This window comes from Sporolactobacillus sp. BBK16-2 (assembly GCF_059878335.1).
This window is the reverse complement of the sequence record NZ_CM187611.1, coordinates 2,821,317-3,052,002: the sequence shown is the minus strand read 5'-3', so window position 1 is coordinate 3,052,002 and position 230,686 is coordinate 2,821,317. Positions and strand designations below refer to the sequence as shown.

227 protein-coding genes, 10 pseudogenes and 4 riboswitches (1 of these 241 running past the window's edge) are annotated in these 230,686 nt (G+C 43.3%); of the genes and pseudogenes, 173 read left to right on the top strand and 64 right to left on the bottom strand.

Translation table 11 applies throughout. The features are described from left to right. A protein-coding gene (locus tag AC6F33_RS15150; protein WP_480948813.1) for a redox-sensing transcriptional repressor Rex crosses the window boundary here: on the top strand, nucleotides 1-619 show its 3' portion. The gene continues 26 nt to the left of window position 1, outside the view; only the last 619 of its 645 coding nucleotides appear in the window; its start codon lies beyond the left edge, outside the window; its stop codon occupies nucleotides 617-619. A 113-nt stretch (nucleotides 620-732) separates the two neighbouring features. Next, nucleotides 733-1,488: a type I methionyl aminopeptidase gene (map, locus tag AC6F33_RS15145; RefSeq protein ID WP_255748411.1), complete on the top strand. Its 756-nt coding sequence runs from the start codon at nucleotides 733-735 to the stop codon at nucleotides 1,486-1,488. 117 nt (nucleotides 1,489-1,605) lie between these two features. Here map and AC6F33_RS15140 read toward each other — a convergent pair whose 3' ends face one another. Then, nucleotides 1,606-2,268 (bottom strand): CPBP family intramembrane glutamic endopeptidase, encoded by a 663-nt coding sequence (locus tag AC6F33_RS15140; RefSeq protein ID WP_255748410.1) that lies wholly within the window; start codon nucleotides 2,266-2,268, stop codon nucleotides 1,606-1,608. A 276-nt stretch (nucleotides 2,269-2,544) separates the two neighbouring features. Here AC6F33_RS15140 and groES point away from each other — a divergent pair, with 276 nt between their 5' ends. Beyond that, nucleotides 2,545-2,829: a co-chaperone GroES gene (gene groES, locus AC6F33_RS15135; RefSeq protein WP_255748409.1), complete on the top strand. Its 285-nt coding sequence runs from the start codon at nucleotides 2,545-2,547 to the stop codon at nucleotides 2,827-2,829. Nucleotides 2,830-2,892: 63 nt separating this feature from the next. Continuing rightward, complete coding sequence (gene groL / locus AC6F33_RS15130; protein ID WP_255748408.1) at nucleotides 2,893-4,518, top strand: chaperonin GroEL; 1,626 nt, start codon at nucleotides 2,893-2,895, stop codon at nucleotides 4,516-4,518. 400 nt (nucleotides 4,519-4,918) lie between these two features. On the opposite strand, the gene AC6F33_RS15125 is transcribed toward groL, so the two are convergent. Further along, nucleotides 4,919-5,098, bottom strand: a complete 180-nt coding sequence (locus AC6F33_RS15125) for a hypothetical protein (protein WP_255748407.1) — start codon at nucleotides 5,096-5,098, stop codon at nucleotides 4,919-4,921. Between the two features lie 212 nt (nucleotides 5,099-5,310). Beyond that, nucleotides 5,311-5,625: a hypothetical protein gene (locus tag AC6F33_RS15120; protein ID WP_255748406.1), complete on the bottom strand. Its 315-nt coding sequence runs from the start codon at nucleotides 5,623-5,625 to the stop codon at nucleotides 5,311-5,313. Between the two features lie 348 nt (nucleotides 5,626-5,973). Here AC6F33_RS15120 and AC6F33_RS15115 point away from each other — a divergent pair, with 348 nt between their 5' ends. Beyond that, nucleotides 5,974-7,215: an IS110 family RNA-guided transposase gene (locus AC6F33_RS15115; RefSeq protein ID WP_255748405.1), complete on the top strand. Its 1,242-nt coding sequence runs from the start codon at nucleotides 5,974-5,976 to the stop codon at nucleotides 7,213-7,215. Between the two features lie 380 nt (nucleotides 7,216-7,595). Beyond that, a complete protein-coding gene (gene tnpA, locus AC6F33_RS15110; protein ID WP_255748404.1) occupies nucleotides 7,596-8,027 on the top strand; it encodes an IS200/IS605 family transposase in 432 nt (143 codons plus the stop codon). Nucleotides 8,028-8,594: 567 nt separating this feature from the next. Here the strand turns inward: tnpA and AC6F33_RS15105 are convergent. Then, entirely contained in the window at nucleotides 8,595-9,230 is a 636-nt protein-coding gene (locus AC6F33_RS15105; protein ID WP_255748403.1) for a LysE family translocator, read from the bottom strand. Nucleotides 9,231-9,668: 438 nt separating this feature from the next. Here AC6F33_RS15105 and AC6F33_RS15100 point away from each other — a divergent pair, with 438 nt between their 5' ends. The 5 genes from AC6F33_RS15100 to AC6F33_RS15080 all read left to right on the top strand — a co-directional run bounded on the left by AC6F33_RS15100 (nucleotide 9,669) and on the right by AC6F33_RS15080 (nucleotide 12,723). Continuing rightward, nucleotides 9,669-9,866 carry a hypothetical protein gene (locus AC6F33_RS15100; protein ID WP_500777390.1) on the top strand — a complete coding sequence of 66 codons (198 nt, stop codon included), beginning with the start codon at nucleotides 9,669-9,671 and terminating at the stop codon, nucleotides 9,864-9,866. A gap of 25 nt (nucleotides 9,867-9,891) precedes the next feature. Further along, the gene (locus AC6F33_RS15095) at nucleotides 9,892-10,032 is read left to right on the top strand and encodes a LysM peptidoglycan-binding domain-containing protein (protein WP_500777389.1); all 141 of its coding nucleotides are present in this window, start codon (nucleotides 9,892-9,894) and stop codon (nucleotides 10,030-10,032) included. Nucleotides 10,033-10,045: 13 nt separating this feature from the next. Beyond that, nucleotides 10,046-10,435 (top strand): hypothetical protein, encoded by a 390-nt coding sequence (locus AC6F33_RS15090; protein WP_480952926.1) that lies wholly within the window; start codon nucleotides 10,046-10,048, stop codon nucleotides 10,433-10,435. A gap of 183 nt (nucleotides 10,436-10,618) precedes the next feature. Continuing rightward, the gene (locus tag AC6F33_RS15085; protein ID WP_500777388.1) at nucleotides 10,619-11,146 is read left to right on the top strand and encodes a hypothetical protein; all 528 of its coding nucleotides are present in this window, start codon (nucleotides 10,619-10,621) and stop codon (nucleotides 11,144-11,146) included. Between the two features lie 215 nt (nucleotides 11,147-11,361). Next, nucleotides 11,362-12,723 carry an IS4 family transposase gene (locus tag AC6F33_RS15080; RefSeq protein ID WP_480948231.1) on the top strand — a complete coding sequence of 454 codons (1,362 nt, stop codon included), beginning with the start codon at nucleotides 11,362-11,364 and terminating at the stop codon, nucleotides 12,721-12,723. Here AC6F33_RS15080 and AC6F33_RS15075 read toward each other — a convergent pair. Further along, the gene (locus AC6F33_RS15075) at nucleotides 12,701-13,234 is read right to left on the bottom strand and encodes a flavodoxin family protein (RefSeq protein ID WP_500777387.1); all 534 of its coding nucleotides are present in this window, start codon (nucleotides 13,232-13,234) and stop codon (nucleotides 12,701-12,703) included. The two genes, AC6F33_RS15080 and AC6F33_RS15075, sit on opposite strands and share 23 nt — an antisense overlap. A gap of 208 nt (nucleotides 13,235-13,442) precedes the next feature. On the opposite strand from AC6F33_RS15075, the gene AC6F33_RS15070 reads away from it, so the two are divergent. Further along, nucleotides 13,443-13,619, top strand: coding sequence for a hypothetical protein (locus tag AC6F33_RS15070; RefSeq protein ID WP_255748398.1), 177 nt, complete (start codon nucleotides 13,443-13,445; stop codon nucleotides 13,617-13,619). Then, nucleotides 13,616-13,975 (top strand): YolD-like family protein, encoded by a 360-nt coding sequence (locus tag AC6F33_RS15065; RefSeq protein WP_500777386.1) that lies wholly within the window; start codon nucleotides 13,616-13,618, stop codon nucleotides 13,973-13,975. Before AC6F33_RS15070 ends, AC6F33_RS15065 begins: the two co-directional genes overlap by 4 nt. A gap of 121 nt (nucleotides 13,976-14,096) precedes the next feature. On the opposite strand, the gene AC6F33_RS15060 is transcribed toward AC6F33_RS15065, so the two are convergent. Then, entirely contained in the window at nucleotides 14,097-14,327 is a 231-nt protein-coding gene (locus AC6F33_RS15060; protein WP_500777385.1) for a hypothetical protein, read from the bottom strand. Nucleotides 14,328-14,728: 401 nt separating this feature from the next. On the opposite strand from AC6F33_RS15060, the gene AC6F33_RS15055 reads away from it, so the two are divergent. Beyond that, nucleotides 14,729-16,156, top strand: a complete 1,428-nt coding sequence (locus AC6F33_RS15055; protein WP_500777384.1) for an IS5 family transposase — start codon at nucleotides 14,729-14,731, stop codon at nucleotides 16,154-16,156. A gap of 504 nt (nucleotides 16,157-16,660) precedes the next feature. Then, entirely contained in the window at nucleotides 16,661-17,017 is a 357-nt protein-coding gene (locus AC6F33_RS15050; protein ID WP_500777383.1) for a hypothetical protein, read from the top strand. 87 nt (nucleotides 17,018-17,104) lie between these two features. Here AC6F33_RS15050 and AC6F33_RS15045 read toward each other — a convergent pair whose 3' ends face one another. Together AC6F33_RS15045 and AC6F33_RS15040 are read right to left on the bottom strand one after the other, a co-directional pair. Next, on the bottom strand, nucleotides 17,105-17,275 hold the full coding sequence (locus AC6F33_RS15045; RefSeq protein ID WP_480948806.1) for a hypothetical protein: 171 nt from the start codon (nucleotides 17,273-17,275) through the stop codon (nucleotides 17,105-17,107). A 95-nt stretch (nucleotides 17,276-17,370) separates the two neighbouring features. Beyond that, complete coding sequence (locus AC6F33_RS15040; RefSeq protein WP_480948805.1) at nucleotides 17,371-17,664, bottom strand: putative quinol monooxygenase; 294 nt, start codon at nucleotides 17,662-17,664, stop codon at nucleotides 17,371-17,373. 130 nt (nucleotides 17,665-17,794) lie between these two features. Here AC6F33_RS15040 and AC6F33_RS15035 point away from each other — a divergent pair, with 130 nt between their 5' ends. Next, nucleotides 17,795-18,490, top strand: coding sequence for a DUF3298 and DUF4163 domain-containing protein (locus AC6F33_RS15035; RefSeq protein WP_480948804.1), 696 nt, complete (start codon nucleotides 17,795-17,797; stop codon nucleotides 18,488-18,490). A 392-nt stretch (nucleotides 18,491-18,882) separates the two neighbouring features. Here the strand turns inward: AC6F33_RS15035 and AC6F33_RS15030 are convergent, their stop codons facing one another. Further along, entirely contained in the window at nucleotides 18,883-20,280 is a 1,398-nt protein-coding gene (locus tag AC6F33_RS15030; protein ID WP_500777382.1) for a GH25 family lysozyme, read from the bottom strand. Between the two features lie 290 nt (nucleotides 20,281-20,570). Between AC6F33_RS15030 and AC6F33_RS15025 the strand changes: the two genes are divergently transcribed. Further along, nucleotides 20,571-21,725 (top strand): cation:proton antiporter, encoded by a 1,155-nt coding sequence (locus AC6F33_RS15025; RefSeq protein ID WP_500777381.1) that lies wholly within the window; start codon nucleotides 20,571-20,573, stop codon nucleotides 21,723-21,725. Between the two features lie 47 nt (nucleotides 21,726-21,772). Here the strand turns inward: AC6F33_RS15025 and AC6F33_RS15020 are convergent, their stop codons facing one another. Further along, nucleotides 21,773-22,549: a carbon-nitrogen family hydrolase gene (locus AC6F33_RS15020; protein ID WP_500778171.1), complete on the bottom strand. Its 777-nt coding sequence runs from the start codon at nucleotides 22,547-22,549 to the stop codon at nucleotides 21,773-21,775. A 163-nt stretch (nucleotides 22,550-22,712) separates the two neighbouring features. Here AC6F33_RS15020 and AC6F33_RS15015 point away from each other — a divergent pair, with 163 nt between their 5' ends. The 13 genes from AC6F33_RS15015 (at nucleotide 22,713) to AC6F33_RS14955 (ending at nucleotide 37,681) form a co-directional block, all read left to right on the top strand. Continuing rightward, a complete protein-coding gene (locus AC6F33_RS15015; RefSeq protein WP_500777380.1) occupies nucleotides 22,713-23,993 on the top strand; it encodes an ArsB/NhaD family transporter in 1,281 nt (426 codons plus the stop codon). Between the two features lie 185 nt (nucleotides 23,994-24,178). Beyond that, on the top strand, nucleotides 24,179-25,720 hold the full coding sequence (gene guaA, locus AC6F33_RS15010) for a glutamine-hydrolyzing GMP synthase (RefSeq protein ID WP_500777379.1): 1,542 nt from the start codon (nucleotides 24,179-24,181) through the stop codon (nucleotides 25,718-25,720). A 410-nt stretch (nucleotides 25,721-26,130) separates the two neighbouring features. Then, nucleotides 26,131-26,445 (top strand): YdcP family protein, encoded by a 315-nt coding sequence (locus AC6F33_RS15005; RefSeq protein ID WP_093674660.1) that lies wholly within the window; start codon nucleotides 26,131-26,133, stop codon nucleotides 26,443-26,445. A gap of 12 nt (nucleotides 26,446-26,457) precedes the next feature. Beyond that, nucleotides 26,458-26,826 (top strand): YdcP family protein, encoded by a 369-nt coding sequence (locus AC6F33_RS15000; RefSeq protein ID WP_093674659.1) that lies wholly within the window; start codon nucleotides 26,458-26,460, stop codon nucleotides 26,824-26,826. Between the two features lie 30 nt (nucleotides 26,827-26,856). Further along, nucleotides 26,857-28,257: an FtsK/SpoIIIE domain-containing protein gene (locus AC6F33_RS14995; protein WP_155217820.1), complete on the top strand. Its 1,401-nt coding sequence runs from the start codon at nucleotides 26,857-26,859 to the stop codon at nucleotides 28,255-28,257. A 190-nt stretch (nucleotides 28,258-28,447) separates the two neighbouring features. Beyond that, the gene (gene mobT, locus AC6F33_RS14990) at nucleotides 28,448-29,650 is read left to right on the top strand and encodes a MobT family relaxase (RefSeq protein ID WP_010023706.1); all 1,203 of its coding nucleotides are present in this window, start codon (nucleotides 28,448-28,450) and stop codon (nucleotides 29,648-29,650) included. 64 nt (nucleotides 29,651-29,714) lie between these two features. Continuing rightward, nucleotides 29,715-29,936 carry a hypothetical protein gene (locus tag AC6F33_RS14985; protein WP_010023708.1) on the top strand — a complete coding sequence of 74 codons (222 nt, stop codon included), beginning with the start codon at nucleotides 29,715-29,717 and terminating at the stop codon, nucleotides 29,934-29,936. A 186-nt stretch (nucleotides 29,937-30,122) separates the two neighbouring features. Beyond that, a complete protein-coding gene (locus AC6F33_RS14980; RefSeq protein WP_010023710.1) occupies nucleotides 30,123-30,623 on the top strand; it encodes an antirestriction protein ArdA in 501 nt (166 codons plus the stop codon). Between the two features lie 36 nt (nucleotides 30,624-30,659). Continuing rightward, the gene (locus AC6F33_RS14975) at nucleotides 30,660-31,067 is read left to right on the top strand and encodes a conjugal transfer protein (protein ID WP_010023712.1); all 408 of its coding nucleotides are present in this window, start codon (nucleotides 30,660-30,662) and stop codon (nucleotides 31,065-31,067) included. Then, nucleotides 31,036-33,486 (top strand): conjugal transfer ATPase TcpF, encoded by a 2,451-nt coding sequence (gene tcpF / locus AC6F33_RS14970; RefSeq protein ID WP_500777378.1) that lies wholly within the window; start codon nucleotides 31,036-31,038, stop codon nucleotides 33,484-33,486. The genes AC6F33_RS14975 and tcpF overlap by 32 nt, the downstream gene beginning before the upstream one ends. Beyond that, nucleotides 33,487-35,763 carry a CD3337/EF1877 family mobilome membrane protein gene (locus AC6F33_RS14965; RefSeq protein ID WP_500777377.1) on the top strand — a complete coding sequence of 759 codons (2,277 nt, stop codon included), beginning with the start codon at nucleotides 33,487-33,489 and terminating at the stop codon, nucleotides 35,761-35,763. Further along, nucleotides 35,760-36,767, top strand: a complete 1,008-nt coding sequence (locus AC6F33_RS14960; RefSeq protein WP_155217827.1) for a bifunctional lytic transglycosylase/C40 family peptidase — start codon at nucleotides 35,760-35,762, stop codon at nucleotides 36,765-36,767. Before AC6F33_RS14965 ends, AC6F33_RS14960 begins: the two co-directional genes overlap by 4 nt. A gap of 17 nt (nucleotides 36,768-36,784) precedes the next feature. Beyond that, nucleotides 36,785-37,681, top strand: coding sequence for a conjugal transfer protein (locus AC6F33_RS14955; protein WP_047035262.1), 897 nt, complete (start codon nucleotides 36,785-36,787; stop codon nucleotides 37,679-37,681). 223 nt (nucleotides 37,682-37,904) lie between these two features. Here the strand turns inward: AC6F33_RS14955 and AC6F33_RS14950 are convergent, their stop codons facing one another. Next, nucleotides 37,905-38,174 (bottom strand): hypothetical protein, encoded by a 270-nt coding sequence (locus AC6F33_RS14950; protein ID WP_500777376.1) that lies wholly within the window; start codon nucleotides 38,172-38,174, stop codon nucleotides 37,905-37,907. Between the two features lie 167 nt (nucleotides 38,175-38,341). On the opposite strand from AC6F33_RS14950, the gene AC6F33_RS14945 reads away from it, so the two are divergent. Next, complete coding sequence (locus AC6F33_RS14945; protein ID WP_010027048.1) at nucleotides 38,342-38,908, top strand: YdhK family protein; 567 nt, start codon at nucleotides 38,342-38,344, stop codon at nucleotides 38,906-38,908. A gap of 174 nt (nucleotides 38,909-39,082) precedes the next feature. Here the strand turns inward: AC6F33_RS14945 and AC6F33_RS14940 are convergent, their stop codons facing one another. Continuing rightward, entirely contained in the window at nucleotides 39,083-39,322 is a 240-nt protein-coding gene (locus tag AC6F33_RS14940; RefSeq protein ID WP_500777375.1) for an SHOCT domain-containing protein, read from the bottom strand. Nucleotides 39,323-39,382: 60 nt separating this feature from the next. Next, nucleotides 39,383-41,053: a multicopper oxidase family protein gene (locus AC6F33_RS14935; protein ID WP_155217833.1), complete on the bottom strand. Its 1,671-nt coding sequence runs from the start codon at nucleotides 41,051-41,053 to the stop codon at nucleotides 39,383-39,385. A 545-nt stretch (nucleotides 41,054-41,598) separates the two neighbouring features. On the opposite strand from AC6F33_RS14935, the gene AC6F33_RS14930 reads away from it, so the two are divergent. From AC6F33_RS14930 to copZ, 3 genes are all read left to right on the top strand, one after another. Then, nucleotides 41,599-43,998 carry a heavy metal translocating P-type ATPase gene (locus AC6F33_RS14930; protein WP_500777374.1) on the top strand — a complete coding sequence of 800 codons (2,400 nt, stop codon included), beginning with the start codon at nucleotides 41,599-41,601 and terminating at the stop codon, nucleotides 43,996-43,998. A 67-nt stretch (nucleotides 43,999-44,065) separates the two neighbouring features. Next, on the top strand, nucleotides 44,066-44,281 hold the full coding sequence (locus AC6F33_RS14925) for a cation transporter (protein WP_100489391.1): 216 nt from the start codon (nucleotides 44,066-44,068) through the stop codon (nucleotides 44,279-44,281). A gap of 64 nt (nucleotides 44,282-44,345) precedes the next feature. After that, nucleotides 44,346-44,561, top strand: coding sequence for a copper chaperone CopZ (gene copZ / locus AC6F33_RS14920; protein ID WP_100489390.1), 216 nt, complete (start codon nucleotides 44,346-44,348; stop codon nucleotides 44,559-44,561). Nucleotides 44,562-44,892: 331 nt separating this feature from the next. Here copZ and AC6F33_RS14915 read toward each other — a convergent pair whose 3' ends face one another. Together AC6F33_RS14915 and AC6F33_RS14910 are read right to left on the bottom strand one after the other, a co-directional pair. Beyond that, nucleotides 44,893-45,090, bottom strand: a complete 198-nt coding sequence (locus tag AC6F33_RS14915) for a DUF1737 domain-containing protein (protein WP_010025824.1) — start codon at nucleotides 45,088-45,090, stop codon at nucleotides 44,893-44,895. 355 nt (nucleotides 45,091-45,445) lie between these two features. After that, nucleotides 45,446-46,330 (bottom strand): cation diffusion facilitator family transporter, encoded by an 885-nt coding sequence (locus tag AC6F33_RS14910; RefSeq protein WP_010025825.1) that lies wholly within the window; start codon nucleotides 46,328-46,330, stop codon nucleotides 45,446-45,448. Nucleotides 46,331-46,677: 347 nt separating this feature from the next. Here AC6F33_RS14910 and AC6F33_RS14905 point away from each other — a divergent pair, with 347 nt between their 5' ends. From AC6F33_RS14905 to AC6F33_RS14820, 18 genes and pseudogenes are all read left to right on the top strand, one after another. Beyond that, on the top strand, nucleotides 46,678-47,034 hold the full coding sequence (locus tag AC6F33_RS14905) for a zinc ribbon domain-containing protein (RefSeq protein WP_010025826.1): 357 nt from the start codon (nucleotides 46,678-46,680) through the stop codon (nucleotides 47,032-47,034). A 101-nt stretch (nucleotides 47,035-47,135) separates the two neighbouring features. Next, nucleotides 47,136-47,498 (top strand): ArsR/SmtB family transcription factor, encoded by a 363-nt coding sequence (locus AC6F33_RS14900; protein WP_029548228.1) that lies wholly within the window; start codon nucleotides 47,136-47,138, stop codon nucleotides 47,496-47,498. An 80-nt stretch (nucleotides 47,499-47,578) separates the two neighbouring features. Beyond that, nucleotides 47,579-49,708, top strand: coding sequence for a heavy metal translocating P-type ATPase (locus AC6F33_RS14895; RefSeq protein ID WP_370646049.1), 2,130 nt, complete (start codon nucleotides 47,579-47,581; stop codon nucleotides 49,706-49,708). Nucleotides 49,709-49,819: 111 nt separating this feature from the next. Beyond that, a pseudogene (locus AC6F33_RS14890) lies at nucleotides 49,820-50,224 on the top strand (transposase); the annotation flags it as partial. Between the two features lie 445 nt (nucleotides 50,225-50,669). Next, nucleotides 50,670-51,335, top strand: coding sequence for a PspA/IM30 family protein (locus AC6F33_RS14885; RefSeq protein WP_010025830.1), 666 nt, complete (start codon nucleotides 50,670-50,672; stop codon nucleotides 51,333-51,335). Between the two features lie 95 nt (nucleotides 51,336-51,430). Further along, entirely contained in the window at nucleotides 51,431-51,934 is a 504-nt protein-coding gene (locus AC6F33_RS14880) for a DUF4178 domain-containing protein (protein ID WP_010025831.1), read from the top strand. After that, a complete protein-coding gene (locus AC6F33_RS14875) occupies nucleotides 51,897-52,769 on the top strand; it encodes a DUF4247 domain-containing protein (protein ID WP_255748379.1) in 873 nt (290 codons plus the stop codon). Before AC6F33_RS14880 ends, AC6F33_RS14875 begins: the two co-directional genes overlap by 38 nt. 196 nt (nucleotides 52,770-52,965) lie before the next feature. Beyond that, nucleotides 52,966-53,625, top strand: a complete 660-nt coding sequence (locus AC6F33_RS14870) for a TIGR01906 family membrane protein (RefSeq protein ID WP_500777373.1) — start codon at nucleotides 52,966-52,968, stop codon at nucleotides 53,623-53,625. Nucleotides 53,626-53,773: 148 nt separating this feature from the next. Further along, on the top strand, nucleotides 53,774-54,481 hold the full coding sequence (locus AC6F33_RS14865; RefSeq protein ID WP_010025834.1) for a response regulator transcription factor: 708 nt from the start codon (nucleotides 53,774-53,776) through the stop codon (nucleotides 54,479-54,481). After that, on the top strand, nucleotides 54,478-55,887 hold the full coding sequence (locus AC6F33_RS14860) for a sensor histidine kinase (RefSeq protein ID WP_139692318.1): 1,410 nt from the start codon (nucleotides 54,478-54,480) through the stop codon (nucleotides 55,885-55,887). The genes AC6F33_RS14865 and AC6F33_RS14860 overlap by 4 nt, the downstream gene beginning before the upstream one ends. A 317-nt stretch (nucleotides 55,888-56,204) precedes the next feature. Continuing rightward, a complete protein-coding gene (locus AC6F33_RS14855; protein ID WP_010025838.1) occupies nucleotides 56,205-56,396 on the top strand; it encodes a hypothetical protein in 192 nt (63 codons plus the stop codon). Between the two features lie 29 nt (nucleotides 56,397-56,425). Continuing rightward, a complete protein-coding gene (locus tag AC6F33_RS14850; RefSeq protein WP_176557813.1) occupies nucleotides 56,426-56,590 on the top strand; it encodes a hypothetical protein in 165 nt (54 codons plus the stop codon). Nucleotides 56,591-56,612: 22 nt separating this feature from the next. Beyond that, a complete protein-coding gene (locus AC6F33_RS14845; protein WP_010025840.1) occupies nucleotides 56,613-56,894 on the top strand; it encodes a DUF2933 domain-containing protein in 282 nt (93 codons plus the stop codon). A 134-nt stretch (nucleotides 56,895-57,028) separates the two neighbouring features. Further along, nucleotides 57,029-57,202, top strand: coding sequence for a hypothetical protein (locus tag AC6F33_RS14840; protein ID WP_155217843.1), 174 nt, complete (start codon nucleotides 57,029-57,031; stop codon nucleotides 57,200-57,202). A gap of 196 nt (nucleotides 57,203-57,398) precedes the next feature. Further along, the gene (ftsH, locus tag AC6F33_RS14835; RefSeq protein WP_500777372.1) at nucleotides 57,399-59,234 is read left to right on the top strand and encodes an ATP-dependent zinc metalloprotease FtsH; all 1,836 of its coding nucleotides are present in this window, start codon (nucleotides 57,399-57,401) and stop codon (nucleotides 59,232-59,234) included. A 400-nt stretch (nucleotides 59,235-59,634) separates the two neighbouring features. Further along, nucleotides 59,635-61,746: a copper-translocating P-type ATPase gene (locus AC6F33_RS14830; RefSeq protein WP_500777371.1), complete on the top strand. Its 2,112-nt coding sequence runs from the start codon at nucleotides 59,635-59,637 to the stop codon at nucleotides 61,744-61,746. A 19-nt stretch (nucleotides 61,747-61,765) separates the two neighbouring features. Beyond that, entirely contained in the window at nucleotides 61,766-62,137 is a 372-nt protein-coding gene (locus AC6F33_RS14825) for a cupredoxin domain-containing protein (RefSeq protein WP_010026851.1), read from the top strand. Between the two features lie 61 nt (nucleotides 62,138-62,198). Continuing rightward, nucleotides 62,199-62,852: a methyltransferase family protein gene (locus AC6F33_RS14820; protein ID WP_010027497.1), complete on the top strand. Its 654-nt coding sequence runs from the start codon at nucleotides 62,199-62,201 to the stop codon at nucleotides 62,850-62,852. Nucleotides 62,853-63,133: 281 nt separating this feature from the next. On the opposite strand, the gene AC6F33_RS14815 is transcribed toward AC6F33_RS14820, so the two are convergent. Together AC6F33_RS14815 and AC6F33_RS14810 are read right to left on the bottom strand one after the other, a co-directional pair. Further along, entirely contained in the window at nucleotides 63,134-65,248 is a 2,115-nt protein-coding gene (locus AC6F33_RS14815) for a heavy metal translocating P-type ATPase (RefSeq protein WP_093672795.1), read from the bottom strand. Then, a complete protein-coding gene (locus tag AC6F33_RS14810; RefSeq protein WP_093672797.1) occupies nucleotides 65,241-65,615 on the bottom strand; it encodes an ArsR/SmtB family transcription factor in 375 nt (124 codons plus the stop codon). Before AC6F33_RS14810 ends, AC6F33_RS14815 begins: the two co-directional genes overlap by 8 nt. 326 nt (nucleotides 65,616-65,941) lie before the next feature. Between AC6F33_RS14810 and lgt the strand changes: the two genes are divergently transcribed. The 4 genes and pseudogenes from lgt to AC6F33_RS14790 form a co-directional block, all read left to right on the top strand. Next, nucleotides 65,942-66,727, top strand: coding sequence for a prolipoprotein diacylglyceryl transferase (gene lgt / locus AC6F33_RS14805; RefSeq protein WP_010023121.1), 786 nt, complete (start codon nucleotides 65,942-65,944; stop codon nucleotides 66,725-66,727). 37 nt (nucleotides 66,728-66,764) lie between these two features. Next, a complete protein-coding gene (locus tag AC6F33_RS14800) occupies nucleotides 66,765-67,196 on the top strand; it encodes a hypothetical protein (RefSeq protein WP_010023122.1) in 432 nt (143 codons plus the stop codon). A 135-nt stretch (nucleotides 67,197-67,331) separates the two neighbouring features. Next, complete coding sequence (locus AC6F33_RS14795; protein ID WP_500777370.1) at nucleotides 67,332-67,943, top strand: NAD(P)/FAD-dependent oxidoreductase; 612 nt, start codon at nucleotides 67,332-67,334, stop codon at nucleotides 67,941-67,943. A 150-nt stretch (nucleotides 67,944-68,093) separates the two neighbouring features. After that, nucleotides 68,094-68,336: pseudogene (locus AC6F33_RS14790) on the top strand (FAD-dependent oxidoreductase); the annotation flags it as partial. A gap of 110 nt (nucleotides 68,337-68,446) precedes the next feature. Here AC6F33_RS14790 and AC6F33_RS14785 read toward each other — a convergent pair. Further along, entirely contained in the window at nucleotides 68,447-68,743 is a 297-nt protein-coding gene (locus AC6F33_RS14785; RefSeq protein WP_500777369.1) for a hypothetical protein, read from the bottom strand. 360 nt (nucleotides 68,744-69,103) lie between these two features. Here AC6F33_RS14785 and AC6F33_RS14780 point away from each other — a divergent pair, with 360 nt between their 5' ends. Further along, nucleotides 69,104-70,264, top strand: a complete 1,161-nt coding sequence (locus AC6F33_RS14780; RefSeq protein WP_010024625.1) for a murein hydrolase activator EnvC family protein — start codon at nucleotides 69,104-69,106, stop codon at nucleotides 70,262-70,264. A gap of 25 nt (nucleotides 70,265-70,289) precedes the next feature. Here the strand turns inward: AC6F33_RS14780 and AC6F33_RS14775 are convergent, their stop codons facing one another. The 3 genes from AC6F33_RS14775 to AC6F33_RS14765 all read right to left on the bottom strand — a co-directional run bounded on the left by AC6F33_RS14775 (nucleotide 70,290) and on the right by AC6F33_RS14765 (nucleotide 72,177). Next, complete coding sequence (locus tag AC6F33_RS14775; protein WP_255748373.1) at nucleotides 70,290-70,568, bottom strand: fructosamine kinase family protein; 279 nt, start codon at nucleotides 70,566-70,568, stop codon at nucleotides 70,290-70,292. A 267-nt stretch (nucleotides 70,569-70,835) separates the two neighbouring features. Next, nucleotides 70,836-71,720 carry an Rpn/YhgA-type helix-turn-helix domain-containing protein gene (locus AC6F33_RS14770; protein WP_480948771.1) on the bottom strand — a complete coding sequence of 295 codons (885 nt, stop codon included), beginning with the start codon at nucleotides 71,718-71,720 and terminating at the stop codon, nucleotides 70,836-70,838. Nucleotides 71,721-71,808: 88 nt separating this feature from the next. Then, nucleotides 71,809-72,177, bottom strand: a complete 369-nt coding sequence (locus tag AC6F33_RS14765; protein WP_500777368.1) for a hypothetical protein — start codon at nucleotides 72,175-72,177, stop codon at nucleotides 71,809-71,811. Between the two features lie 564 nt (nucleotides 72,178-72,741). Here AC6F33_RS14765 and AC6F33_RS14760 point away from each other — a divergent pair. From AC6F33_RS14760 to AC6F33_RS14745, 4 genes and pseudogenes are all read left to right on the top strand, one after another. After that, the gene (locus tag AC6F33_RS14760) at nucleotides 72,742-73,206 is read left to right on the top strand and encodes a DUF8821 family protein (RefSeq protein ID WP_480948767.1); all 465 of its coding nucleotides are present in this window, start codon (nucleotides 72,742-72,744) and stop codon (nucleotides 73,204-73,206) included. 277 nt (nucleotides 73,207-73,483) lie between these two features. Then, a complete protein-coding gene (locus AC6F33_RS14755; RefSeq protein WP_480948766.1) occupies nucleotides 73,484-74,335 on the top strand; it encodes an aldo/keto reductase in 852 nt (283 codons plus the stop codon). A 77-nt stretch (nucleotides 74,336-74,412) separates the two neighbouring features. Next, nucleotides 74,413-74,829, top strand: a complete 417-nt coding sequence (locus AC6F33_RS14750; protein WP_480948765.1) for a MerR family transcriptional regulator — start codon at nucleotides 74,413-74,415, stop codon at nucleotides 74,827-74,829. A gap of 492 nt (nucleotides 74,830-75,321) precedes the next feature. After that, nucleotides 75,322-75,573, top strand: a pseudogene (locus tag AC6F33_RS14745) (IS4-like element ISTeha3 family transposase); the annotation flags it as partial. Here AC6F33_RS14745 and AC6F33_RS14740 read toward each other — a convergent pair. Continuing rightward, a pseudogene (locus tag AC6F33_RS14740) lies at nucleotides 75,539-76,603 on the bottom strand (IS4 family transposase); the annotation flags it as partial. The pseudogenes AC6F33_RS14745 and AC6F33_RS14740 overlap by 35 nt on opposite strands. A gap of 238 nt (nucleotides 76,604-76,841) precedes the next feature. On the opposite strand from AC6F33_RS14740, the gene AC6F33_RS14735 reads away from it, so the two are divergent. The 5 genes and pseudogenes from AC6F33_RS14735 (at nucleotide 76,842) to AC6F33_RS14715 (ending at nucleotide 80,879) form a co-directional block, all read left to right on the top strand. Then, complete coding sequence (locus tag AC6F33_RS14735) at nucleotides 76,842-77,141, top strand: restriction endonuclease (RefSeq protein WP_480948764.1); 300 nt, start codon at nucleotides 76,842-76,844, stop codon at nucleotides 77,139-77,141. Nucleotides 77,142-77,263: 122 nt separating this feature from the next. Continuing rightward, nucleotides 77,264-77,752, top strand: coding sequence for an AraC family transcriptional regulator (locus AC6F33_RS14730; protein WP_480948763.1), 489 nt, complete (start codon nucleotides 77,264-77,266; stop codon nucleotides 77,750-77,752). Between the two features lie 170 nt (nucleotides 77,753-77,922). After that, a pseudogene (locus tag AC6F33_RS14725) lies at nucleotides 77,923-78,165 on the top strand (hypothetical protein); the annotation flags it as partial. Nucleotides 78,166-78,311: 146 nt separating this feature from the next. Further along, on the top strand, nucleotides 78,312-79,085 hold the full coding sequence (locus AC6F33_RS14720; protein WP_480948762.1) for a PhzF family phenazine biosynthesis protein: 774 nt from the start codon (nucleotides 78,312-78,314) through the stop codon (nucleotides 79,083-79,085). 663 nt (nucleotides 79,086-79,748) lie between these two features. Next, nucleotides 79,749-80,879, top strand: a complete 1,131-nt coding sequence (locus tag AC6F33_RS14715; RefSeq protein ID WP_480948761.1) for an aminotransferase — start codon at nucleotides 79,749-79,751, stop codon at nucleotides 80,877-80,879. A 405-nt stretch (nucleotides 80,880-81,284) separates the two neighbouring features. Here AC6F33_RS14715 and AC6F33_RS14710 read toward each other — a convergent pair whose 3' ends face one another. The 7 genes from AC6F33_RS14710 to AC6F33_RS14680 all read right to left on the bottom strand — a co-directional run bounded on the left by AC6F33_RS14710 (nucleotide 81,285) and on the right by AC6F33_RS14680 (nucleotide 84,640). Then, nucleotides 81,285-81,953, bottom strand: a complete 669-nt coding sequence (locus AC6F33_RS14710) for an IS630 family transposase (RefSeq protein ID WP_500778170.1) — start codon at nucleotides 81,951-81,953, stop codon at nucleotides 81,285-81,287. Further along, entirely contained in the window at nucleotides 81,923-82,429 is a 507-nt protein-coding gene (locus AC6F33_RS14705) for a transposase (protein WP_500777367.1), read from the bottom strand. Before AC6F33_RS14705 ends, AC6F33_RS14710 begins: the two co-directional genes overlap by 31 nt. Nucleotides 82,430-82,506: 77 nt before the next feature. Continuing rightward, nucleotides 82,507-82,650, bottom strand: a complete 144-nt coding sequence (locus tag AC6F33_RS14700; protein WP_500777366.1) for a fructosamine kinase family protein — start codon at nucleotides 82,648-82,650, stop codon at nucleotides 82,507-82,509. Then, nucleotides 82,634-82,822 carry a fructosamine kinase family protein gene (locus AC6F33_RS14695; protein WP_480952915.1) on the bottom strand — a complete coding sequence of 63 codons (189 nt, stop codon included), beginning with the start codon at nucleotides 82,820-82,822 and terminating at the stop codon, nucleotides 82,634-82,636. The genes AC6F33_RS14700 and AC6F33_RS14695 overlap by 17 nt, the downstream gene beginning before the upstream one ends. 240 nt (nucleotides 82,823-83,062) lie before the next feature. After that, a complete protein-coding gene (locus tag AC6F33_RS14690; RefSeq protein ID WP_480948758.1) occupies nucleotides 83,063-83,341 on the bottom strand; it encodes an RpnC/YadD family protein in 279 nt (92 codons plus the stop codon). A 71-nt stretch (nucleotides 83,342-83,412) separates the two neighbouring features. Then, nucleotides 83,413-84,183, bottom strand: a complete 771-nt coding sequence (locus tag AC6F33_RS14685) for an RpnC/YadD family protein (RefSeq protein WP_480948757.1) — start codon at nucleotides 84,181-84,183, stop codon at nucleotides 83,413-83,415. A gap of 88 nt (nucleotides 84,184-84,271) precedes the next feature. Next, complete coding sequence (locus AC6F33_RS14680; RefSeq protein WP_245734204.1) at nucleotides 84,272-84,640, bottom strand: hypothetical protein; 369 nt, start codon at nucleotides 84,638-84,640, stop codon at nucleotides 84,272-84,274. A 602-nt stretch (nucleotides 84,641-85,242) separates the two neighbouring features. Here AC6F33_RS14680 and AC6F33_RS14675 point away from each other — a divergent pair. The 3 genes from AC6F33_RS14675 to AC6F33_RS14665 all read left to right on the top strand — a co-directional run bounded on the left by AC6F33_RS14675 (nucleotide 85,243) and on the right by AC6F33_RS14665 (nucleotide 90,132). Next, nucleotides 85,243-86,454, top strand: coding sequence for an acetate/propionate family kinase (locus AC6F33_RS14675; protein WP_093672831.1), 1,212 nt, complete (start codon nucleotides 85,243-85,245; stop codon nucleotides 86,452-86,454). Between the two features lie 230 nt (nucleotides 86,455-86,684). Further along, on the top strand, nucleotides 86,685-89,378 hold the full coding sequence (gene adhE, locus AC6F33_RS14670) for a bifunctional acetaldehyde-CoA/alcohol dehydrogenase (RefSeq protein ID WP_500777365.1): 2,694 nt from the start codon (nucleotides 86,685-86,687) through the stop codon (nucleotides 89,376-89,378). Between the two features lie 379 nt (nucleotides 89,379-89,757). Continuing rightward, nucleotides 89,758-90,132, top strand: a complete 375-nt coding sequence (locus tag AC6F33_RS14665; protein WP_500777364.1) for a nuclear transport factor 2 family protein — start codon at nucleotides 89,758-89,760, stop codon at nucleotides 90,130-90,132. A gap of 67 nt (nucleotides 90,133-90,199) precedes the next feature. On the opposite strand, the gene dhaM is transcribed toward AC6F33_RS14665, so the two are convergent. The 5 genes from dhaM to AC6F33_RS14640 form a co-directional block, all read right to left on the bottom strand. Further along, nucleotides 90,200-90,586: a dihydroxyacetone kinase phosphoryl donor subunit DhaM gene (dhaM, locus tag AC6F33_RS14660; protein WP_500777363.1), complete on the bottom strand. Its 387-nt coding sequence runs from the start codon at nucleotides 90,584-90,586 to the stop codon at nucleotides 90,200-90,202. 54 nt (nucleotides 90,587-90,640) lie between these two features. Further along, on the bottom strand, nucleotides 90,641-91,273 hold the full coding sequence (gene dhaL, locus AC6F33_RS14655) for a dihydroxyacetone kinase subunit DhaL (protein ID WP_480948747.1): 633 nt from the start codon (nucleotides 91,271-91,273) through the stop codon (nucleotides 90,641-90,643). A 17-nt stretch (nucleotides 91,274-91,290) separates the two neighbouring features. Then, nucleotides 91,291-92,292 carry a dihydroxyacetone kinase subunit DhaK gene (dhaK, locus tag AC6F33_RS14650; protein WP_500777362.1) on the bottom strand — a complete coding sequence of 334 codons (1,002 nt, stop codon included), beginning with the start codon at nucleotides 92,290-92,292 and terminating at the stop codon, nucleotides 91,291-91,293. A 35-nt stretch (nucleotides 92,293-92,327) separates the two neighbouring features. Then, a complete protein-coding gene (locus AC6F33_RS14645; RefSeq protein ID WP_500777361.1) occupies nucleotides 92,328-93,071 on the bottom strand; it encodes an MIP/aquaporin family protein in 744 nt (247 codons plus the stop codon). A 130-nt stretch (nucleotides 93,072-93,201) separates the two neighbouring features. Then, nucleotides 93,202-95,223 carry a sigma 54-interacting transcriptional regulator gene (locus tag AC6F33_RS14640; RefSeq protein ID WP_500777360.1) on the bottom strand — a complete coding sequence of 674 codons (2,022 nt, stop codon included), beginning with the start codon at nucleotides 95,221-95,223 and terminating at the stop codon, nucleotides 93,202-93,204. 302 nt (nucleotides 95,224-95,525) lie between these two features. On the opposite strand from AC6F33_RS14640, the gene AC6F33_RS14635 reads away from it, so the two are divergent. Then, a complete protein-coding gene (locus AC6F33_RS14635) occupies nucleotides 95,526-96,374 on the top strand; it encodes a DUF4405 domain-containing protein (protein ID WP_500777359.1) in 849 nt (282 codons plus the stop codon). Nucleotides 96,375-96,696: 322 nt separating this feature from the next. Here AC6F33_RS14635 and AC6F33_RS14630 read toward each other — a convergent pair whose 3' ends face one another. After that, a complete protein-coding gene (locus tag AC6F33_RS14630; RefSeq protein WP_480948742.1) occupies nucleotides 96,697-97,317 on the bottom strand; it encodes a hypothetical protein in 621 nt (206 codons plus the stop codon). A gap of 111 nt (nucleotides 97,318-97,428) precedes the next feature. Continuing rightward, on the bottom strand, nucleotides 97,429-98,094 hold the full coding sequence (locus AC6F33_RS14625; RefSeq protein ID WP_255749105.1) for a Crp/Fnr family transcriptional regulator: 666 nt from the start codon (nucleotides 98,092-98,094) through the stop codon (nucleotides 97,429-97,431). A gap of 311 nt (nucleotides 98,095-98,405) precedes the next feature. On the opposite strand from AC6F33_RS14625, the gene larA reads away from it, so the two are divergent. The 7 genes from larA (at nucleotide 98,406) to AC6F33_RS14590 (ending at nucleotide 106,553) form a co-directional block, all read left to right on the top strand. Continuing rightward, nucleotides 98,406-99,680 carry a nickel-dependent lactate racemase gene (gene larA, locus AC6F33_RS14620; RefSeq protein ID WP_500777358.1) on the top strand — a complete coding sequence of 425 codons (1,275 nt, stop codon included), beginning with the start codon at nucleotides 98,406-98,408 and terminating at the stop codon, nucleotides 99,678-99,680. A 33-nt stretch (nucleotides 99,681-99,713) separates the two neighbouring features. Beyond that, complete coding sequence (larB, locus tag AC6F33_RS14615) at nucleotides 99,714-100,448, top strand: nickel pincer cofactor biosynthesis protein LarB (protein WP_500777357.1); 735 nt, start codon at nucleotides 99,714-99,716, stop codon at nucleotides 100,446-100,448. Between the two features lie 29 nt (nucleotides 100,449-100,477). Then, on the top strand, nucleotides 100,478-101,704 hold the full coding sequence (gene larC, locus AC6F33_RS14610; RefSeq protein WP_500777356.1) for a nickel pincer cofactor biosynthesis protein LarC: 1,227 nt from the start codon (nucleotides 100,478-100,480) through the stop codon (nucleotides 101,702-101,704). Between the two features lie 30 nt (nucleotides 101,705-101,734). Then, nucleotides 101,735-102,448, top strand: a complete 714-nt coding sequence (larD, locus tag AC6F33_RS14605) for a D/L-lactic acid transporter LarD (protein WP_255749101.1) — start codon at nucleotides 101,735-101,737, stop codon at nucleotides 102,446-102,448. Nucleotides 102,449-102,497: 49 nt separating this feature from the next. Further along, entirely contained in the window at nucleotides 102,498-103,331 is an 834-nt protein-coding gene (gene larE / locus AC6F33_RS14600; RefSeq protein ID WP_500777355.1) for an ATP-dependent sacrificial sulfur transferase LarE, read from the top strand. Between the two features lie 683 nt (nucleotides 103,332-104,014). Beyond that, entirely contained in the window at nucleotides 104,015-105,046 is a 1,032-nt protein-coding gene (locus tag AC6F33_RS14595) for a HoxN/HupN/NixA family nickel/cobalt transporter (protein WP_500777354.1), read from the top strand. Between the two features lie 328 nt (nucleotides 105,047-105,374). Then, nucleotides 105,375-106,553: an MFS transporter gene (locus AC6F33_RS14590; RefSeq protein WP_500778169.1), complete on the top strand. Its 1,179-nt coding sequence runs from the start codon at nucleotides 105,375-105,377 to the stop codon at nucleotides 106,551-106,553. Between the two features lie 10 nt (nucleotides 106,554-106,563). On the opposite strand, the gene AC6F33_RS14585 is transcribed toward AC6F33_RS14590, so the two are convergent. Continuing rightward, nucleotides 106,564-107,772, bottom strand: coding sequence for an EAL and HDOD domain-containing protein (locus AC6F33_RS14585; protein WP_500777353.1), 1,209 nt, complete (start codon nucleotides 107,770-107,772; stop codon nucleotides 106,564-106,566). Nucleotides 107,773-107,881: 109 nt separating this feature from the next. Here AC6F33_RS14585 and AC6F33_RS14580 point away from each other — a divergent pair, with 109 nt between their 5' ends. The 4 genes from AC6F33_RS14580 to AC6F33_RS14565 all read left to right on the top strand — a co-directional run bounded on the left by AC6F33_RS14580 (nucleotide 107,882) and on the right by AC6F33_RS14565 (nucleotide 110,361). After that, complete coding sequence (locus AC6F33_RS14580) at nucleotides 107,882-108,790, top strand: phosphotransferase (RefSeq protein ID WP_500777352.1); 909 nt, start codon at nucleotides 107,882-107,884, stop codon at nucleotides 108,788-108,790. A gap of 64 nt (nucleotides 108,791-108,854) precedes the next feature. Beyond that, on the top strand, nucleotides 108,855-109,145 hold the full coding sequence (locus AC6F33_RS14575; protein WP_255749094.1) for a nuclease-related domain-containing protein: 291 nt from the start codon (nucleotides 108,855-108,857) through the stop codon (nucleotides 109,143-109,145). A gap of 116 nt (nucleotides 109,146-109,261) precedes the next feature. Beyond that, entirely contained in the window at nucleotides 109,262-109,570 is a 309-nt protein-coding gene (locus AC6F33_RS14570; RefSeq protein ID WP_255749093.1) for a zinc ribbon domain-containing protein, read from the top strand. Nucleotides 109,571-109,872: 302 nt separating this feature from the next. Beyond that, entirely contained in the window at nucleotides 109,873-110,361 is a 489-nt protein-coding gene (locus AC6F33_RS14565) for an NUDIX hydrolase (RefSeq protein ID WP_500777351.1), read from the top strand. Here AC6F33_RS14565 and AC6F33_RS14560 read toward each other — a convergent pair. Next, entirely contained in the window at nucleotides 110,344-110,790 is a 447-nt protein-coding gene (locus AC6F33_RS14560; RefSeq protein WP_255749091.1) for an NUDIX domain-containing protein, read from the bottom strand. The genes AC6F33_RS14565 and AC6F33_RS14560 overlap by 18 nt on opposite strands. Before the next feature lie 70 nt (nucleotides 110,791-110,860). Between AC6F33_RS14560 and AC6F33_RS14555 the strand changes: the two genes are divergently transcribed. Further along, entirely contained in the window at nucleotides 110,861-111,358 is a 498-nt protein-coding gene (locus AC6F33_RS14555; RefSeq protein ID WP_255749090.1) for a GNAT family N-acetyltransferase, read from the top strand. On the opposite strand, the gene AC6F33_RS14550 is transcribed toward AC6F33_RS14555, so the two are convergent. Continuing rightward, complete coding sequence (locus AC6F33_RS14550; RefSeq protein WP_500777350.1) at nucleotides 111,355-111,909, bottom strand: C40 family peptidase; 555 nt, start codon at nucleotides 111,907-111,909, stop codon at nucleotides 111,355-111,357. The genes AC6F33_RS14555 and AC6F33_RS14550 overlap by 4 nt on opposite strands. 181 nt (nucleotides 111,910-112,090) lie before the next feature. Continuing rightward, a complete protein-coding gene (gene tlp / locus AC6F33_RS14545; protein WP_255749088.1) occupies nucleotides 112,091-112,318 on the bottom strand; it encodes a small acid-soluble spore protein Tlp in 228 nt (75 codons plus the stop codon). Nucleotides 112,319-112,527: 209 nt separating this feature from the next. On the opposite strand from tlp, the gene AC6F33_RS14540 reads away from it, so the two are divergent. The 3 genes from AC6F33_RS14540 to AC6F33_RS14530 are packed head-to-tail and all read left to right on the top strand — an operon-like array spanning nucleotide 112,528 to nucleotide 114,850. Beyond that, complete coding sequence (locus AC6F33_RS14540) at nucleotides 112,528-113,427, top strand: ABC transporter ATP-binding protein (RefSeq protein ID WP_500777349.1); 900 nt, start codon at nucleotides 112,528-112,530, stop codon at nucleotides 113,425-113,427. Beyond that, nucleotides 113,424-114,230, top strand: coding sequence for a DUF2705 family protein (locus AC6F33_RS14535; protein ID WP_500777348.1), 807 nt, complete (start codon nucleotides 113,424-113,426; stop codon nucleotides 114,228-114,230). Before AC6F33_RS14540 ends, AC6F33_RS14535 begins: the two co-directional genes overlap by 4 nt. Further along, nucleotides 114,230-114,850, top strand: coding sequence for a TetR/AcrR family transcriptional regulator (locus tag AC6F33_RS14530; protein ID WP_500777347.1), 621 nt, complete (start codon nucleotides 114,230-114,232; stop codon nucleotides 114,848-114,850). The genes AC6F33_RS14535 and AC6F33_RS14530 overlap by 1 nt, the downstream gene beginning before the upstream one ends. Before the next feature lie 133 nt (nucleotides 114,851-114,983). Here the strand turns inward: AC6F33_RS14530 and AC6F33_RS14525 are convergent, their stop codons facing one another. Continuing rightward, nucleotides 114,984-115,151: a hypothetical protein gene (locus AC6F33_RS14525; protein ID WP_500777346.1), complete on the bottom strand. Its 168-nt coding sequence runs from the start codon at nucleotides 115,149-115,151 to the stop codon at nucleotides 114,984-114,986. A gap of 453 nt (nucleotides 115,152-115,604) precedes the next feature. Beyond that, on the bottom strand, nucleotides 115,605-116,603 hold the full coding sequence (locus tag AC6F33_RS14520; RefSeq protein WP_480948735.1) for a D-2-hydroxyacid dehydrogenase: 999 nt from the start codon (nucleotides 116,601-116,603) through the stop codon (nucleotides 115,605-115,607). Between the two features lie 196 nt (nucleotides 116,604-116,799). On the opposite strand from AC6F33_RS14520, the gene AC6F33_RS14515 reads away from it, so the two are divergent. From AC6F33_RS14515 to AC6F33_RS14495, 5 genes are all read left to right on the top strand, one after another. After that, complete coding sequence (locus tag AC6F33_RS14515) at nucleotides 116,800-117,978, top strand: acyltransferase (protein ID WP_480948734.1); 1,179 nt, start codon at nucleotides 116,800-116,802, stop codon at nucleotides 117,976-117,978. 23 nt (nucleotides 117,979-118,001) lie between these two features. Beyond that, entirely contained in the window at nucleotides 118,002-119,576 is a 1,575-nt protein-coding gene (locus AC6F33_RS14510; protein ID WP_500777345.1) for an AMP-binding protein, read from the top strand. Beyond that, nucleotides 119,569-120,519 (top strand): sulfonate ABC transporter substrate-binding protein, encoded by a 951-nt coding sequence (locus AC6F33_RS14505; RefSeq protein WP_255749080.1) that lies wholly within the window; start codon nucleotides 119,569-119,571, stop codon nucleotides 120,517-120,519. Before AC6F33_RS14510 ends, AC6F33_RS14505 begins: the two co-directional genes overlap by 8 nt. Before the next feature lie 13 nt (nucleotides 120,520-120,532). Further along, nucleotides 120,533-121,300 carry an aliphatic sulfonate ABC transporter permease SsuC gene (ssuC, locus tag AC6F33_RS14500; RefSeq protein ID WP_255749079.1) on the top strand — a complete coding sequence of 256 codons (768 nt, stop codon included), beginning with the start codon at nucleotides 120,533-120,535 and terminating at the stop codon, nucleotides 121,298-121,300. A 68-nt stretch (nucleotides 121,301-121,368) separates the two neighbouring features. Continuing rightward, complete coding sequence (locus tag AC6F33_RS14495; protein WP_255749123.1) at nucleotides 121,369-122,082, top strand: ATP-binding cassette domain-containing protein; 714 nt, start codon at nucleotides 121,369-121,371, stop codon at nucleotides 122,080-122,082. A 132-nt stretch (nucleotides 122,083-122,214) separates the two neighbouring features. Here the strand turns inward: AC6F33_RS14495 and adhE (AC6F33_RS14490) are convergent, their stop codons facing one another. After that, nucleotides 122,215-124,830: a bifunctional acetaldehyde-CoA/alcohol dehydrogenase gene (adhE, locus tag AC6F33_RS14490; protein WP_500777344.1), complete on the bottom strand. Its 2,616-nt coding sequence runs from the start codon at nucleotides 124,828-124,830 to the stop codon at nucleotides 122,215-122,217. Nucleotides 124,831-125,361: 531 nt separating this feature from the next. After that, the gene (locus AC6F33_RS14485) at nucleotides 125,362-126,429 is read right to left on the bottom strand and encodes a DUF5105 domain-containing protein (RefSeq protein ID WP_480948732.1); all 1,068 of its coding nucleotides are present in this window, start codon (nucleotides 126,427-126,429) and stop codon (nucleotides 125,362-125,364) included. Between the two features lie 205 nt (nucleotides 126,430-126,634). On the opposite strand from AC6F33_RS14485, the gene AC6F33_RS14480 reads away from it, so the two are divergent. The 19 genes from AC6F33_RS14480 to AC6F33_RS14390 all read left to right on the top strand — a co-directional run bounded on the left by AC6F33_RS14480 (nucleotide 126,635) and on the right by AC6F33_RS14390 (nucleotide 146,061). Further along, complete coding sequence (locus AC6F33_RS14480; RefSeq protein ID WP_500777343.1) at nucleotides 126,635-127,759, top strand: YvbJ-related protein; 1,125 nt, start codon at nucleotides 126,635-126,637, stop codon at nucleotides 127,757-127,759. A gap of 477 nt (nucleotides 127,760-128,236) precedes the next feature. Beyond that, entirely contained in the window at nucleotides 128,237-129,529 is a 1,293-nt protein-coding gene (locus tag AC6F33_RS14475) for an NCS2 family permease (RefSeq protein ID WP_255749122.1), read from the top strand. 617 nt (nucleotides 129,530-130,146) lie between these two features. After that, nucleotides 130,147-130,425, top strand: a complete 279-nt coding sequence (locus AC6F33_RS14470) for a hypothetical protein (RefSeq protein WP_255749074.1) — start codon at nucleotides 130,147-130,149, stop codon at nucleotides 130,423-130,425. Between the two features lie 125 nt (nucleotides 130,426-130,550). Further along, a complete protein-coding gene (locus tag AC6F33_RS14465; protein ID WP_370646126.1) occupies nucleotides 130,551-130,793 on the top strand; it encodes an NETI motif-containing protein in 243 nt (80 codons plus the stop codon). A 71-nt stretch (nucleotides 130,794-130,864) separates the two neighbouring features. Beyond that, nucleotides 130,865-130,966: riboswitch (purine riboswitch) on the top strand. A gap of 159 nt (nucleotides 130,967-131,125) precedes the next feature. Next, nucleotides 131,126-131,662, top strand: a complete 537-nt coding sequence (gene purE / locus AC6F33_RS14460) for a 5-(carboxyamino)imidazole ribonucleotide mutase (protein WP_370646125.1) — start codon at nucleotides 131,126-131,128, stop codon at nucleotides 131,660-131,662. Beyond that, nucleotides 131,659-132,810, top strand: coding sequence for a 5-(carboxyamino)imidazole ribonucleotide synthase (gene purK / locus AC6F33_RS14455; protein ID WP_255749073.1), 1,152 nt, complete (start codon nucleotides 131,659-131,661; stop codon nucleotides 132,808-132,810). Before purE ends, purK begins: the two co-directional genes overlap by 4 nt. Beyond that, the gene (gene purB, locus AC6F33_RS14450; protein WP_255749072.1) at nucleotides 132,807-134,105 is read left to right on the top strand and encodes an adenylosuccinate lyase; all 1,299 of its coding nucleotides are present in this window, start codon (nucleotides 132,807-132,809) and stop codon (nucleotides 134,103-134,105) included. The genes purK and purB overlap by 4 nt, the downstream gene beginning before the upstream one ends. Before the next feature lie 32 nt (nucleotides 134,106-134,137). After that, nucleotides 134,138-134,848 carry a phosphoribosylaminoimidazolesuccinocarboxamide synthase gene (purC, locus tag AC6F33_RS14445; protein ID WP_255749071.1) on the top strand — a complete coding sequence of 237 codons (711 nt, stop codon included), beginning with the start codon at nucleotides 134,138-134,140 and terminating at the stop codon, nucleotides 134,846-134,848. Further along, nucleotides 134,845-135,096: a phosphoribosylformylglycinamidine synthase subunit PurS gene (gene purS, locus AC6F33_RS14440; RefSeq protein ID WP_255749070.1), complete on the top strand. Its 252-nt coding sequence runs from the start codon at nucleotides 134,845-134,847 to the stop codon at nucleotides 135,094-135,096. Before purC ends, purS begins: the two co-directional genes overlap by 4 nt. Further along, complete coding sequence (gene purQ / locus AC6F33_RS14435) at nucleotides 135,093-135,785, top strand: phosphoribosylformylglycinamidine synthase subunit PurQ (protein ID WP_255749069.1); 693 nt, start codon at nucleotides 135,093-135,095, stop codon at nucleotides 135,783-135,785. The genes purS and purQ overlap by 4 nt, the downstream gene beginning before the upstream one ends. Then, the gene (gene purL / locus AC6F33_RS14430; protein WP_500777342.1) at nucleotides 135,766-137,988 is read left to right on the top strand and encodes a phosphoribosylformylglycinamidine synthase subunit PurL; all 2,223 of its coding nucleotides are present in this window, start codon (nucleotides 135,766-135,768) and stop codon (nucleotides 137,986-137,988) included. Before purQ ends, purL begins: the two co-directional genes overlap by 20 nt. Beyond that, on the top strand, nucleotides 137,964-139,388 hold the full coding sequence (gene purF / locus AC6F33_RS14425; RefSeq protein ID WP_255749067.1) for an amidophosphoribosyltransferase: 1,425 nt from the start codon (nucleotides 137,964-137,966) through the stop codon (nucleotides 139,386-139,388). Before purL ends, purF begins: the two co-directional genes overlap by 25 nt. Nucleotides 139,389-139,399: 11 nt before the next feature. Then, nucleotides 139,400-140,440 carry a phosphoribosylformylglycinamidine cyclo-ligase gene (gene purM / locus AC6F33_RS14420; RefSeq protein WP_500777341.1) on the top strand — a complete coding sequence of 347 codons (1,041 nt, stop codon included), beginning with the start codon at nucleotides 139,400-139,402 and terminating at the stop codon, nucleotides 140,438-140,440. Continuing rightward, a complete protein-coding gene (purN, locus tag AC6F33_RS14415; RefSeq protein ID WP_500777340.1) occupies nucleotides 140,430-140,999 on the top strand; it encodes a phosphoribosylglycinamide formyltransferase in 570 nt (189 codons plus the stop codon). Before purM ends, purN begins: the two co-directional genes overlap by 11 nt. Nucleotides 141,000-141,154: 155 nt before the next feature. Then, nucleotides 141,155-142,696, top strand: coding sequence for a bifunctional phosphoribosylaminoimidazolecarboxamide formyltransferase/IMP cyclohydrolase (gene purH, locus AC6F33_RS14410; RefSeq protein ID WP_500777339.1), 1,542 nt, complete (start codon nucleotides 141,155-141,157; stop codon nucleotides 142,694-142,696). A gap of 30 nt (nucleotides 142,697-142,726) precedes the next feature. Then, nucleotides 142,727-143,992 carry a phosphoribosylamine--glycine ligase gene (purD, locus tag AC6F33_RS14405; RefSeq protein WP_500777338.1) on the top strand — a complete coding sequence of 422 codons (1,266 nt, stop codon included), beginning with the start codon at nucleotides 142,727-142,729 and terminating at the stop codon, nucleotides 143,990-143,992. A gap of 432 nt (nucleotides 143,993-144,424) precedes the next feature. After that, on the top strand, nucleotides 144,425-145,084 hold the full coding sequence (locus AC6F33_RS14400; protein ID WP_255749782.1) for a helix-turn-helix domain-containing protein: 660 nt from the start codon (nucleotides 144,425-144,427) through the stop codon (nucleotides 145,082-145,084). Further along, nucleotides 145,068-145,571 (top strand): PIN domain-containing protein, encoded by a 504-nt coding sequence (locus AC6F33_RS14395; RefSeq protein WP_500777337.1) that lies wholly within the window; start codon nucleotides 145,068-145,070, stop codon nucleotides 145,569-145,571. Before AC6F33_RS14400 ends, AC6F33_RS14395 begins: the two co-directional genes overlap by 17 nt. 229 nt (nucleotides 145,572-145,800) lie before the next feature. Then, a complete protein-coding gene (locus AC6F33_RS14390; RefSeq protein WP_370646169.1) occupies nucleotides 145,801-146,061 on the top strand; it encodes a type II toxin-antitoxin system death-on-curing family toxin in 261 nt (86 codons plus the stop codon). Nucleotides 146,062-146,670: 609 nt separating this feature from the next. On the opposite strand, the gene AC6F33_RS14385 is transcribed toward AC6F33_RS14390, so the two are convergent. Then, nucleotides 146,671-147,102 carry a GNAT family N-acetyltransferase gene (locus AC6F33_RS14385; RefSeq protein WP_255749482.1) on the bottom strand — a complete coding sequence of 144 codons (432 nt, stop codon included), beginning with the start codon at nucleotides 147,100-147,102 and terminating at the stop codon, nucleotides 146,671-146,673. A gap of 12 nt (nucleotides 147,103-147,114) precedes the next feature. Then, nucleotides 147,115-147,579 (bottom strand): GNAT family N-acetyltransferase, encoded by a 465-nt coding sequence (locus AC6F33_RS14380; protein WP_255749480.1) that lies wholly within the window; start codon nucleotides 147,577-147,579, stop codon nucleotides 147,115-147,117. Nucleotides 147,580-147,781: 202 nt separating this feature from the next. On the opposite strand from AC6F33_RS14380, the gene AC6F33_RS14375 reads away from it, so the two are divergent. Next, a complete protein-coding gene (locus AC6F33_RS14375) occupies nucleotides 147,782-148,762 on the top strand; it encodes an L-lactate dehydrogenase (RefSeq protein ID WP_255749478.1) in 981 nt (326 codons plus the stop codon). A gap of 104 nt (nucleotides 148,763-148,866) precedes the next feature. On the opposite strand, the gene AC6F33_RS14370 is transcribed toward AC6F33_RS14375, so the two are convergent. Then, on the bottom strand, nucleotides 148,867-149,430 hold the full coding sequence (locus AC6F33_RS14370) for an HAD-IA family hydrolase (protein WP_255749476.1): 564 nt from the start codon (nucleotides 149,428-149,430) through the stop codon (nucleotides 148,867-148,869). 338 nt (nucleotides 149,431-149,768) lie between these two features. On the opposite strand from AC6F33_RS14370, the gene AC6F33_RS14365 reads away from it, so the two are divergent. The 15 genes and pseudogenes from AC6F33_RS14365 to AC6F33_RS14295 all read left to right on the top strand — a co-directional run. Next, nucleotides 149,769-150,056, top strand: a complete 288-nt coding sequence (locus tag AC6F33_RS14365; RefSeq protein ID WP_500777336.1) for a UPF0236 family transposase-like protein — start codon at nucleotides 149,769-149,771, stop codon at nucleotides 150,054-150,056. Nucleotides 150,057-150,238: 182 nt separating this feature from the next. Then, complete coding sequence (locus AC6F33_RS14360; RefSeq protein WP_255749474.1) at nucleotides 150,239-150,526, top strand: YerC/YecD family TrpR-related protein; 288 nt, start codon at nucleotides 150,239-150,241, stop codon at nucleotides 150,524-150,526. 146 nt (nucleotides 150,527-150,672) lie between these two features. Then, nucleotides 150,673-152,898, top strand: coding sequence for a DNA helicase PcrA (gene pcrA / locus AC6F33_RS14355; protein ID WP_255749473.1), 2,226 nt, complete (start codon nucleotides 150,673-150,675; stop codon nucleotides 152,896-152,898). A gap of 356 nt (nucleotides 152,899-153,254) precedes the next feature. Then, nucleotides 153,255-155,258, top strand: coding sequence for an NAD-dependent DNA ligase LigA (gene ligA, locus AC6F33_RS14350; protein ID WP_480948702.1), 2,004 nt, complete (start codon nucleotides 153,255-153,257; stop codon nucleotides 155,256-155,258). A gap of 12 nt (nucleotides 155,259-155,270) precedes the next feature. Continuing rightward, nucleotides 155,271-156,518 (top strand): CamS family sex pheromone protein, encoded by a 1,248-nt coding sequence (locus tag AC6F33_RS14345; RefSeq protein ID WP_255749471.1) that lies wholly within the window; start codon nucleotides 155,271-155,273, stop codon nucleotides 156,516-156,518. Nucleotides 156,519-156,677: 159 nt separating this feature from the next. After that, the gene (locus AC6F33_RS14340) at nucleotides 156,678-157,139 is read left to right on the top strand and encodes an Lrp/AsnC family transcriptional regulator (RefSeq protein WP_255749469.1); all 462 of its coding nucleotides are present in this window, start codon (nucleotides 156,678-156,680) and stop codon (nucleotides 157,137-157,139) included. A gap of 40 nt (nucleotides 157,140-157,179) precedes the next feature. Further along, on the top strand, nucleotides 157,180-157,770 hold the full coding sequence (locus tag AC6F33_RS14335) for a LysE family translocator (protein WP_500777335.1): 591 nt from the start codon (nucleotides 157,180-157,182) through the stop codon (nucleotides 157,768-157,770). A gap of 133 nt (nucleotides 157,771-157,903) precedes the next feature. After that, the gene (gene gatC, locus AC6F33_RS14330) at nucleotides 157,904-158,200 is read left to right on the top strand and encodes an Asp-tRNA(Asn)/Glu-tRNA(Gln) amidotransferase subunit GatC (RefSeq protein ID WP_500777334.1); all 297 of its coding nucleotides are present in this window, start codon (nucleotides 157,904-157,906) and stop codon (nucleotides 158,198-158,200) included. A 25-nt stretch (nucleotides 158,201-158,225) separates the two neighbouring features. After that, nucleotides 158,226-159,686, top strand: a complete 1,461-nt coding sequence (gene gatA / locus AC6F33_RS14325; protein ID WP_500777333.1) for an Asp-tRNA(Asn)/Glu-tRNA(Gln) amidotransferase subunit GatA — start codon at nucleotides 158,226-158,228, stop codon at nucleotides 159,684-159,686. Next, entirely contained in the window at nucleotides 159,683-161,119 is a 1,437-nt protein-coding gene (gene gatB, locus AC6F33_RS14320) for an Asp-tRNA(Asn)/Glu-tRNA(Gln) amidotransferase subunit GatB (RefSeq protein WP_500777332.1), read from the top strand. The genes gatA and gatB overlap by 4 nt, the downstream gene beginning before the upstream one ends. Before the next feature lie 589 nt (nucleotides 161,120-161,708). Continuing rightward, on the top strand, nucleotides 161,709-162,647 hold the full coding sequence (locus AC6F33_RS14315; RefSeq protein WP_500777331.1) for a diacylglycerol kinase: 939 nt from the start codon (nucleotides 161,709-161,711) through the stop codon (nucleotides 162,645-162,647). A 151-nt stretch (nucleotides 162,648-162,798) separates the two neighbouring features. Further along, complete coding sequence (gene rlmD, locus AC6F33_RS14310) at nucleotides 162,799-164,172, top strand: 23S rRNA (uracil(1939)-C(5))-methyltransferase RlmD (protein WP_500777330.1); 1,374 nt, start codon at nucleotides 162,799-162,801, stop codon at nucleotides 164,170-164,172. Nucleotides 164,173-164,390: 218 nt separating this feature from the next. Then, on the top strand, nucleotides 164,391-164,636 hold the full coding sequence (locus AC6F33_RS14305) for a hypothetical protein (RefSeq protein WP_010023864.1): 246 nt from the start codon (nucleotides 164,391-164,393) through the stop codon (nucleotides 164,634-164,636). Continuing rightward, nucleotides 164,636-165,013: a retropepsin-like aspartic protease gene (locus AC6F33_RS14300; RefSeq protein WP_010023866.1), complete on the top strand. Its 378-nt coding sequence runs from the start codon at nucleotides 164,636-164,638 to the stop codon at nucleotides 165,011-165,013. The genes AC6F33_RS14305 and AC6F33_RS14300 overlap by 1 nt, the downstream gene beginning before the upstream one ends. A gap of 172 nt (nucleotides 165,014-165,185) precedes the next feature. After that, a pseudogene (locus AC6F33_RS14295) lies at nucleotides 165,186-165,479 on the top strand (methyltransferase domain-containing protein); the annotation flags it as partial. Between the two features lie 21 nt (nucleotides 165,480-165,500). Here the strand turns inward: AC6F33_RS14295 and AC6F33_RS14290 are convergent. Together AC6F33_RS14290 and AC6F33_RS14285 are read right to left on the bottom strand one after the other, a co-directional pair. Continuing rightward, nucleotides 165,501-166,265, bottom strand: a pseudogene (locus AC6F33_RS14290) (recombinase family protein); the annotation flags it as partial. Further along, the gene (locus AC6F33_RS14285) at nucleotides 166,262-166,423 is read right to left on the bottom strand and encodes a hypothetical protein (protein ID WP_500777329.1); all 162 of its coding nucleotides are present in this window, start codon (nucleotides 166,421-166,423) and stop codon (nucleotides 166,262-166,264) included. The pseudogene AC6F33_RS14290 and the gene AC6F33_RS14285, both read right to left, overlap by 4 nt. Before the next feature lie 133 nt (nucleotides 166,424-166,556). Between AC6F33_RS14285 and AC6F33_RS14280 the strand changes: the two genes are divergently transcribed. From AC6F33_RS14280 to AC6F33_RS14270, 3 genes are all read left to right on the top strand, one after another. After that, complete coding sequence (locus tag AC6F33_RS14280; protein WP_500777328.1) at nucleotides 166,557-167,054, top strand: helix-turn-helix domain-containing protein; 498 nt, start codon at nucleotides 166,557-166,559, stop codon at nucleotides 167,052-167,054. 238 nt (nucleotides 167,055-167,292) lie between these two features. Then, nucleotides 167,293-168,099 (top strand): DUF3800 domain-containing protein, encoded by an 807-nt coding sequence (locus AC6F33_RS14275; protein WP_093674433.1) that lies wholly within the window; start codon nucleotides 167,293-167,295, stop codon nucleotides 168,097-168,099. Nucleotides 168,100-168,674: 575 nt separating this feature from the next. Continuing rightward, nucleotides 168,675-169,241: a DUF4256 domain-containing protein gene (locus AC6F33_RS14270; protein WP_500777327.1), complete on the top strand. Its 567-nt coding sequence runs from the start codon at nucleotides 168,675-168,677 to the stop codon at nucleotides 169,239-169,241. A 438-nt stretch (nucleotides 169,242-169,679) separates the two neighbouring features. Here AC6F33_RS14270 and AC6F33_RS14265 read toward each other — a convergent pair whose 3' ends face one another. From AC6F33_RS14265 to AC6F33_RS14255, 3 genes and pseudogenes are all read right to left on the bottom strand, one after another. Beyond that, entirely contained in the window at nucleotides 169,680-171,215 is a 1,536-nt protein-coding gene (locus tag AC6F33_RS14265; protein WP_093674435.1) for a multicopper oxidase family protein, read from the bottom strand. A 529-nt stretch (nucleotides 171,216-171,744) separates the two neighbouring features. After that, nucleotides 171,745-172,689 carry an SDR family oxidoreductase gene (locus AC6F33_RS14260; protein ID WP_093674437.1) on the bottom strand — a complete coding sequence of 315 codons (945 nt, stop codon included), beginning with the start codon at nucleotides 172,687-172,689 and terminating at the stop codon, nucleotides 171,745-171,747. Nucleotides 172,690-173,483: 794 nt separating this feature from the next. Continuing rightward, nucleotides 173,484-173,641: pseudogene (locus tag AC6F33_RS14255) on the bottom strand (IS256 family transposase); the annotation flags it as partial. Nucleotides 173,642-174,412: 771 nt separating this feature from the next. On the opposite strand from AC6F33_RS14255, the gene AC6F33_RS14250 reads away from it, so the two are divergent. The 19 genes and pseudogenes from AC6F33_RS14250 to AC6F33_RS14160 all read left to right on the top strand — a co-directional run bounded on the left by AC6F33_RS14250 (nucleotide 174,413) and on the right by AC6F33_RS14160 (nucleotide 191,425). Next, nucleotides 174,413-174,751 (top strand): SdpI family protein, encoded by a 339-nt coding sequence (locus tag AC6F33_RS14250; RefSeq protein ID WP_093674439.1) that lies wholly within the window; start codon nucleotides 174,413-174,415, stop codon nucleotides 174,749-174,751. A gap of 312 nt (nucleotides 174,752-175,063) precedes the next feature. Continuing rightward, on the top strand, nucleotides 175,064-175,606 hold the full coding sequence (locus tag AC6F33_RS14245; RefSeq protein WP_093674440.1) for a hypothetical protein: 543 nt from the start codon (nucleotides 175,064-175,066) through the stop codon (nucleotides 175,604-175,606). A gap of 104 nt (nucleotides 175,607-175,710) precedes the next feature. Beyond that, entirely contained in the window at nucleotides 175,711-176,649 is a 939-nt protein-coding gene (locus AC6F33_RS14240) for a tetratricopeptide repeat protein (protein WP_093674441.1), read from the top strand. 366 nt (nucleotides 176,650-177,015) lie between these two features. Then, the gene (locus tag AC6F33_RS14235) at nucleotides 177,016-177,681 is read left to right on the top strand and encodes a hypothetical protein (RefSeq protein WP_500777326.1); all 666 of its coding nucleotides are present in this window, start codon (nucleotides 177,016-177,018) and stop codon (nucleotides 177,679-177,681) included. Beyond that, complete coding sequence (locus tag AC6F33_RS14230) at nucleotides 177,638-178,063, top strand: nucleotidyl transferase AbiEii/AbiGii toxin family protein (protein ID WP_093674443.1); 426 nt, start codon at nucleotides 177,638-177,640, stop codon at nucleotides 178,061-178,063. Before AC6F33_RS14235 ends, AC6F33_RS14230 begins: the two co-directional genes overlap by 44 nt. Then, entirely contained in the window at nucleotides 178,054-178,575 is a 522-nt protein-coding gene (locus AC6F33_RS14225) for a nucleotidyl transferase AbiEii/AbiGii toxin family protein (RefSeq protein ID WP_500777325.1), read from the top strand. The genes AC6F33_RS14230 and AC6F33_RS14225 overlap by 10 nt, the downstream gene beginning before the upstream one ends. A gap of 267 nt (nucleotides 178,576-178,842) precedes the next feature. Next, nucleotides 178,843-180,177 (top strand): amino acid permease, encoded by a 1,335-nt coding sequence (locus tag AC6F33_RS14220; protein ID WP_500778168.1) that lies wholly within the window; start codon nucleotides 178,843-178,845, stop codon nucleotides 180,175-180,177. A gap of 341 nt (nucleotides 180,178-180,518) precedes the next feature. Continuing rightward, nucleotides 180,519-181,541, top strand: a complete 1,023-nt coding sequence (locus AC6F33_RS14215; protein WP_500777324.1) for a tRNA dihydrouridine synthase — start codon at nucleotides 180,519-180,521, stop codon at nucleotides 181,539-181,541. A gap of 13 nt (nucleotides 181,542-181,554) precedes the next feature. Further along, nucleotides 181,555-181,905 (top strand): DUF2200 domain-containing protein, encoded by a 351-nt coding sequence (locus tag AC6F33_RS14210; RefSeq protein WP_500777323.1) that lies wholly within the window; start codon nucleotides 181,555-181,557, stop codon nucleotides 181,903-181,905. A gap of 448 nt (nucleotides 181,906-182,353) precedes the next feature. Continuing rightward, nucleotides 182,354-183,244, top strand: coding sequence for a DUF1186 domain-containing protein (locus AC6F33_RS14205; RefSeq protein ID WP_500777322.1), 891 nt, complete (start codon nucleotides 182,354-182,356; stop codon nucleotides 183,242-183,244). 583 nt (nucleotides 183,245-183,827) lie between these two features. After that, complete coding sequence (locus AC6F33_RS14200; protein ID WP_500777321.1) at nucleotides 183,828-184,505, top strand: response regulator transcription factor; 678 nt, start codon at nucleotides 183,828-183,830, stop codon at nucleotides 184,503-184,505. Next, the gene (locus tag AC6F33_RS14195; protein ID WP_500777320.1) at nucleotides 184,505-185,425 is read left to right on the top strand and encodes a sensor histidine kinase; all 921 of its coding nucleotides are present in this window, start codon (nucleotides 184,505-184,507) and stop codon (nucleotides 185,423-185,425) included. Before AC6F33_RS14200 ends, AC6F33_RS14195 begins: the two co-directional genes overlap by 1 nt. Before the next feature lie 108 nt (nucleotides 185,426-185,533). Next, a complete protein-coding gene (locus tag AC6F33_RS14190) occupies nucleotides 185,534-186,211 on the top strand; it encodes an ABC transporter ATP-binding protein (protein WP_500777319.1) in 678 nt (225 codons plus the stop codon). Beyond that, nucleotides 186,208-188,700, top strand: a complete 2,493-nt coding sequence (locus AC6F33_RS14185; RefSeq protein WP_500777318.1) for an ABC transporter permease — start codon at nucleotides 186,208-186,210, stop codon at nucleotides 188,698-188,700. Before AC6F33_RS14190 ends, AC6F33_RS14185 begins: the two co-directional genes overlap by 4 nt. A 473-nt stretch (nucleotides 188,701-189,173) precedes the next feature. After that, nucleotides 189,174-189,893 (top strand): annotated as a pseudogene (locus AC6F33_RS14180) (DUF1186 domain-containing protein); the annotation flags it as partial. Between the two features lie 84 nt (nucleotides 189,894-189,977). Beyond that, nucleotides 189,978-190,070 (top strand): annotated as a pseudogene (locus AC6F33_RS14175) (SEC-C metal-binding domain-containing protein); the annotation flags it as partial. Nucleotides 190,071-190,119: 49 nt separating this feature from the next. Then, nucleotides 190,120-190,488 carry a calcium-binding protein gene (locus AC6F33_RS14170; protein ID WP_500777317.1) on the top strand — a complete coding sequence of 123 codons (369 nt, stop codon included), beginning with the start codon at nucleotides 190,120-190,122 and terminating at the stop codon, nucleotides 190,486-190,488. A gap of 327 nt (nucleotides 190,489-190,815) precedes the next feature. Then, nucleotides 190,816-191,187, top strand: a complete 372-nt coding sequence (locus AC6F33_RS14165) for a hypothetical protein (protein WP_500777316.1) — start codon at nucleotides 190,816-190,818, stop codon at nucleotides 191,185-191,187. Next, nucleotides 191,171-191,425: a DnaA N-terminal domain-containing protein gene (locus AC6F33_RS14160; RefSeq protein ID WP_500777315.1), complete on the top strand. Its 255-nt coding sequence runs from the start codon at nucleotides 191,171-191,173 to the stop codon at nucleotides 191,423-191,425. The genes AC6F33_RS14165 and AC6F33_RS14160 overlap by 17 nt, the downstream gene beginning before the upstream one ends. A gap of 127 nt (nucleotides 191,426-191,552) precedes the next feature. Here the strand turns inward: AC6F33_RS14160 and AC6F33_RS14155 are convergent, their stop codons facing one another. Both AC6F33_RS14155 and AC6F33_RS14150 read right to left on the bottom strand, forming a co-directional pair. Further along, nucleotides 191,553-192,437: an MATE family efflux transporter gene (locus AC6F33_RS14155; protein ID WP_500777314.1), complete on the bottom strand. Its 885-nt coding sequence runs from the start codon at nucleotides 192,435-192,437 to the stop codon at nucleotides 191,553-191,555. A gap of 41 nt (nucleotides 192,438-192,478) precedes the next feature. Then, a complete protein-coding gene (locus tag AC6F33_RS14150) occupies nucleotides 192,479-192,949 on the bottom strand; it encodes an MATE family efflux transporter (RefSeq protein WP_500777313.1) in 471 nt (156 codons plus the stop codon). A gap of 315 nt (nucleotides 192,950-193,264) precedes the next feature. On the opposite strand from AC6F33_RS14150, the gene AC6F33_RS14145 reads away from it, so the two are divergent. Continuing rightward, complete coding sequence (locus AC6F33_RS14145) at nucleotides 193,265-193,492, top strand: hypothetical protein (protein WP_500777312.1); 228 nt, start codon at nucleotides 193,265-193,267, stop codon at nucleotides 193,490-193,492. A gap of 21 nt (nucleotides 193,493-193,513) precedes the next feature. Here the strand turns inward: AC6F33_RS14145 and AC6F33_RS14140 are convergent, their stop codons facing one another. Beyond that, complete coding sequence (locus AC6F33_RS14140) at nucleotides 193,514-193,933, bottom strand: MerR family transcriptional regulator (RefSeq protein ID WP_500777311.1); 420 nt, start codon at nucleotides 193,931-193,933, stop codon at nucleotides 193,514-193,516. 209 nt (nucleotides 193,934-194,142) lie between these two features. Here AC6F33_RS14140 and AC6F33_RS14135 point away from each other — a divergent pair, with 209 nt between their 5' ends. From AC6F33_RS14135 to AC6F33_RS14090, 10 genes are all read left to right on the top strand, one after another. Then, nucleotides 194,143-195,126 (top strand): aldo/keto reductase, encoded by a 984-nt coding sequence (locus tag AC6F33_RS14135; protein ID WP_500777310.1) that lies wholly within the window; start codon nucleotides 194,143-194,145, stop codon nucleotides 195,124-195,126. 36 nt (nucleotides 195,127-195,162) lie between these two features. After that, the gene (locus tag AC6F33_RS14130; protein WP_500777309.1) at nucleotides 195,163-195,906 is read left to right on the top strand and encodes an SDR family oxidoreductase; all 744 of its coding nucleotides are present in this window, start codon (nucleotides 195,163-195,165) and stop codon (nucleotides 195,904-195,906) included. A gap of 70 nt (nucleotides 195,907-195,976) precedes the next feature. Continuing rightward, nucleotides 195,977-196,303, top strand: a complete 327-nt coding sequence (locus AC6F33_RS14125; protein ID WP_037581658.1) for a carboxymuconolactone decarboxylase family protein — start codon at nucleotides 195,977-195,979, stop codon at nucleotides 196,301-196,303. Between the two features lie 1,021 nt (nucleotides 196,304-197,324). Beyond that, entirely contained in the window at nucleotides 197,325-198,440 is a 1,116-nt protein-coding gene (locus AC6F33_RS14120) for an ROK family transcriptional regulator (protein ID WP_500777308.1), read from the top strand. A 48-nt stretch (nucleotides 198,441-198,488) separates the two neighbouring features. After that, the gene (locus AC6F33_RS14115; protein ID WP_500777307.1) at nucleotides 198,489-198,905 is read left to right on the top strand and encodes a PTS sugar transporter subunit IIA; all 417 of its coding nucleotides are present in this window, start codon (nucleotides 198,489-198,491) and stop codon (nucleotides 198,903-198,905) included. Continuing rightward, nucleotides 198,905-199,384: a PTS sugar transporter subunit IIB gene (locus tag AC6F33_RS14110; RefSeq protein ID WP_028983564.1), complete on the top strand. Its 480-nt coding sequence runs from the start codon at nucleotides 198,905-198,907 to the stop codon at nucleotides 199,382-199,384. Before AC6F33_RS14115 ends, AC6F33_RS14110 begins: the two co-directional genes overlap by 1 nt. Before the next feature lie 22 nt (nucleotides 199,385-199,406). Further along, nucleotides 199,407-200,201: a PTS mannose/fructose/sorbose/N-acetylgalactosamine transporter subunit IIC gene (locus AC6F33_RS14105; RefSeq protein WP_500777306.1), complete on the top strand. Its 795-nt coding sequence runs from the start codon at nucleotides 199,407-199,409 to the stop codon at nucleotides 200,199-200,201. Continuing rightward, a complete protein-coding gene (locus AC6F33_RS14100) occupies nucleotides 200,194-201,000 on the top strand; it encodes a PTS system mannose/fructose/sorbose family transporter subunit IID (protein WP_500777305.1) in 807 nt (268 codons plus the stop codon). Before AC6F33_RS14105 ends, AC6F33_RS14100 begins: the two co-directional genes overlap by 8 nt. A gap of 18 nt (nucleotides 201,001-201,018) precedes the next feature. After that, nucleotides 201,019-202,077: an SIS domain-containing protein gene (locus tag AC6F33_RS14095; RefSeq protein ID WP_500777304.1), complete on the top strand. Its 1,059-nt coding sequence runs from the start codon at nucleotides 201,019-201,021 to the stop codon at nucleotides 202,075-202,077. Between the two features lie 159 nt (nucleotides 202,078-202,236). Further along, the gene (locus AC6F33_RS14090) at nucleotides 202,237-202,578 is read left to right on the top strand and encodes a RidA family protein (RefSeq protein WP_500778167.1); all 342 of its coding nucleotides are present in this window, start codon (nucleotides 202,237-202,239) and stop codon (nucleotides 202,576-202,578) included. 248 nt (nucleotides 202,579-202,826) lie between these two features. Here AC6F33_RS14090 and AC6F33_RS14085 read toward each other — a convergent pair whose 3' ends face one another. Together AC6F33_RS14085 and AC6F33_RS14080 are read right to left on the bottom strand one after the other, a co-directional pair. Next, nucleotides 202,827-203,945, bottom strand: a complete 1,119-nt coding sequence (locus AC6F33_RS14085; protein WP_500777303.1) for a glycoside hydrolase family 172 protein — start codon at nucleotides 203,943-203,945, stop codon at nucleotides 202,827-202,829. A 31-nt stretch (nucleotides 203,946-203,976) separates the two neighbouring features. Beyond that, nucleotides 203,977-205,350: a glycoside-pentoside-hexuronide (GPH):cation symporter gene (locus AC6F33_RS14080; protein ID WP_500777302.1), complete on the bottom strand. Its 1,374-nt coding sequence runs from the start codon at nucleotides 205,348-205,350 to the stop codon at nucleotides 203,977-203,979. Nucleotides 205,351-205,566: 216 nt separating this feature from the next. Here AC6F33_RS14080 and AC6F33_RS14075 point away from each other — a divergent pair, with 216 nt between their 5' ends. Continuing rightward, nucleotides 205,567-206,565: a LacI family DNA-binding transcriptional regulator gene (locus AC6F33_RS14075; RefSeq protein ID WP_500777301.1), complete on the top strand. Its 999-nt coding sequence runs from the start codon at nucleotides 205,567-205,569 to the stop codon at nucleotides 206,563-206,565. Between the two features lie 129 nt (nucleotides 206,566-206,694). On the opposite strand, the gene AC6F33_RS14070 is transcribed toward AC6F33_RS14075, so the two are convergent. Next, nucleotides 206,695-207,249: a TetR/AcrR family transcriptional regulator gene (locus tag AC6F33_RS14070; protein ID WP_500777300.1), complete on the bottom strand. Its 555-nt coding sequence runs from the start codon at nucleotides 207,247-207,249 to the stop codon at nucleotides 206,695-206,697. A gap of 349 nt (nucleotides 207,250-207,598) precedes the next feature. Between AC6F33_RS14070 and AC6F33_RS14065 the strand changes: the two genes are divergently transcribed. The 4 genes from AC6F33_RS14065 to AC6F33_RS14050 all read left to right on the top strand — a co-directional run bounded on the left by AC6F33_RS14065 (nucleotide 207,599) and on the right by AC6F33_RS14050 (nucleotide 215,030). Further along, nucleotides 207,599-210,661, top strand: a complete 3,063-nt coding sequence (locus AC6F33_RS14065) for an MMPL family transporter (RefSeq protein WP_500777299.1) — start codon at nucleotides 207,599-207,601, stop codon at nucleotides 210,659-210,661. A gap of 1,490 nt (nucleotides 210,662-212,151) precedes the next feature. Further along, nucleotides 212,152-212,310 carry an FbpB family small basic protein gene (locus tag AC6F33_RS14060; RefSeq protein WP_143128429.1) on the top strand — a complete coding sequence of 53 codons (159 nt, stop codon included), beginning with the start codon at nucleotides 212,152-212,154 and terminating at the stop codon, nucleotides 212,308-212,310. Between the two features lie 51 nt (nucleotides 212,311-212,361). Next, nucleotides 212,362-212,473: riboswitch (SAM riboswitch) on the top strand. Between the two features lie 147 nt (nucleotides 212,474-212,620). Continuing rightward, a complete protein-coding gene (locus AC6F33_RS14055; RefSeq protein WP_500777298.1) occupies nucleotides 212,621-214,372 on the top strand; it encodes a copper resistance CopC/CopD family protein in 1,752 nt (583 codons plus the stop codon). 22 nt (nucleotides 214,373-214,394) lie between these two features. After that, the gene (locus AC6F33_RS14050; RefSeq protein ID WP_500777297.1) at nucleotides 214,395-215,030 is read left to right on the top strand and encodes a YcnI family copper-binding membrane protein; all 636 of its coding nucleotides are present in this window, start codon (nucleotides 214,395-214,397) and stop codon (nucleotides 215,028-215,030) included. 287 nt (nucleotides 215,031-215,317) lie between these two features. Here AC6F33_RS14050 and AC6F33_RS14045 read toward each other — a convergent pair whose 3' ends face one another. The 3 genes from AC6F33_RS14045 to AC6F33_RS14035 are packed head-to-tail and all read right to left on the bottom strand — an operon-like array spanning nucleotide 215,318 to nucleotide 218,139. Then, a complete protein-coding gene (locus AC6F33_RS14045; protein ID WP_500777296.1) occupies nucleotides 215,318-216,082 on the bottom strand; it encodes an ABC transporter ATP-binding protein in 765 nt (254 codons plus the stop codon). Continuing rightward, nucleotides 216,076-217,068: an ABC transporter permease gene (locus AC6F33_RS14040; protein WP_500777295.1), complete on the bottom strand. Its 993-nt coding sequence runs from the start codon at nucleotides 217,066-217,068 to the stop codon at nucleotides 216,076-216,078. Before AC6F33_RS14040 ends, AC6F33_RS14045 begins: the two co-directional genes overlap by 7 nt. A gap of 27 nt (nucleotides 217,069-217,095) precedes the next feature. Beyond that, nucleotides 217,096-218,139 (bottom strand): ABC transporter substrate-binding protein, encoded by a 1,044-nt coding sequence (locus AC6F33_RS14035; RefSeq protein ID WP_480948675.1) that lies wholly within the window; start codon nucleotides 218,137-218,139, stop codon nucleotides 217,096-217,098. 1,251 nt (nucleotides 218,140-219,390) lie between these two features. Then, a riboswitch (SAM riboswitch) is annotated at nucleotides 219,391-219,489 on the top strand. A gap of 131 nt (nucleotides 219,490-219,620) precedes the next feature. On the opposite strand from AC6F33_RS14035, the gene AC6F33_RS14030 reads away from it, so the two are divergent. The 10 genes from AC6F33_RS14030 to AC6F33_RS13985 all read left to right on the top strand — a co-directional run bounded on the left by AC6F33_RS14030 (nucleotide 219,621) and on the right by AC6F33_RS13985 (nucleotide 227,659). Continuing rightward, the gene (locus AC6F33_RS14030; RefSeq protein ID WP_480948674.1) at nucleotides 219,621-219,839 is read left to right on the top strand and encodes a hypothetical protein; all 219 of its coding nucleotides are present in this window, start codon (nucleotides 219,621-219,623) and stop codon (nucleotides 219,837-219,839) included. Then, on the top strand, nucleotides 219,805-220,947 hold the full coding sequence (locus AC6F33_RS14025) for a trans-sulfuration enzyme family protein (protein ID WP_500777294.1): 1,143 nt from the start codon (nucleotides 219,805-219,807) through the stop codon (nucleotides 220,945-220,947). Before AC6F33_RS14030 ends, AC6F33_RS14025 begins: the two co-directional genes overlap by 35 nt. A 17-nt stretch (nucleotides 220,948-220,964) precedes the next feature. Further along, nucleotides 220,965-221,381, top strand: coding sequence for a GNAT family N-acetyltransferase (locus AC6F33_RS14020; RefSeq protein WP_255748933.1), 417 nt, complete (start codon nucleotides 220,965-220,967; stop codon nucleotides 221,379-221,381). A gap of 11 nt (nucleotides 221,382-221,392) precedes the next feature. Further along, nucleotides 221,393-222,469: an Ldh family oxidoreductase gene (locus AC6F33_RS14015; protein ID WP_255748934.1), complete on the top strand. Its 1,077-nt coding sequence runs from the start codon at nucleotides 221,393-221,395 to the stop codon at nucleotides 222,467-222,469. Between the two features lie 42 nt (nucleotides 222,470-222,511). Continuing rightward, entirely contained in the window at nucleotides 222,512-223,822 is a 1,311-nt protein-coding gene (locus AC6F33_RS14010) for an O-acetylhomoserine aminocarboxypropyltransferase/cysteine synthase family protein (protein ID WP_500777293.1), read from the top strand. Nucleotides 223,823-223,838: 16 nt separating this feature from the next. Further along, on the top strand, nucleotides 223,839-224,966 hold the full coding sequence (locus tag AC6F33_RS14005) for an iron-containing alcohol dehydrogenase family protein (RefSeq protein ID WP_255748936.1): 1,128 nt from the start codon (nucleotides 223,839-223,841) through the stop codon (nucleotides 224,964-224,966). After that, entirely contained in the window at nucleotides 224,963-226,114 is a 1,152-nt protein-coding gene (locus tag AC6F33_RS14000) for an amidohydrolase (RefSeq protein ID WP_500777292.1), read from the top strand. The genes AC6F33_RS14005 and AC6F33_RS14000 overlap by 4 nt, the downstream gene beginning before the upstream one ends. A gap of 105 nt (nucleotides 226,115-226,219) precedes the next feature. Continuing rightward, nucleotides 226,220-226,325: riboswitch (SAM riboswitch) on the top strand. Nucleotides 226,326-226,419: 94 nt separating this feature from the next. Continuing rightward, nucleotides 226,420-226,605 (top strand): Fur-regulated basic protein FbpA, encoded by a 186-nt coding sequence (locus tag AC6F33_RS13995; RefSeq protein ID WP_255748938.1) that lies wholly within the window; start codon nucleotides 226,420-226,422, stop codon nucleotides 226,603-226,605. After that, nucleotides 226,547-226,804 carry a DUF4180 domain-containing protein gene (locus AC6F33_RS13990; protein ID WP_480948667.1) on the top strand — a complete coding sequence of 86 codons (258 nt, stop codon included), beginning with the start codon at nucleotides 226,547-226,549 and terminating at the stop codon, nucleotides 226,802-226,804. Before AC6F33_RS13995 ends, AC6F33_RS13990 begins: the two co-directional genes overlap by 59 nt. A gap of 93 nt (nucleotides 226,805-226,897) precedes the next feature. After that, the gene (locus tag AC6F33_RS13985) at nucleotides 226,898-227,659 is read left to right on the top strand and encodes a hypothetical protein (protein WP_255748940.1); all 762 of its coding nucleotides are present in this window, start codon (nucleotides 226,898-226,900) and stop codon (nucleotides 227,657-227,659) included. A 136-nt stretch (nucleotides 227,660-227,795) separates the two neighbouring features. Here AC6F33_RS13985 and AC6F33_RS13980 read toward each other — a convergent pair whose 3' ends face one another. The 3 genes from AC6F33_RS13980 to AC6F33_RS13970 are packed head-to-tail and all read right to left on the bottom strand — an operon-like array spanning nucleotide 227,796 to nucleotide 230,453. Further along, nucleotides 227,796-228,713: a lysylphosphatidylglycerol synthase domain-containing protein gene (locus tag AC6F33_RS13980; protein ID WP_500777291.1), complete on the bottom strand. Its 918-nt coding sequence runs from the start codon at nucleotides 228,711-228,713 to the stop codon at nucleotides 227,796-227,798. A gap of 31 nt (nucleotides 228,714-228,744) precedes the next feature. Next, complete coding sequence (locus tag AC6F33_RS13975) at nucleotides 228,745-229,908, bottom strand: MGDG synthase family glycosyltransferase (RefSeq protein ID WP_500777290.1); 1,164 nt, start codon at nucleotides 229,906-229,908, stop codon at nucleotides 228,745-228,747. A 14-nt stretch (nucleotides 229,909-229,922) separates the two neighbouring features. After that, nucleotides 229,923-230,453 carry a glycosyl-4,4'-diaponeurosporenoate acyltransferase CrtO family protein gene (locus AC6F33_RS13970; RefSeq protein ID WP_500777289.1) on the bottom strand — a complete coding sequence of 177 codons (531 nt, stop codon included), beginning with the start codon at nucleotides 230,451-230,453 and terminating at the stop codon, nucleotides 229,923-229,925. Between the last annotated feature and the right edge of the window lie 233 nt (nucleotides 230,454-230,686).

Here is a 230,686-nt window from a genome sequence, read left to right as displayed (position 1 = left end):
GACTGCCGAGCGGCTGCCGCTGTACTATCGAACACTGCAGGGCTTGGTTGCAGTAGGAAAAACGCGTATTTCATCTTCGGAATTCGGAGATCTTGTGCAAATCGATTCAACAACGATTCGCAAGGATTTTTCTTATTTCGGTGCGCTCGGAAGAAAAGGATACGGCTACGATACGCAGCATCTGATGGATTTTCTAAGGAAAACACTTTATCAAGATGAATTGTCAAAAGTGGTCCTGATTGGTGTCGGACATTTGGGCACTGCACTGCTCAATCACAACTTTCAAAAGAATAACAATACCAAGATCGTGAAGGCCTATGACATTGATCCTTCGCTTGTCGGTACGGAAGTCAGCGGTACGGAAATTTATGCAATGGATACGTTGGCAACCGACGACAATAGTGACATAACAGCCGCTATTTTAACTGTTCCAGCTGCACACGCGCAGGAAGCAGCGGAAATGGCGCTTGCATCAGGCATTCACGGATTTTTAAATTTTTCTCCGACGACCTTGTCTCTGCCGGCAAACGCTTATGTCCGTCATGTGGATATGACGGTTGAACTTCAGGCGCTGATTTATTTTCTTAATCATTCGATGGAAGAAAGGAATTCTAAATGATTAAGTGGTAAAATACAGGTGCATAGCATTAACTGGTTAAGAATCAACGCATGCGCGGACAGTGAGCAGTTCGTTCGCGCTTATGCGGTTTAAAAATAAGGTGGAATGCAGGAATGATTCAATTAAAATCACAAAATGAAATTGCTGAAATGAAAAGATCCGGTCAGCTGCTTGCTCGAGCGCATCAGCATATTAAAAAAATGATTCGTCCCGGCGTGACGACCTGGGAAATCGAAGAGTTTGTAAATGAATTTCTTGAAAAGCACGGCGCGATTCCTGAAGAAAAGGGATTTCAGGGCTATAAGTATGCGACCTGCGCTTCAGTTAACGATGAAATCTGCCATGGCTTTCCGAATAAAAAGCCTCTGAAAAATGGAGATATCGTCACGATCGACATGGTCGTTAATCTGAACGGCGCGATGTCGGATTCAGCGTGGAGCTATGCAGTCGGTGAAATTTCTGATGAGGCGAAGCATTTGCTGAAGACAACGGAAGAATCGCTTTATGAAGGTATTAAACAAGCGGTTGTCGGAAACCGGCTCGGCGATGTCGGCTACGCTATTCAAAAATATGCCGAGGATCGCGGACTCAGCGTTGTTCGTGAATTTGTCGGCCACGGTATCGGACCGACAATGCACGAAGATCCGCCGGTTGCACACTATGGCCGCCCTGGTCGCGGTCTTCGCCTTAGAGAAGGCATGACGATTACGATTGAACCGATGTTGAACATTGGTGACTGGCGTTCAAAGGTTGATGATAACGGTTGGACGGCACGCACGATCGACGGTTCATTGTCCGCACAGTACGAACACACATTGGCGATCACGAAAAACGGTCCGGAAATTCTGACCGCACTTGATGAAGAATAAAGAGTACGGGATAGAAGAAGCGGAGCCCCAATTAACGGGCCCCGCTGTTTTTATACAAAAAAACGTTTAATAGATCAAAGAAAGGACTTGGCCTCCCAAATTTTTTCAACCGCTCTTTTACATAAACCAGTGAATCCAGCTGGTTGTATTCGGAATGTGCACACTCAAGCTGAGTAGAACAACAGTGGCATTCATGGCTGCATGCATGAACATGGTCACCCAAATGCGACCGGTCTTGTGATAGGCATAGCAAAGAAAGAAGCCAATCACAACATAAATAAGCAGATGCGAAAAATCAAAATGGCCGGCAGCAAAGATTAGGGAACTGATCAACGCGGCAAAAAAGAAGCCAATGCCCTTTTTCAAACTTCCGAAAAGAATCTTGCGGAAAACAATTTCTTCAAGCATCGGTCCGATGATGCTGACTGCGAATATAAACAAAGGCGCCTTGCGGGTCATCTGGACGACATCCTGAGTATGCTGCGAGCTGATCGGCTGACCTAATATGAGGCTGTTGATCAGTGCTGTCGCAATCTGAAGAACGAACAGGATGAACACACCGCAAATTGCCCAAGCGATCGACTCGCCGATAGAAGCAACCGGACCGCGTGCCAACCTACGCTCGGGTATTAGCAGCAGTGAGACAATAATTAAGGTTAAGAAAAAGACGGCTGCGTATGCATCACCGGAGGACGATCCACCTTTCGGAAATCCGGGAATCAGCGGAGATATAAAGCAGATAAGATAAACAAGAACGATCAGGATATACCGTAAAACCAAAGTCAGACACCTCATATCTATTTGTATAATTTAGGATTATTTGTGAAAAGCTGAAAGCATTCTAGAAGGTTATTGCTTGTTTTGTCTATTTTAACATAGCGGATTTTCTTTATCCTTTAATAACTATTTGAACCATTTTTATGGTTACATATATTTTCGAGTAAAAACTTGCAAATCTATTGGGAATTGATTATTATATTAAATGGATTAGCACTCAGGTGAACTGAGTGCTAACAAAGGTACTTAACTTAACATTTTTAAGGAGGGTATTTCAACATGTTAAAGCCATTGGGTGATCGTATTGTGATCGAACCACAAGAAAAAGAAGAACAAACAGCAAGCGGTATCGTACTTCCTGATTCGGCGAAGGAGAAGCCGCAAGAAGGCCGCGTTATTGCCGTTGGTGCCGGCAAGGTGTCCGACAAAGGCGAACGTATCGCTTTGGACGTAAAAGAAGGAGAAAAAGTGATCTTTTCAAAATATGCAGGCACTGAAGTAAAATATGACGGCAAAAGCTATCTCGTTGTTCGTCAGGACGATATTCTCGCTGTTATTGACTGACTTGCAATGCTCGTTTAACAGAAGATCCTCAGATCTAATTTAATTTAGGAGGGACTATTCACAATGGCAAAAGATATTAAATTTGGTGAAGAAGCGCGCCGCTCGATGCTTCGCGGTGTCGACGTTTTAGCTGATGCAGTAAAAGTAACGCTCGGACCGAAAGGCCGCAACGTTGTACTTGATAAGAAATACGGTTCACCGCTGATTACGAATGACGGTGTAACAATTGCAAAAGAAATCGAACTTGAAGATAAATTCGAGAACATGGGTGCACGTCTTGTATCCGAAGTCGCTAGCAAGACGAACGATGTAGCCGGCGACGGTACGACAACTGCAACGGTTCTTGCGCAGTCTATGATTCGCGAAGGCTTGAAGAACGTTGCTTCCGGTGCAAACCCAATGGGCATTCGCCGCGGTATTGAAAAAGCAACTCAGGCTGCCGTTGAGGGATTGAAAGAAATTTCAAAGCCGATTGAAGGCAAAGCATCAATCGCACAAGTTGCAGCTATTTCTGCAGCTGACGAAAAAGTCGGCGAACTGATTGCCGAAGCTATGGAAAAGGTTGGCAACGATGGTGTTGTTACGCTTGAAGAATCCAAGGGCTTTGTTACTGAACTTGACGTTGTTGAAGGTATGCAATTTGATCGCGGTTATGCTTCCGCATACATGGTTACAGACCAGGATAAAATGGAAGCCGTTCTCGACAATCCATACATCTTGATCACCGACAAGAAGATCTCAAACATTCAAGAAATTCTTCCTGTTCTTGAAAAAGTTGTTCAACAAGGCAAACCAATGCTGATCATCGCTGAAGATGTTGAAGGCGAAGCGTTGGCAACGCTCGTACTGAACAAACTGCGTGGTACATTCAACGTTGTTGCTGTTAAGGCTCCTGGCTTCGGCGACCGCAGGAAAGCAATGCTCGAAGACATCGCTGTACTGACCGGCGGACAGGTCGTTACAAGTGACCTTGGTCTCGAACTTAAGGAAACAACGGTTGATCAACTCGGAACAGCCGGCAAGGTTATCGTTACGAAAGACAACACGACGATCGTTGAAGGTGCAGGCGCATCCGACAAGATCGGCGCGCGTGTCGGTCAGATCAAAGCACAGTTGGAAGAAACAACGTCTGACTTTGACAAAGAAAAGCTGCAAGAACGCCTTGCAAAACTGTCCGGCGGCGTAGCCGTAATCAAAGTCGGTGCAGCAACTGAAACTGAATTGAAAGAACGCAAGTTGCGTATTGAAGACGCTCTGAACTCGACTCGCGCTGCAGTTCAGGAAGGTATCGTAGCCGGCGGCGGTACAGCTCTTGCTAACGTGATCAAGAACGTTGAAGCTGTTGAAGCTGAAGGCGATGAAAAGACCGGCGTGAACATCGTTGTCCGCGCACTCGAAGAACCTGTTCGTCAAATTGGCGAAAACGCAGGCCTCGAAGGCTCTGTCATCGTTGAAAAACTGAAATCCCAGAAACCAGGCATCGGCTATGACGCTGCCAAGGATCAATGGGTAAACATGATTGAATCCGGAATTGTTGACCCAACAAAGGTTACACGTTCCGCACTGCAAAACGCGGCTTCTGTATCTGCAATGCTGCTGACAACTGAAGCAGTCGTTGCCGACAAGCCTGAAGAACATCCGGAACCGCAAATGCCAGCCGGAGCACCAGGAATGGGCGGTATGATGTAATAAACTAAAAAACATTGATTTAACAATGTTTTTCAGTATGAATAGATTGTTTTTTAGGGCACTTCTCATGTATCCATTTGGATACATGAGAAGTGTTTTTTCACAAGTAAAGAAAGTATAAGATTTTGCCTCGTATTTAAACAAATAAACCAGTGTCTTGACCGAGAATCAAAGCGGAGGTGCGAGACGCCTGCGGGATCAGGTGCCAGCGAGACCCCGCAGATTTCTGCCTGACTGAGGAGGCTCGCGGTGCGCCCGCGGTCGCGCTCAGTTGATGCGAGCAACCGAAGCGATGATTCAGCACTGTAAAGACACAAACTAATCACACATGGCTGGAGATTAAGGACCGGGCGCTTTTTGCCCGGTTTTTCTTATTTTTTGAGTGACATGAGCATAAATTTTAATTGCGATTTTTTTCTCTTTTCTGAGCGTAATCGATGGAATAGTATAGAATCCAAAAAACAGCTGGAATAATCATGATACAGATAAAGTATTTAGATGGAAGAGGAAAAAGAAAACCAAAAACGAACATCATAATTACGGCAGGGATAACAAGCAGCGTATAGAGTTTCCAGTTCATTTTAAACTTCCTTTCATTGAATGAAATTGTAAGGAGTTGAAGAAATGTGCGATTTGACACGACCCAATCATTTCTTCTTATCCAAAATCAGGAACACTGAAAATGAAAGGGGAAACAACTGAACCAAGTAGTTTTTAGGGTGCTAAGGTGAAATCTGAGGATAATAGCAGCAATAAGGAAAATTCCTGTAGAACTCTTCATAGCATGCATTTTTACATTCCTGACTGCCAAGCGATGATGATAAATGTAGTCCAAAGAATAGTCAAGATGATGACAAGTAGCCCACCACCCATGACTAATCCATCGATCACGCGCTCGATGGTTCCGAGGTTTCTCTTGATCGTTATGTCGATAATGATAAACGTGATAGCTGCTGCAGAAAATAAATAAGCCAGCACAGCGCCAAACCAGTACCAAAACATGCTGTTTTTGGTCCAGTAGGCCATTTCTTGAAACGCATACCCAAAAAAGCAGGCCACAATTGTCAGCAGTGCAATAATTGCAGGCAATACAAAAGGCTTTTTCATCCAATCATCTCCTCGTATTATAAGTTTTGAAGTTAATGTAATCCCCTGTTCAGCTCGGGTACTGCGTGATATCCTCTAGTTGTTCATTGGAATGGATCCAACTGGACTAGGCTTATCGCTCCTGTAGTTCGACTACGTTTTAAGTCTGCCGCCCAGGCAACTGCCAGATATGCTGACGCACAAGATGTGGCGGCTGCGGCTCAACTCATCAGAAGCAGGATGAGGCAGCTTTGAACGCGCAGCCATGGTCTACTGATCGCGAGGTCGCGTTCATGCAGGTGTAATTAGGGGACATCACAGAGTATCCGAGCTTATTCCAAAATTGATCAGGAAAGGAGGTCCTTCCCAATGAAATTGTTTGTTGGTATTGATGTGAGTTCAGAGAAACTAGACGTTTGCTTTTTGGACAGTGATCAAAATAGGCTGATCCAAAAGTCTTTAGCGAATAATCTGATCGGTGCCGGTGCCATTAAGGATCTGGTGTTGAAGTTCCACTCAGCCGCTCACTATCAACGGGTGGTGATCGGCATGGAGTCCACATCCATCTACAGCTTTCATCCAGCGGTGTTTTTTCATGAAGATGCGGACTTGAAGGCGCTACCTCTCGATGTCGTAACCCTCAACCCGACGATGATTCATCGTTATAAAGGGCTATTTGACGAGGACAAGACCGATACGATTGACGCCTTCCGGATTGCCGATTTTCTACGTATTGAGCGTTACCAGGTACCCGTCATCAAAGAAGAGAAGTATGTCGCGCTCCAACGTCTGACACGAACCCGTTATCAGCTGATTCATCAAATGACCGAATGTAAACAGCACTTTCTAGAGAATCTGTATTACACGTGCAACACCTTGACTCAGGAAATTCCGACCTCTGTGTTCAGTGCGTCGATCATGGATATCCTAAGCGATTCCCTATCCCTCGATGAGATCTCCCAGATGAAATTGGAAGACCTCGCCGAACGTCTAAACAAGGCTGGAAAAGGACGCTTCAGTGATCCGGAAAACCTGGCCAAAGCGATTCAGAAAGCAATACGGGATTCCTACCGCATTGGCAAAGTCCTTCAGGATTCCATTGATGTCGTGCTTGCCACCTATGCCCGTATCATCGCCGGGCTGAAGAAACAAATTCAGACACTGGACAAGAGCATTGAGTCTCTATGCGTCATCATCTCCGAGGCGCGAAGTCTCATGAGTGTTCCGGGAATCGGTCCGGTCTACACGGCCGGTCTGATTGCCGAGATTGGCCAGATTGACCGCTTTGACAATGAGGCTCAGCTCGCTAAATATGCCGGCCTCTACTGGAAAGTCTCCCAATCCGGAACTTTTCGGGCAGAACGCACGCCACGAACACACACGGGTAATGAATACCTTCGCTACTACTTGATTGAAGCTGCCAATTCAGTAAAGCGACGTGACCCGGTTTATCGATCCTATTACCAAAAGAAATTCAATGAAGTTCCTAAGTTTCGTCATAAACGCGCACTCGTACTAACAGCAAGAAAACTGGTTCGGCTGGTGGACGTGCTGCTTCGCGACCACCTGATTTACACGCCGAAGGGAGGTGAAGTCGCCGATAATCAGTAAAGATCCACCTCCTTATTGCCTTCAAAATTTTGGTAATTATTGAAGGCTTAGGTTTGTGTTGTCTCTTTTTTCAAATGTCTGTGAGAAGTAAAGGAATTAATCTTATTTAGGTCTTGACTTAATACCACAAGACTTAATAAATCGGGATTCGTCTCGATCGAACGATACCCTATTTTACCATATTAAATGGCATGTGATGCTAAAGGAGACGCGGCGTATCATGTCAGAAAATAATAGAGAATGAATGAAAGCGGCACCCTCAGGGGTTGTTTTGATTTTGCTTTAGTTTCCAAAAGCGGGGTCTAAACCCACCGTCTTTAGACGGTATCCGCTTTTAGCCTTATCTTTTCGTGTCCATACTTTTTACAGAGGTGAAAAGTATGGACGGTTATCAAAAAAATGGTCACGCGATCTATGACATCAAGTATCATGTGATCTGGGTGACAAAATATCGCTACAAAGTGTTGCGAGGCCAGGTTGCTGTCCGGTTACGGGAACTGATCCGGCAAGGTTGTGACGCCAGAGGGATCACGATTCTGCAAGGTAGCGTAGGTAAAGAGCACATTCACCTGCTAATTTCCTGTCCGCCCAGTTTGGCTCCAAGTAAAGTCATGCAGTATTTGAAAGGATGTTCATCCCGGTTATTACAGGATGAATTTCCAGAATTGAAAAAACGATATTGGGGTCAGCATTTATGGTCCAGAGGCTATTTCTGTGCAACGGTGGGCACCGTGACAGACGGAATCATCCGAACTTATATTGCCAATCAATCAAATAAAGTCAGGGACGACATTTTCAGGATTGATGACTGAGTTCAGTCAGAATTCAGTGTGCATTGAGCACAAGAACTTTCAGAAGACTTCAGTCTTGAATGGCGACTTTAAGTCGCAGACATTTATGTCTGAACCCACCTGCTTTAGCAGGTGGGCGTTTAGAGGAGATATGCAGCCAATTGCTCTAGGAGTGCTAGACACGGGTAAATGATGGGTTGCGGCTATACAAAAATAGTATTGGCCCCACCATCGCCAACACTGATGGCGATGGTGGGGCCACCCTCACTGACATTTATTGTACCTCTCAAATGTTAAAAACAGCTTAAGGCTGAATTAAGAAGGTATTAGGAATGGTATTGGCATCCACTGTTCACACGATGAGTACGTTTGCCTGCCAGCTGCCCTCAACAGCTGGTAAGAACGGAATCTTTCCCTATTTTATTCATGGAGACTGCAGAGCTGACAAGAGGTTGGAATATTTTTTCAATTTTCAAGTATTAGTTTATTAAAAAAAGAGGTTTCTCAACCGATTTTGAAATCGATGAGAGACCTCTTTTTTGTATCCATACGGAGGCATTGTCCCAAATGATGTCGGCAGCAAGATGCTTAATATGCTGTGGTCAAAGATCTTATAAATTCATACCCAAACCGGATGCCAAATGCCAGTAATACAAAACCTGCGCCAATAGAGAACCAACGCATAAACTTTTGATTCACAAATCGGCGTGTCATGTGTATGACGCTGAGCAGAACGATATCGTGAAGAATAATTCCCAATAGTATTCCTAAGGCAATATAAAGAAAAGAATGTGATGTAGAAGCGGTTAATGAATTTGTGAGGATGGAGCCGAAAATACCAATCCAAAAAATAATACTTCCCGGCGATATTGCTACCATTAAACCCGACAAATAGGATTTTAGAAGCGAACGCTGAACAGGTTTCTGTTCCTCATCATGAATAAAATCTTTACTCTCTTTAAAACTGTCAACAGCTAGATAGATAAGAAAGAAACAGCCAAACAGCCACATTACACTTTTAATTATCGGCATCGATAGAATTGTAGAAAAGCCGAAATAGATGAAGAGAATCATGATAAAATCAACGGTCATTCCGCCAAGACCAACGCACCACCCAAATAAAAAGCCATTTCTTAATCCCTGCTTGGTCATACCAATGGTGATCGGACCAACAGGAACTGAAATAGAAAAACCTAATACTATGTACGTGAACAAAAGATGCATCAATAAACCCCTTTCCATTACCTTGCTTTGCACCCGAGTGAATCTAGATTCATGTCTTTTTCTATTCCTTTTGCACAGTGGCTATAGATCCCCTCAATCCCTCTTTCGTTCCGCAGCCAAAGAGAATGTGCAGGAGACCGCAGAAATAGCTATCCCATAAACGAGAATTGAAGATGGAAATATGGATGCGGCAATGTAAGCCAGATGTTTTGAGGACGAGCTTCTCAAGTTCGAAGATGATGTTGCCAATGTGCAAAGACAAGACACCAATACTATAGTCACCTCAATAGCCTGAAAAAATAGCATACTATATTTTTGATTAGCTTGCATAATTAACTTAACATGCAGATTTATCCAGGCAGAGGTTACTTAAATAAAGTATGATGAAAGGGAATTGTTTTCGTTTGATACTAAACGAATGGTGAGGAGGTAATCTATATGCTTTTACTGATCAGCGTTCTTTTTTTATTGAGCAGTGCGTCAATGACTTTTGCTATACAGGCTCTGTATCAATTATCATTTAAAGAAAAATACACATCACTATCCGATTTCTGCGATCGAACCGGACTTGCATGGATCCCCTCAATTTTATTTGTTCTATCCTTAGTGACCTTCATCGTATCTTTTGCATATTAAACAGAAAAAGTTTGGGGCCGAGAAAATGACGGGTAAGTACCGTTATTTCCTCGGTCTCTTTTTAATGATCTGCACTGCCAAAAAAGGCGACAGTCTGTGGAAGATCGCTCAAGCAAGGAAAGTAACCGTGAATAAGCTAATGAGCGTAAGCAGACTAACCTTTTGAAAGGATGAGTGTTGTGCAGGATTTAGGAGTACAGGTTTTATCGGCAGTTTTATCTCTATTAGTGGCAGGTGTCGGTGCTTTAATCACAGCCTTCGTGCCAAAGATTAAATTGGCAGCGGACAAACATCTGAGCTCGTCTCAGGCTGATATAGCTAATAAAGTTCTTGATGGACTGTCATCAATTGCTGAGACTGTCGTTGCAGATTTTAATCAGCGAGTTGTTGCGGATGCCAAGGCCAAAGGAGCGTTTACTTCAGAACTTGCTGCGCGTGTCAAAGATGACGCAGTCAAGTCCGTCATCGCTCAGGCACCGGAATTGATCTCACTCGGAGAGCAGGCGATTGGCGATATTAAAGCGCTGATTCCGCAATTGATTGAACAAGCAGTTCTCAAGGCAAAATAAAACGCCACCACCCAGGGGTTTCTGGGTGTAGTACATATTAAAATGAATAATGAGAAGAGAAGAAAATAGCATGTCTATACTCATCGGTAAAATAGAGGAGATGGAAAAACTCACATGACACTGATTAGCAGCAGCTTTTTAGGTATCCTATAAATAATCGTTTAGCAAAATTTTAAGAGGTGATTGAAAATTAAGGCATACAAAATTTTGGCAATGAGTATTCTGCTTTTGGTTCTATTTACCGGGTGCACGCATGTGAAGAAGTCAACAAATGCGAAGCAAGTTCAAGTAAATGCCGCACTCGTTAAAGATCTAAAGCATGGGAAAATCAGCGGGACACCGCTTTCTTTAAACGATGGATTTAGTTTGGATGACGTCAAAAAAGCCTGGGGAGAGCCGAATCGGCACATTGATCGTGAAGAAGTGCAGAGTTATGTGTATCAAAAAAACGGTCAAACGTTTCAGATCGATGACAACATTGAAACGGATGACTTTAAGGATCAGAGACGCTTTAAATATAGCTTCGTTGTGCATTTGAAGACTTCTCGAGAAAAGATCGTTAAAGAAATGCGCATGTCGCCAAAAATAAATGGAAAACACCTGCTTCAGTATCAATATAATGGGCACGTCATTCAATTCGAACAAGACGGGACAAAAAACAACTGGCTCATGTTCTACAGAAATGCATCGCAAAGCGACATAAAAGAGTGAGCATATCATTTTTAAAGGCGGACCAATTAGATCAATGATTAGCTTGATTTTTAAAATAGTGACTCAACTTTCGCAGTGTAAAAGTCTGGGAGAATCCTTGATGTAACCTGTTTTGTGAGCTATTCATTAGGGATCTTGACAAAATAGAAAGACACCTTCCTTTTTGGTATAGTGAATTTGACGAAAACACTACCAAAAGAAGAGGTGTCCTCTATATGATAGCGAAAAAGGGTCTGAATAATCAACTGCCAAAAGAAATAAAAGTGACTTTTGATGAGTTGGGTGTGCTCAAACATTTACGTCATGCAGGTATTACGAAAGCGTTTGGCTTTACGTGTGCCTATCTATTTCAACTGGTGTTCTGTCTCATCTTTGAACAGAAAAATTGGTATCGCCTTTTGGAGAGTAAGAAAACAACCCATTATCCTGGAAAAGATGCCGTTTATCGTTTTCTGAATCATTCTCAGTTTGCTTGGCGTCGGTTTCTTCTTTTTTTGAGTACGAGCACGATTCAAAAGGTAAGTACACTGACGGATCATCATCGTCCGAAAGTACTCATCGTTGATGATTCCTCTTTCTATCGACAACGGAGTAAAACAGTTGAACTGCTTGCCCGATGTTTTGATCATGCCTCTCAAAAAATGCGGTACTATAAGGGATTCCGGATGTTAACTTTAGGCTGGTCTGATGGAGCTACATTTATGCCTATTGATTTCTCATTGCTGAGTTCAAAGAAGGCACAAATTAACGGCATTTCTCAGAAGATTGATAAACGCTGTTCCGGCTATAAACGGCGGATGGAAGCTCTTCAAACAGCGCCTGAGCAGATTCCTGCTATGATTGAGCGTGCATTAAAGAGCGGAATCGAAGCCTCTTATGTGCTCATGGATACCTGGTTTACCCAACAGCCTTTGATTCAAGCCATCCGGACAAAAGGAATGGACGTCATCGGTATGGTCAAGGACACTAATCAACGTTATCAGGTGAAGAACAAGCTGGTTGGGTTAAAATCGTTATACCATGCCGCCCCGCCGGTCACTGGTCATCGAACCCTTTTGCGTTCCATCCAAACCACCATGGCCAATGGGATCAGCGTAAAGGTTGTTTTCGTGTCGAACCGCAATATGAAAAGCGAATGGTTGGCCATTTTGAGTACGGATTGTACGCTAAGCGAACAAGAGATCATTCGTATTTATGGCATGCGATGGGATATAGAAGTGTTTTTCAAAACCACAAAATCCCTGCTGAAGCTTCAAAAAGAGTTTCAAGGCCGATCTTATGATTTGATGATCAGCCATACCACCATTGTCTTTTCTCGTTTTATCCTCTTATCTTGGCAAAATCGCTGCCATACCGATCACCGCACACTCGGAGGCATGTTCTATGAACTCTGCGATGAGGTGAACGAATTAGATTGGGCCGCAGCGCTTGCAGATCTATTCAAAATTTTTGATGATGTGCTTCAGCAGACAAATAAGAGGCTCAACAAATTAATTAAAAGTCAACTCGTACAATGGATGGCTGGTTTACCTAACTATATCAAGGTTTATCTACCTAAATTGGGGTGCGAAAGTTGAGATAGTGATTTAAATGGGCAGCAGCATTCAAGGCGTTTTTATCTGTTAAAACGTCCCCCTTTTTGTCCCCTTTGCCAATGACATAACTGCCGAATTTCATTTGTAAAAAGTCACAAATACATTGCATTTGCTGTATCATGGGTAAAGCTTTTATATAAGGTTCATCGCCTCCTACGGTAATTAAATGAACTTCTTTCGCCTTCAATTTTTCTCTGAAATCGGGCATTGACGGATCTCTCAGGGTTTCAGACCAACGATCAATATATAGTTTTAATAAACTAGACATCCCATACCAGTAAACCGGAGTAACAAATAAAATTATATCTGCGAGCACTTGTTTTCGGATCAGCTTTTGGTAATCGTCATCTTCATGTCTGTGAGTTGAGATGGGATTAATGTGATAATCTCTCAAAAAAACGTTTGTAACATCTAAATCTTGAAGCGCAAAATGTGCAAGCGTTTCTGAGTTCCCTTTGTCTCTTATCGAACCATAAAAAGCAATGATTTTCATAAAATAATCTCCAGTTAGTGTTTTCTTAACTATAATGATTTTTAGAAAGCCATTAAAGAAGAATAGTCCGATAACATCAATCGGATTTTCGAATGCATCAAAGTTGAAGCATGTTTTGTCTACTTAAATTATATCGAACGTGAGTTTGTATTTTTAGTTTAAAAAGAACATATGTTCGTGTATAATAGATGACAAAAGGAGTGATTTGATGCTATCTGACTTCGAGCGAAAACTGCGGCAAATTATTCTTAACGACAGCATCGGCGGCAGAAAGGTAGATATGGACGCGTTGGAACAACGGACCGGACATAGCAGACAGGAAATTGAGGATACCATCGAGAAGTTATTACGGTTACCAAATGACAAGGGTGGAATTAACCTATGAGTAAGTTAACCGAAGAATCGTCGTGTATGCAGTCGGAGTCCGACTTGGGTATGTCCGCAATGCTGGAGACAAGAATGAGAAATGAGGTACGAAACAACACGAAAATAGACCGGCCGATACTTGCCGAGGACGAGACTGAGCAGATCAGACGAACGCTACAAGCAGCGATTAACGAGCGTGCACCCGTTCAGTTAAGTTATTACAAGGGCGGTTTCATAAAGCAGTCGATTTGTTACCCGAGCTGTCTTGATTCATTCAGCAGACAGCTGATTGTCCGTGATGCTTATGGTATGAAGAAAAATTATGATTTTCGAGATGTTATAGACGCACAATTTGGTCCGCAAAATAATGATTAATGAATAGTTTGATGCTTCTTCAGTTTCCCCATGCGTTGCTGGAGAATATAGACTTTAATTTAACGCTCTGACATGACATGGTTTGAGAGAAGCTGCGAATATTTATTAACATTGAGCACACTCAAAATGGTAAGCCCCAAATGTGGATGACAATCAATACAATAATGAAACTCAATATCGTTTCAATGAGGATGTCTCTTATCAGTTCTTTGTCTTTCCAAATACTATAAATGCCGAAAGTAATTAATCCTAAAACACCCGACACTTTTCCAAAATTGGGAAAAGCAGCGATAAACACAAGAAGAAAAATGGCAGACATGAACGATGTATAAATGATTTGGATTGTTTTCATATCTGCACTCCAGTAACGTTTTTGAATAAATTGTATCACATTTAAATCATACGCAATTGTTGAGTAGAAAATAGTCACTAGAGTTATCGAACGATCTTAACTTAAAAGCTTCAGAAAGGGATTTTTTATACTATAAGTTTATCGTTTTGTCTTGCTGGTACGACGATCAGCGTCATAAAATTTGGTTGGGCGATCAGGTAAGCGCCCAATCTGAGAAATAAACGGAAAAATTCCGTTTAATTAGAAAAAGAATGAAAAAATAGCTTAAATAGTGGATACTTAGTAATTCTAAAACACCTTAAAGTAAACAATTACACACACATTTAGTGTATAATAAATGCATGGGATCACGCACTCTGACGCAATTTCCCGTGCATTTTTCAATGAATGAGGTGCTTGGGATGGTTTATCGGACGAAAACAGTTCAACTTTCTATAGAATCTTTCGGACAGGGGCTCGGTGTCTCTTTAAGTCCGGACAATAAATGGGTGCAACTTGCAGATCAACTGCCGTGGACCGAGATGGAGACTATCTATCGTGAAGTTTTTCCGTCTCCACTTGGCCGAGCAGGCAAACCCTTCCGACTTTTTTATGGGGCACAGCTCATTAAGCAATCCACCGGTCTTTCCGACGCTGATTTGGTCAAGGCCATTCGGGATACTCCGGCCTATCAGTACTTTATGGGGTGTCCCACGTACACAGTCAAAGTGCCGTTCAATCCGTCCGCCCTCACGCATTTCCGGAAACGGATCGCACCGATCAGTTCTCGGTTGCGTACGATGATCGGAGGCTGGTGTAAAATCCAGCTTCAAGACAGCCTGGGCGACGAGCAGAAGACGATGATCCTTGACGCTACGGTCACGCCCGTTCATATCCGCTTTCCACAAGACTATTCCTTACTCAACCAGGCGCGCACGTTCCTTGAAACGTTCATTACGGAACTAGCGCATCAGCTCCACGTTCCCATTCCGCGGACCTACAAACGGGAAGCGCATAAAACCTATGTCACGTTCACCAAGAAGCCGCGTCGCACGGCTAAGGAAACGCGCCAACAAATCAAAGCGCAACTGCAGTACGTGCGACGTGATTTGCGTTATGTCGGCGAGCTTCAGGCACAAGGGGGACAATTGACAGAGAAGCAACTGAGCCGACTGGTTACCATCCAGGAACTGTTTACGCAACAGGAGTTCATGTATCGGACGAAGACCCACCGAGTGGACCATCGGATTGTCAGTCTGGCCCAGCCGTATGTGCGCCCGATCAAACGAGGCAAGGCGAAACAAAATACCGAGTTTGGTCCCAAAATCGATGTCTCCATTCAGGATGGGATCCTCGACATCGAACGGGTCGATTTCAACGCGTTTAATGAAAGTACCGACTTTCAAAAGGCCGTTGAGCGGTATAAAGAGCAGCACGGTTATTACCCCGACGAAGTGCTGGCCGACAAGCTGTACCGCAATCGGGAAAACATCGCGTTTGCCAAAGAGCGAGGCATGACGATTATAGGACCCAAACTCGGGCGCAAACCCAAGAACGTCGACGAAAAGCAACGACGCGCCGAGAACGCAGCAGCGCGTGATGCGGAGAATCGCCGCGGGCAAATTGAGCGCAGCTTTGCTTTTATCAAACAAAAGTGCAGCCTTGGCTTAGTGCGCGCCAAAACAAAGGATACCATTGCCGTCACCATTGATATGGGCATTACGATGGCAAACATCGATACGGTCTTACGCCTTTTTTCTTTTGCCCTTTTACTTGTCGTACAAATCAAGGATACATACCTAACGATTAGCTATAAATCAAGCGAAGACGCCGAATTTTTACTCACCTAATTCAGCACCCACTAAATAGACGGAGAAATTCCGCTTATTTTACTCGTTACTTAATTAAGGACCGGGCGCTTTTTGCCCGGTTTTTCTTACAGGTAAAGAAAGTATATGATTTTCGCCAAAGCCAAAGGTTTGAACCAAACGCGCAGGTGCGAGACTCCTGCGGGAGTGCAGGCCAGAGGAGACCCCGCAGGTATTAGTTTGCTTGAGGAGGCTCCCGGACTGCCCGCGGTCGCGCTCAGTTGATGCGAGCAACCGAAGCGATGATTCAAGCACCGAAAGACACAAACCAATGCTAAAAAAGGAACTTTCGCTAAATACGCATACGTCCTGTATGCAACGCGAAAGCCACCGCATCCTGCGGAAGTAAGGACCGGGTGCTTTTTGCCCGGTTTTTCTAATCTGAAATTCAGAAAAAATGATGAGCAAAACTAATTAATGATTTCTTAAGATTGCATTGCTACACTATAGATTGTTTTTAATCATGGGGGAAAGGGGGAGGTAACAATGACGGTTTCGTTGAACAATTATTTACTCAATTATCTATTGCAGATTGAGAATTCAAATTCTGCTACAACAGCATCAACGAGCAGCACAGACACAAAGGAATTATCTTCTGAGTTTGCACAATTGCTTGCTTCTTCATTAATGAACGATTCATCATCTCAGATGCTCGGCACTTTGTCTTCATCCAACAGCGAGCTGACTGATGGGGATTCTAATAATTCGAGCAGTATTTCCGGTATTTCGGATACATCAACTCAAATCACCAATTCAGTGGAAGATCTGTTGTGGAATTTACTCTCATCTGCTGCGAATAACAGTACGGATGCGACAACGGCAGCTTCAGGCGCTTCAGTCTGATATCAGTATCAGCTTTTTTTACTATGAAAAAGTCAAAAGGCTCTCTGCATGTGTTCTGCAGAGAGCCCTTTGATTAGCCGTAATGCCTCAACCTTGCGGACTGAACGTTCCGCTCATATTCTGAGCGGCTTTCCCCATTTGATCCATCGGCTGTTTTGCCCATTTAGGCATATTTTTCTGGTTGTTTTTCATCCAGAAAAAAGCGGCTGTTGCTCCGCATCCTGCTAAAAAAGACCAGAAGGCATGACCGTTTCCCATTGGTTTCATCTCCCTCAATTATTTGGTGCATGAGTATTTTCCGTTGTTTCACGAAAAAGATACGATGAAAAAATAGGAAGCAGTGAGCTTCTCTTTTACTGTTTTTTTTCTGCCTGAAAAAGAGTTACTTTTGTCGGCACCTCAAAGAATGGGACGGAAATCGAGCCAAAGTGAACAAAATGTTCGGTTTGATTATGAACATCCACTGCTTTCTGATCTTTCCATTCCTCAATCATCATGAATGTGTTCGGTTCTTGAGCATTTTCCAATAAATTGTAGCTGATGTTTCCTTCTTCAGCCTGAGATCCGGCCACAAGTGGCTTGGTCGCGGAAAGAAATGCATCTCTTTGTTCCGATTTAACTTTAAATAGCGCATGTATGATGATCATTCTCCATCACCTCACTGCTTATTTTACGCGATACGAAAGCAAAACAGAAATGAAAACGATTTATTTTAGGCGTATTCATAGCTTGAAGGTGTCAGGACATACTAAGGAAAAAGAAAGGAGTACGTTATACATGAACAAAAGATGGATCGTACCTTTTATCGTCTGCTTCAGTCTGTTGTCCGGTATGATTTTTGCATCCGTATCCAAAGCAAATACCTGCCCGCCGGTAAAATACAAAATTCAGCAGTTGTCTGAAGGCATTTCCTATCCGCAGATTACGTCAGGGCTTGAAGATCAACAGATCATGGATCAAATGAACCGGGTTTTTCGTAAACATGCGGAAAATGTGCAAAAAACGGACAAGAAATACAAAGAACAATACGCACATGATCAGTTGATTAGTGCAGCGGGACCTTATTATGCTCATACTCAGCCGACAGTACGTTTTAACAGCAACTGCCTACTCAGTGTTTCATTCATTGATGAATCCTACACAGGCGGCGCGCACGGCATGCACTATGAAAAAGTTTATAATTACGATACGCGCAGCGGGAGACAATACCAATTAAACGATATCATCCACACCAAGAAGGAACTTAAGAAAGTCAATGCCTATCTGAAAAAGCAAATGATCAAGCTGAAAAATGAGGGACGCTATGATTTCTTTCTCGATTCGTTCAAAAGCGTTGATCTGAAGAACGGACAGTTTTATTTCTACGATCATGGAATTGTCATTGTTTTTCAGGAATACGAGGTCGCTCCCTATTCAAATGGCATCATTCATTTGAAGGTTCCGTATCATGTGTTCATTGAAGATCGAGAATAATATGAAAAGAGTAACATCTATTTCAAAAATTTGCCGATATTCCCCTATTTATAAAAAATTTCAGTATGCTATAGGTGTCAAATGAAATTGTGTTTGTTGACTTCCCCCTGTTATATAATCTTTTATTGGACCCTTGCGAGAGGGTTTATTTTTTTGCGTGTGCTTATTCTCTAAAACGAATTATGAGTTCTTTTTCATAACTTCTAAAATCATTCAGCATTCTGTTAATCAGTTCTTAATAATTCCGCTGTATCATAAGAGATGTTAAATCAATGAAGCATTGTTTAACCTCCCCTTTTTAATATAGGAACAACTCTTGGGCGCCTGATCACAGGCGTCACTTTTTTTGTTAAAAAAAAGACCTTCGGAAGGGAAGGCCTCTAAATGATAGATTACATTGCATTAGGGTCATAATAAGAAACATTTTGATCAACGGCACCGCTGATCCCTGAAACGGTACCATTGCTCGTATATTGCCAGATATCAACTTGAAAACCTGTTCCCACCCCGCTATTGGTCCCTTGACCGCGGTAACGTGCGATCCAAATAAGCATCCTTTGAGGTTGTGAAATTCGGCTCATGTCAATATAGGTTTTATAGAAATTCGATCCGGAATAAATGCCTAACTTAGAAAAGCCTCTGTTTCGCATTTGGTTGAGGAACACATTGACATTATCGCTTAGGGTTTCTTTGACATTGCCCTGGATACCATTTGTTGTTTCAACGTCTACAAATAAATAGCCGAGATTGTCATTATTGAATCCTGAGTTATTCAGCACATTAGCAAAATTATTGGCTTCAGCTATAGCTTGATCGCTATTTGCTGCTCTGAAGAAATGATAGGCATCGACTTTAAGACCAACATTTTGTGCATTATGCGCATTTGCTGAGAACGTATTATCCGACCCTTTGCTTCCTTCACTTGCTTTAACAATAACAAAGCTGTTTCCAGAATTTTTAATGGCATTAAAATCGATCGTTCCACCACTATTATCATTTTGCCAGTGAGAAAGATCGACACCGTTAGCACCTGCAGGAGGATTAAATCGATTCAAATCTGTTGTCAGGTTGTTCTTATATACGAAGCCTTCTTTTCCATCATTGGTTCGAATACGTTTCCAATCCCCATTCTGACCAATGATAGTCACTGCTGTTTTCTCTCTCAGTGTTGTGACAACGGCAGATTGTGAATTGGTATCTTGATAAACCTTGAGATTGTCGTATCCGATATACGCTGTATAGGCATTGACCGGTGAATAATTCAATTTGACGATTTCAGGTGGGGCTGCACTGGCTATTGGGGGATTGCCCATCTTTACATATTTTGCAGCGATATAGTAGGTGACTCTTCCGTGTTTAAATCCGTACCAGCCGCCGTGATATCCGGAAACGGTGATTTTCTCGTTGCGGTGCAATTTTTTCACAGATTTGTACTGATTGCCTGCTCCGGCACGTGCGTTCACAGCGCTGACGGTTATATGGGCTCTGCGGGAATCAATATTGCCTTTTAACCATTTATTCTGAACATAACCTCTTTTGCCGCCCGAATAAATATATGCGTAGCCCTTTTTCTGACCAAGCACGGTTATTCGTGTATTCATGTGGACCGTGCGCACGGTTTTATATTTGCTGCTCGGCTTGTTGCGGATATTCAGCGAATAGCAGCGAACATAAGCCTTATAGTTCGCCGTTGCTGCATGGGCGGAATGTTCGAATGGCACGATTATGCAGCCAATCGTTAATGAGAAAAAGATAAGAGCAACGCTGAGCATCTTGACTGTTTTATTCACTTTTTTCTCCCCTTAGTTATGAAATACCGACAGAATAAACCTCCTTTCTTTCAAATGAGACAACGTTCCTCGTAATCTAATTATCGTGAAGCGATTGCTAGACTTCAAGGTCTTGGAATGAGTTTGCAAGAATTTTACATAGCCTTAATAAAATGGAAATGATGATTGTGGTGTTGACAAAAGAGTAGGTGAATGAGTAGTCTTAAGGAAATGAATATAAGACGAAATTTGGTGGAGCCTGTCAACATAGGCTTCACTTTGTTTTTTTTCAGGAGGAGAGGAAGGATAGAATGACTATTATCATTCAATTAGCAGTGATTATTCTAGCAACAAAACTGGCGGGACATCTGAGTGCTCGGCTCGGACAGCCGGCGGTTCTCGGCGAGCTCATTGTGGGCATTGTAATTGGTCCGGCCATTCTTGGCTGGATACCGGATTCGGACATTATTCATACATTCAGTGAAATTGGTGTGCTGCTGCTTATGTTTATTGCCGGTCTCGAAACGGATCTTGAAGGATTGAAAAACAGCGCGCGTTCATCATCGGCTGTGGCGGTCGGCGGCGTTATTCTGCCGCTTGGTTTCGGCTATCTGGCAGGAGAGCTGATGGGAATGGATACGAATCACGCTGTGTTTCTCGGACTTATTCTTTCGGCAACCTCTGTCAGCATTTCCGTACAGACCCTGAAGGAACTTGGCAAGCTGCAGACAAAAGAAAGTACAACGCTGCTGGGAGCGGCGGTACTTGATGATGTACTGGTTATTGTTCTTTTGGCATTCGCAATGAGTCTGTTTGGTGATTCAACCCAATTTATTTGGTGGGTTGTTGGTGAGAAAATCATTTTCTTTGTGACAGCACTTGTTGTTGCGTGGAAAGGAATTCCATGGCTCATCCGCTTATGTCAGCGATTGAAGGTTGCAGAGCCCTTGATCAGCGGTGCAGTTGTCCTTTTGCTCGCCTATGCATGGTACGCGGAACTGCTCGGCGTTGCCGGAATCATTGGAGCTTTTATTGTCGGCGTGGCAATGGCACAGACGTCGTTAAAGAAAACGATTGAGCACAAAATAGAGCCGATTGCTTACAGCATTTTTGTTCCGGTCTTTTTTGTAAGTATTGGATTGAAGGTATCGTTTGCCGGAATTCTCGACCAGCTGTGGTTTATTATTGGTGTGACATTGATCGCTATTTTAACGAAATTCATTGGTTCCGGATTCGGCGCTTGGCTTACAGGTTTTTCACGCTTGTCCTCACTCCGTATCGGGTCCGGCATGATTTCGCGTGGAGAAGTGGCGCTCATTCTCGCTTCAATCGGGATCGAAGCGCATGTACTCGAGCAGCAGTACTTTACGCCCCTGATCATTGTTGTTATTTTGACGACACTGGTTACTCCGCCGCTTTTGAAGTTCATGTTTGAGAAAAAGGATGCTCAAGCACATGCAAATTAAAAAATGCGTGCGAAAAGTCGCACGCACAGATTGCATCAGCTGCAAGTTTACTCGATCGGAACTCGGTGTTTGAGCTGTGGGAACTCATCTCTTATTTGATCAACAGTTGCCAGATCAATCTCGGCTGTGACGATGGATTCATTTTCATCTCCGGTAGCAATTACGTTGCCCCAAGGATCAACGATGCGGCTGTGGCCGCCTAGGACGACACCTCGATTTGTGCCGACACAATTGCAGGAGGCGAGAAAACATTGGTTCTCGACGGCGCGTGCCGCATTAAAAAGTTCCCAGTGCGCCAGACGCGCAAGCGGCCAAGCTGAAGTAATGAGGAACATTTTGGCTCCTTTATCGAGTTCTTTGCGGAACTGTTCAGGAAAACGGAGATCATAGCACGTAGCGAGTCCGACTTTGCCGAATTCAGTGTCTACAGTGACCGGATCGCTTCCGCGTGTCAACAGCTCACCTTCCTCGGATCCATAAGTAAATAAATGGATTTTGCGATAGGATCCGATTAATTCGCCTTGGCGGTTGAATAGAACACTTGTGTTGTAAAAGTGTTCTCCGGACTTTTCAACGAAGCTGCCGGCGAACAGATACGTGTTCAGCTCGCATGCTTTTTGGGCAAAATGAGAAACAAAGCGGCCGTGCAGCGGCTCAGCTTCATCCTGATAATGGTCGAATGTATTGTAGCCGGTCATCCAGATTTCCGGAAGAAGAATAAAATCATAGCCAGTGAGTTTGTCAAGAAGTGCGTCTGCTTTTTTCAATCGATCTGACGCAGATTGTGTATCGCTGATTTGAAGCTGAATCGATGCGATTTTCATCAATGCCATTCCCTTCGAGAAGCGATGTTTTGATTTGATTATCGCACAAATTTGCGGTTGGATTCAAAGAAGAATCGTTTTGATTGAGATTGGTTTTGTTAAATCCATGAATGCTGCAACGAAAAAATAAAATCAGAGAAAACGAGGAAAAGGGAAGGTAACGATGGAGAATGAAGCGTTAATTGCTATAATTATTTTTATCATTGCCTATGAGATGATTATATCTGAAAAAATACATCGAACGATCGCTGCTATGTCAGGCGCAGCACTCTTAATTTTTCTTGGTGTCCTCACTCAAGATGAGGCGATTAAGTATATTGACTTTAATACGATCGGTCTCTTAACCGGTATGATGATTATTGTGTCGATCACCGTTCAAACAGGACTTTTTAAATACCTCTCCATTCGTTCCGCACAGTGTGTCCATGGACAGCCAATTGCTTTGCTTATTATGTTTTCGCTAATTACGGCAATCGGCTCGGCTTTTTTGGACAACGTGACGACTGTGCTGCTGGTTGTACCGGTGACTTTGAGCATCGCGAGACAACTGGACATTTCACCGACACCTTTTCTGATGTCGGAGATTTTCATGGCCAATATCGGAGGTACCGCAACGATGATCGGCGATCCGCCGAACATCATGATCGGAAGCGCTGTACCAGATCTTAGCTTTATGGATTTTATCACGAATCTGGCACCGGTCATCTTCATCATTACTGTTGCAACGCTTGTCATGCTTGCATTCATCTATCGCCGTTCACTGCATGGAAATACGGACGCACGCGCAAAATTAGCGGGACTCAACGCATCCGAAGCCATTAAAGATAAAGCGTTGCTTATAAAAGCTGTTTCTGTTCTGCTGCTCACAGTTGCCGGATTCTTCATGCATCAGATTATGGGCGTGGAAACAGCGACGATTGCCCTAACAGGCGCGTTTTTGCTCCTTTTGCTCTCCGGAGAACGCTATTTGGAAAAAGCTTTGGCGGGTGTCGAATGGCCAACCATATTCTTTTTTGTCGGTCTTTTTATCTTGGTTGCGGGACTTGTGGAGACGGGGGTCATCGCAAGTTTGGCTAAAGGAGCGCTTGCTCTTACAGGAGGCGAACTTGTCCCAACGACGTTTCTGATCCTTTGGATGAGCGCAATCGCTTCTTCATTTATCGATAATATTCCTTTCGTCGCGACAATGATTCCGCTTATTAAAGACATGGGCGAGCTCGGCGTAACTAATCTTGAACCGCTCTGGTGGAGCCTGTCCTTAGGGGCATGTCTTGGCGGGAATGGGCTCTTGATCGGTGCCAGTGCAAATCTTGTGGTTGCAGGTCTTTCAGGACGAGGCGGTCATCGCATTTCTTTTCTTGGTTTTATGAAAATAGGAATACCTGTAATGCTGCTCTCAATTGTGATTTCTTCCATTTATGTCTACTTGAGGTATTTGCTTTGATGGGTTGCTGATCACCGCATTCATTGTTAAAATAGGACAAGTGATTCATTTTGAAATTTAGCGAATAATAACTACTGGAAAGAGAAACTGGAAGCCTCAACGGCCTCCGGCTTTTTAAATAGTATGGGCAATAGAAAGCAGCAATGTCTGTGATTGATAAACAACAGATGGGGTGGGACAAAAGGATGGGACAACCGAATAACTTGATTATTGTTATGGACTTCGGCGGTCAGTACAATCAATTGATTGCAAGGCGAATTCGTGATTTAGGCGTGTATAGCGAGCTGTTCCCGAATACGTTGACTGCGGAGCAAATTAAAGAAAAGAATCCAAAGGGAATTATCTTCTCCGGTGGACCGAACAGTGTTTATGGCGAAGGCGCGCCTTTGTGCGACTCAGCTATTTTTGACCTAGACATTCCGATCCTCGGCATCTGCTATGGCTTGCACCTGATCAGCAAGCACTACGGCTCAACGGTTGAGCGTGCGACGCATCGTGAATACGGTAAAGCAGACATCACAGTGAACACAGACAACGCACTATTTAACGGCCTGCCTGAAACGCAAACGGTATGGATGAGTCATGGTGATCGTGTTAAGACGCTTCCTGAAGGCTTCAAAATTGAAGCAAGCAGTGAATCTTGTCCTGTTGCGGCGATGGCAAACGATGCGAAAAAGGTTTACGCAGTTCAATTCCATCCGGAAGTGCGTCACTCCGTGCACGGTAACGAGATTCTGAGCAACTTCGTGTTCGGCGTCTGCGGTGCGGAAAAAAGCTGGTCAATGGAACACTTCATCGATGAGCAGGTTGAAAAGATCCGTGCGACCGTCGGCGATCAAAAAGTCATTTGCGCATTAAGCGGTGGCGTGGATTCTTCGGTTGCAGCAGCACTCGTGCATAAAGCCATCGGCGATCAGCTGACCTGTATCTTCGTTGATCACGGCCTGCTCCGTAAAGGCGAAGCCGAAGGCGTTGTTGATACGTTCCAAAACCGTTTCCATATGAATTTCATTCATGTTGATGCGAAAAAACGCTTCTTGGATAAGCTTGAAGGCGTCAGCGATCCGGAACGCAAGCGTAAAATCATCGGCAATGAATTTATCTATTTGTTCCAAGATGAAGCCAATAAACTCGAGGATATTGCCTACCTCGTGCAAGGCACGCTTTACACGGACGTTGTCGAAAGCGGCGCCGGCGGCTCATCCCAGAACATTAAATCGCACCACAACGTCGGCGGACTGCCGGAAGACATGAAATTCAAGCTGATTGAACCGCTCAACACGCTGTTCAAAGACGAAGTCCGCGCGCTCGGCACAGAGCTCGGCCTTGCTGATGACATCGTTTGGCGTCAGCCGTTCCCTGGCCCGGGTCTCGGCATCCGCGTCCTCGGCGCAATCAGTGAAGACAAGCTCGAACTCGTTCGCGAATCCGACGCGATCCTTCGTGATGAAGTCAAGAAGGCTGGTCTCGACCGTGACATCTGGCAATATTTCACCGTGCTGCCGAACATCCAAAGCGTCGGCGTCATGGGCGACGGCCGTACCTACGACCACTGCATCGCGATCCGTGCCGTAACGTCGATCGACGGCATGACCTCCGACTGGGCACGCATCCCATGGGATGTGCTCGAGAAGATCTCAACCCGAATCGTCAACGAAGTCGAACACGTCAACCGCATTGTGTACGACATTACCTCCAAGCCACCGGCAACGATTGAGTGGGAATAAAGTAGATACCTCGTTTGGTGTCAAAACGTTGATTTAACAGCATTTTTGGCAAAGGTAAAATGGATAAAAACACTTAAATTGATAAGGATCTCCGCCAAAATTCCGCCAAGGACCGGAGTCAGAGAACCGTATCAGTTCGAGGTTCAGAAGGTATATTTTGAAGAATATGCCTTCTTTTTTATTTTATTTTTCCGCCAAGTCATTCTGTTTCGAAAGGTACCATCACTGTGTCACAAATTTTAATCAATCCTGTGCTGAGATGAGAAATCATTTCAGCCTTTTTATTTCAAGTTTTTGGTGTTGGAAGGGATGTGCTTTCACCAGAGCATCTCGCTCTTTTCCCGACAAAATTTAAGCTTGAATCAGCGTATTAATCAAAACAAAATTATTTACAGAAAGGAAAATGATTTATGGAACTGAAACACATTATTCCAAACGTTGAAAAGACATTTGGAAACCTCGAATATGCTGGAGAAGGCAATGTAGAACAGCGCCGGGTTAATGGTCGCACGATGATCCTTTCCCGCAGCTACAATTTGTATTCCGACATCCAGCGAGCGGACGATATCGTTTTGGTGTTACCACCGGAAGCGGGTGAAAAGCATTTTGAAGTAGAAGACAAGGTGAAATTGATCAATCCTCGAATTACCGCAGAGGGTTATAAAATTGGTGCTCGTGGTTTTACAAATTATATTCTCCATGCAGACGATATGGTGAAAGCATAAGGAGGGCAAAAAATGAGATTAGCTGAAGGCATTGTGATTGATAAGGACAAGACATTTGGTGCGCTGAAATTCTCCGCACTCCGCCGTGAAGTGCGCGTGAATAATGAGGACGGGACGGTTAGTGATGAAATTAAAGAACGGACTTATGACCTTAAATCCCGTGGACAAGGACGCATGATACAGGTCAGTATTCCGGCTGCCGTCCCGTTAAAAGAGTTTGACTATAATGCCGAAGTGGAACTGATCAACCCGGTAGCGGATACAGTAGCGACTGCCACATTTTTGGGAGCGGATGTGGACTGGTATATCAAGGCCGAGGACATAGCGCTGAAAAATAAACAAGCCGTCCCCCATCCGCAGCCACAAACTAAAGGAAAGTAATGCCATTTCATTTTCCGGAAAGGATCATTTATGAAACATTTCATCTATAAAGGAAAAAGGATTCGAGCGGGTGATCAACATCTTGTCTTTCGATTTGCTGCTACCTCACTCGTTCTTGTTTTCCTATTCGTGTTGCTGGCCTTTCATGGGAAGCGGCTCATGCTAATGGACTGGAAGAAGGTACGACTTTTGCATGAAGGCAGCTTGCAGTTTGCTATCACGCCCTATCTCATGTTCAGTGTCAGTGTAGCTGCAGGAATAAGCATGCTTGTGGCCGGCCTTTATTACCACTTTCATCGAGATAGAGTGAAACAGCTCGTGCACCGCCAAAAGCTAGCCAAAATGATCCTAGAAAATAAATGGTATGAATCCGAACAGGTGCAACATGACGGGCTCTTTAAAGACCTACCATCCGGCAGGCCAAAGGAGAGAATCCGCCATTTCCCAAAGATGTATTACCGGCTCAAAGATGGACTGATTCACATCCACGTAGAAATTACGTTGGGTAAATATCAGGATCAGCTCCTGCACTTGGAAAAGAAGCTGGAAAGTGGCTTGTACTGTGAACTGGTGGACAAAGAGCTCAAGGATTCTTATCTAGAATATACCCTGCTCTATGATACGATTACGAATCGTATTTCCATTGAAGAAGTCACTGCTAAAGACGGGCGCTTAAAGCTGATGAAGTCTGTTTATTGGGAGTATGATAAGTTACCTCATATGCTCATTGCTGGGGGAACAGGCGGAGGAAAAACCTACTTCATCTTCTCACTCATTGAAGCCTTAGCGCGCACAAACGCCATGCTTTATGTCCTTGACCCAAAAAATTCGGATCTTGCTGATCTTTCTGAAGTCATGCCGAATGTCCATCATCAGAAAGAAGACATGATGGCCTGTCTGAACCAGTTTTATGACAGTATGATGGAACGCAGTGAAGCCATGAAACAGATGACTGGCTACAAGACCGGAGAGAACTATGCTTATCTGGGATTGCCCGCTCACTTCCTCATCTTTGATGAATACGTGGCGTTCATGGAAATGCTTGGGAAAGAGAGTTCTGTTGTTTTAACCAAGTTGAAACGGATCGTCATGCTTGGGAGACAGGCCGGGTACTTCCTGATCCTTGCCTGCCAGCGTCCAGACGCTAAATTTTTAGGCGATGGGATTCGTGACCAATTCAACTTCCGTGTGGCCTTGGGACGCATGTCGGAAATGGGCTACAGCATGATGTTTGGTGAGGTGGAAAAGGATTTTTTCCTAAAACAAATCAAAGGGCGAGGTTATGTGGATACAGGGACAAGTGTCATCTCAGAGTTTTATACCCCTTTAGTCCCTAAAGGACACAATTTTATAAAAGAGATTGGAACACTGATAAGAAGCAGGCAGGACGGACAGGCGGCGTGCGAAGCGAAAGCCGAAGGGACGGACTAGCCTGCTGCTGGTGTGGCGTCAGCCACGCCAGCGATTTAGCCCCCCGTATCTAACAGGGGGGCACAAATACAATAAAAAACAGTTTCAAAATCCAGTAAACACCCTATTCTGTCTAGGTTTCTGGAATTTTTGGAGGATGTCAACTATGCCCCTTTCAGTTGACATCCTCTTTTTGATTGGAGGGTAATCATTGAGCGAAAATGATTTATGGGTACAACATCTGAAGGAAAAGCGGCTTTCATACGGCCTTTCACAAAATCGCCTGGCGGTTGTTGCCGGAATGACCAGACAGTATCTCAACGATATTGAAAACAGCAGGGCTTCCCCATCGGATGACATCAAAACGGCGTTACTAAAAGCATTGGAACGGCTCAATCCCGATGCACCACTTGAGATGCTGTTTGACTATGTGCGGATACGATTCCCAACCACGGATGTGAAGCATGTCATTGAAGACATTCTGCTTTTGAAAATGAACTACATGCTTCATGAAGACTATGGCTTCTATTCCTACACGGAACATTACGCTTTGGGAGATATTTTTGTGATGGTCTCTCCTGATGAACAAAAAGGTGTGCTGCTGGAACTGAAAGGACGAGGCTGCCGCCAGTTTGAGGGATTCCTTTTAGCCCAACACCGAAGCTGGACCGACTTTTTCATGGATGCCATCTGCGAGGGCGGTGTATTCAAGAGGCTGGACTTAGCGATCAATGACAAGGCAGACATTTTGGATATTCCGCAGCTGACGGAAAAATGCCGACATGAAGAATGTATTTCTGTGTTTCGCAGCTTTAAAAGTTACCGTAGCGGCGAGCTCATCCGCCGAGAGGAAAAGGAAGCCATGGGGCACACGCTCTATATCGGTTCTCTAAAAAGTGAAATCTATTTCTGCCTTTATGAAAAGGACTACGAGCAGTATGCAAAGAGTGACATCCCTATCGACGAAGCCGAAGTCAAAAACCGATTTGAAATCCGCCTGAAAAACGAACGTGCCGATCACGCCATCCTTGACCTGATGGCTTACCACGATGCGGAGCGTACGGCTTTTTCCATCATCAACCGTTACCTGCGTTTTGTGGACAAAGTGGAAAATAAGCGACGCAGCACATGGAAAATGAACGAAAACTGGGCCTGGTTTATCGGAAAAAACCGGGAGAAATTGAAATTAACCACCCAACCGGAGCCGTATTCTTTTGACCGGACCTTAGGCTGGTTACAGCGACAGGTGGCCCCGACATTAAAAGTGGCGCTTTGGCTCGACCAGATCAAAGATACTACCGTCATTGATGACATGATCCGGCATGCCAAGCTCACGAAACGCCACGAAAAAATAGTCCAGCAGCAGGCCGATGCTGCCGAACAGATGGTCACGAATCATCATCGGCAAAAATGATCTTTAAACAATGCATCAACGAAATTTTAATCACAAATTGGATGTATAAAAGGAGAAATCGCTCATGAATTTTGGACGGAATTTATACACTTGGTTTTTAAATAATGCTCAGTCTCTCGTCTTGATGGCGATTGTGGTCATCGGGCTTTATCTCGGTTTTAAACGGGAATTTTCCAAGCTGATTGGTTTTCTAGTGATTGCTTTGATTGCCGTGGGATTAGTCTTCAATGCGGCAGGTGTCAAAGATGTCTTACTGAATCTGTTTAACAGAGTCGTGGGTGCGTAACTTTAACACCTGTTCTTTTGGCATGTATAAGGGCTTTTCTTATGCATGCCAAAAAACAGGTACGTCAAACGGTAGTGCGACAGGGAAATGCACTTTTATCTAAATAAATTTAATGGGTAGCCATTGCGCAGTCGAAAACCACTGCTTTTTTTGTATCTATTTTTAGGAAAAGGAAGTGATATATAGATGGAAATGAAAGTCTATATAGCCAATCTTGGCAAGTACAATGAGGGCGAATTAGTCGGTGCATGGTTCACTCCACCCGTTGACTTTGAGGAGGTCAAGGAGCGTATCGGATTGAATCATGAATATGAAGAATATGCCATCCACGATTACGAATTGCCCTTTGATATTGATGAATACACGCCCATTGAGGAAATCAACCGTCTGTGTTCTCTAGCGAAGGAATTAGAAGGAACACCGATTGAGGAGGAAATGAGAGAAATCCAGAACGCCTTTTTTGGCAGTTTTGAAGAAATGGTGGAGCATAAGGATGACATCATCTGTTATCCCGATTGTGATGATATGGAGAATGTGGCCCGTTACCTATTGGAAGAGTCAGGTACCCTTGGTGAAGTCCCTTCTCATTTGCAAAACTATATTGACTATGAAGCTTATGGACGGGATTTGGAGTTGGAAGGAAATTTTCTCGTCACTTCCCACGGTGTTTTTGAATACGTCAGTTAACTAAAAAGTCTCTTAAACAGAAAGGAATAGTGACAGATGAAAAAAATCAGAAGCTATACTAGCATCTGGAACGTGGAGAAGGTGATCTACGCCATCAATGACTTCCAACTACCCTTTCCGGTCACTTTTACGCAAATGGCTTGGTTTGTCTGCTCGCTCTTGCTGGTGGTGCTCTTTGCGAACGTGCCACCGTTGTCTTTCATTCATGGCGTCCTGCTGAAATATGTGGGTCTTCCGGTTGGCTTCACGTGGTTCATGTCACAGAAGACCTTTGATGGGAAAAAGCCCTATGGCTTTCTGAAATCCGTATTTTCCTATATGCTCCGTCCCAAAGTCACCTATGCTGGAAAGTCTGTGAAGCTGAAAAAAGAGACCGTCGGTGGAGCGATTACCGCCGTGAGGAGGGAACGTTATGCTGTATCCGATCAAGTACATCGAAAATAACCTCGTTTTTAATCACGACGGGGAATGTTTCGCCTATTATGAACTGATTCCCTACAACTACTCCTTTCTGAGTCCAGAAGAAAAATACCAGGTGCATGAGCATTTTCGTCAGTTGGTCGCCCAGAGCCGTGACGGGAAAATTCATGCCTTGCAGATTGCTACAGAATCAAGTATTCGGGCCACGCAGGAGCGAAGCAAGAAAGAAATCTCTGGAAGATTGAGAGACATTGCTTGCCGGAAAATTGATGAACAGACTGAAGCGTTAGTCGGAATGATTGGTGAAAACCAAATCGACTATCGCTTTTTTATTGGCTTCAAACTGCTTTTAAACGAACAGGAAGTCAGCCTTAAGGTGATCAGTGAATCCATTCTGATGACCTTTTCTGATTTCCTTTACGAGGTCAATCACAAACTGATGGGCGATTTCGTCAGCATGAGTACGAAAGAGATTAACCGGTTTATGAAAATGGAACACCTGCTGGAAAGCAAGATTTCCCGCAGATTCAAAGTTCGCAGGCTGGATAAAGATGACTTTGGCTATCTGATTGAACATCTTTATGGGAAGACGGGTTCGCCCTATGAGGAATATGCCTACCATTTACCGGCAAAGAAACTGAAGCAGGAAATGCTGGTGAAGCGGTATGACCTCATCAAGCCGACTCGCTGCCTTGTCGAGGAAAACCAGAGATATTTGAAAATCGAGCAGGAAGACCAGACGACTTATGTTTCCTATTTCACGATCAATTCGATTGTACGAGAGCTGGACTTCCCCTCCTCAGAAATTTTTTACTATCAGCAACAACAATTTACGTTTCCAATTGATACATCGATGAATGTGGACATTGTCACGAATAAGAAAGCCTTAACGACGGTTCGAAACAAGAAAAAAGAATTGAAAGACTTAGATAACCATGCCTGGCAGTCTAATAATGAGTCAGGTAACGACGTGATGGAAGCCCTGGATAGTGTCAGCGAGCTGGAAGCGAATCTCGACCAGACCAAAGAAGCGATGTATAAGCTCAGTTACGTGATACGGGTAGCAGCGCCGGATCTGGACGAATTGAAGCGTCGATGTAACGAAGTCATGGACTTCTACGACGATTTAAGCATTAAACTGGTGCGACCGTTCGGAGACATGATCGGGCTGCACGGTGAGTTCCTTCCTGCCAGCAAGCGGTATATGAATGATTATATCCAGTATGTGACCAGTGACTTTCTTGCAAGCTTGGGCTTTGGGGCCGCGCAGATGCTTGGGGAACCAGAGGGGATCTATATCGGCTATAATCTGGACACCGGGCGTAACGTTTACTTAAAGCCGAGCCTTGCAGCACAAGGCGTGAAAGGGTCTGTCACTAATGCACTTGCAGCGGCTTTTCTTGGTTCCCTTGGCGGCGGAAAATCCTTCTCGAACAACTTACTCGTCTATTATGCCGTCCTCTACGGGGGACAGGCGGTGATCTTAGATCCCAAATCCGAGCGTGGTGGGTGGAAGGAAACGCTACCGGAAATTGCCGAGGAAATTAACATCATCAATCTGACCAGAGAGGAACGCAACAAGGGCTTACTTGACCCTTATGTGATTATGAAACAGACGAAGGACGCAGAGAGCCTCGCCATCGACATCCTTACCTTTCTCACAGGCATTTCCAGTCGGGATGGTGAGAAGTTCCCAACGCTTCGTAAGGCGATCCGTCGGGTGACGCAAAGCGACCGACAAGGGCTTTTGTGCGTCATTGACGAGCTATACAAGGAGGGCACCTCCGTTGCGAGCAGCATGGCTGACCATATCGACAGCATTAAGGACAGTAACCTGGGACACTTGTTGTTCTCTGATGGCATGACCGTTCAGTCGATTAGCCTGGATAAGCAGCTGAACATCATCCAAGTGGCGGACTTGGTGCTTCCAGATGCTGAAACCGAATTTAAGGAATACACGACTGTGGAACTTTTAAGTGTGGCGATTTTAATTGTCATCAGCACCTTTGCCCTTGATTTCATTCACTCCAACCGCAGCGTGTTTAAAATGGTGGACTTGGATGAAGCCTGGAGCTTTTTGCAGGTGGCACAGGGGAAGACCCTTTCCAACAAGCTGGTGCGGGCTGGTCGCGCCATGAATGCCGGTGTTTATTTCGTAACCCAGAACGCAGATGATTTACTGGATGAGAAGATGAAAAACAATATCGGTCTGAAATTTGCATTTCGTTCGACGGATATACACGAAATCAAGAAGACACTGGAATTCTTCGGCGTGGACAAGGAGGATGAACAAAACCAGAAACGATTACGTGAACTTGAAAATGGCCAGTGCCTTATCTCTGACTTGTATGGCCGTGTAGGTGTCATCCAGATTCATCCGGTCTTTGAGGAACTGCTCCATGCCTTTGACACCCGCCCTCCGGTTAGAAAAGAGGCGACCTAAATGCATTTGAAAAAGAGTTGGCACATCGTCTACACCATTTTGCTGGTTACGGTTGGATCGCTGCTTTTCTTTGTCCTACTTGGAACAGCAGCCCATGCGGCCGGTCTTGTTGATGATACAGTCAGTGCGCAACATGTTTACTCTAAATATCCTCTGGGCAATTACCAGCTGGACTTCTATGTGGACAATTCATGGGACTGGCTGCCGTGGAATTGGACCGATGGTATTGGCAAACAGGTCATGTATGGACTCTACGCCATCACGAATTTTATCTGGACGCTCTCCCTCTACCTGTCCAATGCGACAGGGTATCTCGTACAGGAAGCCTATTCCTTAGATTTCGTTTCCAAGACTGCAAACGCGATTGGAAAAAACATGCAAACATTGGCAGGTATTTCGCCCAGCGGCTTTCATAGTTCTGGCTTTTATCCAGGGTTCCTGCTGATTTTTATTTTAATCCTCGGGATCTATGTGGCCTATGTGGGGCTGATCAAGCGAGAGACCACCAAAGTGATTCACGCCGTGATGAACTTTTTGGTGGTTTTTCTTCTGTCCGCTTCCTTTATTGCCTATGCCCCAGACTATATCGGCAAAATCAATGGATTTTCGGCGGACATCAGCAAGGCTAGTCTGTCGCTGGGGACAAAAATGGTGATGCCACACTCGGGAAGTCATGGTCAGGACAGCGCAGCCCTCATCCGGGATAACTTGTTTTCGATACAAGTGCAGCAGCCCTGGCTGCTTCTACAGTATGGCAATTCTGATATGACTAAAATCGGACAGAAACGGGTGGAAAAGCTGCTGTCCGCAGATCCGGACGCAAACAACGGCGCAGACCGGGAAGCGGTTGTTAAAGAGGAAATTGAAAAAGAAGGCAATAAGAACCTGACACTCACCAAGACGACCCCACGTTTGGGGATGGTGTTCTTCCTGTTTCTATTCAATATCGGGATTTCCATCTTCGTGTTTCTACTTTCGGGGATCATGATTTTCTCGCAGATCTTGTTCATCATCTATGCCCTCTTCCTGCCCATCAGTTTTCTGCTTTCCATGATCCCGGGCTTTAATGGCATGGGCAAACAGGCCATCATGAAGCTTTTCAATGTCATCATGACACGGGCAGGCATTACGCTAATTGTCACGATTGCCTTTTCCATTTCCACCATGCTTTACGCCCTATCCGGAGAATTCCCGTTTTTCCTGATTGCCTTTTTACAGATTGTGACTTTTGCGGGTATTTACGCCAAACTGGGTGACCTTATGGGTCTATTCCACTTGCAGGCGAGTGATTCTCAGCAGATGGGAAGCCAAATCCTGCAACGGCCTTATCGGTTCTTACATCGCGAGACGCGGCGATGGAAGCGGAAAATGGGTCGCTTTTTTACGGCCGGAGCAACCGGTGCGGCAGCTGGCCCTGGGGCAAGGGCAAAAGCTTCGAGGTCCGGAGCTTCCCAACGGACGCAAACCCGCAGCCAACGTCCAACACAAGGATCAAAGAAATCCCAGCTTGAGCCCCGTACAGGTCGGTCAGCGGGTGCGGGCAAAGAGACAATAAAGCGAAGCACGGACAACCCAAATCCAAGAAAGAAGCAAACAGCGGCTTTACCTTTGAATACCCGCCAAGTCTTGATTCATGGGAAGACAGAAAAGCACGACACGATGACAAAAAAGACAGAGGACGCCAAAAGTCGTACAGTGCAAAAAATCGCGGACAAAAAACAGAACCGTGAAGAGAACCAAATGCAGCAGCGTCCGACGATTGCGCAACGCCGACTGGAACTTAACCGGGACCGTCAACAAAAGGCAACCGAACAGGATTTCGTTGAACGGCCTAAAACCAAATTAACAAAAGATAAACCAGCCAAGAAGCAAAAAACGGCAAGGCCTCATTCGGCACCTGCACGGTCTGTAATGCCTGATTCCACGCTGAAGACAAACAAAAGGACGATAAACTCAATCCACTCATTCAAGGATCAGGCGAAAAAAAGCCAAGCAAAAAATACCGAGCTCAATCGGCCGGTCGTCCAGATGCCAGATTCTACAGTACGCCAAGATCTCACCAAGCAGGATCTTAACAGGAGAAGCCCAGTTGCGACGCAGAAAGAGCACGCACCGACTCATCCAAACGCAACGCGACAACCGTTTACACCAAAAAAGAGCCGACAACTGGCCACGATGATCAAAAAACAAGAGGCAACCCTCAGGCATAATCGGACAGAAACGGATCAACAGACAAGGCAACGCGTGACTCGTAGGCAGAGAGGAAGCCAAAAATGAGATTAAACGTTTGGCTAATCTTCGGTGCCGTTTTCGCTATGCTGATTTCCCTACTAATTTTTGTCGCTGTTTTCATTTCAAATGAAGAGGATGGAGATGGCAGCAGCAATGGGATCGATCTTGCAGGTGCTAATCTGTCACAGGAAGTACTGGCCCACCAGCCAATGGTGGAAAAGTATGCCAAGAAATATCAAATCGAACGCTATGTCGGTGATTTGCTTGCCATCATGCAGGTGGAAAGCGGAGGTCGTGGCACAGATGTCATGCAGTCGATGGCCTCGACCGGACAACCTCAGCATTCCTTTACTGTGGAGAAGTCGATTCAGCAAGGGTGCAAATATTTTGCGGCTTTACTAAAGTCTTCTAGGAAAAAAGGAGGCGACATCAATACCGTGATTCAATCTTACAACTATGGAGGAAATTTCATCGATTACGTGGCGAGCCACGGTAAAAAATACACCTTTGAACTTGCGGAGAACTTTGCGAAAGAAAAATCCGATGGGGAAAAAGTTTCTTACACAAACCCGATTGCATTGAAGAAAAATAGTGGCTGGCGATACCGTTACGGAAATATGTTCTATGTCGCTTTGGTCTCGCAATATTTGACCGTGGCACATTTCGACAATGCCACCGTTCAGGCAATCATGAACGAAGCCTTGAAATATCAAGGCTGGCGCTATGTGTTTGGGGGAGACAATCCCAACACGTCCTTTGATTGTAGTGGATTGACGCAATGGAGCTTTGGAAAAGCGGGCATTAGACTGCCTCGGACAGCTCAGGAACAGTATGACGTCACGCAGCATCTTCCGCTATCGGAAGCGAAACCGGGGGATTTGGTGTTTTTTCACGATACCTATAATGCAGCTACTTATATCACACACGTCGGTATTTATGTCGGTAACAATCGCATGTATCAAGCTGGTGATCCGATTGGGTATGCCGATCTTACAACCTCATACTGGCAGAAACACCTAGTCAGCGCCGGTCGGATCAAAAACAAATAGAAAGGAAGATTTAAGCTATGAAAATAAGAAAAAAAGAAAAGCAGCTCAAGTCCCCAAAGATCCACGTGATGAAAGTCGGAATCCACAGAAAATGGGTCATTTTTCTGTGGATTCTGCTGATAAGCAGTGTTGCTTTTGGCATCTACAAAAATTTTACCGCCATCAATAGGCACACGGTTCATGAAACAAAAGTGATTGAAAAACAAGTGATAAATATCAACCCGATCGAAAATTTCATCAAAAACTTTGCCAAAGTCTATTATTCATGGAAAAACAACCAGAATGTAATCGACCAACGGACAGAAGCTCTCAAAGGGTATCTGACTAAAGAATTACAGGATTTAAACATCGACACCATTCGCAGGGACATTCCTACCTCTTCTTCAGTTAACGACGTGGAAATCTGGAAGGTAAGGCAAATCGATGAACACGAGTATGCCGTCATTTTTTCCGTTGATCAGCTGATAACGGAGGGCGACACAAAAAAGGCGGTGAATGCCTCTTATGAGGTGGGAGTCTATATGGATAAAGCCGGAAACATGGTCATCGTCAGAAATCCCACCATTTGTGAGATTCCTGTGAAGTCAGGTTATGAGCCAAAAGCAGTAGAAAATGATGGTACGGTGAATGGAGGTACGACAGAAGAAATCAACGTATTTTTAAAAACGTTCTTTAAACTATATCCTACTGCAAGTAAAGAAGAACTGTCCTACTATGTCAAAGACAATGTGCTGAAACCGATTGGCAAGGACTATGTCTTTTCAGAGATGATCAATCCGGTGTATCGGAAAGTGGGCAATCAAGTGCAGGTTTCAGTATCCGTGAAGTATCTCGATCAGCAAACAAAGGCGACGCAGATTTCACAGCTTGATTTGACTCTGCAAAAAGATAAAAATTGGATGATTGTTAAATAAAAAATATTTCGGTTAGTTCAAAGAAGTTAAGCCATTTATCTCAGAAAAGCTAAAAATATCAGTAGAAGTATTGGATGAAAAAAAGAAGTTTAGCTTCTTGATTACTTTTTTCAATAAGTGCCTAATATTAACCCACCGGCTGCCAGTAGGTTTTTTCAGGACTCGGTGAAATATTCTCATACAGTCTTAATGGTTCAACTTCGTAGCATTATAAAAGAAGAGTTTATTCGGGCTGTCTTTTTGTCTTGACAGGAAAAATACGAGGGGAAACGAGAGAATGCATTTTTCTTTCGGGCTTTTTTTCTTTTTTTAGGTGGACTAAAGTATCTCTTAAAATCATTGCCAAAGGTACTGTTTTCAATTTCAGTAACCACTTTAGTAATGCTTTTTTTATGGTACGAAATGCTTTAAGGCGTTCATCATTGATAAACTGATTCCGCATCTCGTATGTATTTGTATCCCTCAATGATTTTATCTGCTCTTTACTAGCCAACTGGCATACCTCCGTAGGAACTCAATAACCTTATTATAACGTAAGTACAAGCCCTGGAAGGGGGGACATCGCAGTTCCCAAATCTGACAGGGCATACGATTTATTTTCATCTTATAGGGTATATTACCTGATGTGATTAATTTTTATTGTGTCAGGAGTGATCAGCTTTGGCAATAAAAAAATTTTGCGTATCCTTTTTTTTATTAGTTCTTGTTGTAGCGTTAACTGGGTGTAGCACAAACCAGGGAACAAATGACAGTTCAAGCTCCATGAGCCATGATATGAATAGAGATCATGATCAGCACGCTATGTCGGATCGCGATGTTCCACAGGGCCTTGTGGCAACAATGAATCCTGAATTTAAAAAGGGGAGTAAAGTGACGCTGAAAACAGATCATATGTCCGGTATGATGAATGCTAAAGGAACGGTTGCCGGAGTTTATACTACTAATGTGTATACTGTTACTTATCATCCAACTAATGGTGGGAAGGTGGTTAGAAATCATAAGTGGGTTATCCAGCAAGAGTTACAGACTCACAACAAAGGACTTCTCAAAACGGGGACAAAGGTTAAGCTAAATGCCAGCCATATGCCAGGGATGATGGGCGCAGAAGCAACAATTGACAGTGCTAAGCAAACGAATATTTATATGGTCAATTATACCGATACTAAGACTGGAAAAGTGATAAAAAACCATAAATGGGTGACTGAAGATGAATTGATATCTCGATAATTCATCTATATTTTGATCATTATTCGTTCTTTCCTCTCCTTTTATTCAAGGTATACCGATGCTCATTTTGCAGATTTTAATTTTTCTATGAATTAGTAGCTACTCATGCAATAAAGTGAGGGGGAAAGTCATATTGACTTTCCCCCTTACACTTATTTAAGACCTATCACATGTTCAGTCATCCAAAATCTTTTTCATTTTTTTGTATTCATCCTCTGTGATTTCACCTTGGGCAAATCGTTCTTTTAAAATCACGTACCCTTGTTTATTGGTGTCTGAATGGTGATTCAATTTTTTAATTAGGGTAACTGCTAGATAGATCACGGCAATAAACAGTGATAGTTGCACAAGCCATCCGATAAAACCCATACCTAAACCAAAACCATTCATCATACCACCATTCCATCCCATCATATCTACCACCACCTCTGAGACTATTGTAACATGATCGTTTAGCCTCTATTTTAAGAATACTTACTCTGGTTTATTGTTACTCGAAGAACTTGGAACATAACTTGAATGGAAATCTGTATACTGGACCTCGGTTATCATCCCTGCGTTCGCGTGATGCAGATCGTGGCAGTGAAACAGCCAGTTACCCGGATTATCGGCCAGGAAGGCAACCTCATAAGTTTCACCCGGTTTTACATTCAACGTATCTTTGTAAATGGGGGAACCGCTGACCGGTTTGCCATTTTTGCTCAAAACCTGGAAAAAGTGGCCATGGAGATGCATTGGATGGTTATTCATATGATCACGATTGACCAGCTTGACCTTCACGCGATCACCCGTTTTAACCTTAATCGGATCTGTATTTGGGAAGGTTTTCCCATTGATCGTATAGATCATCCCATTATTGTTCATACCTGCATTAAGGTTCATGGTATAGGTGACGTCGTATTTTTGATTCAGCGTAAACTCAGGTTTTGTTTTAGACCCGTAGTCAGCAAAGTTTATAGCCGGCAATTGTGTGCTTGCATTAGGTTGATCGGTTGTAGCCTTGCTACCTTCATAGTCAATTAAGGCCTTCATCCCGTTCGTACCCTTTGCTGTTCCATGATCTTCGATATACCATTTTCCCGGATTGTCCGCAGTAAAGGCTACATCATATCGTTCACCTGGTGCGATGGAAATGACCTGGTTTTTAACGGCCAGCGGATTGTTTATAGGTTGACCATCAGTTGCAATTACTTTAATGTTGTGACCATGGATATGAATGTTATGCGGGAGGTAGCCGGCATTAATGAAACGCAGCCGAACATTATCCCCTTTCTTGACCGTCAGAGGTTTAACCAGACTGCCGCTTTTTCCATTAATCGTGTACAAGTCGTACATGCTCATATTATCGGCCATCATATTCCCGGGCATATTCATGCCGTTGCTGTTTCCGCTATCTGAACTGCTGTTGTCCATATTATCCATATTCATTCCACTACTGCCACCACTATTTGAGCTGCCTTGATCTGAACCGCCCATATCCATGCCGGGCATGCTGCCCATTCCGGAATCTCCGTTGTTTTTATTGCTTTGACCCGCAGGTGTCATCGCTTTAATCTGACTGTTGATCTGATTTTTATCGGTCATCCATTCGTCCAGCATTAGGGTGTAATCCTTATCATATTTTTCTTTAGGATCTTCAACAATGAAGGCTCCATATAACCCTCGGTCCACCTGATTCACTGAATCCTGGTGAGAGTGATACCAATAAGTGCCTGCTTTGTCAGCAACGAACTCATAAGTGAAGCTCTTTCCTGGGGCTACCGCGTTTTGTGTGACACCTGGGATACCATCCATTTTATTAGGAACTGGATAACCGTGCCAGTGAATCGAAACGGGTGCAGAAAGCTCATTCTTTAAGGTGACACGCACTTTCTGGCCTTTTTGTACATGAATTTCCGGTCCGGGTGCTGATCCGTTAAACGTCCAAACTGGGACAGTAACGCCGTTGCTCAATTTTTGTGTCCCTTTTTCGGCAACAAGCGTAATATTTGGCCCTCTCAATATTTTGGGTGATTCTGAAGCAGCTGATTCGCTGCTCGCAGCCTGCTTGTTGGCTGTTTTGTTGCTATTTTCTGTAGTCGCAGAGCACGCAGTAATGATGAGTAGTGTGAAAATTGCCAGTGCGACGAAAAGAAACTTTTTCATGGGTACACTCTCCTTATCTCGTTTCCACAAGTGTATCGAACAAATGTGGAGAAACTGTGAAGATTTATAAATACTCAATAAAAATAAAGTTTAAATCAATGTATCTAGAGATCGTAATGATCAAGAAATCTATAGCTATTAAATGTTAAATATAAAAGGCAGAGATCGTATCATTCCTTAGAACTGAGGGAATAAGGAAACCTGATGTTTCTCTGATTTTCCATTTCTATTCGTGCTTGTTCGCAAATGATTTCAAAAAAGATATGATATTTTTCATATCCTAACAAAAACTACACATCTGTTTATTAGAATAAATGAGACCAAGGGATAAGCAGTGCCTTCATTTAATTACGAAAAGCCCCACGACTAGGTATAACAGATCGCTCAATTTATCATTTGACACGTATACCCCCCATGGGTATAATAAAGCTGAAAGAAGATGGCAGGAGCTGCTAACCTGAATCTTTAGTTGGAATAAATACAAATCATTTATTCTGGGGGTTCACATTGACTTCTGGATGAACGGATATAAGGGGATGAAATGGATGAGTTCAAAGGCAATGCAGATTGGGATTACAGGGATGACCTGTGCTTCCTGCTCGACAAGGATTGAAAAATCGCTCAATAAGATGGATGGCGTCGAAGCGAATGTCAACCTCGCATTGGAAAAAGCGAAGGTGACCATCCATGAGGAAAAAGCAAAACCCACGGACATTGTACAAAAGATTGAAAAGCTGGGTTACGGCGTGCGAACGCAAAGGTTGGATACGGATATTCTTGGTATGACCTGTGCCTCTTGTGCCGCGCGTATTGAAAAGGGATTGAGCCGTATGGCAGGTGTAGTATCAGCCCAGGTTAATCTAGCGACTGAGTCTGGAACTGTGATCTTTCAGCCCGGGATCACCGAACCTACTGCGATTTATGATCAAGTCAAGAAACTCGGTTACAAGGCTGTCCCGAAACAAGAACAGGCGACGGACGAAAAAGATAAGGAACTTAAAAGAAAGCTGCAGAAACTGGTCTTGTCCGCTGTTCTTTCGCTGCCGTTGCTTTACACCATGATTGCACACTTGCCCTTTAACACAGCCCTACCGATCCCTCAGTTGCTGATGAATCCATGGTTCCAGCTCATCTTGGCTGGTATTGTGCAGTTCTACATTGGCGGCCAGTTTTATATCAGTGGTACAAAGGCTCTATTAAATAAGAGTGCCAATATGGATGTTCTGGTTGCACTGGGTACGAGTGCTGCTTACTTTTATAGCGCGTTCGAGACACTCCGTTATCAGTTCGGCGGACTCACCAATCCTGAGCTGTATTTTGAAACGAGTGCGATTTTAATTACGCTTGTCCTGTTGGGTAAATATTTTGAATCACGTGCAAAAAGGCGGACGACTGCGGCGATTACTGAACTGATGGGACTGCAGGCCAAAGAGGCGACAATCATTGAGGACGGGAAGGAACGAAAAGTACCGATCGATCAGGTTGCTGTTGGTGATTTGTTACGTGTCAAACCTGGAGAAAAAATACCTGTAGATGGTATCGTTGTCAACGGCCGTTCTTCTGTTGACGAATCAATGATTACTGGTGAATCCATCCCTGTCGAAAAAGGAAAAGATGACAAAGTCATCGGGGCAACGGTGAATGCAAATGGAACGCTGACCATGAAGGCTGAAAAAGTAGGGAAAGATACGGCACTTGCCGGGATTGTCAAGATTGTTGAGGAAGCCCAGGGATCAAAAGCACCGATCCAGCGGCTCGCTGACAGTATCTCGGGTATCTTTGTCCCGATTGTCATCGGTATTTCGGTGCTGGCATTTCTTGTCTGGATTCTGTTTGTCACTCCCGGTCAGTTTGCCCCAGCACTGATTGCGGCTATTAGTGTCCTTGTGATTGCCTGCCCTTGCGCTTTAGGCTTGGCAACGCCGACATCCATCATGGTTGGAACCGGCAAGGGGGCTGAGAACGGCATTCTTTTTAAAGGAGGTGAATATCTCGAAACAACCCAAAGTCTGCAGGCCATTCTGTTCGATAAGACGGGGACAATTACTAATGGTAAACCGGAAGTTACTGACATTTTTGCACTGAATGGCGCAGCAAAAGAAGAACTCTTAACACTTGCTGCTTCAGCAGAATCAGCCAGTGAACATCCGCTGGCGCAGGCGATTGTTACCAATGGAAAGCAAAGCAGCCCGGATCTCCCATCACCGGATCAGTTCGAAGCTCTTGCCGGTTATGGTATTAAAGCAACTGTTTCCGGGAAGGAAATAGCAATCGGCACACGGCGGCTGATGAAAGAGGAAGGCATTTCTTATTCTGAGACTGAGGAACGGATGAAGAAGCTTGAATCTGAAGGAAAAACGGCAATGTTTGTTGCCTACGATGGCAAGCTTCAGGGTATTATTGCCGTTGCAGACACGATCAAGACATCTTCGAAGCAAGCCATTGAAGAATTAAAGACACGTGGTCTTTCGGTGTATATGATTACGGGCGATAATGAGCGGACGGCTCAGGCGATTGCCAGACAGGCAGGCATTGACCATGTGTTTTCCGAGGTTCTTCCCGAGGAAAAAGCAGCTAAAGTGAAAATTCTTCAAGAAAAGGGACTGAAGGTAGCCATGGTTGGTGATGGAATAAATGACGCTCCGGCATTGGCTACAGCAGATATCGGCATGGCAATTGGCACTGGAACAGACGTGGCAATTGAGGCAGCTGATATCACATTGGTCGGTGGTGATCTGCTTCATATTCCAAAAGCGATTGATTTGAGCCGGAAAACGATGCGGAACATTCGTCAGAACTTGTTTTGGGCTCTGTTCTATAATACGGTCGGCATTCCGGTCGCCGCACTTGGCTTACTTGCACCGTGGGTAGCCGGTGCTGCCATGGCCTTTAGTTCCGTATCCGTCGTGACGAACAGTTTACGTCTGAAACGGGTCAAAGTCTGAAATTGAGAGGCTTTTTGACTGAGAAGCTGTAGAGCATCAAAAAAGATGAAAAGGAGATTGATGGCTTATGGCAAAAACGAAGCTTGATGTTAAGGGTATGATGGGAGACCACTGCAAGAATCTGGTGACTCAAACACTGAAGGGTCTTGATGGGGTATCTGCTGTCTCTGTTGATCTTAAAACTGGTGAAGCTGCTGTCGACTATGATGAAACGAAAGTACAATACGACAAAATGAAAGAAGCTGTCGAAGAACAAGGATACGATGTTGTTGGACAGCACTGACGTTTAAATCTGTCCATTCATCTTTAAATAAAAAATTTTCAGTGTAAAAAAGGAGATTGAAACGATGGCAAAGACCACACTTGATGTAAAAGGTATGCATTGCGGACATTGTAAAGCCTCGGTTACAAATGCTTTAAAGGGATTAGATGGTGTATCTGACGTTTCTGTGGATCTTGAAAAAGGTAAAGCGTCAGTTGAATATGATGATGCAAGGATTCAGTTCAGTAAGATGAAGGAAGCAGTTGAAGAACAAGGATACGATGTTGTCGGACAGAATTAATTGTTAAGAAGTGCCTCGCCCGAAATGGGTTAGAGGCACTTTTTTAATACCATAAAAGAAACAAGACAATGAATTAAAGTAAAAAAGCGGGTAGCTTTGATTCTGCATTCCCTGGAAAGTTATAACAAGGCGTCTGAGAACCCGCATCAGTAAAGGATGTCTAACATAATATCCTTTTTACATTGATATAAGAGCATAATATATCTTGCTGAGCTAAGAACTGTTGAAAAAAGCAATCCACGACAGGAGCACAAACGTGTGGATTACTTTTTTTGATTCATGCAGTGTAATGATCGCTTAACGATGAAAATGGTGATTTAGTTAATGTGGATCATATTGGAACGTCAGTTTGAGAGATTACTTGCTTCTGTGAGATAACAGCTTGGGCTACAATTACGTCTTCTCCATCAAATGTGCTTGATGGAGATCCATACAATTTATAACCTTCATCAAGCAATTTAGAAATTCTCTTACAAAAATTTGCATCATCTTTTCCTGTGATTAGATGATATCTAAGCTCATTCTCCAAATGAACACCTTCTTACCCTTGCTTTTTATTGTATATGTTGAGACGAATGAAGTCTAGGAGTCTGTCCGACGAAACAAAAGCCTTCAGAAATAGGCATTAAAAAATGATTGTTAGTTTACTTTTTAATGCTTAACAAAGTAATCCCCGAACAAAGATCAAAAACGCATAAATTACGTTCGTGTTCTAATGACTAATATTTTTCGTCGGACAGACTCCTAGGAACGTACTTCATTGTCTCATTATTAAATTGTCTTGCGACATAAACCTGGGGACTCGACCTGCAGTAACCATATAACCGGTTCAAAGGTATATGCTTCTTTCAAACGACTAATTATATAAGGAAGCCTATTCAAAATTATCCAGTTACAATCGGTTTAGGTTCGACGTGGACATTAACCTCATAAATCCCATATTTTTTGATCAATACCTGCTCAACTTGGGTTGAGATTTCATGAGCATCTGTTAGTGCAGAATTATGATCAACGATAATGACAAGATCAACAACTGCATTATTACCGTAATTTCTTGCTTTTATATTCCTAATTTCTTCAACTCCATTAACGGACAAAATTGATTTTTGATAAGCGTTAATCTTTTTTTCATCGAATCCATCAGACAGGTTATAGGAGGATTCTCTAAAAATATCCCAGGCTGTCTTACAAATAAGGATTCCTACGGAAATAGCGGTCAGTATGTCAAGCCAAGGAAGATTAAACTGGGAACCAAATATTCCAACGGATGTTCCGATGCTGACCCAAGCGTCTGAGAGATTATCCGTTGCTGCAGCCATAACCGATAGACTATTTGTTTTTGTCGCCAGATTTTTGTTATATCGATAAACAAAAAACATTACAGCCGCACAAAACAGCCCTGTCCAAGCAGCAATAATATCAGGTGCTTCTTCATTCCTTTGGAACATGGATAAAATACCGTCGAGCAACACTTGTAATCCTACAGCCATCATGATAAAGGAAGCGACCATGGATGCTATGGTTTCGCTTTTCCAATGACCGTAGAGATGATCGCTGTCAGCTGGACGCTGAGATAGTCTCAATCCAATGAGTACAGCAAGGGAGGCAATAATGTCAGTTGAATTATTTAACCCATCAGCTCTAAGTGCTTGTGATCCAGTCGAAAAACTGATAAAGAGTTTTAAACTTGATAAGCAGAGATACGCAACAATGCTGATGATTGCTCCTCGTTCTCCACGCTTTAAGTTCATGTATTTTTCTTGTATCATGTTAGCGCCTTCTTTCCAACCATTCCGTTCATCTTAACAACCCAAACCCATGTGTGTCTACAGCAACCATTTTTGATGATGATACAAAATTAATTGACATGAAAAAGTGTTGCCCAACGCTAACAATAGCGACCGTTCTGGCACATTCTTAAGCTTTAATAAATCTGTAAAATGATCATTTCCTTTTATGGAAAGCTAGTCTGACAAGAAAAAATACAATTGAAATTGACAAATCAATTGTATGAGATATAATTTAATTGAACATATGATCATACGTTCATGTGTATGATCATTAAAGATAATTAACGCAAGTGATTACAAAGTTGAATAAACGAGGGGGCATAAAAATGTCAGATTTTTTTGAGCGTTTATTTGGAGATCGCGACGACGATCATCATGGAAAACACCACGATCGCCGTAGATATGGTTATCGTGGTGATAATCATCATGATGAAGAGCATGACCATCGTCGCAACGACCATTATAGTGATTATCCACCCTACCAAAACGACAGACCCAACGTTTTTCACAATGATTCCCGTGTAATTGTCTGTCAAAAATGCGGTGCTTCTAACAGTGCTACCGCCAAGTTTTGTTATGAATGTGGAAATAACCTACAATCAATAGCGGTTTGTCCGAGTTGTAAGTCGCCTATTGAAAACGGTGCAAAATTTTGTCAGGAATGTGGAACAAAAATTGGTTAACACTTTATATGAAAAGAGAATATGATAATTTTGTACCTTTCATTTGAATAGTTGCTCATATATTTCATTAAAAAGGTGGTGTTCTCGTGGTAAGAACAAAAATGGGTTCAAACATTGATGTGGAAATTTGTGAACAGACCATTATTCATAAAGACGTCGTTCAAAAAGTAAGCAAAGCTATGTCAAACGATGAAGACTTAGAAAATGTGGCTGATCTGTTTAAAATATTTGGTGATCGTACGAGAATTCGTCTGCTGCGTGCACTGTATCAATCTGAAATGTGTGTTTGCGATATGGCATATTTGCTGGATATGACACAGTCTGCCATTTCTCACCAATTACGCATCCTTAAGCAAGCGAAATTGGTCAAGAACCGGAAAGAAGGAAAAGTCGTTTACTACTCACTGGCAGATCAGCATGTGATGCAGATTTTAGTTCAGGCTTATGATCATATCAAAGAATAAATAATGTGGAGAAGGGAGGAATTCAATTGAGTACACCAGAAGCAAAAATAAATAAAAATGCTACAGATACTGAAAAAAGGATCGAAAAGAAGGTAGTAATGGCTCCAATATATTTGGAAGGCATCGATTGTGCGAGTTGTGCTAAAAAGATTGAAAGAGCAGTGGGGAAAATTAATGGAATAAAAACTTCAACTGTTGATTTTGCAACACAAAAATTGTTTGTCGAACCTACAGGTGCGGTAAAAACAGATAAGTTGATCGATGACATTAAGCAAACTGTAACACGCGTTGAACCTGAGGTCAAAGTTACCTTGGGATCTAAGGGTAAGAGTGATGAACACAGTCATGATCATGAGAGCAGTAATACACAACAACTGATTATTCGTTTAGCGGTGAGTGGGGCGTTGACAGCTATTGCAGCTCTCTCACCCATTCCTTTCATTTTGGATGTTTCGCTGTTTGTGATCGCCTATGCCATCATCGGTGGCGATATCGTTTATCGGGCTTTTAGAAACATCCTCAGAGGACAAGTATTTGATGAAAATTTCTTAATGACGATAGCGACTCTAGGGGCTTTTGCTGTTGGACAGTTTCCTGAAGGTGTGGCTGTTATGCTCTTTTATCAAATCGGAGAACTGTTTCAGGGCATTGCTGTCAATCGCTCACGCAAGTCGATCAGTGCACTAATGGACATTCGTCCGGATTACGCTAATCTAAAAGTGAATAATGACATCAAAAAAGTTGCACCTGAGGACATCAGCGTTGGCGATGTCATTATGATTAAGCCTGGTGAAAAAGTGCCTCTTGATGGAAAAGTTATAGATGGTCGTTCGATGGTTGATACATCAGCTCTGACCGGGGAATCTGTTCCAAGAGAAATTGAAGTAGGCAACGACGTGCTCGGTGGATTTATTAATAAAAATGGTCTCTTAACGGTAGAAGTAACCAAAGTTTATGGTGAATCGACCGTTGCAAAAATTTTGGACTTAGTCCAAAATGCCAGCAGCAAAAAAGCACCCACAGAAAACTTTATTACGAAATTCGCTCGTTATTACACGCCTGTCGTCGTAATTGCGGCTGCGGCTTTAGCTTTTATTCCACCTTTGGTGATACAAGGGGCAACCTTCTCTGAGTGGATTTATCGTGCCCTTGTCTTCTTAGTGATCTCTTGTCCATGTGCCCTGGTTGTTTCCATACCTTTGGGCTTCTTTGGGGGTATCGGGGGAGCATCTAAAAGTGGTGTTCTCGTAAAAGGGAGCAATTATCTTGAAGCATTGAACGATGTCAAATATGTCGTTTTCGATAAGACCGGAACATTGACTAAGGGTGTCTTTGACGTTACAAACATTCAACCGGAGAACGGTCTTACGGCAGAGAAATTATTAGAGTATGCAGCTTTCGCAGAAATCCACTCTAGTCATCCGATCGCCCTGTCGATTCAAAAAGCGTATGGAAAAGAAATCAATGAAAGTCGCATTCAAGACTACAATGAAATATCGGGCCATGGTATTCAAGTGACCGTCGATGGGAAAGAAATTTTAGCCGGTAATGCCAAACTCATGAACAGAGAGCACATTGCCTTTGAACAAAAATCCGTTGTCGGTACTCTCATACATGTTGCGATTGATAAAAAATATGGGGGATACATCGTTATCTCGGATGAAGTTAAAGAAGACTCAGCCAGTGCGATTCAGAAGCTAAAGGCATTAGGGATTAAGAAAACGGTTATGTTGACTGGCGATGCCAAATCCGTAGGCGAGGCAGTTGGTCGTCAGCTTGGACTGGATGAAATACATGCAGAACTATTACCTGACCAAAAAGTTGATGAGATAGAAAAACTCGATCAACAAAAAACAGCGAAGGAAAAGCTTGTTTTTGTCGGAGATGGTATTAACGATACTCCTGTATTAGCCAGAGCTGATGTAGGTATAGCAATGGGAGGATTAGGGTCCGATGCAGCGATTGAAGCTGCAGACGTCGTTATTATGACAGACGAACCTTCTAAAATTGCAACAGCAATCAATATAGCTAAACGTACACGTCGTATTGTATGGCAAAATATTATCTTTGCCATGGGAGTAAAGGGAATCTTCCTTATTCTTGGTGCAGTGGGGATTGCGACCATGTGGGAAGCCGTATTTTCAGATGTCGGCGTAACCCTATTAGCAGTACTTAACGCTATGCGTGTCTTAAGAATTAAAAACGTGTAATCTGCAACAAAATATAAGATAAATAAAAAATATATGAAGCTGGTTGTTCCTGACTTGAGAAGGAATAATCAGCTTTTTATGTAACGGTCTATAATGGGCTCCAGAATCTTCGCTCAAGAAAGCGAAGAGTATCGGATTATCCAGTCGATCCCCGGTATTGGTCCTAAAAATCGCTGCCATGATTTTATCTGAAATCGGAGAGATTGGCCGGCTTAATCATGCGAAAAAACTTGTTGCCTTTGCCGGCGTAGATCCTAGCGTTTATTCGTCTGGTAAGTTCACAGCCAACAACAATAGAATCACCAAACGAGGTTCTAAGCGCCTACGCCGTGCTTTGTGCTTAGCCGTCCAGATCGGATTAAGACGCTCTTTTAATAAAAAGATGAGTGCCTTTTATCAGAAAAAATGAGAAGAAGGAAAGTCCTATAAAGTCGCTTAATAGCCTGTGTAAATAAGATTCCTCATTGGATTTACGCGTTATTAAAACGTAAAGAGCCCTTCCAGGATATAACCTAAAACAAGTATACCACCAAATATTTCCAATATATGGAGGGTTATTTGGCGTACACATTTTCAGTTTCACACGATCTTTTATATTTTAATAGAAATACCTTGACAAGATATTAGCTGGTTTTTTGTCATGAAACCCGTGGTTAAATACGAGTATGTCAACATTAGCAAACAACTGTTTTCTTGAATGGCTAATTATACACCAGAAAAATGCTACTTCACAGTTCTCCTAGTAAACAACTTTATTTGAATTTATCAACTTCTAGAGAAATATCACTTTTACATGGTTTCTACACATTTAACGTGTAATCTTATTGCAGTAGAGAAGGAGGGGTAGTTGATACAAAACAACAAATGACGAATGTACTTGTCAATAAGGTAAAAAAAGTGTTGGTCACCCTTTTAAGGGGATCCGATATCGACATGAAAAACAATCAGGAGGTTTCATTGAATGTCACTATTTAAAAGACTGCGTGACCTTACCGTTTCAAATATTTATGCTGTGATCGAAAAGGCAGAAGATCCAGTTAAAATGACCGACCAGTACCTGCGTGATATGCAGGAGGACTTACAAGAAGCTGAACGGGGAGTCGCTGCACAAATTGCTCTTGAAAAAAAATTCAAGGCCCTTTACGAGGAACAAAAAGCTCTTGTGGCTAAACGTGAAGAACAGTCACACCTAGCTGTTGAAACAGGAGACTTGGATCTGGCACGAAGAGTTATCGAGGATAAGCAAAACGCTGAACGAAAAATGACTGAGTACAAGGAACGCTACGAACAAAATCAGGTGTCTGCAGAAAATCTTCGTCAAAAACTAGACGAGATGCGAAAGCAGGTTGCCGAGCTGAAGGATAAACGGGAAACTCTTGTCGCACGTGTTAACGCCGCCGAGGCGCAGAAAAAGATTAATGACACCATGTCTGGCTTTGATTCCAATACAGCGATGGCCGGACTGAAACGTATGGAAGAAAAAACATTGCAGCTAGAAGCCGAGGCGGAAGCAAGCGGGGAAGTCTATAAAAAAGAAAAATCCATCGATGAAGAGTTTGAAAATTTGGGGAAGGACAAGAAGGTCGAAGATGAACTGGCACAGCTCATCGAACAGCATAAAAAATAAGGGATAACAATAGGCAAATCAATGAGCCGGCACGCCGAGAAAATTACAAAAGACGGCTGTCGGTTTTATTTTTACAAGTTGAAAGGAGATAAAAAATGTCCCTATTTCATCGAATCATCAATTTAGTAAAGAAGCCAGAACCACCGATTGAAGAAAAAACTCCTTACACTTTATCTATTGGTGATATTGTTGATCTTTCACTTAATAGTTATACCGTTGCGGGTCGAGTGTTATTCCCGCAACGCCAGGAAGCTTTTTTTACGATAAAGGATGGGAGTACGATCAAATATTTACGGGTTGCTAAGAGGGAAAAACTGGAGCTGTCTCTTTATGAAGCGATTGATGGACGTCTGGAAGATATTAATGAGATTCCAACGACCATTGAAATGGAAGGGGCATTGTATCATATGGAAGATCAAGCGGTAGGCGCAGCCCATTCTTCAGGTGATACGCCTTTTGCATCCTCTAGTGAACGTTATCTTTGGGACTTTCAATCAGATAACTGGAAACTACTGCGAATCGAATGGCAGGCTGGCCAGATGATGTTGTATGAGGGAGAGGATGTCCTGCCAATGGACGTCAGGATCATTCAGTCATGAAAAAAAGGAAGCGTTAAATATGATTAAGCGATTGTCAAACAGCATAAAAATTGTATTGGCTATTGTACTCGGGGCTTCCCTTTTAACCGGATGCTCCGCATCCGGCTCCGGACAGCTAGCCGTTACCGGTGGCTATCCGCTGACCTCCGTATCCAAAAACGGAAATCAGGAGTCCTATATTTATCAGGCTGACAAACAGTCGGTTCCAGAAGTAGCCAAGAAACTAAGCGACCAAAAGAAGCCGGATCAGATCTCAAGAAACGACAACCAGCAAATGTTCCTTGTCTATTCTGATGAATTATATGATCTTCAAAGAGACAAAAAGAACCCCGATAATACCCTGATTGAAGTAAGTAATAAAGAATTTGTTCGCAACAATTACAGTTCGTCGTTTTTGAAAGGCTATCTGTCTGCCGTTCTCTTGGATCGATTGTATCAATTGGGAAAAGGCGCTCTAGGTAATTATCGTGGCTATACGGATGGTAATACAATTCGGCCAATGGTAAAGTATCAGCCCCCTACCGCCAGCGAAAAGAAAACGATCCCTCCAATAACGAAGCAGACAACCGGTTCGATTATTAAGCGTAGCAGCTCCGGGAATAACTCGAACTCGTTTTCAAGTACATTCTCAAGAATAAGGAATAGCGTTACAAAAGATGTAGGACAGGCGATTAATTCGGTTGAGAGAAATACGGGGAAAATCTTGAAATCAGATACGGGTCAAGGAACGAGTAAAGTTTTTCCTAAAAATTCAAGAATTTCAATCCCAAAAAATAATTCTCCACCAAAAGTCAAATTCAAAAGTTTTGGAAGGATCATGAGAAGAAGCAGATAAATTCGATTGTCAATAAATTGATTACAAAACTACGGTTCGCTTTCAATTTAATGGTCGTCTATGAAATTCTGTTCAGGACTAAGCCGTAAAAGAGAGGCTTAGTCCTTTTCCTGACAGAAATACGAATCCACTATTTTTACACTTCTTCAGGCTTATGTGGTTCAGATCAAAATATTTCATATGGGTGTGTGTGCGGATGCATTTCAAAAAATCCAGTGTATTTCAGTCCCTGCTTGCCATCAATCTTGCGTTGTTTATTATTTTCCTGTCAATAGAGCTTGCTCTGCTCTTTAAACCTCTGTACTATTTCGATATTTGGTATCTTGGTATTGACAAGATCGCGGGTATCAGCACAGCTAGAATTGTGGAAAACTATAATTACATGATTCAATATCTTGTCGATCCAAGGCCTCAATCCTTTAAACTTCCATCCCTGCCCTACTCAGTTCGCGGACAAATTCATTTTGGGGATGTCAAAAGGATCTTCACTTCGATTGAGCTGCTCTTTATTGTCACAGGCTTGGTCAGTGTGGCCGGCCTGTATCGCGGTATTAAGTATGGAACGATCAGCGTTCTGAAAAAAGCGTCTTTCATTCTTCTCTCCTTCATTATCGTTACTTTAACTGCTTTCACCTTGAACTTTGATGCATCATTCACTTTGTTTCACGAGATTTTTTTTAGAAATAATTACTGGCTGTTCGATCCGGTTACAGATCCTGTGATCATGATCCTCCCGGAAGCCTTTTTTCTACATGCCGCTTTATTTATTTTGATGTGGATTGTTATAGGCATGATTTTATTAAGTGTATGTCATAGGAAGTTATTAAAAAAGTGGAAAAATAAGTCCGTTTTCTAATCAAACAATCCATAGGAAGAGATCCAGTTTTTTTTTTTAAGTATCACTGGATTTAAAAAAGAAACTAGGATGTATGCTACGCATGATTTCAATTTGTTAATATATGTAATCTGGAAAATTTGCTGTATGATGAGAGAAGGTGATGAGTATGAAGAAATTACAAGTCTTAATGGTGGATGATGACTGGAAGTTGCGCAATTTGCTACGCATCTACTTATCTAAAGAAGGTTTTGATACCGTTGAGGCAGCGGATGGCAATGAAGCGATGCTGAAAATTAAAAATCACTCCTTTGATCTGGTCATCCTTGACGTGATGATGCCCAATATGGATGGTTGGGAGGTGTGCCAGTCGATTCGGAAGACACAATCCGTTCCTATTCTGATGTTAACGGCTCTAGGTGAGACAAAAGAAAAGGTCCAGGGGCTGGAACTCGGGGCTGATGATTATCTGACAAAACCCTTTGATCCAGAGGAATTAATTGCCCGCGTTCATGCGCTGATTCGCCGCGCATCCTCGACCTCTACTGAAAAAACAAATAACGATGTGCTGAATTTTCCCGCACTAACGATTGATAGAGATGGACGCCAGGTTTTTGTTCATGATCAATCGGTGGATTTAACCCATAAAGAATTTGACCTTTTTGCTACGCTGGCCAAAAATAAAGGACGTGTTCTGTCCCGTGAACAGTTGATCGAACAAATATGGGGCTATGATTTCGAGGGGGATGCGCGTGTTGTCGATATCCACGTTAAAAATATCAGAGAGAAATTAAAGAGATCCGGTTTAGTCTATAACCCGATTCAGACAAGCTGGGGAGTCGGTTATAAATTTGAGGCAGAGGTCGGAAAATCATGAGTATCAATCGAATCGGGTTGAAATTGGGCGCGGCTGTTATCGTGCTGATGATTGTGATTCTCGTATCCTCCGGTCTTGCTGTTGATCGATTGTTCACAAATTTCTATGATGCTCAAATGAAGGACAATACACAGGAAATTGCTGAACACTTTGCAACCATGGCAGAATCCAATGATACTTCTTCACAATCAATGATTCGAGCTTTTGCTAAATTTTCAGATGTAAAGGTCTTCTGGTTGAATGATGAAGGAAGGATTTTGACGCTTCCAGGGGAGAAACAGCCGAATCTGTCTTTTATACGGTCACGCGATACCCGGCGCCTGCTATCCGGTCATTCTGTAGCTTTTCAAAACCATGATGTTCATGGAAACCGGTTTTATGTTGTAGGTAAACCCATACAAATAGGGAAAACGACTGGGTCTGCGATTTATATTGTCTCTTCTATGAAAAAAATAGACGATTCTTTGCAGAGACTTCGAAATTTGTTGGTACTTTCTGGACTTGGCGCGTTTTTTCTCGCTTTAGGTATGATTCTTATCATGAGTAAACTGCTTTCTCGTCCACTGCTTCGAATGCAGCAAATGACCGATAAAATGGCAAAAGGAAACTGGGATACAAGACTTCAGGTCGGGAGTCGAGATGAAATCGGTATGCTCGGGCACTCCATTAATGATCTGGCTGCAAGTTTGCAAAGATATCGAGATACGCGGCGAGCGTTTTTCTCAAACATTTCACATGAACTTCGAACCCCAGTCACTTATCTTCAGGGTTATGCTAAAGTTCTGACAGATGGATTAGTTGATTCTGATAAAGAAAAAAAACAGTACCTTTCCATTATATATCAAGAATCCGTTCGTCTCGAACATTTGATTAATGACCTGTTTGACCTCTCGAAAATGGAGGAAGGACAGATCAAACTTAATATGGAATGGATGGATCTGAAGATAACCATAAAAACAGCTGTTCAGAAAGTTAAACTTAAAGCAGAAAGTAAACGACTAAGCTTACAGCTGGATTTACAAGATCAGGTTCCTCTTATTCGAGGAGATCGTAAACGGATGGAACAGGTGCTGTTAAATTTACTTGAGAATGCCATCCGTTATACGGAGAAGGGCAGCGTTCTTGTACGACTGACCGGGAAGAAAGAAGCAACTGTCCTTTCCGTATCAGACACAGGCATTGGTATTTCTAAAGAAGAGTTGCCTTATATCTTTGAACGATTTTATCGAGTGGAGAAATCACGTGCGCGTGAATACGGGGGGACTGGATTAGGCCTGTCTATCGTCAAAAAATACGTTGAAATGCAGGACGGAACGGTTCGAGTTGATAGCCAAATGGGCGTCGGGACTACTTTCACATTGATCTTTACTCATGAAAAAAAGCAGAGAAGGGACGGGATGAAATAATGAAGAAAATTGATTGGTTCTTTTCACTTTTTTTAATTATCGTTGGACTAACCTGCCTTCTCTTCTCAGCCAATGCTTTTGGTCATGAGAGTTTTCTTGCATTTGGGAGGATTTTTTTCAAAGTCTGCATGTGGGTCGCCTGCCCTGTGATCCTCTTTGGCAGCCTGTATTTATGGTTCCATTACAGGAACAAAGAGTAATATGTAAATCTTTTTTTATTTTTTCAACAATTACTCGCCTTCTACATGTTTTCCACACAGATTCCACACATTTCTTTCCTATAATCATTATTGAAGAATGAGAGGAGGAAGAAATCAATGGACTGGTCTTGGCTACTATTACTCGCTTGTCCCCTTATGATGCTCCCGATGATGTTTATGATGATGAAGGGAAATCATTCAGAAACGGATCATTCTGAACATCAAAAAAGCTCGAATGAATTGAACGACCTGAAAGAACAGAATAATCTTTTGCGGGAACAGCTTCAACAGCTTAAAAACAAGGATTAATAATCAAAGTTTACGAGGAGGAATTTTTTATGTCTTGTTGCGGAAATCACAATCATGAAGGTCATCAGTCTGAAAACCATCAACACAGCACACATCAGCATATTCATGAGAAACAGAATGAATTTGACGCGTTAAAAGAACAGAATGATCAGTTGCGGAAAGAACTTCAGCAGCTGAAAAGTAAACAAGCATAACGAGATTGAGGAGGGATTTTTGATGAATTGTTGCGGGAATCATGATCATAACAGTCAGGGTCACGAAAATCAAAATCAGGGAAATGAAAATCATAGTGCTCATGGAACTCATCAACACAATCATAACCTTATGATGGCAGTCTGCCTCATTATTCCAATAGCTGTGATCATTGGTCTGTTTTTCACAGGCGGATTTTCAGGATCAAATAGTTTGCTCATACTCGCGGCTGTACTTATTTGCCCGTTGATGCATCTGTTCATGATGCCGGCTATGATGAAGAAAGGTAATGGACATCATCATTGACTTGAAAAAAGTTTCAATTCGACTTTTCTTTATAGGGACGAAAACTCTATCGGGTTTTTCGTCTCTATTTAATAAGGATCTCATTAATCAGTGCAGATAATAAAACCAGTATGTAAAAAGAGGTGAAATGTAGATTGACAAAATCAAAAGATGAAAAAGCACAACCGGGGACTTTAGCTTGGCAAAAGCAAAAAATAAGAGAAGAATATGTTTGTCCCATTTTAGAAAAGGAAAATGAATCAATGAGAACACGGAGAGGATCTAAACGGAATCTTTTTAACAAAAGAACCGTTAGAACTGAATTTTAATCAGGTGTTGTTAAGCTGAACTCTGCAGATAAGAGTAAAGGGAATACTCTTATCGCTGTGACTTAGAGCTGCCACCGATGTGGCTTTACATAAAGAATTCACATCTCCATCAGATAATTAAATGATGAACGGTGAAAATTAGAGTGACTTTCACTTTTGAAATACAGGGTTCCTTATGCGTGAGTGGAGGAGACGGATGAAACGCGTCTATAGAAATATGATCATTTATGTCTTTATCGTTCTGGTTGTTGCAGGCGTGACCAAATGGCTGACCAGTCCAAACAACATTGTTGAACCGATGTCTTTCAGTACCTTTCAACAACATCTTGCCAAAGGGGATGTCAGAGAACTGACGCTTCAGCCGGATGGGAGTGTCTATACAGCAACAGGCCGCTTGAATAATGGAAAAAAGAATACGACATTTAGAGCCTATGTCCCGGCAAGTGAAAAGGAAATCAATCAAATTACTTCATTGGCTGAACAATCCAATTTGACTATTCAACCAGAAGCAAGTACACCTGGTTGGGTCGTATTTCTTACTTCACTGATCCCATTTGTTCTCATGTTCTTGCTGGTTTTCTTTCTCATGAATCGTACACGTGGTGGCGGCCAAATGATGAGCGTTGGTAAAAGTAAGGCTAAACTTTATAAAGAGGATAATCATAAAGTCACGTTTAAAGATGTGGCGGGTGCGGATGAAGAAAAGCAGGAATTAGTTGAGATTGTCGATTTTCTAAAAGAACCGAGAAAATTTGTTGCTTTGGGTGCAAGAATACCAAAAGGCGTTTTACTTGAAGGACCTCCGGGAACAGGGAAAACATTGCTGGCGCGTGCGGTTGCCGGAGAAGCGGGTGTTCCCTTCTTTTCAATCAGCGGCTCTGACTTTGTTGAAATGTTCGTGGGTGTCGGTGCTTCAAGGGTTCGTGATTTATTTGAACAGGCAAAAAAAAATTCACCTTGTATTATCTTTATTGACGAAATTGATGCCGTCGGCCGCCAGCGAGGAGCTGGTCTGGGCGGAGGAAACGATGAACGGGAACAGACTTTGAATCAGCTGCTCGTTGAAATGGATGGCTTTGCGGCCGATGAAGGAATCATAATCATTGCAGCGACAAACAGGCCGGATATTCTGGATCCCGCTTTGATGAGACCAGGCCGTTTTGATCGCCAAATTCCAGTTAGCCGTCCAGATCTGAATGGACGTGAGGCTGTACTTCGAGTTCATGCACGAAACAAACCTCTATCGAAAGATATTGATTTGAAAACGGTAGCTAAGTTGACACCAGGATTTTCCGGAGCAGATTTAGAGAACTTGTTAAATGAAGCAGCACTGGTTGCTGCACGCGTCAACAAGATCGTCATTGATATGGAGGATATTGATGAAGCAGTTGAACGTGTCATAGCAGGGGTCGCAAAGAAATCACGTGTCATTTCCAAAAAAGAACAAAATATTGTTGCCTATCATGAATCTGGGCATACAATCATTGGTCTAGCTCTAGACGGTGCCGATGAGGTGCATAAAGTGACGATTATTCCACGTGGACAGGCAGGTGGGTACACTATTTCTTTGCCTAAAGAAGATCGCCATTTAATGACCAAACCGGAACTGCTGGAACAGATCACCGGCCTGCTTGGTGGCCGTGTGGCTGAAGAGATCACATTTGGTGAAGTATCTACGGGCGCTAGCAATGATTTTCAGAGAGCTACAAATATCGCAAGACGCATGGTGACTGAGTGGGGGATGAGTGAGAAGCTCGGTCCTTTGCAGTTTGGAAATAACGGTAGTCAGCCCTTTCTAGGTATGATGCAAAATGAACAAAATATTAGTGACCGGGTTGCTTACAAAATTGACACCGAGGTGCAGCAAATCATTAAAAGACAATATGCACGTTGTAAGGAATTGCTGGTGGAACACCGTGATAAACTGGAGCTGATCGCGCAAACCTTGCTGAAAGTTGAAACACTGGAAGCCGAACAAATTAAGGCATTGTATGAACGTGGAGAATATATCGAACTCAGAAATAATCGTTAAGGCGAGAAAATGTATTAAAATAGTATGTATTTTAAAAGTTCTTTAAGAAAATTACATTAAGATGGACGCTTCGTGAGAAACATAGTGATCCCAACGAAAAGTCAATATTTTTGATGAGGTTATAAATGAAAAAGGTTAAATTGGGCAGATGTCAATTGCTCAATTTAACCTTTTTGTAGATATTAACAGTTTCTACACGTTTTCAACTCAGAATCTACATGATTATCAATTAACATTACTTTATGCAAGAGGAGGTCCCATTGGATATAAAATACTTAAAATAGACACCATGAATGATGGTATAGCATAAGGGATATCTCTTACTAAGAAACAACAGTATAGAAAACAAACTGAGCATTAGATTTTCATTTATTAAATACTTTGGAGGGGAGAATTGAAAATGGAAGCTGAAAAAACACAGCACATGCATGAACATCACGATCATGAGCATGAGATGATGACCGGTCACATCAAGCCAGAACAAGGTCAGCAAGGAGAATCAACTGAGGAATTAGAATATCGGTCGCTAATGAAGAAATGGTGGCTGGCAGCTACTGTATCTGTTCCTGTTATTTTAGTTTCTTACCCTAATTTATTTCCTGGGTTACGTGAGCTGCTTCCGATGGGAAGCCAGCAACTGTGGTGGGCCAGGTTAATCATGGGAATACTCGCCTTGTTCGTCGTGATCCGAAGCGGTGGTCAATTCTTCGTTGGCACCTGGGAAGGCTTGAAACAGCGCTCCGCCAATATGAACACGCTGATCGCAACCGGTGTTTCGGCGGCGTGGCTCTATTCTCTGGTCGCCCTGTTCTGGCCGCAAATTTTTCCGAGACCTGAAATGGCTGATGTCTACTATGATGTCACTACAGTTGTCACGGCGCTTGTTGTTCTTGGATCGGCGCTGGAAGTAAAAGCTAAAGGACGTTCATCCGAAGCCATTAATAAACTGGTTGCCCTTCAGCCTCAGACAGCCAACGTTGTCAGGGATGGAAAAGAAGTCAAGGTACCGTTAGAGGAAATAAATATCGGTGATCAAATTATTGTCCGTCCCGGTGAAAAGGTCGCCATAGACGGAACCGTTGTCTCAGGAAGTTCAGCTATTGATGAGTCGATGCTGACCGGAGAATCTATACCTGTGGAAAAGAATGAAGGCGATGAAGTTTTCGGAGGGACGCTGAATAAAACAGGAAGTTTTACATTCAAAGTAACCAAAGAACAAAAGGACTCGGCATTAGCCAATATTGTGGAAATGGTGAAGCAGGCCCAGGGATCGCGTATTCCCGTTCAGAAAGTTGTCGATCAGATTTCGTCAATCTTCACTCCGGGTGTCATTATTGCGGCCATACTCGGCTATATCGTCTGGTATGATTTCGGGCCGCAGCCGGGATGGGTATATGCGTTGATTGTTGCAGTGACGACCTTAATTATTGCCTGCCCATGCGCGCTGGGAATGGCAACACCGATGTCCCTGACGACCGGTATTGGAAAAGGAGCGGAAAACGGGATATTAATCCGCTCCGGAGAAGCGCTGCAAATCGCACAGAAACTAAGGACGATCGTCATGGATAAAACCGGCACGATAACGGAAGGAAAGCCTTCACTGACGGATATCGTTCCCCTTGGAAAATTTACTGAGGAAGAACTCCTTCTCATCAGCGCTTCGGTTGAGCAGGGATCCGAACATCCGCTGGCATCCGCTATTGTGGAAAAGGCTAAGGAGAAAGGGTTGACGCCTGTTAAGAGTGAGGGCTTCAATGCGATTCCGGGACATGGAGTTGAAGGAACGGTCGATGGAAAAATGATCTATTTCGGTAATTTAAAACTGATGAAGGAAAAAGGGATTCCTCTGGACGGCTTTAACTCTTATGCTGCCTCGATGGCCGATCAGGGAAAGACGCCGATGTTCCTGGCGATCAATGGGGAAGCCGGTGGCATCGTTGCGGTTGCCGATATCGTCAAGAAGGACTCGCTTTCCGTTATTCATGAATTGAAATCAATGGGCCTGGAAGTCGTGATGATTACCGGGGACAACGAGCGAACGGCCCGCGCGATCGCCAAACAGGTGGGCATTGATCAGGTCCTGGCGGAGGTCCTTCCTCAGCATAAGGCGGAAAATGTCCGCAGGCTTCAGGAAGAAGGGAAGAAAGTGGCGATGGTCGGCGACGGCATTAACGATGCACCGGCACTCACACAGGCCGATGTCGGTATTGCCATTGGAACCGGAACGGATGTCGCCATTGAAGCAAGTGATATCACACTCATTTCCGGGAGCCTGGAGGGGGTTGTTAGGGCTATTAGAGTCAGCCGAGCCACGATGAAAAACATCTACGAAGGTTTATTCGGCGCCTTTATTTACAATGCAATCGGTATTCCCATTGCCTTGGGTGTGCTCTATCCCTTCACGGGCATCCTGTTATCGCCGCTGGTTGCCGCAGCAGCCATGGCGTTCAGTTCTTTAACTGTTGTCCTGAACGCGAACCGTTTGAAACAATTGAAACTTAAATTTAATTAAAGAGGGGAGAATGATTCAAATGAATTGGTTTGTTACAGTTGTTGGACTGTTATTAATTGGTGTGATCGCCTGGTACTTCTGGGGACCGAAAAAAGGAGGAAGCCTTGCGGAAACGAATGCTTCCGGTTTTCAGGAGGCTAAGATCCTGGTTAAAAACGGCTATAATCCGTCCCGTATTGTTGTCCAGAGCGGGAAACCGGTTCGATTTGAGTTTACCCGTATAGAGACAGGAGCCTGTGACGGAATGGTTATTTTTCCTGGATTTGAGAAAAGCGCGACGCTGCCGGCTGGAGAAAAGGTTATTGTTGATCTCCCTCCCATGAAAACAGGATCCTATGACTTTACCTGCCAGATGGGGATGTTCAGAGGAAAGATTATTGTGAAAAACTAAAAAAATAAAACAAGAAACAATGAGCTGGTTTATAGATTATTTATGAAGAGGAGATTTGCTCATGCCTGATGGAAAATACGCGTACGGTCTATGGGGTGCTGTCCTATTCAACATCGTTTTCTTCGGACTGTTTGCTTACTCCGTGTTTAAACCGACGACAAAACGGGACTGGAGAACTTTGGGGGCATTTACAGGGTTTATGGTCGCTTTGTTCAGCGAAATGTTTGGTTATCCCCTGACCATCTATATCCTGACATCTATCCTTGGGAAGAATTATCCAGTTCTTGATCCGTTCAATCATATTAATGGTCATCTATGGGTGGCAGTAGCAGGAGGATCTCCGATTTTATTTGATATTCTTCACCCTTTAAGCAATGTGTTTATTTTTGGCGGATTGATTATTATCGGGATTGGTTGGAGAAAAATACATTCAGGGGAAGGAAAATTAGTCACGGATGGGATCTACCGATTTATTCGCCATCCTCAATACACCGGTTTCGGAGTGGCAATTATCGGTTTTCTGATTCAATGGCCAACGTTAATTACACTCATTATGGCGCCTACTTTACTGATTATGTACAGGAAACTGGCAAAAAGAGAAGAACAGAACATGATTCAAGAGTTTGGTGAGGAATATCTCGAGTATATGAAAAAGGTACCTAGATTCGTTCCAAAGATACATTTAACTAATTTCACAAAGAAGGAAACAAATTAAAAGAAACTGACAGATGATCCTTTTACTATTTATACATGGATTCTTTTAATCATTAATTTTAGTGTGGTAGATTACTCACTCTCTGTGTTCCTCCGTGATTAATTTGAGAAAACATTAAAACATTGAACAAACAATGATGGTAACCGGACCGCTTCACATAATCGACCAAACTTATCTGTGTATCAATGCTGTTCCAAAACGTACTAACTTACACATCCCCCCATCTTCCATAATCAGCACTAAAACCTTCGCCAATCAAGCGAAGGTTTTGTCTTTGATTTTTACTCTTTAACTTTCGCGAGTCGTAAACTGTTCAATGTGACAATTATTGTAGCTCCCACATCAGCTAAAATAGCAATCCATAGTGTTAGCCACCCTGGGAAAATAAGCAATATAGAAATAGCTTTAATAGCTAGTGAGAACGTGACGTTTTGTTTAATAATCGCCAAAGCTTTACGGCTCAATTTTATTGTGTAGGGCAATTTTGTTAAATCATCAGACATAAGGGCAATGTCGGCTGTCTCTAAAGCTGTATCTGTTCCAGCACCCCCCATAGCAATACCCACAGTGGCTTCTGCCAATGCTGGGGCATCGTTCACCCCATCACCAACCATTGCAACCTTTTGCTTCCCACGATAGGACTTAATATAATTTAGCTTTTCTTCCGGTAGCAATTCTGCTTGAATATCAGAAACACCGACTTCTTTTCCTATTGTCTCGGCTGTACTTTTGTTGTCCCCTGTTAACATTACAGTTTGTTCAATACCGGACTGATGAAGTTTTTGGATAACATTCTTCGCTGAATCTCTTAGCTTATCAGCCACAGCGATAAGGGCAAGAATATCTCCGTCCGTTCCAAAAACCATTACTGTTTTCCCTTGCTTTTGAAGGGTTACAATCTGATTATGAATAGCTTTTTTAATCCCATTAGAAAGTGTTTCTTCAAAAAGGTTCGGGCTTCCCACATAGTACATGTTCTGGTTAATTCTAGCCTTGACACCTTTACCAGTAATGGATTGAAAGTCCTCAATCTCAATATCGTTAAATTTCAGCCTTTCTTCCTCAGCCTTCCTAACAATGGCTGAGGCGAGTGGGTGCTGAGATCCTTTTTCAAGAGCCGCTGTTAAGGTTATGATATCTTGTTCGTTTTTATTAAAAGTTACAACGTCTGTAACCTCTGGAATCCCTCTTGTTAATGTACCGGTTTTATCAAAGGCAATAACCTTGAGGGAGCCAGCTTCTTCTAGGTGAACTCCTCCTTTGATAATTACACCGTTTTTGGCAGCATTTCCTATCGATGTGACAATAGCTACGGGTGTAGAAATGATCAGAGCACACGGGCAACCGACAACCAGCAAGGCTAACCCTCGATAGATCCAATCTCCCCAAGAATCTCCCATGAATAAAGGAGGAATCACGGACAACAGGACAGCGAAAATAATAATCGCTGGCGTATAGACTTTTGCAAAACGATCAACAAACGTCTGAGAAGGTGCTTTTTCTGCTTGAGATTCTTCAACTAAATGAATAATTTTAGAAAGAGTTGTATCTTCAACTCTTTTTGTAACTTTGACCTCCAACAAACCTTCTTCATTTAATGTCCCAGCAAAGACTTCGTCATTAATGGTTTTTGTTACTGGTACTGACTCGCCAGTAATAGCGGCTTGATTTAGAGTCGATGTTCCATTAGTCACAACTCCGTCCATAGCCAATTTTTGCCCTGGTTTCACAATCATTGTGTCACCAACCTGAACATCTACAACAGGGACCATCAATTCTTGACCGTTCCGACGAATCAATGTTTCTTTTGGTGCAATTTTCATTAACGATTGAATAGATTGTCTCGCTTTATCTGCTGAATAACTTTCTAACGCTTCACTAATCGCAAAGAGAATAACAACCGTTGCTCCTTCTTCCCATTTACCTATCGCGGCCGCTCCTATAATAGCAATCGTCATAAGAGTGTCCATATCAAAGTCAAGCCGAATCAGATTTTTAAAACCTTCAATGAATAACGAGTAGCCACCGATGATAATAGCCGCTAAAAATCCGATGGTAGGAATCAGACTCAGCTCTCCGTATTGAGTCCCAATAATCCAACTGATTATCAATAGAAAGGCTGAAATGTAGACTTTAAAATTTTCTTTTTGCTTCCAAAATGGTACATGTTCAACAGTTTGTTCTGCTTCATCCCTGACTTTTAATTTTTCAAACGCTCCTGCTTTTTCTAACGCTTCAATGGTTGTGTTTCCAGTAACCATAATCTTAGAAGCGCCAAAATTCACTTTAGCTTCAATCACTCCATCTAACCGCTTTACATTTTTTTCAAACTTGTTCGCGCATTCCATGCAGTCAAACCCTTGAACTCGATATGACTTGACTTGTTGTTCAGACATGAGTTTTCTCCTCTTTTCTGTGCGTCATTGCAATAGAAATTAATTGTTTGATGTGTTCATCATCAAGCGAATAAAATGCCATTTTTCCGTCCTTTCGATATTTTACAAGACCTTGCTTACGGAGAGTGCGTAGGTGATGTGAAGCCGTTGCTATGGAAGAACCAATAATGTTTGCAACGTCACAAACACATAGCTCCTTATCTTGACATAAGGCAAAGACTATTTTTGACCTATTTTCATCAGCAAGCGCTTTGAACAATCGAACAACGCGAGATAGCCCATCATTTTCATTTTTTAAAAGGCCTTGTATGCGATTGACCTTTTCTTCGTCATAGCAATAAATTTCACATGTATCTTTTTCGACCACTAATAGCGACCTCCTTATCATTCAAATATTCATTTGATTATATTATACATCATTTCTTATTTTATTCAAATGTACATTTGAATAAATTTTTTTAGTGTGCTAGAGATGTCAATTATGTGCCATTAACTACAGAAAAATAAGATGATAAAAGATAGATGACTTTTTTTCCTTTGGTCAATCTCCATGACCTTCTTCATTGATATGCATCACCAAAAATTTTTCTATAATCATAACCGAAGTTTATCGTTTCCACATCGTTTCCACACATTTTTGCAATAGGATTCAACTTATAAAGTGATTATTTTTATTAAAAGGGAGGAAGGTTCATGTGGTTTCCAGGACCTGTTTTATTTAGAATCGGACCGATTCCAATTAATACGTTGGGTGCTTCGGTAGCTCTGGCAACGCTCTTTGGTTTATGGTTGATAAATCGTGAGGCCAAGAGGCAAGGTATTCAAGCGGATTACATGGTGGAATTCGCTATTTATTGTGTATTGGGTGGTGTTCTTGGAGCAAGATTGTGGTTTGTTCTCTTCAAATGGCCGTATTACGCTGCTCATCCAGCAGAAATTTTTATGGTTTGGATGGGGGGACTGGCAATACAAGGTGGCATTCTCGGCGGTACTTTAGTAGGAATCTGGCTCGCTAAGAAGCATAAATTGCCAGTTTGGCAGGTAGCCGATATCGTGGCACCGGCGTTAATACTCGGAATGGCGATTGGTCGCATATCAGATTTTCTTACCGGTGACGCTTATGGTATTCCAAGCAATTCCATCTTGGCTGTTTCCTATCCTCCGGGAACATTTGTCTACAACATCTTTGGCAGCACGCCGGTCCTGCCGATGCCCTTATTTGAGGCCATCGGTGATTTGATCATCTTTGGCTTTTTGCTATTGATTAAATATAGAAAACCATTCCAAGGGTTTCTATTCCTTCAGATGTTAATACTTTACTCAACGTTGAGATTTACTTTAGAGTTCTGGAGAGGAGACAGCCTAAGGACATTACTTAATCTGAAAGTCGCTCAATTGACGGCTTTGGCAACGATTATCTTAGCGATCGGTTTTATGATCGGACGCTATAGACAAATGAAAGCTGCTCATCGAGAGTAACAAAGAAAATTAGGAAACAAAGAAAAGGAGAAGCGGCATGAGGAACAGAAAATCTGGATCAGTTTCAGCAAATAAAAAGTCAAATCGAGGGAAAACCTTACTAAAAACCATAGGTTCTGTCCTTTTCGCCATTATTGCTACATCCCATCACTGGCTGCATATACTGTTGATTTCTGTCGGTTTAACGTCGATCGGGGCAGTTTTATTTAATATGCCTCCCCTTTTAAAAGTCATCCTGTTACTCATTTCCCTTGTCATTTCGATCCGGTTTATTTTCGTAGCGAAACGCAAATGGAGACATGAACGCCCGGTCGCATGGGTTTATGCCATCGCTTCGATTCTTTCGATTGTGATTGTATTTTCTGCTGTACCCCAGACAATCAGTACGATCATTCAGCCACCTTCAAACACACAGAATCCTAACAGCATAAACACGCATGACCATAATCATAGTGATATGAATAAATAGTGGTGAAATGATTTTTAGCAAATGGCAAGCAGGACATAGGGTGACTTTCTATTTTTATGAGGAATGTACGTATTTTCATGATGTGAGAATTGCATCAGTCTCTAAAAGATTGAAGGCTAAAAGGTTGGAAACAAAATGGATTCAAAGATTTATGATGTAATTATTGTCGGAGCAGGTCCTGGTGGCAGCTCACTGGCAGCAAAGCTTGCTGAAGTAGGACTTCATGTTTTAATTTTAGAGAAGCAAAGTTTTCCACGTTATAAAGTATGTGGAGGCGGGGTTACCAAGAGAGCCCTCCTGAAAATGCCGATTGATATCACACCGATTATTCGAGATCAGATCACTTCACTTATCACGGTGGAAGGAAATCATGACATTCAGGAGTTTAAACATAAAACGCCGTTTATTTATATGGTTATGAGAGACGAATTGGATCAACTACTGGCGAAACATGCCGTTGACTGTGGTGCAGAACTGAAAGAGGATTCCTTCGTTAAAAGAGTGGTCGAGTACGGTGGAAGGGTCGATGTATTTACAAGGGATGAGAAATATTCAGGACGGTATTTGGTTGGAGCCGATGGCGTAAACAGTATCGTTGCGAAACAGGTGGGGTTAATGTCGGAACGAAGGAAAGCTCTGGCATTGGAATATGAATTCAGATGTGACCAGGCAACAAACACAAAATATAAAAACAAAGTTATCATTGAAAAAGAGATTATAGAAAACTGTACAAGAAATTCAATATAGTAAAATCGTACGTCCATTTTTTGAATCCGAAAAACTCTATTTTCACTTGAGTCCATTCTAAAAGATCAATTGATGATATTACCGTCATGATACGGAGCTATGTTTAGGAATAAAGGTTGACTCTGTACTTTGGTACAGGGTTTATATTGTATACCCGATATTCCCGGACTAAATCATGTGGATTTCTTAACCAGCACAACTTTACTTGAACTGAAAAAGATCCCGAATCGTCTTGCGGTCATCGGTTCCGGTTATGTAGGTTTTGAATTAGGTCAGCTCTTTCATCATTTAGGTGCGGAAGTCACGTTGATGTAGCGGAGCAATCAATTATTAAAAAAATATGATCCGGAAATATCGGAAACCATAACACGCGCTTTAACACAACAAGGTATTCCAGACATAACCCCGATGACGATTTGCTTCAAATCAGGATGATGCTGTTTACTGTAGCCATACGTAATGGCAGGTGTCCCGTCCGCCCCATCTGGCGAAGTGTAGCTGCCCTAAAACAAATAGGATGTGGTATCGCTGTGGACACCGGATACCGGGAGACCCGGTTTCTGATAGGCGGAAAGAGACAGGGGTGGAATACACACGCCAGGGGCCGGCCGCGTGCAGGTGATCCAACGCTCGATCGAACGCCGAGGGAGGCGAACGGATCTCATCCCAATCCGGCAGATGATTGATCGTTTCATTAAATTAGTTTTCTCACAAATCACGGAAATCAACTGAGAAGCACCCACCGACAGGGTGAGCACCTGATCTGTTTCCATGACTTTTTGCCATTTCCGAATATTCATGAACAGCTCTTTCCTTCATATTTATTCCTCAATTTATTTCTATCAATCATCGTATTTAGTGATGTTCATCAACATGTTCTAAATCTTACAACATAATTTGTTTCTACATAGTTTCCACACAAAATCCACACATTTATTGATTATCATTATTTTAATAACTAAACCACATTATAGAGAAATTGAGGAGGTTTCAGATAAAAAAATAAATCGCGATTAATTAATTAAACGAAATAATATTGAAATCGAAACATGTCGAAATTTGTCATATTGAACTGTTACGATATGATTAATGGCTCTAGCGGGGGTCTTTCACCTTAAAACTCCAAAGAAAAGAAAAGAAGCTAAAGGGGAAAGATAGTAGTGAAAAGAAAATATTTACGCACAACAATGATCTTGGGTACAGCGTTTTTGTTGATAACGAGTTATACGGAGAGCTACGCACACGCCACTTCAGAACGTCAATTCAATACGAAACAAAGCTTATCTTCTGAGCAACAGTTGTCGAAGAATGATAGACAACAAGATGTAGCGATAAATAGAATTAAATCATCCGAAAAGCAGATTGAGAAGATAAAAAGAAGTGTAGCAGATAAACAATCTAAACTGGTTGAAAGTGAAGCAATATCCGAATCGATGAAAGATCAGATTGATCGGCTTACCAAACAGATCAGTATTAGGGATAAATTATTAAAAGAACGGATACGTTCCATTTACATAAATGGAGGGGCAATCAGTTATCTTGATGTTCTTCTTGGTGCAGATAGTTTTGGAAATTTTCTGGATCGATTATTCGCCTTGAAATTGATTACTGAAACAGATAACAAAATACTGACTGCTCAAGAGAAAGATAAGAAGGATCAAGTATCAAAACAAAAGATACTAAAACAAGAACTGATAAATCTGAAAAATGGATTGGCAGATCTAAAAAAATTAGAAAATGATCTACTTCAGAAACAGAAAGATCAAAAAAATGAGTTAGCGTTATTAAGAAAAGAAGCATCCAAAATTAAAGAAAAGTCAATGGATAAGAAGGAAGAAAAGGACATTGTAAAGGCTCAAACGAGTTCAGCAGAAAATAGAGCATCGACTTTATCATTAAAAAAGTTATCGTTAAACAAATCAGATTTTATTAATCCTACTCAGGGTTATATCTCATCTGGGTTTGGTAATCGGTCATTTGATAACAGCTTTCATCCAGGAATTGATATAGCTAACAGTGAGGGAACACCAGTTAAGGCTGCAGCTGACGGAGTAGTTTTCAGAGCGTATCAATCTTCAAGTTATGGAAATACGGTAATGGTTTCCCATCAAATTGATGGAAAATTGTATACGACGGTCTATGCTCACCTAAACGCTTATAATGTATCTACAGGTGAACGAGTGACTCAGGGACAAGTGATTGGCGGAATGGGTAATACAGGCGAATCATTTGGGTCTCATCTGCATTTTGAATTGTATATAGGCCCTTGGACTCCACCACCACATAAAGGGGCAGTTAATCCAGTGAGCTATATTCAATAAAAGCCGTTTGAATTTCGATTAGATTTTAGTAGAATACAATTATAAAATCAGGTATAGAATAAAAAATTTTTATACTAAGCTTGTTGGCAATTACTCGAGGAGCCTGAATGCCGGCTTCTTTAAAGGCACTTAAACCGGCAATTTCACCTGCGTAGAAGCTTTGCGGTTGATTCGGCTGGATGAGAAGAAAATAGCTTTCCTTGCCGGTATCGATTCGGTAGGCTTGATTGACATCGCCTCCGCCAACACGCGTTACCTGTCTTACATCCTCCAGCGGCAAATGATTTATCCAGTCACTGACCATCTTGTTTCCTCCTCATTGTCAATTGCTTTACTCTAATTATAGAAGGTTTGGAGCTTATTGTTCCATTCGATTCTAGTATTCATCCTTGAGTACTAATCCTTGAGTACTAATCATCCACGATGATACAGGATCTGCGAAACAGAATATTTTGAACGGTAGGATGGATTTGGAAGCGCCACTCACCGTGGTTCGTTCAATTTTTTTAATTAAACAAAAAAGCATCACTCCAACATGGTTTAGGAACGATGCCTGTTCTTTATTTTGCAGTTATTTCTTTAGATTGATGATTTCTTTTATTGATAACCCAGTTAACTCGGAGATGGTGTGGAGATCCATTTGCTTTTGAAGCATGCGCAGCGCCATCTCTTTTTGAGCTTCAATTTTGCCCTCGGTTTTACCTTCAGCCATACCTTCAGCTTTACCCTTCTTCACCCCGCGATCATAGAATGAATTCGGCCATTTGATCACTTGTTCACGCTCATCCTTAGGCAATTCACGGACTTCCTTCATGAGTTGATCCACCTCATTTTCGTTCAGATTTAAATAGGTCTCAAAGAAACCGTTGATCATGCTGCTGCGTGCTTCATCAAGCTGCAAACCAGCCATCTGTCTGAGAAAGGCAAGCCGAACGGCTACACGCTCTTTTTTCTTATAATTCATTTTACTCATCAATGCGGCACTAACAGGATTGTTGCTGTGCATGAATACACGCCAATTCATCTTGCCTAATTCCATCTTTAAAAAACGAAACGTCATGGCATCAAGGAATGGTGTTTTGATGACAAATTCATTGGGTTCATCCCTACCTCCATCATAGCTGAAAATGGCAATAGGTAAAACAGGTTTTCTGAATTTTAGATAAATCATTGAGAAATAGGTGAACATTCGTTGTGGGAAGTGCTCCTGATGCGTATTTTGCGCTTCAATATGAATAATGAGCACGCAATCCTTTCTGTTCTCTTTAAAACGTGTTTCGGCAATCACATCGGCACGTTTCTTATCACCGTCAATGAGATCCGGAAATAATTCTTCAGATAAGAACTTCTTATGCGACAGATCGAGAGCATGGAAGACTTCTGGGAAAAAAGCTTCAAGAAATTCGTCAAAAAAGTTATGCAGCAATTCTTTGAAGAGGCGGTCGTGATCAGTCACTCGATCATGCTCCTTTGGGGAAGGGATTGGATGTGGAGGATAGGCATGAATCTAAAAAATAATTGAAATCATTTTCGTTAGGGCGTAATCAGCAAAAGTACAACGGCTGATTCTCTTGTACGGCCCGATCCATACCGCCAATCAGTGAACGAATTTCCTGTTTAAAATTCACTTCTGGCCAATGAGCGGTCAGCTCGTTTAATCGTGGTGCTACTCGTTGACATTCTTCTACAGACAAGCTGCCATCACAGTCTGAATGATCAAGCAATGGAATAATTTCATCATCGAAATCAGCAAATGGGGTCGTACCGCCGAACCCCTCCATTTTATTTAAGTCCATACCGATCTCAGAAGCAAGCATTTCTCTGAATTCATGAAAAAGCCCGTATGTCCAATAAGCGTCACAGTGACTGAAATTGAGGCCGATACATATCACTCCTTTTGTCGTTTCTTTCATTATCAAATAAACCTCAAATCAATTGCAAACGACTAAAATGCTGAAAAGGAACCAATGTTGGCGCTTTCTCAGGGCGTAGAAAATATACTTCAGGCCAGATCTATCAAGAAAAAGATTAAAAATGACTAAATTTGCTTTTTGTTATCAACGTTATTCATGTCTTTGTCTTTTCGTCCACGTTAATGTCCGCTTTTTGGATTTTAATTTTTTCAGTTTCTTGATCCCTAACCAGGAAAATATAGAAAAAATGACGAGAAAAAGAGCATAAACATAGGTCAACGGATACAGAATGAAACCGACCAAAGACCTTGTGTTCATTTTTGAAATAAACGTCTGGTAAGGATTGCTTTCGTTATAGCGAAGTGTAATGATTTGAAGCTCGTTTATGACGAAACAGTATCGCTTTTTAACATGATTTAGGGGTATTCTATATCCATCAAGTGAAGAAGATAAGTACTTGATTAAGCGATTCAGTGTTTGAGATTAGGCTGTGAAACGACAAGGTTTTTTGCAAAATGTAGATTCTAGTTATTAGAAAATAAAGTGATCAAAGGAGAGATGGAAATGTCTTATATCGTTGATTTTAAAAATGTATCTACGGTTGGATTAGAGTCTTCACCTGTAGCAGAAACGCTTGCTGGTTTACGTGCTAATGAGGCTCGGTATTTTATGAACAAATACAAGCATGAATTTACGGTTGTACCGGCTAGTGAAAGCCAGGAGACTCTTGACTACGTGAACCGAATTTTGAAAGAAGAACGTGATCTTGAATTTGCGGCCAAGCCTCTCGAAACATCACGTTTTCAAGTGGAAAATATCAAATTTGCCTACGTCTTTTATGAGGACGGCCTTGAGGTTAACGTTATGTATACGGTTGATAACCCTAAGAAGCGGGCCGTTGGTTTTAAGCTTTCTGAAGGGATGGAGATCCCCAAGGAGTTAGAAGAAAAATTTAAGTTTGCTCGGCAGAAGTCGAAACTTGCTGGAACGATTCGGGGTTCGTTTTTTGTCATAAAAAGAGAATATTAAAGTAAGCAAAAGTAAAAGTGGAGGAATTCAGCCATTTTTCGCACTGGGGCATTCATTGTATTCCTTGAATTGTGTGAGAATATTATCTCTCTGGGCAAAAAATAACTTTCGCTCGCTAGAAAATCTATGGATGGGTTCCTCGGGTAATCTTATTCAGCCATACTGAGCGACAATTTCCACTCATTAATCATTTTATGAGTTAAAAATCTTGACTTGGAGTTCACTCCAAGTATTAGAGTGAAAATGTAACAAATTATGGCAAAGAAGAGATGCAGATATGGAATTTAAAACACTCATTAACGGCACGAAAATGCCAATACTCGGATTTGGCGTGTATCAGGTTAAGGATGCCAATGAGGCAACAGAGGCCGTATTGAATGCAATTCATGCAGGTTATCGTTTAATTGATACGGCTGCATCGTACGGAAACGAAAGGGCTGTTGGGGAAGCCATCAAACGCACCGATGTTGCTCGTGAAGAACTGTTTATCACATCAAAATTATGGGTTCAAGACGCAGGTTATGAAAAAACGACTCAAGCAATTAAGGATTCACTTAAGCGACTACAACTTGATTATCTGGATTTGTACCTTATTCATCAACCATTTAATGATGTATTTGGTTCTTGGCGAGCAATGATTGATGCGCAAAAGGCGGGGCTGATCAAAGAAATTGGCGTATCAAACTTTTCAATCAGCCAGTTAACTAATTTAGCTGAATTTACTGGTGTCAAGCCGTCCATTAATCAAATCGAGGTTAATCCGTTCAACCAAAATAGCAGTTCAGTCGCGTATTTCAGCGACTACGGCGTTCAGGTAGAAGCATGGGCACCATTTGCTGAGGGGCGCAACGGTTTATTTTCGAATGAAACATTACAAAAAATTGGCGATGTGCATCATAAGTCGATTGCTCAAGTCGTTCTGCGCTGGCTCATTCAGCGGGGCTTGGTGGTCATTGCCAAATCAAGTCAGCCAAAACGAATGGCCCAAAATATTGATGTGCTTGATTTTAAGTTGACCGACGCAGAGATGAATACGATTCGTGAGCTTAATATCGGTAAAAGTCAGTTCTTTGCACATGATGATCCTGAAATCATAAAGTGGATGGCAAGTCGGACCATTGACTATTAAGCGGGAGAGGCGGAAATTTGATATCGCACGGGGATTTAATCTCGAATGTTCATGAGTCTAATAAAGGGTGATAATTAATGACTATTAAAGAAGCCTGTGAAATTACTGGGGTGTCGGCCGATACCATTCGTTATTATGAGAAGGTCGGTCTTATTCCCCCAATTGATCGTAAGGATTCAGGTATTCGTAATCTTGATCAACGAATTATTCGTCGAATTAATTTCGCTAGGCAGATGCGGTCCGCCGGAATGAGTGTTGAAGCCTTGCAGAAATATATTCGATTATTTGATGCTAACGAAGATAACACGCAACAACAAATAGCGTTGTTACAAGAACAATTAGAATTGATGGAAGAAAAACGCGATGATCTGCAAGCAGCGATTGATCATTTGCGGTGGAAACTGAATAATTATGACTCGCATATGAGTACTACAGAAGAAGAGTTACGTGCGTTGGAACGAGAGCATAAAACAAATCATTCAAAATTAGATTAAAAACGAATTCTGAGTGACTCAGTCCATGGATGAAATTTCTTGACCCGAGTACCAAATGTCGCTTGAGGATTTTTACTAGTTGCTGTGCACTATTCAAAGTAGTGAAGAATTATACGGGGCATGTTGATGGATAAGATTAAAATCGGAAAAAGTCAGGTTGAAACAGCACCACTTGGACTCGGTACGAATAAAGTCGTATGATCGATTACCTGCGCACCATCAAACGAATCTCGGCAGATTGGATTCGAAATGGAGGTACCATCGGGAACATAAATGAAATCGATATACCCAAAAGATACGCATCCTATGGTGCACCAAGCATCTTTCATTACAATATAAAATCCTTACTGGAATAGGAAAAATGATTTAAGCAGGCTTCCTATAAGCTGTCCCTACAGAGTAGACATTTTAAAAAGCCTACCCAATAGGAGATTTTTGTAATAAAAACGGGATAAGGAGGATACAGAGCGTAAGAAGATAATATCTCAACTTTCAAGGTTTATTCTCCTGTCTTGGCAAAACCGTTGCAGTACAGATAATCGAACCCTTGGTGGTATGTTTTATGAACTCTGTGACGAAATGAATGAACTGGATTGGGCTGTAGCACTGACGCAGCTCATGGATATTCTTCATGACGCCCTAACAAAAACAAAAAAATCAATCAAAAGATGGGTTACTTGTCAACTGACACAATGGATTGAGAGCTTACGTACGATCTGCCCTGGAACTCTTTTTGAAGCTTAAGAAATGACTTCGTTGCTTTAAAAAATAATTCAATGTCCCATCTCATGCCGTACGTACGAATGATTTCCCGTTCTGTAAGTGTGCAGTCGGTACTTAAGATGGCTAGCCATTCACTTTGTTTATTGCGGTTTTGAACGAACACAACTTTGACCGGGACTCCATTAGCCATTGTGGTACGAATAGAACGTAAAATTTCTTTGTGACTGGTTACGGGCTTCGACAGTCGATACAGCGTTCTTAATCCAACCCATTGAGAGCCTACTCGATAGCGCTGATTCGTTGGTTTCACCATACCAATAACATCGATACCTTGATCGGTCAAAGCCTTGATCAAAGGTTGTTGGGTAAACCAGCTGTCCATCAGAACATAGGACGCATCAATTCCGTTCGACAAGGCTCGTTTAACCATGCCAGGTATTTGTTCAGGAGCTGTTTGTAAAGCTTCAATTCGCCTTTTATAGCCGGAACAACGCTTATCAATCGTCGAATCGATATCGTTAATTTTTGCCTTTTCTTTGCTTGAACTAAGGAGTGAAAAATCAATGGGCAGGAACGTTGATCCGTCTGACCATCCCAATGTCAGCATACGAAATCCTTTGTAGTGTCTTCTCTTGGCATGGTCAAAACAATGAGCCAAAAGTTCGACGCGCTTACTGCGGTCGCGATAAAAAGATGAATCATCCAGAATGAGTACTTTAGTGTGGCAGACGCTCGTCAAACGGCTGACTTTCATAATTGTGAATACACTTAATGCAGTCAGGAAGCGGCGCCAGGCAAACTTCGGGTAGTTTAAAAAACGATAAACAGCATCCTTGCCTGGTAAGTCATCAGCTTTATTACTCTCCAGTAAACGATACCAATTTCTTTGGGTAAAAATCAGGCGAAAAATAAGCTGAAAAAGATAACCACTGGAAAAGCCGAAGGCTTTTTGAATTCCTGCCTGACGTAAATGTTTTAGAATCCTCAACTCATTAAAATTCACTTTTATTTCTGATGGCAGTTGATTATTTTGACCTTTTTTCGCTATCATATAGAGGGCACCTCTTCTTTTTGGTAGTGTATTTCGTCAAAATCACTATACCAAAAATTGAGGTGTCTTTCTATTTTGTCAAGGAGTGTAATGAATAGGCTACAAAGCACGTTATATCAAGGGCTATTTCGGATTTTTACTCTGCGAAAGTTGAGTCAATAATAAAAGAGGAATTTGGCAGTTAACTCAAAAAGGTGAAGAGACGGAACTTGTTTATTTTGCAGATATTATTAATGCTGTGCGTATTCTTGAAAAACAACCTAAACCCAAAGAATATGTATTGGATAGTAACAACGAGGAAGAATTTGAAAGCAATGAGGATCTAAATGAAAAGTGGAAAGACAAGGTTCTACAGTTAATTAATCAAAGTTCTCCTAAAGATTTCGAGAAACTCTGTGGTTGGTTACTTCGAGAATCAGGGTTTATTAATGTGTCCATAGAAGGGCGACCAAATGATGGAGGCATTGATGGGTTCGGCGTCAAAAAATCAATGATCCATTCAGCCGTATTACTTCCTGACCAGGTTCTCGATTGGTGAATAATCGGACCGCGAATTTTTTTCAGAGGTGCGTTCAGCAATCGGCGGATTTTGAAAAGAGAATTCTACCCATTGTTGCCGCGGAAACTTGTTGAAATAACATACCGAGCATCACAGGGAGCGTGGTTTGCGGATTCAAAGAATTACCGGATTATCATGTGGCTTACGTTCGCCATGTTGGAAGTTACTTGAACACGGGTCAGGTATGGGAATGTTTGATGACTTGGGCAAGTAAACACGAGATATACCCTACGGAACACTATTTTATTGGTATATCACTCGATGATCCACAGGTTGTCGAAGAGAATAACTGCCGTTATGATGCTTGTGTTCCCCTTCCTGACGATTTTGATTGCAATCTCGACGGCGATATTCAATTTAAAACACTTTCTGGTGGTAGTTATGCACTCTATCCATTCTATAACACGATTGATAAACTGGCCATTGCCTATCAAAGCCTTTTCGGGCAGTGGCTGCCAAGCAGTGAGTACGAGGCGGATGATAAACCGTGTCTTGAATTTTGCATGAATAATCCATTTGAAGATCCTGAAGGAAAAGCCAAAGTCGATTGGTATGTTCCTATTAGAAGAATTTGCGCCGCCAATCTTTAAGAAAGCGAGGTCTCAGTCGAGTTTATAGTATAGGTAATTGCATAAAACAATAAAAGATCCGGTGGTGAATCACTGTGCAGTCCGTGTTTAACTGTGCAACAACCGTGTTTGCAGTAAAGGCGATTTTAAAAGATAAATTAAGATTATTTCGTGTAATCCAAACAATCGGTAATGATGTCGTGGAAGCCTTGGACAGCGTGAATGAACGAGAAGCGACGCCTAATTTAGACGAATTGAAGCGTCTCTGTAATGAAGTCATGAATTTTTACGACGAGTTCAGCATTAAAAGCGTGCGTCCATTCGGCGACATGATTCGGCTGCATGGTGAAGTTCTTCCGGCCAGTAAACGGTGCATGAATGATTACATCCAGCATGTGACCCGTATTTTTCTCGCTGGTTTCGGAGCCGCGCAGGGGTGAAGGGCTTGGGCACCTGTGCAGCTGTGAAATCTCTTTCCTCTTGTCATATTGTGTAAAGTTGAGCGGTTGCCTATTTGGGAGAATGATAGAAATAATATTGAAAAAAAAGTCACCGACGAACAGAAAGGATTGATAAACAAATGAAACAGTATGTCGTTGATGCGTTTACAGATAAAGTTTTTCGAGGCAATCCTGCAGCGGTGTGCGTTATGGATGAATGGATTACGGACGAGTTGATGCTGAAAATCACTGCTGAAAATAATCTTTCCGAAACAGCTTTTACAGTGAAAGAAGGAGATCATTACCGACTCAGATGGTTTACACCAGGTGGGGAAATTGACCTTTGTGGCCATGCAACACTGGCGACGGGGTATGTTATCGCAAACTATTATGAAGAAAATGTAGAAAGAGTCACATTTCAGACAATGAGCGGGGAGCTTGTTGTGTCAAAAAAAGAGGATTTATTTGAAATGGACTTTCCGTCATACGATTTAAAAAAGGTGGACGTGACCGATGAAATGACAGAGGCCATTGGTGTCCGACCGCTAGAGGCATATATGGGCAGAGATCTAGTCTGTATTCTGGAAACAGAAGAACAAGTCCGCAACGTAAATCCTATCCAGGATAAGATAAATAAACTGGATGGACTTTTATTGCATGTTACAGCGGAAGGAAAAAATTATAACTGTGTATCAAGATCATTTGCACCAAAATGCAATGTACCTGAAGATCCTGTATGCGGGAGTGGGCATTGCCATATCATTCCGTTCTGGGCAACGCGGTTAAATAAAAAATCACTCGTTGCTTATCAGGCATCGCTTCGTGGAGGAGTCCTCTATTGTGATTATGAGGGAACCCGGACAAAATTAAGCGGTAAAGCTGCTTTATATTCCATTGCAGATTTATATATCTAAAATCCTGTTAATTATCAAGCAGCCAATACCCGAGAAAAGATTCGTAAAGCAATACATTTAGTTTCCAAAAGCGGGCGTTAACCTCTCGAATCCGCTTTCCAAGATCCAGAGGAACGTTTCAAATACCACTCCACTATCCAAAGCATAGTTGAATTTTCATTTTTTCATGAGTAAATATCATATTTTTAAAGCTTTAACTTTCTGTATTTTCGTGCTACAATATATTATAAATTTGATATTACACTTTTCTTTGTCACCGGATGAAGAAGCTAAAAGTGCTCAAACTTAGGCCGTAGGTTTTAAAGGCGTAAGTTTGGGCACTTATTTTTTTAAGGAGGAATGATGATGTCAATAGTATGTATATTGTCAGAACAAGATTTCCAAGATGCTTAGTCTGAATATCGCCGTATGTGGTGTGGAGGAAGCATATCGACAAAAATCGTCTGCAGCAGGATGCTTGTTTCCGATGGTTTTTTATAAATTTCGAACCCCGGACAGGCCGACGTGGATATTAAGTTAGGCCATTTACCGCAGAGTGGTATATACGGTCTGAAGTTGATGTCGTGGTTTGAAGCAAATACGAAAAAGAGTTTGCCACAGCTTTTTGGAACCACGCTACTTTTTAATGACACAACAGTTGAATTATAGGGAGGAAAAGGACCAATGAAAATTAGGGCCTTTCAAGTAGAAGAATGGATGAATGCATATGAAACCAAAGCGGTGTATAACATTGCGGAAACGTGTACAGATTCCGTTTCTTTACAAGAGTTGTTTAATCTGACAGGGACTGATATGGAATCATTTTGGAAGCGATTTTCTCGACGTCGCCTAACCTATGGTGATATTGAGGGATATCCGGATTTCTTACAGGGTATATGTCGCCTGTACCGTTCGATACGCCCGGAGCATATTATCTCTACTCATGGTGCGGCAGGAGCGAATCACCTATTAATTTCTGCGCTTGTTGAACTTGGTGACCATGTTGTTTCCGTCATGCCTACCTATCAGCAGCTCTATTCCATCCCAGAATCATTGGGCGCAAATGTCGATATTTTGCATCTGCGTAAAGAAAACCAGTATCTTCCTGATTTAAAGGAGCTGGGTCAGCTTGTCACAGATAGAACAAAGCTTGTTTGCATCAATAATCCCAACAATCCGACCGGTACGCTGATGGATAACCAAATGCTGCAGGAAATTGTGGAAATCTGTAGACGTCATGGTGCTTATCTGCTCTGTGATGAGGTCTATCGCCACCTGACACAGGAGGATGTATACTGCGAATCCATTGCAGATTTATACGAAAAAGGCATCAGCGTAAGCAGTATGTCGAAAGTGTTCTCGCTGGCCGGACTTCGCCTTGGTTGGATCGCCACAAAAGATTCGGATTTGCGCAAAACGTGTTTATCGCATCGGGATTACAATCTGATTAGTTGCGGTTTGTTTGATGAAGAAGTTGCTTCAATAGCACTTGCGCACGCGGATAAAATTCTGAAAAGAAATCGTACGCTGGTTCGTACCAACCGTAACATTCTCAAACAATGGGTAGAGAATGAGCCAAATATGTCTTTTATTACGCCTCAGGCGGGTACAACGGCCTTGCTGCATTATAACTTTGACGTGGATGCCCGCACTTTTTGTAGAGAACTGTTAGAAAGAGGCGGCGCACTGCTCACTCCGGGCGACTGTTTTGATGAACCGCGATCCTTGCGCATTGGTTATGCTTGCGACACAGAAGAACTCAAAGCAGGGCTTGATAAATTGCATGAATTTGTTGCTCATCTTAAAGAGCAATGAATACGTAAATGTTATCTATAGCAATAAACGACAAATCACGAAAGGGGGATACGAATGAACAGTCAGTTCGCTGGGATCTGTCCCAAGTAATTTGAGCAACTGCACAATCTTGTCGTCCAAACCGATGAAGCTCTTGATGAACTACTGCCTTGGTCTGCTGCCAATCTTCCAGATAACTGCAAATTATCTTCTCAACAATCCTAAATCAAGCCCACATATTTGACAAGGTGTGGGCTATTTGACGCTTACGAATAAAAAACAGGTATTGGTATTGAGGCTGGCACTTCTTAAAAACGCTGATAAATCAACTTTTCTGAAAAGCTACCTACATCGAGTGGGAATAACAGAATAGTAAAAAAGATAACGGAGACTGAGCCCTAGTGCATCGTAGCTACCATATTAATTTTAATTTTCTACCGTAAGTTTAGGGTACAGCGAGTGTAGCTTGGTACGGGCATCGGCTGTGGTAAATTGCCATTTGATCGCAATCAACTGACGATTACGATCGTCGCACCAAGCATTTAATTCTCGATCCAGTTCTTCAATAGTCGGTATTCTGCGGTTTAAGCATTGCTTTGAAAAGAGATTCAAGCCAATTTCAGCCATATTCAACCAACTGCCATGTTTCGGGGTATAGTGAATGTCCAGCTTATCCAGAATTCGTTTTGCTTCGGCTGGTGGATACTTCTTATACAACGAACCGATGCGGTGCGTGTTCAGATTGTCCATGACCAAGATTATTTTCTCGGCTTTCGGATACAAATCATCGACTAAGTGATGCACCACTTCGGCAAAGTCCACTGCTGTTCGAGTTGGTCTGACATCGACATATTGTTTACCGGTCAACGGCTCGATCAGTCCAAAGATCGAACAGTACCCTTTACGTTCATATTCATAGTCAACTTTGCGAGGACTTTTGTTTCGGATCGGTAAGGGCTGAACTTTATCAGCATGCATCATGTAGGGCTTTTCGTCCAGACAGATTAACGGCTTCTGGGGATCGTACGGGCATGAATAGACGTCCAGCACATCTTCCATATGAGCTACGAATTCGGCGTCTTGTTTTTTGGGGATTGCCCAGTAGTCATCGCGGTGAGGCTTAAGTTCGTTTTTTTTAACATCCGGCCGATCGCGTCTTTTTTCACGGGGTTATCCAAGATGACTTTGCATTCCTGTTCCAACAGTCGTAATGACCAGTGCGAATAGCCTTCGGGCGCAGGCCCGCAAGCGAGTTTGATTATTTTTGCTTCGGCTTCACCATCGATTTTTTGGTGTGAGTGATTTGAGCCCTCACCGCGTTTAAAGGTTAGGGCTTCATCAAGGCTGTTGTTCACAAAAAGCCGGACCACATGGGCCACGGTCGAGGGGGCAACACGGTTATACTTCGCAATTTCTTTACGTTGGAGCATTTCTCCGTGATTGATGTCGGCATCCAGTAAAATCTGGCTGCGTTTCTTAATGGTTTGATTGGTCGTCTTGTCTTTCAAGATGTTCTCTAGCCGAGTCACTTCGTCATCAGTTAAAGCAACAATGTATTTTATGGGACGCATTATTTCACCTTTTTAAATAGATTCTACCAAAAAAGGGAAATCATCACAATAAATTTTGAAATCTTAGCTACGATGCACTAGTTTTTCATAGCTTTTATCAAACGGATAAGCTGCAGCGTATGCTCGGAAAATTCAGAGTTGAAACTACCAAAGATCTTGGTCACGCCAATGTCTAGTTCCCGATCGCCGTAAATCGCCGCCAGATCAGCCGGAAATTTCACTTGCGTAGAAGCTTTGAGAATGATTCGGCTGGATCAGTAGAAAATAGCTTTCTTTGCTGGAGTCGACACGGTAAGCTTGATTCACGTCACCTCCGCCAATACGTGTTACCTGTCTTACATTCTTCAGCGGCAGATGACTGATCCAGTCATTAATCATCGCCCTTGTCGTCAATTGATTTATCCTAATTATAGAACGTTTGAAGTAAATTATTTAACTTGGAATCACTCATTCATCTTTTTAGGCATCGCTCACTTTATGTGTCTATGATTAGCTTAGTATTTTCACCTATAGCGGAAACGCTTGCTCGTTTATGGGAAGGCAAGTTCACAATCGTCACTCCATTTATCAAACAATAAAAAACAGGCATCACTCCAACATGGTTTTGGCATGATGCCTGTTTTTATTTGGCGGTTACTCCTTGAGATTGATGATTTCTTCTATTGATAACCTGGTTAACTCGGAAATGGTATGGAGATCCATGTTCTTTTGAAGCATGCGCAGCACCATCTCTTTTTGCGCTTCAGCCCTTCCCTCGCTTTTGCCTTCTACCTTGCCCAGAGCCTTACCCAATGCCTTACCTTGAGCTACACCTTCAGCTTTACCCTTCTTCACTCCTCGATCATAGAATGAATTCGGCCATTTGATTACTTGTTCTTGCTCATCTTTAGGCAATGCGTGGACTTCCTTCATAAGTTGATCCGCCTCATTTTCAACTTGGATTTCGCAATCTAGGATCAGAAATTATAGTGAAAAGTAGGACATCATTCCATAGTTTCCTTTAGTCCGAGAATGTTATCTACAGATAATCCAGTCAATTCGGAGATAGTGCGTGGATTCATTTGTTTTTGAAGCATGCGCAGCGCCATCTCTTTTTGCGCTTCAGCCCTTCCCTCAGTTTTGCCTTCTACCTTGCCCAGAGCCTTACCCAATGCCTTACCTTTCCTAACCCCACGATCATAGAATGAATTCGGCCATTTGATTACTTGTTCTTGCTCATCTTTAGGCAATGCATGAACTTCCTTCATGAGTTGATCCACCTCATTTTCATTCAGATTTAAATAGGTCTCAAAAAATCCGTTAATCATACTGCTGCGTGCTTCATCAAGTTGCAAACGGGCCATCTGTCTGAGAAAGGAGAGTCGAACAGCGACACGTTCTTTGTTTTTATAATTCATTTTACTCATCAAAGCGGCACTGACAGGATTGTTGCTGTGCATAAATGTGCGCCAGTTCATCCTTTTTAATTCCATCTTAAAAAAACGAAACGTCATGGCATCAAGGAATGGTGTCTTGATGACGAATTCATTGGGTTCATCTCTAACTCCATCATAGCTGAAAATGGCAATCGGTAAAACAGGTTTTCTGAATTTTAGATAAATCATTGAAAAATAGGTGAACATGCGTTGCGGGAAGTGCTCTTGATGCGTATTTTGGGCTTCGACATGAATAATGAGCACACAGTTTGTTCGGTTCTTTTTAAACCGTAAAAAGTTATGCAGCAATTCTTTGAAAAGGCGGTCGTGATCAGTCACTCGATCATGCTCCTTTGGGGAAGGGATTGGATGTGGAGGAGAGGCTTGAATCTAAATAATAATTGAACTCATTTTCGTCAGAATGTAATCAGCAAAAGTACAGCGGCTGGTTCTCTTGTACAGATCGTTCCATGCCGCCGATGAGTGAACGAATTTCCTGTTTAAAGTTTACTTCCGGCCAATGAGCGGTCAGCTCTTTTAATCGCGGAGCTACGCGTTGACATTCTTCCACAGACAGGCATCCGTCGCAGTCTGAATGGTCAAGCAATGGAATGATTGGATCATTGAAATCAGCGAATGGGGTCGTTCCGCCGAAACCCTCCATTTGATTTAAATTCATGCCGATTTCAGAAGCAAGCATTTCCCTGAATTGATGAAAGAGCCCGTAAGACCAATGCGCCTCACAATGACTGAAATTGATACCCATCTCTTTCACTCCTTTTGTCGTTTCTTTCATTATTAACTCCAACGCAAGTCACTTGCAAACGACTAAAACAATAAAAAGGAGTTGATGTTAGTGCTTACATAGGGTGAAAATACATATGCTGGGTCAAAAACGATCAAGAAAAACAGTAAAAGCAATGAAACTACAATTCTGTTCTCACTTTTTTAGACGCACAAAAAAATTTCACTTAAAAATTTATAATTTAAAATATTCTTTGGCGAAAACGTTTACACACAGTGCATTATGTGCTATATTCAATTTGTAAATTGTTAACGGTTACAACAGGGTTGTAAAAACAGTTGCAAATAAGGGAAGTGTTCAGCAACCATAATAAGCAAAAGGCTTTTTGGCTTTTGTAGTCTTTGTACAGAGCGTTTTTAATGGGATTTATGTGAAAATATTCACAAATAGTACTGCTTTAAAAAATGAAATGCCAGAAAGGAGCAGGTACGATGACTTAATCATTTCAAACGATGGATGGGATCATGAACAATTATTTCCATAAAATCACTAGGCCAAAGCGACAGATACTGACGCACGGTTCATTCGTGTTTTTATTGGTTGCATGGATCATTTCTCAAATCATAAGTTTAGTAGTACAGGAGGTGAATGAGATGTCTTTGATTTTGGCGATCAATGCGGGCAGTTCGTCACTCAAATTTCAACTGTTGGATATGCCTGCAGAGAAATTAGTGACGAAGGGTTCTATTGAACGCATTGGTTTGTCCCGTTCGATCTTTACCATCATCGTAAAGGGGGAAAAAATTCAGAAAATCAATTTGATTCCTAATCACGAAACGGCTGTTCGTTTGCTATTGAGGCGACTGGTTTCCTACAAAATCATTCAGTCGTTGGATATGATCAAGGGGATTGGTCATCGTGTCGTTCATGGTGGTGAATTTTTTTCCGATTCTGCATTGGTGACGGACGACGTTATTAGGAAAATTGAAAATCTCTCGGATCTCGCACCGCTGCATAACTCTGCTAATCTCATTGGAATCAAAGTGTTCTGCAAGGTTCTACCAGGTGTACCGGAAGTTGTCGTGTTTGATACGGCTTTTCACCAGTCAATGAGTGAAGAAACCTATTTATATAGTTTACCCTATAATTATTACCAGGATTTTGCCATGCGTAAATACGGATTTCACGGAACGAGTCATAAATATGTGGCTGCCCGTGCGGCCAGATTATTAAAACGGCCGATTGAGACTTTAAAACTGATCTCCTGCCATCTGGGTAATGGGGCAAGCATCACAGCGATAAAAGGTGGTAAATCTGTCGATACATCTATGGGTTTTACGCCATTGGCCGGCATAACAATGGGGACTCGATCTGGGGATATCGATCCGGCTCTGATCCCATATATCATGGATAAAACCGATATGAATGCGTCCGAAGTCGTGACTATACTGAATAAAAAAAGTGGCATGCTCGGCATTTCGGGTGTTTCGAGCGATCTGCGTGACATAGAAAAAGAGGCCGAGCAAGGCAACCATCGGGCAAAACTAGCCATTCGAATTTTTGTTGAACGCATTCAAAAATACATCGGGTCCTATACAGTAAAAATGTCAGGAGTGGATGCAATTATTTTTACGGGGGGAATCGGTGAGCATAGTTCGATGATTCGTCGGGAGGTCCTACATGGTCTTGAATTTATGGGTGTATTTTGCGAGGAAAAAGCGAATCAGATAAACGGACAGGAATTATTGATAAGCAAAACGGATTCACCAATTAAAGCGTTAGTCATTCCCACTAACGAAGAACTAATGATCGCTTGCGACACGTTCAGATTAGCCCCAATGCATCTGAGGGAAAAATCAGGGTGATAAATCAGGTTGTAGATTATTGTAGTTTGTGTGAAAAAAATCACAAAAATAGAACTTATTTAATTAGTAAAAAGGCTACTATGTAGGGGTAATTTTACACTGGTAAGAATGTATAAAAAAATTAAAAATTCAAGGAAACGAGTGTAAGTGCAACTAAGCCTCTGTCTGCGCCAAGGCTTGCCAATCGGCAAGTTTTCTAAAATAAAAATAGAAAAAAAGGAGTTTTTAAAATGGAAAAATTAGTAAAACCTAAAGTGAATAAGGTTTTGTCTGATGATGAAAAAAAAGCTTTGATGGAAGAAGCGAAAAACTATACATCCGGATTGGTCGATAAAGCCTTGGAAGCAGAAAAAGCATATTCCAAGTTCACACAGGCACAGGTTGATAAGATTGTTGCTGCAGCAGCTCTGGCAGGATCAGAAGCAGCTTTGTTGCTTGCACATGAAGCAGTTGATGAAACCGGACGCGGCGTTGTTGAAGATAAGGATACGAAAAATCGTTTTGCAACTGAAAATGTTTACAATACAATCAAGAATGACAAAACAGTCGGTGTGATTCATGAGAATAAAGTTGCCGGCGAAGTTCAAATCGCAGCGCCATTGGGGGTATTGGCGGGGATTGTGCCAACGACTAATCCTACCTCAACGACGATGTTCAAATCATTACTGGCATTGAAAACACGCAATGCAATCGTTTTTGCCTTTCATCCGCAGGCGCAAAAATGTTCTGCTCATGCAGCCAAAATCGTATATGATGCAGCCGTAGCCGCCGGCGCGCCTAAAGATGTTATTCAATGGATTGAAAAACCGTCGCTTAACAATACAACAGCTCTAATTCGCAATACCAAAATCGCTTCTATATTAGCAACCGGAGGTCCGGGGATGGTTAATGCGGCATTGCAATCAGGTAATCCGTCCATGGGTGTCGGTGCCGGTAACGGGGCAATATTTGTTGACCACACAGCGCATCTTGACCGGGCAGTCGAAGATTTGCTGCTGTCGAAACGATTTGACAACGGAATGATCTGCGCTACTGAAAACTCAGTGGTTGTTGAAGCACCAATCTATGATCAATGGATGAACAGAATGCTGGAAAAAGGCGCATACCTTGTTCCTAAGAAAGATTATCAAAAAATAGCTGATTTCGTTTTCAATGACAACCATGGTGTAAACGGACCGGTTGCCGGCAGACCTGCTCGATGGATTGCGGAACAGGCAGGTGTCATTCTTCCGGAGGGCAAGGATGTTATGTTGTTTGAGCTTGACCCGAAGAACATTGGCGAAAAACTCTCCTCTGAGAAGCTGTCTCCGCTGCTGTCTGTTTATAAAGCTAAGGATCGTGATCAAGGTGTTCAAATTATTGCAGCTCTTTTGGATTACCAAGGAGCAGGACACAATGCAGCGATTCAAATCGGCTCACAGGCAGATCCGTTTATCAATGAGTACGGCGAAAAGACTAAGGCCGCTCGAATTCTAGTGAATCAACCGGATTCAATCGGAGGCATTGGCGATATTTACACAGATGCACTGCGTGCAAGCTTGACTTTAGGAACAGGATCATGGGGGAAAAATTCATTGTCACATAACTTATCAACGGAAGACTTATTGAATATCAAAACCGTCGCAAAACGTCGTAATCGTCCACAATGGGTTCGTTTACCGGAAAAAATATATTATGAAAAAAATGCTATTTCTTATCTCCAAGACATTGAAAAAGTTTCACGAGCATTTATTGTTGCGGATCCGGGAATGGTTAAATTCGGTTTTGTTGACAAGGTTTATGAACAGTTGGAAATTCGAGATAATGTGGTAAAAACGGCTATCTACGGGACCGTTCGACCTGACCCGACTCTGGGGCAGACGATCGAAATCGCAAAACAAATGAGCGAGTTCCAACCGGATACAGTCATTGCAATCGGCGGTGGATCTGCGCTGGATGCGTCTAAAATTGCCCGCTTTATCTATGAGTACTCACTGGAACAAGAACCCGGATTCTTAGACAGCTATGAAAAAGTCAGTGAGTTGTTTACGCGTCTGCAGCAGAAATTTATCGATATCCGCAAACGAATCGTTAAGTTCCATCATCAAACGCAGACCCAGTTGGTTGCCATCCCGACAACCTCCGGAACAGGATCTGAAGTAACGCCGTACGCGGTAATTACAGACGATAACACACATGTTAAATACCCATTGACCGATTATGAACTGACACCGCAAATTGCCATCGTTGATCCGGAATTTGTCATGACCGTTCCGAAAAGAACCGTTGCTTTGTCCGGACTGGATACACTGTCGCATGCTTTGGAAGCCTATGTTTCAGTTATGGCATCTGAATTTACACGTCCGTGGTCATTGCAGGCAATTAAACTTGTCTTTGAGAACCTGGAAGAATCGTATAAGTATGATCCTAAGAACCCGACGCTCTCGGGTGAGCAGGCACGCGAAAAAATGCATTATGCTGCTACTTTGGGTGGTATGGCGTTTGCCAATGCCTTTCTTGGCATCAATCACTCGATTGCACATAAAACCGGTGGGGAATTTGGATTACCGCATGGTTTGGCCATTTCAATCGCAATGCAGCATGTCATTCGTTTCAATGGTGTCTCCGGCAGAGTAAAACGGACGCCGTTCCCTCGTTACGAAGTATATCGCGGTCAAAAAGACTATGCCGACATTGCACGTTCATTGGGCATGCAAGGAACGAGCGATGCAGAACTGGTTGAAGCCTTCTGTGATAAGGTAGCAGCTTTAATGAAAGCTTTGGATGTTGTGCCTAAACTGTCGGCCAATGGTGTGACTCAGAAACAGTTTGACGATGTACTTGATAAATTGGTTGACTTGATCTATAACGACCAATGCACACCGGCCAATCCGCGTCAACCGGGACTGGATGAACTAAGACAGTTGCTGATTGACCAGTTTTAATGAATACCGTTAGTTAAAAGTAATTCCAATTTATAGGGGAGACCAGCCTGATTCAACTTGGCCATTCATTGCCGATTTGAATCAGCGTCCTAGGTCTCCATTTTTCTTGTTAAGAAATGTTTTAATAATAGCTAAAACATGAACATACGTTCTATAATCAAACGATGAAAAGAGGTAAAGCGATGGTCCTAAAAGAACTGAAAAAACGTATCTGCTCCACAAATCAAAGAAATGATTCCTTCTTATGACTTACCGCTTGCGGAAAACCTCGTGCTATTGGATAAAATACGGACCGAGAACTCGGAGCGGCTAAAGCTGTAACATCTGCCCTTAATTTTTCGTTTCTATAATAAAATAGGACGATGAAGGAGGAGCAATCTTGAAAAAATCAGATATTGAAGCTTATGAGGAACAGCTAAGGAAGGCAATGTTATTTAGCGATCTCATTGAATTGGATAAATTAATGGATGACAATCTGATCTTTGTTAATCACTTTGGCCAAATGCTAACAAAAGAAAATGATATGGAAACACATCGTTCCGGAACGCTGCATTTCACAGAAATAAATGTTTTAGATCAAAAAGTGAAGCTCTTAGATCACGCAGCAGTAACCGTAACTCGGGTACGTTTAAAAGGAACATTTGCCAAAGAACCAATTGGTGGTGAGATGTGCTACACGCGCGTCTGGGAAGAACATAGTGGCCAAATGAAAATCATTGCAGGACATTGCAGTTCACCAAATAAAAACATATAAATACAGCCCCTTCTGCCTGAGAAACAAGCAGAGGGGGCGGTGTATTTCAAACCGTTTTAATCAGCGATCACGGCATTTTGCCAAGCTTCATCGAGGCGATATCGGCTTTTATTTCGTCCATGCTTTTGTTTAAGCCGCTGTCGACAATCGCAGTGATGGCACCTTCAACAAAGGCTGCGTCGACAATTTCGACTTTGCTGCTGTCATCTTCAAGAAAATCGAGAGCCATCTGCGCATTCATATAAGCGCTGCCCATATCAAAGAAAACGAGCACACCATCTTCAGAATAGACGTCATGGATGGCATTGCTGATTTTGCTCATATCCGTGCCCAGTCGATCATCTTCGGTTCCGCCGGCAAGGGCGACCGGTGCATCCTTAGCCATCTGAGAGGCAAGTTCTTTAATGCCCTCTACAATTTTTCGGCTATGCGAAACAAGTACGATTCCAACCATTTTAACAGATCCTTTCTCGATTAATTAATCTTTCTGTTCGAACAAAATTGAAATTCAAGCTTCTGCAAAGTAGTCTGCTACGGCTCCCAGAATCAGAGCAACAGAGGCTGCTCCCGGGTCTTGGTGGCCGAGGCTGCGCTCGCCGACATAGCTTGCTCTGCCTTTTTTAGCGACGAGCTTTTCCGTCTCTTTCAAACCCTTTTCCGCTCCATCCTTAACGGCTTGAAGAACCTCCTGTGCATCTTTGTCTTGCTTCACAGCCGCTTCGCCAGCTTCATAGGCCGGAATCAGCGCATCAAGCATCGTCTTTTCACCGGCATCTGATTTTCCACGCATCTTAATACCTTCAATCGAAGCTTTGAGCAGGCTGACGTAATCTGCAACGCTGACCTCTGTTTTATCCTTGAGTGTCATTGAGGCTCTCAGAAATGCCGTGCCGAATAGCGGTCCGGATGCTCCGCCCACATGAGCAACTAAAGCCATACCGCATTTTTTGAAAAGGTCGGCGGCGGTTTCGAAGCTGCCTTCATCGAGTGTTTTCTTTACAAAGGAGAAGCCGCGGCTCATGTTAATTCCATGGTCACCGTCACCGATCGCTCCGTCTAATTCCGTTAAATGCTGTTTATTTTGTTCAATGATGTCTGCCACGTGATTCAGCACGTCGATCACTTGATTTAGCTCTGCCATAAGTCATCCATCCCTTTTTATTTTTTGATTATTTTGAGTGCCGGTGTGTCTGCCGGGTCGTCAAGCAGTGATTTCAGTTCATCGTCCAATTTAATAACAGTCAGCGACATACCCGCCATTTCAAGAGAAGTCATGTATTCACCGACAAAGGTGCGATGAATGGTCGCACCGAGTGATTCAAGAAGGTCATGTGCTTTATTATTAACGATATAAAGCTCCATCAGCGGAGTGGCGCCCATGCCGTTCACCATCAATGCCACTTCGTCACCTGATTTAATCGGTGCATCGGCCTGGATCTTATCAAAAAGTTCTTCAGTGAGTTCATCGGCCGTTTTAATTTTCTCGCGGTGCGTGCCCGGTTCGCCGTGAATACCGGTTCCGATTTCGACTTCGTCTTCAGCTAACGTAAAGTTTGGTTTTCCAGCTGAAGGGACGGTGCAGGGGCTTAGTGCCATGCCCATGCTGTGTATGCTTTTAATCGCTTTTTCGGCTACTGTTTTTACTTTTTGTAAATCATATCCGCGTTCAGCCGCTGCTCCAGCGATCTTATGAACGAGTACCGTGCCGGCGATTCCGCGCCGCCCTGTAGTGAAGGTGCTGTCTTCCACAGCGACATCGTCATTCACGATAACTTGTTCAACCTCAATGCCTTCCATTTCAGCCATTTCTTTTGCCATATCGAAGTTCATCACGTCGCCACTGTAGTTTTTCACAACGAGCAGCACACCTTTTCCCCTGTCAACGGCTTTGATTGCTTCATAGATTTGATCCGGTGTAGGCGAGGTGAAAATATCGCCGGCGACCGCGGCATCCAGCATACCTTCGCCAATATAGCCGGCATGTGTCGGTTCATGACCACTGCCGCCTCCGCTAACCACCGCAACTTTTTGGCCGTCTAAATTCTGACGGACAAGTACATTTGTATTCTCAAGTCTTGTTAAATAATCAGGGTATGCTTTGGTCATACCAAGCAACATTTCATTCAAACTGTTTTCCGGTTGATTGATCAATTTTTTCATGATAATGCCTCCCTAATATATAATTAATCGTTTACTTAGTGAAAAAGAAGAACGTAGGCAGCAGCTCCGCAAATACCTCCGAGGATCGGAGCGGCGACGGGAATCCAGGCGTAGGACCAATCCGAGCCGCCTTTGCCGGGAATTGGGAGAAGCGCATGAGCAATTCTCGGGGCCAAATCTCGCGCAGGATTAATTGCATATCCGGTAGTGCCGCCAAGTGAAAGACCAATGGCAAAAATGAGAATGCCGATGGCGAGTCCCATAAGCCCCGGCGCCATTTTCTGCGAGACGATACCAATAATACCGAATAAAAGGACAAACGTATTAATGAATTCGCCGAAAAAGTTGAAAAACTTGCTTCGAATCGCGGGACCGGTGGAAAAAACACCTAATTTAACTGCCGGATCTGACGTTGCCTCAAAATGTTTGTAGAAGTGGATAAACAGAACGACCGCAGCAAGAAATGCGCCGATAAACTGTGCTGTTATATATGCGGCTGCATTGCTCCATGGAAATTTACCAATGAAGGCGAGTCCCAAAGTCACGGCAGGATTAAAATGTGCGCCGCTGACACTGCCGAAAAGCCAAACAGGAAGAGCAACCGCGAAGGACCATCCAGCTGTGATGACAATCCAGCCGGAATTTTCCGCTTTGGACTTTTTCAGAATGACATTGGCGACTGCGCCGTCTCCTAAAAGTACCATAATAAATGTACCCACCAGTTCTCCTAAAAACGCTTCCATTATTTTCGCCTCCCTATGATTCTTGACATCTTTCATTAAGCATTTTTGATGCCAAATGAATGGGAAAGTAAAAACAGCGCTACAATCGAATTTACCAAATAGTGTTATGGTAAAAAAGCGCAAGAAAATGGCCTGTGTTGGTAATAAACACCAACATAGGCCATCTCTATGGAATTAGATTAAACTTTCGTGCCTTGGCGGCAACGGTTTTATGATTTAAATTTAGGGCTTTGCCGGCCGCATTACAGCTCCCGTATTTCTCCAAAGCCTTCTTAATAATTGCTTTTTCATAAATTTCCATAGGGAGCACGCGGTCAGACGAAAGCAGTTCAACATGCGAACGTTGCTGCGTGCTTAATTTTTTACCGCGAATATAGGCTGGGAGATCTTCGGCTTCAATGTAATCATTATCGACCAACGTAAATAAACGCTCAAACAAATTCTCAATTTCGCGGACATTCCCGGGCCATGCATAGGCAAGCAGCGATTCCATCGCATCATTGGAGATGCCTAGAATCGGTTGGACACGATTTTCCTGAAATTTATTCATGAAATGTTCGACGAGAAGGGCAATGTCTTGTTTTCGTTCGCGAAGCGGCGGAAGCAAAATGGGAATGACATTAAGTCGATAGTAAAGATCCTCGCGGAATTCCCCTTTTTTTACCATTTCCTCTAAATTGCGATTGGTTGCGGTAATGATTCGAATATCCAGCTTCTGAACCGTTTCGCTTCCAATGCGCTGAATCTCTTTTTCTTGCAAAACGCGCAGAATTTTTGCCTGCATATGAATATTAAGTTCTCCGATTTCATCGAGAAAAATGGTGCCGTGCTGGGCTAGTTCAAATTTACCAAGTCTTCTCGATATGGCTCCGGTAAATGATCCTTTTTCATGACCAAACAATTCGCTCTCAAACAAATTTTCCGGAATGGAGGCACAATTAACCCGGATGAACGGTCCGTTGCGATAAGCGCTGGCATAGTGAATGCCCTTGGCGATCATTTCCTTACCCGTACCGCTCTCACCATGAATCAAGATTGTTGCCTTCGAGCGGGCAGCCTTGAGGGCGATGGATAGAGCATCAATTATTTTGCCGCTTTTGCCAATAAAACTGCTGAAGATCTTTTCCGGATTCCGGGATCTGATTAGCTCTTCTTCCAGGTATTCGGCACGTGAGGTGACTTGATTCAACTTTTCAGTCAGTTGCTGGATTTCATGCAGATCCTTGACGATTGATATAGCGCCAACCTGCTCACCGTCAACAATAATCGGACTGACATTTGAAATGATCATGACTTCGTCGTTTTTCTTTATAATTTTGTTTTTAACACTGTGACCAGTCTTTAAAACTGTTTGTCTGACGCCATGTGGTGAAAGCTCGCTGATGTTCTTGCCAATAACATCGGCCTTATTGAGCTTTTGTATTTTTATATAGGCGTCATTAACGTAATTAACCATGCCTTTTTTATCCATAACGCAGATGCCGTCTTGTACATATTTTAAGATGAGTTGCAGGCGCTCTTTTAGTTCTTTAACCTCTTTCAATTCTCCTTTGACTTTCTCTAATCCGGAGATGTTCTGCAGAATGGTAATTGTTCCACGCGTCTGACCGTCAATGACAAGCGGCCGACGTGTGATTAAAAGAACCTGGTTATTAATGACCTTGCGGATCATCGCTTCAGGAGCATCATCTTTAAGTACTAAACTAGGCAGGGGAAGTATTGAGTTAAAGGGTTCACCAATGACTTGATCACTTGTCATGTGAAACAGCCGTTCAGCAAACGAGTTAAAGAGAATCACTCGGCCCGCTTGATCAGTGACAATAATACCATTTGCAATGTTATGGAAAATTTCTTCGGTTGTGATCATATTTTCATTTAAGATGGTATCAATCTCGTTGATCGTCTGATTATTTAAATCTTCGAATCCGCTTTCAAAAAAATGATTGAAAGCACTCAGCGCTTGTTCTTCATCCGCGCCTGTTGCCATGAGTGTCAATCGATCCTTGTCTCTGATCTTTAAATTAACAAGCGGCATCAGGCTTGTCGCAGGTACACGCCGGTCATGAAAAGCAATGAACAGACGCACGTGATACTTATTCTGGATCATGTCTGCCCTATTGACAACAGCGGCGGCCGTACGCGTATGAAGCCCTTTTGCAAAGTTTAATATGATTTCGTGACTTCTCAAAACAATCACTCCTGAACAATAAAAATCTTGAAAGAAAATTTCCAAAACGGTGATCAGTGAGAAATGATGTGCTCACAATTAAAGGTATATCTGATTGGGATAAAAATCAATCGTACAAGCGACACTTGCTCGCTTTCGATTGATGCCTCATGCAGGTGTGCCGCCAGTATCTGCTGCCTTCATTCGGAAATTTTTCGGGAAATTCAAGCTTCAACAGCGCAGTGTAATAAATCCTTAAGCAGAAATTAAGAAAGCGCGATTATAGTTTTTATATCATGTTCCCTAGGAGTGAGTCAGACCTAATGAAGAAGAATTATATTAAGTTTACTATTGATATCGTTATGGCAATCATGTTTCTTCTGTTTTTCAATACACGCGTTTTAGGAGGGCTGGCCTATCATGAAATCGCGGGGCTTGTTTTTGCGGTGATGTTCTTTACCCATGTGTTGTTGAATTTAAACTGGGTCAAAAATGTAACAATAAAGCTATTTGACAAAAATCTGCCATGGAAAGCGCGGGGCAATTACGCACTGAATCTTTTGTTGTTGATTTCAATGAATTTCATTATTTTTAGTGGAATCATCATTTCGAGAGTTGTGTTCCCAAACATTAACCTTGGAAATGAAGGGTGGTTTAAGTCTGCTCATATCGCTTTCTCATTTCTTACCTTAATTGTGGTCGGGATTCATATCGGCATACATTGGCATTGGGTTATCAACGTTTTCAAAAAAATAATCCAATTTAAATCGAAACAAAGATGGGTTTCGTATGCAGCAAGACTTGCAGCACTCATCATTCTTATCGTTGGCGTGTACGAAATCCAGCAAACAGGATTTTTCAATCAAGTAGCGAGTGTGAATTCTATTTTTAGCGGAAGCAGCAGCGGAAAAATAGAGGGGCACGGCGGTTTTGGAACTGATGGTGGACAACATGCTCATTTTGGAACTGACGGACAAAAACCGGATTTCGAAAATGGACAAAAGCCAGATCTTTCAAATGGAACTCAATTTCACAGAGCAGAGCATGACGGCGGGAGCGCAAACGTTCTTCATGTCATCGCCACATACGCAACCATTATGACCGTATTTGTCGTGATCACCTACTATATCAGAAAACTAACGCTAAGAATGAGACGGAGAAAATGGGCTTAAAGCAAATAAAATCTCGGCGTCAAAGACTTGCCCCCACCAAGTTTTTCTAAACTTTAAATGATGAGAAAGAAAAGAAAAAATAAAGTGTTGAAAAAGTGTCTGCTCTATAATCTAAGTTCATTCAGTATGTGATTGGCATCGGTAAATGCTAGGCTGACTGGTTCACTTAATGATTAATTTGGCTGTTCAACCGCCAAACATCGCATTTGTGAATCAAGCATCAGGTCATGAACGAACCCATAAAAAAGCAAAAGCTGAATCTCTCGTATTTGAGGATTCGGCCTTTTTGTTCGTTATCCATTTTCCATTGATTCACCGCATTCTATTGTTTTCCTTTGCCCGCATCCTTAACTTTGTCGCTCACAAAGAACACAATTGCTTCTCTGTCCTCTTTTTTGCCAAGCGCATAAACTTGTTGGTCATCTTCTTCCTCAAAAAAATGGAACGGCACTTTTCGGTTATAGTCATAGGGAAATCCGTCGAGCAGAACGATACCGTCTGTGTACTTTAGATCTTCATCAAGATAAGGATCAAATAAATAGAGATAGTGGTTCGTCGTATCTGCCTTTGTTGCCAGCACATAATGCTCACCGCCATAGTTTAATCGAAAAATGGCCGCGCCGCCGTTCTTAATCGCATCAATGATTTCGCTGCGTTCTCCCAAATGAACATGCTCACCTGCATAATAGTTTCCATGGATAGGCAGTCCTTTAATTGGCCCGTTATGATTCAGCCATTCGGCGATAAACTTCATTGCCGCTTTTGACGTGCCGCTCTTGCCGACTTCACCATCCGAGTTATATGTATCAAGAGAATAGGTGGTAATTGCTTTGATCACATCAGGCGGAATCACTTCTCGAGGAAAAAGGTATTTGATTGCATTCAATAGCGTTACTGTGCCGCAGTCATATTCAGACATTTGATAATAGAGTGGCGTCTTCATGCGATCTCCTCACTTATAAATGAATATTTGGATTAAGGCTGCCCCGAAGTGCATCGCCTTGTTACTGTTTTTTTAACCGTTCCAGAGAGCAGCATGCAACGGCTGACGATGTTAGTTAGCAATATGATCCAATAGATAACTAATATCTGTGATGATCAGTTTTCGATTTTTGACAATCAGCGCACCGTCACTTTTTAATTCGCCAAGCATTCGATTGACGCTGCTGCGTGCGCTGATACCGCAGAAGCCGGCAATGTCATCATTTGTTAACATGAAATCAATCAAAATACCCTCACGCACTTTTCGGCCGAATAAGTCAATCAGACTGTATATAAACGCGCAGACGGCACCCTTTTTTCCATTCATGATCATTCGCTGGGAACGAAAAATATTTTCTGATAACTTCTTGCGATAATAACTTTTGATATAGTTTTGCAGCTCTGGTGTCGCATTGACGTATTTCCAGAAGGTGACACGATCCACTTGATAAAAGGTTGCTTCATTGGATTCCACGCGAACATTAAAAGGCTGTTCCGTAAACTTGGAAACCTCATCCCGAAGCAGCGAGATGACATCGGGTTTGACGATATAGGAAAGATTGAATTCTCTTCCGTCTTGAAGAATAATGCTGTTTTTTATAATCCCTTTTTTGAGAACATAAGTATACCGTTCTTCGAGGCCGTGATAAGTCAGATAGGTATGTCTACTTTTGTTAATTGTTGGTACATCGTGCGCATCCAGAAAATTAATCAAATATTCAATTTCACTTAATACCATGGATTTTTCCTTCCCATCACAAACGTTCAAGTTAAAAAATAGAGATACAATTGTTACATTTAACCCTATTTTAACTGCTTTTTATCTGATGTATGTCACAAATAAAGTAAACATTTGTTAACTTTTTATGATAATAGCAAACGAAACGGACAGTCTTTTTGTTTTGATTTATAACAGATGGTGCACGCAGAAGGGTTTGTGGAACCTTGTGATACGCATGTCACGCGTCACTTTTTCTCATACTAAGGATTACAAATCTTTTCTACTTGCTACTTTCAAAGTAAAAGAACTGAAAAGAGGGCTGTCCATTTATGGTTAGCATTGAACTACCTTATGACAAAAAAACAATCGAGGCCAATCTGCCCGACCACAATTATGCGGGCAAATTAGTATCTCAAGCAGCGACTTACCACACGGATCGGTCAGAAAACGAGATTGTCGAGGCTTCACTCGATCATCCAATCGGCTCTGCGCCTTTGGAAGAACTGGCCAGGGGCAAGAAAAATATCGTGATTATCAGCTCGGATCACACGCGTCCGGTACCGTCACACATTATTACACCGATCCTTTTGCGACGGTTACGTGAAGCTTCTCCGAATGCGCGCATCCGGATTCTGGTTGCAACCGGATTTCATCGCCCATCTACTCATGAAGAACTTGTTAACAAATATGGACAAAAAATTGTCGATGAAGAAGAAATCGTGATGCATATATCGACAGACGACGCGTCGATGGTCAAAATCGGCCAACTGCCGTCCGGAGGCGACTGCATCATCAACCGAATTGCCGCCGAAGCCGATCTGCTGCTTTCGGAGGGATTTATTGAATCGCATTTCTTCGCTGGATTTTCCGGTGGTCGCAAATCCGTACTGCCAGGTGTTGCTTCCTACAAAACGATCATGGCCAATCATTCCGGCCCGTTTATTGATTCCAATAAAGCACGTACCGGTAACCTGAATCACAATCCGATTCATGAGGATATGGTTTATGCGGCACGTAAGGCGAATCTAGCTTTTATCGTCAATGTCGTGCTCGATGAGGACAAGAAAATCATTGGTTCCTTTGCCGGAGATATGGAAGAGGCACATAAAAAGGGCTGCGCGTTTCTTCGCGGACTGTCTAGCGTAAAAAAAATTGACTGTGACATCGCAATCTCAACGAATGGCGGCTATCCTTTGGATCAGAACATCTATCAGGCAGTAAAAGGGATGACAGCTGCTGAAGCAACGAATAAGGAAGGTGGCACAATTATCATGGTTGCCGGCTGCCGAGACGGACACGGAGGCGAAGGCTTCTATCACAATATCGCGGATGTTGCCGATCCAAAGGAATTCTTGGATCGCGCCATCAATACACCGAAGCTGAAAACAGTCCCGGATCAATGGACAGCTCAGATCCTAGCTCGAATTCTGGTTCATCATCATGTCATTGTGGTTTCTGATTTGGTCGATCCTGAACTGATTACCCGTATGCACATGGATCTTGCGACTTCCCTTGATCAAGCACTTGAAATGGCTTATACGCGTGAAGGCAAGGATGCCAAAATAACGGTTATTCCTGACGGCTTGGGTGTTATCGTTCAATAACAATTCCAGGAAAAGAGGAGAGGTGGACAGAAAATGGAAAATGACGAACTGCATACGCCGCTCCAAGATGCTTCTGAGCCCAGTCAAACGAAGACACATGAAAAAGACAGCGGGTTTGCGGATCTCGGTTTTGCAAAGGTTGATCTGACGAGAAAGCAGCGCAACGGCTATCCGGAAGTGATTTATGGTGAAGGTAAAACAGCCGAGCAAATTATCGGCATCATTGAGACCATGCGCAAGCAGACGGTGAACATTTTATGTACGCGCCTTTCCTCGGAAAAGTTTGAAGCAATAAAAAAGGTTGAGCCGGATGCTGTTTATTACAAAGAAGCACGCTGCGCGCTTGTGAATTGTGCCGAAGTGAAGAAAACCAGCAGCTATATTGCGATTGTGACCGCCGGGACCTCCGATATTCCGGTTGCCGAAGAGGCAGCGGTAACTGCTGAAGCTTACGGAAACAGCGTGAAACGGGTTTATGATGTCGGTGTTGCCGGTATTCATCGGTTATTTGCCCGTTTGGATGTGATTCGCGCGGCAAAGGTTGTGATTGTCATTGCCGGTATGGAAGGTGCACTTGCCAGTGTTGTCGGCGGTTTGATTGACAAGCCCTTGATTGCGGTGCCGACGAGTGTTGGCTACGGCACCAACTTAAAAGGTGTGACGGCGCTGCTTACAATGCTCAACAGCTGTGCATCGGGGATCACCGTGGTGAATATTGACAATGGTTTTGGTGCTGCCTACTCAGCAAGCATGATCAATCATTTGTAAAATGGCTTTGGCCCGCATGGAGGATTAAGATGAGAACTCTTTATTTAGATGCTTTTTCAGGAATCAGCGGTGATATGTTCATTGGCGCACTGCTTGATCTTGGTGTCGACTTTGACCGATTTCAATCGGAACTCGCTCAATTGCATGTCAGTGATTATCAGCTGCACAATGAGCGCCTTGCGAAAAACAGTATCTACGGGACAAGCTTTGACGTCGTACTAAATCATGAAAAGGATCACGGATTTAGTGAACATCATGATCACCATCATCATCATGATGTTCGGCATTTGAGCGATATTTGCTCCCTTATCAATGCAAGCGGCTTATCTGAAAAGATCAAGAAGCAATCGATTGCCGTTTTCACTGAGATCGCCAAAGCAGAAGCGGCCGTTCATCAGATGCCTCTGGCTGATGTCCATTTTCACGAGGTCGGCGCTATGGATTCGATTGTCGATATTGTCGGCTGCTTTGTCGCACTGGACTTACTAGGCGTCGATGATGTGCGCGCGTCCGCACTAAGCGATGGGTCCGGTTTTATCCAAGTTGCACATGGGCAGATGCCGGTACCGGTTCCCGCTGTCATGCAGATGCGTATCGGCACCAATATCCCAATAAAACAGCGCACGGATGTTCAGACCGAACTCATTACGCCAACCGGTATGGGTCTCGTCAAGGAGATTGTCAGTCACTTTGGATCCATTCCGGAAGAGGGAATCCTGCTCAAGACCGGATACGGGTTCGGCAAGCGCGACACGGGTTCCTTTAATGCGTTGCGTGCGTTGCTCTTTGAAACGAAAAAAAGCATGCAGACGGTGAATACGGATCATGATACGGTGCTGCTGATCGAAGCAAACCTCGATGATCAAAGCGGAGAATCACTTGGTTTTGCAATGGATGTGTTGCTTGAAGCAGGTGCATTCGATGTATTTTTTACACCGATTTACATGAAGAAAAATCGGCCGGCATGCAAGCTCTCTGTTCTTTGCGCGCCGGAAGAACGCGAGACATTTGTTGACTTGCTGCGGAAACACACCTGTAGCCTTGGTGTTCGCTATCAATTGATGCAGCGCTCAATCATGAAGCGTCATTTTAAAAAGGTAGAAACAAAGTATGGAACGATTCGTGTAAAGGTTGCCAGCCGCGGCAGCGTGATTAAGCAGACCGCTGAGTATGACGATTGTGCTCAGGCTGCACGCACGCATGGCGTTTCGTTGGCAGCGGTTGAGCAGGAGGTTCGACGGCAGCTGCCGGATTGAATCAGAATTAGATTATTTGGAGGGAATACTGTGATTCATCAACTCGTTGCTGAATTCTTAGGGACAGCATTAATGATTGTTTTTGGTGTTGGCGTCCACTGCTGTGAGGTGCTCAATACATCAAAATATCAGAATTCCGGTCACATTTTTGCTATTACAACTTGGGGTTTTGGTATTACCATCTCGTTGTTTATCTTCGGAGATGTTTGTATTAACCCAGCGATGGTTGTCGCTCAGGCCGTCCTTGGCAATATTCCATGGACGAGTGTCATTCCATTAAGCATCGCAGAAGTACTCGGCGGTATCTTCGGTTCCATTGTTGTCTTTATCGCTTATTATGATCAATTCAATGCGTCCAAAGACGTCGATCGGGTCAAAATTCGTAACATCTTTTCAACAAACCCAAATGTGCGTCATTTGCCGCGCAACTTTTTCGTCGAATTTATTGATACGTTTATCTTTATTACCGGAATCTTAGCCATCGCTTCGATTAAAACGCCAGGCATTGTGCCGATTGGTGTCGGCCTTCTTGTGTGGGCAATCGGTATGGGTATGGGTGGCCCGACGGGATTTGCCATGAACCTCGCGCGTGACATGGGTCCGCGCATTGCCCATGCGATTCTGCCGATTCCGGGCGGTAAAGCGAGCAACGATTGGCAATACGGCATTATCGTTCCGGGCATCGCACCATTCTTAGGCGCTGCTTGTGCCGCACTTTTCGCCCGAGGATTCCTCGGACTATAACCAGGCTGTCATTAATAAAAATAACTATAAAAAAGGAAGGTAAATACTGATGCGTACGTTAACTGAAAAAAAACAGGCTCTAGTTGATCAATTGAAAAAGATGAATCATGTGGTTGTTGCTTTTTCCGGAGGTATTGACAGTACACTCGTTCTGAAAATGGCACTGGATACGCTGGGCAAAGACAATGTACTCGCCGTTGTTGCCAACTCCGAACTTTTTACAAATGAGGAATTTGACAAAGCCGTTTCTTTGGCAAAGGATTTGGGCGCTATGGTTAAGAAAACCGAACTCAACTATCTGTCTGAAGAACATATCAAACACAATACGCCGGACAGCTGGTACTATGCGAAGAAAGGCTTCTATGCGCGAATGAACGAGATCGCGGCGGCTGAGGGCTTCGAGTTTGTACTGGACGGCATGATCAAGGATGACGAAAGCGACTTCCGCCCAGGTCTGCGCGCCCGGACAGAGGCAGGCGCACGAAGCGTTCTGCAGGAAGCAGGTTTCTATAAAACCGATGTTCGTGCTTTGGCAAAAGTAATTGGCCTGAACAACTGGAACAAGGTTTCTTCATGCTCAGTATCTTCCCGATTCCCTTATGGAACAACACTCACGTTGGAAAAAATCGATCAAGTCATGAAGGCGGAAAAATACATTCGCGATCTCGGTTTCCCTGTTGTCCGCGTTCGCTATCATGGCGAGATTGCTCGTGTTGAGGTTCCGGCAGAACGTTTAAACGACCTCATTGAGTTGAATGATAAGGTCAGTCAGACGCTCATGGATTTCGGCTTCCGTTATGTGACACTTGATCTGAGCGGCTTCCGCAGCGGACGAATGAACGAAACCCTTTCAGCAGAAGAACGCAAGGCATTCGTTTCTTAAGTGCAGGGTCATCAATGAGCGGCTGAAATTTTCGAATCTCGAAAATGGATGCCGTTTTTTTATACAAAGAGAAAGAAAGTTTAAAATCTAAAAAAATAAGCGAGATTAGCATAAGTGCAACTAAGGCTTCACCCTCTGTAGAGGTTTGGCGAAGCCAAATTTTCTAACAAGATAAGAAGTTTATCGTTTTGTCTTGCTGGTATGGTGATCAGCGTCATAGGATTCGGTTGGACGATCAGGTAAGCATCTAATCTGAGAAATAAACGGAAAAATTCCGCTTAATTAGAAAATGATTGAAAAAATAGCTTAAATAGACGGAGAAATTCCGCTTATCGAATCAAAAAAACGTGAAAATGCAGGATTTTGCTTTGAATAACCGGAAAAATTACCCTTATGTACTCGCAAAACAAGCACCATGATGCATATAACCGGAAAATTTCCGCTTATTTTACTCGAGCACAAGGTTGATGATTAAAAACCGCATTTGGAGCAATGGATCTTTCGCAAGTGTAAAGGAGCTTTCGCTAAATACGCATACGTCCTGTATGCAACGCGAAAGTCATCACGTCCTGTGAAAGTATGTCCTGTATGGAACGCGAAAGTCACCGCATCCTGCGGAAGTAAGGACCGGGCGCTTTTTGCCCGATTTTTCTTAAAAAAGATAAGAGATTGGCATCACCAAGATGAGAAAGAAAGGAAGAAATAACGTGTTGAAAAAGTGTCTGCCCTATTATCTAGGTTCAATCGTTCTGCATGTGGTTGGCATTGGTTTTCTTTTTCTTGTGGCAAAAAGCAATCCGGTCATGCTCGGGCTTGGACTTGTAGCCTATACACTCGGTCTTCGTCATGCCTTTGACGCGGATCATATCGCAGCGATTGACAACATTGTGCGGAAATTGACGCAGCAAAAGAAGAATCCAATGGGTGTCGGCTTTTATTTCTCGCTCGGCCATTCATCCGTAGTTCTGCTTATGGCTGTGGTTTTAGCTTTATCGGTGAGTTGGGTGCAGAATCATCTGCCGCAATTCGAACGTGTCGGCGGTGTTATAGGTGCCACGGTCTCCGGAGGATTTTTGATCATGATCGCAATCATTAACTTATTTGTTTTAATTGATTTGCAGAAAATATTTATTCAATTAAAGAATCGCGCATTCGATCAGGAGAAGTTCGAGCGGCTGCTGCAGTCGCGAGGCTTTTTGTCCCGCGTGTGCGCACCGCTTTTCACGTTTATCAACAAGAGTTGGCATGTGTTTCCGCTGGGTTTCTTGTTTGGTTTAGGTTTTGATACCGCGACAGAAATCAGCCTGCTTGCGCTTTCCGCAGAGTCCGCACGAGCGCATATGTCACTTGCTGCCATACTTGCTCTGCCAATTCTTTTCGCAGCAGGCATGAATGTTATGGACACAACTGATTCGGTCATGATGACACATGCGTACCGCTGGGCGCTTGATACGCCTGTTCGAAAAATTTATTATAATATTACGGTTACGGCCATTTCTGTTGCTGCTGCATTAATGATCGGTGCCATAGAACTGAGTCAGGTTGCGGGTAAGGCGTTCCAGCTGCAAGGCGGCTTTTGGAACTGGGTGCAGCAGATTGATTTAAATTGGGTTGGCTATGGATTAAGCATTCTTTTTGTCGCGGTATGGGGGCTTTCGTACCTTATCTGGAAATTTTTCCGCATTGATCAGCGTTGGAATCAAAATTATTTCTAACTGATTGCTTTATTATGTGACTGAATGATATGAGCCGGAATTTAGAGGAACTTGTGAATGATTATTTTCAAACCTCCAAATACGCCTTCATGGGCCTGAAAATCTTGATTAACCAAGACTTCCGGACCTTTTTTACTTTACAAAGGTGTCTTGATCGTTACTCTTAATATGCCTGGTTTTTGCAATCGCATGATTCGACCGCGAGACGACCAGATTGTCAGCATAAAAGATAAATAAAAGGATCCCCTTCCTCGGGCGGTCCTTTTTTGATACGATAATTAAGTTGATTTTATTACCATTCTTTCAGGGACGGCTGTGACATATTGTGATGTGGAGAAAAAGTATTGGCGCAAATGTACGCTATAATTATATTTACAATTTCTGTTCTTTTTTTGGTGTGTCGGCGCTTTGGGTCCTTTATCTGACGCATCGCGGGATGTCACTGGTCGAAGTGGGACTGCTGGAAAGCATTTTTCACGTGAGCAGCTTCATTTTTGAGGTACCGAGCGGGGCACTTGCCGATCGCTTGAGTTATCGAGCGGTTTTGATTTTGGGCCGCGTCTGTTCAATTGTGAGCAGCTTTATCTTGATTTTTTCTCATGATTTTCTGTGGTTTGCTGTCGGGTTTATTATTTCTGCATGGTCTTATAACCTTAACTCCGGTACGAATGAGGCTCTGATCTACGAGTCGCTGCGCAATCTGAAACAGGAAAAGAAGTACATCAAAGTATCGGCGAATGTCAACGCAATCTATGAATTTACGGACACCTTGGGCATTTTTGTCGCAGGCTGGTTCGTCAATGTTTACTTTGAAGGTGTGTACTGGATCCAGATCGGGATTTCATTGCTGGCGATTCTGTCCGTCATGATGATGGTTGAACCCGTGAAATCGGAACGGAAAGAAGAAAAGATTACCGGATATTTCGCCATTTTGAAGAACGCCGCTGCTTTTTTAAAAGAAAACGCTCAACTGCGCTTCCTCATGTTCTTCTTTGCTCTGTTTCAAGGTATTGCCGCAACGTACTACTTTTATTTTCAGTCATTCGTGGATGGGCGCGGGTTCAAAGGGATTCAAATCAGTCTGCTGATGGTCATTTCGGCTGTGTTTCAAATTATCGGAGCGAAAATCTCACCCAAAATAGAAAAAAAAGTCGGTCAAGTTCGACTGATCAAGTATTTTTCCATTCTATTGTGCGTGCTGCTCATCTTGTCTTATGTGAATCAGCTGGTGATGCTGATCGTCTGCTTCATCGTGATGAACGCACTGGTTGCAGTCAGCCAGCCAATTTTCAGCAACTATTTTAATGAATTGATCCCATCGTCCAGCCGCGCAACCCTGCTGAGCGTTTCCAGCATGCTGTTCAGCGTGACGATGATTCTTCTCTTTCCACTGACAGGATGGATGATTGAGAAGTTGGGCTTTACCCTGAGCTTTGGAGTAATGGGCAGTCTGGCAGCATCTTTGTTGCTGGGACTCCCGCACCTAGCGAAGAACAGGCAAAATTAATAACGATGGATTAAGGAAGATATTGCTGCCACTTGATTGCGTCAATATAGGCTGCCATGTAGGCATGTTTTGAAATCGCAAATTGCTCTAAGTAGTCGTTAAGTGCAGCCCAATCTGCTTGTTCGAGTAAGAGAACACCGTTAAGATGGGTCCTGAATTTATTGTCCTGCCCCATCAGTGCCTCTTTTACATCGGTGGGAAAAGGGAGGGTAGCGAGAATATCTTCCATCTTTTGGTTCGTAAGTGCATCAATTGAGGAAAAGAGTCCGACGAGGGAGTAGTTGTCCTCCTCGTCTTGCGCATTCAGGAGTGTCGCCAGTTTTTCCAGCATGCGTCCACGAATAATGCACGCCTTGATCAACTCAGCGTTAGGCAGATTTTGAAGCTCTTGAAGAAGAAAAAGGTGCATCCATTTTGATAAATCCTTCACGCCGATCCGTGTGAGGGCATTCTGAATGGAGCGGACCGGAATCATCGCGCCGTAATGAAGGGTATTCGCAATTCGCATAATTTTATAGGCAAGACCAAGGTCATGCTGAAAGTGCTTGGACAGAGATCTTAAGTTGACATCCTTTTTTTTCAATTCTTTAATGATGTGCAGCACATGGTGATTGAACGACGGAATGTCGGTTCCGTTAAGCATCGCCGGCTTGCTGAAAAAGTAACCTTGAAAGAGGTGGTAGCCCATGCGAAGCGCTGTGGTATATTCTTTTTCCGTCTCTATTTTTTCAGCTAAAAAAATCTTTTCCTGACCGTATTTCTTGATCAGACGAATTTGCTGATGCAGCGGATTCCGATTGAATTCAATCTTGATTATATCGACAAGTGTCATCAGCGGAGAATGCATCATCTTTGGATCGAAGGTAAAGTCATCCAAAGCCAAAGTATAGCCGGCTTTCTTTAACCCTTTGCAGGCATCGATGACTTCCTGGGTCAGGGGAACATTTTCTAGAATCTCCACGATGATTTTATTTGGAGCCAACAATTTTGGAAAGTCATTGGTAAGAAAATTTTCCGAGAAATTGATGAACCCTTTCGTTCCATCAATGAGCTGGTCGAAGTTCATGACCAATATGGAGTTTGACAGCAATGCTGCTGTGGCTTGATTATCATCGGTACCTTCGAAATAATTATTCATGCTTTTTCGATAAAGCAGTTCATAGCCGTACAGATTTACTTTCCGATCAAAAATCGGTTGCCTGGCAACGTAGACATCCATCAATACTCATCTCACATTCAAACAGCGCAAGGGTGCAGTTCTTTGTATTTATATTAGCTTGAAAAATGGGAAAAGACAATGACATGTATGACGAAAGGAGGAGACGATTTTGGGAAATGTATGGGATCCGGAGCGGGTGGTTTCAGAAAAATTGGCACGGACATTGATCGAACGGCAGTTTCCCGAGCTCGCGCCGGCCACTGTTGAGCCGCTTGGTGAGGGCTATGACAATACTGTTTATCTTGCCAATGAGCGGTATGTATTTCGATTTCCCCGCAGGCAGATAGCGGTCGGATTGCTGCGTACTGAGGGCAGGATCTTGCCGAAACTGGCAGATCATTTGCCGCTGCAGATTTCTAAACCGCTTTTTTTTGGCAATCCGGACGCTGAGTTTTCATGGCCGTTTCTTGGTTATGAGAAGGTTCGCGGGTATTTGCCGGTTATCCTGACCCATGAAGAACGTGCGCGTTCGGCAGCAGACTTGGCTCAATTTTTGCGAGCTCTGCATCATTTTCCGGCAGAACAGGCTGCTGCACTAGGTGTTCCCGATGATGAGCTCGGACGGCTGGACATTGGGAAACGCAAAATGGCGCTGCTCGAACGTGTGGATCAGTTAGCGATGCAGAATCTGTATCATCGAGTTGGTAAGCTACGGCAATACGTCGAAAAAACGGATCCGATTCCTCTGGCTGAGCAACGGTGTCTGGTGCATGGCGACCTGCATATTCGGAATCTAATTAGTAATCAGCTTGGCAGGGTGACCGGTGTGATTGACTGGGGAGATGTTCATATTGGTGATCCTGCTGTGGATTTATCGATTGTGTACAGCTTTTTGCCTTATGGTGCGCGTTCGCAATTTTTTGCGGTTTATGGTGAAGTGAGCGATGCGACGAAAGCATTAGCTAGGTGGAAGGCGGCTTTTACAACGGTTTCACTGTTCATGTACGGTTATGATCGGCAGAATGCGGACATTGTTGAGGGATGCAGGCAGAGTCTGGATTTGATTCTAGAGGATTGAGCGTCGAGAGAAGGATTTGGAAATCCAGCCGTCGAACTTCTTATCATGAAAGTGAGGCGATCGAGTGTTCGACAAACCCATCCAAATCCCATACCACGTGCTCCAGTATGAAGCGCTGACGCGGCGGATGAAAGCGGGCAGTACGCGTGATCATGTGCTGTCGCTCTATAAAAGGGCGTTCGCCGGTTGGCATGGTGAGCAATCTATGGACGATCCGCTCAGCTATCTCCCCGACAAAGAATTTCGTATTTTCCACAACCTCCGTTTGTCAGACTATGTCCACGTTTTCCAAATTGATTTTCTTGTTCTTTGTGATCGTTTTGCGCTGATCCCATTACACAGGCCGAGTATTTAACTGATTCGCTGCAACAGTGGTTGAATGAACACGACTGGTCACTGCCGATTATTAATCGTGTGGTGATCGCTTCAAACGCTCAGCTGCAATTTAAAGGATTGAGGAGCCGCGAAAAAATGAGCCAGGTAGTTCGGCGGGCAAATCTCAGAGCAGAGCTTTCACGTTTCAGTAAGCAATTCAGCAAAGCACATTTGTCTGTGAGGGATTTGGACAACATTTCAGATGCACTGCTTGCGGCCCATAAGCCACTGATTATCAAACCCTTTCGATCATTGATCAACCCCGAAGCAATCATAAAAGGTGTGCGCTGTCCCGAGTGCGGTGCAATGCCAATGGAGAAGCTGAAACAGAGCTGGATTTGTCCACATTGCGAGCATACCTCTCTCGAACCGCGCATTTACTTGCATGACGCGACTATTATCTAATTCACGGGCCGGCAATTACAAACAACCAATGCCGCGATTTTCTCATGCTAAGGCCCAATTCAACCGCGAGACGCTTGCTTCATCGAACAGCACTTCGTTACGAGGGTGAAAAAAGTCTAGGATTTACTATTTATCAGAGGACGTATTTGCCGAAAAATCAAACCGGTCGATAAAAAGTTAAAAGTGATCGATAAATTCGTCAAAGTGGCTGATAAAATCTGAATAGTGGTTGATAAATTCGTCAAGGTGACTGATAAAATCTGAATAGTGGTCGATAAACACAAACAAGGAGGCTTGAGCACATGCCCAACCAAGAAAAAAACTACCATACAGCATTCGGTTGCTACGGTATTGCCGAACACAACAACAAAATCATTATTATCGACAAAACCGGCGGCCCGTATATTCATCGCTACGATTTGCCTGGCGGCAGCCAGGAACCTGGCGAATCATTGATCGAAACACTGCACAGAGAATTTAATGAGGAAACCGGCATGGCGGTTTCCGACTGCTTTCAAATTGGCACCTTTGACTTCTTTTTGCCGTGGAACTGGAAGCAGTTCACTCATGTCCATCATGTCGCGGTTTTCTATCTAGCGACGCAGATCAGCGGATCGTTTGAGCGTCCTGCTGAATTTGACGGACAGGATTCGGCCGGCGCGCACTGGATCAGCATTGACGCGCTGAACATCAATAATTCATCTCCGCTTGTGCTGAAAGCGGTCGATTGGTTACGCAATCAGTCACGTCCCGATCAGGCAACCATTTACGAATCATGGCCTGTGCTGTGACTGCGCCCAAGCTTCTTGAACCGCCCATGCCTGATGTTCGTGGAATAACAACTGACCACATTTCGAGACATCAATCCATTCTAAGAAGTTGTCGGATTCAGTCGGCTGCTGTACTTGCTGACCAAGCCGTGCGGTATAAAAATAACCGTCACTGACCATGGGCTGAACAACGGGAAGCGTTGACAGAAAATAACGTTGCGCATGGCCAAAATAGTGAATCTCATCGATGGTGCAGCCTGTTTCTTCAAGCAGCTCGCGCTTCAGGCACTGTTCATCTGTCTCACCAGACTCAATTCCTCCGCCGGGAAGAAAATATTGGTTGCCGTTAGCGCGGATCAACGCTGTGCGGTCGCCTTCAAAAATTACAGCATAGGCGCCTTTTCTCAGTATATAGTTCACTCCGTTTTTCACGGTTCCGAAAATGCGCACAGTCTCCACCTCATTAAAAATCGAGAATAAGTTCATAATAGCATAGAGAATATGTTGTGGAGGGCTTGCTATGGTCTTTTTTAAACCATTAACCGCCGAAGATGCGGAGCAGTATCGCGCATTGAGGCTCGAAGCATTGACAAATAATCCGGAGGCATACGCATCGGACTTGAATACGGAACAAAATCGGACAATGGATCAAATTCGTAAACATCTGTCTGACCCCGATGTCTTGACTGTTGGCGGTTTCGATGAGGAACGACTGATCGCGATTGCATCACTGCATCGGGAAACGCTGCCGAAAATGGCGCACCGTGCAACACTCACCAGCGTCTATGTATCGCCAGAATACCGAGGTCAGGGCCTTTCCAGAAAAATCATCGAATTTATGATTGGTGATGTGATAAAAGACGGTGTTACCAAAATTTATTTATTTGTCGTCACGAACAATGAGCCTGCGATTCGCGCCTACAAAAAATTCGGATTTAAGATCTACGGCGAAGATTATGACGCAATGAAGGAAGACAGCGGATTTGTAGACGAGTATCTGATGGTAAAGTATATCTAAGCCCATTGAGCGGCCGGTGCTAAACGGCCGGAATCAGCTGCAGGTGACAAGTAGCCGCCAAGCGTTCCGGAATAAAGGGTTTCCGCTTCGTTCAGAACGAGAAAATCAGACGGTTTGATAAAATAGGCGGGCTTGCTGAAGCGGTATGCGCCGCTTTTCTCGAGCAGTGTTGAAACAAATTGAGAGCAAAAATAGGCATTTATTCCGCTTATTCTGCGGTGAAGCATGATGCCGATAATTCCCCTAAAATTATAGTGATAGGAGTCTCCGTAATCTTGAAAATAAGCGAGCAGAATACGAACTCGATAATAAGCGTTCTGAGTCATTGGAAGACGCAGAACGCTGATTTGCGTTACTTGATCCATTTCAGCGAACTGTTCCTCAATAAATCCGCCGTTAAGAAAATTCAGCTTGCTTTTCCGACCGAAACTGTAAGCGGTCATAGGCGAATCCAGAGAAATGGCCACGTGTGAATAGGTATCGCCGGTCCAAAGCCGGATGAGTTTTGCGGGCAGTGTCTTTGAGTGAGTAAGTAAGATATAAGCATACATGACGGGCAATCCTTTCAATCAATGTATCTATACTTTAACTTGCTGACGGATCTACAGGAATAAGCCTCAGCCATATATTTCTCTAAGACTTAAGGCCGATATCCGAACGGAGATATACTTGCACCTGTTCTCAGGATGGCATGAAAGATACCGACCGGCGTTGCCGATCGGTATTTAATAATTAATGAGTCTTGCTAAAGGCGGTTTCATCTTTCAGTTCATCGCGCAGTCCTTCTACGCTGTCCTTGCGTCGCTTGTTTTTTTCATGCAGCTGACGTTTTTCATCCTCGTTCATTTCATCGCCGTGCGCTTTTAAATAGTCATTGGTTTCGTCAATGTTTTGCTGCGTGTTACCGATGTTGTGGCCGATTTTCTCCCAATTGTCAGAACGATCATCTGGTTTTGCCATTGTTTCTCCCCCCTTTTTCGTCAATTATTATGTGATTGATGAGGATGTCTATACATACCAAACTTGGCCATCACTCCTAGACTGAGCAAAAAATTGTCATCATTTTTAGCCGGAAAAAACGTGAACAAGAGTGTTGACCACTAGGTCAATGCATGCTATAGTGTCATTGACCTAGTGGTCAAAGCGTGATCAAAAGGAGGTTCACTGAGATGCCGGTTATTGAATTGAGCCACATCAGTAAACGTTTTGGCAAGTTTGTTGCTGTGAATGATCTGTCCTTTTCTGTTGAGCAAGGTGAATTTTTCGGATTCATCGGACCGAATGGAGCAGGCAAATCGACAACAATGAATATGATGTTGAATTTTATTAAACGAAGCGGCGGGGAGATATCACTTCTCGGAAAAAATGTTCCGCAGCATGATCTGGAGGTCAAGAAAAGAATTGGCTATGTGCCAAGCGATGTCCGTTTTTATCCGCAGCTGCGCGTTCAGGATCTGATTCGCTATACGCTTGATTTTCATCAAATGAAAGGCGATCAGGCGGAGATTGATCGCTATTGTGAACTGTTTCAGATTGATCGCAAGAAGAAGTTCGGTGATCTGTCTTTAGGAAATAAGAAAAAGGTGGCATTAGTCTGCGCGCTCATTCATCATCCGGAGTTAATTATCATGGATGAACCGACGAACGGGCTTGACCCGCTGATGCATGCTCGGTTGTTCCGGGTGCTCAAAGAAAAGCAGGAACAAGGGGCGACCATCTTCCTCTCAAGCCACAACCTGAAGGAAGTTGAGGATTATTGTTCAAAGGTCGCGTTTATTCGCAGCGGTCAGCTGATCGGTGTTGAAGATCTGTCTCAAGTCAATAAGAAGATGAAGATTGTGATCCTGAAAGGAAGTAAGCTGCCACTCGATGAAATGAAGACAATTGGTGCGACCTGCACGAAAAAAGAGGAACATGAAGCGCGTTTTCTCTATGAAGGCGGCTTGCCGCAGCTGTTCTCAACCTTGTCGAATCTTTCAGCGGATCTTGAAGACGTTTCCGTTGCAAATCGTGATTTGGAAGAACAGTTCATGTCGATGTATGAACGTCAGGAGGGTGAACGATTATGACCTTGTTCAAGCTTGAATGCAGGACACACATAAAAACACTTTTAATTTGGATTGTTGTTGTCGGATTGCTGACACTTGGCTTGGTGTCATTATTTCCGGCAATGAAGGACATGGGTCTGCAACAGATGGACTTGAAATCAATGCCGAAGGATATGCTGAAGGCATTCAATTTATCGGATATGGCAGCCTTAGCGACAATCAAAGGCTACTATGGTTATGAATACCAGTATGTGATCATTGCCACCGGTATTTTCGCAGCGATGCTCGGAACCAATGCACTTGCCAGAGAAGAGGCGGAGGGAACAATCGGCTATCTCTATGCTCAGCCGATTACGCGTCTTTCCATCGTTGGATCGAAAATGCTCGCCAACAGTTTGCTATATACATTATACTGGGCAGTATCAATGGTCATTGCTTTTTTGGGATGCATCCTCTTCAAGGAGTCGGGAGCATCCGTTGCTGGGCTGTTTAAGAGCTTTGCACAATTAGCTTTTTCCGGATGGGTAATGGGCCTTACTTTTCTTGCGTTCGGTTTCCTATTATCGGCGTTCCTGTCCACAAATAAATCGGCGACTTCATTATCTCTTGGTATTGTTTTTCTTACCTTTATACTTGGTGTTGTGGGTAAGATGAATGATGATTTTCAGGCACTGGTTTTCTTCTCGCCGGTTGACACGGCGCTTCCGAGCACTGTTTTTAAGAATGGGATTGAATGGAAATACATTGTGACCGACCTGATTGTGATCGTGGTTTCTTGTCTGCTTGCGCTTTGGACATATAAGAGGAAGGATTTGAAAGTGTAATGGATGAAACGAAAGAAAAGGCTATTTTGAACGCTGCGATTCATGAATTTGCGGTAAAGGGATTTGACCGGGCATCGACCAATCAGATCGCAAAATTATCGGGCGTCTCAAAAGGGCTGATCTTTCACTATTTTGATTCTAAAGAGAAACTCTTTGAAGAAAGTGTGGATTATGCCATACGGTTTACAATGAAAGAGCTTGACTATGAGAACTGGAATTTATCGTCTGATATGCTTGCAGATATGCGGAGAATATGTGCCATGGAAATCAGTATTTATAAAAAATATCCAGATATTTTCCAGTTTATCATGAATGCATTTACTCGACCTCCGGAAAAACTGACGAAAAAAATGATTAGTCTATATAATGAATTGAATGCAATGACTCCGGATTTCGTTGGGGATACGATTGAAAAACTCGACTTGAAGGACGATGTAGACCCGAATCTTTTAAAAGAGGTACTGCTCTGTATTTTTAATGATTACAGTAATCGGACGATGACTTATCTAAAGAAACACCCGAATTCGAATATTGACGATCTCATGCCGTTCATCGACAGGGTGATTGCAATGATCGAAATAACCCTGCGTGGTTTGATCAAGAGTAATGAAGAACTGTGAAGTGAAGAAAAGAAAAGGGAGCGGGAGTATGATCGCGCGTGCGCGGTTAAAGTCCCGCTTTTTTAATTTTTACTATAAAAAAGTATATAAATTTTAAGGAAAATAGTATAAGTGCAACTATGACTTCGCCTTGCTAGAGGCTTGGCAAAGCCAAGTTTTCTAATCGTTTGATGCGCTGAACGTCTAATGATGTGTTTAAGGCATCTTCACGCAGAAGATCAATGCGGTCCAGTACATCAAAGTGCTTGTCTTTAATCTCTTGTTTCAATGCAGCAAATCCGGAGCGCATGTCATTCTCCATGTGATTTATTCGTGTGTCAAGCTGATCCATTCTTTATTCAAAGCTTGTATCACCATTTACAATTCATTTGCCATCGCGATCATCTCCTTTCTTTTTCATAAGTATAACAGCCATCAAATCAAAGGTACACTATAAAAAGGAGATCATTCGTTCGCTAAATGATCTCCTTTTTTACACAAATAAGAAAGTATAAGATTTTGCCTCGTATTTAAACGAATAAACAAGTGTCTTGGCCAAGAATCAAAGCGGAGGTGTGAGACGCCTGCGGGATCAGGTGCCAGCGAGATCCCGCAGATTTGTGCTTGTCTGAGGAGGCTTGCGGTGCGCCCGCGATCAGTTGATGCGAGCAACCGAAGCGATGATTCAGCACGAAAGCCATCACATCCTGTGAAAGTAAGGAACGGGCGCTTTTCGCCCGGTTTTTCTAATCTGTTTATGGTTTATTTTCTACGCTTATTCCGGCTGTTGCACACGGTTTCTGCTTGTGCCGGTTTCCAGAACTTCAACAACACAGTCAAGCGCGCCTTCAACGATATTTTGAATGGCTGTTTCCGTAAAGAAACCAACATGTGGTGTCAACAGGACTTGATCCATAGCGATCAACTTAGCGAGAAGCGGATCATCAAGCGGTTGTCCGCTTAGATTTTTGTTAATCACGGTTTCGTTCTCAAATGTGTCAAGCGCAGCCCCGGCAATTTCTCCGGTTGCGAGTGCATCAATAAGATCCTCTGTGTTGATGAGCCCTCCGCGTGCGATGTTGATAAGAAAAGCACTCTTTTTCATCAGTTTTAATGTATTTTTGTTGATCATATGCCGTGTTGAATCAAAGAGAGGCGTATGCAGGGATACAATGTCTGCTTCTTTCAGTACAGCCTCCAGCGATGGGCGATAGTCGAGAATTGATTTGACGCGATCGTTTGGGTATTGGTCGAAGCCGATAACCTTTGCCCCGAGTCCTTTGAAAAGCTCGGCGGCCGTGGCTCCGATGCGGCCGGTTCCCACGATGCCGACGGTTAATGAGCGGATTTCTTTAGAAAGCAGACCGGACCAGCGAAAATCTTGATTAGAGATGCGCTTCTGAAATTGTGGAATGTGGCGAACGAGCTGCATGGCCTGAGTGACTGCAAGCTCTGCTACGGCATAAGGCGAGTAGGCAGGAACATTTGTGACGATTAAGCCGTTATTTTCCGCTTCGGCCAAGTCAATCATGTCATAGCCTGCCGTGCGTGTCGCGATCTGCCTGATTCCATAGTCCTTCAGCTGTGCATACAGCTTCGGTCCGCCAAGCGCAATCGGCTGTTGAATGCAGATGCCGTCAAAGCTTTTTGCACGTGCAACGGTCTGTTCGGAGAGGAAGTCCGGTGTGGTCACTATGTCAACTTTATGTGATTCAGCCCAGTCTGCGATGATCTTCTTTTCGTGATCTTGTACGCCGTACATCAATAGTTTCACTATTTTTATCCTCCTTAAATCTAAACATGTGAATCTGTTCACAACAAGTGTATCGAAGTGTTCAAAATATGTAAACGGTTTCGATATAAAGCATAAACGCTGTTATGTAATAAAGTCGCAATGTGCAATTAAGAAATTGTTAAGGATTCGATGATAATCTATGTCTGAAAATTGTTACGAGCAAGGAGTTGTTTTATTGAAAAGAAAACATTTATATGAAATTGATTTGATGAGAGCGATCATTATGTTTGGTGTTCTCTCCGTCCATACAATGAGTATCTTTGACAGTCAGCTGAAAGGATGGACAATGAGCTCTGTGACGATGTCGGCGATTCATTCCTCAATGCATGTCACACGTATGGCATTCATGTTTATTACGGGATTTATTTTGTTTATCGTTTACGCCAACCGTGATTTGCGGATTGCAGATTTTTGGAAGAAACGCTTTTTGCTCATTGGCATTCCCTATTTGTTTTGGAACATTATCTATCTCTTGTTTCAGAATGATTATTTAATGCATACACGAGAGCCTCTATTTCAATTCCTGAATGATTTGTGGCTTGCGTTCATCCATGGGGATCAATTTTATATTTACTACGTTCTCGTTACGTTTCAATTCTATCTTGTGTTCCCATTTATGCTTCGCGGGCTGCAAAAGTTTAAAAAGTGGCATTTGCATGTGTTCCTATGGAGTGTGTATGTGCAATTGATCACAACGGTTTTTATCAAATTTGTGCTGCCTCATCTGGATACATCTAGCTGGCCGTACTTATTGTCTCATTACGGCGTGTTCGTCGTCACCTACCAATGTTATTTTGTACTCGGCGGCTTGGCAGCATGTCACTATAACGAGATTTGCACATTTATTGATCGGCATATCAAATTGCTGATCGGTATCCTTGCCGTCAGCTGGATGGGTATGTGCCTGCATTATTATTTAAACCGCGTCATCTTACATGAAAGCGATCGTGCTGCTCAGTCTGTGCATCAGCCTGTATATCTGCCCTACACTATTCTGATCATCGCTTTGTTGATTTTTATCGGAAGGTACTGGGCGAAGCGCAGGGAAACAGGGAGCGGGCCGGTGTTTAATCGATTCGTTCAGACCGCATCAATGACGTCGTTCGGTATGTATCTGGCGCAGCCTTTTCCGCTCTATTTGGTCGGTACTTATTTTGTACCCTATTTAAAAGTCGGTTCACTTGCTTTTTACTTGTCTCTGCCGCTTGCCATTCTTTTTGTTTACGCAGCATCTATGCTTATTGCCTATGCTTTTTATAAAACACCGATTCTGTCCTATTGCATTGGTCGTCGTTCAAAATGGCCGAGCCTGAAGCGGTCAAAGCCTGCAGCTTTGCCTGAAGAAACAAAATAAACGAATTAAAGGAGATAACGTCTATGTCACAATTAACACGCGAATTGCATGAGCATATGAAGCCAAGTGACAGATCTATGATAAATGAAGGCAATCATTGGTATTCGGCAGGCGAACTTCAATCCGAAATCAAAAGAATTCAAGCAATTATGGTGCATGCGGGGATTGAAAAAGGGGACAGGGTCGTTCTCGGACTGCCAAACTCCTATTCATTTCTTTGTTTCTTCCTTGCAATTATTGATTACGGAGCAGTTGTTGCAACCATAAATCCGGAAATGACGGATACGGAATTTAAACGATTCATACAGAGGTGCCGACCGGTTCACGGGTTCGTTCACGATCGGCATGCTGCCGTTTTATTCGATGACAGCACGGTGAATTCCTTGAGCTCGCTCTGCGTTTATCATGGGGATTTGTCGGATCTGTCCTTTTACTTCAGAACTAGTCAGCGCTGGATAAGAGGATGGGAAGCGGAGGCTGCGTTTGATACATGTACCTCTGTTGAGCCGTCTGAAGACGAAACGGCCATTCTTCTTTATACGTCGGGAACGACCGGGGCACCGAAGGCAGTCGGCCTGACACACCGGCAAGTGTATGCGGCAGCGCGGCATATTATCGCCTCGCACCGACTGAGCGCATCCGATCGTGCTTATAACATACTTCCGCTTTTTCATATCAATGCTCAGGTTGTCACCGTTTTGTCTACACTTCTTTCAGGAGGGCAGATCATAATGGCGCCAAAGTTCAGCGCGTCTAAGTTTTGGAATGTTGTCATCCAAGACAAGGTGACCTGGGTATCGGCGGTGCCGGCGATCATCTCGATTTTGCTTAAGATTCCGAAACCGACGGTCATTCCTGATTCTTTGCGTATGATCCGATCCGCGTCAGCTCCGCTTGCACCGCAGCTGGCAAAACAATTTGATGATGTCTTTGGCATTCCGCTGATCCAATCCTACGGTATGACTGAGGCAGCAAGTCAGATTTGTGTTAACCCGCTGCCGCCTATGAAACGTAAACCTGCATCGGTCGGGATTCCGTACGGCTTGGAATTGAAAGTTGTTGATGATCAGGATCAGGAACTGGCGTGCGGGAAAGTGGGAGAGCTTACGATACGCGGCGACAATGTGATCAGATGCTATGAAGACGGCGCAGGAAAGGACGCTTTCCAAGACGGCTGGTTTCACACCGGTGATGTTGGCTGGGCTGATGAAGACGGCTATGTCTTCATATCAGGAAGGAAAAAGGAATTAATTAATCGCGGAGGCGAGAAAATCAGCCCTTATGAAGTGGAACAGGTCATCCGAACGGTTTCCGGGATAAAACAAGCTGCCGTTATTGGGTTGGATGATCCAAAGTACGGAGAACGAGTTGCCGCTTATATTGTCGCTGAAGAGAAAGTCCAGACTGATCGGCAGGAACTTATACGGGCTGTTTGGGAGCAATGCAAGCGATCCTTATCCGCACACAAATGGCCGGAAACCATAGAATTCTTGCCCGAAATACCCACCGGACCAACAGGGAAAGTTCAAAGAAGCCTGTTAAAGCATCATTTGCTCGTTCAAAATCTTGAAATAGGGAGTATTAATAATCATGCGTAAATCAAAGCTGCTCGCTCTGTCACTTATACTCATTATCGGTTTTCTTGTCTCCGGGTGCGGAACATCATCATCGGACACCGGAAACAAAGTCATTCGCATCGGATACCAAAAAGGCGATGAATTTAACATTGCTCAGATCAGAGGAAATCTAGCCAAAGCGCTAAAGAAACAAGGATATAAAGTGGAGTGGAAAGAGTTCCAAGCGGGTTCGGCATTGCTTGAAGCGCTGCGGGCCGGAAGCATTGACTATGGTCGAACAGGAAATACGCCGCCGGTCGTCGCACAAGCATCAGGTACGGACATCGTCTACGTCGGCGTGGGAAAATCCAAAAATGTCGGCAGCGGCATTGTTGTTAAGAAAAACAGCTCAATTACATCGCTTGCCGATTTAAAAGGGAAGAAGATTGCTTTTTCAAAGGGATCCAGCTCTCATTATCTTGTAGTCAAAGCATTAAAAAAAGCAGGCCTAACATTGAATGATGTGCAGCCTGTGTACTTGCAGCCTGCAGATGCACGTATCGCGTTTGAGAAGGGCAATGTTGATGCTTGGGCAGTTTGGGATCCATTCACAGCGGCAGCACAGATTACCGGCAATGCAAAGATGCTTGTCAACGGCAAGGGGATTACGACTGATCGCGACTTCTTCTTGGCGAAACGCAGCTTTGCAAAAAGTCATACAAAGGTCACCAAAACAGTTATGAGTCAAGTATCAGAAGCCATGGATTGGGCAAATAGCCACCATACGGAATTGATTGCAAAGCTGGCGGATGCCCTCAAAATGGATAAGGACATTGTAGCAATGTCTGTCAATCGCCGCACCTATGGCATTGACAAAATGAATAGCACTATTCTCGATGAACAACAATCGATTGCGGATCAATTCTATCAATTAAAAATCATTCCGAAGAAAATCAATGTACGTGATGCGTTGCTGAGCAATTAAGGAGGCATAAATCATGAAAATCAATGTAAGAAAAGATTTGATGCATGTTCTCCCGTGGCTGATTCCGATCGTTTTGCTGCTCGTCTGGCAGGGATTATCGTCATTGGGAGTCCTATCCGCAACGGTGCTTCCTTCGCCGCTCGGTGTTATTCGTGCAGGGATTCGGTTGTTTAAAAGCGGGGAATTGATGAATAATCTCGGGATCAGTCTCTATCGCGCGATGAGCGGTTTCTTGATCGGGGGTATTACAGGCTTTGTTTTAGGACTGTGCAATGGAATTTTTAAAGTTTCCGACTCACTTTTTGATTCTTCTGTGCAAATGCTGCGCAATGTACCGCATCTGTCTCTGATTCCTTTAATGATTCTCTGGTTCGGCATTGGCGAGACACCGAAAATTGTCCTAGTTGCACTCGGTGTGCTGTTTCCGATCTATATTAATACGTATCATGGCATTAAATATGTGGATAAGGAATTAGTAGAAATGGGACAAGCCTATGGATTAAACGGATTATCACTTTTTACGCATATCATTTTTCCAGGTGCACTCTCATCAATTCTCGTCGGCGTCCGTTACGCACTCGGTGTGATGTGGACAACCTTAATTGTCGCGGAGACCATATCATCAAACTCGGGAATCGGCTATATGGCAATGAATGCACGAGAATTCATGCAGATGGATGTTATCGTCCTTTCCATTTTGATTTACGCATTACTCGGCAAATGTTCCGATCTGATTGCAAAACTATTTGAGAGGAGGTGGCTGCGTTGGTCACAGGTTTAAGACAGGCAGATGATCGACCGGTTACTGTACTTCATAGCCAAGATGAACTTTATGGATCGAAAAAGGTTGTGCTGGAATTGCGGAACATCCGCAAACATTATCAGGATCAGCAGGTTCTTAAAGGCGTCAACCTTACCATTCGCGAAGGCGAATTTGTCGCAATCATTGGGAGAAGCGGGTGCGGGAAAAGTACGCTGCTACGGCTGATTGCCGGTTTAGAGCAACAAACAGAAGGCGAAGTGGAACAGAACCGGCAGCCTCTGGCGGGGATCAATCATTCGGCACGCTTAATGTTTCAAAATGGCCGCTTTCTTCCTTGGAAAAAGGTGGTTGATAATGTTGGCATCGGCTTGAATGGCAATTGGAAAAAAAGTGCTGTGGAAGCACTGGAAGCAGTAGGTCTGTCCGGATTTGCTGATAAATATCCATTGACATTATCCGGCGGGCAAAAACAGCGAGTCGCGCTCGCGCGGGCATTAATCAATCAGCCGGAACTGCTCTTGCTTGATGAACCGCTCGGCGCGCTGGATGCATTGACCAGGATGGAAATGCAGGACTTGATTGAAAAGGTATGGAAAAAGCAGGGCCTGACCTGCATCCTTGTGACTCATGATGTGGAAGAGGCAGTTCGATTAGCGGATCGTGTTATTCTGCTTGAGCAGGGCGTAGTCAGCGAAGATCTTGCCATCCCTCTTGAGCGGCCGAGAACACGAACGTCGGCATCGTTTAATCACTATACCGAACAATTGCTTTACAAATTACTTACGCCTAAGAATAACTGATAAGAATTTGCTAGTCTGTGAAACGTGGGCTTTTTAATTGGCCTTTCGAAAGCATAAGCAGATTTCAATAAACAAAAAAATCGAGAGGATTCGTCTCCTCTCGATTTTTCATTTTGTTGTTGGGTGTAGGGTCTAGATGCCCTTGAATGCTTGACGATAGATTGCTTCCAGTTCGGTAACCAGCGGCATCTTCGGGTTGGCGGTCGTACATTGATCGCCAAATGCACGATCAGACATCTTTTCAACAGCTTTTTCAAAAGCTGCTTTGCTGACACCATTTGTTTCAATGCTCATCGGCATATTCAGCTCTTGAGTCAGTTTTTTAATCGCCTGAACGAGGTTTTCCACACTTTCTTCAGTCGTCTTTCCGCCTACACCGATGATCTGTGCAATCTCTGCATAGCGTTCATCGGCAATAAAGTGTTTATATTTCGGGAACGATGTGAACTTCGTCGGCTTCTGAGCATTGTAACGGATGACATGCGGCAAAAGAATCGCACAGCACCGGCCGTGTGCCAGATGGAATTCGTTGCCAAGCTTGTGCGCAAGGCTGTGATTGATTCCCAGAAATGCATTAGAGAATGCCATGCCCGCGATGGTTGACGCATTATGCATTTTCTCTTTTGCTAATTTGTCGCTGCTGTCCTTATAGGAGCGCGGCAAGTATTTGAACACGAGTTGAATTGCTTTGATACAAAGTCCGTCTGTAAAATCATTGGCCATGTTGGACACATAGGCTTCAATCGCATGCGTGAGCACATCCATACCGGAATCGGCGAGCACGCGCGGCGGTACAGTCATGACGAATTCCGGATCGATGATCGCCACATTTGGTGTCAGCGCATAGTCGGCGAGCGGATACTTCATATCATTTTCTTTGTCTGTGATCACGGAGAAAGAAGTCACTTCTGATCCGGTTCCCGACGTGGTTGGGATTGCGACGAATTTTGCTTTTTTACCGAGATCAGGGAATTTAAAGACACGTTTCCGGATGTCCAAGAACTTTTGCCTGAGTCCAAAGAACTCTGTTTCCGGGCTTTCATAGAACAGCCACATACCCTTTGCTGCATCCATTGCCGAACCGCCTCCCAGGGCAATGATTACGTCCGGTTTAAAGCTGCGCATCATTTCAGTACCTTTCATAACAGTAGTGACGGATGGATCCGGTTCCACATCAGAGAAAATTTCGTACTGGATCGGTTCATTTCGTTTTCTCAAATAGTGGACAACACGGTCGACGTAGCCGAATTTAACCATGCCCGGATCGGCAACGATAAAAGCGCGTGTAATATCCGGCATCACAGACAAATACTTGGTTGAATTTTTTTCAAAATAGATTTTCGGCGGAACCTTGAACCACTGCATGTTGTTGCGGCGATTGGCCATCGTTTTAATATTGATCAAGTTCGCTGTCCCCACGTTTGTGGATACTGAGTTGCCGCCGTACGTGCCGCAGCCCAAGGTCAGTGATGGAATAAAGTGGTTGTAAATGTCCCCAATACCGCCGAGTGACGATGGTGCATTTATGATCAGACGGCCGGCCTTCATCTTCATAGCAAAGGCATTAATTACTTTTTGGTCGTTTGAATGAATAACTGCCGAGTGCCCGATGCCACCAAATTCAAGCATTTCTTCACATCGCTGTAAGCCTTCTTCGGTTGTTTTCGCTTTGAAACAGGCGAGCACAGGACTCAGTTTTTCACGTGAAAGCGGTGATTCCGGGCCAACACTGTTCAGCTCGGCAATGATAACCTTAGTGTCATCCGGAACTGTGACGCCGGCAAGATTAGCAATGTATGCGGCCGACTTGCCGACAATTTTGGGATTGACGGCGCAACGCTTTTCATCAATGACCAGTGTCTCTACTTTTTTCCGTTCTTCATCATTTAAGAAGTAGCATTTGTTTGCGGTCATTTCTTGTTTGACCGCTTCATAGACTGCTGCGTCCACAATGACTGCCTGTTCCGAGGCGCAAATCATGCCGTTGTCAAAGGTCTTGGAAAGGATCAGATCGTTCACCGCCTGCTTAATGTCGGCCGTTTTTTCGATGTACGCAGGTACGTTCCCAGGACCAACGCCGATCGCCGGTTTGCCTGAACTGTAGGCGGATTTAACCATGCCTGAACCGCCGGTCGCGAGAATGAGAGCCACGCCGGGGTGATGCATCAGCTGCTGGGTTGCGGCAAGTGATGGTGTTTCAATCCATTGAATACAATTTTTCGGTGCTCCGGCACGTATCGCGGCATCACGAACCACGCGAGCCGCTTCGCTGCTGCATTGTTGCGCCGACGGATGGAAGGCGAAAATAATCGGATTCTTTGTCTTGATAGAGATCAGAGACTTGAACATCGTTGTCGACGTCGGGTTGGTCACCGGAGTAACGCCAGCGATGACACCAACCGGTTCGGCAATTTGAACAATTTCTTCATAAGGATCCTCGTTGATGATGCCAACGGTTTTGTTGGTTTTTATCGAGTTATAAATGTATTCGGTTGCAAAAATATTTTTAATCATTTTATCTTCATAAACACCGCGTCCGGTTTCTTCGACGGCCATTTTCGCCAATTGCATGTGCTGATCAAGTCCGGCCAGAGCCATTTGTCGTACGATCTCATCAATTTGCGTTTGGTCAAGCGGTTTAAATTCATCCAGTGCGGTCTGAGCATTCGTTACCAATTGATCGATCATCGTTTCCAATGTTTCTTTTTTCGAATCCTTTGGATGTAATGCTTGTTCTTCAATAGCCATATGGTGGTCCTCCTTCGGAAAATAGGGATCATGACTTTGTGAATTAATTCACATATATAATTTACTTTATAACCAGTGGATTGGCAACAATTACGAAAACGCTGTCACAAAGTGGCCATTTGATTTTGTCTGATTTGTGTCGAGCAAATAATTGAGGTTTTAAGCAACAGTAAAGTGGGTTGCATCTTTGTTGCGCAGTAGACGGAAGAGGTGCAATAACTCGTAAGATGTGCGGATGTCTGGACTTGTAACGAATCGAGAAAAAGTCGTAACGAAGACTCTCAAATTCGTAACGAACTAAGGAAAAATCGTAACGAACTTCTAAAAAGTTGTAACTAATTTCAAACGAAGAGCGGAAATTCAACCCAACACTCGAAAAGTTCAACCCAATCTCTGGAAAGTTCAACCGAAGAGAGAGAAAACCCATTCGTCTCAACTGCTATCCGCTTGTCCCGCTTTCTCGGTTGAAAAAAGCGAATTGAGCGCACCTGCTCAATTCAGCTTAGTCCATAAAGCATTGGCGACATTAATTTAATACCCGCCCGTCATATCGCTGAGCAGTCCCTCGTAATCGTAATTTGCCGTGCTTTTTTCAGAATCGACCTCCCATTTGTTTCCTTCCTTCTTAAGATTGATTTTATAGCTGTCGTCGGATGTCTGTGTATCAGTATTTTTAAACACCTCCCCAATATTTTTTGCCATGTACACATACCAGCCTTTCAGCGCAGCATCATAGTCCGAATATTTGCCGCGGTTGTCATCAATAAACTGATCCTTCAATTTTTCAATCTCGTCATACATGTCGTCGAGGAAAAGTACTTTTGGAGTAACTTCGACAACGGCTGAATCCGGAAGGGCTGTATCAACCTTTAGAACGACGCTTCCTTTTTCACGATTGGCGCTTTCAAAGGCTTCATAAATTTGATTGGTTTGCTCATCAGACAACTGATCATCGAGCTCGCTGCCCATATTTTTGATGAATACGTCTTTCATTTGCGCTTTATCTTTATTTGCATCATTGGCGACAAGGGTTGCGTAGTTCGAATCATCTTTTCCAAAGAAAACAGTTTGTATATAGGCGTTCATGGAATCCTTAATTTGCTGCTGATCGTCTTTGAACTTCTTGGTATTAATTTTTACAACAATTTCATCAACCTTTTTATCTCCTTTATAGACGTTTGGCTGAAAGTGCAGTTCATAGGTTTTGTTCTTGGCGACTCGAAACGGAATGTAGCCGGTTACGGTTTTATCTTTGGCAAGGGAGTCAGTGTCCAGCATTTTAAAGCTGCCTTCTGAATCGTCATAGATGGAGTCATCCACCGATACTTTTTCATTCTTGGAATCATAGAGTGAGAAGTCATCAGTGAGCAGATCCAGCGAATCGTCGGAGTGGTTGGTAATACTGATATTGAGCGCGAGCAGTGCGCTATCGTCGGAGTTTTCTTGACCATCCTTTGTAATATATTGGCCGTTTTTCACTGTCACCGTCGCAATATCGGATTTGCCTTCTTCTTTCTTACTGCTTGAGTTGCCGCATCCGGCAATGAGCAGCAGAAGTGCGAGTCCCATGATGAGCAAAAGCTTAAGTTTAATCGTCATCGCCCCCCAAAATTGTTTGAAGTTCGGTTTGTCATGAAACCGTCAAAAAGTCTACGGTCAGTTCTATGTGATCACCTTTAAAAATAGACTGGATCAGTTTGTACCATTTTCATCCGCATGAAAAAATGCAGCTTTGATTAAATAGGAGTCACTTCACGAATTTTGCAGCATAGAATGGGCAAATACGGAAGGAGACGTGAAAGCGATGCGATTAGGAAAAAGCAGCATGGTGATCATCGGCACGTTCGTACTTATATTAATGTTTCTTCTTATTCTAGTCGGTATAGGTCACTCGAAGTCTTCTCCAGAACACCTGCTTCAGAGCTTTAAGGAGACGATCAAGACTAACGATGCGTCAGCACTCAAGCAGCTGCTCATTTCAGATAATAAAAGTGCTGAAATTACGAAATCCTCATCTCAGGCACTGCTTAATTATTTGCGTACGCACAAGGGAGCCTATCGAGAAATAACCGACAGCCTGACAAAGGCGGCACAGACAAAAAAATTAGATTCGGACGGTGTCCTGAGTATCACGCAACAGGGACGACGCTATCTGCTTTTTAAAAATTATAAATTGAAGCTTCAAACGCAGCCGATTACGGTAACTGGGTTGCGCAAGGGTGAACAATTGGCACTCAATGCTGATCAACAGGGAATTGCACATAAGGGAACCAAGTATGGACGAATTCTTCCCGGAACCTATGTTCTTCAAAAACAGCTGACCAATGATTTAGGCATTTTTATAAAAAAAGAAAAAATAGCAGTGTGGGATCAACCGATAACAATCGACGTCAATTCGGCGATCTGGATAGCACGTGATGCGTCGGTGCAAAAAGCAGTGATTGAGCGCATTAATCAGTTTAACAGCGAAGTATCCATTTGGGAGACTTCTGAATATGTACCGACAAAACTTCCTTCTGCTTCGGAACAATTTAAAAAGACCCAATCGGCTGCACGAATGATGCAATTCGAACAAATAAAGGGACAATTGGATGAAGTTCAATCTGCCTATTTAGGGATGGTGGTTGATCCGGACAGCCTGACGCTGACGCATTTCGGGGATCAATGGAACGCCTCAGTAGATACTGTTGTTTCCTATAAATACGGTTATAAGCTAAAGAAAGAGAAACAAATGAAAGACGATTCCTATCAGCGAGGCATCAATTTCCGGCTGGTTTATGATAAAAATCAGAAGCGTTGGCTGGTAAATGGAATTTCCGATAATTATATAACGCTTCAAACGGCATCTCTATGGACACATAAAAAGAAGCTGTCCGTCCCAAATCCGGTTGTTCACACATGGCCTGCAGACAAACAGCCGAATTTGTAGGAATATAAACTGCTTGAAAACTGGACCCTATCTCCATGAAGTATGAATAGGTGTTATCCCCAAAAAGAAAAGCCCAATGAAAAGAGCGAGGCAGTCTCAAAATCCGTTTTGGACTTTGAGACTGTCTCGTTTCTATGAATAACATAAAGGCGAATTGATTGATGGCAGGTTTTGCCTGAATGGGCCATTCTTTTTTCTAATTCCGAACGTTTACCAAAATAAATTATATAGCGTTCGCTGTTTCGTTGACGGCGGCTCCTATCTGCTGATATAATGAACGATGTAAAAAAAGAGTTTTATTTTGTCTGCATACGTCGAAATTAATTTTCAACATGTCATCATGAGTATTGCATTTATTCTATTCGCTTCATTGGCTTTGAAGCTTTTTTATTTTGGGTTCATAGCCGTTCATCGACAAATATTGGCGGATGCGGACAAAATAAGAAAATGAGGGGGATTATTGTGAACGAGAATTGGTTGTCACGTTATTTTCAATTTTCCGAGTTAAAGACAACTTTAGGCCGTGAAACACTTGCTGGTTTGACTACCTTTATTTCCATGGCGTACATATTGTTCGTCAATCCGAGTGTTCTCGGTGCATCAGGCATGGATAAAGGTGCTGTATTCACAGCAACCGCGATTTCCAGTGCGCTTGGCTGCTTGATCATGGGTATCATAGCTAAGTACCCGATTGCAATAGCACCGGGGCTTGGTGTTAACGCATTTTTTGCTTATTCAGTATGCATCGGCATGAAAATTCCGTGGGAGACGGCACTGGCCGGCGTATTCATTGCATCGGTAGTGTTCTTTCTGATTACGATTTTCAAGCTTCGTGAAATTATTATTGACGCAATTCCGCAAAGCCTGAAGCTGGCAATGGCTGCAGGTATTGGCTTATTCATCGCATTTATCGGCCTTCATGAAGGCGGTTTGATCGTTGCCGACAAAGCAACGACAGTAGCTTTCGGACCGCTGAATGTCGGCACAACTTGGCTGACCATCTTCGGATTGATTGTCACGATCATCCTTATGGTTCGAAAAGTTCCCGGTGCTATTTTCATCGGCATGGTTCTGACTTCGATTGTGGGCATCATTTTCAAACTGATTCCGCTTCCGTCTTCGATTGTTTCGACTGCGCCTAGCCTCGCGCCTACTTTCGGCAAGGCAATTACACATGTTCCGGACATTAATACATTACAGCTCGGCGTTGTTGTCCTGACGTTCCTGCTTGTTACATTCTTTGATACGGCCGGCACGCTGATCGGACTTGCTGAACAAGCCGGATTCATGAAGAACAACAAAATGCCGCGCGTCGGACAAGCACTGCTTGCTGACTCGACATCAATGCTTGCAGGTTCTGTACTTGGTACATCACCAACCTCTGCTTACATTGAATCATCAACAGGTATTGCAGTCGGCGGACGTTCCGGATTCACTGCGGTTGTTACCGGTATTTTGTTCCTGTTCGGCATGCTGTTCTCGCCGCTGCTGTCTGTTGTTACGTCACAAGTAACCGCACCTGCGCTGATCATTGTCGGTGTACTGATGGCATCTGCTTTGAAACAAATTCCTTGGGATAAATTTGAAATCGCGGTTCCTGCATTCCTGACTGTACTCGGCATGCCGCTGACGTACAGCATCTCTGATGGTATCGCACTTGGTTTCATTCTTTACCCGATCACGATGATCACGGCAGGACGCTGGAAAGAAGTTCATCCGATTGTCTACGTACTGTTCTTTGTTTTCATCGTCTTCTTCGCATTAATCTAAAAGCGATCTTTTTAAAAGCCTTCCTCATTGAGGAAGGCTTTTTTGCAGGTAAAGAAAATTTATCGTTCTGCCCTGCTGACGATGAGCCTCATAAGCTGCTGATTCCCATCTGTTCTTAGCGGTTGGGCGATGAGGTAAGCGCCCAATCTGATAAATAGACGGAGAAATTACCCTTATTTAGAAAATGAGCGAAAAAATCGCTTAAATAGACGGAAAAATTCCGCTTATCGAATCGAAAAACATGAAAATAGAGAGCTTTGCTTTGCATAAGCGGAAAAATTACCCTTATTTACCGGCAAAATAAGCTCCATGGTGATATAAGCGGAAAATTTCCGCTTATTTTATTCGTTGCTTATAAGGATCAGAATGCTTAGTGAAACAGAAGTAGGATGTGCCAGAAGTTGCCTGCGGGCTCGCTGTGCACCCGTGGTCGCGCTCAGTTTGCCCGGTTTTTCTAACGCGACCTGTGCGCACCTGCCTAAAGCAGAACCGATGTCCCTTTTCGATTCAAAACATTTTTCGCGGCATAATGCATTTTGCAGATCCCTGTATTGCCGAATACATGCACCTCGTCAGTGACATGATAAGGATAATCTATCCTAAAGGGCGTGAATGAAATGGCTGCTTTAATCATTGCAATTTTGTTTTGGATTCTTGGAATGGCTGTGCTCTGTGCAAGCTTTTATCTGACGAAAGAGATGAGACAGGCTGGTGACCACTTAATTGTGGAAGCGGAGCATGAGAAGGGAAAGGATGATTCTGCAAGTATAGCCATGGCGATCGAAGCAAGCTTCCTGAAGCGTATTCCAAGTTACATGATTCACATGGTGACAGGGACCATCGGTGCAACATTGATTGCGCTTGGCTTTGTCGCGCTTGCTTTTTACGTTCATTAATGAAGTGTCGATGAAGCCTGTCGAAGCAGCAGGTTAATTGATATAATAAAAATATGAAATTTCGATAAAAGACGACATTTAACGCGTGCAGCTGCGCGTGATTGACATGGAGCGGTGAACATTCATTGGGAAAACGAAAGCAAGGGAATTCGGATAAGCGATCAAACATTACGCTATTGAAAAAGCAATTTACTGTCGGAGAAGATGAGACCATCAATCAATGTCTCGAACGGATGAAAGCCGAAGGATACGCGCCGATCAGGCGGACAGAGCGTCCGATTTTTCGAGAAACGGAATCAGGACCGGAATGCATCGGTCGGCAATGTGTTTTCGACGGAAAATTGATTTCGTCAAAAGGCGAACAATAGTACGAAACATTTCATCTAATGTTCGATAATCCGGTTGACATGCGGTGAATGTTGTTGATATGATGAGAGGGTCAAAAAGAAAAGCGAACCCTCATATATTTTTGGGAATATGGCCCAACTGTCTCTACCTGGCGACCGGAAATTGCCGGACTATGAAGGGAAAATAGCAACGTTTTGTTGGAAGCCGCTGCCCGCGGTAAAAGACCAGACGGTTGTTTTCTCTTCATTTTCAGGAAAACAGCTGTTCTGGGCTTTTTATTGTCTGGATTTTGAATGTGTTTAAAGAGCCTGAGAGACAGAAAAAGAGCTGATGATGTCGATTCGGCTCGACAATGTGTTCGTTCACGCTCTTTTTAAATGCTTTTTATTTGGGAGGCAGTATTGTGAGTCAAGCAGTAGTTGGTGTGATTATGGGAAGCAGCTCCGATTGGGAAACCATGAAGAATGCGTGCGATGTTTTGGATATGATGGACATTCCTTATGAGAAGAAGGTTGTGTCCGCGCACCGTACACCGGATTTAATGTTTGAGTATGCGGAGACTGCACGCGAACGCGGAATCAAAGTGATTATTGCAGGTGCTGGCGGAGCCGCGCATTTACCGGGTATGACCGCGGCAAAGACGACCTTGCCGGTCATCGGCGTTCCTGTGAAATCCCGAGCGCTCAGCGGTATGGACTCATTATTATCCATTGTTCAGATGCCGGCCGGCATTCCGGTGGCAACTGTAGCAATTGGTGCATCCGGGGCGACCAATGCCGGTTTACTCGCTGCTCAGATGCTCTCGGCATTCGATGATCAGTTGAAGAACCGTTTAGAAGACTATCGTGAATCTCTGGCCAAGAAGGCAAAGGAAAGTGATCTGAAATGAAGCAGAAAACGATCTTGCCGGGACAAACCATCGGCATTCTCGGCGGCGGACAATTAGGACGGATGATGGCGATCAGCGCGAAACAAATGGGCTATCGGATTGCCGTACTTGATCCGACTAAGGATTGCCCGTGCGCGCAGGTCGCGGACATCGCAATTGTTACGGATTACGACGATCCGGAAGGCGCAAAGAAAATGGCGGCATGTGCTGATGTCGTCACGTATGAATTTGAAAATGTAGACGTTCAGACGGTGGACTACCTGCAGGAGAACAGTTATCTTCCTCAGGGCGGTCACCTGCTTGAAATAACCAAGGACAGACTGAATGAAAAGGCAGCAATCCGCGAAGCGGGTTTACCGGTTGTTCCTTATATGCCTGTCCGTAATCATGATGAATTGGAAAAAGCTATTGCTGAAATCGGATTTCCGTCCGTACTGAAAACAACTCAGGGCGGCTACGATGGAAAGGGCCAGTACGTTCTCAAATCTGAATCAGATTTAGAGGAAGCACGCCCTTATATAGGAAAGACTCCTTTTGAACTGGAAAAATGGCTTCCATTTGAAAAAGAAATCTCTGTTATTGTTGTACGCAGCACGACCGGGGAAACCTCTGTATTCCCGGTTGCTGAAAACATACATCGTCATAATATTTTGCATCATACTCTAGTGCCGGCGAGAATACCTGAAAGTCTCCGCGTTGAAGCAACCGAACATGCGTTGCAGCTTGCGGAAGCCCTCAAGCTCGTCGGCACGCTTGCCGTCGAAATGTTTGTCGGCACGGACGGAAAGGTGTACGTCAATGAGACCGCACCGCGTCCGCACAACTCCGGACATTTTTCAATTAATGCCTGCGAGACGTCTCAGTTTGAACAGCATGTGCGTGCGATCTGCGGTTTGCCGCTGTCCAGCACGCAGCTGCTCAAACCGGTCATTATGATCAATATTCTTGGCGAGCATGTCCAGCCGGTTTTGGACAAAATTGATTTATTGAAATCCGCGCACCTCCACTTATATGGAAAAGACGCGGCGAAAACCGGACGCAAGATGGGTCATCTGACGATCCTGGGTGACAGTGTTGATGAAGCAATTGAGCAAGCAGAGAGATTAGGAATATGGAAAATTGAACAGGAAGTGGGTAAGCATTCATGATTGATCGGTATACACGGCCGGAAATGGGCGCAATTTGGACAGAAGAAAACAGGTACAGGGCATGGCTTGAAGTCGAAATTCTTGCCTGTGCCGGTTGGTCGGAACTCGGAGAAATACCAAAGGAAGACGTTGAAAAGCTGAGGAAAAATGCGACATTTACGGTTGATCGCATCCATGAGATTGAACAACAGACGCGTCACGATGTTGTAGCGTTCACACGAACCGTTTCCGAATCGCTAGGCGACGAAAAGAAATGGGTACATTACGGTCTGACCTCGACGGATGTTGTGGATACCGCTCAAGGCTACCTGCTGAAGCAAGCAAATGAAATTTTGGAAAAAGATATTGAACAGTTTATTGAAGTCATCCGCCAGAAGGCGAAGAAATATAAAAATACGGTCATGATGGGCCGTACGCACGGGGTTCATGCCGAACCGACAACCTTTGGCCTTGTTTTAGCCCTGTGGTATGAAGAAATGAAACGCAATCTGGAGCGTTTCAAACGCGCAGCCGACGAAGTGCAGTACGGCAAAATTTCCGGTGCGGTCGGCACGTATGCCAATATCGATCCTGCTGTTGAAACCTATGTGTGCGAACATCTCGGGATTAAGCCGGCGCCGATCTCAACACAGGTGCTTCAACGTGATCGTCACGCACACTATATGTCCGTGCTTGCGCTGATTGCGACCTCAATTGAGAAATTCGCGGTTGAAGTACGCGGCTTGCAGCGTTCGGAGGTTCGCGAAGTTGAAGAATATTTTGCAAAGGGTCAGAAGGGCTCATCGGCAATGCCTCATAAACGCAACCCGATTGGTTCGGAAAACATGTGCGGACTTGCCCGCGTGATTCGCGGTTATATGCTGACTGCCTACGATGATGTGCCGCTTTGGCATGAACGCGACATTTCACACTCATCGGCAGAACGGATCATCCTTCCGGACGCGACCATCGGCTTGGATTACATGCTCAATCGTTTCTCAACGATTATTGAGAAGCTGACTGTTTTCCCGGAAAATATGAAACGCAATATGAAGCGTACCTTCGGCTTGATCTTCTCGCAGCACGTTCTGCTTGCCTTGATTGAAAAAGGAATGAGCCGCGAAGCTGCTTATGATATTGTTCAGCCGAATGCAATGAAGTCATGGGAGACGGAAACGCCATTTAAAGAAATCGTTGAAGGTGATGCGCGTATTACCGATCAATTGACTCAGGCTGAAATCGATGCCTGCTTTGATGAAACCTACCACCTGAAAAATGTTGACTTTATCTTTGAACGTCTGGGTTTGAACGACTAAATCTGTATCTTCAGCGAAAAGGGGAAAAACAAATGAGTCAGCTTTTATATGAAGGAAAAGCGAAAAAAATGTTCACGACGGATGATCCGAACGTATTGCGAGTGGTGTACAAGAACGACGCAACTGCATTTAACGGTCAGAAAAAAGCGCAGTTTGAAGGAAAAGGCCGCTTGAACAACGCGATCTGCACCAAGATCTTTAAAATGCTACAGGGAAAAGGTGTTCCAACGCATTATATCGAAACGATTTCCGAAACTGAGCAATTAGTCAAAGCGGTGAGCATTGTTCCGATCGAAGTTGTTGTTCGAAACGTTGTTGCAGGCAGTCTGTCAAAACGTCTCGGTGTTGATGAAGGTGAAACGCTCGGACGCACAATCGTTGAATTCTACTATAAAAGTGACGAACTTGGCGATCCGATGATCAACAGCGATCACGCTTTGGCAATGGACATCGCAACAAAAGAAGAACTCGCGGAAATCCGCCGCCTTGCACTCAGCATTAACGAATCATTGCAGGCATTCTTCGCTGAAGCAGGCATCTTGCTTGTCGATTTTAAAATCGAGTTTGGCAAACTGAAAGAAACAGGTGCCATTGTGCTTGCCGATGAAATCTCGCCGGACAGCTGCCGTCTATGGGATAAAGAGACTCATGAAAAGCTTGATAAAGATGTTTTCCGCCGCAATATCGCTGATCTCCCCGAAACCTATGAAAAACTTTTGAAACGCTTGGAGGATGTCAAATGAAAAAGGTGAAGGTGTTCATTACATTGAAAGAAAGTGTGCTTGATCCTCAAGGTCAGGCGGTCATGCAGTCGCTGCACAATATGGACTATAAAGCCGTTAAAGATGTGCGCATCGGCAAATACATTGAACTCCAGATGGAAGACTCAGCAGATGTCGCGGAGCAGGTCGATACGATTTGCGACCAGTTGCTCGCAAATACGGTTATTGAAAATTATCGCTATGAAGTCGAGGAGGAGGTTCATTCGTGAAAACCGCGGTCATTGTTTTTCCCGGCTCCAACTGCGACCAAGATATGTATTACGCGATTAAAGATGGACTGGATGAAGAAGTAGACTATGTGTGGCATGCGGAAACCTCGCTGGACGGCTATGACGCGATCATGATTCCCGGCGGTTTTTCCTATGGCGACTATCTGAGATCAGGCGCAATCGCACGTTTCGCCGGGATTATGCCGGCAGTCATCAAGGCTGCCAAAGAAGGCAAACCGGTACTGGGTGTGTGCAACGGCTTCCAGATTCTGCTCGAAGCAGGACTGCTGCCCGGAGCAATGCTGAAGAACAAGCATCTCAAATTCATTTGTGAAACCGTTAATCTTCAGGTTAAAAATAACGATACACAATTTACAAAGCTTTACAATCAGGATGAAGTGATTCGCATTCCGATCGCACACGGCGAAGGCAATTATTTCTGCGACGACGAGACGCTCAAGGAACTGCAGGAGAATAACCGGATTGTCTTCACCTATTCAGGAGAAAATCCAAACGGATCAAGAGCTGATATCGCCGGCATTATTAATGAGGCCGGCAATGTGCTCGGCATGATGCCGCACCCGGAACGCGCCGCCGATGCACTGCTCGGCAGCGATGACGGTCTTCGTCTGTTCCAGTCGATCCTAAACCATTGGAGGGAATCTACTCATGCCGCTTACACATCTTGAACCATCACCGGAGCAGATTGAACAGGAAAAAGTATACCGCACAATGGGGCTCACGGAAGAAGAGTACCAAAAGGTGAAGAATTTGCTCGGACGCAAGCCAAACTATACGGAAACCGGGCTGTTCTCGGTGATGTGGTCGGAACACTGCAGCTACAAGACATCAAAGCCGGTGCTGAAGTATTTCCCAACAACCGGCGAACATGTCCTCCAGGGTCCTGGCGAAGGTGCCGGTATTGTTGACATTGGTGACGGTCAGGCAGTTGTGTTCAAAATCGAAAGCCATAACCATCCTTCGGCCATCGAGCCGTACCAAGGTGCCGCAACCGGTGTCGGCGGAATTATCCGCGATGTGTTCTCAATGGGCGCACGTCCCGTGGCACTGCTTGACTCACTTCGTTTTGGCGATTTGGACAGTTCTCGTGTCCGCTATCTTTTTGAAGAAGTGGTCAGCGGAATTGCCGGATACGGTAACTGCATCGGCATTCCAACGGTTGGCGGCGAACTTCAATTTGATCCGTGCTACAACGGAAATCCGCTTGTGAATGCGATGTGCGTCGGCATCATGGATCATGCCGACATTCAGGTCGGTCAGGCGCGCGGCATTGGCAACACGGTTATGTACGTTGGCGCAAGCACAGGCCGCGATGGTATTAACGGCGCGACCTTCGCTTCCGAAGAAATCTCTGAAAAATCGGATGAGAAGCGTTCGGCAGTACAGGTTGGCGATCCGTTCATGGAAAAATTGCTCGTTGAAGCATGTCTTGAATTAACGAAGCATGATGCGCTTGTCGGTATTCAAGATATGGGTGCGGCCGGGCTTGTTTCCTCCGCAAGTGAAATGGCAGCTAAGGCCGGCGTCGGCATTCATATGAATCTCGATCTGATTCCGCAGCGTGAAACGGAAATGACGCCATATGAAATGATGCTCTCCGAATCACAAGAACGCATGCTGATCGTTATTAAGAAGGGCAGCGAGGAAGAAATCAAAGCGATTTTCGCCCGTTGGGGTCTTCACGCGGTAGCGGTTGGCGAAGTTATTGAAGAAGAAGTGCTTCGCCTCGAGCATAAAGGCAAGATTGTGGCCGATGTTCCATCGGATTCTTTAGCGTCTGCACCGGTTCGCCATATGCCGTCCAAGGTTCCTGCAGTTTATCTTGCAAATCAAGCGGCTCCGGCGTGGAAGCCTGAAATCAATAATTACGCGAAAACAATTAAAAAACTGCTCGGTCAGCCAACTCTAGCTTCAAAAGAATGGGTGACTCGTCAGTATGACTATATGGTACAAACGAACACGGTTGTTGCACCGGGCTCTGATGCAGCAGTTGTCCGTGTGCGCGGAACGAAAAAAGGCCTCGCCATGACAACGGATTGCAATGCCAAGTATTTGGCACTTGATCCTAACGAAGGCGGAAAAATTGCTGTTGCTGAAGCAGCGCGAAATATTGTCTGCTCCGGCGGCGTGCCGCTCGCGATCACTGACTGCTTGAACTTCGGCAGTCCGGAAAATCCGGAAGTGTTCTGGGAAATCGATGAATCCGTCAAAGGAATGGCAAAGGCATGTGACGTCCTGAAGACTCCGGTTATCAGCGGCAACGTCTCCCTCTACAATGAAACCGATCGCGGTGCCATTGATCCGACTCCGGTTGTCGGCATGGTCGGCCTCGTTGAAGATCTTGATCATGTCATGACTGCTTCCTTTAAGAACGAAGGCGACGCAGTCTATGTTATCGGCGCGGCAAAACCTGAATTCGGCGGCAGTGCATTGCAGATCCTTATGGACGGCGAAGTGAGCGGTAAGGCTCCGGCACTTGATCTTGAACTGGAAAAGGGCCGTCAGGGTAAAGTTCTTGAGGCAATTAAGTCAGGCTTTCTCGCTTCGGCTCACGATATTTCCGAAGGCGGTCTAGCTGTTGCCGTTGCTGAGTCGGTATTTGGCACGGAGCTCGGCTGCGATCTTAAATTTGATACCGATCCTGCAGTAGAACTTTTCTCAGAAACTCAGTCACGTTATCTGATTACTGTACCTGAAGCAACCAAGAAGGATTTTGAAGCATTAGTAGGCGACGCTGTTTTTGTCGGCAATGTGACACGCAGCGAAACCGTAAACCTAGCCTTTGCATCGTCAACCGTCACTCTGAATCGGAATGAACTCGAGAACGAATGGAGAGGGGCACTGTCATGCATTATGTCGGCAAAGAACTGAATGAAGAATGTGCGGTTTTTGGAATCTGGGGTCACGAAAACGCGGCAAAGCTGACCTATTACGGTCTTCACAGCATGCAGCACCGCGGACAGGAAGGCGCCGGTATTGCGGTTTCCGACGGAAAACATATTTATGATCACAAAGGACTCGGCCTCGTCAATGATGTATTTGACCATGATAAGCTCGATGCTTTGAGCAAGGGGTATGCAGCCATTGGTCATGTTCGTTATTCGACACAAGGCGGTAACAGCTATGCCAATGTGCAGCCGCTCGTTTTCCGCTCACAAAAAGACTCGCTCTCGATCGCGCATAACGGTAATTTGGTGAATGCCCATAAATTAAAAGGAGAGCTTGAAGAACGCGGCAGCATTTTTCAAACGACATCCGATACGGAAGTTATCGCTCACTTGATTAAACGCGACTATGCCGATAATTTTATCGAAAGCGTCAAGCACGCATTATCGGTAATCAAAGGCGCTTATGCGCTTGCAATGCTGACTGAACACCAATTGATCGCGGCTTTGGATCCAAATGGACTGCGCCCGCTTTCACTTGGTAAATTGGGTGACGCATGGGTGGTTGCTTCGGAAACCTGCGCGTTTGATCTGATCGGCGCGACTTATGTCCGAGATGTCAATCCGGGTGAAATCATTGTTATTGACAATGAAGGTCTGCACTCAGACTTCTTTACCAACCGGACCGAGCCTGCGATCTGCAGCATGGAATACATCTATTTCTCTCGTCCCGACAGCAATATTCAGGGCATCAATGTGCATGCGGCAAGAAAAAATCTTGGCCGTATGCTCGCCCAAGAAGCGCCGGTTGAAGCAGACGTTGTCACCGGTGTTCCGGATTCCAGTATTTCGGCGGCGATCGGCTATGCCGAAGCAACCGGAATTCCGTACGAACTCGGCATGATCAAGAACCGTTATGTCGGTCGAACCTTTATCCAGCCGTCACAGGAATTACGTGAACAAGGAGTGAAAATGAAGCTTTCTCCGGTTCGCGCAATTATCGAAGGCAAGCGTGTGGTCATGGTCGATGATTCGATTGTGCGTGGCACAACAAGCCGCCGCATCGTCGGCATGCTGCGTGACGCAGGCGCGACCGAGGTTCATGTTCGGATCAGTTCGCCGCCGATCACCCATCCATGTTTTTATGGGATCGACACATCAACGTCTTCCGAATTGATCGCGTCTACGCATTCAGTAGAAGATATTCGTGAATTAATCGGTGCTGACTCGCTCGTTTACTTAAGTCCTGAGGGATTGAAGAAAGCGATCGGGCGCGACCCGGCAATGAAGAACTGCGGACAGTGTATGGCTTGCTTCACGGGCAAGTACCCGACGGAAATTTATCCGGATACGGTTCTGCCGCATGAAAAAGAACTGCTTGTCTGAGGAGGACCATCATGGCGAACGCATATAAAAAAGCCGGCGTAAACATCGAAGCCGGCTATGAAACAGTCGGACGAATCAAGAAGCATGTGCAGCGAACGTTCCGCCCGGAAGTGATCGGCGGATTAGGCGGTTTCGGCGGTGCAATTGATCTGTCCCAAATGAACATTAAAGAACCGGTCTTGGTTTCGGGAACAGACGGAGTTGGTACCAAGCTGATGATCGCTTTTGCGACGGAGCGCCATGACACGATCGGCATCGATGCCGTTGCAATGTGTGTCAACGACATTGTCACGCAAGGCGCCGAACCGATCTATTTTCTCGATTATCTGGCCTGCTCCTCACTCAAGCCGGAAAAAGCGGAAGCGATTGTCAAAGGAATTGCTGACGGCTGTGCCGATGCAGGCTGTGCATTAATCGGCGGTGAGACCGCTGAAATGCCGGGCATGTATCAAGAAAATGACTATGATATTGCCGGTTTTTCGGTCGGCGTTGTGGAAAAATCAAAACGGATTACCGGTGAGAATGTAAAGGTCGGCGATCTCTTAATCGGGCTCGCATCAAGCGGCATACACAGCAATGGATTTTCACTTGTCCGCAAGCTTGTAGCAGACGCCGGTTTAACCTACAGCGATGCCTATGCGCCTGAACCGGGAAAAACCGTTGGCGAGGTTTTGCTCACGCCAACGAAAATCTACGTTAAACCTGTACTTGATTTGCTTAAAAAGGTTGATGTTCATGGAATTGCACATATTACAGGCGGCGGATTCTATGAAAATGTGCCGCGCATGTTCCCAGAAGGCTTAACGGCGGAAATGGACGTCTCTGCTTGGAAACGTCCTGCTGTGTTTGATTGGCTGAAAGAGTTAGGCAGTCTGCAGCTCGATGACATGTTTCATACCTTTAACATGGGTATCGGCATGGTACTGGCGGTTGCTCCTGAAAATGCAGACCAAGCTTTGGATGCGTTGAAGGCATTTGGCGAAGCACCGGTTGTTGTTGGAAAAGTTGTCGAAGGTCATGAATTGACGCTGGTGAATTGTGATGAAGCATAAGATCGCTGTTTTTGCCTCAGGACACGGTACGAATTTTGTCGCAATCAACAAAGCGATTCAAGAGGGACAGATTTCTGCAACCATCGAACTGCTTGTTTGCGATCAGCCGGGAGCAGCCGTTATCGAGCGCGCGAAGCGGGCGGGTGTCGATACGTTGGTCGTTTCAAGGAAAGACTACCCGTCCAAAGCGGCATTTGAACAAGTCATTGCCGACGCGTGCAAAGAACATGACGTCGCGTATATTTTTCTTGCAGGGTACATGCGAATTCTCGGCAAGGTCATGCTTGCTGCGTATCCGCATCGGATTATTAACATTCATCCATCATTACTTCCTTCTTTTACCGGATTGGATGCGATTGGTCAAGCCTTTGAGAAAGGCGTAAAGATCACAGGCATTACGATTCATTATGTGGACGAGGGCATGGATACCGGACCGATCATCGCCCAAGCAGCTGTTCCAGTGGAAGATGACGACACAGTTGAGACACTGGAAGCACGCATCCATGAAACAGAGCACAACGTGTATCCGGCAACCATCGCGAAGCTGCTCAGCAAGTGATCGAATGATTCATCCCGAGTTAAAGCTAACTGATCGAAAGTAAAAGCTAACACCGGAATAGTTAAAGCTAATCCGATGAGTAAGCAGCACTATATATATAGCATCACATCACAAACAGACATATTGCGGATTGAAAATAGAAAGGATGTATCGAAGTGGCAAAACGAGCATTAGTCAGTGTTTCTGATAAGACAGGGCTTATTGATTTTGTGAAAAAATTGGTAGACGCCGGAATTGAGATTATCTCAACCGGGGGCACGAAAAAAGCGATCGAAAATGCGGGTATTCCCGTTATGTCGATCAGCGAAATCACTGATTTTCCGGAAATTCTTGACGGACGTGTGAAGACGCTGCATCCGGCCGTTCATGGCGGTCTGCTTGCTGTTCGCGGTAAAAAGGAACATATGGATGCGATCAAAGAGCTGGGTATTCAACCGATTGATTTTGTTGTCGTTAACCTATATCCGTTCAAAGAAACCATTTCAAAACCGGATGTTGCTTATGATGACGCGGTTGAGAACATTGATATTGGCGGTCCGAGCATGCTTCGCTCAGCTGCGAAGAATCATCGCAGCGTTACTGTTGTCTGCGATCCCGGTGACTACGATCTTGTTGCGGAAAGTCTCGACGAGAATGCCGATGTTCCTTTTGAACTCAAACAAAAGCTTGCGGCAAAGGTATTCCGCCACACCGCGGCCTATGACGCATTGATTGCCGACTACTTCACCAAGCAGGTCGGCGAAGAATTCCCGGAAAAACTGACCCTGACCTATGAAAAGAAACAGCCGCTTCGTTATGGCGAAAATCCGCATCAAAAGGCTGCATTCTACAGTGATCCAATCGAAGACGAATCGACGATCGCCGCAGCAAAACAGATGCACGGCAAAGAACTCTCTTATAACAACATCCGCGATGCAGATGCTGCACTTGGTATTGTAAAGGAATTCAGACAACCGGCTGCGGTTGCTGTTAAACATATGAATCCATGTGGCATCGGCATTGGTGAATCCGTTAACGAAGCCTATGCCAAAGCCTATGAGACAGATCCTGTATCTATTTTCGGCGGCATCATCGCATTGAACCGGGAAGTGGATGCTGCTCTTGCCACAGAGCTCCACAAGATCTTCCTTGAAATTGTCATCGCTCCTTCATACTCTGAAGAAGCTCTGGCAATTCTCGAAAAGAAGAAGAATCTTCGTTTGCTGCAAGTCGCGATGAGCGATGAACCGCAAGGCTTCGCTCAATATACATCTGTTCGCGGCGGTATGCTCGTTCAAGATTTGGACACGAAGGGCTATGCCGACATTGAAGAAAATCTGAAGGTGGTCACCGACCGCAAGCCGACAGAAGCAGAAATGGAAAGCTTGAAATTTGCTTGGACGATCGTCAAACATGTGAAATCAAACGCAATCGCACTCGTTAATGATGGACTGATGGTCGGCATGGGCGGCGGTCAGACAAACCGTGTCGGTGCAGCGAAAATTGCACTTGAAGAAGCCGGCGATAAGACAAAGGGTGCTGTGCTTTCTTCCGATGCATTCTTCCCAATGGGCGATACGGTTGAAGCAGCAGCCAAAGCAGGTATTACTGCAATTATTCAGCCGGGCGGCTCCATCCGTGATAAGGAATCAATCGAAATGGCAAACAAATACAACATTGCCATGGTACTCACCGGCATGCGCCACTTCAAACATTAAGTTTATTCGCTTATTGAAAGGGGTACGATCATGAACGTGTTGATTGTCGGCGGCGGCGGCCGCGAACATGCGATGGCTTGGAAGGTATCGCAAAGCAAGCTGGTAGAAAAAGTTTACGCTGCGCCTGGCAGCGACGGCATGGCTGCCGTTGCGGAATGTGTTCCGATTGATGCGATGGATTTTGAAGCACTGGCGACCTTTGCTAAAGATCACGATGTTGCACTGACGCTTGTCGGTCCGGAACAACCGCTTGTCGGCGGAATTGTCGATGTTTTCGCTGCGAATGGGCTGAAGGCTTTTGGACCATCGAAAGCGGCAGCACAGATCGAGGGCAGTAAATCGTTTGCCAAGGCGTTGATGGCAAAGTACAAGATCCCAACCTCACATTATCAGACCTTTACGGACTACCAAGAAGCCTGTAATTATCTTCAGAAGGTCGGCGCACCGATTGTTCTTAAAGCCGATGGCCTTGCTGCCGGAAAAGGTGTCATCGTCGCCATGACCATGGCAGAAGCCGAAAACGGTCTGAAAGAGATCATGAAGGATAAAAAATTCGCCGATGCGGGATCTCGTGTGGTCATTGAAGAGTACCTTGAAGGTGAAGAATTTTCATTAATGGCTTTGGTGAACGGTGAAAAAGTCGTTCCTCTGGCCATTGCTCAGGATCATAAGCGGGCCTATGAAGGCGACAAAGGCCCGAATACTGGCGGAATGGGCGCCTACTCACCGGTTCCACAGATTGCACAATCAATTGTAGACGGAGCTGTGAAAACCATTTTGCAGCCGACTGCTGACGGCATGGTGTCTGAAGGCTTCACGTTTACAGGTGTGCTTTATGCCGGATTAATCCTGACTGCTGCCGGTCCGAAAGTGATCGAATTCAACTGCCGATTCGGTGATCCGGAGACACAGGTTGTGCTGCCTCGAATGGAATCCGATTTCGTTCAAACCGTACTCGACGTACTGGACGGCAAACAGCCTGATCTTGCATGGAGCGAAAAAACAGCGGTCGGCGTCGTGCTCGCCTCCGAAGGATACCCAGGCAACTATGAGAAGAATTTGAAGCTTGGAAATCTGGACGCACTTCCGGAAGATGCCCTGCTTTTCCACGCCGGAACGAAAAAATCCGGTGCGGACTGGCTGACCAATGGCGGTCGCGTACTACTCGTTACAAGACTTGGCAACGATTTGCGCTCGGCCCGTGACGCAGTCAACAAGGATCTCGAACGTATTCAAACGGATGCCGTATTCTTCCGCAAGGATATCGGGCATCACGCATTGGAAGCTTCAAAATAACCGATAAGTGATAAAAGCTGTCTTTGCCTGAAGGGTGAAGACAGCTTTTTTACACAAATAAGAAAGTATAAAGATTTAGAGGAATTTAGTGTAAGTGCAACTAAGTCTTCGCCTTCGTCAGAGGCTTGGCGAAGCCAAGTTTTCTAACAAGTAAAGAAAGTATAAGATTTTACCCCATATTTAAACGAATAAACCAGTGTCTTGACCGAGAATCAAAGCGGAGGTGCGAGACGCCTGCGGTCGTGCTCTGTTGATGCGAGCAACCGAAGCGAGGATTCAACACTGTAAAGACACAAACCAATCACACATGGCTGGAGATTAAAGACCGGGCGCTTTTTGCCCGGTTTTTCTTATATACTCATGTTGAAAATGTTGAGATTGTTGATTTTTCGAATGTCAATTGGTTATAATTAAGTCAAGGAGGCTGAAGAGATGATGAGAACAATAGACTACGAACAAATTGAAATGTGGGACAGCGTTCAGACGTTGTCAAAAATTAATCGAGAACAGGCAAAAGTTGTGCTCAAAGCCACTATTGAACGATCTTTTCGTCAAGTTGGTATTGTTCTTCCTAAATTATCCGGCCGATCACTGAGATTACCAGAACAAAATGAATTAAACCAGTTGAAACAGCTTGAAAAAAAGTTAAACAATGCTGCTGAGCAACAGAAAATTAACGATGATTTATTAGCTGAATATATAGACGGATTGATCCAATTGACAGCGAATAACCAGCCACAGTTCAGAAAAGCAGTCACTGTTTCATTATTGAAACAAAGAAGAATAAAACGCAGAATCAATCGAACAGCACCTATGCAAGCAATTATGATCTCGTCATTAAAAGGAGAAACAAAACCATTTTATACGCCTAAAGAGGTCGGAAAAAAACTGGGATTGAGCGATCAAACGATTCGCCGACTCTGTGAAAAGGGAAAATTTTCAGCGGCATATCAAACGGAAGGTGGACATTGGCGAATTCCTCGCGATGCGTTTATTACGACAAGCAAACAGGATGAGCAGGCAGAGACAGTTCTGCATGAGATCGACGAAAAAAATCGCCGAGGTGGAGATATAGATGAATTTAATTTATGATGCAAAAGTTCCTCCAAAAGTTTTTATAGACACGACAGTACTGTGTGGCGCAATTCGAGTCGATGGAATTAACCGTAGAATTCTTAAGGCTGCACGTTATCCAAATTTTTTTATTCCAGTTTTTTCAAGGGTCTGTCTCTTTGAATTCATGAAGCATGCTTTAGAAGGATTAGGAAAAGGAATAAACAGAGTTACCTATACACCTGCAGAAATTAACGAATTCCTGCAGATTTTTTTAAATCCAATTTTTGAGTACTATACCAAGCTGCCTGTCAATAGTGTAGTCGGTCGTTATAGTGCTGAAACAATAATGAGAGAGAATAGACCGATTGGACAAGTCCTCGTGGAATTAAGCCGATGTTCCGAAGTAGAGGCAAGAAAAATTGCTGAATCCCAAGAGATGAGCAAACCGCTATCAGCATTTGACCAAAATGATTTTCATGTTTGGGTCACAGCCATTTGTGAAAATTGCCAATACATAGAGTAACAACCAATCACCAACGCTTTCCCGAACAAATCGGCACGATCAAACGGATTCATCCTAGTGACTTCTACGAACAACTAAGTAATCCCTAATGCTTTAAAAAGAATCATCCCCTATCTGATTCAGATTAACATATCGTTGATTAAGCGGTATAACCCATTGGAACAACTTGGTGTGATGGAACTTTATTAAACAGTGCAGTAAATCGGCCCAAAATCAGTCTTAGGACAAGATTGCTTGTACAAAAATTTATGAGAAAGTTGCGGGACTCTTTCAAAGTATCGTTCAAAACTATGCGTTCTATAATACAAATAAGCGGACAGACTTTGTAGGCTTAGTAACTTTGCTCAGAAAAAACGCAATTGACTTCTATGCGGAAAAAGATGATATTGGCTTCTTCATGGTTAAAATCTCAGATCAACAGAACAAAATGAGCATTGATGAAATCAGTAAATGGATCGAGAACCACTCTAGACGATCAACGAAGTATTAAAACCATGACAAGAAAAAAATCAAGATAAAGGTGCGTAGTAACGTTTATTTACTTTTGGTGGATTCGTTATGATTTTTGATTCTTTCGTTACAAGTCCGGACTTCCGCAAACCTTACGGATTATTTCGCAGTATTCGTCTATTACGTAGTAATTACGCACTGCGCAGTATGCAGTGAAGTTAATGAGAAAAGTGGTGAAATACAAAAGTTAAAGCTAATCCGTGAAAAGTGAAAGCTAATGATGGAAAACTTAAAGCCAATCCTCCAAAAGTTAAAGCGAAATTATGAAATTCACAAAATGTATGAGACAATCGCGTTACTCTGCTTCATTCGGTCTAACTTTCACCAGGTTCGGTCTAACTTTTATCGGGTTCGGACTAACCTTTCACGGGTTTGGTCTAATTTTTATCGGATTCGGCCTAACTTTTTGGGCGTTCGGTCTAACTCCTTCTCTTCGGTTGAAATTTCCAGAAATTCGGTTCATCTTTTCGTTCGTTAGGTTGAACTTTAGCTGATTTAAATCAGCCCTTGCTGCACATCTTCCGTCAACCGCGAAGCATCATGATTGCTACATTAAGTGAAAGTTACTCAGATTCACAAACGTACTGTTTCAAATGTTCTTTTCATTGATGCTTAGGTTCCTGTAAATGATGTCCTCACGTTTATTAAAGCCGATCTTTTGCCAAAAGTTATTCCCTGTTTCGTTTGTTGCGAAAACAACAAGGGCGACTTTATTAATATCTTCTTCGCGCAAGGCATTAATGATGGCATCAACCAATTGTTTGCCAACCCCGCGACGACGGTAGTTGCTGTCTACTGCTGTATGATAGATGTAGCCTCTGCGGCCATCGTTTCCACACAGAATGACACCGATAATCTTATGATTTTCTTCAGCGATAAAATTTGTAGTAGGATTCCTTTTCAAAAACTTTTCGATGCCTTTAACGGAATCATCGAGGCTGCGCATGCCCATTCCATTGGTATTCGTCCAGAGTCGGTGTACTTCTGCATAATCCTCTATTTCCATTAAGCGTATTTTCATTTCACATGCTCCTCAACTAGTTCTCCTTAAATCATAATCTAAATAATTATCTTTCTGCTTGAATCCGTAACTTTTATAAAGCAGTTTCCCCATCGCTGACGCAGTAATTGTCACTTTTCCGCAGTGTCTCTGTCGTGCTTCGTCAATCACATGATTCAGTAGTTTTGTCGCGATTCCTTTTCTTCGATAGGCGCTTAAGGTGTGCATGCAAGACAGTGTACCGACATAGCCGGATGGATTTTCATAGTAGGGCGGCCTTCGGCTGAAGGACATACCGCTGGTTGCGATGATCTTATCGTCAACAAGAGCGATCCAAGAGACGAAACTTCCGTCCTCAAGACTGGTCTCAAAATAATTGGTTAACGATTTCGTCAGATCGGTTGTCGGTATTGCGCCTTCCTCAAGCAGTTGCAGTTTTCTCATGTCAACGAATTCCGGAATGTCTTCTTTGGTTAGTTCTCGAAACGCAATGGTCATTAATGTCTCCTCAATTGGAGTTCAGATTATAAAGTAATCCTAGTTTAAGTCGTATAAGTTAAATGTTCAATCATGATATTATTTAATTTGATTTAGTTCAAATAGTCGAAAAAATATTGATTCACCTATTTGCAAGGTGTAAAATATACGTCACCCATACAGAAAAAAAGGATATATCAGAAGGCAAAAGGAGAGGATTGAAGTGAATGAAACAGTTAGAAAAGTAGGTATTGTCGGGATCGGCAATGTCGGAAAAGCGGCGGCTTCAGCCATTGTTCATGAAAATGTGGCGGATGAACTGTATATTTCCGACATTGATTCCGAACGTGCGAAGGGTGAAGCATGGGATTTTGAGGACAGCATTGAGCTGACACCGTCACGCACGCGCGTTATTGAGGTCCCGCTTGAAGGGTTGGCCGTGTGCGATGTAATTCTTGTCGCCGTAACGGAGAGGTCTCAAATTCCTCAAGGCTCACGCTTGGAACTGCTCAAAGGCACGGCAGCGATCACCTATGATATCGTGCCGAAGCTGCGCGAAGCAGGATTTAAAGGAAAATATGTGATTGCAACCAATCCTTGCGACATTATCACGTATCTGTTCTACAAGCTGTCAGGACTTCCGAAAAACCATGTGATCGGTACGGGTACCGCACTGGACAGCATGCGTCTGCGCCGTCAATTATCTCGTGTGATCGGTGATGTCGATCCGCGCAGTATCAGTGCTTTTATGGTCGGCGAACATGGAGACTCTCAAATTGCCGCATGGTCGCAGGTTACAGTCGGCGGCCAGCCGCTTGATCAATACGAAGAAGATAATTTTGATGAATTCGGCAAAATCGACCGCGATCAAGTGGAAGATACAGCCAGACATTTTGGCTGGGAAATTCATAAACGCAAGGGCAATACGCAATTTGGAATCGGCAACGAGCTGGCATTCTTTGCGAAATCAATCCTCAACAACGCACGTTGTGTCACGGCTGCATCCGTCATTCAGAACGATGAATATGGTCAGCATGACCTTGCGATTGGTGTTCCAATCATTCTAGGAAAAAACGGTGTTGAAAAGATCATTAAATACCGCTTGAACAAAAAAGAACAAGAAGGCTTCAATGCATCGGCTGAACTGATCAAGAGTTATATCAAGCAGACTCTTGAAGAACATGAAGAACCGGCTGCAAACTAAACATAGATAGAGAAAAGCCTTCCGCTCGGAGTCATCAGTGTCTCCGCGGGAGGCTTTTTTGGTTTGAAATCAGCGAAGTGCTCGATAAACGCAAGGCAGCCACTTCACAGGTGCACGCGATCAAAGAATTCATCATAGCTGTCGATATAAAAATCGGCACCGCTGACATGATTTTGAAACAAGCAGGTTTTCTTGCCCAATTTTTTTGCCGGGATGATGTCGAGCGTGCGATCGCCGATGGCAAGATCAAAACCATGGCGTTCATCCAGATAAATATAAGATGCCGGATCCGGCTTTTTAGGAAAGCCGTTATCGCTGGTTACCATATCTGTAAAGTAGCCTTCCAGACCGAATTGACGCAGTACGCGGACAAGATCCTCACGATTATTATGCGTCATAATTACATTTTTGTCCGCTGCGGCAAGCACCTTTTCCACAGAAGGGAACGGCTTGAAACCGTCTGACGGATAGCGGCGGATGAGCTGATGAAAAGTGCTGATCTGCTCAGGTGTCATGCGGAAATATGCATATGCCGTTGAAAATGAGATTTTTATTTGAGCGAAAATATCTTTTTCGTCACGATCTGAATTCAGTACTTGTTTAAAAAGCTTCGTGTATACCGGGTACGTATCACAGATCGTCCCATCGAAATCCCACAGAATGTTCACAATGCCCACGTCCTCGCTAAGTATAATCAACAAACATCTCTAGGCTAACATAATAGCAATGAAAACGTAAACATAAATAACACTATTTATAAAAAACGTTTTTTATTGGATTATATTTGAATTTCATACGGTGAAGGATGAAAACATTTGCTGGTAGGAGTAAAATATTTGTAGGCAGAAAAATAGCCTTGATTTCCAGTTTATGGCAATCGCCGTTAACTGGAAATCAAGGACACCAAGCGGTAGCGCGGTAGGGAGTAGAAGCGATTTCTATGGAAAAGAGGGTGACTCCTTGGTAGAATCAAAGTTGACAACAACGATTCGGAAGGAGCACCCTCATGAAACAGAATACCACAGCGTACATGAATTTAAAACAACTGGAACAACTTATCTGGCGACAGGTACAGGAAACCTTTGCTCAAGTGATGAAAAAACTCTTGGAGGAAATGGATCAACAGATTGCCGACGAACGGGATAAAAAACAGTACCGGTTTGTGAGTAGACGTCGGCTTCAAATCACCAGCCTTTTCGGTGAACTCACGGTCGAACGCGCGTACTATCGCGACCGAACCAAGAATGAATATGTCTATCTCTTGGATCGATATTTGCTTCGACTTTATCACTGACCGTATTTGAGGTAAGATGTTATAAGTAATGGTTTTGCGAGTTTGAAAGGAACGTACTGTGTTTATTAAAAAAAGAAAAGGTACCTGTATCCGTGTCGTTTAATCAGCACGATAGGGTGATTGTGCATACAGAAAACGTGATGAAGTTACGGATTTAACCGACGAGAAAGGAATGGACAAGGTTGCAAATTGATAAATTAAGAGGCAAAGCTCTTGACCAGCTGTTTGACGCCATCTTGACATTAAAAGATCGCGAGGAATGCTATCGTTTTTTTGACGATCTGTGCACCATGGGCGAAATTCAATCATTATCGCAGCGGCTTCAAGTGGCGAGAATGCTGATGGAGGGGCAGACCTATCATCAGATTGAAGAAGAGACCGGTGCCAGCACGGCGACTATTTCCCGTGTGAAACGATGCATCAATTTTGGTACAGATGGTTATAAGATGACGCTTGATCGACTTGGATAAGAAATCCAAGTTTTCTAATGTGAAGAAACGATGCATTGAGGCGGCGATGTTCTGGGAAGATGATCTATTCAGAATACGCCGACTTTGCATTTTGTGCGTCTTTTTATAGAGCAGATATGGATTCTATTTTTTAGGAAGTGATCATAATGGAACGACTTTCACAGGAATTATTGGAAGGACTTAATCCGGAACAATTAAAAGCAGTGAAGCACCATGAGGGACCGCTGTTGATCATGGCGGGAGCGGGAAGCGGAAAGACGCGTGTACTGACGCATCGTATGGCCTATTTGATGATCGAACGAGATATCGCGCCATGGAATATTTTGGCGATCACGTTTACCAATAAAGCTGCCAAGGAAATGAAGGAGCGGCTGGCAAAATTGGCAGGACCGCTTGTTGAGGACACTTGGGTGTCAACCTTTCATTCGATGTGCGTGCGGATTCTGCGCCGAGACATCGACCGCATGGGTCTCAGTCGCAACTTTACCATTCTGGACAGCACCGATCAGCTGTCGGTCGTGAAGCAGATTCTCAAAGAAAAGAATCTGGATCCGAAGAAATTCACACCGCGCAGTGTATTAGGTGCAATCAGCTCCGCTAAAAATGAATTAAAAACAGCCGCTGATTTTGCGAAAACAGCGCAGGGCCCCTTTGAAGAGGTTGCGCGCGATGTCTATAAAGATTATGAGAAAAAACTGCTGCAGAATCAGTCGCTCGACTTTGACGACTTGATTATGACAACGGTGCATCTGTTCCAGCGCGTCCCTGAAGTGTTGGAATTTTACCAAAAGAAATTCCAATATATTCATGTCGATGAATATCAGGATACGAACAGGTCGCAGTACTTGCTTGTTCACATGCTTGCCGACCGATTTAAAAATTTATGTGTCGTCGGCGACTCCGATCAATCGATCTACGGATGGCGCGGCGCAGACATTCACAACATCCTCTCCTTCGAGGAAGACTATCCGAACGCACAAGTGATCAAGCTGGAGCAGAACTATCGATCAACGAAGAAGATTCTCGATGCGGCAAACCATGTCATTCAGAACAACCACGATCGCAAGCCGAAGAATCTGTGGACGGAAAATGCGGACGGTAAGGAAATTGCCTATTACCGAGCACCAACCGAACGCGAGGAAGGCTATTATGTCGCGGGGAAGATGCGCGAACTGTTCAAGGACGGCTTCAAGTATTCGGATTTTGCCGTACTGTACCGAACGAACGCTCAGTCCCGTGTCATTGAAGAAACGCTTGTCAAATCGAATATCCCGTACCGAATGGTCGGCAGTATCAAATTCTACGATCGTAAGGAAATCAAGGATGTGCTCGCTTATCTGCGTCTGATCGCTAATCCAGAAGATGAGATCAGCCTGGCACGCGTGATCAATGAACCAAAACGGGGCATCGGTGCATCCTCTATGGATAAACTGGCCGATTACGCGATTGCGGCGGATCTCTCACTCATGCAGGCGATTGGTGATGTCGAGCAAACAGGGATTGCCGCACGTACGGCAGGCAAGATGAAGGCCTTCGCTGAGATGATTCTTAATTGGTCCAAAATGCAGGAATTTCTGTCTGTGACCGAGCTTGTCGAAGAGGTACTGGATAAATCCGGTTACCGCGACGCACTCAAGGCTGAGCGAACGATTGAAGCGCAGAGCCGCCTTGAAAACTTGGAAGAATTTCTGTCTGTGACGAAAGAATTTGAAAGCGGGAATGATGATAAATCACTGATCAATTTTCTGACCGAACTTGCGCTTGACGCTGATATTGACGACCAGGACGACCAGGCACCTCAAGACGCGGTGACGCTGATGACGCTCCACTCCGCCAAGGGTCTGGAATTTCCTGTTGTTTTCCTCGTCGGCATGGAAGAGGGGATTTTTCCGCATCTGCGCGCTTTGGATGATGGCGACGAAATGGAAGAGGAACGCCGGCTTGCCTATGTCGGCATCACCCGCGCCAAACAGCAGCTTTTTCTGACCAGTGCACAGGTGCGCATGTTGTTCGGCAAAACGATTGCCAATCCCGCATCGCGTTTTATTAAAGAAATTCCGCAAGAATTAATCACAAGGGAAGATTCGGAAGAGGAACAAATCTCCGGCCGATTCTCAACGAAATCCGGCTCAGGATCGCCTTTTGAAAAACGAGTTGCTTCGACATACACGAAGCCTAAGCCTGTTCTGCAGAAGAATCATAATAATGAAGAATGGCGCTCAGGCGATAAAGTGACGCATAAAAAATGGGGTCAAGGTACGATTGTTGCCACTCGAGGAACGGGTGACAGCGTCGAACTGGATATTGTATTCCCAAGCCCAGTCGGCTTGAAACGGCTTCTTGGAGCATTTGCTCCGATTGAGAAAGTGTGACCGGGTCATAATAGAGGATGTTCAAAAAGTCCGGGAAAAATTGCTGTCGAATCTCTGTGTCAGCTTGTTTCTACGCTCCTCACGTATTACAGGTGATCTTCGACTAATTACACTCACGTCCTGTGAGTAACGTCGAAGTCACTACATCCTGTAGAAGTACGTTCCGGTGCTCGAAACTGCGCTTTCTTGATCTTCGACGCTCAGGATGAGCTAGTGTCAGGCATGCCACAGGACGAGGCATTCTGCCTGGCCTCGGCCCTTTTTGTCCTCCTTTTTGAACTGACTAGAGTAGAAAGAGACTGTGCATTCATTAAATGGAACAATGATTTACTAACGGCTTAAAGGAGTAACGAATCATGGAAGAGCGACTGCCGCAACATATTATTGATTTGCACCGACAACTGAATCAATACAGCTATGAATATTATGTGGAAGACAAACCAAGTGTGCCGGACAGCGAATACGATCGGCTGATGAACGAGCTACTTGCATTGGAGCAGCAGCATCCTGAGTGGATCACGTCGGATTCGCCGACACAGCGTGTTGGCGGCGAACCGCTCAAAGCGTTCACCAAGGTGACGCATGATCTTCCTATGCTTAGTCTCGGCGATGTGTTCAGCGAAGAGGAACTGCTGGATTTTGACCGCCGCGTCAGGCAGGCAGTCGGCGATGACGTGACCTATGTCTGTGAATTGAAAATCGATGGATTGGCAATCTCGCTCACGTATGAAAAAGGAAAATTCGTGCTGGGCGCGACACGCGGAAATGGAACGATCGGAGAGGACATTACCCACAACTTGAAGACCGTCCGTTCCTTACCGCTCGTTCTCCCGGAACCCATTGATATCGAAGTGCGTGGCGAGGCTTACATGCCGAAGAAATCCTTTGAAAAGCTTAATGAGGAACGCAAAAGAAATGAAGAACCGCTTTTTGCCAATCCGCGTAACGCTGCGGCGGGATCACTCAGACAGCTCGATCCGAAAATATCGGCGAAGCGAAGGCTCTCGGTTTTTCTATATAGTGCCGGCCGGTTTGATCGCGATAAGATCAAAACACACTATGGTCTGCTTGAAGCCATCAAAGCGCTTGGTCTCCCCGTCAATCCGGAATCGCGACGCTGCCGGACGATGCAAGAGGTTTTTGATTATATAAAAGAATATACCGAAAAAAGAGACTCGCTGCCTTATGGCATTGACGGCATTGTCGTCAAGGTTGACGATATGGCACAGCAGCAGCAGCTGGGCAACACAGTCAAGTCGCCGCGTTGGATGATAGCCTATAAATTTCCCGCGGAAGAAGTCGTATCCACACTGGAAGCGATCGAGGTGAGTGTCGGCCGTACCGGAGCCGTCACACCGACAGCCGTGCTTACCCCGGTATCTGTTGCCGGAACAACGGTCAAAAGAGCCTCCCTTCATAACGAAGACTTAATTCGAGAGAAGGATTTGCGGATCGGTGATCGTGTCGTCATCCGAAAAGCAGGCGACATTATTCCTGAAGTCGTGAACGTACTCACAGAACAAAGGACAGGCAAAGAATTGCCTTATGCGATGCCGACGCACTGCCCGGAATGCGGCAGCGAGCTCGTGCGGCTTGAAGAAGAGGTTGCACTGCGCTGCATCAATCCAAAATGCCCGGCGCTGATTCGAGAAGGATTGATTCATTTTGTCTCCCGAGGCGCCATGAACATTGACGGTTTAGGCGAAAAGGTGATTACCCAGCTTTTTGAAAAGAAGCTGATTGCTGATGTTGCCGATCTTTATAAATTGAATCGCGACGACTTGATTTCCATGGAACGCATGGGCGAGAAATCAACCGACAATCTGTTGAACGCCATTGAACGGTCAAAAGAAAATTCGCTTGAACATCTGCTCTTCGGGCTCGGTATCCGCTATATCGGATCCAAGGCAGCGAAGCTTTTGGCTCAAGCATTTAAGGACATGGATCACTTGGCATCCGCAGATATGGATGCGTTGGTGGCCGTCGATGAAATCGGTGAGAAAATGGCAGACTCATTGATCACCTATTTTTCAAAACCTGAGGTAAGTGCGCTGATTAATGAATTGAAAAGTGCCGGTGTGAACATGGCCTATCTCGGACCGGATCCGGAGGTTGCCGCTCAATCGGATTCGCCGTTTAACGGGAAAACAGTGGTACTGACCGGTAAATTGACGTTGATGACACGAAATGAAGCGAAAGAAGAGATCGAGCGGCGCGGCGGTAAAGTAACCGGCAGTGTCAGTGCCAGCACCGATCTCGTCGTTGCCGGAGAGGCAGCAGGATCAAAACTTAAAAAAGCGCAGGAGCTGCAGATCGAAGTCTGGGATGAAGCGCGCTTTGCGGAAACGCTCAAGGAATAGGGGATGCTCCAAATGAAATGGAAAAAAACGGCGGCGGTTTGTTCCGTCATGCTCGCCTTGCAACTAGTGCTTTCCGGATGCTGGTTTAACAATTCGGACAACAGTACGGTTAAGAACAGCAGCGGCAAGACAGAGAATGCGAGCTTGATTCCGAGTACGAATGATTCGGATTATCAAATGCTGCGCCCGAAATCCGGCAGCACAACGCGCGGCTATATTCAATACGGACCGAAAAACCGAGTGGATATGGATCAATTGGAAACCGGTTTGATGGATTTGTCCAAAGATGTATTCAGTCCCAATGATTATGTATTCCAAATGGGACAGTATATGAAAAATACGGATATTAACAGCATACTTTACAGAAACGGATCGGAACCGCAGCGTGCTGCGAATAAAAGTCTTTCAAAAGATCAGCAGAAGACGGTTGTTCCCGGCATTAATCCAGCACTTGGAAAAGGAAAAAATATTGTTGAACAGTCGAAAAACAGTCCGAAGTATATCAATTACGTTCTTGAACAGGACTATATGAAGAAAAACAGCAAGGGACAATACAAGATTGCCGGCATGTCCGTTGCTGTCTCACTGAATTCGGTTTATGCGGATAATATCAATTATAATGGCAAGATCTATCCGATCTCTGAAAAATTGAATCGTGCGAAAGTCGTAGCATGGGCCAAGGCGCATGCCCAGCAAATCGTTCAGCGGATACGAAACATTGGAAAGGACAATAAGGATTCAAATGATAATACCTATGAAGATCTGCAGAATATTCCGATCTTCTTAACCTTATACACTACTGCGGAGCCGCAGTCCTATGTTCCGGGCGATTTTGTTGCAAAGACGGAAATTTCCGCCGGATCCAGTTCCATTGGCAAATGGACGAGTATTGACGAGCATCATGTTCTGTTTCCTTCCGACAACGCTACGAACAGCTATAAAGGTGATCTGGATAAATTTAATCAAATCAAGAACGATGTGCAGAAATACTATCCGAACTATGTGGGAGTCATCGGCAAAGCATTCTATCGGAATAAGGACCTAAGTGATTTGACTTTAACGATTAACTTTAATAAATTCGTCGATGAGTCGGAAATGATCGGCTTTACGAACTACGTGACATCGCTTGTGGATAAACGCTTTCCGTTTGAGCGAAGTATTCCGATTCACATTTATATTACAACAGGCGATATACCTGAGGCACTCATTGAGCGAACGGAATCTATGGATCAACCCTATGTTCATATTTTTCAGCATTAAATCAGTCATGAAGTGAAACTGCTTAGCGGCGGTTTCATTTTTTTGTTTTCAGGAAATTTGCTCCTTTAATAAATTTAAAATAATATGGAAAATATCATAAATACAATGTATATTAATTAATATAAAGATAAAAATTAAAATAATAAAGGAGATGAGCCGTTGGACAAGCTTGATTTAAAGATGCTGCGCATATTGATGACGCAGGGGCGTGCGACATGGTCTGATCTGGCCGGTGAAATTGATATGTCGTCTCCGGCAGTAGCGGAACGTGTTCGCCGATTGGAGGAAAAAGGGGTTATCAAGGCGTATGGGGCGATGATTGATCCGGAGCTTGTAGGCAATACATGCACAGCTTTTGTCGCAGTCACGCTTGAAAAGACTGAGCAGCGCGCAGCATTTCTCGAGTTGATCCATGAGCTCGTTGAAGTGCAAGAATGCCATCATATTGCGGGGGATTACGATTATTTGCTCAAGGTGCGTGCCAAGGATACTAAGGATTTGGATCGCGTCATCAGCAGTGAATTGAAAAAGCTTCCGGGCGTAAAAACACGAACCACGATTGTCATGAATTCGCTAAAAGAAACGGCACAGCTCCCGATTCATGCTGACCGCTTTTCGTAAGTTAATTATGGATTTCTTCTTTTTGTTGAAAGGATTCCTTTTGGGCCTCGCAATCGCGGCTCCGGTCGGTCCGATCGGGATACTCTGCATCCGCAGAACCCTTGTTTTTGGCCGGCTTCATGGTCTATTGTCCGGCATTGGCGCAGCGAGTGCAGATGCCATTTATGGTGCCATCGCCGCCTTTGGACTGACGATTGCAGCTCACTTTTTGCTTGATCAGCAGATTTGGCTGCATGTGATCGGAGGTGTTTTTCTCTGCTTTCTCGGCGCGAAGACGTGGCGGTCAAAGGTATCCGACAAATCGGCGAGCCCTGCAGGCAGCAGGCAGCTCTTCAGTGCCTACACAACCACATTTGCTCTGACACTGACCAATCCGATGACCATTCTCTCGTTTGTCAGCATTTTTGCGGGTATTGGACTTGCTTCCGGCGAGGTACAATCATCACTTTTTCTGGTTATTGGTGTTTTTAGCGGTTCTGCTGCCTGGTGGCTGCTCCTCTGCGTATGTGTCGGTCATTTTCGGGAAAAGATGGACAGAAAGATGCTGATCTGGGTGAATCGTTTCTCTGCCGGCATCACTCTTGGTTTTGGAATCATTTCATTATGGCAGGCCATAGGTGATTTGCCTTAGGTAAACTTTTGCCAAATCGCATCGTTTCAGCGCTGCGGTTATTGCATAGTGTCAATGGTATTTGATATGATTAAGGCATTGTTGGAATTTGCCAAGAGGTGGCAAATAAAGCCGATTGGCGGAGGTGAAAAAGATGAGCAGGATCAACGAAGAACAGGTAAAATACGTGGCCAATTTGGCGCGTCTGTCTTTTACTGATCAGGAAATTAAGACATTCACAACGCAGTTGGATGATATCATTGGTTTCGCCGAACAGCTGAATGAGCTGGATACGCAAGGCGTCGAGCCGACGACCCATGTGCTGGATATGTACAACGTGATGCGCGAGGATGTTGTTGAAGCGTCACTGCCGCGTGAGGAAGCACTCAAGAACGCACCGGTTCAGGAAGACGGACAAGTTAAAGTGCCGCTGATTATGGAAGCGGATTGATGGAAGCAGAAGGAGGATAACAGAGATGCCACTTTTTGAAGAAGGCCTTGTGTCTTTGTCTCAAAAGTTACATAGCAAGGAAATTAAGGCATCCGATCTTGTCGACGAAGCGTTCGCACGTATTCATGAAGTCGATGGAGACGTGAAGGCGTTTCTGACCTTGAATGAAGAGGCTGCCCGCAGCGAAGCGAAGGCGCTTGACGAGAACGGCACAGCGGAAGAAGCGATTCTTTCAGGAATGCCGATCGGAATTAAAGACAACATGGTCACAAAAGGTTTGAAAACAACCTGCGCCAGCCATATTCTTGAAAACTACGATCCGCTCTATGATGCTACCGTAGTTGACAAGGTTAAGGCGCAAAAGGCAATTACGATTGGAAAATTAAACATGGACGAGTTTGCGATGGGTTCATCGACCGAAACATCGTCCTTTGCCATTACGAAAAATCCATGGGATTTGGAACGCGTTCCTGGCGGTTCCAGCGGTGGTTCTGCTGCAGCAGTTGCTGCGGGCGAAGTCCTGTTTGCACTAGGAACAGACACCGGCGGTTCGATCCGTCAGCCATCCGCATTCTGCGGCGTGGTCGGCATGAAACCGACCTATGGCCGCGTGTCGCGTTACGGTTTAGTGGCATTTGCTTCGTCACTGGATCAGGCCGGACCGATCACGCGTACCGTCGAAGACAACGCCTATCTGCTTGAAACCATTGCTGGACTTGACCGCCATGATTCGACGAGTGCTGATGTACCGGTTCCGCACTATGCTGCGGCACTGACCGGCGACATCAAGGGTCTCCGCGTGGCAGTACCAAAGGAATACTTGGGTGCCGGTATTGATGAATCCGTTAAAGAGAAGATTCGCGCGGCAATTAAACAGCTTGAATCGCTCGGAGCGGTGATTGATGAAGTTTCACTCCCTCATTCTAAATATGCTGTTCCTGCTTACTATATTATTGCTTCATCTGAAGCATCGGCGAACCTCGCTCGTTTCGACGGCGTGCGCTATGGCGTGCGTGCGGAAACAAATGATTTGATCGACATGTACAAGAAGTCGAGAAGCGAGGGCTTTGGTGAAGAAGTCAAACGTCGGATCATGCTTGGAACCTTTGCGCTCAGCTCGGGCTACTATGATGCTTACTATAAAAAAGCACAGCAGGTCCGTACGCTGATCAAACAGGATTTTGAAAAAGTGTTCCAGAATCATGACATCATTGTAGGACCGACAACGCCGACACCAGCGTTTAAGGTCGGCGAAAACATCGATGATCCATTAACGATGTACGCAAACGACCTTCTGACAATTCCAGTTAACCTTGCCGGCATTCCGGCAATCAGTTTGCCATGCGGACTTGCAGATGGACTTCCGGTCGGTCTGCAGATGATCGGCCGTCCATTCGGCGAAGAGACGCTGTATCGCGCCGCACATGCTTATGAGCAAACAGCCGGATTCACATTAACGCCTGCCAAAGGGGCGATGAATAAATGAGTAATTTTGAGACAGTCATCGGACTTGAAGTCCATGTCGAATTGAAAACGAAAACAAAAGCATTCTGCGGTTGCGCGAACCAGTTCGGCGCTGAACCGAATACGAATACATGCCCGATCTGCCTTGGACATCCGGGCGTGCTGCCAATTCTGAACCATGAAGCGGTTGATTATGCAATTAAGGCCGCACTGGCACTGAATTGTGAAGTTGCCCGAGAGACGAAATTCGATCGGAAAAACTATTTCTACCCCGATAATCCGAAAGCGTACCAGATTTCTCAATTCGATCAGCCGATCGGACGCAACGGGTACATCGAGATTGAAGTCGAAGGCAAAAAGAAACGGATTGGTGTACACCGTCTGCATCTTGAAGAAGACGCTGGAAAGCTGAGTCACTTGGAAGACGGATCAGGCTCTCTCGTCGACTTCAACCGTGTCGGTACACCGCTGATCGAAATCGTATCTGAAGCAGACATGCGCGATCCTAAAGAAGCGTATGCCTATTTGGAAAAACTGAAAGCAATCATGCAGTACATTGATGTTTCCGACGTTAAGATGGAGGAAGGCTCACTCCGCTGTGACGCCAACATCTCCCTCCGCCCGTACGGTCAGACAACATTCGGGACAAAGACCGAGCTCAAGAACCTCAACTCGTTTACTTTTGTTGAAAAAGGTCTTGCCTACGAAGAAATGCGCCAGGAACGCGTGCTGCTTTCCGGCGGCGAAGTCGTTCAGGAAACACGCCGTTATAATGACGCGACGAAGACAACGACCGTCATGCGCGGAAAAGAAGGCTCCGACGACTACCGTTACTTCCCGGAACCGGATATTATTAAGTTGAAAATCGACCAAGAGTGGATTGATAATATTCAAGCGGAGATTCCGGAACTTCCGGATGCGCGCCAGAAGCGCTACGTCGAAGAACTCGGTCTTCCGGAATACGACGCAATGGTGCTCACTCAGACGAAGACGATGTCCGACTTCTTCCAGGCTGCAGTTGCTGAAGGCGCTGATGCTAAGCTTGTCTCCAACTGGCTGATGGGCGAAGTATCCGCATACCTGAACAGCAATTACAAGACCATCGACCAAGTGCCAATGACGGCGCAAGGCTTGGCCAAGCTAGTTCAGTTGATCGAAAAAGGCACAATTTCCAGCAAGATCGCCAAGAAAGTCTTCAAAGATCTGATCGAAAAAGGCGGCGATCCGGAAGAAATTGTTAAAGCAAAAGGACTCATTCAGATCTCTGATGAAGGCGCGCTGCGCGACATGCTGGCGCCAATTCTTGAAGCCAACAAGCAATCCATGATTGACTACAAGAACGGTAAAGATCGCGCCCTCGGCTTCCTTGTCGGCCAAGTCATGAAACAAACACACGGCAAAGCCAACCCGAAAATGGTCAACAAGATCATTCTTGATGAAGTGAATAAGCTGTAAAAAATGTAGTATCGGAAGCGAGCGAGACCCCTGTTGATCAGGAGTCTCGCTTTTTTTATGGCGAAAGGCAAAGTGCTCGATAAATCAGCGAAAGTGCTCGATAAACTTTTCAAAACGCTCGATTAAATCAGTGTGCCCATAAAAATGGTCATTTGTCGGCGCAAATCCCTCCAATTTAATACATGCGGCTAGTTGTGCATGAATTTTTTCACAGGATCAATTTTGATTTTAAAAATCGTTTACAATATAATAATATAAGGAAGTTGAGCATCCCAGAGCACCTGCTCACTCCATTTACGTAAACGCATCCAAATACATTGGATCAAATAAATAATGATTAGTGATCATCTGAATCGGACACAATGAATTGAGAATGATCGTAGATAAGTCTAGTGAAATAATTCATACGGCATAAGAACTGAGCCGACATGAGTAGGCTCCTTTTGTACTATAAGAAAATATATAAAATTTAAGGAAAATAGTATAAGTGCAACTAAGACTTCGCCTTCGTCAGAGGCTTGGCGAAGCCAAGTTTTCTAATGTTTCTGCGCACGAATATCTTTATCTAGAGATTGATTGGGTGATAATCATGAAGAAGGCTAGAATCATTTATAATCCTACGTCAGGACGGGAGCTTGCGAAAAAAAATATAGCCTATATCCTTGACCGGCTTGAAGATGCGGGATACGAAGCGTCCGCCTATGCGACCAAAAGGGAAGGGGACGCAACCAAGGCTGCACGCAAAGCGGTCAAACGGAAATTCGATCTCGTTGTTGCGGCAGGCGGCGACGGCACCATTAATGAAGTAATTAGCGGACTTGCTGAGATGGACTACCGCCCGAAGCTCGGAATCTTGCCTTTAGGTACAACCAACGATTTTGCCCGGGCTATCGGTATACCGCGTGACATCGTCAAAGCCTGCAATGTGCTGTGCGACGGTCATGAGATGCCCATTGATATTGGAAAAGTCAACGACCGTTATTTCGTGAACATTGCCGGCGGCGGTAAGCTGACGGAGCTGACCTACGACGTACCAAGCAAACTGAAAACGATGATCGGTCAATTAGCCTATTTTATTAAGGGCATCGAAATGCTCCCATCAATACGGCCGATCAAAGTCAAAATTGATTATGACGACCGCACCTTTGAGGGCGACATCATGCTTTTCCTCGTCTCCAACAGCAATTCGGTCGGCGGATTTGAAAAATTAGCGCCGGATGCCAAGATGAATGACGGCCTGTTTGATCTAATTATTCTGAAGGCGGCAAATCTTGCCGAATTTATTCGCCTTGCAACCATGGCGACACGCGGTGAGCATATGAAAGATCCGAAAGTCATCTACGCACAGGCGAGCCGGATCAAAATCGAAGCTGAAGAAAAAATGCAGCTCAATATTGACGGCGAATACGGTGGCGATCTGCCTGGCGAGATCGTCAATCTCTATCACCATCTTCATCTTATGGTGCCGAAAGAAACCGAGGATGCGCACCTCCTTGCGTCCGAGCAGGATGTCAAGCAGCTTCAATAAAACAGGAGCCATGAACTGTTCAAGGTTCATGGCATTTTTTAATTTTAATGCGATGTACGTGTGTTTTCTCATAAGAAAATAGGCAAACCGGTCGATAAAACCGCAAAAGCGACTGATAAGCCGTAGACACTAACAAGTAGGAGTTCTAAAAATGTCTGAATCCAATGTACCAGTAGCGAAAAATCAACAGCTGGAAGTCACCTTCAACGATCTGACTCAAGACGGGTCCGCTGTGGCTAAGGTCGACGGTTATACACTATTCATCCCCGGCGGACTGCCCGGCGAAAAAGCAATCATCCAAGTGATCAAAACGAAAAAAGACTACGGCTACGGTCGCTTGATCGAGCGGACTAAGACAAGTGATCGCCGCGCAGAAGCACCATGCCCATACTATCCGCAATGCGGCGGCTGCTCCATTCAACATATCAGCGTAGAGGGTCAGCTTGCCTACAAACGGGAAATCGTTCAGAGCGCTTTGGAACGGATAGGCGGACTATCCGCTATCCCAGTTGAACCAACGCTTGGCATGGACGAACCATGGAATTACCGCAATAAAATTCAAGTACCGGTCGCCATACAAAATGGCAAGTTTGCCTTCGGTTTTTACAAACCGCGCAGCCACGAAATCGTCACCATGGATCACTGCATGATCACTGATCCACTGATCGATGAAATTGTACAATCTGCACGCCAAATTGCCGAAGAACATCACATCATGCCCTATGACGAAACGAAGCATCGCGGTGTGCTGCGCCATGTCATGGCACGCGTTGGCAAGAAAACCGGCGAAGTGATGGTCGTCTTTGTCACGCGCAGCGAAGAACTCCCGCACCGCAAAACGCTGATTCAGGGACTCACCGAGCGCTATCCGCAGATCAAGTCGATTGCCCAAAATATTAATACAAAGCACACCAACGCGATTTTCGGCAACGAAACGAAAACCCTCTGGGGCCGTGACGTGATTTACGACCAAATTGGCGACGTCACCTTTGCCATTTCGGCGCGATCATTTTTCCAGGTTAACCCTACTCAGACCGAAGTCCTTTACGGGAAAGCCTTGGAATACGCCGGATTGACCGGAAAAGAAACCGTGATTGACGCCTACTGCGGCATCGGTACGATTTCCCTGTTTCTTGCCAAGGAAGCAAAACATGTCTATGGCGTCGAGATCGTACCCGAAGCGATCGAGGATGCACGGAAAAATGCCGAACTCAACAAAATCACAAATGCCACGTTCGAGGTCGGCAAGTCGGAAGATGTGATTCCAACATGGCGTGATCAAGGGATCGATCCTGACGTCATTGTTGTCGATCCACCGCGCAAAGGTTGCGACGCCTCACTGATCGATACGATGATCGCCATGCAGCCGCAGCGGATCGTCTACGTCTCCTGCAACCCGGCAACGCTCGCACGCGATCTGAAACTGCTGACAGCAGGTGGATTCGAGATCAAAAAGGTACAGCCGGTTGACATGTTCCCGCAGACAATGCATGTGGAGTTGGTGGTGCAACTCATTTTAAAATAGTAGAAAACTTGCCCAGTCTTGAGACTGGGCTAAAGTCTTTAAGTGGCACTTAATTTAATAGGGGTTGGAAATTTGTGATTGTAACGGCACAATTATTTCGGAGCCTGTTTTCTTCTTAAGTGTTATAAGCACCTGAACATCTACTCTATTGTATGATAATTCTTTTTGAATGAATTATAATAAAAGTAAAGGTATTGGTAGGAGGAGGGCTGGATAAAATGAAATGGCAAGAAGCGAGGGAGCTATTTCCAAATCAGTTTCTTTTGGTTTCAATTCTTGATTATCATGAAGAAGGTGACAAGAAAATTGTTGATGAAGTAGCCCCAATAAGAACCATTTCCGAAAAGGATGCAAACAAAGAATTCTTCCGTGCTAAAGAAGGAACTATTGTTTATCACACATCTAATGAAGAATTTGTAATTTACATTCGCAGAGATCCTTTAATGAAAGTGAGAAGAATCTAATGAAGCTTTCATATGATGGGCAACTTATTACAACAACTCTTTATGTGGAATTTCGTGGAATGGCAGTAGAAATTAATGATGTAATTGTCGATACAGGATCTTCTCATACAGTAATTAACCCGGATATTTTGGAGAAAATTGGAGTTAGATATGAAAATGGGGACGTGATTTATGAAGCTTATGGGATAGGTGGAACTGTTCCGTTTTATACAAAAGTTATGGACAATATTAAAATTGATACATTTTCTATTAAGAATTTTGAAATAGATATAGGAATGTTGCCTAATAATCACAATGGATTACTAGGGTTAGATATTTTAAAATCATATAACTTTACAATTGACCTAGAAAACTTGGAGTTAAATCCTTCGAATTAAAGTTTGGTGCCTGTCAGAGCGACCGAGCTTAGGTCGTAACATTTAGCGGGTGGGGATTCCCGTCGAGTAAGGGTTAGCCACCCACTCGTAGCGAGTTTTGGAGGATAGGAGGTAACTCCTATCCTTAAGCGTAAACAGTTAGATGATTCGACAAGTGACAGGCACCGAAATGACTATTTCATTATGCCTCGCTCAAAAAGCAGGACATGTTTATGGGATTGAAATTGTTCCTGAAGCGATAGAAGATGCAAAGAAGAATGCCGAATTAAATCAAATAACAAATGCCACTTTTAAAGCAGGACAAGCAGAAAAAGTCATCCCAGAATGGTATGATCAAGGGATAAAAGCTGATGTCATTGTCGTAGATCCTCCGCGAAAAGGCTGCGATGAAGCCCTTCTTCAAACCATGATCGACATGAAACCGAAACGAATTGTGTATGTGTCTTGTAATCCAGCGACATTGGCAAATCACGTTATCAGGGTCATTTTTTTTCCGTTTTGTAGAGGTTACGCTAATGCTTGTTTCACGCTGCTGCACAAGGTTTCCAATGTAATGCTCATTGGAAAGAATCCCTTTAACGGTTGACCCGTGCCAAATGGAGCTCGCATTTTTTTTATGAGCTACCTGTGATGGGGTGGGAATCTTCTCTTTCAGCAATTGCCTCGCTATATGGTCAATTCCTTGGCCAGCAATATAACATTTAAAGATCCGCTGTACAACGTCAACAGTAGAATCGTTTCGTGAAATTAATTGTTTATCCACAATGGTATAGCCGTACGGTGGGATTGATCCGTTAAACTCGCCGTTCTTTGCTTTTATTTCAAATGAGTATTTTATCCGTCTGCTCATGGTTTGCGACTCATTCTCATAGACCCATGCATAGAGACCATACATATTTGTCTGCTGTTCAACTGAGTTGATTGCCCCATCCAGTGTGATTATGTCGATTCCACTATTTACCAAAAGACTATTTAATACTTTGTAGGACAATTCCCCATTCCGAGCGAGACGAGATAGCTCCTTTGCAAGGATAACATCGAACTTGTGTCCTTTTGCATCCTGAAGCATTTGTTGAAAGCCCGGTCTCTTTATAGCCTTCGTGCCACTTTGCACGTCTGAATAAATCTTGTAAAGATCCCATCCACGCTCCACAATGTAGTGTTCAAAAATTTCTCTTTGGTTAACTAATGATTTTTTTTGTTCCTCCTTATCTGTTGATACACGAACATAAACAGCACATCGTTTTGTCATGCCACTTCTCCTCCTGATTTGGAAGAGTCAGTGGAATTCACCGTACATTTAGAGTAGGCCGCTCCAACAATTGTGTCAATTTTATCCTCAACAATATCAATCAATAGATCTTCAGCAGTAATCCCTGCCCTATCGTTGAAGATCCTTTCTATAGTCATAGAGAGTAACCCTCCTGATTGTCAAATTTTTATGTTGACATTTGATGCATCAAATGATATCCATTGACTATAGTCAATAACATTTTGTACCAGAAGTGGTATATAATATCTATACTTTTGTGAGGAGAGCTTTATGGATAAGGTTTTAAACTATTTGGAAACAGTAGATTTTAAAGAAAAACTGCAAAATGTTTATGACCGACTGGAGGAAGTGGAACCACTTCCATTTCTTGGTCATACGCTAAGTACAAAAAGATTAAGTAACTTTGAAATGGCACTAAGAAAACAAAATAAAAAACAAAAAACGTTGATTGAAATGTTAAACGAACATTTAGCTGCTAAGGAAATGACCCAGCAGCAACTTGCAATGAGGTCGTATTTAACGAAGGGATACATAAGTAATATTTTCAATCGACGTATTAATCCCTCAAAATCTAAGTTGTTTCAAATAGCTTTGGCACTTGAACTATCTCTGGAAGAAACAGCAAGGTTGTTAAAAACAAGGGGTTTTTTGCTGAATGACTCTGATGATGGGGATAAAGTTATTATCGCTTGTATTGAAAATCAGGAGTATGACCTTGATAATGTTCATGATCTGATGGAGGAGTACGCTCACATTGAATTCCTATAGCCAGTCATTTGTCGAATAAATACGCAAATATTTTTGAAGTAGGTAAATAGTGGCTTAAAATAAAAACAAAAAAGCAACGCATTCATGTTGAATGAGTTGCTTTTTCAAAAACGCTCGCACTCAAATTGAATGAGAGCAATTCATATTATACGCAAGAACGATTCTAACTATCCATATGTTATTATTAATTTAACATGTTTCGTGTTAAATTTCAAGGGGAAAGGATTGGTGCTTAGGTATGAGTCACTTGTTCAATACGTTTCATACTCAAGAAATACATGTGTTTTTTGATGAATCCGGCAAGGAAAGTGATCGTCCTAATCTCTTAGGGTCACTTTCAATTCCTAAAAAAATCTATGAGCAAAAAGAAATACAATGCATGAACGAGTCCTTGAGAGCTAACCAGTTTAAAATACATTGGAAGAATTACAATGGCAATTCATTCGTTAAGGAAAAGATTGTTGAGTTAATTGACCTTTTTATTCAATATGAAGAGTACATAAAGTTTAATGTCATTAATTATCATTATGGATTCCTAAAGGACCAGCAATCCTTTACAAAACAAGACAGGGACATAGCAATTTATTCAAAATTTCCCGAACGATTAATTTATGGTCTAATTAGAGGTTACGGCAGTGAGACTCATATTGTTGCTAACATTTTTATCGATAAATCAACGGAATATGAAAAATTAAAATTGGATGAGACATTAATCTCAACTCTTAACAGTCAATCGTTGTACAGAGGAGAAAAATTTTACGCACAGGATTGTGAAATGTTGCCCAAAAATAGTGAAATTGGTTTGGAACTGATTGATGTGCTATTAGGGATAATCAGAACCATAATTATAAATCCTCAAATTACCGAAATGAGCAGTAAGATTAAGCAGGCTAAAGTATCTCTGACCACCGAATTACTCAAAAATACTAAATTAATTCAAACACTAAGTGGATTAAAATATTTTGAATGGCGAGGCAATCCCAGATTGACACAGATAGATTTTCTGGATTATATTCACGCGTTTTTAATTCGACAAACCTACTGATATGAATCAACTGCAGGGGGGACGACCATACGGATCGGTCCGAACCATTGAAGTTTTCAGGTTTAGTTCAGAGACTGGCCAGAACAGACCAACTATAAAGAATGGGACATTAAGCAAAGAAACTATACTTAATGTGGACTTTCGGACAAATTGTTATAAAATTCCGGGAAAGTCAGGATAATAAGATGATTCACCAGTTCAATCCTAAGAGAAAATCAATCCAGGTAGTTCATGCCACTATTGAGGATTACAGAAGCTTCTCCAGTGAATAATTTATTTGTAATAATAGGCTATCAGGATTAAAAATCAGTAACATAGCCTATTGAATTACCAACAATTAAAGATCAACAAAAGATGGAATGGAGAACTTCTTCTGTTGGGCGGAACTCTATAAAATTAACGTACCGAAGAAATATGGACAAGGAATGAAATGATCAAATCTTACAATTTTCTTTGATCATTTAACCACTAAAAGCAATAGTGAAATATCATTCTGTCCCCTCGAGCCATGTTGAGATAGTCGCACTGCTACAAAGGAATTTGTAATTAAACAACAGGAAATGAGGAGCTCTGGAGTGGATAATGAAAAAAGGAAGTTGTCACCAGAACAACGTGAAGAAATACTCGGTGTATTGAAAGCCCGTTTTGAGAAAAACATGAATCGTCATAAAGGACTTGAATGGATTAAAGTACAAGCAAAGCTAGAAACTAATACTGAAAAACTGTGGTCCCTCAATGAAATGGAAATAACCGGCGGTGAACCGGATGTTGTTGGTCACGATATAAAGACAGATGAATACATTTTTTATGATTGTTCAGTGGAAAGCCCTAAAGGTCGCAGAAGTTTTTTTTACGACCGTGAGGCACTGGAATCAAGGAAAGCACACAAACCAGAAAACAACGCTTTAGATATGGCTGCTGACATGGGTATTGAGATATTAACGGAAGAACAATACCGGGAGCTGCAGAAACTTGGAAATTTCGACAATAAAACATCGAGCTGGGTGAAAACACCTTCTAATATTAGAAAACTCGGTGGGGCCATCTTTTGTGATCGTCGCTACGACACTGTCTTTGTGTACCACAATGGAGCAGAGAGCTACTATGCTGCCAGGGGTTTCCGGGGCTCGTTAAGGGTCTGAATTTTGGTTTGAAACGCAGCCAGGTGAAAGGACGCTGGCGGCTTATACCTCATGGGGATAGATATCGCCAAAAGGTTGGATTATCAAAATTCTTTTGTTAATTTGTATAAGAGTTATGTGATTTCGCATGTCGAGTGCATGGTGCAACTTCATCGGTAAATGTATAACTAAAAAATAAACTTCTGAATCAAAATAAACATTTCCGATTCCGACCCTGATTTCGTGAAAAAAATTTTCCGATTTCGGGGTCCTTTCTCTACTATCACTTGCCCTGCCTTGATTTTGCCTTCAACCAACTTTCTGAAGACTTTTAGCAAAGTTAGGAGCTTGAACCCCAGATCATATTTTTAAAATATTGGTAAGTTAAATTGTGAATAATTAGGATAACATTAAGTACCATCCCGGTGTTTCAAGTTAATTTTGACAGGTCACCGATTATTATCGGATAATACGATAAGGTCTCATCATCTCATAATCCTCGTGCTCCAAGATATGACAGTGCCATATATATAACCCGGTAAATGGTCCGAACTGCATGATGATTCGAGTAACTTGCTTCGGATTAGCTCGAACGGTATCTTTCCATCCTCGTTCTTGTGGTTCCGGCGGCATTGCCGGACCTGTATAGTCGATAACCTTCTCCTTGTTAAACGTATCAACATCGAAATTTCTTCGGTCAAGTATTTGAAAATCAATTAAGTGAAGATGAATTGGGTGTGAATTACCAGTTACGTTGATGAGGTACCATATCTCGGTTGCCCCTAATTTTGGATTTTCTGATATGGGTGCTGCCCATGGTTTATGATCCAATAGCATCCATTCACGACCGTACTGATCCATAGTATCATTTAATGTTAGGTATCTTATCCTCGAAACTGACTGTTCTTTTATTTTTGGAACAGGTATTATATTAGCTGGAATTGTACTCGTGTCAACACTTGATAAAGGAAGAGTTACTCTAAATTGCATCACTTGCCCAACCGTAGATGGATCCGGTTTGTCACCCCTTGGAAAAGGAGCGGGGGCATCATTTGTCATGATAATATTCTTCCCTTCTAAATTGGTAAAATCAATGATCACGTCTGCCCTTTCTGCAGGGGCTAACATGATTTCCTTGATACCAATTGGATAGTCCAACAACCCTCCATCAGTCGCAATTTGATACATAAGTTGTCCAGAATCAAGCTTAATCCTATAGAAACGCGTGTTGGATGCGTTTAAAAGCCTAAAGCGGTATTTACGTGGTTCCACTTTTAAATAAGGCCATACTTTACCATTTACTAGAATCGTATCCCCAATAAATTCAGGAGTAATCGACGTTTCTAATTCAGGAATCGGTTTTTCTGGTTGCTTCGGGTAGTAAAGCGAACCATCCTTATTAAATGTCCGATCTTGTATCATAAGAGGAATCTCATAGTTCCCACTCGGTAAATTCAATGAACGTTCCCGATTTTCTCTGATAAGATAGAATCCTGCTAAACCTGCATAAATATTTAGCCGCGTAATACCGAGCGTATGGTCATGATACCATAACGTGCAGGCATGATTGCAATTATCATATCGATATATTTGCTTTCTAAAATATGGGCCCACGTGTTTGAAGCCCTTTGTAAACCAAGCCTCTGGGTAGCCATCGCTTTCCCATTCAACGCAAGCACCGTGTACGTGCACGACTGTTCTTACATCAGGCACGTCCCGATGGGCACCATGAACCGTATAATCGATTGGAAAAAGGTGCTTATCAGGAAGATTGTTCATCCATTTAATCAACACTTTTTCTCCACGTTCGACTTCAATTGTAGGCCCTGGATAGCCATCTTCGTACCCCCAAACAGTTGAGTCATTTAACTGACGATGAAGTGATTGACGGAATTCAGTCATAGTTACTTCGTAATAAGTATAGAACTGATCTTTCCATCGAGGTTTTAAAATAGGTGGGATGGGTAGTTCGTCTACAAATTTAGAGAGAATCATCATTCATCTCCTTAATAACAGACTGCAAAAAGCAAGTCATGGGTATCAAATGTTTAATCATCGTGAGGACGACTGAATAAAAGTCGTTTTAAAATCGTTTAAATGGGTGACTTTGATCCTTTTGATCCATGGCAACCTTCTATAGAAATAATTTTCTTCTATAGAATGTTTATGTTGTTCACGACAAATATAGTAAAAAAAGTGGTAAAAAGTTGTTTGCTTTCAGCACAGGTAAGCGTCAAATCCCGCACCCCTTCTGCACAGGCCAGTGCGGTTATCTACAGTGTTGTGGAGACAGCGAAAGAAAACGGATTGAACCTTCAAGTATCTGTCTTGACTTTTTCATCCACGGATCTGATGGAACAACTTCTCCGGTCAACAACCATCCCGGAAGATTGTCGCGTCCCCTCATCTGCTAAATAAATCATATAACGAATCCCCATCTGGTTACAGGTGGGGATTATTTGACGCTTACCGTTGTACCCTAAATGATTAACTTATTTAATGGAATTTCTGGTTGAATCGTATCTTATGATGAGGTCAGCTCGCCACCATTAACGTGAATGGTTTGGCCAGTAACAAATCTGGAATCGTCAGAGGCAAGAAAAACGTACGCTGGCGCAAGCTCAAATGGTTGGGCCATTCTCCGCATCGGATTACCGGAACCTAATAGAGCGACCTGATCTGCAGAATAGGTTGACGGCTGGAGCGGAGTCCAGGTTGATCCTGGTGCTACAGCATTGACCCGAATTCCCTTACCTATAAGATTATTGGCCAAAGCACGAGTAAAGCCAATATTCGCTGCCTTCGTTGATGTGTAATCAATCAATTGTGAAGGTCCTTTAAAAGCCGTAACCGAAGATGTATTAATAATTGAGCTGCCTGGTTTCAAATAGAGAAGCGCCGCTCGAGTTGTGTAAAAATGAGAATAGATATTAACTTTAAGGGTGTCATCGAATTGCTCGTCAGTAATATCGAGTAAACTTGGCTGCTGGAACTGGATACCCACGTGGTTCACTAGAATATCCAATCGTCCGAATGATTGGATCGTTTGTTCCACGATGGAAATACATTGATTTTTGTCTCGGACATCACCTGGCAATAAAATGCAGCGCTGGCCGAGTTGTTCGATCCGTGTTTTTGTTCTGATTGCATCTTCATGTTCATCAAAGTAGGAAATAGCAACATCTGCGCCTTCTTTAGCAAACGCAATCGCTACAGCTGCTCCGATCCCGCTGTCCCCACCTGTGATGAGGGCAACTTTCCCTGTTAATTTCCCGCTTCCCCTATACTCTGGATTTTCAATAATAGGCCGGGGGATCATCAGTCTTTCAAAACCAGGCTGTCGAAGTTGACGTTGTTCAGGGACATTAATCGGAATGTCCTCATAGCGGGTTATGACCCCGTAATTTGGATACATTGGATAATTTCCATCGGTGATTCCCTTCTGATTTTTTTGCTCATCCTGCTCCATTGGAATCCTCCTTACATGAATAGAAATGACTTTTTTACATTATGTTAGATGGGCGTACCCAGTGCATGTTCCAATCCACAATTGTTTAAAGCTTGATGAAAGAAGTACTGGCTCTTTATAGGAAGTTGCTGAATAAGGTGTATTAAGAAATTTAAGAGGAGGTTATTCGCTTGTTTCAATATAGTCCTGAAGTCCAATTATTACTCGTGAATTTTTCAGATGAAAAAGTAGAGATGCTCTATGATGACAACCCTCACACGTGGCCAATGCCGTTAATAGGACCCAGACCACCCTATTATACTAATCCTCGTTACGTACAAACCTATCCCATACTCTAAAAAGATACATCAGTAGTTTAAGTAGGGGCTGAAGAACTCCCCAAAATTCCTGAATCGGTAAATATAGGCAAACAAAAAATGAGGAGGAAAAGTCATGCAACTTTTCTTCTTCAACATATATTTAGAGTATCTCATTATCAATCATGTAAAATCTTTTTCATTTTTTTGTACTCATCTTCCATGATTTCGCCTCGGGCAAATCGTTCTTTTAAAATCGATTCGGCATGATCGCTGATGTTCGAATGTTGATTTGAATTTTTGATTAAGGATATCACTAGATAAATTACGGCAATAAAGAGTGCGAGTTATGAACTACATCGGGAATTCGTTCCCGATGTAGTTCATAGCGTAGGTTTCAGCCATCGTTTTATAACTCCCGTCTTAAGTCGTAAAGGAAAGAAGTTTTGTTGATTACTTCTATTATCTGGCGAACGGCGGCTGCTCAGCCACTTTTTAATTCTGCTCCATGAGTATGGCCCCCATCGGACGGAGGACCAAATCCTGATTTGGAAAGTTACGAATCACCTTTTCACGAGGCGTTCCATGCCATTGGTTGTCCGCAAACGGCGGCGATAGGGTTCGGGCAGGGAAAGCACTGCGGTGACATCATCATATTATGACGCCTCGACAAACTCTGTGATCCGTGGGACTTTCTCCTGGTAACCGTCAAAAAAGAGTGAAGCAGGGTCTGAGCTGTGTTAACGTCAGCACTTGATCGAGTATTGTTTACTGCGGACAGTTACAGTGCATGATGACAAAATTGAGGTGGAATTCAAGTCAGGCATTAGTATAGATGTTGAAAATTGAACTGAATAACTAAATATTATTAGGATCTGACACCTTGTTGAAATACAGGGTGTCTTCATATTTATTGCGATGAGTCAGTATAAATTAGATTATTAATATTCACAAAATACAAATCACTGATATAATTTTTTATAGAGTAAACAGCGAACCAGAGCGTGACCTTTACAGTGGATGCAGATGTGTCCGAGAAATTAAGCATCGCATTGAATGTAACAAATGAAACACAAAACACCGCAGTGGAAAGCTGTATGCGTTGGTATATTGCAAAGACTTTTGAAAAAGCATCACAAACCTATAAACCAAAATGGTTACTATTTTTGGATATAGCGCACCAAAAAGTGATGTAGAAGCTATTGCAATGTTGAAAAAAGCATGGGGTGCGGTGGAAGACAGGAAGTTTGAAGAAATAGAAATAGTTGATTTGTGTGATGAAGATAAAGTTATCAAATCGTGGGACGATTTTATACATACGCATCATTATTCATACCACTCCAACTTTTTCACAACAACAATAGGAAGATGCCCTAGGAGAAGTTGTGAAGCAACATGTGACAGATTGATGATAAAGGAGCATTCAAGTGACATTAATAGAGATTGGGTTGATTTTTGCGTTATTAGGTGGGGTGGTATTTAAACTGTTTCCCCCAAAGAATATCAATAGTATATATGGTTGGCGTTCAAGGTTAGCTATGCAGAATAAGGATACATGGGCAGAAGCCCAAAGGTACGGCAGTAATACATTTATAGTAGGAGGAGTTGTTTTAGCACTGATTGGAGGTATTATTCAGGTTATTTGGCCTAAATTGAATAAATCAATAATACCTATGCTTTTAATTCTGGCAGTAGTAGCAGCAATTATATTTGCTGGAGAAGTACATCTAAGAAAGATCTTTAACAAAGACGGAAGTAGAAAATGATTGTGGAAATATAGGTATCATGCCCACCTCTTGTCCTATTTCGGTTTTCCCTTGTTTCTATCGTGCAACATTTTTGGTTTAACTTCGAAAAAACGGTGATAAACAGGTGAAAACAGGCAAAGAAATGGCTATTATTAAATCAAAAAATCCTAAACGGGTGTTCGGTTGAAAAACGTTACTTTAACTCGAACGGTGGAATGCAGGGTGAAGGCGGGTGATTTCGCAAAAGCTTATTATGGGTGTACATAGAAGAGAAAAGAAAATAGATTGAAGTGAAAATCAATTAGATAGGTAAAGGAGTTTGGAGAATTTATGAAGAAGATCATGGTAGACACTTATAAATTAGACAGAGTTTCAACTCGAATGGCGAAAGATTTCGGAACGATTCCTAAAGGACATGAAGAGTATTACGCATATCCTCTTTCGGTAATGGAAGGCAACATGCTGAAGCTCCATCGTCAAGAATCTAATCGCTCAGGTCGACAAGCATTAACCGCTATTCGAATGGCATTGCTTACCGTAAATGGATATATTAAACAAGTTGAGTATGATTTTAGTAGTCATGCTACTTCGGAAAATCAGGCATTATTGCATGGGCTGCTTATGGGGTTTGATCCTTTTACCAATGAACAAGTTCATGAAGTAGTAATGAAAGAAACCAATTCTTTCGATACTAAGAAATACTTCATGATACCGATAAAATGCCTGTTAAGGATTGAAAAATCCATTAAACACTGGACGAAACATCTAGGACCGACCGGTTATTTTACCTTTATTGAGAATCAAATGGGGCAATTGATAGAGCAGGATGATGTAATGAATTTTGCGATTTTAACCGAAAAAGAAAAGCTTTGATTATCTTTTTAGTGACAGGGAATTATACTAACTGACAACAAAATTTTATATTTTGAAAATGAAAGTTAAATTTGTAATAGTAATCGTATAAGGGGAGAAAAAGCATGCCTAAAATTGGAAGGAACGATTTATGCCCTTGCGGAAGCGGTAAAAAATACAAAAAATGCTGTATGGACAAAGATAAACAATTGATGGCAAAACAAATTGTTAGGAATCCCGTTAATAGGTTTATTACCTATGAAGAGGTGAACGAATTAAGTACCGATGAAATCATCCTCATGTTACGGAAATTTGGTATTCCATTTAAACAGGAAACCTTTTTAAAAGATATCGAAAAGTTCTACTCTGCCGAAGATCTTACGGAGAATTGGTTCCATCACTATACGGTTACTGCAAGAGGTAGAGATGAAGATTTCCCTTGGATGGCGGCCTGGATTTTGTGGGAAAGATTGGCTCCACCGAAAAAATTATCCATGGAACAAATGGGTGACTTGATTGATAAGGGTTTTGAGTATGTAGATGAAAATGACTCAACATCTGCATGTGATACATGGTTGACAGTCTGGGAGGGAATAAAGGATAGAATCGAACCTGAATTCCAAAATTTAGATTATCTGGACAAGCATTATAAGGGCAGTTTTTTTATTAAGAATTTTTGCCAGGATCTGGAAACAGAACTTCATAATGCGGGTATGGATGAGCCTGTTTATTTTGAAAAAAGAATAAAGTATTGTCGTGATTTTTGTAACTATTTTCCCAAAGAAAATGAATTAATCGTTCATAATATGCGGCGTGCCATTGCGGAATCGTACGCTAAATTAGGCCAATACGAGAAGGCTGAGTCCGAGTTTGAGAAGTTGGTGCAAGATTTTCCGAACAATCCATGGGGCTATATCGGCTGGGGAGATTTGTTTTTCTTTGAACAAAAGAAAGATTATGCTAAGGCGCAAGATCTATATGAAAAGGGTCTAGCCATTGCAAAGGATCAAATGGATAGTGACGCAATAAAAGAGAGGCTAGATGAGTTAAAGGAAGAACGATAAACATACTGGTTTTACATGGATGTGGCTTATTGTTGGTAACAAATGAGTCAATTTCTGTTTCTCCCGCAATCTCTCTTTGCGATCGCCCCTCTCTGAAGTATTTTAATAAAATATCCTGCTTTAGGTTCAAAATAATTGTTATCCCCATCTCCCCACAGCAGACCAGTGAATCATCTATGGGTTTATTTTAGCTGAGTGGGGGAATTTTTTTATGATTATCCTAGGTTACTTTTAGATTACATAAAAGATAATTTCATTCACCATATTTGAGGATGAAAATTAGTGTAGGATTACGTAACATAATTATAATGTTGTTTTATAAAAACGTTATAACCGGTTATACTGGTAATGAAGAGGTGAACGGATATGGATTTTCAAAAATATCTGGAGTGTCATTTTGGCTATGAGGAGCCAATCTTGACTGAAGAGCTCAGAGATAAACTGAATATTAATCCAAATACATTGCGTCAAAATTTAAAAAAGGCAGCGGATAGTGGGATCATTACACGTTATGCTTTGAAAGCGGGTATTTATTATCGTCCGAACCCAAAACCGTTATTTCGTTCTTCATTAAGTCTTGACTCAGTTATTAAAAAGAAATACTTGTTTGACTCAGCGAATCATCGAATAGGGTACGTGACGGGCTTGTCGTTTGCGAACGAACTGGGATTAACCACCCAAAACGCGTTAGCCTATGAAATTGTTACCAACAGGGAAAAAATGAGTTCGAGAAAAGTTATATATGGCAAAAGCAGCGTTTTCTTGATGAAGCCCAAACTATTGGTTACTGCTCGGAATTATAAATTGCTGCAAATTTTTGATCTGATTAGCAGGTTTGACGATTACAGCGAACGACCACTTGAAGAATCAATAGGCAAATGCTTCGATTATTTACAGGGGCTAACTATTTCCTGGGAAGAAATAAAAAGATATCTGTCTGCCTACTCAGAGCATGACCAACTGGCCATATACAGGAGTGACTTGGTTTATGAACTTGCATCAAAACAAAGAGCTTTTCGAGGAAGTCATTAACGCCGTATCTGAGGATTCCGGGCTCAAAAGCTCCATTGTTGAAAAGGATTATTATGTATCTTTACTGCTTGAACGAATTAAGACGAACTATCCACAAATTGTTTTTAAGGGCGGTACATCTTTAAGCAAATGTTACCACTTGATTCATCGTTTTTCGGAAGATATTGATCTTAATTTTCAACAGGACATCGAAACAACTGGGTCAGAAAAACGCAAGTTGAAACAAGCGATTGTTGATTCTGCAAATGAAATCGGCATGAGTCTTGAGAATGAAGCCGAGATAAAAAGTAGAATGGATTTCAATCGATACCAATTTGCTTACCCAAGTGTAACAGGAGCAGATCTTCAAAAAGTTACTATGTCGAGACCTATGTGCTGCTAAAATCTTTTCCCACGGATGTGAGGCAAGCGATAAATTACATTCTCGACTATTTGATTAAGCAACGCCAAGATGTGTTTATCGAAAAATATGAAATGAATGCATTTAGTATACAAGTGCAAAGTATTGAACGTACGTTTATCGATAAACTATTTGCCCTCTGTGATTACTCTATCGATGGAAAATATACGAGAAATTCGCGGCATCTTTATGATCTTCACATGATCTATAAGACGTACAAAAATCGGTTCAACAGTGACAAAATCAGGCCGCTGTTTAAACAGGTAGCTGAGGAACGCTCAAAGAGTGACCATGCTTATTCAGCAGTTAAGAACTTTAAATTGCTTGAGACTTGCAGAAAACTAATTAATGAAGATTATTTTAAAGCGGACTATGAGGGGACGAGCAATGTACAATTGTTTCTTCCAAGTGACTCACCAATTAGCTATGAGATCGTAAAGAGTTCTTTCATTAAAATTATTGAGTCAGGACTTGTTCCAGTAGTCATTGACTGAATGAAGAGAGTGAATAAATGAATCATTCTGTCCCATATGCTGAATGTGTAAGTTTAGTAAGATCAGAGTAGAAAGGACTGCAAACGGGTGAGGCAGGAAATTCTGAAAAGGGAAGCTCATCTCTACATCAGGCAGACATTTCCTTGAATCATTGTTAAAATGAATTCGTTGTGTGTTGTCACAATCAATAAAGAAGTATTCAGCAGAAGGTGAAGTTAGGTGAAGAGAGAGAAGTTAAAGAGAGGCCTTAGTGCGCGCCATATTCAGATGATCGCGCTGGGCGGAACGATCGGCGTTGGTTTGTTCATGGGCTCAGCGAGTACAATTCAGTGGACGGGCCCGTCCGTGCTGCTTGCTTATGCGATCAGCGGATTGTTTATTTTCTTCATTATGCGGGCGATGGGGGAGATGTTATACGTTGCGCCGAGCACCGGATCATTTGCGACATTCGGACGCGAGTTTATTCATCCGCTCGCTGGTTATCTGACCGCGTGGAGTAACTGGTTTCAATGGGTCATCGTCGGCATGTCTGAAGTGATCGCCGTAGGAACCTACATGAAGTTCTGGTTTCCGGGGCTGCCGGCCTGGATTCCCAGTGTTCTGGTTGTGATCATTCTCGGTACGGCGAACCTGATTTCTGTCCGTTCGTTCGGCGAATTTGAATTTTGGTTTGCGATGATCAAGGTGGTTACGATTATTTTGATGATTATTGCCGGAATCGGATTGATCTTTTTCGGATTTGGAAATGGCGGACGAGCGATTGGCTTATCGAATCTCTGGGCACACGGCGGTTTTTTTACAAAAGGGTGGACAGGCTTTTTCTTTTCGCTGTCGCTCGTCGTTGCGGCTTTCCAGGGGGTTGAACTGATCGGCATCACTGCCGGTGAAGCGAAGCATCCGGAAAAAACAATTGTCCGGGCGATTCAGAGCATCATCTGGCGTGTCCTGATTTTCTATATTGGCGCGATCTTTGTGATTGTCACCGTCTACCCGTGGAATCAGCTTAATGAACTGGGCAGCCCATTCGTTATTACGTTCGCGAAAATCGGCATCACCGCTGCAGCCGCGATCATTAACTTTGTCATCATTACGGCAGCGATGTCCGGGTGCAACAGCGGTATTTACAGTGCCGGACGGATGCTCTACACGCTGGGTGAATTCGGACAGGCACCCAAATGCTTCAAAAAAGTCTCCGGGAACGGAGTGCCGCTTTTTGGCACGATTGCTGTGCTCATCGGTCTTACTATCGGTGTTGTGCTGAACTTTGTCGCACCGCCGAAAATTTTTGTTTACGTCTACAGCGCGAGTGTCCTTCCGGGGATGGTCCCCTGGTTCGTCATTCTGATCAGCCATCTCAGGTTCAGAAAAATAAAAGAAACTGAGTCGCAGAAACATCCGTTTAGAATGCCGCTTGTACCGTTTTCAAACTATTTAACGATTGTCTTTTTAATCGTTGTATTAATCGGGATGTGGTTCAATCCGGATACACGGCTGTCGCTGATTGTCGGGATTATTTTCCTTTGTCTCGTCGTCGCCAGCTATTATGTTTCCGGCGTTGGCAAACGGGATAATCTGGAAAATGAAGCACGATCGAATCAATAAAAGTCATCTTGGCCAAACAGGTGATCCGATTGATTCAGAAAATGATACGCAATGTTACGGCGGATCGAAGAAGATTTTGAGAAGTTGAGGCTTTGTTGGCGTGTTGCCATATACCATTTTCACTCTGAAGGGTACCATCAATGTGTCTGTTTTCATTGATTGGTACCTTTTTTGATACTGTGGTGGAGAGGGAAGAGCCCTGCATGATTTGATTTAACTGGTTTCAGCAAGGTATGTCATTTGATTTAAACTGCTTAATCATGCTATAAGTGTTAAGAAAGCAATCTTGGGGATGCAGATTCTGGACGAGTATCCCATAATGTGAGGATTTGAAGTTAACGATGAATGATAATTTTTGGCGTGATTTACCACGACCTTTTTTTATACTGGCACCGATGGAAGAGGTGACGGATGTTGTTTTTCGCCATGTGGTGAGTGCAGCAGCCAAGCCTGATGTGTTTTTTACCGAGTTTACAAACACGGATAGTTATTGCCATCCGGAGGGGATTCAAAGTGTGCGTGGGCGTTTGACTTTTACGGAGGATGAACAGCCGCTTGTCGCCCAAATATGGGGGGATAAACCGGAACACTTTCGGCAAATGAGTATTGGTCTGGCGAAGCAAGGGTTTCGTGGTGTGGATATCAATATGGGCTGCCCGGTGCCTAATGTGACGGCGAATGGGAAGGGAAGCGGCCTTATCCTGCGTCCCAAAGTTGCAGCAGATATCATCCAAGCTACAAAGGCAGGGGGCTTGCCCGTCAGTGTGAAGACAAGGCTTGGTTACTCGGATGTCGACGAATGGCACGACTGGCTGACACATGTATTGAAGCAAGACATTGCGAATCTGACCATTCATCTGCGTACACGAAAGGAAATGAGCAAAGTCGATGCACACTGGGAACTGATTCCGGAGATTATGAAACTCCGCGATCAGGTGGCACCGGATACACTTTTGACGATCAATGGCGATGTCACTGACCGGCAAACCGGCTTGAAGCTCGCTGATCAATACGGTGTGGATGGGCTGATGATTGGGCGCGGTATTTTTGCCAATCCATTTGCCTTTGAAAAGGAACCGAAAGATCATAGCAGCAAGGAACTGCTTGATCTCTTAAGGCTGCATCTCGATCTCCATGATCGCTATTCGGCAAAATTAGAGCTGCGTCCGTTTACAGCACTTCATCGCTTTTTTAAAATCTATGTCCGGGGTTTTCGCGGGGCAAGTGACTTAAGAAATCAACTGATGAGCACAAAGTCAACGGATGACGTGCGTGCATTGCTTGATCGTTTTGATCAGCAACAAGAGAAAAATGATTTGGGGACTCAAACTGCTTCAACCTCCGTTTCACAACCCAACCGATGAGGAGTGACACTTTATGAAAAATGAGCGTGTGTACAAAATGGCGTTTTCCAGAGTTTACCCGCTGCTCGTCCAAAAGGCGGAGCGCAAAGGGCGTACCAACTCTGAGGTTGATGCTGTAATTTGCTGGCTGACAGGGTATGACGATGCCGGCTTGCAAGCGGCAGTTGAAAAAAATATAGATTATCAAACATTCTTTAGCGAAGCCCCGCAGATAAACACGAATGCGTCCAAAATCAAAGGTGTGATTTGCGGGCATCGCGTAGAGGAAATCGAAGAGCCGCTCATGCAGAAAATCAGGTGGCTTGATAAACTGGTGGACGAATTGGCAAAAGGCAAGTCTATGGAAAAGATTTTGAGGAGCTGAGGGTATGACTCCTATACCAACGGAGCCGACAGGACTTAATTTATACTTACTTGTTCCCACCAACAAATTAAGGACAAGTTTCAACGCATGAGGTCCAATCTGAGAAATAAACGGAAAAATTCCGCTTATTTAGAGAATGAATAAAAAAAATGCTTAAATAGACGGAGAAATTCCGCTTATCGAATTGATAAACGTGAAAATGGAGAGTTTTTCTGTGAATAACCGGAAAAATTACCCTTATTTACCGGCGAAACAAGCTCGATGATGCAATTAACCGGAAAATCTCCGCTTATTTTTTTACTCGTCACTCGTTATTTAATGAAGGACCAGAATGCTTCGGCAACGCGAAGACTACCGCATGCTTAGGAAGTAAGGACCGGGCACTTTTTGGCCGGTTTTTTTATCTCTATTGTTTCATCAGATACATAAATGAAAGGATTATGAGCAAATGAAACAGATAATCGAATCAATCAAATACAATAATGGAACATTTCCGAAGGATCAGCTGCAGCAAATTATTAAAAGAAAAGACGAGGCTATTCCGTTTCTTCTTGAGATCGTCGAAGAAGTTGTTCATCATCCTGATGACTATGATGAGGAGCGAATAGATCATCTTTACGCATTATATCTGTTATCGCAATTTCGGGTCAAAGAATTATTTCCTTTATTAGTTAAAATCCTGCATTTTCCAGAGGATAAACTTGATTTGTTACTAGGAGACACATTGACTGAGGGCACAGGCCGCATGCTGGCAACCGTTTATAATGGAGACCTTGAAACGCTTCAACAACTGATCGAAAATACAGAGCTGGATGAGTTCGCGCGCGGTCAGGGTCTCAGTGCACTGGTCATCCTTGCCCTAAATGGAAAAATTGAAAGGGAAAGGATCGTCACCTATTTTGAAGACTTGCTCACGGAAAAATTGTCTGATGAGCATTATTATTTTAATGCCCATCTTGTCAGCTGTTGCACGGACCTGTATCCGCAAGAATCCTACGATTCTATAAAACGTGTTTACGCAAAGGGCTGCGTAGATACGATGGTGATCGGTTTGAAGACTGTAGAACGAGCGCTAGAGTCTACCAAAGAAGAAACACTTAATAAATATAGAAACAATCCCTATTTTAAATTCATTGAGGATTCGATTGCTGAAATGAACTGGTGGGCATGTTTTGATAAGGATGAGAAGGACGAGCAGTTTCTATGGGAAGATGAGTTAGAGGAGGACGCATATCAACTCGAATCAAGTAATCAGCCAATTAAAGTGGACAAAATTGGCCGTAATGATCCTTGTCCCTGCGGCAGTGGACGGAAGTATAAGAAATGCTGCGGGAAGTGAGGGGAAACCCCACTGTGAGGAGAACATGTGAAATCAGTGATCAAACCTTACATTACGGATAATCACTGTGACATTTATTAATTAACGTTTTTACACTCCCCTCATAACAGCAGAGGGTATATGCGGAACTCTATATAATCACGTAAAAAAAGATCAACGAAGGTCCGTTGGTCTTTTTTGGCTTTTTTATTTTGACTATCCAGTCAGTAATATTCGGGAGTATTATAGAATTAACAATAAGCGCTGGACTGCATTTTAAGCAACAAGTGCTTTTATTAATCAATTAAATGTAGACTCCGAAAAATTCTAATGTGAAATTGAGATGTCATGATTACCATCATTGAGTAATGCTTAAAGCATTTGAACATTAAGAAAATGCGATAACCGGACGAAATGACATTTTTACATGGCAGAGGTACTCATTATGGTACGGCAAAACAAAACCGATAAACTAACGAGAATGACAAAATTCGAGACGACAAGCAAATTACGGTTTAGCCGCATGTGGCTCATTCCCAAAGAGACGGAAAAACCTAAAGATGGACGATATAAAGACAATTAGCCAAGGGAGGACAGCCGGTAAATGAAACGAATATTGATTATTGAAGATGATTTGTCCTTAGCGACCGGCATAGCGCTCGCCTTAAAAGACAGTGAATTTACCTTTGTGGAAGCACGGGATATGCGCTCAGCACGACTGGAGTCCGAAAACACGGCCTTTGATCTCATCATTCTAGACGTCAATCTGCCAGATGGTAATGGACTGGATTTTCTGATGGAACTACGCATGCACTCTGCCGTTCCGGTAATCATCCTCACTGCCAACGATCTGGAAACGGATGTGGTCACCGGTCTTGAACTGGGGGCGGACGATTATATTACCAAGCCATTCAGCCTGATGATCCTGAGGGCAAGAGTAGGTGCCAGGCTCCGAAGCGCCGCGCCTGTCCTTGTCGATCCAATACGGATTAGTGGCTTTCAGTTCTCCTTTGCAAAAATGGAGTTTTTTAAAAACAGCGTTCCCATTGAATTGAGCAAAACGGAACAAAAGCTGCTTCGTATTTTGATTGAAAATAGAGGACATGCCCTGACAAGATCGCAGTTGGTGGACGCCATTTGGACAGATGGCGTTCAGTATGTGGATGAAAACGCCCTCTCAGTTACGGTCAAGCGTTTGCGTGATAAGCTGGAGGACACACCATCCTTACCTGCATATATTAAAACCATATACGGCATTGGCTATACCTGGGCGGCGATATAATGGACAAGTGGAGTTTAATAATCGGGATTGCCGCAGTCACCGTGATGGTTGCCGTCATTCCAACTATTTTTTTATACCGTAGAAGGATGCAACGAATCATGAACTCCTTGATTACTATGCTAGACAGTGTCATGGACGGCAGTTTTACCGTAAACACTTTTGATGAATCCGCTTTGTCCGCCGTGGAAGCGAAAATGGCTCGCTTTTTATCATCTTGCGCGGTATCCTCAAAAAATTTGATCGCGGAAAAAGAGAATATCAAGCGACTGATCTCCGACATATCCCATCAAACCAAGACGCCCGTTGCCAATATCCTGCTTTATTCACAGATTCTTTTGGAGCATAAACTGCCAGAGGACAGTGCCATCTGTGTAAAAGCTCTGTCTACCCAGGCCGAAAAACTGGATTTTCTAATGGTAGCCCTAGTGAAGGTCTCTCGTCTGGAAAGCGGAATTATTACAGTCAATCCGCAAATGGGCACCGTGCAAACGCTGCTTGATGCCGTTATTATCCAAATCCGTCCCAAAGCGGAAGAAAAGGAGATTGCCATTGAAACTGAATTGATGAATGGCACAGCCTATTATGATTCCAAATGGACCGTTGAAGCGATTTATAATGTCCTCGACAACGCAGTAAAATATTCCCCTCGCCAAAGTACCATTAAAGTCTGTGCCATACCCTATAATTTGTTTTTTCGGATTGATGTCGTCGACCAAGGCATTGGCATTGCGGAGAAGGAGCAAGGAAGAATATTCTCTCGTTTTTATCGTTCCTCTAATGTCAGTGGGCAGGAAGGTGTAGGGCTTGGCTTATTTCTGACTCGGGAAATTCTTAAAAACGGTGGCGGGTACATCAAGGTTTCCGGAGCACCGGAACATGGCTCTACCTTTTCTATTTTTCTTCCGGCTGAGAAAAGATAAATCTTTCAAAGTTGTTAGATTTCTGAAAGAACGTGGAAAGATTGTTTGGTTATCATGTCTGTATCACGTAAGAATGTGATACAGACTTTTCTTATGGAGGAAGCTACCATGACTATATTAGAAGCAAAACAATTAAAAAAAGTTTATGGAAGCGGCCGAGCGGCCGTTCATGCGTTAGACGGAGTGGATTTGCAAATCGAAAAAGGCGAGTTTGTGGCTGTTGTGGGAACTTCGGGCAGTGGAAAATCTACTCTGCTCCATATGCTTGGAGGTCTGGACTGCCCGACCAGCGGAACTGTGGTGGTTGACGGCAAAGAAATCTTTACCTTGAAAGAGGAAGAACTAACAATTTTCCGACGCCGGAAGATTGGTTTTGTGTTCCAAAGCTTCAATCTTGTTCCAGTGCTGAATGTCTATGAGAACATTATCTTACCCATCCAGCTAGACGGCAACAAACCAGATAAAAGCTATGTGACAGATATCATACAGACACTGGGCCTTGAAAGTAAACGGCAATGCTTGCCAAACCAACTTTCCGGAGGAGAGCAGCAGCGGGTCGCCATCGCAAGGGCATTAGCCACAAAACCCGCCATTGTCCTCGCGGATGAGCCTACTGGAAACCTGGATAGCAGAACCAGTCAGGATGTGATCGGACTTTTGAAGGTGACCGGGAAAAAATTAAGCCAAACTATTGTCATGATTACCCACAATGAGGAACTCGCACAGCTTGCAGACTGTATCATTCGCATTGAGGATGGAAGAATTGCAGGTGGTGATGGGATATGATTCGAGTAGGAAACAGAAAAGTAATCCGCAAATTGGCAGTTAGGAGCTTTCACGCTGCAAAAACACGCAACATCATCGCCGTGATTGCTATTGCCCTAACTGCGCTTTTATTTACTAGTCTGTTAACGATGGGATCTGGCATGATGAAAAGTATGCAGCGTGCCAATATGATTCTGTCCGGAGGTGACGGACAAGCCCGTGTAAACGATATGACCGAATCAGAGTATCGCACCATAAGCAACCATTCTCTGATAAAAGAAATTGCCTATTGTCGCAAACTTGCTGACAGCGTGGATAATGACTCCCTTATCAAACGGCATACAGAGTTTTGGTATTATGATGATCTCGGGATGAACGATGCGTTTGTTGAGCCTACGAGTGGAGATAAGCCGCAAGCAGAAAACGAGATAATCACCGATACGACGACGCTAAAACTGCTGGGTGTTCCACAAAAACTAGGCGCTCCTATAAAATTAGACTTCACCGTCCACAATAAAAAAGTTACGCGTGATTTCGTGCTTGCCGGTTGGTGGAAGAGTTACCCTGGTGTGCAGACGGGCACGATTCTTGCCTCCCGGGCTTATGTGAACGCTCATTTGGATGAATTGAAAAGCACCTACCGCAAGGATCGGTCAGAAACCGGAACCATCTCCGGAATTATAAAATTCGCAGGCACACAAAACATTAAAAAAGACCTGGAGAAGGTAGTGACAGACAGCGGATTTTCCATGGATACGAACGCACCCAACTATATAAATACAGGAATTAATCCTCTGTATTTGTCGAAGCAGACAACATTAGGAGTTGGAACGGTCGTCGCACTTTCCTGTGCCTTACTATTATTTGTATTCACAGGCTATATGATTATCTATAATATTTTTCAAATTTCCGTTTTACGCGATATGCACTTTTATGGATTGCTGAAAACCATCGGCACTACTGGACGGCAACTTTATGCGATCATTGGCCGACAGGCATGGATGCTTTCGCTGATCGGTATTCCATTGGGACTCGGTGGTGGCTTTTTTGTAGGCAAGGCTCGGTTGCCGACGCTGCTGGCGCAATCCAGTTTCGAGGGGAACGCGGTACTTGTATCACCTGATCCTCTTGTCTTTGTAGTGGCCGCCGCATTTACACTAATTACCGTGTTTATCAGCACCAGAAAGCCAGCAAAAATGGCGGCAAAAGTATCCCCAATCGAAGCTGTTCGCTATACAGATGCCGATTTAAGCGGCGGTAAGAAAAGAAAGAAAAAGACAAAAAATGGAAACCCTCAAAAAAGGATGGCATGGGCCAATCTTGGGCGAAATAAGAAACGTACTGTTCTAGTGATTCTAAGTCTTTCGCTGAGCATCGTGCTAACCAATACGGTTTTCAATTTTTCGCAGAGCGTGGATGCGGAGCATGCACTTAAAAATGCCAGTGTTTCTGATTTTAGTATCGGTCAGGCGAGCCTACTTTTTCAGTATCAAGTCAATGCAAAAAGTGCGCTTAGCAAAAGTTTTATCAGCGCTGTAGAAAAACAGGATGGATTTAAAACAGGTGGTCGCCAATACGGCTGTAAAGCCACATACACAAGCAAAACCACCAAGCAGTCCTACAATCAGCAGCAGGACGGTTCATTTTCCACACATATATACGGGATGGATAAATTTCCATTTTCGCGTCTGAAATTAGTGGATGGTGAACTAGATAAAGAGAAACTTGCAACAGGGAAGTACATCTTAGAGGGTGTCTGGGTAGATTCACGCGGCCATATGGATAGGGACAGTATGAATCATCGTATTGGAGATAAAGTCAAATTGCATGATAACGGTACGATTCATGAAGTAACGGTACTTGGCCATGTTATCGCAAACGAGGCAAATACTTATGACTGGGTCGGCTCCTGCTTCTTTCTTCCGGGGGCTGTTTATAAAAAAGTTACCGGCAATACCTATGCCATGAGCTATGTTTTTGATGCTACGCATGATAAAGAAGCTGAGATGGAGCAGTTTCTAAAGCAGTATACAAATCGAGTTGAGCCAACAATGAGCTATAAATCCAAACTCACGACCTTAGCAGGTGTTACGAATATTAAAAATACCATCGTATCGATTGGCGGCACGGCAGCATTCATTATTGGAATCATTGGTATTTTGAATTTTATCAACACCATTTTAACCGGTATTCTGATTCGCCGCAGAGAACTGGCCATACTGCAAAGTATCGGCATGACTAGAAAACAGCTTGTTGCAATGCTATGCCTAGAGGGATGCTATTATGCCACATTTACTGCGGTAATTTCCTTGTTGTTAAGCCTTGGAAGTTCCCAATTTATCGTGCGTCCACTATGTGATCAGATTTGGTTTTTGAACTTCGAATTTAATTTCTGGCCACTGGTAATCATCTTCCCGCTGTTATTTGGGCTAGCTTCTTTGGTTCCCTATGCTGCCTATCGCTTTACAGGAAGACAAAGTGTTGTAGAATGTCTAAGGATTGATGGGTAATAAAAAGTTCAGAATGTAAAAGGTACATGCGATACTCAAATCTTTTTTTCTGTTTAAAGATCAGAATGCGCAAACCAAAAAGCTTTTTTAATGGCTATGTGGTGTAGATGCTTGAGAAGATCTAATTCATCTAAAATCGCCTTTGTTTCGATTAACTGTCGAATCATTACCGCCTTGTTCGCTATCAAGAGGTTACGATTTTTACTCTGCAAAATTGACATCACTTCTCTTGCATGACCACGCAAGCAGTAACTTATGATAAGGTTAATGGTATAATCAGAAAACAAAGAATAGATGGGAGTTCGAGAAACGGTAATCGATTCTTGGACTGCTTTTTTTATTTCTATTTTCTATCAGACTTTTGATCATCTTTTATTGATCCAACTAAGAACTACTTTTATGCTATTATATTAGAAAATATAGGGCATGTGCCAGGATTGTTTTGGCTCATACATAACATATATGAAGGGAACATGAAAATGAAACAGATCATCGAGTCGATTAAGTACTATAATGGACCATTTCCGAAGGACCAGTTACAACAAATCATTGAAAGAAAAGACGAGGCCATTCCGTTTCTTATTGAGATCGTCGAAGAAGTTGTTAATCATCCTGATGACTATGAAGAGAAGCGAATCGATTTTATTTATGCATTATATCTGTTATCGCAATTCCGAGTTAAAGAGCTGTTTCCATTATTAGTGAAAATTCTGCATCTTCCGGATGATAAACTTGATTTGATACTAGGAGACGTACTTACCGAAGGAACAAGTCGTATGCTGGCCTCCGTTTATAATGGAGACATTCAAACGCTTCAGCAACTGATCGAGAATACAGAGTTAGATGAGTATGCACGCGGTCAAGGTCTCAGCGCGCTGGTCATCCTTGCTCTGAATGGACAGATCGAGAGGGAAAAGATCGTCAAGTATCTTGAAAGCTTGCTCACGGAAAAATTGTCTGACGAGCATTACTATTTCACTGCCCATATTGTCAACTGCTGCACGGACTTATATCCGCAAGAAACCTATGATTCTATAAAACGTGTTTACGCGAAAGGATGCGTAGATACGATGGTGATCGGTTTGAAGGATGTAGAAAAAACGTTACAACTCACTAAGGAGGCAGCTCTTAAAAAAAGTAGAAATAACCTCCACTATCAATTCATTGAGGACTCAATTGCTGAAATGAACTGGTGGGCATGCTTTGATAAGGGTGGTAAGAGAGAACAACTTCCATGGGAAAAAGAATTAGGGGAGAGCGCCTATCATCTCGAGCCAAGGAATCAGCCAATTAAAGTTGACAAAATTGGACGTAATGATCCTTGCCCCTGCGGCAGCGGACGGAAGTATAAGAAATGCTGTGGGAAGTGAGGAAAACCCCACTACGATGAAAATAATTTCGGTGAAAGAGGGTTAATAGATGGAAGCATGGGAGAAGAGACTAAGTGATATATTTGGAGACTTTATTTACAAAAAAGTTGATGATGACGATCTTCCTATGGTTACAGACGAAACACTTGAAATATATTTAGACTATTTGAAGAAACAGCTTGTTTTCCCCTTTTCAGCTAATTATGAACATGAATCTGGTTTTTTATCTGCGGAGTCGATTGATGTTCAAGTTATAGGAATTGATGAGTTGATTGATAACTTTTATGGACTCATTTGTTCTGCTAAAACTAATGGAAAGAACATCTGTATTCCGATGGGTGATCTTGAGGTGAGTTCAAAAGATTCCAATTTCACCTTGATTGATGACTACAATACATGGTTTTGGAATTACAGATGATTTTAGGATCCATATAGTTAAAGAGACGAGACGTCAGAAACCAACTTTTAAATAGGGGAGGCTATTAATGCGACTTATATGGGCGTGTCATGGGAAGATCAGTGATAATAATGCCCCTACTTCGCTGATTTTGTTTGTAGCGATCACGGAATGAAAATAAGCATTCCAAAGCAGAAATTCGTATGGTTTCCGATGTGCCTGGTTTTCATGACGCTCGACAAAACAAAAAGCAGGGTTGTTGTGGGAAAAGATGCAAACTTAGGCGGATTTGCCGGAATTGAAGGTATTCCAATGCATTTTACAAAGTACTTAAGGAGATGACGATACATGAGTGTCATCACTTTAAGCGGCTCTACAAAATTTAAGCATCAATTTGAACGGGTAAATGCATTTCTGACACTTCAAGGAAACATCGTCATTAGCTTGGCTTTCTTCGAACAAAGTGATGATTTTAAATTGACACAAGAACAAGTTGAACTTCTTGGCGATTTGCATTTAAAGAAAATTGATATGTCTGATGAACTGTTCGTTATCGACGTTGGCGGCTATATAGGAAATCAGACAAGAAAAGAAATTGAGTATGCTGAAAAGAATGGAAAAGTAATACGGTACTACTCTAGTTTTGCGGATAATACGAACGAGCACCGACAGATGGAACTGTGGGAACAAGTGCTTAACTTAATTGCGGGGGATAATTAAGCACGCACAGTATGAGACGTGGTTCAAAGACACGACGGCAAAGTACGATGGCGAGACTTTCTTTATTGATTGTGCAAACGACTTTTCAAAGGATTGGCTGTATACTCACTATGCTCCTTTAATTCTTAAGGCCGCAGAACAGGTAACCGAAAATGATAAAGTTAAGATTGCCTTCCGATTCTCCAAACAAACCAGCGAAACGATTGATAAATCCCGTGTGGCGCTGATTAAGGATTAATCGAAAGGTCTGCGCTTTGTGATCAATGGGTGAAAAGGTTATTAAGGACCATCGTTGCCTGCATCTTAATTTACGGAATGCAATGCAGGTGAACCTTTCATTGGGATGAAGGCTTCGAAAAAATGGATTAGATTGAATTTTTCACGTTATTCACTACCCCGTGTGGCCGCGGAACGTCATCGGTTTCATGGCTTGTTTCCAATGCGTTGAGTTTGCGACTTACAGAAATGTAGGAGCCAATGAGCAGGAGCAATGCACCGCCCCACGCAAGCGGATTGGCAAGGCTCGCTCCCGTGAATCCCAAGAGCTTAATTAGAAAAATAACAGCAAAAGAACGCATGAGCAGTTCGACGATTCCGGAAAGCGTAGGCAAAACGCTGTAACCGAGTCCCTGCAGCGTGTAGCGTATGATCAACAGTAAGGAAAGCAGTGCGTACATCGTGCTGTTGTAAAGAAAATAAGTTTGTGCCAAATGAATGACAACAGACTGCTGATTTCCGACAAATAGGTGGCAGAGCGGAACGGCATAGGCAATGATCAGTGCCCCCATGGCAATACTTAGTGCGCAAGAAAGCACCATCGTCTGTTGAACGCCATGGCGAATACGCGCATAATGTTTGGCACCCAAGTTTTGTGCCGCAAAGGTGGCCATGGTAATTCCAAAAGACAGTGAGACCTGTGTTGCCAGAAAATCGATACGACCCGCCGTCGTATATGCAGCAACGGCGTTCGAGCCCAATGTGTTGAGCATGACTTGAACAATGATTGCGCCAATTGAAATGATCGATGCCTGAAATCCCATCGGCAGACCAAGTTGGAGATGCGGCTTGATCTCTCGGAGAATATGCAAGAAATGGTCACGGGACAATTTGAGCTCAGGTACAAATTTCTTGATGAATTGCAGGCACCAGATGGCGGGCAGCCCCTGTGCCGCAACCGAGGCGAATCCGGCACCAGCGACGCCCATATGAAAGAACAGAATGAAAATGAAGTCAAAAACAACGTTGACCACGCAGGCAAGTGCTAGAAAAATAAGCGGTGCCCGGCTGTTGCCTAAAGCGCGTAATGTATTATTAAAAGATTGTATAGGACGGTAACACTGGTTCCCCAGAAGCAGGCAACAATAAACTTTTGCGCATCATTGATGATGTCAGAATGCGTTTGCATTAGCTCGAGCAGCGGGCGTGCAAAGAGAACGCCGATGCACGTCAGAAGCAGAGAAACGGCAATACTGATTAAACTATTAACGGCAAAACTGCACTTGACGCCCTGAATGTCCCCGGCACCGTAGCGGCGCGCTGTCAGAATGGTCAGACCTGCCGTCATCCCCTGCGCGAAACCAATAATCAGCGCAAACAAACTATCGGTAGCGCCTACAGCAGCTAAAGCATGGATACTGATCGTACGACCGACAACGATTGTATCCGCCACGTTATAAAACTGCTGAAAAAGATTCCCGATCAGAAGCGGAATCGTGAACAAGATTATTTTTTTTATCGGACTTCCCGTTGTTAAATCCCACATGAAGAACACGACCCAATTTAAGCAGTAAGATTATCATACATCAGCTTGCAGGAAAGATCATGCTCTTTTTCACAGTAGATAAAAAGTTATTGTTGGTCTAAAGAATGCTTAAGAAATGAGCCTTTCTGTGTCCTTAATGCTCAACTATGGGGATGCGTTCATGATCCAATCTTCATTATAATCAAGACCATTTACATCATTCTAATTAGGATAACTATTCGTTTCGCTTTTTTGATTAAGGCGGGCATGGTGTGTATAAGGCAAGAAAGGTTTTGCTACTTTTTTAAGTAGTTCCATTGGTGGGGGATTCTTGACGTGTGTAGTCTTGGTGACCAGAAAAAAATACCTTGGAATGTATTAAGACATCAATTGATGAATACAAACTCAATCAATAAAGTGCATGCACGGCTTGATCACTTTGTTCAACGACAAGACAAAGAAGATCTGGGACCGCAACGTGATCTTGATCAAATTGACGATATTCGCAATCGATGCTCGCACTTTTTTACAGGTCAATCCGACACAAACCAAGGGATTGTATAGAAAAGCATCCACAAGTTTTTCTTAGTCGTCCTGAGTGTATATTTTTTTTGAGGCCTTATTTGGCATGAGTGTATCAGGCTTGTTGTTAATCAAAATATTGGCATAGTGGTTGACTTTTTTGTTGATCAATCGTAAGTGAGCTTGAATTTTTTCAGCCTGTGCCATCGTTTCGCGTTGTTGTTCTAACATTATTCGATAACGTTCGGGAGTCGTTTGGGCACCTTCGAGACATAATTCAATATAGTGTTTGATTTTTGCGAGCGGCATTCCCGTTGCTCGCAGGCAAGTCACAATTTCTACCCATTCAATATCAACGTCATCAAATACCCGACTATTGTTTTCATCACGTTTGACTGTCGGCAATAGGCCGTGATCGTCGTAATACCGAATGCTATAGGTTGATACATTCACTTTCTTTGAGACCTCTTGTATGGAGTACATCGAATTTTCCTCCCTATACACGCTAGGGTTAGTATGTACTAACCTTAATCGGCATTGTTAAAAAGGATAGTATCACGAAAGTAGGTATAGCACAAGTATTGCTATACATTTAAAAAGGATAATCACCCCCTTCTTGCCGCTTGCATTCTAGCTACTCGAAGGGAATATACTGTGTTTGATTTAGAGATCAGCAAAAGGAGTGCGTGAAGATGGAGTATCGTACGGTTGGTAGAACGGGAATCAAAGTTTCCAACTTAGCCTTCGGGACCATGTCGTTTGGCAGTACCGCGGATGAAGCAACTTCCAAAGCCATGTTTAACCGCTGTCGTGAAGCAGGCATTAACCTTTTTGATTCAGCCGACGTTTATGCCGGTGGTCGTTCAGAAGAAATCTTAGGCAGTTTAATTAAGGATTCACGCGATGAAGTGGTTATTACGTCGAAAGTTTTCTGGCCGACCGGTCAAGCTATCAATGCGCGAGGTCTTTCACGCCGACATATCATGCGCGGTGTTGAAGCAAGTCTGCGAAGAATGCAAACGGACTATATTGATTTTTACATTGTCCATGATTTTGATGAAACGACAGCCATTGAAGAAACGCTACGGGCTCTGGATGATCTGCAGTCCCAGGGGAAGATTCTACATGCCGGTGTCAGCAATTGGGCGGCATGGCAAATCATGAAAGCTCAGGGCATTGCAGCCAAAGAATTACTCGGACGCTTTGAATTAATCGAACCGATGTATAGTCTTGTTAAACGGCAGGCAGAAGTGGAGATTCTTCCAATGGCGCAAGCAGAAAAAATGGGTGTTATCGCCTATAGCCCGCTTGGCGGCGGTCTGTTGACGGGGAAGTATGGTGTTGCTAAGCATCCGACCAGCGGCAGGTTAATTGATGAAGCACGCTATTCGGACCGGTATGCTGATGCAGAAAATTATGAGGCTGCTGATCGATTTACCGCATATGCCAAGGAACACAATGTAGCGCCAGCGACCTTGGCCGTTGCTTGGGTCAAGGCTAATTCAGCTATTACTGCACCGATTATCGGCGCTCGGAATCTCGAACAATTGGAAGATTCGCTTGTCGCCGCTGATTTTAAGGTGGATAAGGAAATGTATGCTGAGATAGCCGATTTATCGCGAACGCCGGCACCTGCGACGGATCGAACGGAAGTATTGACTGGTAAATGGCATTAAGATGAACCAGTCAAATGAGAAATGGGGGGAAATCAAATGACATCATTGAAAAATAAAGTAATTATTATTGCAGGTGCTTCAAGCGGTATTGGTAAGGCTACCGCCCGCCGTTTAGCAAATGAAGGTGCAAAGTTAGTGATCGGTGCTCGCCGCGCGGAACGTTTAAAACAATTTGTTGATTCCTTACCGGATGCTGAGATCGATTATAGCGTTGCCGATGTAACCAAACCGGAAGATCTAGAAAATCTAGCAAAGCTCGCGGTAGACAGGTATGGGCATATTGACGTCATGTTTAATAATGCGGGCATTATGCCAACAGCTAATTTATGCGAGATTCGTCGTGATGAATGGCAACAAATGCTTAACATTAATATTATGGGAGTTCTGAATGGTATTGCCGCTGTGTTACCAATCATGAAACAGCAACAATCCGGTCATATTATTGCGACTGATTCGGTAGCTGGACACATTGTTTATCCGGGGTCTTCCGTATATTGCGGGACTAAGTTTGCCATTCGCGCAATCATGGAGGGACTAAGGCAAGAAGAAAGAGAAAACAATATTCGGACAACCATTGTTTCACCTGGAGCTGTAGATACTGAACTGTATACAACGATTAATGATCCCACAGCCAGTGAATGGGTAAAGAATAATCAGCGAACACCTGGACTAGGACTTACCTCAGAACAAATTGCTGACGCTATTGCCTATGCGATCGGTACTCCGGAGACTGTTGCCATCAATGAGTTGCTGATCCGTCCGACGAAGCAATCGATTTAATCGCATTATGCATGTTTTTATCATCGACCGTATTTCGATTTCATACTTCAACCGTGAGAGGGTGTTTTCCATGGTATTAAAAAAACAAACAGCCGGGCATGACTTACTTGGAGAGTTTGCACCAAAATTTGCAGAACTGAATGATGATGTACTTTTTGGACAGGTCTGGTCACGCGAAAAAGAACTTTCGGCCCGTGATCGCAGCTTAATCACTGTGACCGCTTTGATTACTTCCGGTATGTTTGAACAATTAAGCTACCACATGAGCAAAGCTAAGGAAAATGGTGTTACCAAGGAAGAAATTGCAGAGATTGTGACGCATTTATCTTTTTATGCAGGATGGCCTAAGGCTTGGACTGCTTTTCATCTGGCTAAGGAAATATATGCTGAGGATTAAGCGGACGTTATTTCAAATCATAACCTTCGTTTAAATGTGCCGAATGGCGGTACGGATAGCATGAAACCATCCATCTCTTTGTCGGGAATGGGGATCATCGTGAATCGATTGAACAAGTAAAAGGGTATTTCAAAGAAAAGGCTGAGTTTTCGACACTCAGCTCTTTTTTTACAGATAGAGAAAGTTTATGATTTTGCTTTGTGGTACGACGATAAGCAGCATTAAAGAAGGAATTTCTGCGAATTGTAAAGGAACTTTCGCTAAGTGCGCATACGTCCTGTATACAACGCGAAAGTCATCACATCCTGTGAAAGTACGTCCTGTATGCAACGCGAAAGCCACCGCATCCTGCGGAGCCACGTAAGCGCGAGACGCCTGCGGGGACCGTGCTTTATTGATGCGTGTCAGAGAGCCCCCGCAGATTCCTGCCTATCGAGGAGACGCGCGGTGCGCCCGCGGCAAGCGAGCGGCTGAAGTGTCGTTCAAAGTTTTTCTTAGTACCACTGGTAATGATCCGCTTTTTTATTCGTAAGGATCTTAATTAGTTTAATAATTGGATTAATTATTCGTCTGTTAAATCGGCAAAATGATTCGCCAATTACGGCATTTTCATCCGTCGAACATTTCTTGTTTCATAGAATATGACTGAGAATTGATTTTTTTGACGAAGGCATCGGTTATACTTTTGGTTTTATCTGAATGTAATTTCCTGCCAGAAAAGCGATAGGAAGGCTATTAAGTGCTCATGAACCCTGCCTGAATAAAAAGTTTCTGCTAAAGCGAAGCAAGGAATGACGCCCTAAAATCGGACAAAATAGTAAATAAAAACGCTTGCGAAAAGTCTTAAAAAAATATTTCTATTGAAAAGTCAGAATGATTGTGTAATAATGTTAAATAATTAATACAGTGAATGAACAAACTGTAGTATTATTGCCTCCGATTAGCGAATGAATACATGGTATAATCATGTTTTGATTAGTATTTATGTAAAACTAAAATGTATTTAAGGTGAGGCTTGTAGATGAATATGATCGGACATTTGGATTTGATTAAAAAAATTAACAGATCTTTAATCTTAGAAAAAATTAAAACAGATCAGCCGATAAGCCGGGCAACAATTGCAAAACGATTATCACTGAGTAAATCAACCGTTTCAACGATTGTTGATGAATTGCTGGAGAAAAAACTGGTCATTGAACTTGGCGAGCAAACAGCAACGAAAGGGGGTGGGAGACCAGCGCTAATGATCGGATTTAATCCCAAATCTGCTTATGCCATCGGTGTGGATATTGATCGTCAGAAAATTGTCGTTCTGATTACCGATTTAGTTGGCGCAATTGTTTATAGAAAGAAACTAGAGTGTACGAACCAAATTGACGAGTTGGTTTCAATCATAAAAAATTGCTTAAGCGATTCAAATATAGCTGAAGATAAGATTATTGGAATGGGCATTGGGGTTCCTGGAATAACGGATACGAAAACGGTGTTCAGTGCAAAGGCGTTGCGTTGGACCAATCTCAATGTCCATCAGTTGATCAGCAAGCAGTTTGCTTTTCCTGTTTTCATTAATAATGATGTGAATTGTGCGGGTCTAGGAGAGATGTGGCTCGGATCCGGAAGAAATTCAAATCATCTCTTCTTTATCGAAATTGGGATGAGCATTGGCAGTGCCATCATTTCAAATGGCAACCTTGTGTATGGATATAATTACCAATCCGGTGAAATCGCTTATCAAATGAGTAAGGGTGATTTTGAACAAAAACGATTTAACCTCCCTAATGATTCAGGCGTATTTGAGAATAAAGTGTCCGGGACTGCACTTGCAGGACATGGAATGAGTATCAAAGCGCTTTTTGAAAGATATGCGAATGGTGATTCAGAGGTTGTTCCAGTGGTTGATAACTTTATCGTTGAATTATCGATTGCCATTGCTAATGCCGTTAATTTACTGAATCCTGAACGAGTCATTATTGGTGGAGATGTCTCGGAATACATGGGTGTTGTGATTAATGAGATACAGAAGATGGTTGATAATCTGACGCCGATTCGAACGAACATACGACTCGCTAGCCTTGGCTCGGATGCTGGCCCATTGGGTGCTATATCCTTTGCCTTTAAACAAATTGAACACAGTTGAACGTTCAACTGCTCATGAAGAAAATTGCTGAAGGAATGAGGAAATTTTATGAAGAGAATTGTTGTCGCAACGCATGGAGAATTGTCAAAAACGTTAATTGAAACGGTTGAATTAATCGTCGGTTCTCAAACCAATCTTGACTACTTTTGCATGACAAAGGATAAGTCCGGAGAGGCTGGCCGACAAGAGTTAAAAAAAATAATATTTAAAAATAATGAGGATCAAGTCCTTATTTTCACGGATGTATTTGGTGGAAGTGTGAACAACATATGCGCTGAATTACTGATGGACGCGCAAGATCCAGATCGAATTCACTTGGTTTCGGGTGTGAATCTCCCGATGTTGCTCACGGCGATTCTTTCCTTACCGTCGAATTCTGTTGAAGCAGTAGTAGCCGAAGCAATTCAGGAAGCAAAACAGGGGATTAAATACATTAACGATCTATTGAAAGGAGGTGATAGTTAATGATTGCACTTACCAGAATCGATGATCGTCTCCTTCATGGTCAAGTTGCCTTTGGCTGGGCTCCTGCATTAAAAGTCAATGTCATTCTTATTGTCAATGATGAAGCGAAGGAAAATAAAATGAAAGCAATGGCTTTGAATTTAGCAAAACCTAATGATGTCAAACTCTATATAAGAGGTGTGGCTGAATCGGGCGAAATTGTTAAAAAATTTTCAGAGGCGCAAAAAAGCAAGGTCCTGATCCTTGTGCGAAATACAGATGATGCACTTCAATTAGCAAAAGAATCAGATGGGGCGATTAAGGAAATAAATGTTGGCGGTTTGAGATACGAGGAAGGGAAGAAGAAGCTGACTGATCTTATCGCTGCGAGCGATGGAGATATTAATAATTTTAAAGAAATGGATCAGATGGGCATTGATCTTGAGTTTAGGATTCTGCCGAGAGATCGAAAGCAAACACTTGAAAATTTAATACAATAGATGGCATAAAGGAGGAATTCAATTGCTCGCACAAGCCTTAATGCTTGGCCTAGTAGCTGGTATTGGAATCTTGGATGGAAGAATATTTGGTGTCATGATGTTGGAACGGCCATTGGTCTTAGGTTCTTTAACCGGTCTGGTCTTAGGTGACTTCACAGCGGGCATCGCGATCGGTGCTCAACTGGAATTAATTTGGATGGGCATTGCGGGCATTGGTTCCTCGACACCTCCTGACGTTGTGACTGGCGGGGTGCTTGGTACTGCATTTGCTATCCTTTCCGGAAATGGTGCTGAAGTAGCGTTAGCTCTTGCGGTTCCGATTGCCGTTTTAGCTCAATCGCTTGGCGTCCTTGTACGCGTAATTAATACGTATTTTCTTCACAAAGCAGACAAATACGCACAGAATGCAAATATTAAAGGCGTTACCTTAATGATGTGGATTCCGCCGATTCTCTTTTTCCTAAGTGTATTTATTCCAACATTCTTAGCGATTTTAGTTGGGGCAAACCAAGTTACTGCGATGATTCACGCAGTACCAAAGGTGATTCTTGAAGGCTTGACCGTCGCAGGAAATCTGCTTCCGGCAATTGGTTTCGCGCTCTTGATGGACATGCTTTTCTCTAAAAAGATGGGTGTATTTTTCTTTATTGGCTTCTTGGCGGCTTCGTACTTGAAACTTGATGTCATGGCAATTGCCCTGTTTGGTGTGTGCCTTGCAGTTATTTTGAACTTTGTAATCAGCCATTCGAACAATAAAGCTTCTGATGAGAAGGCCGGAGACGACAATCTTACGGAAGGAGAGATCAACTTTGAATGAGAAAACACTAGGAAAAAAAGAATTGCGCAGCGTTTTTTGGCGGTCCTTTGCTTTGCAAGGCGCATTTAATTATGAACGAATGCAGAATCTAGGTTTCTGTTATACTATGATTCCTGTAATAAAGAAACTGTACGACAAGGAAGAAGAACGATCACTTGCATTGAAAAGACATTTGGAGATCTTTAATACGACTCCGGTTGCTGCCCCGGCTATAGCTGGTATCAGTGCTGCAATGGAAGAACAGAATGCGAATCAGAAAGATTTTGATGTCAGTTCAATCAATGCAGTAAAAGCAGCACTTATGGGACCGTTAGCCGGGATTGGTGATTCTTTATTTTGGGGAACCATTCGAATTATCGCAGCCGGAATTGGCATCTCTTTTGCAAGTCAAGGGAATCTGATCGGACCACTACTCTTTTTGCTGCTTTATAATATACCGAACTTTCTCGTACGTATCATTGGTTTGAAATACAGTTATTCGGTTGGCGTTCATTCGCTCGAACGCATTCAAAAAGAAGGTCTCATGGATAAGATTATGTCGGTTGCTACCACGGTTGGTCTCGTCGTTGTAGGAGCAATGGTTGCGACAATGCTAAAGATTTCGACCCCATTAAAGTTTAATATTAATGGCGCAAAAGTAGATATACAAAGCATTTTAAATCAAATATTGCCGAATATGTTGCCACTAGCTGTGACCTTGATCATCTTTTGGTTCCTAAGAAAAAAATTCAGTATTACATGGCTGACCATTGGCATCATTGTATTCGGCATCGTCGTTCACTGGATCGGCATATTATAATGAAGGAGCATTATTGAATTGAACATTGAAAATTACATTCAAGAAACACCGCAAAAAATGAAAGAAATCATCGCTATTTCTGACCAGCTATTTTCCAAAGTAAAGAAACAAAAGTTCGAACGCATTATTATAACCGGATCGGGTACCAGCTACCATTCAGGCGCGCAGGTCCAACAAAAGCTAAGAGAAATAACTGGAATTTCTGTAGAAGCCTATTACCCATTCGAACTAACTAAGGAAGTTATTGGTGACAACCAAAACCAGACCCTATTGATCGGCATTTCACAGGGTGGGAGCAGCTATTCAACCTACAACGCTATGAAACTAGCGAAAGAACAAGGATGCAAAGTTGCCTCAATGGCAGGACAGGATCATGTACTGATCGATGAGGCTGCCGACTACGTGCTCACTGTTCGTTGTGGTGAAGAAACAGCTGGAGCCAAGACTAAAGGCTTTTACTGTACAATGCTCAACTTGATTCTTCTTGGTCTTCATCTCGGTCAGGAGAATGGAACGCTCACTCAAGAAGCATTCAATAATGAGATTAACTCATTAAAAATGATAGCAAATAATTTTCAAGATGTCTATGCTTCAGCAGAACAGTGGGTAAAAGAAGTTGCCGATGGGCTGAAGGACGCCAAAGAAATTCGAGTAGTTGGAACGAAAGAATTGTATGGAGACACGCTGGAAAGTGCTTTGAAACTTTTGGAAACCATGCGCCTCCCAACAAGTGGCTATGAGTTCGAAGAATTTATTCACGGTATCTATAATGCAGTGAACGAGAATTCTTCAATCATTATTTACCACAACGGAACAGAACCAAGGGTTAACAAACTAATAAGCGTTTTATCAGAATGGACAAATCACATCTATGTGATTGGTTCTAAGGTGGACGGGCTAGGCGCACGCAATTTTGTTATTGATGACCAGGGAAATGATTTATATTCCACGTTCGTCTATCCGATTGCGGTTCAGCTGATTTGCGCATTTGTTCCTCAATTAAAAGGAATTGATCCAAGTATTCCTAAGGACCCGCAATTTCATTCTAAAATGGGCAGTAAGAAGATAAACAAATAAGGTAAGAAGGCCTCCATCCTGATCACAGGCGGAGGCTTTTTTGTGGCTCTAATTAAAATGGGAATGAGCTAATGATATATTATGCTGACGCCCGAACAGATTTTACTATAGTAAAGTAGGTAAGCAAATGAATCGACGGAATAGGCAAGATAGGTCACACTGCCAGATGAACTTCCTCTTTCTCAAGGGATTCGAGTAGGAAATCGTATATATGTGTCCGGACAAGGTCCCTTAAATGTTGAGACTGGACGGGTTCCAGAAACTGTTGAAGATCAAACAAGACAAGTATTGATTAACATCAAAAATATTTTGGAGGCGGTTGAAGCGAAGATGTCAGATGTCGTCAAAGCAACAGCACATTTGGCCAATCTTAAGGATTTAGAAGCCTTTAATAAGGTCTACCAAGAATTTTTTATAGAGCCTTATCCCGTTCGTACCACAGTACAAAGTGGTTTAAACAATATTCTAGTAGAAATTGACGTTATTGCAGAAATTGAATAGATCTGTAACTCTTTCCGTCTCCTCGCGTTCATCTAATAGATCACGAGATGTTGAAAGCAATCTGTTTCCTTTTGAATTTTAATCATAAGTGTCAAATTAGCCCACACCGTCAAAAGGTGTGGGCTTCATTATGATTATTTGGAATAACTTTTGCAGTGTCCGAAATTAAGATACTAACTCATCAAGGCTCTCTTCTGGTTGCTCTTCAAGGCTTAAACTATTTATTAAGAATACGCGCAATTAACAATTCATCTTGGTATTCGGTTCTCTCGTGACAATAAAGGTGAAAAAATCTGATGAGGTTCTTTTTGATACCAATATGCAACCGATGCCACATCATCTGATCTCTCAAAAAGTTTGATGTCATCATTACCAATCTGTTGTAAAGTAACCCTTAGATCAGATTTAAATCGAATAGGATCAGGGAGATGCCAGCGGTACAATCCATGCATGGGTAACGCATCATCCCCAAAACCGTGAAGCGGCATCGCGTCTTCTGTCTGAAAATCGTCACGTGTATGATCCTCTTTGGAGAAAAAGGGATATCCCATAAAAGGTGTATTGTAAGGCTGAACATAAATACGTCCGCTTTTATCCTTCTTATGAAAAGCCCAGGCGCCTCCGAAATAATCTTCAGTACCAGTAGAAGTAATTGAAGGATACTCTGAATCCCCATCAATGAAAAATTTAAATTCTCCTTCTCCCCACCAATATCTTTCAAGCGCTGTCACTTCAAGGAAAGTTCCAACGTAATGTCCTACACCTTGTATGTTATCAATAAGGATATAATCTTTCTGTAATTGTGTAATCTTTTGTCTGTTCCATTTAGCATGAAAGTAAGATGCATTTTCAGGTAATCCGGGTTGTAATACGTAGTCGATATTATAGAAAAAACCATCTATTGTATTTGGATGCTCATTTGTTACTGTTATTTTGGCCTTTTTCTTAAAAGGCATAGGAAAATAACAATTCATGCCACCTGTTGGATTTACAACGATGGGAAGAGAATTTATTTCACATCGAGATCCAAAACCATTACAGAAAAAATCTCCAATAGGACTTTCAATTGAGGGATTTTCTTCATCATCCCAATAAATTCTGAGTACCACATCCCGCAATACAAAACTCCCTTTAGTTGTTGCCTCAGCAATTGTCATCCAAATGTGTTTAATAGTTCCAGGACCCTTAATTTCAGCAATGGTAAAGGTTTCGCCCTCTTTAAGAGAGATGGCTGCTCTTCCTTTGCGTGACTTTCCCAAATCACTATCGGTGGTTGCTGCCTGACCCTTTTCACCATATGGGTTCTCCGGGTTAATACTATGACTTTCTTCGTCCTTAATGTTTTCTATACCTTGTAAATCCAGCATTTTAATTCCTCCTTGTATATTATGTTTTGAATTAGCCAATCCGGCTGTCAAGTTCTTTACGAATTTGTGGATAATATTTGTCCAGATTGTAAAAACACATGATGAGCATTGAAATAATGATGAGGATTGCAGGAATGATGATAAAATTGCTTCTAATCATCAATAGTGCCTGACTGTTCTGGTGTGCATGTGGAACATAGTGGCCCCATGTTAACAAGGCACCAGAGAGTGCTGCAGATACTGCCATAGCGACCTTACCAATGAAGCCGTTAATAGCAGAAATTAACCCGGCACCGTTGACCCCTGTCTTCCACTCCCCAAAATCCACCGGATCAGCCTGCATCGAAAAATACATATTTTGCCTCATTCCAAAGCCAATAGCGTATACAACTGCTCCTGTGATTAACCCTGTAACATTGATATTAGCAATTAACATGACAACGAGTCCAAGAAAACTTATCAGGCTTCCCAGTAAGAAAATGTTTCTTTTCATCATTCTGTGGGAAATAACAGGAACCAGAATCGTCCCGATCAGCGGAATCGAAGACGTGATGCCTGCGATAATGGCTGCAATATCTTTTGATCCCACATTGTAGGTAAAATAATAAATGAGAGATCCTTGTAAGAAGAAGTTAGAACCCCACATAAATAAGGTGCTGACAGCAAATATCATCCATGGTTTATTTCCTTTTAATGCTACAAAGGATTCTTTAATACTTACTTTTTGCTTCACGACTTTTACTTTCTCTCTAACATTCCTAAAGGTAAGGTATAGACAAATAACTGCGATAAGGCAATATAAGCTCATTGTTAATACAAAACCGCTTACTTCTGAACCGCGTCCCAATAGATGGACAAGAGGTAGGGTGGTAACGCTTACAATAGTGGCCCCGATAAAAGCCAGCACGATTCTAACCGTTGTAAGATTTGTTCGTTCGCGTGCATTGCTGGTTAAGCTGGGTAAGATGGAGGATATTGGAATGTTCACGAGTCCATAACATATTGAAATGCCTAAATAGGTTGCGTAAGCATAGATGACTTTACCATCAGCACTTAAATCAGGAGCATAAAAACATAAGACGCCAAAAACAGCTAAAGGTAAGGAGCCAAAGAGAATATATGGACGGCTTTTCCCCCATCTTGAATGAGTCTTGTCAATAATCACTCCTGTAAACATATCTGCAAAGCTATCAATGAGTCTGGTGACCATGATCATTGTCCCAACGGTAACAGCAGTAATACCTGCAACGTCTGTATAAAAGTACATCAGATATAAAGTCAACATATTCCAGATCAAATTACATGCAAAGTCCGAAATTCCATAACTAATTCGCTGTTTCCAAACATCAAGGAAACTTTCTTTTTCAATATTTGCATTTGACGACATTGGGGTTTCTATGTTCATTTTATCACCTTTTCCACAACAAATTATTATAAGCGCTTACAACAACATGAATTATAAAATCACTTATTAAAAATGTCAAACGTTTTCATAAAAATCGTTTATATATATCAATTATGTTGTTGATTATTAATTTAATATATGGTAACGTTTATAAATTTTATAAAAAGACTATATCCTGTTATAATAATTTTATAATAGAAGCAAAGGAATTGAAAAATGAGTAAAAGTAAAAGTATTAAAGACGTAGCAAAAGTTGCAGGTGTATCTGTCACTACCGTTTCACGTGTATTAAATAATAGGGGACCCATTAGCGAGAAGACACGAGAAAAAGTGTTTAAAGCTATGGAATCTATCAACTATACACCTAATGAATTTGCAAGAGCGTTAAAATTAAATAAAACTCACTTTATTGGAGTCAGCGTTCCAAGTATTTGGCATCCTTTTTTTTCTGAATTTGTTTTCCATATTGAGAACCGATTAAGTACGCTGAAATATAATGTGTTAATTTGCAGTAATAATAATGACAAGGCACGTGAAATTGAATTTTTAAATATGGTTAGGCAAAATAAAGTTGATGGAATTATTGCAATTACTTATAGCGATATTGACAGATATGTCTCTGCTCGTTTGCCCTTTGTAAGTGTTGACCGTTTTTTTACCGAACAAGTTGTTTATGTAACATCAGATAATTATTGGGGAGGAAAAATTGCTGCATCTGAATTAATTAAGAGAGGCTGTAAAAAAATCGCTTATATCGCCAGTGTGGCGCGACAACCGAACGACACCTTGAAAAGAAAGAATGGTTTTGTCGATGGTGCGAAAGAGAAGAATTGTGACTATGTCGTCTATGAAAAGAAAGAGCCGATTAATGACTACGCCATGTTTTTTAGTGAATTTTTCAGTAAATACCATCATATTGATGGCATCTTTGTCGTAAATGATCAAACGACCTTACTTTTGCTTAGGGAACTTAATAAAATGGGCATCCGCGTTCCGGAAGATGTCCAAATTATTGGTTATGATGCTTTTCAATATTTTGAGAACTTTGATACAACCCTTTCATCTATTAAGCAACCCATTAAAGAAATGGCTGAATCCTCTGTGGATATGCTGCTTAAAATTATAAATAAAGAGCAGATACCAAATCCTGTTGTCTTGCCGGTGGCTTTTAAAGAGGGACGTACAACTAAGTCGTTACCAATCTATCGATATTAATAAAGGTGCTGGTAACACTTGAAAACAATAATTACCATTATTCGGTTGACCCAATGCATAAATAATGCTTATGCTGGAGGGCACGCCGATTCTGTAAATCGGTTTTTTCTTTGCAATTTCTTAATTATATTATTCCGTTGATCGCGACAAGACGTTGGCTAAAGCTTTAGTAATTCCCTCAATCGATTGATCTTCCTCATCTGCGAACCAACTTAAAATAGCGCTAATTGAACCATTGACAAAATAGGAAAAATAATACTTTAGAATGTGAGGGTCCTGCTCATGAAAATCCTCTTTAAATTCCTCAATCGCTTGTTCTTGTACTTCAGAAAACAGCTCATTGATCATGATGCCGTCACGGTAATTTGCCAGAATTATTCGGCTAACTGCTTCGTTAGCTTTTAAAATAATAATCAATCTTTTTAGCCAATCATGAAGCTGTTCTTGCGGACGCATGGCTAAAATTGGTCTGATTTGATCGACAAGCTCTGCTTCAATTTTATGGAATAAATCAAGCGGGTCGTCAAAGTGCAAATAAAAAGTTCCTCGATTGACATCCGCTTCCCTGCAAATTTGAGTAACTGTAATCTTGGAGAGCTCATTCGTGCTTAGAAGGCATAAAAAAGCGTCCTTGATCACTTGGATCGTATAGTGAGTTCGTCTGTTGTTTTTGGTACCCGCCATCAGATTCACCTTTTCCTTCATTTATTAAACAATACGTGATGTACTTGTTTATTCAATAACAGAAAATGAAAAATTACATATTGAACTTGACTTTTACGTTTACTATACTATCAACATGATGTTAAATCAACACTGTGTTCAATAAATTTCAGGAGGGAGAATTATGCGTTTTTTAGAAGTCAGGAACGCATTTAAACGATGACCCATAGGGGATTTGACGATCGTTGTCTTTCCATAAAATGAACAAACTGCTTGAATACACGATTTTGATAGAGAAAAGACGATTCTGTTTATGAGTAGTGCTCACGAGCAGATGAATTTCATTTAGTTTTTACGGGGAGGATCAGAAGTGAGAGGAATCATTAAAGCGCGCTGGGTCATTTTATCCTTATGGCTTGTTGCAACGGTCGTGCTCGTTGCGCTGCAGCCGGATATCAATGCCATTCTTAGAGACCGAGGACAGAAGGCATTAAACGAAGACAGCCCATCGGTGCAAGCCGATGCCATATTGAGTAAAATGGAAAAATCGAAGGGGACCAATAATCTTGTTGTCTTTTATGACAAGAATAAAATTTCCAATAACGAGCTGAATCAAATCAAGCAGGGTGTAGAACGATTCCGTGATGACGCAGACAAGCTCGGTGTTGCCGAGATCATGGATCCTTTTCGTATACCTGAAGCGAAAAGTTCGCTGATTTCGAAGGACAAAACAACGGTAATGGTAAGCTTCAAGTTAGACAAAAAGTCTCGAGAAATCGATGATATTAAGAAAGCCATCGATCAGCGACTGGACAAGGTAACGGTCACCCATTACCTGACCGGCGAGGATTTCATTAATAATGACTATTTAAAAGCGTCTCAGGGCGGGGTTGAGAAGAGTGCGGCACTGACCGTTCTGTTCATTTTAATTGTCCTTGTTATCATGTTCCGATCCATTGTAACTCCGATCATTTCGTTACTTGCAGTTATGTTCTCTTACCTATGCTCGATGGGGATTGCAGCGCAGCTGATTGACAAAGCAGGCTTTCCGCTTACAAGTCTGACGCAAATGCTGCTTATTCTGATCCTGTTCGGTATCGGCACCGATTATAATATATTGCTGTTTAACCGGTTTAAGGAAGAACTGTCAAAGGGATTGTCCATTGATGAGGCGATTGTCTCGACCTACCAAACGGCCGGGAAAACGATTGTCTACAGTATCCTGACTGTCTTTATCGCTTTTGCAGCACTTATATTCTCTCAATCGCCAATCTATCAGTCGGGAATTGTCGTGGTTATTGGTGTTGCGTTCCTGTTGCTCGAGATGCTCACGTTAACGCCGTTTGCGATGAAACTGCTTGGCAAAAAGCTGTTCTGGCCATCCAAAAATAATAAAGGACATGGGGAGAACAGGATGTGGGCGAGAACAGCAACGCTCGCCACCAGGCATCCGATTGTTTCCGTAATCCTGGTGGCTGTACTTATTGTTCCGGCCGTATTTTTCTATCAGGAGAAATTAAACTTTGATACGATCGGCGAACTTGGCAACAGCTATCCTTCCTCTAAAGCCATGAATATTGTGGCAGATCATTTTGGCAAAGGCAATGCAATGCCGGCCACTGTTGTCATTGAGAATAAAAAAGCTTTAGATAATAACGAATCTTTGGCGGCGATCGATCGACTAACCGGACAGCTGGAAAAGATTAAAGGTGTAAAACAAGTTTCTTCCATAACAAGACCTCAGGGGCAAGAAGTGAATGGGTTTTACATCGGCGATCAGACGAAGTCGGTCACAGACGGATTGTCCGCGACGCGGAAGGGTGTTGACCAAATCGGCGGCGGTCTGAAAACGGCTCAGAAAAAGCTTGGCTCTGCTGACTTCTCTCAAGTCAATAAGATGGTCGATGGAACAGCCAAGCTTGAGAACGGCATGACTGCCTTGACCAGCGGACTTAAGCAAATCCAAAATGGAATCGGAGGTACCGGTCAATCACAGACGATCAGTGACGGGATCGGACAAATTGAAACGAATCTTGAAAAAATGAGCGGCGCTGTGACTACACTTGCCGATAACTATGATCAGATGCAGTCCGGCTATGCGAAAATGGGCACCAGTTATCAAGATACTGCAAAGGCGCTGCTCGGCGTCAAGAATGCACTCGCGCAGATGCAAATGTTGACGTCGGCGCTCGGTGACAGCAGTCCGGGAGTTGCCGGTGATCAAAATTATCTCCGACTAAAAGCGAGCTTCGATCAGTTGTCTGCATCGTTGGCCAAGATCACACCGGAAGGTATCGATGCTTTGAACAAGAACTACACTACACTAACGACCGGATTCAAAACGGCGAACAGTCATCTGTCTGAGATGAGTGATGGCCTGTCCAAAATGGCTGAAGGACTTGAAAAAACGAAAAGCGGTCTTGACAGTGCCTCCTCAGGCATCGGAAAGATTGCCACCAATATGGATCAGGTAACGGACGGACTGGGGCAAATGAAATCCGGTCAGCAGAAGCTGGCAGATGGCCTTAACGGGTTCCATACATTCAGCGACAAGCTGGCGGATGTGAATAAAGGATTGGATCAACTATCGGGCGGCTTGGGAAAGACCAACGATTTCCTTTCACAGCTTAATACAAATCGAAACTTCTCGATACCGGATGAAGCACTGAAAGATAAGCAGTATCAGCAGGCATTGGATGCGTTCATGTCTAAAGACCGGACTATTTCCAAAATAACGGTGATTCTCGATAATGATCCGTATTCAAAGCAAGCTTTAACGACAATCAAGCACATGAATACAACGGTGCATAACGGAGTGAAGGGAACGACTTTGGCTGATGCAAAGGTAGCCGTTTCCGGGCCAAGCTCGACAACCTATGACACAAACAATGTTCTGACAAAAGATTTGAATCGCTTAACGATTATTGTACTCATCGGCGTGCTGCTCGTGCTGATCGTTGTGATGCGCTCCTTCTGGATCCCGGTGTTTATCACGGTGTCGCTAATGGGAGCATACTACGCGGCCATGTTTGTTTTGAACGCTCTGTTCATCAATCTGATTGGTCTGGAGGGGATTTCTTCATTCGTCCCATTCTTCGCCTTTATCGTGATCGTTGCTCTGGGTGTAGACTACAGCATCTTCCTGCTGGCACGCTATAAGGAATATCCACTGATGTCAGGCAAGGAAGCGATTGTCGAAGCCGCAAAACGAGTGGGTACCATAATTTTGTCAGCCTTCGTGATTCTTGGAGGAACCTTCGCGACACTGATGCCGTCAGGAATTGTGCTGCTGATTGAGCTGGCAACGGCTGTAATTACCGGTCTGATCGTACTCTGCTTCATAATGCTTCCGATCTTTGTCCCGGCGATGATTTCACTCTTTGATTCTCCGCCGAAGTTTAAAAGAAGCGCAGAGTCATCAGTGAGCGAATAAATAATTTTACGAATTGATCCTTTTAAAATGTAAATAAAAAAATGAAGGTGTCTCAAAGGTCTGCGACTATGAGACATCTTTTTTTCGTACCAAGATTAAGAACGTTTATAAAGGAGACCAGCCTGAGAAAACTCGGCCATTCATTGCCGAGATGAATCAGCGCCTTGGGTCTCCATTTTCTTGTTTGGAAACCGGTTCAATCATAGTGAAAGCGCGAACGCTTGTGCTGCTATTATGCTGTGAAAAGAGGTGAAACGATGACTTTAAAAGGGCTTAACGTATGAATCTACCCCACTAAAAAACAAAAACTATTCATCCAATGAAACTTTGGCTACAACCGTTTTGTTTGGGATCAGATGCTAAACATACTGATCGAACGGTATGAACATAATCCGAAAGCCACTTTTTTGATTACTTATGCTCTGAAATAATCTTTTAATAGCACTAAAACGTGACTATCCGTGGCTTAAAGATGCTGAAAGCATGAGTCTTCAGATCACCAATCGCGATTTGGTGGAAAGTACAAAAATTTCTTTAAGCAAAAACATGACTTAAGTCGAAGAAATCCTTCAAGCAATCCTATCAATGCAAATGCGTCAATCAGAATATAAAAACATACGAAAGTTCATTTGCTCTAAATACCGTTTTGAATCATCAAGCTTGTGCGCGAACAGACATTTCTGTTTCACACTGGTAGGAAAGTATAAGAAAACATTTAAAGGAAACGAGTGTAAGCGGTCCGAAAAAGCGCCGCGTCCTGCGGCTCACCGGACACTAGTCCGTCCATGGCCGTCGCAACTAAGTCTTCGCCTTCGCCAGGGGCTTGGCGAAGCCAAGTTTCCTAATAAATCATTGGGATCCTTAATTAAGTAACGCGGCCGGAATAAAATAAGCGGAGATTTTCCGGTTATATGCATCCTGGCGCTTGTTTCACAGGTGTATAAGGGTAATTTTTCCGCTTATACACAGAAAAACCCTCCATTTTCATGTTTTTCGATTTGATAAGCGGAATTTCTCCGTCTATTTAAGCAATTTTTTCATTCATTTTCCAATTAAGCGGAATTTTTCCGTTTATTTCTCGGATTGGACGCTTACCTGATCGCCCAACCAAATCTTATGACCTTATCGTCGTACCGACAAGGCAAAACGCTATACTTTCTTAACTTGTAAAAGAGACTTAGCCGCTGCTTGGATGTTCCAAGCAAGTATGAGATGTTACTAGAAGCTCGGAATTTTAATCCCGATGTAGTTCACGATCTTTGATTTGCTGAACGGGGATAAGCGGCTAAAATGGAGCTTCCGCATCTTGCGGAAGTAAGCGCTCGGACGCCTGCGGAGTGTCTCTGTTGATCGCAAGTCAGGGGGATAGTCTCGCAGACATTGACATTATTGAGAAATCACTATTGATACGGATTCCTATTTGTATTACAATGTGAAAAACACCAAAAACATATAATAATACTTGGAATAATAATGAGAGGAGGAAGATCATGGTGCGCAGGCGTTTCTTGTCTTTTAATAAGCTGGTACAGCAAAATATATCTGAAATGCTAAGTACAGAATCGGTGATGCAAGCATTAGAGGCGAAACTGGACCGAAGGCGTGTGGCAAAATTGGAAAACAGCAAGCCGCAAAGTAAAACTCGGTAAAATGATGACTAGTTTGGCGGGGTGCTGTGTTTGTTGAGAATTGAATATGAATTCTTATCCAGAGTGGGGGAGGGACTGGCCCAATGAACCCCGACAACCAACATGTTTGCATGCATGCACGGTGTCCATTCCAGAAACACTGAATGGTGTTTGAAGATGAGAAAGAACCAACGCAGCAAACCTTTCGCATCGTCGTTAGGCTTGTTTTTTTTAGATCAGACTTTTGTGCTCTTCGTGATGCAATTTTTTAGCTGTTTCATGCGGGGCCACGCACAACAATGATTCTGAAAGATCGGATGGTTAATTAACTATGAAACAAAAAATTAGTGCGTTTCTCGTTCTTATTTTTTTTCCTTTAATGTTTGCTAGTTTTGCATCGGCACACGCTTCTGTTGTGAAATCGAACCCTGCTCAGAATCAACAGGTAAACGGAAATCTTAAGAATGTCACGATTCAATTTAATGAAGAAATCCAACCGTCTTTTCTGACCTTGGAGGTTTTGAATCAAAAGGGCAGCCGTGTTGATACAGATCACGCGCAGCGTAACAAGAAGAACCGAAGCGTATTGGAAAATGGTGTAAAAAAGCAGCTTTCCAGCGGCTATTACCGGATGAATTGGAAAGTCGTATCGGCAGATGGGCATGCCGTTCACGGAACGATTGGTTTTCACGTTGGACAACCGAAAGAAAGTGCCGCAAATGTGCAGTCTTCCAGTGATACGCGGAGCGATCTTCCCGGTGCGGACCAACTCGTGATTCAATGGCTGATCTATCTTGGTTTGTCTTTCTTTTTTGGCATACTGTTCTTCCTGAAATTTTTCAATCCGGAACGAAATCTAGTGATTTTTAACCAAAAGGCGCTGCGGCGAACACTTTGGAGTGCCGCAGGGATTCTGCTGCTTGGCGTTCTGCTCGCGCTGCCGCTTCAAGTGACACGTAACGCTGATGTGAACTGGCTGCATGCGTTTTCGGGTAAAGCTGTTGGCGAAACGTTGCTGACGACCTCATTCGGTACACCATGGTTCCTACAAATCAGTAGTTTAATTCTGTGCATCTCCCTTCTTTTCTGGTTATTTCGCACGCAATCCGAGCGAACGGTTCGTGGACTCTTATGGGTGCTCATCGGCTTGTTGTTTGTCTTTTCTTTGTCCAAAGCATTTGTCGGCCATGCCGCTGGTACTGAGGATCAGGAATTGCGTGTTTGGGCTGTGGCTGCGGACTTTCTGCATCTGTCTGCCGCGTCAATCTGGATTGGGTCTTTACTTTGCCTTCTGCTTTTCCTGCCCAGATCGGTAAAAAACAATGATTCTCCTGAGCAGCAAAAAAAGATCTACTGGCAAACGTTGCATCGCTTTTCAAACGTTGCGCTTCTTTTAGTTGGGGTAATCTTTTTAACCGGCTTGATCGGCACGCTGATTCACTTGACGTCATTTCGAGCATTATATACCTCAACTTATGGCTGGATCATCATCATAAAAGCGGTTCTTCTGCTGCTCATGCTGCTGTTTGCGCTCTATTCGAACGTGCGCGTGAAGAAGCAGAGGGATTTTCTCAAGAAAAGTGTACTGGGCGAGCTTCTGATCGGGCTGACGGTTTTACTGGCTGCTGCTGTATTGACCAATGTTTCTCCTCCTGTCCCGAAACCGGCGGTCGACGATGGCACATTTGAGGGATTTAGTGCAAAATTCAACAATGGGAAACCAACAAAGAATACCAATCCGCCGACTGTATTGGAAGATCCGAAAAAAACGATACGGGCTAAGGAAAAGAACTATGTACTGACACTTCGCGTTGAACCGCTCAAACTCGGCCCCAATACGCTGTACTTAGATGTGCTTGATCAAGGGAAACGAGCGCACAATTTACAGCAGGTTGCCTTAAAGATCCGCTGCATTGACATGGATATGGGGGAAACCCAAGTCCAAGTGCCGCTAGCGAAACTTGGCAAGGGATTTGTTGTCAAAGACGCATTCGATATGAAGCATCGTTTTCTCATCAATGTCCATGTTCTTGATAAGGATTACCAGGCAGTCGATAAAGACTTCATTGTATCCATTAAATGAACAAGAAGGAGTAACCGATCAAATGAAAAAGTCTATCCAAACCATCACTGCTGCGTTCTTCTCTGGTGTACTCCTTTTCGCTTTTCACTACAGTGCATCAGCCCATGTAACCGTCAAACCGGTTCAGTCGATCACAGGATCGAGCGAAACGTATACAATAACTGTACCTACTGAAAAGAACATTCCGACGACTAAAGTGGCACTGCGCATTCCGAAAAGCGTTCAATTCTACAGTTACCAACCGGTGCCGGGATGGACGACTGAAGTAATCAAGAATGCGAGCGGACAGGCGCCAACGGTGATTTGGACAGCAAAGGGGAGCGGAATTGCGCCTGGAGCGTTCCAACAGTTTCAGTTTCGCGCACTGAACCCAAAACAAACCGGTGATCTCGCTTGGAATGCTTATCAAACGTACAAGGATGGCAGTGTTGTTGAATGGACAGGCAAAGAAAATGCCGAAACCCCTCATGCGATTACAAGCGTCGTTAAAAGCGAGGATACAGAGAGCGGCACACAAAATGGGAAAAGCGGCAATCAAATCGTTTCGGTTATTGCGATCATTCTTTCAGCAATTGCCATCGTTCTTTCCCTACTCACTCTGATTGCGGGCCGACAGAAGAAAAAGGGAGTACCTGAAGATACAAAGGAGACACTATGACGTAAAAAGGTATAGGGCGCTCTGAAGGCGGTTTGCCACGCTGCTTCATAACACATTTTCTGATATAAAGATGCCCCTCAACCTTCAAAACAGGTGGAGGGGCATTGTTATTGTCTTGGTATGGGTCTGTACCATTATCGCGTGAAATAACGTGAATGCGTGATCAGAAGGATTAACGACCGTTCGCTACTGATGATGTTGTTCACAAAAAAATGATTCATCTCTTCGTTAACTCGAGAGAATGAATCATTTTTAACATAAACGAATTTGTTTCAGTGCCTCGTGCATTAAGCAGTGAAATTGAGAATGTCTAGGATCTCTTCCTTTTTCTTGATGAATTCCGTGCTGTCTCGGCGCCGTGGCCGCGGCAAATTTACATTAACGATTTTTTTCAGAATGGCTGGTCGCGGCGTCATTGTGAAGACACGATCCGCTAAGTATACAGCTTCTTCAACATCATGCGTGACCATGACCATCGTGATGTCTGTACGTTCCCGAATTTTCAAAAGCTCATCATGCATTTTTATCCGGGTAAACGCATCGAGCGCGCCAAACGGTTCGTCAAATAACAAGACCTTAGGATAATTAATCAACGTCCGTGCTAAAGCGACACGCTGCTGCATACCGCCGGAGAGTTCATAGGGATAATTCTTTTCAAATCCCTTTAAACCGACCAAGTCAATAAATTCATGAATGGTGTCACGTTTCTCACGATATTCACCGGCTAATTTAGGCCCAAATCCAACATTTTGTTCAATCGTCAGCCATGGATACAAGGTTGGATCTTGAAAAACTAATCCGCGTTCACGGCTCGGCCGTTCAACAAGATTTCCATCAACCAATATTTTGCCCTGAGAAGGGTGGTCCAGACCGGCTAATAACCGTAACAGTGTTGACTTACCGCAACCGGAAGGCCCGATTAGTGCGATAAATTCGCCCGGCTCAACCTCTGCATTAACATGGTGCAACGCTTCAACCGGCGAACCGGTCTCTGTACGCGGCGGGAAGACTTTTCGAAGATTGTTGAATGTGATTTGTCCTGTAGCTACCATTTAATAATCCCCTTTTGCCATCTTAAAACATAGTCGCGTATTTTAAAGAGAACTGCAATCATCAATGAGAAGCTGACTGCAATAACAACCAAACCGGCGTAGACATTGGCGTAGGACATAATTTCGCGCTGCCAGTTTATATACCAACCGATTCCATAGCGCACCCCGATCATCTCAGCGGACATCAAGGTAAGGAAAGCACCGCATGTTCCGTTGAAGATCCCTACGAAGATGTTTGGCAAGGCTCCGGGCACCGCCACACGAAAAATCTTTTGGAAATCGGTCGCGCCCAGTGTATCAGCGACTTCAAAAAATGTTTTTTTGACGTTTACAATACCGGATTGCGTTAATACAGTGATCGGGAACCATGAAGCTAAAGCAATCAAGAAGACGGCTGCTTGAAAGCTGGTCGCAAAAGCCGACAGAGCAATCGGTATAAACGCAGTGGATGGTATCGGCCCTATTGATTTTACGAGTGGTTCCAGCCAATAATTCCACGATGAGTACCAGCCAATTAATATACCGGTAGCAAGTCCGGTGATGATGCCAATACCTAATCCGTACGCAAGCAATAAAGCTGAATGAAGCAGGCATTTTAGTAAGAACCCGGCATCGACAATCAGAACATTGATAATCGTTTCAGGAGCGGGAAAGAAAATGGGTTTAATCAACGCGAATTTCAGCGTGACTAAATTATATAAACCGAGTGCGAGAAATGCCGCACCAATAAAGTAGCTTTTAAAAACGAACTTCTCAAGCCCGCCGAAAAAAGTATAATAGGTTGCGAGCACTGCCGTGATGACAAACGCTATGATTAATAGCCCGGTATACCATGGCAGCGATTTGGTTATCAAAACATCACTCTTAGGAATGGCCAGCTGAGCAATAAGACTGATTGCGATTGCGATACTTGCAAAGTAAGCCCGACCAATTTGGCGATCTTTTATCCGGGTAATTTTTTTGATATAAACCGAGTCCTTCTCCAAAAAAATCCCCTCTTTTCTTTGATTTTGTTATTTTACCCCTTTAAATTTTAAGAAGGAGTGGTCAGTAAGCGCCTGAGTATCAACATCTTTAGAGATGACACCGATATCCTGCAGACTGTCGGCCGTTTGTTTGAACGCTTTTTTCGCATCTGTAAAGGATGGTTCCCATTTGTACGTTTCCAATGCTGACAAGTTCGTTTTTTCATCGCCGGCAATATATTTCTTATCTGTTTGAATATGAACGGATTCATCTTGATGATTGGCAATCCATTCTGCAGCCTCTTGCAATGCAAGGGTGAATTTGCGTGCGATTTCCGGATGTTCTTTAGCTAATTTATTAGAAACATAGGCTACGCAGCAATATTCTTTATTAAATGGTGCTGTGGTTGCGGAACTAGCTAGTGATGTAAAGCCATAGTTCTTAATAGCGATTTGTGTATCCGGATCGCCTACAGCAATCGCGTCTACTTGCCCTTTACTAAGGACGATTGGCAAGCTGGCCGAATCATATTGAATAAATTGTACGTCTGAGTTTTTGGTCGATACATTTAATCCGTTGTAAGAAAGGACGCGTTTTGCAAACGTTGCCGGACTGCCGGCTACCGTACCCACACCAATTTTCTTGCCTTTAAGATCTTTGATCGACTTAATTTTAGAATTCTTACCTACTAAGATCTGGAGACAACCTGTATGCAAACCGGTTGTAATCTTTAGCTCTGCACCGTTCGTCAGTGGTTGCACAACGCTGGCAAGGAGCGAATTCGTCGCGTCAACTTTTCCGGCTGTTAGGGCTTCAGTACCTGACAAGTCTCCGATTTTGACATTCTTATATTTGACGCCGTATTTCTTGAAAATCCCTTTCTCAATCGCAATTTGCTGTGGTGCTTCGCATAAGCCTGATGAGTCTGCGAGTTTTAATACATAATTGTCATCTTTTGCAGTAGCTGAACTTTTGTTCTTGTTCACTGTAATTTGGTTAATGGAAACCACAGTTGCAAGTACCACAATAATAACCACAGCAACTGAAAGAATCCATTTGACTAAGCGGCTTGCTTTTCTTTTTTTCGCCATGTTGATTGCTTCCCCCTCTAAGTAGAGCAAATTCAATTTACTTAAATCAAACCCTCAAATGTTTAGGTAAAGATTAGTTTTTATTAATTTAACTAAACAGCCCTATTTACTTGGTATTAAACTTAAAAAAAAACAACTCGTAAATGCACACCAATCAAGTTCAGTGTCTGCAAAATTCGTATTCTTGTGCAAAACCTCTTTTCTTTGATTAAGGGATTAACCAGATACGCAGTATTGCGGCCGCAATAAATCGCATGAAGAAGGTGCTGACAAGACCTATTGATCTGCTGCGATTCTCACTGCGAAACCGTTCATTGCCGATCATTAACGTCTTAATGATTAGCAGCTGATGAACGGCTTACTTTGTTGATGGTAAATTTAAACCATTCGATTATCCTTGTCAACCCCCAAAAAAATTTTGTTTGATTCCTATCCTGGTGAAGATTTAAAGTACAAAAACGGGATTATTTTATTGAGAAATGTCCCTACACCTATAATCGCAAGGCTCCGTTCAGCTTCTCTGACAAGCAAAGAACGTTTTTGATTTTGCCCCGCCGGTAAGTGCCCAATCTGAAAAATAGACGGAAAAATTCCGCTTATTTAGAAAATGATCGAAAAAATAGCTGAAATAGACGGAGAAATTCCCCTTATCCGAATCGATAAACGTGAAAATGAAGGGTTTTGCTTTGAATAAGCGGAAAAATTACCCTTATTTACCGGCGAAACATGTTCAGGGTGCATATAAGCGGAAAATCTCCGCTTATTTTACTCGTTACTTAATTAAGGACCAGAATGCGTTATGAAATTGAAATGTTTGTTCAAGCAAGGGGTTGATGATTAAAAACCACATTTGGAGCAAAGGAACTTTTGCTAACTGTAAAGGAGCTTTCGAAAAAGGAACTTTCGCTAAATACGCATACGTCCTGTATGCAACGCGAAAGCCATCACATCGTGTGAAAGTACGTCCTTTATGCAACGCGAAAGTCACTGCATCCTGTGGTAGTAAGAACCGGGAATTTTTTGCCCGTTTTTTCTTAAGCAGAAGATGAGAAGCAGATCTATGCGATTGGTCAAGAAGTCATACGTGTGAACATCTGCCGGTTTGATTTCTTGCATCAAACATTCAGAAAAGCATTGACATAATAAATTTAAAATATTATATTACCTAGTAAACACATGCGAATTGTTTCAGCGGTGACGCGTGCATCAGTTTTATCACCTAAACGTTCTTTTCAAAATTAAATAGTAAACTTCTTATCAAGAGTGGCGGAGGGACTGGCCCAATGAAACCCGACAACCAGCACACAGTGTATGGTGTTAATTCCAGCAGTTTAAACTGAGAGATAAGAGAACCGACGCATCATGTTTTCTTATCTATTCTCATAAGAAAGCATTTTTTTATTGCCTTTTTTAGCTTAGTTGCCGCAAATGACGCGCTGGGCAAAAGTCTCGGACTAAAGCTTATAGGAGGTTGATCATTGATGAGTATAGCGAAAATCAATTTTGTTCAATTAATTCAATCGCTTATGTGGGAGCCGATTTATCTGCCCTGGGAGTGCGAAGCATTCAGCAATGCAGCCGTACCTGTGGCGCATACTAAGAACGCATTTAAAAACATTCAGTTTTCAAAGACAAAGGCAATGAACTGCGAGGAGGATGAATACAGTGAAACTAGATTCATTGATTGTAAAAGGGATTGATGCGAAAGACAATCCTAATCATGCAGTGGTACCGCCGATTTTTCTAGCAACAACTTATGTTCAAGAGGATCTGCATGGTTTTCAGTCCTTTGCCTATGCACGAGGCGGGAATCCGACACGAAATAATCTCGAAACCTTGTTTTCTAAAATTGAACAGGCGAGTTATTCCTATGCGTTTGCATCAGGAATGGCGGCGGTGTCCGCCGTTTTCAGCCTGTTTCAGTCCGGTGATAAAATTCTGCTGAACAACAATGTGTACGGTGGAACCTATCGCTATGCCAGCAATCTTTTTAAGGATCGAGGCATCGCTTATGAATTGGTGCACGATTTTAATGAACTGAGGGCAGAGGATTTAGATGATGATGTGGCGGCACTCTATATTGAGACGCCGTCGAATCCGCTGCTGCGTGTTGCCGATATTCAGCGGCTAGCAACGATCGCGCATGAGAAAGGCAAGTTGCTGATTGTTGATAATACATTTTTAACTGCCTATTATCAAAATCCACTCGCTCTTGGCGCAGATCTCGTTCTTTATTCCGCAACGAAATATCTGAGCGGTCACGCTGATGTCATTGCCGGTCTTGTGGCAACGAATCAAGAGGATATTGCGCAAAAGCTTAAATTTCTGCAGAATACACTCGGTGGAATCCTGAGTCCGACCGATTCCTATGCACTGATTCGAGGAATCAAGACATTGAGTGTGCGTTTGGATCGCCAAGAGGCGAATACGGATAAGATTATCGATTTTTTCAGCACTCATCCCGGCATTGAACGCCTGTACTATCCCGGATCGTACTCGCAGGAGGAAAAAGAAATTCAGCAGCGTCAGGCATCGGGTCATGGGTCCGTTCTTTCCATTCGGCTTGCATCGAATTATGATCAGGATCAATTTGTGGCGGCACTTTCATTGTTTGATCTTGCTGTCAGTCTTGGCGGGGTTGAAAGCCTGATTTGTCAGCCGGCAACAATGACGCATGAATCCTTTGATGAAAAACTTCAGGAGAAAATCGGCATCACAAAAGGTCTGCTTCGCTTAGCAATCGGCATTGAAAATGCAGATGATCTGCTGGAGGATCTGGCGCGCGCACTGGAAAAAGCAAAAAGATAACTTGGAGTTGAAAAGATATGGAGATTCGCAAGATGGTTCCTGAGGATTATGAAGGCGCTTATGATCTATGGACACGGGTGCCCGGCATGAATCTAGCATCCTTAGATAACAGCTACGCCGGAATTGCCCGGATCATTCGCAAGAATCCGGAAACCTGTTTCGTCGCTGCCGATAACGAGCGGGTCATCGGAACGATACTCGGCGGAACCGATGGACGCAAGGGATTCATCTACCATACGGCAGTTGATCCGGACCAGCAGGGAAAAGGAATCGGTACACGTTTAATTGACCGAGTCTGTACGAGTTTTAAAAAAGAACAGATTACGAAGATTGGTTTGTTCGTGGTGCTTGATAATGAGGAAGGCAAGCAGTTTTGGAGAAAAAAGGGTTGGAATTTTAGGCAAGACATCGTGTATCTCGATCGGGATTTGTGAGGTAAGCGAAGATGGGAAATCGATACGATTATCAGAGCATCGAGCAATGGGTGAAAAGTATATACAAGGCGTACGGTTTTTCAGAAGAGAGCAGTTCAATCATTGCCGAATCCATTGTGACCACTGATCTGTTCGGTATTGAATCACATGGTGTGCAGCGTTTGGCGATGTACGACCGAAAGATCGCTGCCGGTGATATTAAAGTTGGCGCAATTCCTAAAGTTATTTGGGAAACGCCGGTGAGTGCTGTAGTGGATGGACATAAGGGGATGGGGCAGCTCGTGGCGGGAAAAGCGATGAGCCTTGCGATTGAAAAAGCAGAACAGAGCGGCATTGGTATCGTCTCGGTTCGCAATTCGAATCATTATGGAATGGCCGGCTATTACGCCAAAATGGCGAGCGACAAAGGAATGCTGGGAATTTCCGCAACGAATTCCAATCCTTTTTTGATCCCTACTCATGCGGTGCAGCCGTTTCTCGGTAGTAATCCGCTTGCTTTTTCAATGCCTGCCGAGCCTCACGACTTCCTCTTTGATGCGGCAACAACAGTCGTATCACTCGGGAAGATCGAAGTGTATGCCAAACAGGGAAAGACGATTCCCGGAGCTTGGGCGGTTGACGAACACAATGAGGTGAACAGAGACGCAACAAAGCTGCGCGAAAATCTGTCGAAGCATCCAAAAATAGGAGGGATGCTTCCTGTGGGAGGACGCGGAGAAGAAAATGGCGGATACAAAGGATTTGGCCATTCTTTAATTGTAGAAATTTTAACGTCGATTCTGTCGCAAGGACATCTTTCTGCTGATCTGGGCAGTGGCAAGGTAAAGGGAATCAGTCACTTTTTTACCGCAATTGATCTTCGTTTGTTTGGTGATCCCGGCGATATTTCAGAAGCATTATCTGCTATGCTTAAACGAATTCGGAATCTTCCAACTGAACCTGGGAAGAAGATGTACATACATGGCGACAAAGAAGCTGCTGCGTTTGAAGACCGCCTGAAAAACGGGATTCCAATTGATCCTGAAACATTGAAAGAAATGGCGGAAGTCTCGGAACGATTGCATATACCCTATCAGTCATATCTTTAACGTGTACATGGAAATTTTTTGAATGAGAAATGGGGACTAGAGATGACGGAGAAATCGGAGAAACGATTTGATACTTTGAAAATACATGCGGGGTACGATCCGAAACAACATAATTATGCATCACAAGTACCGATCTATCAGACGGTTGCCTTTGGCTTTGGCGATCCGGAGCGTGCAGAACGGCTGGTCAACCTTAAAGAAAAAGGCTTCAGCTATACGCGAATCGGTAATCCGACGACTGCTGTTCTTGAACAAAGAATCGCTGATCTGGACGGTGCCGCAGAAGCGGTGGCGGTCGGATCCGGTATGGCGGCCGTTTCCTATACATTGTTAAATCTAGCCGAAGGCGGTGGTCGAATTATCGCCGCAGCACATATTTATGGATCAAGCTTTGATGAATTTCGAACCCTGTTTCCTAAATTCGGGATTGTTTTTGACTTCCTCGATGATATTAATGACCTAGAATGTGTTGAAGCAGTGATCAAAGAGGATACGAAAGCAATTTTTGCAGAAAGCGTCACGAATCCGGATACAACGGTGACGAACGTAGAGGCACTGGCAAAACTGGCTCATCGACATGGTATTCCACTGGTTATTGACAATACGTTTCCGACCCCGTATCTCTTTAACCCAATCCGATATGGTGCGGACATCGTCGTCTATTCATCGACAAAAGGAATCAGCGGACACGGAGAAGTTGTTTCAGGATTAATTGTTGACGCTGGAACCTTTGATTATGGGAACGGCAAGTTTAAACAATTTGAGGAAAAAGAATTTGTTCTGGGGAATGAAGACGAGCATGTGGAGCGGAGCTTTATTGAGGCGTTTGGTTCGAACGCATTTGCAGCACGGATCAGGGTTAAGTACCTTCGCTTGCTCGGTGCTGTATTGAGCCCTTTTGAAGCTTATTTAGTTCTCTTAGGTATTGAAACATTGTCCGAACGGCTAGCTAAGCAAGTGAACAGTGCGAAGAAGATTGCCCGGTACCTTGCAGACAATCCCCATGTTAAAGCAGTACACTATTCTGGATTGGCAGAGCATCCGCAGCACGAATTGGTGAACCGATACTTTCCACATGGAGTTGGGGCAATTTTTGCGTTTGAGATTGAAGGAACCGAAGCACAGGCAAAAAAGGTTCTGAGTTCTGTGAAAATTTTCAGCTATTTGCCAAATGTGGGAGATGCGCGTTCATTAATTGTTAATCCCGGCCGAACCACGCATCGCGAAATTCCTTCATTAAATCGTGAAAAAACCGGGCTGAGCAACACGCTGATTCGCCTCTCGATCGGACTGGAAGATGCGGATGACCTGATTGACGATCTGGATCAGGCGATCCACAAAGCATATGAATAAGAATGGGGTGGGGAAAATGGATTTAGGAAAAATCGTCAGAGGCGGTCCAAGTCAGTATCTGTGTACAGAGGATGCCATCAGCCAACTGGATGAACTTGTTTCTCCTTTTTCGTCTGTTCATATTGTTACGGGTGAACAATCATTTTCAGCTTTTCAGAAGGTCTATAAAAAAGAAGTCAAGTGGCCGGTTCATCGCTATGACGGAACATCCAGTCATGAAGATATGGACCGTTTGACGAGTGAGATCGGAAAAGCAGACCTGATCATCGGGATCGGCGGCGGACGTGTATTAGATACGGCTAAGGGTGTCAATCATCGGCTTCGTTCTCAATACATCTGTATCCCAACGGTTCTTGGCACTTGTTCTGCGTACACGCCGCTTGCCATCATCTATAATCAGCAGCACGAGCATATCGGCCGCGATCATTTTCAAGAATCCGCTTATGCGGTACTGGTCGATTTGTCTCTGCTGATTGAATCTCCGAAAGACTACTACATTGCCGGTATAGGGGATACGTTAGCGAAATGGTATGAGGCGGAAGCGATACCGAAAGATGTGAGCCAGCAGATCGATCCCTTTGTATCACTGGGACTCACTGCGGCCCTGCAAACGAAAAAACTGCTGCTCCGGTATTCGGAGGAAGCAGTGGTAAGCCTGGAACACCATCAGCTCAGCCCTGCTTTCCGTATTGTATCGGATGTGATTGTCGGTCTTTCCGGAACAGTTGGCAGCTTTGCTCGAGATTATGGCCGTGCATCCGGCGCTCATGCAGTCCATAATGCAATGAGCAAGATTCCGGAGACGAGCCGTTATCAACATGGGGTAAAGGTTGCGTACGGTTTACTTGTACTACTCGCGACCTTGGGGCAGGATGCTGAAGTTCGGAAATTGCTGCCTTTTTACAAACGAGTGGGTCTGAGTTATTCGCTGAGTCAGTTCAAACTTCAGGATATAGATAAAACTAAAGAAATTCTTGCCAGAGAATGTCAAACGGAGCTTGGCTTCCGTTTTGTCTTCAAAAATTTTGATCAGGCGTTTATCCTGAATGCTTTGAACCGGGTGGAAACGTTGGTGAACGAAAGCGGAAGTGAAGGCCAGGCAACCGGTGAATTCGACTACAAGGCAGATGAATCGAAAGTATGAGCAGATTTGCAAATGATGGTAAGACCTTTCAATCCATATTCGAAGAGCTGCACCAGAACCCGGAGCTGTCGTTGCATGAATATGAGACAACAAAAAGAATTAAAAACTGGCTGCAGGGTCAATCAGTTACGTTGCGAGAGACCAGCCTGCCGACCGGCGTCTTTGCCGAAATTTCAGGTGATCTGAACGGTCCTGCTGTTGGGCTTCGCGCGGATATTGATGCCTTGCCGATTCATGAACAAACTGACTTACCCTATCAATCACAAAATGAAGGTGTGATGCACGCCTGCGGTCATGATTTTCATACGACCGCTTTGCTCTGGGCCGCTGCTTTGCTGAAACAGAATCAGGAGCATCTTCCCGGCACCGTTCGTTTGATTTTTCAACCTGCAGAAGAAACCGGACACGGTGGACTCAAGGTGGTCAAAGACGGTCAGCTCAAAGGACTGGATGCGGTCGTTGGTATTCACAACAAACCAGATTTGCCGGTGGGAACCATTGGAATCAAGGCAGGACCTTTAATGGCGGCTTGCGACAAATTTAAAATTACGTTTAATGGAATCGGCGGTCATGCGGCGATTCCCGAGCGGACCCGAGATCCGATTGTAGCGGCTTCATCGTTCGTTCAAACAGCGCAAACGATCGTCAGCCGAAACATTTCGCCAAAGCATGAAGCGGTCGTGAGCATTACCAGTATTCACGGCGGTGACGTGTGGAATGTGCTGCCTGGAAAGGTCGAACTGCTCGGAACAGTACGCACTTTTTACGATCAGGATCGTGATTTGATCATTGATCGCTTTGCCGCAATCGCCGACGGACTTCAACAGGCGTTCAACGTACAGATTGCTGTGGAATGGGGCCAAGGGACGCCATCCGTATTTAATGAAGAAAAAATAGCTCGAATTATTCGAGAAGCAAATGAAAATGAAGTGCGGGTGGTGACACCTGAAGTTTCGGTGGCCGGGGATGATTTTTCCTGCTTCCAACGCGAGGTACCCGGTGTATTCGCATTTGTAGGATCGAACGGACCCGAAGATTGGCATCATCCTGCGTTTCGGGTTGACCCTAAAGGGATCCGCGTTGCCGCAGAATTCTATTATCGCTCTGCGGTTGCCGTTTTGAAAGCATTAAAGCATGCAAACGTATGATAGAGTCATCGTATTTATGATCAGAATTCATTAGCGGATCTTTTAAATAGTGAGTACAGGAATAAATAATCGACCATACTATACCTAATATAAATTATTGAAAAATGCTTATCCAGAGAGGCGGAGGGAATGGCCCTGCGAAACCTCAGCAACCGGCTGATTGCGGTACGGTGCTAATTCCTAAAGCAGAATCATTGCTTGGAGATAAGTTGAGAGCAGCATAAAGAAAAGCCTGATTTCTCTTCTTATCACTGTGGGAAGAGAACAATTGGGCTTTTTATCTTTTTATAGGGAGATGCGGCACGATGAGCAGTGCACTGAGAAAGATGGTGGAAGACAGACGCGAACAATTAATTGAACAGCTGATTGCACATCGAGTTTATAAGAAAGACGGAAGGCATCTATTTGAATTATCTTTGTCAGAACTGGAACATGAATACAAGCAGGTACAGGCAAGCAGTTCATCGATGCATAATCGAGATTTGGCGTAAGCGCCGCTTTTTAGTGACAGAGCTTGGTGTTGCGGAGGCGATCGTACAGAAATTTGCACTGTATCATACGAAAGCAGCAGCTGTACTTGATAATAGCCAGATCAAAGGCAAGTTCAAGGAGTTTATTTCCGAGAGCAACAGCGGCAATATATTCAGAGTCTATAAGAATGTTAATAAAAGAACATTGGGTTTTGAATAATTATCATTGAGAATGGGGAATTGTTGAAATATACTGGAATCGGACATATACCACTGATAAGGACAAAGAGGAACGAGGGGGCACAATCAAAAAATGAATGGTGAACTGCTTCAGGTATGCAGAATTGTTGCAAGTGCAAAAAAAGCGCTAAAAGAGAACAAGAAAATCATATTTGAATCGTTCAAATATGAGGATTCCATTACTTTTCAGCTTATTGAAAAGAAGTCATGGTTTGGGAAAAAGCCTTTTAAAGCTAGTAATGTAGCAGAATGGTTTGATGAATGTTGTAAACGCGGGTTAGAAGATATAAAATGCTTAACGCCGATGCAGGTAGAAGACAGAAATCTGCTTGGATTTTCAAACTCAAGACAAAACATTTTTGTCTGCTTTTATAAAAGTGGTCATGTAACTTACAATACAGTGCATTGGGACTTCCAGAAAGAAAGGCACGCCTGGACAATCACCTATACAGAACACCGCTGGGATAATCCACCTCAAGAGAAGCCGGAATTTTACGATAATACAGCAGACTTGGTAAACGTTTTAAATGAAATTGAGAAATTCGCGCACTTCATTGAATGTGACCATTTTGCAAATTTATTTCATGAGGCTGCCCTTGCTGCAGAAGGGGAATCTACGAAAGAAATGAAACTGCTCATTGATATGCCGAAGAAGAATTTGAATCTTTTTAAAGCAGCAAGTACCGCTGATGTTTTTGGTGCTATGGGCTCATGGAATGATTCTCCGCCATACATGGCTCATGAAAAAAATGTAGACGAACAATATGAACATTTATCTGCGGAATTATTTAGACAGTTATGTTTAGCGACTCTCTATGCGGTGAATGAATGGTAATATTCTTCATGATCATCTGACACCTTTTTTAATCCTCTTATGAAATCCATTTATTTGTGCTTTGTAACTTTACCAATCGAATCGCTTAATTAAACTGAGTTAGCAAATGATAAGTGTGCATCGCCCAAACAGCTTTTTACAGTTTCTGATGCAGCATATTTCTGAGTGCTTTTCCATATTTCCCGTGCAGGGCCAGAATATATAGAACAACACCCAATGGAAGCAGTGCGGCATATTGTATGAAATGAAGCAGTAAGCCTGCCGAAAGCGCCGCGCTCTGCTGAATGCCTAGTCCGGCAAGACCGATAATGACTCCGTATTCGAAAAGACCCACGGAACCGGGTGAGGCAGGTATAAACCCAATAAGGTTTGTTGTGGCAAAAACGGCCAGCGACATACGCAAAGATGCGCCCCAGCCGAAGCCGAACGCAATTAGTCCCATCCAAATGGAAAGGAGGAGAAGTATATACGAGAAAAGCACCCAAAGCATCATGTTCAGCATTCCGATTGTTAAATAGCCATGAACATAGTTTCGAAATCGCGGAACAAAAGAAACAACTGTCAGCAGCAACGCGATGAAGGCAATACATGAAAAGAAAGAAATCCATAAGATTGTAACAATCATGGGCTCTTTAAATCCGGAAAAGGGTACGGCGAAAAGGGAGATGACGATAATTGCTATCGAGTCGGCGATCGCCGGTATCATCACCAATTCCGTCCGACGAAATGCGCTGTAGTTGTCCGGGAAAAAAGCAAAACGTAATCCGTCACCAATATGAAGGGGCAGAATCATATTTGCTGCATGACCGATACCAACGATTTGCAGAGCTCTCAGACGGTTAATATTCGGATCAATGCCCAATGTGTATCCAAGACTCCGAACATAGTTTGAATAGATATTAATGGCAACTGAACAAAAAACTAAGAACCAATTTATTTTCGCATTGAATACAGTGCTTAGATCCAGACCGCCAAGTGTCTTGAATGAATAATAGACGACTAAAACAGTTATGATTATTCCTATTAGTAATTTGAATTTTGTTTTTGTTGCCATTCAACTGCTCCTGCTGCACGTTTTTTGAATTTTAGTCGGTCAAAGAATGTTCAAGTGATTGACTGATTTTCAGAGCGTTGGGTTCCTTTGCTGTTTGTATGAGCAATTCAGTGATCTTGCGCGCCGATTCAGGCTTTTTGAACTCATACTGGTTCTGAGCGATCTGCAGGAGCTGTTCCCCGTCATTTTCCAACAATGCTGAAATCATAGTCGGCAATTGGCGCAAGTCTTTGCAATAGAGTCCCAATCTGTGTTTAAGGACAAAATGAGGATTCTTTGCCTCCTGTCCACGCAATGCACCGGTGACGATGACGGGTTTGCACAGGTTGACCGCCTCCATTAATACATTAGGGCTAGCCCGCATGATCAGAAGATCAGCCTCCATCATGCGCGCCTTTACTTCTTTAATAAATCCATAAATGGTCACTCGTTTTCCAATGTAGGGGGACAAAGTGCTTTCCATTAATTTGGTTAATGCCGTGTTATGTCCTGCAATAATCGTTAGATGGATTTTCTCATCACTTAGCAAGATTTTGGCGATTTTCAGAACCTGAGTCGAGCCTTGACTCCCGCTCATTAGGAGAATAGAAATAAAATTTTTGCGCATGTGACGGAGATCAGGCTTTTTAGGCAGTTTCAAGTCACAGAAGTCGCTGCGTGTCGGGAAGCCGGTATGAAACAATTGATCCTGAGACATACCAGCCTTTAGCATTCTTTGTTCCGCTTCGTCAGAAGGACATATAATATATTTTGCCCGCTTGTCTGCCCAAAGGCTCGTGACATTGTCTAAATCCGCAATCAACGAGATAACAGGAATAGACAAATGTGCCCGATCTAAGACATTGATTACCGAACCGATGAAAAGATTATGAACGGATACGATGACATCGGGATGAAAGGCGTCGATTTTTTCTAACAATGACTTTCTGATGTTATGTGCGACAAACCAATTGACAAGCTGCTTAAATGGACTGCTCAATCGGTAAATGAGACCCCAAAGAGCAGGAAATTTCACTGCAAATGAGTCATAACCTCGGCTGGATGAACGAAGAATACGGCTTCCCAGGTCGAATCCATCAATAACTGTAAACTGAATATCCGGTGACAAAAGCCGGAGCTGCTTGCTCAGCGCTTCCGTGATACTTTTATGTCCGCATCCCGTATGCTCAGATGAAATAAACAGAATTCTACTCACAGAAAAATTCCCCTTCATATATCTTTATGGAGTACTTCCAAATCATTTATCCTATTTCCGTTTAAGTTCGTTTTTTTATTGGCAAGAATACTTAAAATTCTCGGTCGATTGTAACGTTGTATCATGATATAGGGAAGATTGCACACGACAGCAATGAAGATCATAAGCATCGAAACACCTGTATGATTCCATTGCGTAAAGAGCAAAGAACTGATCATAATGCACCAATGAACGAGCTCGGCACGGCAGGTCTCCAAAGCAAATCTGTACAAATAATCCGGGCTGGATCGCTTCATTTGTTTTTTTGAAAAAAGGAAGGACAGAAAATCACTGAGCTCCGGTAAGAGACTCTTCCACCTTTTCACATTAAACCAGTCCTGATAGAAATGGCCGCCTTTTTCCCAGCGCCTTTCCCTAAACAGCCAGCTATCCAATTGGAAGATGGTTATGGGAAGCTTGATCGAAATAATCGTATTGATCAACGAAATAATCATGAAGATGATAAAATTATTAACCAATGCAAGTACTTTCACAATACTCATCATCTCTCTTTTTAAAATCAAAGGTACCTTTTTGTAAAAAAATCCATGCAAAAATTGCTGTCCGGTAAAAAACAGCTTATAAGACTATTTGTGTTAATCATCGAAGGATATTCACTTAAACTATAGATTAAAAGTCAGGTGGAATCAATATGGCATGTCTTCAGGTATGTGTCAAACTTAAAACAGAGCTGATTGAAAACCAGCGGAAGCGGTATAACATAAAGATCCTGTTTCCC

Coding starts and splice junctions, on each gene's coding strand:
- map (WP_255748411.1), top strand. CDS start 733: ATGATTCAATTAAAATCACAAAATGAAATTGCTGAAATGAAAAGATCC.
- groES (WP_255748409.1), top strand. CDS start 2,545: ATGTTAAAGCCATTGGGTGATCGTATTGTGATCGAACCACAAGAAAAA.
- groL (WP_255748408.1), top strand. CDS start 2,893: ATGGCAAAAGATATTAAATTTGGTGAAGAAGCGCGCCGCTCGATGCTT.
- AC6F33_RS15125 (WP_255748407.1), bottom strand. CDS start 5,098: ATGAACTGGAAACTCTATACGCTGCTTGTTATCCCTGCCGTAATTATG.
- AC6F33_RS15120 (WP_255748406.1), bottom strand. CDS start 5,625: ATGAAAAAGCCTTTTGTATTGCCTGCAATTATTGCACTGCTGACAATT.
- AC6F33_RS15115 (WP_255748405.1), top strand. CDS start 5,974: ATGAAATTGTTTGTTGGTATTGATGTGAGTTCAGAGAAACTAGACGTT.
- tnpA (WP_255748404.1), top strand. CDS start 7,596: ATGGACGGTTATCAAAAAAATGGTCACGCGATCTATGACATCAAGTAT.
- AC6F33_RS15105 (WP_255748403.1), bottom strand. CDS start 9,230: ATGCATCTTTTGTTCACGTACATAGTATTAGGTTTTTCTATTTCAGTT.
- AC6F33_RS15100 (WP_500777390.1), top strand. CDS start 9,669: ATGCTTTTACTGATCAGCGTTCTTTTTTTATTGAGCAGTGCGTCAATG.
- AC6F33_RS15095 (WP_500777389.1), top strand. CDS start 9,892: ATGACGGGTAAGTACCGTTATTTCCTCGGTCTCTTTTTAATGATCTGC.
- AC6F33_RS15080 (WP_480948231.1), top strand. CDS start 11,362: ATGATAGCGAAAAAGGGTCTGAATAATCAACTGCCAAAAGAAATAAAA.
- AC6F33_RS15075 (WP_500777387.1), bottom strand. CDS start 13,234: ATGAAAATCATTGCTTTTTATGGTTCGATAAGAGACAAAGGGAACTCA.
- AC6F33_RS15070 (WP_255748398.1), top strand. CDS start 13,443: ATGCTATCTGACTTCGAGCGAAAACTGCGGCAAATTATTCTTAACGAC.
- AC6F33_RS15065 (WP_500777386.1), top strand. CDS start 13,616: ATGAGTAAGTTAACCGAAGAATCGTCGTGTATGCAGTCGGAGTCCGAC.
- AC6F33_RS15060 (WP_500777385.1), bottom strand. CDS start 14,327: ATGAAAACAATCCAAATCATTTATACATCGTTCATGTCTGCCATTTTT.
- AC6F33_RS15055 (WP_500777384.1), top strand. CDS start 14,729: ATGGTTTATCGGACGAAAACAGTTCAACTTTCTATAGAATCTTTCGGA.
- AC6F33_RS15050 (WP_500777383.1), top strand. CDS start 16,661: ATGACGGTTTCGTTGAACAATTATTTACTCAATTATCTATTGCAGATT.
- AC6F33_RS15045 (WP_480948806.1), bottom strand. CDS start 17,275: ATGGGAAACGGTCATGCCTTCTGGTCTTTTTTAGCAGGATGCGGAGCA.
- AC6F33_RS15040 (WP_480948805.1), bottom strand. CDS start 17,664: ATGATCATCATACATGCGCTATTTAAAGTTAAATCGGAACAAAGAGAT.
- AC6F33_RS15035 (WP_480948804.1), top strand. CDS start 17,795: ATGAACAAAAGATGGATCGTACCTTTTATCGTCTGCTTCAGTCTGTTG.
- AC6F33_RS15025 (WP_500777381.1), top strand. CDS start 20,571: ATGACTATTATCATTCAATTAGCAGTGATTATTCTAGCAACAAAACTG.
- AC6F33_RS15020 (WP_500778171.1), bottom strand. CDS start 22,549: ATGAAAATCGCATCGATTCAGCTTCAAATCAGCGATACACAATCTGCG.
- AC6F33_RS15015 (WP_500777380.1), top strand. CDS start 22,713: ATGGAGAATGAAGCGTTAATTGCTATAATTATTTTTATCATTGCCTAT.
- guaA (WP_500777379.1), top strand. CDS start 24,179: ATGGGACAACCGAATAACTTGATTATTGTTATGGACTTCGGCGGTCAG.
- AC6F33_RS15005 (WP_093674660.1), top strand. CDS start 26,131: ATGGAACTGAAACACATTATTCCAAACGTTGAAAAGACATTTGGAAAC.
- AC6F33_RS15000 (WP_093674659.1), top strand. CDS start 26,458: ATGAGATTAGCTGAAGGCATTGTGATTGATAAGGACAAGACATTTGGT.
- AC6F33_RS14995 (WP_155217820.1), top strand. CDS start 26,857: ATGAAACATTTCATCTATAAAGGAAAAAGGATTCGAGCGGGTGATCAA.
- AC6F33_RS14985 (WP_010023708.1), top strand. CDS start 29,715: ATGAATTTTGGACGGAATTTATACACTTGGTTTTTAAATAATGCTCAG.
- AC6F33_RS14980 (WP_010023710.1), top strand. CDS start 30,123: ATGGAAATGAAAGTCTATATAGCCAATCTTGGCAAGTACAATGAGGGC.
- AC6F33_RS14975 (WP_010023712.1), top strand. CDS start 30,660: ATGAAAAAAATCAGAAGCTATACTAGCATCTGGAACGTGGAGAAGGTG.
- tcpF (WP_500777378.1), top strand. CDS start 31,036: ATGCTGTATCCGATCAAGTACATCGAAAATAACCTCGTTTTTAATCAC.
- AC6F33_RS14965 (WP_500777377.1), top strand. CDS start 33,487: ATGCATTTGAAAAAGAGTTGGCACATCGTCTACACCATTTTGCTGGTT.
- AC6F33_RS14960 (WP_155217827.1), top strand. CDS start 35,760: ATGAGATTAAACGTTTGGCTAATCTTCGGTGCCGTTTTCGCTATGCTG.
- AC6F33_RS14955 (WP_047035262.1), top strand. CDS start 36,785: ATGAAAATAAGAAAAAAAGAAAAGCAGCTCAAGTCCCCAAAGATCCAC.
- AC6F33_RS14940 (WP_500777375.1), bottom strand. CDS start 39,322: ATGATGGGATGGAATGGTGGTATGATGAATGGTTTTGGTTTAGGTATG.
- AC6F33_RS14935 (WP_155217833.1), bottom strand. CDS start 41,053: ATGAAAAAGTTTCTTTTCGTCGCACTGGCAATTTTCACACTACTCATC.
- AC6F33_RS14930 (WP_500777374.1), top strand. CDS start 41,599: ATGAGTTCAAAGGCAATGCAGATTGGGATTACAGGGATGACCTGTGCT.
- AC6F33_RS14925 (WP_100489391.1), top strand. CDS start 44,066: ATGGCAAAAACGAAGCTTGATGTTAAGGGTATGATGGGAGACCACTGC.
- copZ (WP_100489390.1), top strand. CDS start 44,346: ATGGCAAAGACCACACTTGATGTAAAAGGTATGCATTGCGGACATTGT.
- AC6F33_RS14910 (WP_010025825.1), bottom strand. CDS start 46,330: ATGATACAAGAAAAATACATGAACTTAAAGCGTGGAGAACGAGGAGCA.
- AC6F33_RS14905 (WP_010025826.1), top strand. CDS start 46,678: ATGTCAGATTTTTTTGAGCGTTTATTTGGAGATCGCGACGACGATCAT.
- AC6F33_RS14900 (WP_029548228.1), top strand. CDS start 47,136: ATGGGTTCAAACATTGATGTGGAAATTTGTGAACAGACCATTATTCAT.
- AC6F33_RS14885 (WP_010025830.1), top strand. CDS start 50,670: ATGTCACTATTTAAAAGACTGCGTGACCTTACCGTTTCAAATATTTAT.
- AC6F33_RS14880 (WP_010025831.1), top strand. CDS start 51,431: ATGTCCCTATTTCATCGAATCATCAATTTAGTAAAGAAGCCAGAACCA.
- AC6F33_RS14875 (WP_255748379.1), top strand. CDS start 51,897: ATGTCCTGCCAATGGACGTCAGGATCATTCAGTCATGAAAAAAAGGAA.
- AC6F33_RS14870 (WP_500777373.1), top strand. CDS start 52,966: ATGCATTTCAAAAAATCCAGTGTATTTCAGTCCCTGCTTGCCATCAAT.
- AC6F33_RS14865 (WP_010025834.1), top strand. CDS start 53,774: ATGAAGAAATTACAAGTCTTAATGGTGGATGATGACTGGAAGTTGCGC.
- AC6F33_RS14860 (WP_139692318.1), top strand. CDS start 54,478: ATGAGTATCAATCGAATCGGGTTGAAATTGGGCGCGGCTGTTATCGTG.
- AC6F33_RS14855 (WP_010025838.1), top strand. CDS start 56,205: ATGGACTGGTCTTGGCTACTATTACTCGCTTGTCCCCTTATGATGCTC.
- AC6F33_RS14850 (WP_176557813.1), top strand. CDS start 56,426: ATGTCTTGTTGCGGAAATCACAATCATGAAGGTCATCAGTCTGAAAAC.
- AC6F33_RS14845 (WP_010025840.1), top strand. CDS start 56,613: ATGAATTGTTGCGGGAATCATGATCATAACAGTCAGGGTCACGAAAAT.
- ftsH (WP_500777372.1), top strand. CDS start 57,399: ATGAAACGCGTCTATAGAAATATGATCATTTATGTCTTTATCGTTCTG.
- AC6F33_RS14830 (WP_500777371.1), top strand. CDS start 59,635: ATGGAAGCTGAAAAAACACAGCACATGCATGAACATCACGATCATGAG.
- AC6F33_RS14825 (WP_010026851.1), top strand. CDS start 61,766: ATGAATTGGTTTGTTACAGTTGTTGGACTGTTATTAATTGGTGTGATC.
- AC6F33_RS14820 (WP_010027497.1), top strand. CDS start 62,199: ATGCCTGATGGAAAATACGCGTACGGTCTATGGGGTGCTGTCCTATTC.
- AC6F33_RS14815 (WP_093672795.1), bottom strand. CDS start 65,248: ATGTCTGAACAACAAGTCAAGTCATATCGAGTTCAAGGGTTTGACTGC.
- lgt (WP_010023121.1), top strand. CDS start 65,942: ATGTGGTTTCCAGGACCTGTTTTATTTAGAATCGGACCGATTCCAATT.
- AC6F33_RS14800 (WP_010023122.1), top strand. CDS start 66,765: ATGAGGAACAGAAAATCTGGATCAGTTTCAGCAAATAAAAAGTCAAAT.
- AC6F33_RS14795 (WP_500777370.1), top strand. CDS start 67,332: ATGGATTCAAAGATTTATGATGTAATTATTGTCGGAGCAGGTCCTGGT.
- AC6F33_RS14785 (WP_500777369.1), bottom strand. CDS start 68,743: ATGAATATTCGGAAATGGCAAAAAGTCATGGAAACAGATCAGGTGCTC.
- AC6F33_RS14775 (WP_255748373.1), bottom strand. CDS start 70,568: ATGGTCAGTGACTGGATAAATCATTTGCCGCTGGAGGATGTAAGACAG.
- AC6F33_RS14765 (WP_500777368.1), bottom strand. CDS start 72,177: ATGAAAGAAACGACAAAAGGAGTGATATGTATCGGCCTCAATTTCAGT.
- AC6F33_RS14760 (WP_480948767.1), top strand. CDS start 72,742: ATGTCTTATATCGTTGATTTTAAAAATGTATCTACGGTTGGATTAGAG.
- AC6F33_RS14755 (WP_480948766.1), top strand. CDS start 73,484: ATGGAATTTAAAACACTCATTAACGGCACGAAAATGCCAATACTCGGA.
- AC6F33_RS14750 (WP_480948765.1), top strand. CDS start 74,413: ATGACTATTAAAGAAGCCTGTGAAATTACTGGGGTGTCGGCCGATACC.
- AC6F33_RS14720 (WP_480948762.1), top strand. CDS start 78,312: ATGAAACAGTATGTCGTTGATGCGTTTACAGATAAAGTTTTTCGAGGC.
- AC6F33_RS14715 (WP_480948761.1), top strand. CDS start 79,749: ATGAAAATTAGGGCCTTTCAAGTAGAAGAATGGATGAATGCATATGAA.
- AC6F33_RS14705 (WP_500777367.1), bottom strand. CDS start 82,429: ATGCGTCCCATAAAATACATTGTTGCTTTAACTGATGACGAAGTGACT.
- AC6F33_RS14690 (WP_480948758.1), bottom strand. CDS start 83,341: ATGAAGGAAGTCCACGCATTGCCTAAAGATGAGCAAGAACAAGTAATC.
- AC6F33_RS14680 (WP_245734204.1), bottom strand. CDS start 84,640: ATGAAAGAAACGACAAAAGGAGTGAAAGAGATGGGTATCAATTTCAGT.
- AC6F33_RS14675 (WP_093672831.1), top strand. CDS start 85,243: ATGTCTTTGATTTTGGCGATCAATGCGGGCAGTTCGTCACTCAAATTT.
- adhE (WP_500777365.1), top strand. CDS start 86,685: ATGGAAAAATTAGTAAAACCTAAAGTGAATAAGGTTTTGTCTGATGAT.
- dhaM (WP_500777363.1), bottom strand. CDS start 90,586: ATGGTTGGAATCGTACTTGTTTCGCATAGCCGAAAAATTGTAGAGGGC.
- dhaL (WP_480948747.1), bottom strand. CDS start 91,273: ATGGCAGAGCTAAATCAAGTGATCGACGTGCTGAATCACGTGGCAGAC.
- dhaK (WP_500777362.1), bottom strand. CDS start 92,292: ATGAAAAAATTGATCAATCAACCGGAAAACAGTTTGAATGAAATGTTG.
- AC6F33_RS14645 (WP_500777361.1), bottom strand. CDS start 93,071: ATGAAAGATGTCAAGAATCATAGGGAGGCGAAAATAATGGAAGCGTTT.
- AC6F33_RS14635 (WP_500777359.1), top strand. CDS start 95,526: ATGAAGAAGAATTATATTAAGTTTACTATTGATATCGTTATGGCAATC.
- AC6F33_RS14630 (WP_480948742.1), bottom strand. CDS start 97,317: ATGAAGACGCCACTCTATTATCAAATGTCTGAATATGACTGCGGCACA.
- AC6F33_RS14625 (WP_255749105.1), bottom strand. CDS start 98,094: ATGGTATTAAGTGAAATTGAATATTTGATTAATTTTCTGGATGCGCAC.
- larA (WP_500777358.1), top strand. CDS start 98,406: ATGGTTAGCATTGAACTACCTTATGACAAAAAAACAATCGAGGCCAAT.
- larB (WP_500777357.1), top strand. CDS start 99,714: ATGGAAAATGACGAACTGCATACGCCGCTCCAAGATGCTTCTGAGCCC.
- larC (WP_500777356.1), top strand. CDS start 100,478: ATGAGAACTCTTTATTTAGATGCTTTTTCAGGAATCAGCGGTGATATG.
- larE (WP_500777355.1), top strand. CDS start 102,498: ATGCGTACGTTAACTGAAAAAAAACAGGCTCTAGTTGATCAATTGAAA.
- AC6F33_RS14595 (WP_500777354.1), top strand. CDS start 104,015: ATGAGAAAGAAAGGAAGAAATAACGTGTTGAAAAAGTGTCTGCCCTAT.
- AC6F33_RS14590 (WP_500778169.1), top strand. CDS start 105,375: ATGTGGAGAAAAAGTATTGGCGCAAATGTACGCTATAATTATATTTAC.
- AC6F33_RS14585 (WP_500777353.1), bottom strand. CDS start 107,772: ATGGATGTCTACGTTGCCAGGCAACCGATTTTTGATCGGAAAGTAAAT.
- AC6F33_RS14570 (WP_255749093.1), top strand. CDS start 109,262: ATGAGCCAGGTAGTTCGGCGGGCAAATCTCAGAGCAGAGCTTTCACGT.
- AC6F33_RS14565 (WP_500777351.1), top strand. CDS start 109,873: ATGCCCAACCAAGAAAAAAACTACCATACAGCATTCGGTTGCTACGGT.
- AC6F33_RS14555 (WP_255749090.1), top strand. CDS start 110,861: ATGGTCTTTTTTAAACCATTAACCGCCGAAGATGCGGAGCAGTATCGC.
- AC6F33_RS14550 (WP_500777350.1), bottom strand. CDS start 111,909: ATGTATGCTTATATCTTACTTACTCACTCAAAGACACTGCCCGCAAAA.
- tlp (WP_255749088.1), bottom strand. CDS start 112,318: ATGGCAAAACCAGATGATCGTTCTGACAATTGGGAGAAAATCGGCCAC.
- AC6F33_RS14540 (WP_500777349.1), top strand. CDS start 112,528: ATGCCGGTTATTGAATTGAGCCACATCAGTAAACGTTTTGGCAAGTTT.
- AC6F33_RS14535 (WP_500777348.1), top strand. CDS start 113,424: ATGACCTTGTTCAAGCTTGAATGCAGGACACACATAAAAACACTTTTA.
- AC6F33_RS14530 (WP_500777347.1), top strand. CDS start 114,230: ATGGATGAAACGAAAGAAAAGGCTATTTTGAACGCTGCGATTCATGAA.
- AC6F33_RS14525 (WP_500777346.1), bottom strand. CDS start 115,151: ATGGAGAATGACATGCGCTCCGGATTTGCTGCATTGAAACAAGAGATT.
- AC6F33_RS14510 (WP_500777345.1), top strand. CDS start 118,002: ATGTCACAATTAACACGCGAATTGCATGAGCATATGAAGCCAAGTGAC.
- AC6F33_RS14505 (WP_255749080.1), top strand. CDS start 119,569: ATGCGTAAATCAAAGCTGCTCGCTCTGTCACTTATACTCATTATCGGT.
- ssuC (WP_255749079.1), top strand. CDS start 120,533: ATGAAAATCAATGTAAGAAAAGATTTGATGCATGTTCTCCCGTGGCTG.
- adhE (WP_500777344.1), bottom strand. CDS start 124,830: ATGGCTATTGAAGAACAAGCATTACATCCAAAGGATTCGAAAAAAGAA.
- AC6F33_RS14485 (WP_480948732.1), bottom strand. CDS start 126,429: ATGACGATTAAACTTAAGCTTTTGCTCATCATGGGACTCGCACTTCTG.
- AC6F33_RS14480 (WP_500777343.1), top strand. CDS start 126,635: ATGCGATTAGGAAAAAGCAGCATGGTGATCATCGGCACGTTCGTACTT.
- AC6F33_RS14470 (WP_255749074.1), top strand. CDS start 130,147: ATGGCTGCTTTAATCATTGCAATTTTGTTTTGGATTCTTGGAATGGCT.
- purE (WP_370646125.1), top strand. CDS start 131,126: ATGTGTTCGTTCACGCTCTTTTTAAATGCTTTTTATTTGGGAGGCAGT.
- purK (WP_255749073.1), top strand. CDS start 131,659: ATGAAGCAGAAAACGATCTTGCCGGGACAAACCATCGGCATTCTCGGC.
- purB (WP_255749072.1), top strand. CDS start 132,807: ATGATTGATCGGTATACACGGCCGGAAATGGGCGCAATTTGGACAGAA.
- purC (WP_255749071.1), top strand. CDS start 134,138: ATGAGTCAGCTTTTATATGAAGGAAAAGCGAAAAAAATGTTCACGACG.
- purS (WP_255749070.1), top strand. CDS start 134,845: ATGAAAAAGGTGAAGGTGTTCATTACATTGAAAGAAAGTGTGCTTGAT.
- purL (WP_500777342.1), top strand. CDS start 135,766: ATGCCGCTTACACATCTTGAACCATCACCGGAGCAGATTGAACAGGAA.
- purF (WP_255749067.1), top strand. CDS start 137,964: ATGCATTATGTCGGCAAAGAACTGAATGAAGAATGTGCGGTTTTTGGA.
- purM (WP_500777341.1), top strand. CDS start 139,400: ATGGCGAACGCATATAAAAAAGCCGGCGTAAACATCGAAGCCGGCTAT.
- purN (WP_500777340.1), top strand. CDS start 140,430: ATGAAGCATAAGATCGCTGTTTTTGCCTCAGGACACGGTACGAATTTT.
- purD (WP_500777338.1), top strand. CDS start 142,727: ATGAACGTGTTGATTGTCGGCGGCGGCGGCCGCGAACATGCGATGGCT.
- AC6F33_RS14400 (WP_255749782.1), top strand. CDS start 144,425: ATGATGAGAACAATAGACTACGAACAAATTGAAATGTGGGACAGCGTT.
- AC6F33_RS14395 (WP_500777337.1), top strand. CDS start 145,068: ATGAATTTAATTTATGATGCAAAAGTTCCTCCAAAAGTTTTTATAGAC.
- AC6F33_RS14385 (WP_255749482.1), bottom strand. CDS start 147,102: ATGAAAATACGCTTAATGGAAATAGAGGATTATGCAGAAGTACACCGA.
- AC6F33_RS14380 (WP_255749480.1), bottom strand. CDS start 147,579: ATGACCATTGCGTTTCGAGAACTAACCAAAGAAGACATTCCGGAATTC.
- AC6F33_RS14365 (WP_500777336.1), top strand. CDS start 149,769: ATGAAACAGAATACCACAGCGTACATGAATTTAAAACAACTGGAACAA.
- pcrA (WP_255749473.1), top strand. CDS start 150,673: ATGGAACGACTTTCACAGGAATTATTGGAAGGACTTAATCCGGAACAA.
- ligA (WP_480948702.1), top strand. CDS start 153,255: ATGGAAGAGCGACTGCCGCAACATATTATTGATTTGCACCGACAACTG.
- AC6F33_RS14345 (WP_255749471.1), top strand. CDS start 155,271: ATGAAATGGAAAAAAACGGCGGCGGTTTGTTCCGTCATGCTCGCCTTG.
- gatC (WP_500777334.1), top strand. CDS start 157,904: ATGAGCAGGATCAACGAAGAACAGGTAAAATACGTGGCCAATTTGGCG.
- gatA (WP_500777333.1), top strand. CDS start 158,226: ATGCCACTTTTTGAAGAAGGCCTTGTGTCTTTGTCTCAAAAGTTACAT.
- gatB (WP_500777332.1), top strand. CDS start 159,683: ATGAGTAATTTTGAGACAGTCATCGGACTTGAAGTCCATGTCGAATTG.
- AC6F33_RS14315 (WP_500777331.1), top strand. CDS start 161,709: ATGAAGAAGGCTAGAATCATTTATAATCCTACGTCAGGACGGGAGCTT.
- rlmD (WP_500777330.1), top strand. CDS start 162,799: ATGTCTGAATCCAATGTACCAGTAGCGAAAAATCAACAGCTGGAAGTC.
- AC6F33_RS14305 (WP_010023864.1), top strand. CDS start 164,391: ATGAAATGGCAAGAAGCGAGGGAGCTATTTCCAAATCAGTTTCTTTTG.
- AC6F33_RS14300 (WP_010023866.1), top strand. CDS start 164,636: ATGAAGCTTTCATATGATGGGCAACTTATTACAACAACTCTTTATGTG.
- AC6F33_RS14285 (WP_500777329.1), bottom strand. CDS start 166,423: ATGACTATAGAAAGGATCTTCAACGATAGGGCAGGGATTACTGCTGAA.
- AC6F33_RS14280 (WP_500777328.1), top strand. CDS start 166,557: ATGGATAAGGTTTTAAACTATTTGGAAACAGTAGATTTTAAAGAAAAA.
- AC6F33_RS14275 (WP_093674433.1), top strand. CDS start 167,293: ATGAGTCACTTGTTCAATACGTTTCATACTCAAGAAATACATGTGTTT.
- AC6F33_RS14265 (WP_093674435.1), bottom strand. CDS start 171,215: ATGATTCTCTCTAAATTTGTAGACGAACTACCCATCCCACCTATTTTA.
- AC6F33_RS14260 (WP_093674437.1), bottom strand. CDS start 172,689: ATGGAGCAGGATGAGCAAAAAAATCAGAAGGGAATCACCGATGGAAAT.
- AC6F33_RS14245 (WP_093674440.1), top strand. CDS start 175,064: ATGAAGAAGATCATGGTAGACACTTATAAATTAGACAGAGTTTCAACT.
- AC6F33_RS14240 (WP_093674441.1), top strand. CDS start 175,711: ATGCCTAAAATTGGAAGGAACGATTTATGCCCTTGCGGAAGCGGTAAA.
- AC6F33_RS14235 (WP_500777326.1), top strand. CDS start 177,016: ATGGATTTTCAAAAATATCTGGAGTGTCATTTTGGCTATGAGGAGCCA.
- AC6F33_RS14230 (WP_093674443.1), top strand. CDS start 177,638: ATGAACTTGCATCAAAACAAAGAGCTTTTCGAGGAAGTCATTAACGCC.
- AC6F33_RS14220 (WP_500778168.1), top strand. CDS start 178,843: ATGATCGCGCTGGGCGGAACGATCGGCGTTGGTTTGTTCATGGGCTCA.
- AC6F33_RS14215 (WP_500777324.1), top strand. CDS start 180,519: ATGAATGATAATTTTTGGCGTGATTTACCACGACCTTTTTTTATACTG.
- AC6F33_RS14210 (WP_500777323.1), top strand. CDS start 181,555: ATGAAAAATGAGCGTGTGTACAAAATGGCGTTTTCCAGAGTTTACCCG.
- AC6F33_RS14205 (WP_500777322.1), top strand. CDS start 182,354: ATGAAACAGATAATCGAATCAATCAAATACAATAATGGAACATTTCCG.
- AC6F33_RS14200 (WP_500777321.1), top strand. CDS start 183,828: ATGAAACGAATATTGATTATTGAAGATGATTTGTCCTTAGCGACCGGC.
- AC6F33_RS14195 (WP_500777320.1), top strand. CDS start 184,505: ATGGACAAGTGGAGTTTAATAATCGGGATTGCCGCAGTCACCGTGATG.
- AC6F33_RS14190 (WP_500777319.1), top strand. CDS start 185,534: ATGACTATATTAGAAGCAAAACAATTAAAAAAAGTTTATGGAAGCGGC.
- AC6F33_RS14185 (WP_500777318.1), top strand. CDS start 186,208: ATGATTCGAGTAGGAAACAGAAAAGTAATCCGCAAATTGGCAGTTAGG.
- AC6F33_RS14170 (WP_500777317.1), top strand. CDS start 190,120: ATGGAAGCATGGGAGAAGAGACTAAGTGATATATTTGGAGACTTTATT.
- AC6F33_RS14165 (WP_500777316.1), top strand. CDS start 190,816: ATGAGTGTCATCACTTTAAGCGGCTCTACAAAATTTAAGCATCAATTT.
- AC6F33_RS14150 (WP_500777313.1), bottom strand. CDS start 192,949: ATGTGGGATTTAACAACGGGAAGTCCGATAAAAAAAATAATCTTGTTC.
- AC6F33_RS14140 (WP_500777311.1), bottom strand. CDS start 193,933: ATGTACTCCATACAAGAGGTCTCAAAGAAAGTGAATGTATCAACCTAT.
- AC6F33_RS14135 (WP_500777310.1), top strand. CDS start 194,143: ATGGAGTATCGTACGGTTGGTAGAACGGGAATCAAAGTTTCCAACTTA.
- AC6F33_RS14130 (WP_500777309.1), top strand. CDS start 195,163: ATGACATCATTGAAAAATAAAGTAATTATTATTGCAGGTGCTTCAAGC.
- AC6F33_RS14125 (WP_037581658.1), top strand. CDS start 195,977: ATGGTATTAAAAAAACAAACAGCCGGGCATGACTTACTTGGAGAGTTT.
- AC6F33_RS14120 (WP_500777308.1), top strand. CDS start 197,325: ATGAATATGATCGGACATTTGGATTTGATTAAAAAAATTAACAGATCT.
- AC6F33_RS14115 (WP_500777307.1), top strand. CDS start 198,489: ATGAAGAGAATTGTTGTCGCAACGCATGGAGAATTGTCAAAAACGTTA.
- AC6F33_RS14110 (WP_028983564.1), top strand. CDS start 198,905: ATGATTGCACTTACCAGAATCGATGATCGTCTCCTTCATGGTCAAGTT.
- AC6F33_RS14085 (WP_500777303.1), bottom strand. CDS start 203,945: ATGCTGGATTTACAAGGTATAGAAAACATTAAGGACGAAGAAAGTCAT.
- AC6F33_RS14080 (WP_500777302.1), bottom strand. CDS start 205,350: ATGAACATAGAAACCCCAATGTCGTCAAATGCAAATATTGAAAAAGAA.
- AC6F33_RS14075 (WP_500777301.1), top strand. CDS start 205,567: ATGAGTAAAAGTAAAAGTATTAAAGACGTAGCAAAAGTTGCAGGTGTA.
- AC6F33_RS14070 (WP_500777300.1), bottom strand. CDS start 207,249: ATGGCGGGTACCAAAAACAACAGACGAACTCACTATACGATCCAAGTG.
- AC6F33_RS14060 (WP_143128429.1), top strand. CDS start 212,152: ATGGTGCGCAGGCGTTTCTTGTCTTTTAATAAGCTGGTACAGCAAAAT.
- AC6F33_RS14055 (WP_500777298.1), top strand. CDS start 212,621: ATGAAACAAAAAATTAGTGCGTTTCTCGTTCTTATTTTTTTTCCTTTA.
- AC6F33_RS14050 (WP_500777297.1), top strand. CDS start 214,395: ATGAAAAAGTCTATCCAAACCATCACTGCTGCGTTCTTCTCTGGTGTA.
- AC6F33_RS14045 (WP_500777296.1), bottom strand. CDS start 216,082: ATGGTAGCTACAGGACAAATCACATTCAACAATCTTCGAAAAGTCTTC.
- AC6F33_RS14035 (WP_480948675.1), bottom strand. CDS start 218,139: ATGGCGAAAAAAAGAAAAGCAAGCCGCTTAGTCAAATGGATTCTTTCA.
- AC6F33_RS14030 (WP_480948674.1), top strand. CDS start 219,621: ATGAGTATAGCGAAAATCAATTTTGTTCAATTAATTCAATCGCTTATG.
- AC6F33_RS14020 (WP_255748933.1), top strand. CDS start 220,965: ATGGAGATTCGCAAGATGGTTCCTGAGGATTATGAAGGCGCTTATGAT.
- AC6F33_RS14015 (WP_255748934.1), top strand. CDS start 221,393: ATGGGAAATCGATACGATTATCAGAGCATCGAGCAATGGGTGAAAAGT.
- AC6F33_RS14010 (WP_500777293.1), top strand. CDS start 222,512: ATGACGGAGAAATCGGAGAAACGATTTGATACTTTGAAAATACATGCG.
- AC6F33_RS14005 (WP_255748936.1), top strand. CDS start 223,839: ATGGATTTAGGAAAAATCGTCAGAGGCGGTCCAAGTCAGTATCTGTGT.
- AC6F33_RS14000 (WP_500777292.1), top strand. CDS start 224,963: ATGAGCAGATTTGCAAATGATGGTAAGACCTTTCAATCCATATTCGAA.
- AC6F33_RS13995 (WP_255748938.1), top strand. CDS start 226,420: ATGAGCAGTGCACTGAGAAAGATGGTGGAAGACAGACGCGAACAATTA.
- AC6F33_RS13990 (WP_480948667.1), top strand. CDS start 226,547: ATGAATACAAGCAGGTACAGGCAAGCAGTTCATCGATGCATAATCGAG.
- AC6F33_RS13985 (WP_255748940.1), top strand. CDS start 226,898: ATGAATGGTGAACTGCTTCAGGTATGCAGAATTGTTGCAAGTGCAAAA.
- AC6F33_RS13980 (WP_500777291.1), bottom strand. CDS start 228,713: ATGGCAACAAAAACAAAATTCAAATTACTAATAGGAATAATCATAACT.
- AC6F33_RS13970 (WP_500777289.1), bottom strand. CDS start 230,453: ATGATGAGTATTGTGAAAGTACTTGCATTGGTTAATAATTTTATCATC.